Genomic DNA, 230,686 nt, shown 5'->3' with positions numbered 1-230,686 from the left:
CATTCAGTTAACGCTTTCACAGCAGATCCCAGTAACAGGTACAGTGCTTGTCACGACACCGCAAGATCTTGCCTTAGCGGATGCGCGTAAAGGCGCGGCCATGTTCCATAAAGTCAATGTGCCAGTTGTCGGCGTTGTTGAGAACATGAGTTACCACATTTGTGGTCAGTGTGGAGCGGTTGAGCATATTTTCGGTACCGGTGGTGCAGAGAAAATGTCGCAAGAATTTGGTTTGGCGCTGTTAGGGCAAATACCACTCCATATTTCAATGCGAGAAGACATTGATGCTGGCATTCCAACTGTGGCACGACGTCCAGAAAGCGAGCACGCTGGCTACTACAAACTGCTGGCAGATCGCGTGTGTTGTACAATGTATTGGCAAGGCAAAGCAAAACCAGATGCAATCAGTTTTACCATGGTGAACTGAGTTTAATATCAGTGCTGGCTGAATATTGCACATATAAACGTTTGCTTGGAGGTTGATCCTCTGAGCAGACAGAAACTTATAACGAAACCCTAATTCCAACTAGTAACGAAGGGGGGAACTCCCTATAATCAGGCAGTTTATCTCTTTATGTGACTAGAAAATCATCATCGGGTGCAAATTAATGTCTGATAATAATCAATGCGTCATCGTAGGTATTGCTGGCGCTTCTGCTTCTGGAAAAAGTCTGATCGCGAGCACTATTTACAATGAGCTTCGCGAGAAAGTGGGCGATCATCAAATCGGTGTCATCACGGAAGATTGCTACTACAACGACCAAAGCCAACTAAGCATGGAAGAGCGTGTAAAGACTAACTACGACCACCCGAGCGCGTTGGACCACGACCTACTCTGCGAACACCTAGAGAAATTGGTACGTGGCGAAGCTGTAGAAGTTCCTGAGTACAGCTACACAGAGCACACTCGCACAAGCAACACGACTCCAATGACACCTAAAAAGGTCATCATTCTTGAAGGTATCTTGCTTCTTACTGACCCACGTCTACGTGACCTAATGCACGCAACTGTATTTATGGATACGCCTCTGGATATCTGTCTACTTCGTCGCGTTAAACGTGACGTTGAAGAGCGTGGTCGTACAATGGAATCTGTTCTTAAGCAATACCAACAGACAGTTCGTCCGATGTTCATGCAATTTATCGAACCTTCTAAGCAATACGCGGACATCATCGTACCTCGCGGTGGTAAAAACCGTATCGCAATTGACGTTCTTAAAGCGCACATTGCAAAACTTCTGAAAGCTTAAGCCTTTAGACGGCTATATCGCTTTATTTTTGTATGAAGAAGTGGCACCTTAGGTGCCACTTCTTTTTTTGTTTTTAAATTAGTCAGTTGCAACGGAAAACCGGACATTTTTCACGCTTTTGTGGAACTGTCGGCGATTAATCAAGTCTGTGCTTATAATTGTAAAAACACTCGAGCAAGGAAAAAGCGAATGAAAAAACTGCTCTTAATCATTGCCATCCCAATTGTGGCGATTTTGGCTGTTATTTTTGGGTTAGTGATTTTTGTTAATCCAAACCAATTTAAACCACTGATAGTGGAACAAGCTCAAAAGCAAACCGGCTTAGAACTCGTTATTGACGGGGACATTAGCTGGCAGTTTTTCCCATCAATTGGCTTCGAGCTGGGCCGCACTGAATTAAGAAATCCACAAGGCTTCAGCCAACCTAACCTGTTTAAAGTTGAAACGGTCGGCGTGGATGTGTCTGTTACTCCTTTGTTCAGCAAACAACTGGAAATTGGGAATGTCACTCTTGATGGTGCTGAGTTCTACCTTGAAACGCTGAAAGATGGTACCAAGAACATTGATGCGCTAACCAAAGCACAAACCCAGCAAGCAGAAAAAACCACGGAAGCAACGCCAGAGCAAGTGGCAGACTCTCAGAGTGCGGCTTCTGATTGGACGATCAATCTAGCTGGCGTCACCATCTCTAATGGCTATGTTGAAATCCAAGACAAGCAAGCGGGTAGCTACACTAAACTGTCTGATATTTCTTTAAACCTCTCTCAGTTTGCCTTTGATAACTGGACAACGGCAGACTTCGGCGTGAAAGGTGAAATGAATGACCAGACTTTTACCGCGCAAGGTAAAGCGGATTTCAAACTGGCGAAAGGCTTAACTAGCTACGCTCTAAAAAACATCAACTTTGATGCAACTTACCGCGATCCTGCAAACAAAATTGAATCTGCGACCATCGGTTTAGAGACGTTCGAATTCGATAAAGTAAACAACCTAAGCTACGCGTTAAAAGGCGAAGCAGGTGGCATAAAGCTTGATATGCAAGGTGGCGGTGAGTTAAACGTCGATAAAGCTATCAGCAAAGTGCAGTTGAACAAGTTGACGTTGAACTCAACGTTTGAAGGAGATGCGCTTCCACAATCACCAATGAAAGTCGATATGGCTTCAGATCTCTCTTTCGATCTTACTAAGAGTCACTTGAGCTTTGTGTTGGAAAAGCTAACAGCAAACGCAATTACATTGGATGGTAAAGCGGACGTGACTTTGGGTGAGATTCCGAAAGTACGCTTTGCTGTGCACAGTCCTAATATCGACTTGGATGAATTCCTTGGCTTGAACCAGCAGGCTTCAGCGGGTGGTAAATCAGCATCAGGCGGCAACAGTGCTCCTGCTGGTCCTGAAGTTGAACCAGACCTTTCTGCACTAAAAACGCTTGATGTGAAGGGCGATATTACGATTGATAAGTTCAAAGCCGCTAACGCGAAGATGGAAGCGGTAAAAGCAAGCTTCTCTGTCAATCGCGGTGTGTTCGATCTGACTTCATTCAGTTCTAAGTTGTACCAAGGTACGATTACTGCAACCGCTAAGCTAGATGCACGTAAATCACCAGCAACTTACTCAGCGAAGAAATCAATTAAAGGTGTCCATATTCAACCATTGTTGATCGATGTGGCAAACAACGACATGTTGGAAGGTACTGGTAACATTGATGTGAACGTTAGTGGTAAGAGTCTAACGCCAACCGGCATCAAGAAGAACCTGACCGGCACTGTCGTGATCAATTTTGCCGATGGTGCTGTGAATGGCATCAACGTTGCTCAACTGATTCGAGAAAACTACGCACGATTCAAAGGTCAAAGCTTAGAAGGTACGGATGAAGTTAAGAAAACAGACTTTAGTGCCATGACGGCGACGTTGAAGCTGAACAAAGGTGTGGTTTCTACCGATAACATGAAAGCGCAGTCTCCACTTCTTCGCGTTCGTGGTAAGGGTAAAGCGAACTACTTAAACGAAACGGTCGACTTCACTATTAGCACTTCGATTGTGGGCTCGTTAGAAGGCCAGGGTGGTAAGAACATTGATGAACTGAAGGACATCACTATTCCTATCAACGTTTCTGGTAAGTGGGCTGATCCTAAATTCAAGCTGGTTTTCGATGACGTATTGAAGCAAAAAGCACAGAAAGAAATTGACCGTGGTGTAGACAAGCTAACGGACAAGATTAAGGACGAGAAAACCAAAGAAGCCGTAGATGGTTTGTTGAAGAACTTATTTAAATAACGAACCAAGCTTCCTAGCTATATATCGTTAAAGCAAAAGGGTTGGCCTGAGCCAACCCTTTTTTAGTTTGTGCATTATTCGAATTCTTTGGAGCTTTATTCGCTAGGAGAAATCTTTAAACACTTACCAATCGACACCTTTTAGGGCTTTTACACCAGCTTCGAAGGCGTGCTTAACATTCTTCACTTCGGAAACGGTATCAGCCATCTCAATCAAGGTGCGGTGTGCACCGCGACCAGTAATCACAACAGATTGCATCTTCGGGCGGTTGTTCAGCGCTTCGACCACTTCGTCTAAGTCGATATAGCCATAACTCACCATGTACGTCAGCTCATCAAACAGAATCACATCAATCGATTCATCTTTAAGCATACGCTTACACTCTTGCCACACCAATTGAGCGGCCTGTGTATCGGCGGTTTTATTTTGCGTTTCCCAAGTGAAGCCCGTTGCCATCACTTGAAACTCAACGCCGAGCTTCTCTAGTAGGTTACGCTCGCCATTATCCCATGTACCTTTGATAAACTGGGCAACGGAACATTTCAATCCATGGCCAACGGCACGCGCTATGGTGCCAAAACCAGATGTCGATTTACCTTTACCATTACCAGTGATGATAAGTAGTAGGCCTTTTTCTTCTTGGGCAGCGGCGATTTTAGCGTCTACCTGCTCTTTTACTTTCTGTTGGCGAGCCTTATGGCGTGCTTCTTTGTTTTCTTCGATAGACATAATACTTCCTCAATTCCTTTGTGTGCTTTGCCCGTGGTTACTTGGGTTCATCGAATTATCTCGTTATGATAGACCAACAGTTGGTGAAGAAAAACCATCGATAATTCAGGGAATAAAATGAAGAAACTACTCGTCGTTTGTATGGGAAACATTTGTCGTTCGCCAACAGGTGAAGCAGTATTAAGAGCGAAAGCTAAAGAACTGGGCATTTCAGTGGAAGTGGACTCCGCAGGGACTATAGGTTACCACGCCGGAAATCCTCCCGATGCACGCTCCATGCAAGCAGGAAAGCAACGAGGCTATTCGTTTGAAGGAATGCGTTCTCGTAAGGTAACGGTAGGGGACTTTGATGAATTTGATATGGTGTTAGCGGCCGACAAAGCGAATCTTGCCGATCTATTGGATATTTGTCCGACAGAGCATCGCCACAAAGTGTCGTTATTCTTAAGTCATGGTGATTCAGACTATGACGAGATTCCGGACCCATACTATGGCGGAGATGCGGGTTTTGAATTGGTACTGGATTTGATTGAAGATGCGTCGGAAGTGATTTTGAAAAAGCTCTAAGTAGTGACAAGCGACAGATAGCAAAAGGGATGAGTCATGCTCATCCCTTTTTCGTTTTCATTAACCTGCAAGTACGTCGGTTGCAACCTTGTAGCTTGGGTCTTCTTTCACGTTGATTTCAACCAAGCTGCCCGCTTTATCTAGAAGCTTGCGGCAGTCAGGGCTCAGGTGACGTAGGTGAAGTGTTTTACCTAGAACAGCGTAGCGCTCAGCCAGAGTCTCAATTGCCTCAATAGCTGAATGGTCTGTTACGCGAGAGTCTGCAAAATCGACAATGATGTCTTTGGGATCGTCTTGAGCATTAAACAACTCAAGGAAGTTTGCAGCAGAACCAAAGAAGATAGGACCGTGGATCTTGTATTCTTTTGAACCTTCTTCGTTTAGACGCGTGTCTGCGTAGATATGTTTAGCATGCTGCCATGCAAACATTAGCGCAGATGCAATCACACCAACGGCAACTGCAACCGCTAGGTCAGTCAGTACAGTAACTACTGTTACTAGAACGATAACGAAGAAATCTTGCTTAGGTACACGACGCGCAAGTTTGAACGTTGCCCATTCGAATGTACCGATTACCACCATGAACATAACACCAACTAGCGCAGCCAGTGGAATCATTTCAATTAATGAAGAAGCAAACAGGATAAACATCAGAAGGGCAATAGCCGCAACGATGCCTGATAAGCGACCACGACCGCCGGAGTTTACGTTGATCATTGACTGACCAATCATCGCACAACCACCCATTGCACCGAACACTGAACATGTCATGTTCGCCATGCCTTGGCCGATACATTCACGGTTTGATTGACCACGAGTATTGGTCATTTCATCTAGTACCGTCAGCGTCAGTAGAGACTCAATCAGGCCGATAGCAGCAAGAATGATTGCGTAAGGCAAGATGATCTGCAGTGTTTCAAGAGTGAAAGGTACAGCTGGAATAGAGAAGGTCGGAAGAGAGCCCGCCAAAGTCGCTGCTTCGTCACCAGACATAGTACGTAGGAAGTCAACAACTGTGCGCGTTTCTAGATCCAAACCCACAACAAGAGCCGTCACCGTCACGATTGCTACTAGAGAAGACGGTACCGCGGTTGTGATCTTTGGTAGGAAGTGAATGATCGCCATTGTTAGCGCGACGAGACTTAGCATTAGCAGCATTTGGTCTTGTGGTAGCCAAGTCAGCATGCCGTTGATGTCAGGCGCTTTAAACTGACCTAGCTGCGCAAGGAAGATAACGATAGCCAGACCGTTTACAAAACCAATCATTACCGGGTGTGGAACGATTCGTATGAATTTACCCAGTTTGAATAGGCCTGCTGCGATCTGAAGAATACCCGCGAGCATAATTGCGGCAAACAGATATTGAACGCCGTGAGTCGCCACTAGCGATACCATAACTACCGCCATAGCGCCGGTTGCACCAGAAATCATACCTGGGCGACCACCGAAAATAGAGGTGATAAGGCCTACGATAAAGGCTGCGTACAAACCAACCATAGGGTCTACACCAGCAACGAATGCAAATGCTACAGCTTCAGGAACCAGTGCTAGCGCAACCGTAAGACCTGATAGCACATCGTTTTTTACGGAGTGCTTAGAAAATTGAGGAAATTCGAACATGTTTTAAATTGGGTTCTCTTGGCGATGAATTTCTCCCGACACATATTCGTATTGCACAAGTACTGATGGGGAAGCTAAGTCGCTTCTAACAGTACAAACCGTAGTAAAAAAAGAGCAGCATCAGAATGGTGTCGAAAACTTGAGTCGGCGAATGCTACCGAAAAGTGTGATTAAGTTCAATAAAGAAGGGGATATTGACGCACAAATGTGATCGGTAGTTGATATTAATGTGAACAATGAAAGCCAACTGGCTAAATAACAAAAAAGGCTGCCAATCGGCAGCCTTTTCATTAGCTTTTCGCTTTGTGTAAAGACAAATTACAACTTAGCTAAAGTTTGGCTTTGTCATACCTGCATACGCACGGTTTGTTGCTACTTGGCTACCTGCGCCTTTCGGTGCGTAGCGTTCAGCTTTAAACGGTGCTGCTGTAACGGTGATTTCGCGAAGCTCTTGAGGACCCGGCGCTTTTGTCATCGGTGCGCTAGCACGTGGCTTGGCCGCTACCTTGATAACTTCTGCTTTAGGCTCTGGTGTTTCTACTTTCACTTCCGCTGTAACTTGTTCTACAGTTTCTGCTACTACTTCGACTACTGGCTCTTGAGTTGGCGCCGCTTCTGCTACTGCAGTTTCAGCTGTTTCAACAACAGGTGCTTCTACGATTGGCTCAACTGGTGTCGCTTCTGCTGCTACAGTTTCAGCTTGTTCGATAACCGTTGCTTCAACTACTGGTGCTGCTGCAACCGGTGTTTCTACAACTGGAGCTTCTACTTTCGTTTCCACAGGTTGTTGAACTTTTGGTTCCACCACTGGCGCTTCAACGACTGCTGGTTGCTCACGGCGAATGATCATTTTACCCATCGCCATTTCAGGACAAGCAAAACCACCTTGGATTGCAGGTACTGCTGTTGCAACAACCGCTGCTTCTTCCTTCACTCGCTCTTCCTTCTTAGGCGCTGGTTTTGGAATGTAGCGTGGCATTACTTTACCCATTGCCATCTCAGGAGAGGCTACACCACCTTTGCGTAGGCGGAATGGGTTAGGGCGACGATCGCGACCGCGACGACGACGTTGGCCACTTGCACGTAGGTGACGTGGTGAACGACGGTTACGACGCTGTTTAGATTCTGCTTTGTTGTCTTGTTGTGCTTCTGCTGCTGCCTCAACTGGCTTTTCAACAGGTGCTTCAACGACTGTTTGTACAGGTACTTCCTGTTCAGCTTTCTCTGCCGCTTGCTGATCTTTGACACGTACAGATTTGTTCAGTTTGCGACGCTGACGGCGCTCTTTCACTTTCTCTGCTTTCGCGTTTGACTTCGCTTTGCTTTCTTCCGGCTTCGCTTCTGTTCCAGTGCGTGCTTCAGCGGCAAGTTGCAGACCTTTTTCCGCTACCTTCGCATTTGCTTTTGGCTCTTGTGCTTTTTCAGCTTGTTGAGCCCTAGGCTTACGTTTCTGGTTGCGGTTTTGCTGCTTATTAGGCTGCTGTTGCGTTTCGTTTTGCTCAGTCGCTTGCTCTTCACGTGGCTTACGGCGACGTTTGTTATCGCGGTTGTCACGACCTTCGCGGTTATCGCGTTGGTTGTTGTTGCGACGACGATCGTTGCGGTCACGTTTGTTACGCTTGTTATCGCGGTTTGGCTTCTTCTCTTCTTTCTTAGGTTCTTCTTTTACTTCTTCAGAACCACCAAATAGGAAACTGCCAAGCGCTTTAAACAGACGGCTGATTAGGCCTGGTTTTTCTTCCTGTGGCGCTGCTTCTTTCTTCTTCGCAGCTGGTGCAGGTTTAGACGTTGCAGCAGGAGCTGGTGCAGTTTGCGTTGGCGCTGCGAAACCTTTCAGTACAGGCTCTTCGATGCGCTTAGGCTTAATATCAACTTCTGCAGGCTCTTTGCCTTCTGCTTCTTTCATCGCTTCCAGTTTCTTAGGAAGTAGGTAAGAAAGCAGGTCGAACTCTTCACCCTCACGAACACGGATAACCTCAAAGTGAGGCGTTTCCATGTCTGAGTTAGGAACAACAGTGATCTTCACTTCTTGAGTGCGTTCAATGTGGTTCACAGAGCGACGTTTTTCGTTTAGAAGGTAAGACGCGATTGGCACAGGTACCACAGCAAGTACTTGTGCTGTGTTGTCCTTAAGCGCTTCTTCTTCAATAAGACGAAGAACAGAAAGTGCTAGAGACTCGTTGTCACGAACCACACCTGTACCCGTACAACGAGGACAAATATGGTGGCTTGCTTCCGCTAGAGAAGGGCTCAAACGTTGACGAGACATTTCCAAAAGACCGAAGCGAGAAATGCGACCGATTTGAACGCGGGCGCGATCTAGACGAACGGCTTCACGTAGACGGTTTTCAACTTCACGCTGGTGGCGTACTGGCGTCATATCGATGAAGTCGATAACAACCAGACCACCAAGGTCACGTAGACGCAATTGACGAGCGATTTCGTCTGCTGCTTCTAGGTTGGTATTAAGTGCTGTTTCTTCGATATCGCCGCCTTTCGTTGCGCGAGCAGAGTTGATATCGATAGAAGTCAGTGCTTCTGTTGGGTCGATTACGATAGAACCACCAGATGGTAAGCGCACTTCACGTTGGAAAGCCGATTCAATTTGGCTTTCGATTTGGTAGTGGCTGAACAGTGGTACTTCGCCATCGTATTTTTTAACGCGGCTGATGAAATCAGGACGAACCAATTTGATGTGCTCTTTAGCACGCTCATAAATGGTGTTGCTGTCGATTAGGATTTCACCGATATCACGACGTAGGTAGTCACGGATTGCACGAACGATTACGTTACTTTCCTGGTGGATTAGGAATGGGGCAGGGTTAGAATCTGCCGCGCCCTTAATCGCGCTCCAGTGGTTAAGAAGTACGTTCAAATCCCACTCTAGTTCTTCTGCGCTCTTGCCAACGCCAGCAGTACGAACAATCAGGCCCATGCCTTGAGGCAGTTCCAGAGTGCTTAGTGCAGCTTTAAGTTGTGTACGCTCATCACCTTCGATACGACGAGAAATACCGCCGGCACGAGGGTTATTAGGCATAAGAACAAGGTAGCTACCCGCAAGAGAGATGAAAGTAGTTAGAGCTGCGCCCTTGCTACCACGTTCTTCTTTTTCCACTTGCACGATCACTTCTTGGCCTTCTGTTAGCACTTCTTTAATGCTAGGACGGCCTTGGTAAGTGTAACCTTCAGGGAAGTATTCGCGGGCAATTTCTTTAAGAGGAAGGAAACCGTGACGCTCAGCACCGTAGTCAACAAATGCGGCTTCTAAGCTTGGTTCGATACGTGTGATACGTCCTTTGTAGATATTCGCTTTTTTAGATTCATGACCTGGACTCTCGATATCAAGATCGAAAAGTCGCTGGCCATCAACCAGAGCGACACGCAACTCTTCTTTTTGAGTTGCGTTGATTAACATTCTTTTCATTGAAAATTTCTCGTTGTCTTTTCTTTATCTTTCTTTGCAACTTGCCACTGTTTTTTCACTCTTTCACGGTGCCTGATCCCATGGCTATATTTTGCAGCCTCCCGGCTGGAAGGGGATGCTCTAGGGCACTTCAGTCATCACAAACTTCTTTGGGTTTCGTTGGAAACGTAAACTTGTGACCCGCTATACGGAGCGGTAGATACTCAACGTGAATATGCGAGGAGTAGAGTGACAAGTGTGTTGAACTCAATGTGTCTTACGCCAATGCTGCACCTGACATTCAACAGTCTACTCACATTGCTTGGGGATAAATGATTGGTAATGAACAAAATGTAACCAAACCTTCCTTAGCAGCTGTGAACTATAGCAGCGCAGGTGGATATCAGCAATCTGCTTTAACGTAAACGATGGAAAATTTGGCGCTAAATTCAATTTTTGTAATTTATAACTGGCTGTTTCATAAGCAGTTGAGTCTCGCAAACTGAGAAAGACGCAAATTAAATCGAGAAGTTGATAGAGAGTTTTAATAATTTAAACAAAAGCTTGGCGTGTTTCAGCTCGATGAACGGCAACAAGTGTTTCTTTTGCGGCAAGAATAATGTGAAGTCGTACAGATTTGGGTTTACAATACCGCCCATGAGCGAAATAAGAACAAAAGTCCAGTTCGTTGATATCGACGAAGACATGGCGGGTCAACGCATTGATAACTTTCTGCGTAACCAATTAAAAGACATTCCCAAAAGCATGATTTACCGAATCGTGCGTAAGGGTGAAGTGCGCGTTAATAAAAAACGTATTAAAGCCGAGTACAAACTTAAGGCAGGCGACCTCGTACGTATCCCTCCGGTAACGGTCGAGAAGAAAGAAGACGATGTCGCACCGAGTACTAAGTTAAATAAAGTGGCAGAACTAGAACATATGATCATTTTTGAAGATGACCATATGTTGGTGCTAAATAAACCATCTGGTACAGCAGTACATGGTGGCAGTGGTTTGAAGTTTGGCGCGATTGAAGCACTTCGAGCATTACGCCCACAGGCACGCTTCTTAGAACTGGTTCATCGTATTGACCGTGACACTTCCGGCATTTTGTTAGTTGCTAAGAAGCGTTCGGCATTGCGTCATCTGCAAGCCCAATTCCGTGAAAAGACAGTGAAGAAGTTCTACTTCGCGCTTGTCATGGGTGAGTGGAAAAACAGCTGCAAAGTCGTTAATGCGCCGCTACTCAAAAATGAAGTAAACAGTATCGTACGTGTGAACCCAAATGGTAAACCGTCAGAAACGCGTTTCAAGGTTTTGGAAAGGTTTGAGCAGGCGACGTTGATTCAAGCAAGCCCGATTACTGGCCGTACTCACCAGATTCGTGTGCATACTCAATACACGGGTCATCCAATCGCGTGGGATGATCGTTACGGTGACCGCCGCTTTGATGCTTATACTGGCCAAGTTGGTTTGGACCGTTTGTTCCTTCATGCGGCGAACATCAAGTTCCAGCACCCATCGAATTATGAGTGGATGGAGATCAACGCGCCGATGGAAGCTAAGCTTGAAAAAGTGTTGGTAGGTCTACGTAAGAAGTAGAGGCGAGAGTATCTACATCCTTCGGGGCTGCAAAAAGCTATGTAAAAGCCGGTGTTAATACATCGGCTTTTTTGATCGTCGAGTTTGACCACAAGGGCGTGCGGAGTGCAGCGCTCCTATACTCGGAAGTGCTCCGTTGGAAGGCAATTAAAAGAAACTAAGTTCTAACGGGAGTTGACAGAATCTGTTCCCAGAAAAGCAAAATATCGCCGATTCCCGATTCCCGATTCCCGATTCCCGATTCCCGATTCCCGATTCCCGATTCCCTACAAAACCTCTAATCCTTGTTTTTGCAGCATGTCGATCAAATCAATCAGTGGCAGCCCGACTAGCGTATTCGGATCTTTACCGACTAACTTGTTAAACAGGCAAATGCCCATTCCCTCGCTCTTAAAACTGCCGGCGCAATAAAACGGTTCCTCTCTGTCTACGTAACGCTCGATTTGTTCGCGAGTCAAATCCCTAAAATGCACTTCAAAGGTATCGAAGCCGACTTCAGTATGATTTGTCGCGGTGTTATGTACCGCAAGCCCGGTATAAAAAGTGATGGTTTTACCGCTTTGAGCTAATAACTGTGTGATCGAGTTTTCTCGATTTAGTGGCTTACCGACAATTTGGCCATCGATGACACAAACTTGGTCACTGCCAATGACCAAACTGTCCTGAGTTGCGTGGCAAGAAGTCGCTTTTCCCATCGCGAGCCTTTGAACCAGTTCTAAAGGGGTTTCATTGGGTAAAGGAGTCTCGTCACAGTCTGGTGATAAGCAAGTAAAAGGTACTGCTAGTTTTTCCAGCAGTTGTTTACGAAAAGGGGAGGTTGAGGCTAAAACCAGTTGGTAATTTTTCATTTTGAATTACAATTCGCAAAAGCATTTCCGATAGGATAATCGATCAAAATCGATTCTGGCTAATGCTCTGTACGTTAAGCGTAAAAAAGTACAACTTTTTTGCCTTTTTCTTTGACTAATTTTGATTTGGAAGATAATATTCGCGCCCTATGCAAAAGGTAAAAATACCGCGAACGGTTGATCCGGCGAAGTCCGCACAGAAACGATTAGATTACGATGGCATCATCCAAGCTAGTCTTTTCAAGCGCTTAGCGGAAACAACTGAAGGCGTAAAACGCGACGCAGAAGTCTCATTGTCATTTGATATTGATGAACAGCGACTTGTTGTTATCTCTGGTAAAGCTAACATCGAAGTCGATTTAGAGTGTCAGCGTTGTAACGAGGTATTCACACATATGTGTGAAGTTGAATTCCTTTACACTCCTTACTACGGTGAGAAGACGGAAGAGGAAGCACCAGAAATTTATGATTTGGTAGATCTAAATGAGTACGGTGAATTAGACCTTATACAACTGGTTGAAGACGAGTTCATCTTAACATTACCTCAAATCGCAATGCACGATGATGCGGATTGTAGCGTTGACTCAAATAACATGGTTTTTGGTGAGATTCCTGAAGAAATTGAGGAAGAAAAACCGAATCCATTCGACGTTTTGAAAAATCTGAAAAAGTAACTGGTGTGGTAGCCGCTTCTTCTTTAGGTTTTTAACCCAATAGTATAGGAGTAGGGTCAATGGCCGTACAGAAAAACCGTAAAACTCGTTCTAAGCGCGGTATGCGTCGTTCACACGATGCGCTAACTACAGCTGCACTATCTGTAGACGCGACTTCTGGTGAAACTCACCTACGCCACAACGTAACTGCTGAAGGTTACTACCGTGGTCAAAAGGTTATCAACAAGTAAGGTTGAACCTTTGCAAAGTATTACCGTTGCACTTGATGCAATGGGCGGGGATTTCGGTCCACGCGTAACAGTGCCTGCCGCCGTGCAGGCACTGTCTCATTTCCCAGAGCTAAAAGTGATTCTTATAGGTGATCAATCCCTGATCACGTCTCAATTATCTCAACTAGGTACCTCTACCAGTTCTCGTTTGAGCATTCTTTACAGCGAGAAAGTGATATCCAATTCAGAAAAGCCCTCTTTAGCATTACGCAATAGCCAAAATAGCTCCATGCGTATGGCCATTGATCTAGTTTCTGACAACGAAGCAGATGCTTGTGTGAGCGGTGGTAACACCGGAGCCTTGATGGCGCTCTCACGATTTGTTCTTAAGTTGCTTCCTGGTATTGAGCGTCCTGCTTTAGTTTCCGCCTTACCGACCATCAGTGGTAAACGTACTTGGATGTTAGATCTTGGTGCAAACGTGTCGTGCGATGCTGACTCGTTGTTCCAGTTTGCTGTGATGGGCAGTGCATTAGCAGAAGAACACCTAGGTCGACCTCCTCGTGTTGCTGTGCTAAATATCGGCGCAGAAGAAATTAAAGGTAATGATTTAGTCAAACGCTGTGCAGAAATGCTTTCTCAAACCGACGCAATCAATTTTGTCGGTTATATTGAAGGTAATCAAATTTTGCATGACGTGGCCGATGTCATCGTTTGTGATGGCTTTGTCGGTAACGTATGCTTAAAAGCCAGCGAGGGAACAGCGCAACTCTTTATCGAAAAATTAAAAACCAGCATGATGACATCGACGATAAAGGGTTGGATTGCTAGAAAGTTGTTTTCTCGGCTATTTAATGAACTAAAAACACTGAACCCCGACCAGTATAACGGCGCAAGTTTGCTAGGATTGCGCGGCATTGTCATAAAAAGCCATGGAAGTGCGGATGTATCTGCGATTGTCAATGCACTTGGCGAGGCAGTACACGAGGTCAAACGACAAGTACCAAGCCGTATTAGCGATCGTTTGGAAGCGGTTTTACTCGAGAGGCATTATTAGTCTTCATGTATAGCAAAATTTTAGGTACTGGCAGCTACCTGCCATCTCAGGTGCGTACTAACGCAGACCTAGAGAAAATGGTAGATACAAGTGATGAGTGGATCGTTGCTCGCACGGGTATTAAAGAGCGTCGAATTGCAGCAGAAGATGAAACTGTTGCGGACATGGCATTCTACGCAGCTGAAAACGCTATCGATATGGCCGGCATTGATAAAAATGATATCGACCTAATTATCGTTGCTACCACGAGCAGCAGCCATACTTTCCCTTCATCTGCGTGTCAGGTGCAAGGAAAGCTTGGCATTAAAGGTTGTCCTGCATTCGACTTAGCCGCTGCTTGTTCAGGCTTTGTATACGCATTGTCTGTTGCTGATCAGCACATCAAATCAGGTATGTGTAAAAACGTACTCGTGATTGGCGCAGACGCATTGTCTAAAACGTGTGATCCAACGGACCGTTCAACCATCATCCTATTTGGTGATGCGGCTGGAGCAGTAGTGATTGGTGCGAGCGAAGAGCCAGGCATCATCTCTACACACGTATACTCAGACGGCCAATTTGGCGATCTGTTGAGCTTACCTGTGCCAGAGCGCGGCAAAGATGCCGACAAGTGGCTGCATATGGCAGGTAACGAAGTATTCAAAGTGGCAGTAACTCAGCTATCTAAGCTAGTGAAAGACACGCTTGAAGCGAACGACATGCACAAGTCTGAACTAGACTGGCTAGTGCCGCATCAAGCGAACTACCGAATTATCTCAGCGACAGCGAAGAAACTTTCGATGTCACTAGACCAAGTCGTGATTACACTTGATAAACACGGCAACACATCAGCAGCAACTGTGCCAACAGCACTAGATGAAGCGGTACGTGATGGTCGTATTAAGCGTGGTCAAACTCTGCTTCTTGAAGCGTTTGGCGGCGGATTCACTTGGGGCTCAGCTCTGGTGAAATTCTAAGTTTCACAAGAATTCAAAATTTAAGATGCGCTACGGTGCATCTTATTTCTTTTTACTTTGCTTAAAGGAAAACAACATGAGCAAGTTTGCTATCGTATTTCCAGGCCAAGGTTCACAAGCTGTAGGTATGCTTGCTGATCTAGGCGAACAATATGACGTAGTAAAACAAACATTTGCAGAAGCATCTGACGCACTAGGTTACGACCTATGGGCGCTTGTTCAAAATGGACCTGCAGAAGATCTAAACCAAACTTTCCGTACACAGCCTGCATTGCTAGCTTCATCTGTTGCTATCTGGCGCGTATGGCAAGAGCTTGGTCTTGAGCAACCAGCAAACCTAGCGGGTCACAGCCTAGGTGAGTACTCAGCACTAGTATGTGCTGGCGTGATTGACTTTAAAGAAGCAATCAAGCTGGTTGAGCTACGTGGTCAACTTATGCAAGAAGCCGTACCAGCAGGTACTGGCGCAATGTACGCGATCATCGGTCTAAATGATGAAGCGATTGCAAAAGCTTGTGAAGAAGCAGCACAAGGTGAAGTCGTTTCTCCAGTAAACTTCAACTCACCTGGCCAAGTTGTTATCGCAGGTAGCAAAGACGCAGTAGAGCGCGCGGGCGCACTATGTAAAGAAGCGGGTGCAAAACGTGCACTTCCTCTTCCTGTTTCAGTGCCTTCACACTGTGCACTAATGAAACCAGCAGCAGAGAAACTAGCGGTTGCGCTAGAATCTATCGAGTTCAACGCACCACAACTTCCTGTTATCAACAACGTTGATGTGGCAGCAGAAACGGATCCTGCAAAAATCAAAGACGCACTTGTTCGTCAACTTCACAGCCCAGTTCGTTGGACTGAGAGCGTGCAACTAATGAGCGAGCAAGGCGTAGAAAATCTTCTTGAGCTTGGCCCTGGCAAAGTACTGACAGGTCTGACTAAACGTATCGTGAAAACACTAAGCGCAGCAGCTGTTAACGACGTAGCGTCGCTAGAAGCCGCTAAGTAATTCGTTCACGATAAGAAAAGGAAAACACAACATGATGAATCTAGAAGGTAAGATCGCTCTAGTGACAGGCGCGAGCCGTGGCATTGGTCGTGCGATTGCTGAGCTTCTTGTTGAGCGCGGTGCAACGGTAATTGGTACTGCGACTTCTGAAGGTGGCGCAGCGGCTATCAGCGAATACCTAGGTGAAAACGGTAAAGGTCTAGCACTTAACGTAACTGACGTTGAGTCTATCGAAGCAACCCTAAAAACCATCAACGATGAGTTCGGTGCAATCGATATTCTTGTTAACAACGCAGGTATCACTCGCGATAACCTACTAATGCGTATGAAAGATGACGAGTGGAACGACATCATCAACACAAACCTAACGCCAATCTACCGCATGTCTAAAGCGGTTCTGCGCGGTATGATGAAAAAACGCGCAGGTCGCATCATCAACGTCGGTTCTGTTGTTGGTACTATGGGTAACGCTGGTCAAACGAACTATGCAGCAGCGAAAGCAGGCGTAATTGGTTTCACTAAATCAATGGCTCGTGAAGTCGCTTCTCGTGGCGTAACGGTTAACACAGTGGCTCCTGGTTTCATCGAAACTGACATGACTAAGGCGCTAAATGATGACCAACGTGCAGCAACGTTGTCGAACGTGCCGGCAGGTCGTCTAGGTGACCCACGTGAAATTGCATCAGCAGTTGTATTCCTAGCTTCACCTGAGGCTGCTTACATTACTGGTGAAACTTTGCATGTAAATGGTGGCATGTACATGGTTTAATGCACAGTTCGTGCAAAATAAGCTACTTTACTTTGTGAAAAATAGCCTATAGTTGCTGTTAACTGTCATTAAGTTGTCATGCTCATGCGCAACATTTGTGCATGATTTAAGTCAAAAATGTATTGAAATTCGGTTAAATTCGCTAATTTTGTGGTTTGACCAGCAAGGACCCCCTTGCAACTTTCAATAGTTCGAATAAACTACGGAATCATCGCATTAGGCGAAATCTGTAAAGGAAAAGAAAAATGAGCAACATCGAAGAACGCGTAAAGAAAATCATTGTTGAACAGCTAGGTGTAGACGAAGCAGAAGTTAAAAACGAAGCTTCATTCGTTGACGATCTAGGTGCTGATTCTCTAGACACTGTAGAGCTAGTAATGGCTCTAGAAGAGGAATTCGACACTGAGATTCCTGACGAAGAAGCTGAGAAAATCACTACTGTTCAAGCTGCAATCGACTACGTAAACAGCGCTCAGTAATTATCTCTCCCAGGCGGTCTCCTAGACCGCCTGTGTTCTTTCTAACTTCTTCTATCCTCTCATAGAAACATTCAATTCCCGGAGAATTATATCGTGTCCAAGCGTCGTGTAGTTGTCACAGGCATGGGTATGTTGTCACCGGTAGGCAACACAGTAGAATCATCTTGGAAAGCCCTGCTAGCAGGTCAAAGCGGTATCGTGAACATCGAACACTTCGATTCAACGAACTTCTCGACTCGTTTTGCTGGTCTTGTGAAAGATTTTGATTGCACAGAGTACATGTCTAAGAAAGATGCTCGTAAAATGGATTTATTCATCCAGTACGGCATTGCAGCGGGTATCCAAGCACTGGATGACTCTGGCTTAGAAATTACCGAAGAAAACGCAGCTCGAGTTGGTGTAGCAATCGGCTCAGGCATCGGCGGTCTAGACCTAATCGAAACAGGCCATACAGCGCTTGTTGAAAAAGGTCCTCGCAAAGTTAGCCCATTTTTTGTTCCTTCGACCATCGTAAACATGGTTGCAGGTAACCTATCTATCATGCGTGGTCTTCGTGGTCCAAACATCGCGATTTCTACGGCATGTACTACAGGTCTACACAATATCGGCCACGCAGCGCGTATGATTGCATACGGTGATGCTGAGGCGATGGTTGCTGGTGGTTCAGAGAAAGCATCTACACCACTAGGTATGGCTGGTTTCGGTGCAGCGAAAGCACTTTCAACTCGTAACGATGAGCCTCAAAAAGCGTCTCGTCCATGGGATAAGGGCCGTGATGGCTTTGTTCTTGGTGACGGTGCGGGCATGATGGTTCTTGAAGAATACGAGCACGCAAAAGCACGTGGCGCTAAGATCTACGCAGAGCTAGTTGGCTTTGGTATGTCTGGCGACGCTTACCACATGACTTCTCCAAGTGAAGATGGTTCAGGTGGCGCTCTAGCAATGGAAGCGGCGATGCGTGATGCAGACATCACAGGCACTCAAGTTGGTTACGTGAACGCTCACGGTACATCGACGCCTGCTGGTGATGTTGCTGAGATCAAGGGCGTGAAACGTGCTCTTGGTGAAGAAGGCTCTAAACAAGTATTAGTATCTTCAACTAAATCTATGACTGGTCACCTTCTAGGTGCTGCAGGTTCTGTTGAAGCTATCATTACAGTGATGTCTCTAGTTGACCAAATCGTTCCCCCAACGATCAACCTAGATGATCCTGAAGAAGGCCTAGATATCGATCTTGTTCCGCATACTGCGCGCGAAGTTAATATGGAATACGCAATCTGTAACTCGTTTGGCTTCGGCGGTACGAACGGTTCGCTAGTATTCAAAAAATTCGCTGAGTAAAAATCTCTAACACTGTTTTAGAGTAGCGATACTTGTATTCTAACGGCTCGATGCTTAGCATTGAGCCGTTTTGTTTTATTTGTCGATCAGAAAACAAAGGATATCTGAATGTTCTGGGTAAATGGACTTCCACAAACGCATGTTCCGCTTGGTGACCGCTCGTTTCAATATGGGGATGGCTGCTTCACCACCATCAAAACTAAGCACGGTCGGTTGGAGCTCTGGCAAGCGCATATTGAGCGAATGGAAGCGTGCCTAAAAACATTACACATCCCTTTTCCTGATTGGAGCCAAGTGTTCGATTGGGTAATGAAAGCGGTCTTGAGTGACGAGCTTGCTGGAATCAAAATTCATATCAGTCGTGGCACTGGAGGGCGAGGGTATAGTCCCAGTGGTATTGAAGGGCCAGTAGTGACTATTTCGAATTTTGCGTTCCCTTCTCATTACTCTTTATGGCAAGAAAATGGCGTGCAGCTAGGGGTTTGCGAAACTCGCTTAGGTATTCAACCACTCCTTGCTGGCCATAAGCACAACAACCGGCTAGAGCAGGTTCTCGCAAAGGCAGAAATTGATGATTCTGAATTTGCCGATGCTGTGACGTTAAATGTGCAAAATCATGTCATTGAAACTACAATGGCAAACCTTTTTTGGGTTAATGATAAGAAGGTTTACACACCGGAGTTGAATTTGTCTGGTGTGGCTGGCGTAATGCGCCGTCAGGTATTGGAATTATTCCAAGCTGAAGGTTACCCAGTGCAGGTAGCCGAGTTCACACTGGCTGATTTGCTTGATGCAGAAGAGGTGTGGATGTGTAACTCATTATTGGGTGTCGCGCCAGTTTGCGGTATTTCAACACCAGATAACAAGATTGAATTTCCAATTGGAAAATTGACACGACGACTTCAAGGGAATCTAAATTCGTGATTAAAAAACTGTTTGCTTTTGTTGTACTGATTGCCGTTATTGGTGCAGCTGGTGTTTTTTACGTTGTTTCACAGACTAAGCAATACGTTAACTCGCCAATTCTAATAGAGCAGCCACAACTGTTTACCGTTGAAAATGGTACTAGCTTTCACCGTGTCATGCGTGATTTGGTGAAAGACAATATTATTGAAGCCTCTGATTACACTCGCTTAATGCCTCACCTTTACCCAGAGCTTCTTCAAGTGCGAGCAGGCACTTACCAACTTGAGCCGAATGTTTCTTTATACGAGACGCTAGAGCAACTAAACACAGGTAAAGAACATCAGTTTGCGATTACTTTTGTTGAAGGTAGCCGTTTCTCTCAGTGGGTTGAACAGCTAAGCGTTGCGCCTTATGTAAAACATGACTTAACTGGACTGTCTGAAAAAGAGATGGCAGAGAAGCTAGGTATTGAACGTGATAAGCTTGAAGGTTTATTCCTTGCGGAGACTTACCATTACACTGCTGGCGCAAGTGAAAGTCAGATCTTAGAGCGTGCACACAGCAAGCTAAATAAGATCCTTGATGAACAATGGGAAGGACGTCAGGACAAGTTACCACTGAAAGATAAATACGAAGCGCTGATCCTTGCTTCTATTATTGAGAAAGAAACGGCAATTGATGCTGAGCGTGAACGTGTCGCATCAGTCTTTGTTAACCGTCTCAATAAACGTATGCGTCTGCAAACGGATCCGACCGTTATCTACGGTATGGGTGATGCGTATGATGGTAATATCCGTAAAAAAGATTTGCGTACACCAACGCCATACAACACATACACAATCAATGGTTTGCCGCCAACGCCTATCGCTATGGCAGGTGAAGCGTCGATTGAAGCTGCTTTAAACCCAGAAAACAGCAATTATCTATATTTCGTAGCAAGTGGAAATGGCGGACACGTGTTTTCGAAATCCCTTGCTGAGCACAACCGTGCTGTACGTGCCTATTTAAGAGAACTAAGAAAGAACAAATGATGAAAGCAAACTTTATTGTCGTTGAGGGCCTAGAAGGCGCGGGTAAAAGTACTGCGATTAAAACTGTTTTAGACACACTTAAGGCTGCGGGTATCGAAAATATCGTCAATACGCGTGAGCCGGGTGGTACGCCACTCGCAGAGAAAATGCGTGCGCTAGTCAAAGAAGAGCACGAAGGCGAAGACCTGAAAGACATGACAGAGCTGCTTTTGCTTTACGCCGCGCGTGTTCAGTTAGTTGAGAACGTGATTAAACCAGCACTAGCAAACGACCAATGGGTGGTGGGTGACCGTCATGATTTGTCCTCTCAAGCTTACCAAGGTGGTGGCCGCCAGATCGATGCATCACTGATGAAGAACCTACGCGATACAACGCTAGGTGAGTTTAAGCCTGCTTTCACATTGTACATGGATATCGATCCGCGTATTGGTCTTGAGCGTGCACGTGGCCGTGGTGAACTAGACCGCATCGAAAAAATGGACATCAGCTTCTTTGAGCGTACCCGTGAGCGTTACTTGGAGCTTGCGAACGCAGATGACTCTATCGTAATTATCAACGCAGAACAGTCGATTGAAGACGTGGCACAAGATATCAAAGCTGCGCTCAATGAATGGCTAGCAGCACAGTAAGCAGAGTGTGGATTGAGGTAATTCATGTTAAATGACTTTCCATGGTTACAACCCGTTTGGGATAACCTCAAAGTAAGTTTGGATTCCGAAAGAGTTCCAGGTGCCTTGCTGCTGCAAAGTGCGCAAGGATTAGCCGTTGAGAAGTTGGTCGAACTCTTTAGTCATTCGCTTTTATGCCAAAACTACACCAGTGAAGCGTGTGGTTTTTGCCACGGCTGTCAGCTAACGCAATCGAACAGCCACCCTGACTTACACTGGATCAAACCAGAGAAGGAAGGGAAATCCATTACCGTTGACCAGATTCGAGCATGCAATCGTCTTGCGCATGAATCATCTCAGCTAAATGGCTATCGTTTGTTTATCATTGAACCTGCGGATGCGATGAACGAATCAGCGTCGAACGCGTTGCTCAAAACACTCGAAGAACCAGGGCAAAAGTGCTTGTTCTTGCTTGTCACGCATAACCAAGAACGATTACTCCCAACCATCCAAAGCCGTTGTCAGCAGTGGGTTGTGACGCCACCTTCGACAGAACAAGCGATGAGTTGGATGAGCGAGCAGGGTTCTTTGAAAGTGCCAGCTTACGCGCTTAAGCTGAACATGGGCTCCCCAATTAACACACTAGAAGCAGTAAAAAGTGGCGAGCTTGATGAGTACCAGGCATTTGAGCGCAGTTTGATTGAGGCTTTGTCTTCTCCTGTTTCTGATGTGTTCCAATGTGCGTCTTTGATGGCCAAGAACCCAGATAAAGCGTTGGATTGGGCTTGGTACTTATTAACTGATGCACAGAAAGCGCAATTTGGTGTGGCTGAGGCAGACCAGTTGCCAGGGGCTGACAAGTTTCAACCGAACAACTACAACGGTTTATACTCAGCAGCACAAAAATTACTCGAGTTAAAGGCTCAAATGCAAACCTTCCCGGGCTTGAACCTTGAGCTACTATCAATGAATTGGTTAATTGAATCACGAGAGGCATTATGTTCGTAGATTCTCACTGTCATTTAGACAAATTGAATTACGATGATCTTCACATCAATGTTGAAGACGTTATTAACAAAGCAAAACAAGCGAACGTAACAGAGCTTTTATCTGTGGGCGTTACGCTGGATTCCTTCCCTAAAATGCTGGAACTGATCACGCCGTATGAAAATGTCTACGCGTCTTGTGGTGTCCATCCTCTCGATGTAGAAAGTGACTTCTCGATGGAGGTGTTACGCCAGCATGCTTCTCACAATAAAGTCGTTGCGATTGGGGAGACAGGCCTTGACTACCATTACAAGCCAGAGATGGCAGCGTTACAACAAAAGCGTTTTGAACAGCAAGTTGATTTAGCGGTAGAGTTGAACAAACCACTTATCATCCATACCCGCAATGCGCGCGAAGATACATTAGAAATTCTACGCAATGGAGGTGCAGAAAAATGTGGTGGTGTGATCCACTGCTTTACTGAAGATCTAGCTTTTGCAGAAGCGGCGCTTGATTTAGGTTTCTACATCTCAATTTCGGGTATTGTGACCTTCCGTCAAGCAACAGAATTGAAGGAAGTTGTAAAAGCTTTGCCCCTTGAAAAGTTGCTTATAGAGACTGACTCACCATATCTTGCGCCCGTTCCGCACCGCGGAAAAGAGAACCAGCCAGCCTTTGTAGTGGAAGTTGCGGCTTACATTGCACAGCTAAAAGGGTGTTCATTATCTGAAGTCGGGCAAAAAACCACCGAAAACTTCCAAAATCTTTTTTTGCGATGAAAAATCAAGAAACGGTTTAAAAAGGGGCGAAAGCCCCTTTTTTGTTTAGAAATACGCCAAAAAGATCATTTGGTTTAATGTTTACTAAATTTGTTGATTTAAGCGCATTCAAATTCATCAAATGTAATTTTGTTACTAAAAATAACATCAGCCTTTATTTTATTTACGCCTTAAAATTAATTATATAGATAATAAAATCTTTATAAAACAGTAATATAAGTTTAATGCAAACCTTTTCATTGGCTGTTTTTCGGTGTGATCCAAGACTTGTTTTGAAACTAAATTTCGTAACTGTGTGGAAAGTTTGAGGGTCATCAATATATATTTAGAGCCGGAAAATATAATGCCTCGTGTGGTTACATTTTCATTGGGTGCTAACATTTAGGCTACGGGGGTGTGCCGTTAGTGCCCAAATAATACTTATAATTTATCAGGAGCATAAACATGTTTAAGAACCTTTTTGCAAGCCTGCAAAAAGTTGGTAAAGCTCTGATGCTACCAGTATCAGTGTTGCCAGTCGCAGGTATCCTACTAGGTGTTGGTGCTGCCCACCTAAGCTTCATTCCAGAGGTTGTATCTAACCTAATGGAACAAGCCGGTGGTTCAGTATTCGGCCAAATGGCACTTCTATTTGCTGTTGGTGTAGCTCTAGGCTTCACGAACAACGACGGTGTAGCTGGTCTAGCTGCTATCGTTGGTTACGGCATCATGACAGCAACGCTAGGCGTTATGGCTGGCATCATGGGCGTTGAGAAAATCGACACAGGTGTACTAGGTGGTATCCTTGTCGGTGGTGTTGCTGCTTGGGCATTCAACCGTTTCTTCAAAATCCAACTTCCAGAGTACCTTGGCTTCTTCGCTGGTAAGCGTGCAGTGCCAATCATCACTGGTTTCGCTGCGATCTTCCTTGCAGTTGTTCTTTCTTTCGTATGGCCACCAATCGGCGGTGCAATCTCTGCATTCTCTGACTGGGCTGCACACCAAAACCCACAACTTGCTTTCGGTATCTACGGCGTAGTTGAGCGTTCTCTAATCCCATTCGGTCTACACCACGTATGGAACGTACCATTCTTCTTCGAAGCAGGTACTTGTGTGAACGCTGCTGGTGAAACGCAAAACGGCGTACTAACTTGTTACCTAGTTGCTGATGAAGCTTCTCGTGCTGCTGGTAATGGCTTTGGTCAGCTAGCGGGTGGTTACATGTTCAAGATGTTCGGTCTACCAGCTGCAGCAATCGCAATTGCTCACTGTGCTAAACCTGAAAACCGCGCGAAAGTAATGGGTATCATGGCGTCGGCTGCTCTGACTTCATTCCTAACTGGTATTACCGAGCCAATCGAATTCTCATTCCTATTCGTTGCTCCACTACTATACGGTATCCACGCTCTACTTGCTGGTTCTGCGTATGTTGTTGCTAACACGCTAGGCTTTGTACACGGTACATCATTCTCACACGGTCTGATCGACTTCCTAGTTCTATCTGGTCACGCTCAGAAGATGGGGCTGATGGTAGCTGTTGGTCTAGTTTACGCAGTAATCTACTACGTAGTATTCCGCACAGTAATCACTGCTCTTGATCTTAAAACTCCAGGTCGTGAAGACGAATCTGAAGAAGCTGCTGCAACTTCTGGTTCTGACATGGCAGGTGAGCTTGTTGCAGCATTCGGCGGCAAAGCAAACATCACTGGTCTAGACGCATGTATCACTCGTCTACGTGTAGCAGTAGCTGACACAGCTGCAGTTGACCAAGACAAGCTAAAACAACTAGGCGCTGCTGGTGTTGTAGTTGTAGCAGGTGGTGTTCAGGCTATCTTCGGTACTAAGTCTGACAACCTGAAAACTGAAATGGATGAGTGGATTCGTAACCACGGCTAATCTCAGTCATTCATGATAGAAAGGAGGCTTCGGCCTCCTTTTTGCTTATTATCCTTTTCGTTCTTCATCCAACGTTGCGTATTCTTCTCTCTTCTCTCTTCTCTCTTCTCTCTTCTCTCTTCTTAGGGCTTACTTTCTGACATTGTTGTTGTGATCCCTGACTCAGCCTTACCTTTGTGGGTTTTTTCGTACGTCATTCTTACTTATTACTGACATAATAAAATGCCACCATGTTTGAATTATGTACGCCGTTTTTTAAGAGTGATGACGTGTATGAAAAAGCAAATAATGTTGGCAGCTGCACTGTTCCCGAGTGTTAGCATGGCAGCAAATCAACCGACAAACTTCTCTGTCGGTATGGCAGTGGATCAGCAGCTAAGTGTTGTGATTGAAATTGAAGATAAGTATCGCGGTATTATTGGTAACGATGGTATGGCGTTTGACTACATCGCCAAGCGCGGGTCATTTGATCAAAGTATGCCGCTAACATGGTACGTAGGTATCGGTGGTTGGTATGAATGGGATGACGAATTTGGCGTTCGTGTGCCATTAGGTCTGAACTGGGACCTATCGAAAGGCTGGGACCTTTACGCTCAAATTCATCCAGAGCTAGAACTTTACAAAGGGCCGGACTTACAAATCGGTGGGGCACTTGGTATCAAGTACAGTTTCTAAATGGACACAAAAAATGCCGGCGTAGAGCCGGCATTTTGTTTGTGAAACTTATCTGTTCTATGAATTAACGGCTTTATTGCTGTTTATTCATTGCTCTTTTGATGCATACCGCAGCGCCACCCCAAGTGATGCCAAGACCGATAACCATCATGATGATTGCACTTGTAGTCATTATGCTTTCTCCTTGCTCGCAACATTAATCAGTACACCAAACACAAACAGCGCAGCAATCATTGCCCAACCTAGTGTAAGGTCGTAGCCGCCGTAGCCCTCTGTTAGAAGTGCGTACAGTTTTGTCGCCAAGATAATCGCTAGCATGATCGGAGTGATGAAGCGTAGACAGACTTCAAACCATTGACCGACAGAGAAGTCAGAGCGTTCGTTTACGTAGCGACGAACTTCCGGTACTTGTTTCAGCAACCATGCCATCAGAAGGATTTCCACTAGACCACCTACCATAATACCGACGTTGTTTGCGAAATGGTCAACAAGGTCAAGCAGAAGTAGACCGCCATTGGTTGCAAATGCCATTGAGACCACAAAACCTGTACCAATCACAACATTCGCAGCTTTCTTACGGCTCCACTTCAGCTTGTCGATAACCGCTGACGTTACTGCTTCCATAATTGAGATGTGCGAGCTTAAACCAGCCACAACCAAAGCAAAGAAGAATAGGGGGCCAAGAATGTATGGTGCTGGTAGCAAGTTAATTGCCGCAGGTAACGTAACAAATGCTAAACCTACACCCGCTGACACAACTTCAGTCAGAGGTTTGCATTGTTCTTGAGCCATGTAGCCCAACACAGAGAAAATCATGATGCCTGATAGAATCGAGAAACCACAGTTGATCAATACCGTCATGAAGGCGTTATTGGTGATGTCTGATTTCTCTGGCAGATAGCTTGAGTAAGCCAGCATGATGGCAAAGCCGATACTCAACGTGAAGAAGATCTGACCGTAAGCGGCTGCCCATACCTTCACATCCCAGATTTTGCTGAAGTCAGGTTCGAACATATAGTTCACACCGTCTAGTGCGCCAGGAAGGAAGATCATACGGCCAATCAAGAAGATCACCATAAAAAATAAGATAGGCATCATGATCTTAGACGCACGCTCGATCCCTGATTTTACGCCACTCACAATCGCTGTGTAGGTAATGGCCCAAGCAATTAGCATAGACAATGCGATCTTCCATTGAATGCTGCCTAAATCCGTTGGAGAGTTATCACCAAGCTTTAGGTATTCACTGAAGAAGAAAGCGTTGGTATCTGAACCCCAACTTTGGGTAAACGACATACCAAAGTAAGAAATTGCCCAACCAATCACGGCTACGTAGTAAACGGCGATAACAGCGGCGACACCCACTTGGAACCAGCCAAGCCACTCAAACTTGGAATGAATTTTGGCCAGTGTTTTTGGTGCAGAACCACGGTATTTTTGACCCATGCTGAACTCAAGGATCATAAAAGGAATACCAGCAGTGATCATGGCAAAAAGGTAAGGAATGAAAAAGGCACCACCACCATTTTCGTAGGCCATGTATGGGAAACGCCAGATGTTACCCAAACCGATGGCTGAACCGACTGCGGCTAAGATGAATCCCGCACGTGATCCCCATTGTTCTCGCTTCATATTTGACTCCTGTACGACTCCCTAAGGAATGAAGCTCTTCTCGGCAACCTGCAATCCAGAAGAATAAAGAACAACTGTTATCCGTCAGTCTTTTGTCCAATATTCGGTATTGTTATTAAATTCTGGAGTTTTGCTTTGTATTGCCTAACAAGAAATAGAATTAAATGCTTTAAATTTTGATGTGTGTTTGTGAAAGCTGAAACATTCTTCTGCTTTATGTTGTCAGACTAACTTTTTACATTATTTAGCGCAATAGATTCTAAATGTTAATGGCGATATTTTATCTGGTATAAATATTGTTAATTAGTGGTTTGCTAGGCTATCTGACCAGTTATTGAAGGTAGTTTTTGAAATAAAATACTGATTCTTGAGTGTGATCTTGGTCAAATTAACTGTTTTTATGTATTAGGGCGTATCTCTGTATTCGATACGCCCCATAGAGGATTTTTCGCCAAAATCATTCTTTGAAAGTGGAAGTTATTAGAAGCGGAAACTAAAGCCAATATTGGACTGGAATTGGTTCATCCAGTCGGTCTCAAACTTGATGATGCAAGATGAGCCATCAGTCGGAAGGACACATGCACCAGAGGTATCATTATCCACAACGGTGCCTAACCAACGGATCTGAGCCGTCATTGCAAAGTTTTTTGAAAATTCATATTCGAGACCAGCGAAAGCACTAGCCGAAAAACCATATTTGTCACTAACCCAATCCGCATCGGTATAAGAGCCACCTAAACCAAGTCCGACATAGGTTTGCCACCCTTGAGTGAGTGGGTAGTAAATACTGCTTTGAAACTGCAGGTAGTGAATATCTATCGAGTTATTGATGTCTTGTAATTCAGAAGATTGATTAGAGTAAAATAAACCAATACGACCCAGTTCAAAAGGGGTTTCTACCGATAACGCGTAGTTAATAGAAGGGTCTAAATCGTAGGTACGTTCCTTTTGATCCTCGACTTCCCCACCTCCTGTAAAGCCGACATAGGGGGTAACGATAACGTTTGCTTGAGCAGTCATAGAACAACCCAATAATACACTCCCCATTAGCCAGCCAACTTTATAATTCATTTGCTATCTCCTTATTATGACTAAGCTAATTGTGATGCCTTAGTCAAAATCGTGCGACTAAATTAAGCAAATCTTGAACATATTTCACACTGGTGTTATTAATTTGTTACAACAAAAGGAGGTGTCTATGGAACACGATCTAAAATCAGCCCTACTCATCGTCGTCACGGTATTCGCAGTTTTACTCTCTTTTGGCATTATTGCGATTACTACGGCTTAAGTCACTGGCACTGCGCCTATGATACGTAACAGCGGTATTATCACTGACAGCCATACAGAGCTAAACGTCGACGTTTATGAGCACTTTAGAAATGGCAAAACAGCCCTTGTCACGCAAGGAGGAGGGCAGAGAGGGATTTTTACCGCTGGAGTACTGGACGCATTTCTTCTCTCTAACTTTGACCCGTTTGACGAGTTTTATGGCACCTCTGCTGGTGCACTCAACCTATGTGCTTTCCTTTGTCGTCAACATGGAATAGGTAAGTCCTTCATTACAGACCTCACCACATCTGATCAATTCTTTAATCTATTCCGCTATATCCGTAAGAAGCAGTACCTTGGCTTAGAGTGGGCTTTAGAAAGAATTCAAGATTACCCTTACAAGCTGGACTTAGACCTTGGCCGTTTGGCACTAGGCGACCGTGGAGCATTTGCTGCAGTAACCAATGTCGATACGCTCTCTGATCAGTATCTTCCAATACTCGGTGCGGATTGGGTAAGCACCATGGTGGCGACTTGTGCAATCCCAAAATTGTATCAAGGCCCTGTAGGTGTGAATGGTCATCGTTTTGTCGATGGTGGCGTTTCTGCCTCTATTCCTGTGCAAGAAGCGTGGCGGCAAAATGCGCGTAATATTATTGTGATTCGTACCGAACCTTTCTCTGAATCCGAAGCAAAAGTACAAAGTGAAGTTGGTGATGACAAAGTCGAATGGTATCGCGAATCCATCAATTCAGTACAAGAGTCTTGGCAAGTTAAAGTGAATCAATGGAAAGAAGATTGGAGTGGCTTTCTTCAGCAGAAAATTAATGCTGCGCATGACTCTAAACTAACTGGTGGTAAGCTGTTAAATGGCGGACGCTGGTTGTTTGGAGCTGATAACTTATACCGTTTAAGTCACCTAATTGGGGAGAACTTTGACTCCGGCTTAGCGGATATGTTGATGATTCACTACCAAACCTTCGAGCTGACTCAAGCATTCCTATCTACACCTCCGGATGACACGTTTATCCTACAACTCGCCCCAAGAGAAGAATTGCAATCCTCCTCTTTAATGAGCGACCCAGAAGCATTAAAGCATGATTATCAACTCGGATTACAAACAGGCTTTAATCTTGTTCGGTTGTATGACGAGTTATCTAATCAGTAAGGCTTTAGCATGAGTACTTCATTGCGTTGCTCGGATTGTGGGCTGTTTTTTCTTCTTTAACTTATAAAACCTATCTGAAAGTTCTCAAAAGAGTTTACGAAACTCCCTTCAAATAAATTCAAGTTATTGATTTATTATGTTTTAACTTTCTTTATCGTTGAATTACCTAGTGATTCACCATCCTTGCATTAGATTGCGTATAAATTTTTTATCGTTCTATACGCCATGCTATTGAAAAGAATTATTCACTCTTTATTTGTTCTTTCCTGTTTGCCTATCTCCAGTCATTCGGTTTTAGCTCATGAGAAAAATATTGTTGATGAAGCAAGCCGCGAGCAAGTGTCGCACTCTGCTTCAAAAGTTGAGAAAAACACCGTTGTTACCTTTTCATTTTATGGAGACGAAGAGAGACAGCTACAAGCGCTGTTAAATTTGGGTACCTATTGTCGAGAGGATATTCAACCAAGTGGTGCAACCTTAATTCAATGCGGTCCATACACACCGGAATTATGGAAGATAGCGGAGCCTTTGGTGTATGAAATCACGGATAACAACTATCAAGTTACTGAGACGTTGATTGATGCTTTACCTAACTTACGCTTACAAGATAACTCTAGTGATGAAGTGAGTCCTTACTTAAACACTTTTACTTCTGAGTTGGTTGCGATCAGTCAGCAGCAATATGAAATGGGCAATACAAAGGCATACCAAGAGCAGCTGCCGTCAAGGCTCGTGGCCAATGGTGTTAGCACGACTGAGCAGTGGTTATCTGAACAATGGGAAGATGCCAATTTTGATATTGGTCTTTCGCTAAACAAAGGTAATCAATGGGCGTTTGATCATTTCGAAACACTACTTCCATTCTGGGATCAAAACGGTCGAGCATTATGGTTTATGCAAACAGGAGTGGTGTTCAATCGTGAGAACTTCCACGGGCGAGATTTTGCGCATCTAGGGTTAGGTTATCGTCAGTTGGATGATAGCCAGTTCTTCGGGGTGAATGGTTTTCTTGATTACGATCTATCGCGTCAGCATACGCGTGTCAGTGTTGGTGCGGAATATGGCATGGATTACGGCACATTTAGCACAAATGCTTATTTCCCGCTCTCCAATTGGAAAGACTCGCCGGATCACTATGAAGGAATGAACAGCCTAGTTGAGAAGGCAGCGAAGGGCTGGGATTTGAACTTGGAGACGTATCTGCCTTTGGATACGCGCTGGAAGTTTGGTTTAACGGCGGGTCAATACCTTGGCCGTTACGTGGAACACAGTGATGGCAGTTTGCCATCGAAAAATCCATACCATTTCAGCTTGAGTACAGAGTTTCGCCCCGATCCTGCGTGGGCGTTCTCGCTGGGCTATCAAACTGAGCAAGGCGCAAAGGAGCAGTGGATTGCAGGGATCAATTATACCTTATCGTTGAGTGGTCTCTACGAGGGTGAGCGACGTTTGTCTCAACAGAGTTTACTACCGAAACCGGAGCGATTGACTGATTTTGTTCAGCGTGACCATAACATGGTGCTGGAGTACAAACAGAAGTTTGCTGAGATAAGTATTCGCCTCCCGGAAAGTGCACTCGTTACAGAGTTGAGCCAGAAAATGCTCTCGTCTTGGATGGAAGTCAAAGGGGGCGCCGATATTGTGTCATACCAGTGGCAAGGTGATGCGGCGAACTATCTTAATGACATACAAGCCTCAAGCCCAACATTTATCGCGCCAGCCTATCGTTATGACGCTAACAATACCTTGTCACTTTCCGTTTCTTACAAGTTGCGTAGTGGGCAAATAAAGCAGTCCAACACAATGAAAATCACAGTAACGGACAGCAAACTTCTTGAATCCTTGGACTTTTCACCTGCTAGAGCCGTTGCCGGTGAGCGAATTACTGCAACCGCGAAATTAAGCGTAGCGGCAGCAAATGCGCCGATTGCGTTTGAGCTCTCTGCTGAGAGCTTACTCGGTCTCTATATTAATGGTGAAGTCCCAATTCTCAAAGATGGTCAAACCACGATTATCGTGAATACGACGACTGATGAGGAGGGCGTGGCTGAATTGGTTCTTCTTAGTGAAGAAGCCAATAAAGTGAAAATTACGGCCATTTACCACGATGACCGAGACCATGCTAAGCAGGGGATAGTCGAATGGGCTAAGGCGAAGCAATACCAGATCAAAATATTCAGAGGGCAGCAAGAGATCATTGGCTCAGGTAATGAGAGCAGTGACCCTTTGTTTACTCATCACACATTGACAGCAGAGCTGTTTGAAGATGGTGAGTCGATTAATGATACGTCGAACTTTGTATTTCAATGGTGGCGACGAGCCCATGATAAGTCAGGTGATTTTGAAAAGATTGCAGGGGCTTCAGGGAAAAACTACCAATTGACTGGTGCTGATCAGGGCTTCCAGATCAAGGTTACGGCCAATCAGAAAACAACAACCAATCAACAAAAAATAATCAAATAAAAAGAGAGTATTATGAAGAAAACAGCCATTACACTTGGGCTTCTTATCAGCGGTTTCACAGCAACAGCAGCTTGGGCGATTGAAAGTAATGTCACTGAACCAGTACAGGGTCACCAGCCAACGGTAACGGCTCCTGTGGTGAAGACAACAGATATTGTATGGCAAGCTTCGGATATCGAAGTCGAATTCGATAAACCGACTGCTGATGACCAAGATGGTGATGCCATCACCAAGGTTACGTACTGGTTAGTAGATGCGAGTGGTAACGAATACGCAAAAGTAGCTGAAGCGGATATCAATGATTTGAACAAGGGTGCCATTACATTTTCAAACTTCAATGAGTTAAAAAACAAACAATTAAGTCTTGTTTGGCAAGTTCATACTGCACACGGCTACCCATTAACAACGCTTGTGTCTAATCCAGTGACTTCGAACAAATTCACGGTTCACGCGAATACGACTCTGACCATCAGCGGTACAGCTGAAGTGGGTCAAACCCTGATGGTAAAAGCGCATGATGGTGAGGTTGTTGATCTGAAGAAAGAAAATGTAACGTTCACACTGACACCAGATACAACAGACGCATCTGGCCTTTACGACCTAAACGTTGCTCAAGCTGCGCTTGATGCGGTGGTGACTGAAGTCGATAATGACCTACAATTCGTATTACCGAAAGAGCTTCAAGGTTACACCATCACTGCGTCTATGAACGAGGCGCCAATCACTCGTGCTTTACTACGTTAATCCTTTGATTCTGCTTTAACCACTAACCAAGCGGGCTGTTTTCAGCCCGCTTTCTCTCGATAGGGGTACCACCATGATACGTCAATCCATCATCACTATTTTGGCTTTAAGCTGTTCTTGGTCAGCGATGGCAGAATGCCCTGAAAATCAAGTTTGCTCGAACTCTACGCCCGCCATTTCAGGCCACGGTTACCCAACCGATTTGCCTAAATGGAACGTCGCACCGAGTGAAAATAACACCATAGGCATGGATGAAATTTCAGTTAGTGAAATTGGAGATTATGATCCTGATGGCGATAAGGTCATTGCCGATTCAAAAACCTACCAGTGGTGTAATGATAAGGGAGACTGCTTCGCGAATTCGCCAAGCCTGACCATCAAGCCATCCGACATTGATAAAGTGTTTGAGAAAGGCGTGGGCTTTAAACCTCTGACCGTGACATACAGCGGCGAAGTTGACAAGGGCTACCCAGAAGCAACGCGCACTTTTGAAAGTGAACCGTTACCTGTGGCGCTTGAGTACCCGCCGGATGGCACCAAAGGCATCTGTTACGAGGCGCAATCTGTCAATACTATGCAAATCAACTTTGACAATATTGATTCAAATCCACCTGGAAGTCGACAGTATCGGTTGAGCTTTGAGGCGATGGCGTTTGATTCTCTGCCGGGCGTGGTTGAAACTCCAGAATCGGCAACTGTAACTGATGTTAATTTCTACCCCACAACCCCCAAATTTAAAAGCAAAAAGTTGCCCGAAACGCTGGTTGTCGACTTCTCATACGATGGCAAAAACCCGATACCGATTACGCTGACCAAGGATCCGATCCCTCCTTTTGTTGGTTATGTGATGTATCAAACACCATATGGTTCAGTATTTGATTACCCGAAGACAAACCCTGAAATAACCATCAACAGTGTTAGCTTTGATTTCAATATGGCGGGCAGTGACCAAGACAGACGAACAAGCATGGTCCATTGCCAGCAGTTTGACCGCTAACCATCGCGATAGGGCTCATTGAGTTTGCCATGAATTTTAGTTTGCGATCGCTGAGGGCACATAGATGATTGCCTTCAGTGATCGCCAACCAATCGTCTTTATATCAATCAGCAGTGGGTATCAATCGGCTGTAGGATGGCCGTTTTTCTCGCCGTTGTATGCCACTCACTCAGCACGCATAAAATCACGATTCAATGCGCCCGTTTGTACCGCTTTTAGAACGGGCTGATTCGTGGCTCTGATAATCACAATTCTACCTGTTCAAGCTTAGGGGATAGCCAGTGGTCGTGCTTAATGCCTGAATCTGGTTACCACAGCACGGGTGTTCAGGTAGAAATGTGGATAGCCGGTGGCGCGCGCAGAATGTGGGGCGGCGAGCTGACTATCGATGATTTAGTGGAGTCGGTACCGATGGAGGCGTGTATTGATCGCGCCATTGCCTCGATTGAATTGTGGAAACACCAGGGGTTTGATAGCTACCGTTATACCGCAGAAAAACTTCACTTGGTGCTGGAAGGGCTACCGACCATCCCTTACCAAGGCACCATCGATGAAAATGCTCTGATTCTGGACATTTTACACACCTGCGCGCTGCAAAGTGACGAGGTGCCTGCGCTTCTTAAGCCATAACACTGGCGACTCGTTCACTGAGTGAGCCCGCTTTTTACGAAGCGGGCTGAATAAGCTAACCCATTGAATTAACAGGCTCTAAAAAAAAACTCATAAAACCTAAAACTAACGGTAATTCACTGTATTTCACGCCAAATTAAGCACAAGCTTGGCCTGTCTTTAAAGGTCGCTACCTGTTGGCTGTGATGTCCAATAGCCGCCATTTGGCCGAGCCTATTCAATGACATTCGTTGCCAACGAACTTAACTTGATTGAATTTTAAGGCCTTTATTTACTATCAACTTTTTACTCATTACTAAGGGTGGTTTCCCCCCTTTTCATAAGCAGAGAGACTGAAATCTTAATGAAATTTTCTCCTATTTACGCGGCATTGCTGACCAGCTTAGCCAGCATTTCAGCAGCCCATGCCGCTCAACACACGCAGAACATTGCGGAAGGTTATGGCGCAGACAATATTCCGCCCAACAAGCAGTGTTTAGATGTCAACCCTAATGGTGCCAGTCCATTTTGTGTTGCGAATTTTAAACCGAAGGGGCTTACCCTAGAGCCTAATCAAAAGGTCACGATCACCACGCCAGTTTCGTTCCCAGATGGCGTATGGTTCGGAGAGCAAGCGCCAAGCAGGGTGGTGATTCGTGGCTCTGATGGGCACAATTCTACTTGTTCAAGCTTGGGGGATAGCCAGTGGTCTTGTCTGCTTCCTGAGTCTGGTTACCATAGCACGGGTGTTCGGGTAGAAATGTGGGTAGCCGGTGGCGCGCGCAACAAGTGGGGCGGCAACCTCACCATCGATGATTTGATCCCTGATGCGCCTGCAATTGAAAACGCATCCGCGACATTTGCGCCAGCAAAAGGTGACAACCTGACTCGAGACGGCAAAATGTGGCTAGCGACCCAAACGCCAATCGAAGTTACGTTAGACTTCGATTTAAAGAATGACAGCGCAAACAGTTTTGCTAACCAACCTATTCGAGTGCTACTGCAAAAAACGGGCGGTACTGGCGGTGACAACACCCCACCAGAGTGGGTAACGCTATCAGGCCAAGCGAGCAATATCAAAAATGGTCATAACCGCATCACGGGTCAGGTTATGCCTTCACAAGGTTGGGATTCGGAAGCGTTTTACACGGTATCGTTGGGCTATAAGCTGAACGACAAAGGCGAGATTCTTTTTGATGATACGCAAGGCGCTACTTCAATGACAGGCCAAGGCGCTTTCTTGAGTGCATCGCCAATGCGTATTGTCGATTCTAACAACTTAGACAGTACCTGTGTGTTGACACAAAATACTCCTAAGCCCTGTGACCTTATTGCCAACGGCAGCCAAGTAAGACTGACGGACCTTGATGTATGGCAAGATGCTGATAACCCACAAAGCATCCATGCGGGCACGCAAACTCAAACGTTACAAGGTGGCCATGTAACAAGCGATGTTCCGTTTGAACTGCAAACCACAGGCAAACAGACGTTTAGTTGGCACAACGTTTCTACGGAGGTTACGTACGTCACTGATGCTAGCCAAATTGTGCTTGCCGATGCAGATCGAATGAACGATGTCGTTTACAAAAACGCATACATCAACGGTGCCGTTGCTAAGGTAACAAACAAAGGTAGCCGAAACGGCAACCGTGAAGCGCGTAATACTGGTATTCAAGTTACACTCGATACTCTGGATCACAGTGCAATTTCAGGTTTGGAAAGTGTGGCGTGGTCGGCAGAGTATCCGCTGGTCGACCTTGTGAAAGCTAACGCCCCTGAACTACCACCCGTAGTTGAAAGCGGTTTAAGAATGTTAGAGTGGGCAATCAACAACACTATTTTAAAGAACTCTGTTCAGTTCTCTGAAGATGGTCAATTCTACTTAGATGTTGCTCGTCTGAACGATGGTATTACAGACGCAATTGAAAACTTAGGCAGCCAGTACGAACAGTACTTCCCGCGTTTCGCAAACGTTGTATTACCGCTGGATCTTGTCGCGCATTACCGTGTACACGGCGTAGATAAGGTGAAGTCAAAACGCTTTAATATTGCGATTGGTGACCGAGGTAAGCGTATTATTAACTTCGATAGCGATGGTAACTCACAGTGTTTGACCAATGTTGGCGGCAAGTTTGCATTCCAAGAATGTGACACCTCACAAGCTGTGAATGAAAATACTGATCCTAACGTGCTGTTTAAATTTGTACCAGCGGCGCCTGGCACTATCAAGCATCCGACGAATATATTCCAAGTTCGTCCTGCGAGCGATGATACACAGTGTTTAACGGTGAACGGTTTCAGCAGTTACAATGTAGTTAGCCAAGAATGTAATGTTGATGCTGGCGCGTCTCAATTATTCTCCTATAAAGCGCAATCTGATCTTCACTTTGCAGAATCTATTGTAACTTCAGGTAATACTCCAAAGATGACGATTGCTTCATTGTTCAATGGCCGTGTCTTTGACCTCAGTGGCGGTGGTGCTGGTGGTAGTCAAAGGGGTGATTTGATTGTTTACCCGAAAAATGGTGACAAGGGTTCGGTGAACCAACACATGTTTGTTTCTCGCTTCGGTATTCAAAATGAAGCAGATAAACCCGTGACGGTACCCGTCTCGATGACAATGACTTGCAGAACTTGGGGTGAAGACTCTTATCATCAACATAATCTAATAACTCTAACTGTTGACAACGAGGAGAACGAACATGATGCTTATGTTTATATTAACTTCCTAGGTCAATATGAACTCATTCGCGCAGGTGAAAAGAGAGAGATTAACAGACGCGAGATGGTAGGTCAGAACGGGTTAGAGCAGGTTTATCGTTTTAGACCAAAATACAACCCATATAATGCTTACTTTTCAATGCCTTCAAACGAAAATGCATGCCAAGCTTGGTATGGGAAAGATAAAAACTTATCTGAACAGCTTTTTGTGTATAACGCATTGACTGAAATTCCCCAATAAATAGTCATTAAATATAAGGAATAAGGTTTCAAACCTTGTTCCTTTTTTTGATTCGAACAAATAACACCAATTTTCTTATTTATGAGGAAACCGATGAAAAATACGTTATCAATTACGATTTCAAGCGCCATTCTAGCGTTAAGCAACCAAGCCATTGCTGCACCAAGCGTGGATCTTGAAGGGGCAATACTACAAGGTCTGACACATTCACCAGTGGGGTACTCATCACAAGTTGATGCGTTTATGGGCGTGAAATATGCTTCAGCTGAACGCTTTCAGGCACCAAAGATTAATCACTTTAAAGCGGGCGTTCATTATGACATGACTGCTGCAGGGGATATCTGTCCGCAAATAGCTCACACAATGGAAGCGAACGGTGTGGTACAAGAAACACAAAGTGAAGACTGTTTAAATGCGAACGTATGGCGGCCATCAGGTGTTGATGAAGGTGAAAAGCTGCCCGTTTATGTGTTCATTCATGGTGGTGCATTTGAGCTTGGCTCTAGTACGGTTAAGCAGTTTGATGGCGCGAACCTTGTTGCTAAAAATGCAGATGAGGGCAACCCGTTTATTTTGGTTAGCATGAATTACCGTTTGGGTATTCTTGGCAGCTATTACAGTGAAGAACACTCTGGTAACTACGGTATCCAAGACCAGAAGGCAGCGTTGCAGTGGATTCATGAACATATCGATAGCTTTGGCGGTGATGCTGACAATATTACTCTGTTTGGCGAAAGTGCCGGTGCGATGTCAATCGGCATCCAATTAATGGATGAGCAACAAAACTCTCATTTGTACCAACGTGCTATTATGGAAAGTAACCCATATGGTGTGAAATACAAAGATGCCAAATCGGCCAAATGGATAGCTGAACAAGTAAAAGACAAACTCAGTACTGATCAAGATATTCGAACGGTACCCTTTGAAGAGCTCATCAATATACAGTCTCAAATGAAGGCACCGATGACGCAAATTAATAGCTTGATGACGATTACGCCAAGTACATCAGGTTTGTTGGCTTGGGCACCTTATGTCGATGGGGGGACTGTCCCGTATCAGCCGAGTGAATTAAAATCGGTAAATGGTGTTGATGTGACTCTGGGCTTCAATAAAGATGAATCCAATATTTTTGTTGCGCCGTTCGATATGGTACTTAATGCGTCCGGTAGCTACAATTTATTGGTTGATGCATTCTTTGGTTCAGACAAAGGAGAGCAATTGCGCAATATGCCTGAATTCCACTTAACCTGGTGGAACAGCTCGCCAGAAAAGCGAAAAAACACCGCCCGAAAATTGATGAATCAAGTTTTATTTATGTGTTCATCTCAACATGTTGCGCAAAACTTGTCGTCAAACCAAACAACAACCTCGCTGTACCAATTTAACTATCAACCAGACTTTGCCTTATGGCCGGATTACTACGTGGAGAGCTTTACAAAAACATGCTCACCGTCAGAAACATCTTGTCATGGTGCTGAACTGTCTTTCATCTTCGGAAATGAGGTGAACGCAGTATCTGGCCCTACCGTTTTTTCTGAAAAGGATCACCAAGCGAAAGACGTTCTTATGTCCAACTGGCTGAAGTCGAAGACATTCGAACCATATTCGCAAGAGACAGACAATATTACGGTATTTAACGAAGAAGCTTACTTTAATGTAAGTGGTGATTGGGATAATACGAAAAATGGTAATGTGTGTTCTCAAGTTAATGAAATAATGAACAGTAATACTAAGCTTTACTAACGCTAATTATCAATATCATAAACTTTAAATGGCAGCTTGGGTTGCTGCCATTTTTTATATTTTAAATTTTTAAAGTTGTTGTAAGTATGTCTTTTGAATTCTTTTTTGAAAAAATAAATTTAAATATTAAATTGGTAAAAAGCCTTGAAGATTTAGTGGTAAGGAAAAGGAGAAAGAATATAGGTAACGCAGGTTCAAGCTTTAAAGAAGTTGATGGTCACCTCTCCGAGATAAAATACAATGTATATCTTAATGAAAAACATCAACGGAATATTGGCACTTAGAAGGCGTACTGCTTGTTGGGAATGATTATAAATTACGAAAAACTTTTTCTTTCACTGTTTTTGTTGATATTTATTTGAGTTATTGATTGGTGGTGTTTTAGGGCGGTTTTTTATGAATCAGTGCAGGTAAAAAACTAAATTATGGTAATTTACGGTAATTTATCGTAATTTTTTCGGTTTAATAGAGCCTTATTGAGTTTTCTGTTGCTTATTTATTCATTGAACAATCCTTTTTCCACGATGTTTTATGTGATTTTTATCGGTTATGCATTTTTACTCTTATCAAAGTTTAGATTTTATGTGTGGTTGATTAGGTATTTTAATGTGGGTATCATGCCGCTCGTCTCAAAAATAACAATTTTTTCAGTAAGGTATTAATTCGTGGATGTTAAGTTTGACAGCTCTGGGAGTCGTATCTTTTATCGTCAAAAAAGTGTTTTCTTACAACCCAATGAGCTAAATCTGGCGTTATTACTTTTAAAGAATAAAGGGGATATTGTTTCTAAAGAAGAAATCTTACAAACCGTTTGGAAAGATAAAGTCGTTACAGAGGGATCAATTAAAAGAAGTATCTCTTTATTAAGGAAGTCTATATCCGAAATTGGTGCGAACGTTGAAATTATTGCGCACAGAGGGTTGGGATATAGCTTAAATACACCTTTGAATATTTTTGTCGATGGCTCATTTATAAAATTGGACAATAATACACCTTTGAATATTTTTGTCGATGGCTCATTTATCAAATTGAACAATATTGAGAGCGTCGCATCAGGGACATTTTCATTTTTCAAGCTTAAAGCACAAACGATAATTCTTCTGTTGATTGCATTTAACCTTTCTGCAAGTGCCTATTTTCTATTCGATCATTTATTCAAGCCCGGACTTTCACAAACCACACCTTATTTAGAGGAAATGCTAATTTCTCCTAGCTATGAGGTGGTCACTACTCATGAGGGAGAAGTAGCGAGCGTGAAGTTGATTTACGCTAAACGTGACCATGTTCCTCAGTACTTATGGTCAGCATTAGAAAGTATTAATGAGAATATGGTTGTTTTCTATAGCCAAGAAGAAGGAGAGGTCTATTTTTCATTGTTCATTAATAACTCTTCAAGTAAAAAATATGCACATAACTACACACTTTCGATAGACACTGCTGATGAAAAAATTAAAGAAATTCTTAGCCAATTCAAATAAGGCGCATACCGCTCTCGTATTGAGCTCACTGCTACCTTTAGGTTGTTTTTTCCTCAGCAAATCGGAGGGCGAGCAACACAATCTCAAGTTTATTTACAATTACAAAGTGTATAAAGAAGAACATGGGAAGATAAAACTGGATATCTTGAGCTCGATGGAGTTTAGCAATAATCAGTTTTCTGTAATGCAGTTCTCCTCGCCGGGCACCGAAGACTCACTCTTGCTCTCTTTTGACGCCAAGATACTCGGTCGCAACAAGAATAAGTTTGAGTTCTGCTCTTACAATATTGCCGTTAAGAATACGAAAGAGGCATTCAGTGAAAGCCTAATTGAGAAACACTTTTTTGATATGTCCCAAGTGGTCACTGATTTAAAAAGAGACAGTTCGAGACCTATTTCTGTTGAGTTCTTCAGCGAAGACGTTGTCTTAATCACTGGTGGTTTTTTCAATCGTCCAACGTTGATATCGCGTTCCTTTCCCTCGGGGACATAAGAAAGACTAAGTTTTTCGAACGAGATAAAAAGAGCCCTTTAATTGAGTATATAAAATAAAGGGCTCTTTTTGTTTGAGAGGGGAGTAACTCTGCTTATGCCGACAAGATACGCATGCAGTTTGTGGAGCCCACAACGTCCATCACATCGCCCTGTGTGAAGATGACTAGATCGCCTTCATCCAATAGACCTTGTTCTTTCAATGTCACGATCGCAGCATGAGCTGTCGTCAAACCAGCACCGCCTTTTGAGTCAAAGAATACGGGTGTAACGCCACGGTATAATGCTGCCCGGTTTAGCGTTGATTCATTGCGAGACAGGGCAAAAATCGGTAGGCCAGAACTTAGGCGAGACATCATGAGTGCTGTGCGGCCCGACTCTGTTAGTGACACCATCGCTTTCACGCCTTCCATATGGTTAGCGGCATACATGGTCGACATCGCAATGGTCTCTTCTGCGGTCGCAAACGTGCGGTCCAATCGGTAAGTCGACAGACTTGCTTCCGACATCTTTTCTGCACCCATGCAGACTTCTGCCATGGATTTAACAGTTTCTACTGGGTATAAACCCGCAGCCGTTTCACCTGAGAGCATAACGGCGTCTGTACCATCAAGCACGGCGTTGGCAACGTCCATCACTTCTGCACGAGTTGGCATCGGTGCGGCCATCATAGATTCCATCATTTGGGTTGCAGTGATAACAATGCGGTTTAAGCTACGCGCACGGCGAATCAGCTTTTTCTGTACGCCGATAAGTTCTGGATCGCCAATTTCTACCCCAAGGTCGCCACGCGCCACCATGACTACGTCAGAAGCAAGGATGATGTCATCAATTGACTCATTGTTTGCGACGGTTTCTGCGCGCTCTACTTTAGCGACAAGTTTTGCCTCTAAACCAGCATCGCGAGCCAAGCGTCGTGCGTAGTTCATGTCTTCGCCGTTGCGAGGGAATGAGATTGCTAAGTAATCAACTTTGATTTCAGCCGCCGTTAGGATATCGGCCTTGTCTTTGTCTGTTAGTGCATCTGCAGACAGACCGCCGCCTTTTTTGTTGATGCCTTTGTTGTTGGAAAGAGGGCCTCCAACAGTGACGCGGGTATGAACTTTATTGCCTTCAACGCTGGTTACTTGTAGTTGTACTCGACCATCGTCAAGCAACAGAATGTCGTTAGGTGAGACGTCTTGTGGCAGTTCTTTGTAATCTAAGCCAACGGACTCTTGGTTGCCTTCGCCTTTTGGTAAGTCGCTGTCTAGCGTGAATTTATCACCCACACTGAGGTGAATTTTTCCATCTTTGAATGTGGAAACCCGAATTTTAGGGCCTTGAAGATCACCGAGAATAGCGACTTGGCGACCAAGTTTCGCGGCGATGGCACGGACTTTTTGCGCACGTAGGATGTGATCCTCACTGGTACCGTGAGAGAAGTTCATGCGGACGACGTTGGCTCCCGCTTTGATGATCTCCTCAAGGACATTGTCTTTATCGGTTGAAGGGCCAAGCGTTGTGACAATTTTTGTTCTTCTTAATATAGAAGTCATAGATTCTCCGAAGAATGCAGGTGTAGGGTGAGATAAGTCGAATTCTATTCTCGCTAATTATATGCATAGTGTGTACAGATTGTTCGTATTCAGGTCAAAGTACTGAAAAAACATCCTGTCGCAGGTATTGCTACCTAATTTGACGAATAAAATAAGTCATTTTTCAAACAATTTAACAGGAGTAGATTTCTCGTTATTTGATTGAATACACAAACAAACATGTTTATACGTGATGCTTGTCACGGGGATTTATCAATTCACTTCACAATTACTTCGCAAAGTAAAAAAATTATCCCGTAATAAAATTTCGGAGTGCAAGATGTACATGGCTCAACCGGGCCATATTGATCATATCAAACAGGTCAATGCTGGTCGTGTATACAAACTAATTGACCTCAAGGGTCCAATATCTCGAATCGATTTGTCCAAGCAAAGTGAGCTTGCGCCTGCGAGTATCACTAAGATCACTCGAGAGTTGATTGAAGCCCATTTGATTCATGAAACAACCGTTCAGGAAGCCACCAGTCGTGGTCGCCCAGCGGTGGGTTTGCAGGTCAATAATGAAGGTTGGCAATTCTTGTCGATGCGTTTAGGTCGCGGTTACTTGACCATCGCTCTTCATGAGCTTGGCGGTGACGTTCTGATTGATACCAAAATCGATATCCATGAGCGCGATCAAGATGATGTTTTGGAACGCTTACTCTACGAAATTGATGAATTCTTCCAAACCTACGCCGATCAACTTGACCGTGTAACCAGTATCGCCATTACGTTACCTGGTCTGGTGAACTCAGAGCAGGGCATTGTATTGCAGATGCCACATTACAATGTTGAGAATTTAGCGCTAGGCCCTGAGATCTATAAAGCAACAGGCTTACCTGTTTTTATTGCTAACGACACACGAGCTTGGGCGTTGGCTGAGAAACTGTTTGGTCATTCTCAAGATAACGATAACTCGGTTCTTATCTCCATCCACCACGGCTTAGGCGCTGGTATTATCTTGGACGGTCGAGTGCTGCAAGGCCGACACGGTAACATTGGTGAATTGGGGCATATCCAAATTGACCCGAACGGCAAGCGCTGCCACTGTGGCAATATTGGTTGTTTGGAAACTGTGGCCAGTTCACAGGCTATCCGTGAAGAAGTGGTCACTCGCATTGCAAATGGCGAAGCTTCTATCCTTGCAGAGCAAGAAGAGATGAGTATCGAGAGCATTTGTGAAGCTGCTGCGAACGGCGATCCTCTTGCGGTTGACGTGATTGAGAAACTGGGGCGCTATTTAGGCTCGGCTGTTGCAATAGTTATTAACTTGTTCAACCCAGAAAAAATTCTCATCGGTGGGGTTATCAACCAAGCGAAGGATGTGCTTTATCCAGCCGTTCGACGTTGTATAGAAGAGCAAAGTCTTCCTGTTTACCATCAAGATCTTGAGCTGGTGGAATCTCGTTTCTACAAACAAGCGACTATGCCCGGAGCCGCATTGATTAAGCAAGCGCTGTACGATGGTCAGCTGCTGATGAAGGTGATTGAAGGCTAATCTTTCCTACATTCATAGCGTTATTTTAAGGGGTGATCGGTGTCGTTCACCCTTTTTTGATCTTCCCAGTGCTGAAAACATCAATCTGAGCGCTGCTTCATTGCTATATCCATGGCATTAATGTAATTTCCGTAAGTATGGTAGAACACTCATAAAAAAGTTTACTTTGTTGTTTCAACACGGTTTTCTGTAAAGAGTGGAAGGTAGTGATTTAAGGTTAGGTAGTGGTATGTCCGGAGTGTTAAATACGGTTGATCAGCGCACAAATCTGGTGGGTGAAAACCGACTAGAACTTTTGCTGTTCACGTTAAATAGTCGCCAGTTGTTTGCGATTAACGTTTTTAAAGTGAAAGAGGTGATCAAGCTGCCTCCACTGACCAAACTGCCGGGCTCTCACTATAACATCCGTGGAGTGGCTTCTTTACGTGGTGAAGCGGTACCAGTGATTGATTTGCGTTGTTCGATTGGCTTCCCACCATTGCGTGGAGAGGCAGAAGAAGAGAACTTGATCATTACTGAATACAACCGCTCGATTCAGGGCTTCCTTGTTGGACCTGTGCGTAACATTATCAATACCGCATGGACTGAGATTCAGCCACCGCCGTCTACATCTGGCCGTTCTAATTACCTAACTGCCATCACCCAAGTGAAAGATGGTGATTCATCTCAAATCGTTGAAATCATTGATGTCGAGAAAGTGCTGGCGGAAATTGTTCACTATGATGTGACTATCTCCGATGGCATTTTAGACCAAGATCTCGCTCACGCTATGGTTGGTCGTAACGTGCTTATTGTTGATGATTCCTCAACAGCACGTAATCAAGTTCGTGACACGCTATCTCAGCTTGGTTTGAACATCATTGAGTGTCGTGATGGCCTAGAAGCTTTAACAGTACTCAAGCGTTGGTGTGATGAGGGCAAAGACGTTGAGAAAGAACTGTTGATGATGATTACAGACGCGGAAATGCCAGAAATGGATGGTTACAGACTCACGCATGAAGTGCGTTCTGATCCTCGCATGTCGAAACTGTTTATTACGCTGAACACGTCGTTAAGTGGAAGCTTTAATGAAGCTATGGTGCAAAAGGTTGGATGCGATCGTTTTATCTCTAAATTCCAGCCCGATCTCTTGGTTCAAGTAGCACAAGAGCGGATGCGCCAAATCGTATAAAGATGGCTGAAAATTAATTCAGCAGAATCAAAAAGGGAGGCTTGACCTCCCTTTACTTTTTCCGGCGCACGCTTTTTCCCGCCATCAAAACGCGATGGCTTAATGGAAGTCACGAGATTTACTTTTTAGCTCAGCAAGGTTGTGTGTGCAATCGATGAGCTTTCCTGCAATTACATGCGTCACTTCTCCTTCTCTTTCTAAAATCCCTTTGACCATCAAGACTTTCGAAGTGAGATAAGCTTGCTTTTGGGCGCGCGCGGTTGCTCGCCAGACCACCACATTAATGTTGCCCGTATCATCTTCTAAAGTGAAAAAGGTCACACCTGCTGCCGTGCCTGGAGATTGTCTACCTGTCACAACACCTACGATCGTCACTAAAGACTTGTGCTCCTTTTCTACCAACTGCTTCATCCGAGTAAAGCGTGGTAACTTGCCTGCTTCTTCCAGCAGAGTAATCGGGTGTCGGCTCAGTGATAATCCGGTGCTGGCGTAATCTTCAATCAAATTCTCGTATTCAGAAGGTTGAGCTTGGTAATTCGCCATTGGTTCTTCTATGTGATTAAACAAAGGCAAATCTGACAACGAGTCCATCGCAGCCCATCGCGCGTTATAGCGATTGCCAGAAAGGATCTGAAACGTATTGGCAGAAGCGAGTAATTCAATGTCGCGGCGGTTTCTTAAGATCTGTTTCACCTCTTGGATAGCACGATAGCCAGTGCTTGGTCGGCGCTCAACCAGTCGAGAAGCGCTTTCTTGATTAAAGCCCTTTACTAAACGAAAGCCCAGTTGCACACCAAGACGGCCATTAGGACGCTGAACCAAATGGTGCTGATACGAAGAGTGATTGATGCAAACAGGCAGCACTTCGACACCATGTCGGCGCGCATCTTGAATCAATTGCGAAGGGCTATAAAAACCCATTGGTTGGCTATTTAGTAGGGCAGTATAGAACTCAGCAGGATAGTAAAACTTTAACCATGCAGAGCAGTAAGCCAGCACAGCAAAAGAGGCGGAGTGACTTTCTGGGAAGCCATACTCACCGAAGCCGCAGATTTGATCGAAGATGCGTTCCGCAAACTCTAAGTCATAGCCACGTTCACGCATCCCGTCGATTAACTTCGGTTTGAACTTGGCAAGATCGCCGTTCTTCTTCCATGCAGCCATTGCTCGGCGAAGTTGATCGGCTTCACCACCACTGAACCCTGCGGCGACCATCGCGAGTTTGATCACTTGTTCTTGGAAAATCGGCACGCCCATAGTGCGCTCTAGTACGCTTTTCACTTCTTCCGATGGATAACTGATCGGCTCTTCACCATTTCGTCGTTTTAGAAACGGATGGACCATATCACCTTGGATTGGGCCCGGACGGACAACAGCAATCTGTACGACTAAGTCGTAGTAACGTGCAGGCTTTAAGCGTGGCAGCATGCTCATTTGTGCGCGAGACTCAATTTGAAACACGCCAACGGTGTCCGCTTTTTGGATCATGCGGTATACGTGCGGATCATCTTGCAGGCACGTGATCTCGGCAATCGACAGGGATCGCTGGTGGTGTTTCTCGACCAATTGAAAGCATTTACGGATCGCATTCAACATGCCGAGAGCAAGAACATCGACTTTTAACAGCTTTAAGCTTTCTAAATCATCTTTATCCCATTGAATAATAGTACGATCTTCCATCGAAGCATTTTCGACAGGCACCAGTTCATACAAAGGGCCTGATGAAATCACAAAGCCGCCCACGTGCTGAGATAAATGGCGCGGAAAGCCGATGATCTCGTTCACCAACTGGATAAATTGCTGGCCCTTTAACGACTCGGGTTGTAACCCCAATTCGATGATTTGCGCTTGCCAACCTTGGCTACGATCACGGCGATTCACGTTTTTGATGAAGAAGTCTAGCTGAGTTTCTTCAATCCCCAACGCTTTACCTACCTCACGCACGGCGCTTTTAAAGCGATAGCTGATCACGGTAGCTGCTAAAGCGGCACGCTCGCGCCCGTACTTCTTGTAGATATATTGAATGACTTCTTCACGACGCTCGTGTTCAAAGTCGACGTCAATGTCTGGCGGCTCTTCTCGCTCTCGGCTAATAAAGCGTTCGAACAGAACCGAGATTTGTCTAGGATCGACGGCGGTGATTTCTAAGCAGTAACACACCACCGAGTTTGCCGCAGAGCCTCGCCCTTGATAGAGAATGCCTTGCTGTTTAGCAAACATCACGATGTCGTGGATGGTGAGAAAGTAATAGTGATATTCCAGCTCTTCAATGAGCGCTAACTCATTCTCGATGGTTTGATGAATATCTGCGGGTATGCCCTCAGGAAAGCGCAACTTTTTACCACGCTCGACCAACATACGTAGATAAGAAGTAGGGGTGTAACCATCAGGAATCAGTTCTGTTGGGTATTCGTATTTCAAATCTGAGAGTTTGAATTCGCACAAGTCCGCAATATGGGTGCTTTCTTCTAGCCATTCAGACTTGTAAATTCGAGACAGTTTATTCAGTGGGCGCAATGCTCGCTCAGCATTGGATAAACGACCAAAGCCGAGCTTATCAACGCTACAACCGTGCTTTACTGCTGTCAGGACATGTTGCAAAGGTAAGCGCTCAACGGCATGCATTAAGACGCCGCCACAAGCGGCAATTGGCAATTGGAACTCGTTTGCCAGTAACTCACAGTGCGTGGTGTAGGCATCGTCGTCGCCACCTAAATGACGCTGAATCGCGACCCATAAACGATGAGCGTGATGCTGCTGGAGCCAGCGTCCCCAATAATGGTCGCTCTCTTGATTAGTTGGGAGCCACAGTACAAAACAATGGCGAACCGACATCAAATCCCACTCAGACAATTGATAACTGCCTTTCTCGCTTCGACGTCTCGCATTGGTGATGATCCGACACAGCTCAGCATAAGCTTTACGGCAAGGGCAAAGCAGTACCACTTGGCATTCATCATTGAGCCAAAACATACTGCCGACGATTTGTTTGATGTCGAGTTTATGCTGCTCGATGGTAGCATGAGCTTTCACTACGCCTGCAACTGAGCACTCATCGGTGATCGCAATGGCTTGATAGCGATAAAACGCCGCCTGCAATACCAACTCTTCTGCATGAGAAGCGCCGGTGAGAAAGGAGAAGTTGGACTGACAAAACAGTTCTGCGTAACTCATAACGACCTAACAAAAATAGCCATGGAGAAACCAGTGCTTGTGCTGATCGCGAAACACCCATAACCAGCGACCTTGCTTGGTGTGTGCAATGTAGTAATCACGCATGATCTCATCGCCATCCCACCATCCAGAGACAATCCGCTCTGGCCCATGAACTAGAGAGACTTGCTCTTGTAGCACGATAGGTTCGGGTAATTGCATCGCGGGTCGCAGCAGAGCAGGGATGGTGTTAATCGGGACATCCGGCTCATCGGCTGGGCGATATTGGTTGGCTTTCTCTGGCCTTGGGTCGCAGGCTATATTGGGTTTGAGTACCGCACTTTTGCCCAATTTAGCTTGCAGTAAAGAGAGCAGCTCTAACGCGTTCATTTGGCCTTTTTGCCCAGCAAAGAAATCGCGTGCAGAGCTTAAAGGTTCACCTTGACGCTCTACTTTTAACGTCAGGCCAATAACAGGACCGTTTAACGTGACGGATTCCAAACTCAAACTCGCCAATTGTTGCCAGCGTTGGCACAAGTAATCGCCTTGCGCGGATGTGAGTTGAAGGTGCTGTGCTTGTTTGTCCCGCTGATGCAGGGTTAAACACAGCTCAAACGCGACTTTATCGCGCAGCTTGAGAAAGGTTTCGAGTTGACGAAGCAATTTAGCCAGTGGCTTCTCCACCCATTGGACGTTTTCAATCTCAAACAACAGTTCCAAATAGACTTGGAAGGGTTCGGTTGGGTGATAAAAGTCGACAGGATGTTTAAATTGCCCTGTCAGGCGACCAACATAGTTCACCAAATCAATGTCGAATCGACGCGCGATGTCTTGCAGTGGTAGTTCAAGTAACCCTTGCAGTTTGGTGACACCTACACGTTGTAGCTTCTCTACGGTAGTGCTTGATAAATCCGTTAATGTGAGCGGCAGTGGTGATAAGGCTTGCTGCACGGCAGATTTGTCTTCGCTGATGAAGTTCGCCCCTGCTAGTGCCATCAACTTGGCAGAAAAAGGCGAAAAGCCACACCCGAATTGAAAACTCAGTTTCAGCTCTGATAAATGAGCACTGACTTTAGTCCAATAGTTTTGTAGTCCTTCATACATATTAAGCATCGGGGTTGCGCGTAGCAGAATACCTTGGTTTGGCATCAATACGACATCAGAAGTAATCAGATAAAGCCATTGAGCAATTTCTTGTAACTTGCTCAATTCGGTTTGCGGATGATAAGGATGCACTTGTAAATCTCGGCACAAAGAAGCCGCGCTACCCAAGCCCATATTTGGCTTAATGCCTTGTTGCTCGGCAATCTCATTGTATTGAATGATCCGACAACGTTGGCTTTCTACAATTATCACGGGTTGCTCTTGGTTATCACCAAAGAGGGCATCTAACTGTAGGCGAGGGAAGTGCAAGTAAATCCACAAAACCATATTATTAACCCTGACTCGCCAATGGGAAATTTACCACAGTCGATGGAATGAGAGTTGTGCTTGGCATTACCAGTTGCGGGTAGTGGTGCTGGAAGCTGATATCGACACTACCTTTACTCCAGCCGCCTTTTCGTTTGAGAACTTCCACGCTGACGCCTTGTTCATGACCTTGCAGTTTTAAACTCAGTGACACAGGTAAAGACAAACGGTTGGTCATGTTAGGCTTGAGCATAAACAAAGGGCAAGAGCCTTGTTCACTCGCCACTTGTAGACGTTTTACTTGATGGATCTCTAGTTCATCCTGCCATAACAAAACGTTGGTGCACACGCCGCTCTTGAGGCATTGCTCGGCTGCCCACAGCGCATCGCGTTGATGTTCAGGCGTGATTACCCATACTTGGTTGATGTCCAATCCAATACTGTGGAGGAACAATGAATTTATTAACGCAGGTGGTTGAATGAATGCCGTCACTCCTCTCGAAAGAGACGCTTCTAAATAAGGCGCAAGCAAACGTAGTTCGCCAATACTGCCAACGGATTCCATTTCCACCACGCCGTGAGGAGGAAAGCCGCCGCCAAGCAGTGCGTCGAGTTCAGGAAAACCAGAGCTATGTAGGAACTGATGGTCGTCCGCTTTGGTTAAATTTGCTTGCCAAACAAGGTGTTGGCTTTTTAAGTGCTGGATAATGTCTTGCATAAATAAAATACCTGTATATATGTACAGTATATTTCTGTGGTGGAAAGTCGCAAGATTTTTATAGGCAGAAATACGAAAAAAGGCAGCGTTTGCTGCCTTTTCAATCGATTATGTGAGGTAACCTGAGTTGATTACTTACGCTTTGGCTGCGCGTCGATACACTGACCATTTACACCAGTCACTGTTGGGTCCATCAAGTGCAAGTAAAGCGGCATGATGTCCAGTGCTGTTTTTAGTGTGTTCGCATCTTCACCTGGGTAGGCTTTTTCACGCATGCGAGTACGAGTTGCTCCCGGGTTAATTGCGTTAACACGCATTGGTGTGTCACTTAGCTCATCTGCCAATACCTGCATCATACCTTCTACGGCAAACTTAGAAATGGCGTATGGACCCCAGAAAGCACGACCAGAATGACCAACTGTCGAAGAGGTAAAGACAATACGACCCGCATCTGATTTACGCATGATAGGTAGCAGAGCTTGAGTCATCAGCACTTCGGCTTTCACGTTGATTTGCATGATGTCGTCGAAGTCTTCTTCGTTGATTTGCTCAAACGGACATAGCGTGCTGAGAACGCCGGCGTTGTGCAATAGGCCATCCAAGCGACCAAATTGACCCTCGATGGTTTCTGCCATATCGATGTAGTGCTGCTTTGTTGCACCTTTCAGGTCAAGTGGGATGATCGCTGGCTTAGGGTAGCCCGCAGATTCGATTTCATCGTAAATGGATTCAAGGTTCTGAACGTTTCGACCAAGTAGAATCACAGTCGCACCATGCTGAGCGTAAGAAAGTGCAGCTTGGCGACCGATACCATTACCTGCACCAGTGACAAGAATGACTTTACCTTTTAGGGCATCTGCTGAAATGGAGTAGTTCACGGTAGTAAATCCTTATTATTGTATCTAGTTCCGACGTACAGGCTTCATGTTCGTTTGTGTAGAAATGCGCCTGTTTCTCAATGGAAAATCTTGGTAATCGTGACAAGTTGGTTACAATACACCAATTCATGTGTTATACCAATTCCAGAACGGTTGTCCGGTATGTTATTTGAACACTATCAATCAGAACAAAAGGTTACCGATTTTCTCGCCTTCTCTCTGATTTTTCTACGTAACATATTGATGACCATTACTGGTATGAGATAGAGGAACTCTCATTGGAATTTTTATTAGATTACGGTCTGTTTTTAGCCAAGATTGTCACCGTTGTAGCGGCAGTCGTTGTGCTGCTGATTATTGCAAAATCAGCGGGTGGTAAGTCGGGTGCGGCAAAAGGTGAATTAGAAGTCACTAACCTTTCTGAGCGCCATAAAGACGCGGTAGAGCAGCTAGAACACCACTTACACGATGACGCTTTCATCAAAGCGCGTGATAAAGCGGTTAAGAAAGAAGAAAAAGAAAAGAACAAATCTCGCGAGAAGGAAATCAAACAAGCGAGCAAAGAAGGTTCTCTCGATAGCAAACGCGAACCACACCTGTTCGTTCTGGACTTTAACGGCAGTATCGATGCTAAAGAAGTAGCATCACTACGTGAAGAGGTGACAGCAGTATTAGCCGTTGCTCGCGAAGGCGATGAAGTTCTGCTTCGCCTAGAGTCTGGTGGTGGCATGGTTCATGGCTATGGCTTGGCATCTTCTCAACTTGACCGAATCAAAGCTGCGGGTCTGGCTCTGACGATTTCTGTCGACAAAGTTGCAGCAAGTGGCGGTTATATGATGGCGTGTGTGGCAGACAAGATTGTGTCTGCGCCGTTTGCGATTGTGGGTTCTATCGGCGTTATTGCACAGATCCCTAACTTCAACAAACTGTTGAAAAAGCATGATATCGAATACGAGCAGTTAACGGCAGGTGAGTACAAACGCACACTGACCATGTTTGGTGAGAACACCGACAAAGCGCGTGATAAATTCAAGCAGGAGCTTGAAGAAACACACGTACTGTTCAAAGACTTCATCCGTGAGCGTCGCCCTGCGCTAGAGCTTGAAAAAGTCGCAACCGGTGAACACTGGTTTGGTACGCAAGCGAAAGAGCTAGGACTGGTAGATGAAATCAGCACTTCCGACGATCTAGTTGTTGCAGCATGCAAAGAGAAAACCGTACTAGCAGTGCATTACGTGCAAAAGAAAAAACTGGCAGACAAGCTTGCCGGTGTTGCAAGTAAAGTGGCTGATAGCGTAGTACTTAAACTTGTAGAGCGTGGTCAAAAGCCAATTGTTTAATCGATAAGATACGATTCAAACTTAAAGCGGCGAGGATGGAAACTTTCGCCGTTTTTATTGGAACTTTCCTCAATAGTGTGAATCCAACTGCGCATTGGGTGTAATGCTTTACACAACATTTTTCCTCGCTCCAGAGGACGATTACCCGTATAATACGCGCCTCGAAAACCGAGCAAATTGCTGAAAAAGAAATTATAGGTGGAGAAGAACATGTCCTCTCAAACTCCGGTTGTTACCGTAGATGGACCTAGTGGTGCAGGTAAAGGCACTTTATGTATGTTGCTAGCGAAGAAGTTGGGCTTCCACCTTCTGGATTCTGGCGCAATTTATCGTGTACTAGCACTTGCAGCGATTCACCACGGTGTAGACACAGAGTCAGAAGACGCGCTTGTCCCACTTGCTACTCACCTAGACGTTCAGTTTATTGCTGAAGGTGACCTAGTAAAAGTGATTCTAGAAGGCGAAGATGTTTCTGGTGAACTTCGTAAAGAAGAAACCGGTATGGCTGCGTCTAAAGTGGCAGCACTGCCACGCGTTCGTGAAGCATTATTGCGTCGTCAGCGTGCATTTGAGACCGCTCCGGGTCTGGTTGCTGATGGTCGTGACATGGGTACGGTTGTATTCACAGGCGCACAAGCGAAAATTTTCCTTGATGCGAGCGCAGAAGAGCGTGCAAATCGACGCCTTAAACAGTTGCAAGATAAAGGGTTAGATGTTAGATTTGCTGACCTTTTGAGCGAGATCCAAGAGCGTGACGATCGCGATCGTAACCGCCCAGTGGCGCCACTACGCCCTGCAGAGGATGCGCTTGTGCTAGATTCTACGTCGATGACTATCGACGAAGTGGTAGAAAAGGCACTACAATATATCGAATCGAAGCTAGCTGAGTAATTACGCTCGGCTAGGCTAAGAGCGTTGGTCGCAAGGATGATGACTGGCGAATTTAATAACCCCATGCGGTAGGATACCCGTGGACGTTTAATTTATTGAAGATTAAATAAATGACTGAATCTTTTGCTCAACTCTTTGAAGAGTTTCTAAACGAAACAGAATTCCAACAAGGCAGCATCGTTAAAGGTACTGTAGTAGCTATCGAGAACGGTTTCGTTCTTGTTGACGCTGGTCTTAAGTCTGAATCTGCTATCCCTGCTGAACAGTTCAAGAACGCTGCTGGCGAACTTGAAGTTGAAGTTGGCGCTGAAGTAGACGTAGCTCTAGACGCTGTTGAAGATGGTTTCGGTGAAACTCAACTTTCTCGTGAGAAAGCTAAGCGTCACGAAGCTTGGATCGTTCTTGAGAAAGCTTACGAAGAAGCTGAAACTGTTGTTGGTATCATCAACGGTAAAGTTAAAGGCGGTTTCACTGTTGAACTAAACGGTATCCGTGCTTTCCTTCCTGGCTCTCTAGTAGACGTACGTCCAATCCGCGACACTGCTCACCTAGAAAACAAAGAGCTAGAGTTCAAAGTTATCAAACTTGACCAAAAACGTAACAACGTAGTTGTTTCACGTCGTGCAGTTATCGAATCTGAGAACAGCGTTGAGCGTGACGAGCTTCTAGAAACTCTACAAGAAGGTTCTGAAGTTAAAGGTATCGTTAAGAACCTTACTGACTACGGTGCGTTCGTTGACCTAGGTGGCGTTGACGGTCTTCTACATATCACAGATATGGCTTGGAAGCGCGTTAAGCACCCATCTGAAATCGTTAACGTTGGTGACGAGATCCAAGTTAAAGTTCTTAAGTTCGACCGTGAGCGCACTCGCGTATCACTTGGTCTTAAGCAACTAGGCGAAGATCCATGGGTAGCAATCGCTAAGCGTTACCCAGAAGGTCACAAACTAACTGGTCGCGTAACTAACCTAACTGACTACGGCTGCTTCGTTGAAATCGAAGAAGGCGTTGAAGGTCTAGTACACGTTTCAGAAATGGATTGGACTAACAAGAACATCCACCCATCTAAAGTTGTTAATGTTGGCGACGAAGTTGAGGTTATGGTTCTTGAGATCGACGAAGAACGTCGTCGTATCTCTCTAGGTCTGAAACAGTGTAAAGCTAACCCATGGCAGTCATTCGCTGAAGCACAAGCTAAAGGCGACAAAGTTACTGGTAAGATCAAGTCTATCACTGACTTCGGTATCTTCATCGGTCTAGAAGGCGGCATCGACGGTCTAGTTCACCTATCTGACATTTCTTGGAATGTTGCTGGCGAAGAAGCTGTACGTGAGTACAAGAAAGGCGACGAGATCTCTGCAGTTGTTCTAGCAGTAGACGCTGAGCGTGAGCGCATCTCTCTAGGCGTTAAGCAAATGGAAAACGACCCATTCAATGCTTACGTTGCTGATAACAAGAAAGGTGTTCTAGTTAACGCTACTGTAACTGCTGTTGACGCTAAAGGCGCTACAGTTGAAATCGCAGAAGGCGTTGAAGGCTACATCCGTGCTTCTGAAGTATCTCGCGATCGCGTAGAAGATGCTTCTCTAATCCTAAGCGCTGGTGATGTTGTTGAAGCGAAGTTCACAGGTGTTGACCGTAAGAACCGCGTAATCAACCTATCTATCAAAGCTAAAGATGAAGCTGATGAGCAAGAAGCAATGGCATCTATCAACAAGCAAGACGAAGCTGCTTTTGGTAATGCAATGGCTGACGCTTTCAAAGCTGCTAAAGGCGAATAATTTACTCGCTTAAGCTAAAAAGGAGCCGCAAGGCTCCTTTTTTATGCTTGCTACTTTGTGAGTAGTAATACTAATGTTGATAAACTATGCTAAAAAAAGACATTTTTTGATTGCGCATTTTGTGTAAAATTTGTCTAGAATTGATAGCAAGTGTTTGTTGGAATTAGTATTACTTACTATAATGAGTGATAAAGATACTCAAAGAGGGCAACTATGACTAAGTCTGAACTGATTGAAAGACTCTGCGCTGAGCAAACACATTTATCAGCGAAAGAGGTAGAAGATGCTGTAAAAGATATTTTGGAGCACATGGCCTCTACATTAGAGAGCGGTGACCGTATTGAGATCCGTGGCTTCGGTAGTTTTTCTCTTCATTACCGCGAACCTCGTGTAGGTCGCAACCCTAAAACGGGTGATAAGGTGGAGCTGGAAGGTAAATACGTTCCTCACTTCAAACCTGGTAAAGAGCTTCGTGAACGCGTGAATCTCGGTAGCTAAGGCTCTCTTATTAGTTTGAAAAAGCGGCATACTCTCGTGTATGCCGCTTTTTTATAACTAGATTATTGGTAATATACATGGTCTGAAGAAACATTTTACTGCATAATCTTACCTACTTACTCCTTGAAGGGTGATGTAACATGAAAATTATAAAAATCATTGCTGTTTTAGCTCTCTTTTTAATTGCACTGGCTCTAGGTTCTCAAAACCAAGAGATCGTGACTTTCAATTACCTTCTAGCGAAAGGTGAATTCCACCTATCAACGCTACTGGGTGTGGTCTTTGTCGTTGGCTTTGGTCTGGCATGGGTTATCTTTGCTAGCATCCAATTCAAGACTCAGCTTCAAGTTCGCCGTCTGAAAAAGAAACTTAAAAAGTATGAGCCCGCTGAAGCAGAGAAACCTGCAAAACCAGCAGTAGAAAAACAGGCATAAGGATAAGGCTTAACTTTAATGCTTGAACTACTCTTCTTGTTATTGCCGATAGCCGCCGCCTATGGCTGGTACATGGGCCATCGCAGCGCTCAGCAAGACAAGCAGAAGCAATCTCATCAAATATCCCGTCAGTATGTGACGGGTCTTAACCTGCTCCTATCTGATCAGTCAGATAAGGCGGTTGACCACTTTATTGAATTGCTCCAAGTCGATAACGAAACGATAGATACACACCTAGCGTTGGGTAATCTTTTCCGTTCTCGTGGCGAAGTCGACCGCGCAATTCGCATTCACCAAAATCTCATTTCTCGTTCTGGCCTGACTCTGGACCAGAAAAACCTTGCTCTTCAGCAACTGGCTAAAGACTACATGGCGTCTGGTTTTTTAGACCGCGCAGAGAAAATCTTTGAGCAGCTAGTTGAGGAGCCAGACCATCGTGAAAGCGCGCTTCAACAACTGGTTACTATCTATCAACAGACGCGTGAGTGGGAAAAAGCCATTCATTACGCCAACCAGTTGGCGAAGATGGGCAAGAAGCGTACTCGTATTCGTGCCAACATCGCACACTTCTGGTGTGAACTAGCGATGCTTGACCAAGCAGATGGCAACACCAGCAAAGCAATTCAACACTTCAAGAAAGCACTGTCAGAAGACCCGAAATGTGTGCGTGCAAGCATTGCGCTGGGCCGTGTTTATTTGGAGTCAGAAGATTACAAGCACACCATTAAATACCTCACGGGTGTACTTGAACAAGATAAAGACTTTATCAGTGATGTACTGCCGACCATTGCCGAGTGTTATCACCACCTTGGTCAAGAAGATGAGCTGGTAGAGTTCTTGCGTGCGTGTATCGATAAGAAAGCCGGTGTATCGTCTGAACTGATGCTAGCACAGCTTGTGGCACATCATGAGAGCGTTGGTGCAGCGCAAGAGCTGTTGACCAAGCAACTATTGAAAAACCCAACCATGAAGGGCTTCTACCGCCTTATCGACTACCATATCGCGGAAGCAGAAGATGGTCGTGCGAAAGACAGTCTTTCTACACTGCAAGCGATGGTTGGAGAACAGTTAAAAGTAAAACCGCATTACCGATGTAGGAAGTGTGGTTTCTCCACGCATTCCCTTTACTGGCATTGTCCATCATGTAAAGGATGGGGGACGATCAAGCCAATCCGAGGATTGGACGGTGAATAATTTTTAATGCAGCTGGCAGAGTTTCTGTCCGCTGCATTTTTTTAACCTTTTTAATAAGAACCAAAACTAGTTAGGAGATGAAATGATCGACCAAAAAGTTATTGTCGCACTGGATTATGATAACCAAGCGGATGCACTTGCATTTGTAGATAGAATTGATCCTGCGTCATGTCGCCTAAAAGTAGGCAAGGAAATGTTTACGCTATTTGGTCCTGATTTCGTACGTGAGCTTCATAAACGTGGTTTCTCTGTATTCCTAGACCTGAAGTTTCACGATATCCCGAATACGTGTTCAAAAGCAGTTCGCGCTGCGGCTGAGCTAGGTGTATGGATGGTGAACGTTCACGCGAGTGGTGGTGAACGTATGATGACGGCATCTCGTGAGATTCTTGAACCTTACGGTAAAGACCGTCCACTGCTGATCGGCGTGACTGTGCTTACAAGCATGGAGCAAAGTGATTTGGCAGGTATTGGCTTGGACGTTGCGCCTCAAGAGCAAGTGATTCGTCTAGCTACGCTGACAAAGAATTCAGGTCTTGATGGCGTAGTCTGTTCTGCTCAAGAGTCATCACTTCTGAAGAATGAACTTGGCAAAGAGTTTAAGCTAGTAACTCCGGGTATTCGCCCTGCGGGTTCAGAGCAAGGCGATCAACGCCGCATCATGACACCAGTCGATGCAATCCAAGCGGGATCAGACTATCTGGTTATTGGCCGTCCTATTACTCAGGCGGCGGATCCTGCATCGGTTCTTAAGTCAATCAACGATAGCTTAGCAAACATGTAATGTTGCTTTGAATTGAGCGCAAAGGTGAAGTTGGAACGCTTCACCTTTTTTGTTTTTGCAGCACGTAAAAATCTCTAGGAGTGATGTTATTCATATCGTGCCAGATGAACGCTGTGGCTGATGGTACTGCTAGGATCACATTTTACTAACATAAATTGCTGTGATACCCGGAAAGTGCAACCATGTGTTATGGGTAGCTTGCGTTACAAATGTGGAACGAATAATATGGGGTTGATGCATTCACTGCGTTGTAAGGTCAGGATGACCTAGTGAAACTCTCTGATATTAATACGGAAGTGGATAGGACTTCACTTTGTATTTGCTCTCATTATTTCCTTTACCGCGCTTTGCGCGTGGTCACTTCGAGATTCACTGCCGTCACTTTTCCTGCCGTACTGCGCAAACACAACAAGGAAGAAAACAATGATAAAGACCCTGCCATTTTCGGCACTGGCAATGTTGGTTGCGAGCAGTTTTCAACTAAATGCGGCTGAACTACCTGCAGATATCGAATGGACTTCGAATAATAACGAACCGCTATTTTCTTCAGAAGAAGCAGTACGAGGTGGTACTTACCGCACCTATATCCGCAGTTTCCCACAGACACTTCGTAGTGTAGGCCCAGATGCGAACTCTGGCCTTCGTCAGTACTTAATGGATGGCACGCCGAAACTGGCGCAGCGCCACCCTGACACAGGTAAATGGATTCCACAGCTTGCCAAAGCATGGGCATTTGGCGATGACAACAAAACGGTTTACTTTCAATTAGATGAAACGGCGAAATGGTCAGATGGTGAGAAGATCACCGCAGATGATTACGTGTTTATGATGAAGTACTACACGTCGGAAGACATCATCGATCCGTGGTACAACGACTTCTTTAAAACGAGCATTGTAAGTGTTGAGAAAATCGATGATTACACCATCAAAGTCAACCTAGCTGTCGCACAAAGTGAAGACTCGTTAATGGTGTTAATCAACATGCCAAGTAACGGTTTCCAGCCTCGTCCTGAGCACTTCTTTAAGAAAGAAAAAGACGAAAATAACGATGGCATGCCAGATAATTTTGTTCGCAAGTTTAACTTCAAATCTGAGCCTACAGCAGCACCTTACTACATCGATAAAGTGAAGAAAGGTAAGAGCGTGACATTCAAACACGTTGGCGAAGATTGGTGGGGTTATAACAACCGTTACTACAAAAATCGTTACAACGTAGACAAAGTGCGCATCACAGTTATCCGTGATGAAGATATCGCAATGAAGCACTTTGAAAAGGGTAACTTAGATTACTTTGAAATGGTGTTACCAAACTTCTGGCACGATAAAACGGACAGTGAAGTGTACAAGAAAGGCTATGTACAAAAGTACTGGGGCTTTAACCAGTCGCCTCAAGGTGCGGGTGGTCTTTGGATGAACACGGCTATGCCAATGTTGGATAACCTAGAAGTACGTAAAGGTGTCATGGCAGCAACCGACTATGACGGCATGATCGAAAACATCATGCGTGGTGACTATTCTCGTAAGCCACATGGTCTTGGTTTTGGCCATGGTGATTACGACGATCCAAACAACACACCGCCAAAATTTGATCCAGCAGAAGCGGTCAAACACTTCGAGAAAGCGGGCTTCGACAAAGTTGGCTCTGATGGTATCCGTGTGAACGATAAAGGTGAGCGTCTAAGCTTTGCCATCACTTACGGTTACAACTCACATACGCCGCGTATCGCGTACCTGAAAGAGCAAGCTAAGCTAGCAGGCTTAGAGTTTACTCTGAACTTGGTTGATGGTTCTTCTGCGTTCAAATACATTCTTGAGAAGAAACACCAGTTAGCGTTCTTGAACATGGGTTCTGGTGAGATCCCTGCGTACTGGGAGTACTTCCACTCAGACAACGCTAACAAGCCACAAACGAATGCGCACACAAATTACAGCAGCCCAGAGCTAGACAAGTTGATCGAAGCGTATGACAACGAGTTTGAGCAGCAAAAACGTTACGACTTGTCTCGTCAGATTCAAAAATACATCGGTGATGCGAACGTGATCGTTCCTGGTTACATGGTGCCTTACACCCGTGATGCTCACTGGCGTTGGGTTAAGATCCCTAAAAATGGTATGACAAAGAATACTGAGTGGATCCTGCACCCAATGGACATTGCGAACTTCTGGATTGATAAATCTGTGAAGAAAGAGACGGAGAAAGCAATGAAGGCGGGCAAATCGTTCCCTGAAGTGACGGTTATCGACGACCGTTACAAGTTGTCATCGAACTAGTTGCTAAATAGCAAACAACAAAAAGCCCCGAAAATTGATTGAGTCGGGGCTTTTTTTCATTTTCAAAATACTAGCTTACTAGCTTACTAGCTTACTAGCTTACTAGCTTACTAGCTTACTAGGTAGGAGACTTCCAATAGGTAAGTCTTTACGTCACCAAGTGAAGCAAATGCTGCATCGATGGTCTTAAAACGTTCATCGATAGAGCTATTCGAAACGATCTGGCTAAATGTATTCAGCGAGAAAGCCTCGTTTGCTTTAAAAAACTGGTGTACGTTTTCCAGTTGAACTTTATGGATATGCTCGACCTTGCTTAACGCAGCGGTAAGATCTGAAATGTTAATCGACATTGCTAATTTAACGCCTTTCTCTTGGCCCATAGGCCATAGGATTGGAATTTCTAATTTTCGCTAAGGGTATCTTAAGCGGTGTGTCTCAAATATGATTGAGATCAGGCCGAGTGCATTTATTGAGCATTGGGTTTGAAAGGCCATCGCGCTATTTTTCGCAATGACCATGAGATTGACGGCATAGTTCTTCCAACCATCTGAGGTGATAATTTCTTAACCGCCTTGGCGCGAAGTACTTCGTTAACCACGTGATTCCACCGCGCTGGGTGCTCTCTGTAATAATACAGCAACCGTGCTTCGTCGGTTCTAGCACCCAAGCATGATAAATATCGATACTTCCTCTTTTCCCCTTCCATGCTAAGCGCTGGTTCTGTAAATACTCTACGACGGTGCACTTCACTTCAAATCCAGAGGCCTTCCAACGAAACATAGTGTTTTTACATAAGGTGTTGTCACCATTAAGGATTTGAACCATGGTTTTTGCACGTCGCCATGCCGGCCATTCTGGTGCTCGTACTAAATGTTGCCAAACGACTTCAGGAGGCTCTGGGATTTCAATTTGGCTACGAACATGAATGCGGGCATGTTTGGGGTGGTAATAATCTGGCCAGATAACTTCCGATTTATTCATCTCGGTGGTTCCTAATAGCTCTTGTTCTTATTAGCTTAGGAGAGTGTGGCGTAAAGTGCAGAAACGCTTCGCCCACTCAGAGAACTGAATGGGCGAGGAGGGGGGATTATAATTGGGCTGCGATTTGGTCTGTTAGGTTGTTCAAACCCACTGACAGCGCATCGACAAGTGCGTCATAGCCATCATCTTGCAAAGGCATGTTGATTTTGACTGGTGCGCTATTTTTCACTTTGCCGTTTTCATCAACAATCAACCATTCACCTTCAATTTCAGCGTTGCCTTGATAGCTGCCATTAAACTTGCTAAATGAAAGTAAAAGTTTGCTCTCACCACTTTGGTCAAGCTGATTATTTACTTCAACCGGCCAGTATTGGCTTTGCTTGCTGCGCAGCTCGTCAATAATGCGTTGTGTGATTTGCTCAGAGATATTGTGCGCCCACTGATTGTGTTTCGCTTGAACTATTTTTGTTTCAGAGGTTCGATATACGATACCGCTGTCAGCAAGGTAGCTAGCAAGCTCTACAGGGCGAACCACCAGCTGTGGACGCTGAGCAATCGCTGTGCCACTTACCTTAGCAGAACTTACTTCCGGTAAGACATACAAAGCGCCAGAGTCTTCAGGTGCACTGCTACAACCTGCCAAAAGGGCAGAGATCAATAAAAGTCTGCGTTTCATTATTTTTGCCCTCTAACTGGGGTTGGATCGTTGACGTCATCTTCACCGAATACTAACGAGTTTGGTTTTTCATTCAACTGCTTGAGAACCGGTTTAAACTCAGTCATCACTTGCTCTAGTTCTTTCAACGTTGACTCCATTTCACTGTACATGGTGGAGTTCGGGCCATAGCCATCCAACGTTTTTTGTAACTGTTCCAAGCTCTTACGAATATCCGCTGGAATTGCTTTAGTGTCTTCTTGGTTAAGGAGACGATCCACGCTATTCGCTACGCGTTCTGCCGAAGCCAGTGTTTTTTCTGAGTTCTTCAGTGTCTTATTCAGTGAGTTCAACGTGTCTTCCATCGGTAAACTGTTCAGCTTAGTGAGGAAGTCATTGACTTGGCGTTGAACTTGGGCGAAACCACCTTGCTTCGTTGGGAATACATCATAGTCTTCAAACTTGCTTGGCACATATGGCTCTTCATCTGGGTAGAAGTCAGTGTCGATGTACAGCGCACCGGTTAACAAGTTACCAGTTTTCAGTGTGCCACGAAGCCCTTTAGTAAACTCTTCTTCTAGTTTCTCTTTGAATTTTTGCAGTTGGCTAGATGGTAAGTTTTCATAAACGCGGCCAAGTTCGATGCGCACAAGCACTGGGATTTTCTTCGCTGAGAAATCCTCTTCAGGTCTTGGCATACGCATCGGCACTTTCATTACCGTACCGATACGAAGACCGCGGTATTCAACCGGTGCTTTCGCTTTTAGGCCTCGGACAGATTCTTCAAACATCATCACAAATTGGATGTATTCGTCGTACATGCCTTCGCGTACTTGCTTCACATCATCGAAAAGACGGAAGTGCAACATGTCCTCAGTGACTTCATCTCCAGCATCTAAACCAGGTACAGTATCAAAAGTAACTCCGCCTGTGATTAGGCTTTCTAAGGAACCAAATTTCACCTCAAAGCCTCCCGCATTCAACTGCAAGTCAACGCCAGATGTTAGCCAAAAGTGAGTTTTGGTGCGCACTAAGCTGTCATATGGTTTGAAAATAAACAGCTGGTATAGCGCACGGCGAGTTTCGACATCAAAGCTAGTCGCTTCAACTCGGCCTACGGTAAAGCCTTTGTATATGACAGGATCGCCAACCCCCAGCTTACCTGCCTCTCTATGTGTTAAAACAAGGCGCAGGCCCTCTGCATCGGGAGAGGCAACGGGTGGAACGTCAAGCACATCAAAGTGCTCTTTTTTTACCTTTGATTTCCCCGGTTGCAATTGAACATATGCGCCTGATAGTAGTGTCTCTAAGCCAGAGACACCTTCGCGACCAATACGTGGTTTCACCACCCAGAACATAGAGTCCTCACGCAGCATGCGATCGGCGTCTTTGTCCATTTGTGCGGTAGCAATGATATGGTCATAGTCTTCGCTAAGTTTGACATCAGTGATAACGCCCACTTTTACGTTCAGAGCTTTGATTTCTGTTTTGCCGACTTCAATGCCTTCCGCTGTAGGAAGTTTTAACGTGATTTCTGGTCCAGTGCTGTTGATGTATTGGAACAGCATCCACGCTCCCATCGCTAGCGCAAGGAGCGGGATGATCCAAATCGCAGAGACTTGCTTTTGAGGTTTTATTTGAGCGGTTGCGTTGTTCTCATCACTCATATTTGGCTTTCTCAGTTAAGTAATTGTTCATTGGCTCCTGCGCTTCGTTTTGTGGTAATTGCCACAACAAACGCGAGTCAAAAATCATTGCAGAGAGCATGGTTAGTATGACCACTGCAGCAAATGAGAGTGCAGCTGGACCAGGGTAAATCGCCATTAGGTTTTGCAACTGTACGAGCGCAACCAAAATTGCGACAACAAAAATATCAATCATTGACCAACGACCGATAAATTCTGTAATTCGATAGACCTTTAAACGGGAAATGCTTTCTTCCGGTGGCAAGTACTGTGCTTTTTGAGCGTTGTAGTAAAGCCACGCCAATGCCAGCATTTTTGCCATAGGGATAAACACGCTAGCGAAGAAAATAACTGCTGCAATAGGGTAAGAACCCAGCTGCCACAGGAGAACCACGCCTTCCATGATGGTGGAACCTTCGGAATGACCAAGGCTCACGGTGTACATCATTGGATATAAATTAGCAGGAATGTAGAAAATGACCGCCGCAAACAGCAAAGCCCAAGCTTTCTGCATGTTATCTTTTGGGTTGTATCTGTGTACCGGGCTATCACAACGAAGGCATTTTTGGTGTTTTTTATCTTCAATTGGATTGATTTGATGACAAGTGTGGCAACCGATGTGGTTTTCGTTATGGTGTGTGTCACCTTCTTTCACGTTTGGTAATTCAATCGCAGGAATGAAGTGTCCCCATAGCCAACTCTTGTCGACCATCGAAATGCACTTCACGACCAGCACGGTGTACACACAGAATGCCCAGAATGAGCTGCCCATGCCGATTTCGGCCAGCGAGGCAATCTTAATCAAGCTCACCAAAACGCCAATCAAAAATACATCAACCATCAGCCAAGGTTCGACTCGGAATAAGAGTCTACAAAGCGTTTTCGCCATGCGGATTCGTTTTTTCCCTAATGGGTGCTTGAGTGATTTTAAGGCTTCGAGGTGAAGAAAGAGGATCAAACCAACATAAATAGCGGGTAACACGACTACTGTTGCGAGCAGCAAGGCGCCGAGTAGTGCGTTATGAAATTCCGCTAACATCTTCGCCGCGTGCATTAAGGTGATTTCTTGAGATAAACCTTGAACGCTAAACGACATAAATGGGAAAGAAATACTCAAAACCAACATGATCAGACACGCAACCGACACAGCGATAACGCTTTGATACGGCTTGGCGTTGACTTTGGTTAGCGAATGCTCACAGCGGGGGCACTGGGCTTTTTGACCTTGTTCAATATCGGGGATACGAACGACCAAGCCGCATTCCTCACAGGAGATCAGTTGATGTGAATTAGGTTGAGCTCTCATTCAGTTATTATTTCGTACTTTTAATAACTAAGAATAACGCTTTTTCTTCTTAGACGCTTGTTTTTGAGGGTGTGTTTTACAAGCCTCTAACCTGTTTAAATGAAAAAAACAGCCTCGGAGACTGGTTCAGGTGTTGTTCCATGCTTCGTTTTAGACGCTGCGCGTGTGCGTTTCGTCTTTTTATTCTGCAAACTCCTGCCCAAATTTGGCTTTAACGAAGTCGATGAAGGTACGAAGACGTTTAGGTTGATAACGGTCGCGATGGAAAATGGCAGACAAGGGAACAGAGGGGATTTCCCACTCTGGCATCACTTTAACCAGTTGGCCTCGTTTGACCTCTTCGTCGCAGTAACTTAATGGCACACGGACAATTCCGTTACCGTGTAGTGCGCCCATCACGAGTGCTCTGCCGTTTTTACAACGCAGATTACCTTTCACGATGACGTCACTGTGTTCTTGCGGGTTAGCCACATTACGGTAACTCCAGCGAGTGACAGAGCCAGTTAGTGTGCGATGTTTCGCCAGCTCTTTTGGCGTCACTGGTTCCCCATGCGTTTTGAGGTAGTTCGGGCTTGCCAGCGTCACCATATCAATCATCATCAGTTTACGTGCGACGAATCCTGCGTCTTCCAACTCGCCCATGCGAATCGCCACGTCGAATTGGTCCTCAATCAGGTTAATTCGTGGTGAAGAGAAATCCAAATCTACGGTGATATTCGGGTATTCCAAAATGAACTCATTGACGTATTTGGCAATGATGTCCTCGCCGATATAGCCACCCACGCAGTTTACGCGAATCAAGCCTCGAACTTCTTGAGTGTCGTCGACTGCGGCGATCAACGCTTGGTCGATATCGCGCAGAGCTTTCTCACACTCTTGGTAAAATCGTTCACCAGCATGGGTCAAACGCAGAGTACGTGTGGTGCGAGTTAGTAAGGTCACGCCCATCTGTGCTTCAAGTCCACTGATTTGGCGAGACACATGAGAACGAGAGACGGAAAGCGCTTCTGCCGCTTTGGTGAAGTTTCCCAGTTGAGCGATCAAAACGAAGGAGCGAATATCAGCAAGATTAACTTTATTGAGCATGTTGAATTATTTACAGAAACGGTAGTCATGAGACTATAACAGTTAGTTACAAAAACGCGCTGTTCAAAAAAATCATACCACTTGAGGTTTATATTAACTTACGTATGATTTCCTGCGTTTTCAGATTTATCGAAGTTAGAATGCATTCATCCACTTTACAATCTACTGCGTCACGACAACAGGGCAAATGGCTCCTAGCGTTAATTGGCTGGGTGATTGTGGTGTGCCTGATGAAAAATTCTGGTTTGATGTTCAGTTGTGCCATGCAATATGACGCAAGCTCGACTTCTGCGGTTGTCGGCGATGAAGTCAAAATCGTAAAAGCAGAAAGTGGGCATGACACGAGTAAATGTGAATTGTCTGAAAAGCTGATTCAATTTGCTCAGCAACAACTGGAAACCTTGGTCGTTGTTTTGTTTGTTGGCATCCTCGCGCTTGTCGTGTGGCGCTGTTGTGCGTTCGCCAGCAAAAGACAATGGACCGAACCGATAGTCCAAAAGTATCGAGTCCATCTCACCCTGTGTGTATTCCGCGAATGACAAGTGATTTCTGACGAGTTTCGTATCGTCAGTTTTTCTCTACACTTGTTTTTAACTAGGAATAACTATGAACCACATGAAAAAAACGACTCAAGTCGCGTTGATGCTTATCATGACTCTGGCACTGAGCTTATTCTCGCTAATTGCCCAAGCACAAACGACAGACACTGGATGGCTGACCAACCCGCAGCATCCACCTGTGCAAACGCGCTTTGTCTTAACGGGCCAGCAAGATCCAAATACCAACACACTCACTGGTTACCTTGATGTCAAACTGACCGGTGATTGGAAAACTTACTGGCGTTCACCGGGTGAGGGTGGCGTTGCGCCATCTATTAGTTGGGAAAAATCACAAAACCTAACCAAAGTGGATTGGCAATGGCCGTATCCGAAGAAATACGAGCTGCTTGGTATCGAGACGCTAGGCTACAAAGGTGACACCGTCTTCCCAATGACGCTGCACGTCGAAGACATGAACAAACCAGTGACGATTGATGCGACGCTGACGCTGTCTTCATGTACCACCATTTGTGTACTAACCGATTACCACATTCAACTGTCTTTCCTACCTTCCGATCTACAAGTTGATGAAGGAGTGATGTTCACTTACGCGCAAGCGGTGAGCAGTGTGCCTCAAGCTTCACCATTTGTTGAAGTGACAGAAGCAAACTGGGATGCAAACCAATCTAAGCTACAAATCAAACTGACTAACTCACAAGGTTGGCAAAAACCAGAAGTGTTGGTTGATGGTGTCGACGAAGCAACCAGCGATTACAGTTTCAAATTGGAAGGGCTGCATCAAGAGGGCAATACGCTTACTGCCAACTACCTAGTGAATACTTGGTTGGGTGACGTAGAGCTGGATAACCAATCGGTTTATGTCTCAATCAAAGACAACAACTTACTGGCGCAAGAAACCGCGCAAGCCAAAGCGGGTGTGATTACTGAAGCCTTACCAAGTACGTCACTGGTGAACATTTTCTTGTTCGCGTTACTCGGTGGTTTGATTCTCAACATCATGCCTTGTGTATTGCCAGTTCTCGGCATGAAGTTAAGCAGCATCGTAGCGGCACAAGGCGTTGAGCGTCGTCAAATTCGCACTCAGTTCGTGGCTTCTTCGCTGGGTATTCTGACTTCGTTCTGGCTATTGGCTGGCTTTGTCTTAGTGCTAAAGCTAACGGGTAATGCCATCGGCTGGGGTGTGCAATTCCAAAGCCCTTGGTTCTTGGGCTTAATGCTGTTAGTAACTGGACTGTTTGGTGCCAACATGCTTGGTTTGTTTGAAATTCGCCTGTCATCAGGTACCAACACTTGGTTAGCTTCCAAGGGCGATAACTCGCTATTTGGGCATTACGTGCAAGGTATGTTCGCGACTCTGTTAGCAACGCCTTGTTTTGCTCCTTTCTTTGGCACTGCGGTGGCGTTTGCATTGGGTGCAGACGTAGTCACTCTGTTTGCTATCTTCACTGCGTTGGCTCTGGGCATGGCACTGCCTTGGATCTTAGTGGCTATCTTCCCGGGCATTGCGTTGAAACTGCCAAAACCAGGTCAATGGATGAATGTCGTGAAAATCGTATTCGGCATAATGATGTTGGCAACCAGTGCGTGGTTGTTGTCACTGATGGCGAATCACTTGCCGGTATTTTGGGTCATTCTGATCGGCTTGGTTGCGTTCATCGTTATAATGACGCGTGTTAAGCGTATTTATGGCAATAAAGCGTTGGCGATTTCTGGCACGGTTTCGTTGATTCTGATTGCTGGTGGTTTGGTACTAGGCAGTGTGACTGCAAATCATTGGGCGACGCCATTGCCAGACGATTTGGCTTGGGAAAAACTGTCCAACGAAGCGATTACAGATCACGTGAAGAATGGACGTGTGGTGTTCGTCGATGTTACCGCAGATTGGTGTGTGACTTGTAAAGCCAACAAGATCGGCGTGATCTGGCAAGATCCGGTTTACTCCCTGTTGCAAAGCCCTAACGTCGCAACACTAAAAGGCGATTGGACACATCCGAACGGCTCAGTGAGCGACTTCTTGCGAGCACACGGCCGCTTTGGTGTGCCATTCAATATCGTTTATGGCCCAGCTGCGCCAGAGGGGATTCCTCTGCCAGTGATTCTGACTGACTATGTTGTGGTGAAAGCCATCGAACAAGCGAGCGGAGGCACGATTAAGTGAACACAGTAAAAAAGCGCAAGTCGCTCAAATACTGGCTTAGTCAAGCGTTGCAAATGGTGCTCATGGTGACCGTGATTTCGGTCGCCATGGATTGGTACCGCACCAAAGACATTCCTAAAGAGCAAGCGCCGCCTCTGAGTGCGATCATGGCCGATGGCGAGTTTGTCGATGTGATTGCCAAAAGCCATGAAGAACCGGTGGTTGTGTACTTTTGGGCAACTTGGTGTCCGGCGTGTAAGTTTGTTAGCCCAAGCGTGAGTTGGTTACGCGATTACTATGAAGTGGTTGCAGTATCCGGCGCATCCGGACCGGAAGAGCGCGTACAAAAGTTCATGCAGGCGAAAGACTACCAGTTCGACAACATCAACGATCCGAAAAGCAGCATTATGCAAGAATGGAGCATCAGCGTGACGCCAACCATCTATGTATTAAAAGATGGAAAGGTAAGCTCAATCACCACAGGTGTTACGACACCAATAGGCATTTTAGCAAGGATCTGGATGGCCTAAATCAATGTGTAGCATGTCGACTTTTTTCACGCTTTTACAATGATATACGTGTTTAAGTGAATATGGCGTGCTACATTGGCAGTGTTCAATGATAAAGGAGGTATTATGGACGTTGCCAAAATGTATGATGAGGTATCTGATCGCTATCAGAAGTTAATTAAAGACAGCCAATACGTTGGCCCACATTGGGTAGATGAAAAGTTAAAAACATTCGATCTCAAACAAATCTCTGCTCTCGATTTAGCTTGTGCAACAGGTAGTATCGGGGAGGTCATCAAAGCTCATTTCCCAGAAGCTACTCTACACGGCTTGGATATTTCATCCAAAATGGTCGATAAAGCACGCGAGACAAACTTCTATCAAAGTGTCAGCGTTCATAATCTAGACCAACCTTTCTCTCCGATTTTCAATCAAACCTTCGACATCATTACTGCACTCGGTTTCACTGAGTTCCTTACCAATCCACAGTCGCTACTGCAATGCATCGCTAATAAGCTCAATGCCGACGGACGCTGTTTCATCAGTTTTCAATGTCACGACCCAGATGGAAAAGACCTACCGAGAAATACCTACAGTGGCACCGTTGTACATACCGCTTACACCGAGAGCGAAGTCCGTGAATTCAGCCAAAATGCAGGGCTAGAAGTCGTGTCACTAGAAAACCTTATTGGTTACACATCACATGCTGGCTATGTGTGCCGTTACTTGCTCCTGGAGTTAAGGAAGCCAAGTTAGTCAATTAAATAAACAGGGGCTGTTTTTGAAGACACAAGACTTGAGCGAGTTCGCATCGGGAATGGAATACGATGCGCAGTATGATAAACATTACGAAGATGATATCGCTCTAATACAAAAGCACATCACCACGATGAGTGCTCGAAGTTTGTTGGATGTGTGTTGTGGCACGGGTATTATCACGATACCTGTCGCCAAGAAACTCGATAATGCTGTTGGTATTGATATTGCCGAAGGAATGCTAAAACATGCTAAACACAAAGCACAGGGATTAGATAACCTTTCTTTTTTGCAGCAGGATGCCACTCAATTCTCTCTCGGTAAATGCTTTGATATTGCGATCATGACGGGCAACGCTTTCCAAGCTTTCCTCTCCGATGAGATGCTAGTTGGTGTCCTTAATTCGATTTCTAATCACCTTAACAAAGGTGGTCGCTTCATCTTTGATACTCGTCTACCAACGCCCGATAACTTAGAAATTGATGCTGAAATGTCCCTGTGGCAAACCTATGAATCGCCCGACAAAGGCGAAGTAAAGTACATGGGTATGAGCGAACGTTATGACGCTAAATGTACAGTTCTTTATTTGAAGAAAGAACGTCACTACCAAGATGGGACAATGGTCTACTCAAGCATTGACTTGAAGTATCGAAAGTTATCTGAAATTGAAGCGTTTCTTGCTCAGGCGGGTTTATGTATTACCGAAAAATACAGCTCGTGGGCAGAAGAGAAGTTTTCTGAAAATTCAAACAACCTAATCTGCGTTGCAGAGAAGCTTTGATTACTCCAGAAAATTAGAGGAAAGCTGCTAATTATCTTCTATATTGAATTCAGATAGTTACAGATCAAAAGGATGGCGATGTTTCACTGTAAAAAGTTAGGATTATTTACGGCGTTTTTATCAACCGTTGCAGCAGACGTCTGCGCAGAAGAAAAGCGCTTTTCTGCTCATGAAGACAACTATTTATTACCGTTTTATACCGAGTCTAAGGTAAACCAAGCACGCTTTGCTCCAACCAATCCAAATGGCCACGACGCAAAGGACGTGTTGGTCCAGTTCCAACTAAGCATGAAGTATAAACTCTTAGTGTTTGGGGATGATGGCTTATTTGTCGCCTATACCCAGCGCTCAAATTGGGAAGCGTACGATGACTCAGCATACTTTAGAGACGATCAATACAACCCTGCTATTTTTTATCGTTGGAACTTAAACCCTTGGCGTATTTCGCTTGGTTTTGAGCATCAATCCAATGGTGCGGGTGGCAGCGACGAAGTCAGTTGGAATCGAGTCTACCTCGATAACAAATGGCGCTTTGAGTCTGGCTTTGTTCGCTTTAAAACTTGGTTTGATGTTGGTAGCAATCACTACAATCCAGATATTGTGGATTTCCTTGGCTATGGCGAGCTAGAGGCGGCTTGGATTTCTGAGAATGATCACAAACTGAAACTCACCGTATCGAATTTCTTTACTGAAGGTTGGGAAAAGGGTTTCTATCGCGCATCTTGGAACTTCCCCGTTTATCAGGGGTTAAGAGGTTATATGAAGGCAGAAACGGGTTACGGTCTCACAATCTCAAATTACAACTTCGATGAAAGCGCGTTTGGGGTTGGCTTTGCATTCGACTTTTAGCGCCCACCCTTTAACGTCCAAAAACGTTTTTGAGAAGGAAGTGAATGAAACTTGAAGCGCAATACGTGGCAATTCGTCACGTTGAAGAATCGGATGCTGTGCCTCTCTTTGATCATTACCTCGGTGATGAGAAAGCCTGTTTGTACCTAAACCGACAAGCGCATCTAAGCTCAACCCAAACGTTGCAAGCTATCACTAGATGGCGAAGCCAGTACGAGTTGGCTCACCCTAATATCTTGGTACTCGCAATCGAAGAAATCGCCTCTCAAGTCCCCATTGGTTGCTTGGTGTTAATCCCTGAAAAAAGCAGTAGCGAAATTCATTTTGGTATCTCTAGAAACTATCAAGGTAAAGGGTATGCGACTCAGGCTTGTATGCTAGGTATAGAGTATCTAAAAAGTATCGGAGTAAAGGAGGTCCATACAGCTCCTCATATCGATCATCAAGCCAGCATTCGCGTGCTCGAAAAATGTGGATTTAAGAAACAAGGCGTGCTGAAAGAGTATGCGGTTTTCCCTGCCCTTAGCGACGAACCTCAGGATTGTTGGAATATGTTTTTGAACAACTAGCAGCTCACACTTCATGCTTAGGCTTCTTCTACCTAGGAGCAATGTAGCGTTATCTCCCTAAACCCTTTCCCTTGAGTAATCCTCCAGTTAAGTGCTGTTAAATTGGAATCATTGTCACTGTGTCACTTTCTAATTGTGTAATCACATTTTAATTTTTGACGTTGATATGATTATAACTAGTGTGTAAGTAAACGATTGCCTAGTGATTCTGAGCGTTTTATAAAATCGATATTATTGATGATTAGTCACTGCTTTAAGATGAAGTTTCCGCTTCTTTTGTAGAGTGTTACTTCATGCCTAATCTTGATGAACTAAAAAGTAAAACCAGTACAGGTGGAGGCTATAAGCCCGTTGATGACACCGTAAAACCACCACCAAAGCCTCCAGAATTAGAACAAACGGTTCAAGAGCGCCTTGAGCGGCAACGAAGAGAGCGTAAAGAAGAGTTAACCTACAAAGCAGAAGATGAAGAGCGTTGGGCTGCGAATCGTGAGCGAGCGGCTCAGAACTCTGCTGGTCAATCTAAACCCAAAGCTGTCATTGTCCCTGAATTTGGAAGTCACTTTGAAACGAGTTCGATTGGTATTGAGAATGAGTTGTCAGGACTGATTGTGGCTTTACCTAGTAATTCGACTCAGAAGTTTGGTTATGTTCATGATGCAAAGGATAACCCTCTGTTCATGCTGACGAAAGATATGAACCAGGGTGGTTACACAAATCCAACTGGCATTAAAGATGTCAAAGGTATTGGTAAGTGGCAAACGCATACGATTGAGTTAGTCACTTATCCAAGTGAAATCCGAGATAAAGAAGCAATCGATAATCGTAAAGATGCGATGCTTTGGTTGGCCAAGGTATTTACCAACCATATTAATCAATCAAACCACAAAGCGTTATCCAACCTAGTCAGTGAGGATGGTCGTTTTACATTGGCGATCGCTAATCCTAACCATTTGATTGCGGCTGGCAACGGCATGTCAATTGAAGCCCAAGGCCAGAATATAGGTATGACGCCGAGCGGGCAACAGGCCTCTATGGGGGTAAGCGCTAAAGATTTTGGCACAGGAACGTCAGATGAATTGAAGCTTTTAGAATCTGCTCCGTGGTATAAGGCGGCATTACGAAAGGAATTTTCAGCAAACGCTGGAAATGTAAAATTAGATGATCAAGAGGCCGCTCAAAATGTATTTGCTTATCTGACATCCATTTACTCTAAGACTGCAGATTTGGCGAAAGAATATGGTATTTACATTAATGACTGGGACCCGAATGATGAAGGTATTCGACCAAACGCTCAAGGGTTGACTGATCCTAAAGTGAAAAATGCATGGGAAATTTTGCCAAGAACCAAACCGAAGCTGATGTTAAATCTTTTGAGCGATAATGATTCTAGGTATGTCAGACAACAAATTTCGGCTAAGTTGAAATCATCTCATTCAGAGAGCCTTGCTAAGAATGTATTCGCATATTTTCAAGATGGTGGTGAAGTTGCAGGGCATGGTATTAATAACGCGACGACGGGAAGCACGGGTAACCCTGAACCTGCGATTTTATTTGAGTTCCGCACTGTGCCAAGTGCTCTGACTGAGTTTGTACCTCGAACAGAATCTACAGCGAAGTTAGACGTCAAAACACTAGACCAATTTGGAGCGGCTGACCGAAAAATGATTATTACCGAGATCAATACCCTAGTAGAAAGCAGTAGTGATTTTGACTCTTGGTTTAAGGCATATAGAGAGAGTAAAGGTTTACCGCCAGTAAAAAATGCAAAGCGCACTGCATCTGCTAACCATAAAGCAGAATGGGTAATGACCGAAAAGCCAACAGAATGGGACAGAATAACGTCATCTAATAGCTCTCAAAAACGAGGTTGAGTCACGCCTGTTGGTGTTTGAAGCGTAGCGTATGAATAAAAGGCTTCTTTGAATTAATCCTGATGTTAAGCCCGCTGCAACCAATGGAGGAGCAGTGGGCAGAAAGCTTAACGGTACTCAACACCATCGACGATGGTTATGTGGCAGACTGTTTCTTTCCGTTGGATTTTGTTTTTTGTACAGTAAACCTCTGTCTAATCACACAATTACCATTACTTTTTTCTACAAACATCAAACCTCGTTATTGTCTCTTCGATTCATATAGTTCAACGCAGTAAGGAGACATTATGATCGTGACCACCTTGGTTGATAATTCACGCATAGAGGGGAGAGATGATCTCTGTGTTGAGCGCGGTTTATCGCTACACATTGAGACGTCGGGAATGAACATTCTCTTTGATATGGGCAGTGGACAAACGTTTTGTGACAACGCGCCTCGACTGAATGTGGATATCCAAGCCGTAGATTTTGGCGTTGTTTCTCATCGACACCATGACCATTGCAATGGTGCCTCTTATTTTCTTGAGCGGAATGAAACCGCGAAGATTTATTTAAAGGAATGTGGCGAGCAAGATTACTACTTTCGCGCCTTTGGTTTTAAAAACGATGTTGGCATCGACAAAGCGCTGTTAGAGAGTGCAAATAACCGTTTCGTACTGATTGAACGAACGACAGAAGTTGCCCCCAATGTTCACGTGATCACCGAGATATGCGATCGCTTTCCACAACCAAAAGGCAACCAGTACCTGTATACCCAATCGCACGATGGAGGCTACGAGCAGGACACCTTCGAGCACGAATTGCTGCTTGTCATCAAAGAAGAAGACGGCTTGGTTGTCTTTACGGGCTGTGCGCACAGCGGTGTGTTGAACATGATTGAAACCGCCACAGAGTTATTTCCAAACTGCAAAATCAAAGCGGTTGTGGGTGGCTTTCACCTTGTTGGTTTACCAGTATTGAATGGTATAGGTGGCACTAAAGACGATATTAGAACATTGGGCAGAGCGCTGTCGAAATATCCAATTGATAAGTTTTACACCGGCCATTGCACAGGAATGAAAGCGTATGGCCTTTTAAAAGAAATACTAGGGGATCGTCTGGAGCATTTACCCACTGGTAGAAAGGTAACTTTATAAATCTTGGTCAAGGTTATCCAAATTAGCATTGAGCCTTACGATGTCCATTACCTCTGACAGGAGGCTGACCTTATGATGCTTCCTATGACAAACACATGACAGTGACTCAGGTATAATTCTAGAACTTTATGTTCACAAGATGGTCACAAGACTACACAAAAATAATCGGTATCAATAATGGCAAAAATTTGGCTTGTCTCTGCTGTGAGCGTTGCATTGCTTAGCGGCGGTGCGTATTTCTATCTGCAATCCTCTACTCAATTAGAGGCGTTTCCAACGCTGGCAGTAGAAAAGGGAACCATTGAAAAACAAGCGGTAGCGGTCGGCAATATTGTCCCTGCGCACTCGGTGTCTATTAAGTCACAACTTGATGGAATAGTGGGTGAAATTTTTGTTCAGGTCGGTGAGAAAGTTAAGCTGGGCCAACCACTGATAAAAGTTCGCCCAAATCCGACGCCACAGGCATTAACCGATGCATCAACGGATTTGATGCGAAGTGAAGCCGAGCTAGAATCCGAAAAGCAAAAGCTTTCTAACCTCGAAAGTTTGGTAAGGCAGAACATAATCCCAAAAAACTACGATGAGTACGTCAGCGCGCGCTCAGCCGTAAAATCTGCTGAAGCGAACGTGCTTCAAAGACGTCAGAATCTAGAACTGATCCGCAGTGGTGAAGCTTCCATTGGTGACGCCCGTTTAACCTCAACCATTTACGCACCAATTGACGGCACAGTATTGAACCGTAAAGTGGAAGTGGGTGAGCCGATCATTTCCACTGAATCCAGCCAAGCTGCGACAGAAATGATGTCTCTGGCCGACATGAACAGCTTAATCTTTAAGGGTAGTGTCAGTGAACATGACGCGGCACAGCTTTCTCCGGGCATGCCTGTGTTACTGACCGTTGCACCTTATCCTGACACAGAGATTTCTGGCGTGTTAACAAAAGTTGCTATTCAATCAGAGAATCTTAACTCGCCAGAGGACAGTGCAACAGCAAAAAGCTTTGATAATGGCTTCGAAGTGGAAGTCGGAGAACTGAAAATCCCGCAAGAGATCCTATTACGTTCGGGTTTCTCATCTACTGCGCAAATCACATTGAAGAAATCCGAAAACGTCTTAACCTTGCCAGAACGAGCACTGCAATTTGATGGCGATACACCAAACGTATTGATTCCCGATAGCTCAGAGCAAGGTTTCCACAAACAAAAAGTGAAGCTTGGTTTGTCGGATGGCATCAATGTAGAAGTATTGGACGGCGTTAAGTTAGACGAAGAAATCATCGACAATAGTATGATGGCGGGAGCCGCGCATGATTAAACTAAATAAGTCTAAAATCGGTTGTGCGATTTTGGCTGCTACGTTTAGCTTACCAAGCTATGCCATTTCCATTGAACAAGCGTGGCAACAGGCGAAGCAAAATGACCCGAACTACGAGAAAGCCAAAATTGGCGTTCAACTCGGCGAAGTAGGTGTTGATGCAAGCCGCAGTTCACTCTTACCTGGCTTAAGTGCGACGGCCTCGGCGAATTGGAATGAATCCGCCGACAACACCAACAGTTATGGCGCATCGCTTTCTCAAACCATCTGGGACAGCAGCTTGTGGTCAGATTTGGATCAAGCCAATGCCAACTACATTAAATCTCAGCTAGAGCTGGCTCAATCACACAATGAGCTTGCACAAAGACTGCTCTCGTCTTATTTGGATATGGCAAGCTCGCAGGGGGATCTGCTACTGGCGCAGTCCAAACTGGAAGAAGGCACCAAACTGCTGAAGATCATCGAGAAGCGTTACCGAGCAGGTAAAGTGAAATCCGTTGATGTCGAAGAGATCCGTGCGACACTAGTTGCCGATAAAGCCGGTATTTTGAATGCGCGCTCAGATTTAGAAGTGAAACGAGCAGAACTGGCGGCTTTGATCAACCAAGAGCCACAAGACGTTGACCAAATTCGCACTGACTCCCTTGTTCAACCGCCGATGATGGTGGAATCACAAGAACAATGGTTAAAGCTTGCTAAAGACAGCAGCCCAGAGTTGCTGGTGGCTGCCCAGAACGTCAAAGCCAGCGAGTTTGCTGAAGACTCAGCCCAAGGCGGTTACTACCCAACGGTGAAAGGTAGCGTTGGGTATAACGATGATGACCGACGTAAAGACGGCGAGTTCAACGCTGGTATCACCTTAAGTGTACCGATTGACTTGAACGGTGCAACGCGTGCCAGAGTGGACGAAGCGTCACTCAACACCCTCAGCGCAAAACAAGACTTACGCAAAGTCGAAATCGACATCCAAAAGCGCGTGATCCAGCAATTTAATCAAGTTGACATCAACTGGAATCAAGTCTTAATGGCGAACGAGCTGGTGACTTCTCGTGAGAAAGTGTTGCGCAGCAAAGAGAAACTTTACGATGCCGGCTTGTTAGAAGTCTCGGAAGTGATCAGTGCGCACAATAGTTTGTTTGAAGCAAAAAACAGCCTGCAAAACAACCTGTACAACTACTGGCGTCAGCGTATCGGCTTGTTGCAAACCGCAGGTAAGTTAGATGACGACACTATGGTACTGATCTCCCGAGCATTTAATTCATGATCCGTCTATTGCAACAAACGTTATTACAGCAAACCTTATTGCAGCAAACATGGCAAACACTTATGGCGCATCGCATGAAGAGCATTCTGGCCATCGTGGCCATTGCTTGGGGGGTGATTTCCGTTGTGGTACTGATTGCGTTGGGAGAGGGTTTCTATCGCCATCAAACTAATCAGCTGTCATTTATGGCTAATAATGTGCAGTTGGCCATTCCATCGAGTACAAGTAAGCCTTGGCAAGGTTTGCCTTTACGGCGTCAGATTACCATTTCGCAGGATCAGGTCCGAACACTCGAACAATCTGGCTTAGTGAAACAAGCATCCAGCCTCTACGCCAAGTGGGATGCGAATGTTACCAATGAAAAAGGACAAAATCTGACGCGTTTCGTTAGTGGCATTGATTCCCACTACTTCTCTTTAGTTAAGAGAAAGTTAGAGCAAGGGTCGCGAGACCTATCGCCCAGTGATATTGCCAACCATACGCGAGTTGTGATCTTAGGAGACCAAATCGCGAAGATGGGGGATATACAGATAGGTCAAATAACCAAAATTAATGGAATACCATTTTTAGTGGTAGGGATTATGACAGACGAAGATGCTGGCTTGTCGTTTGGTGACAGCCGTAGAGTCTTTATTCCTCATACCACTTATCTTGATCTGTGGGATGCTAAGCCGTGGTTGCTAATACTTAATCCTGTCGACGGTATGGATAGCACTGCCTTCCGACAAGCCATTGCTAATTTTTATGCCAAGAAATTGCACTTTGATCCGACGGACAAAGAAGCAATCCGCTTGCCGGATTACAGCGAAGGTGCGGCGGTGATTACAGGGATCTTCCGTGGTATCCAAATTTTCCTTGGTGCAAGCGGGGCCATGACCATGGCCGTGGGTGCTCTCGGTGTTGCAAATATCATGTTCCTATCAGTGACAGAGCGAACTCGAGAAATTGGTGTGCGCTTGGCGGTTGGTGCAACGCAAAAGTCCATACTCAGCCAATTTATCCTCGAAGGGCTCTTTTTGGTGGCTGTCGGTACCGCACTTGGCTTAATGGTGGCTTACTTGGTGGTTACACTACTTGGTTCAATTAGTTTGCCGGATTGGTTAGGTTTACCTGTGATTACTTCGGATTCCATTGCTTGGTCGTTATTCGTGACGCTGGTTTTGGCGCTTCTGGCGTCTTATTTCCCAGCTAGGCGAGCGTCGCGTCTCACCCCCGTAATTGCATTAAGTGCGAGGGCGTAATGATGTTGCTACCAATGAGACAAATCTTCCAAGAAATGGCAGCAGAAAAGCTGCGTTTGGGTTTGACCATTCTTGCTGTGGCATGGGCGACCTTGTGTATCGCTGCAATGTTGGCCGTGGGCGAGGGAATTCGTCAGGGCGTATTGAGAACCGCGCAGAATGGGAATGGGAACCTGATTTACTTAACTGGAGGCATGGCGAGTGTCGATCACGGTGCGTTTCATCAAGGTAAGTTCTTAACTTTAAATGTAGATGATACCGAGGTGATTGAAGTCTTACCTGAGGTGAAAAGTATCGCGCCAACCGCTGTATGGGATGAACGGGTTACGGTTGGTGACCGAGGTTCTTGGCAAGAGCCACTTGCTGTCACGACAGACTTTGCCGACATGACTAAATTAACCCCGATGGACGGAGGTCGTTGGTTAAATCCCCTTGACCAAAAAGAAATGCGTAAGGTGGTTGTTCTTGGCTACTTACTTGCTGCGGACTTGTTTAATCCTAATAAAGACTTCAGTTGGCTTACGCCAGTGACACTAAAAACCAATCCTGTAGGGAAAAAAGTGAAGATTGGCAGCGAAGTGTTCACCGTAGTCGGTGTGTTGGAAAAAAATAGTGCTGAAGTTGAGCAAGGTGATCAAATTAATTACGCCAGTTTTGTACCGCTAGCCACATGGCAACGCTTTCATACTAACGGCGATATCGGAGGCATCAATGTCGAACCTCAAGCCCATGCGGACCGTGAAACACTGGCAAAGACTATTCGCCAAGTTATCGCGCGTAAACACGGTGCCAGTGTGAGTGATAAGCAAGTTGTTCAAGTCAAAGACATGTTTCTTAAACAGAAAAGCATGCAACAGTTCTTGGTTGGTTTACAAAGTTTTCTCGGCATCATTGGTTTTGTCACGCTTGCCGTGGCGGGCTTAGGCATTGCGAACGTAATGTATGCCACGGTAAAACGGTCCACTAGAGATATTGGCGTTCGTATGGCAGTCGGTGCAACGCCTACAGCCATTCGTCTTCACTACCTAGTGCAATCACTGATGACCATGATGCTCGGCGGTGTACTGGGGTTAGGTGTGACGTATGCGATTGTATCGGCAATCAGCGCTATAAATCTTGAGGGCAACACTCTGTATGAACGCCTTGGAAAACCGATCCCCGAGCTATCTTGGATTGTGGTTGTGATTGTGATTTCCACCTTAGTGTTTATTGGCGTCGCATCTGCTTGGCTGCCTGCCAACCGAGCCGCAAAAGTGAGCCCGTTGGAGGCGCTGCAAAGTGAATAATAAGAATTCTGGAGAGAAAATGTCGAACGCCCCATTGGTTGAGCTGACTAACATTTGTAAATACTACGCAAGCGGAGAGGCGGAAGTACGTGCGCTAGACGGCGTCGACTTGACCATCAACCAAGGTGAATTTCTTTCCATTCTTGGTCCGTCGGGCTCAGGCAAGTCGACTCTTATGAACATGCTGGGCTGCCTAGATAAACCTACCGATGGCCAATACCAATTGGGTGGTCAAAACGTCGCAAGTTTACGCCCAAACGAGCTAGCCGGTATTCGTAACCAAAAGATAGGCTTTGTCTTCCAAAGCTTTAACTTGTTGGAATACGCGACAGCATTGGATAACGTCGCACTGCCGTTGGTTTACTCTGGCATAAAATCCAAAGAACGTCGCCAGCGCGCCACTAAATTGCTAGAGCAAGTCGGGCTAGGGGATCGCCTCGACCACAAACCCAACCAGCTTTCTGGTGGTCAAAAGCAGAGAGTGGCGATTGCAAGAGCCTTGGTCAACGATCCACAAATCATCTTAGCGGATGAGCCAACGGGGGCATTGGATTCAAAATCTGGCGCAGAGATTGAAGCCTTGTTCAATCAACTCCACGCTGAAGGTAGAACCTTGATCATCGTGACGCACGATAACGCCCTTGCAGAGCGCACCAAGCGCATCATCACCATTAAAGATGGTAAGGTGATTTCGGATAGAGTGCCGCAGTAACCGTCTCTATGTTTGTTAAAACTCAACGCATAGGGAAATAAAGCTCGGAGGGCAATGGTAGTTGCGAAAATCATCATTGCCCTCTACTCACACAGAACCACTACAACGATTTCTTTGCCTCAAAAATACACCCGTCCCAAATCTCTTCAAACAAGCTCTCTGATCAAATCAACAAAACAACGACCATGACTAACAGCCCAACTTCATCGCTTTGGTTAACCTTGCAGCATACAAAAATAAACAACGAAAGCAGGTAGTTATGCAAGGTATTACTAATATTTCCTCTATCAGTGGACCAATCATCTCTGCACCAGTCAGCCAACCACAAAACCAAGGTCACCTTGGTGGCTTGAGTGCAAGCACGCAAATGACGCCAGATGCCATTCGCAACTTGATGCTGCAACAGATGAGTAGTGGTGCTACCGCAAACCCAGCACCAATCAGTTCGTTCTCTCTGCAAAGTGCGACACCAGAACAAAGCGCAGAGCCTCGCTCAAAGCTACAAAACTTCAAAACAGCGGTACAAACACTGGGCGATCGTATTTTGCACGCTCTGGTTAGCGCTAAAACCGCTTCATTGCGTAACTCGGCAGCAAAACACAACGGCGAAGTGACCATGAAGGTCTCTCAGGTAACGGGCAGCATCAAAAACGCCATCCTAAAAGACACCAACACCTCTGGCGGATGTTGTGAAGCACTGAGCGCTCACTGGATGAAGGCACGAGCAGAAGGCTCTAACCTTGGTGAACAGCTATTTCAATCAGGAACGGCAAGCGACAAAGGTAAGCTGAACAAAGAGACAATGGAGTCTGTCGCGCAACTGCAAACCGATGGCATGGTGGGTTATGACCAAGAAGCGATCACAGAAGGTTGGCTAAGAAGCAACAACATCGAATCGCCTTACCGAGAACTTGGTGCATTATCACGTGTGCATGGACAAACAAGCCGTGGCCGAAATGGTGCCGCAGAGCTTGCAGCGAAGATCGTTGATAACGGCCCAAAAACATCGCTATTGAAGAAGATTGGCCTAGAAGGTCCAAGTAATGCACACGCCGTTGCCGCCGCGGTAGATGGGGAAAAAGTGACCTTCTTTGACCCGAACTTCGGTGAGTTTTCTTTCCCAAGCAAGGAAGATTTCACCAGCTGGTTTGTTCAGGATTTCTGGCACAAATCAGGCTACGACCTACCGAAATTCGGCTTATCGGGAGAATTCAGCATCGTTAACTTGGAGGCTAACTACTAATGACAACCACATTCGATCACCTAGTTAAACACTTTTTCGAAAAGAACGGCCTAGAGAATCCAACCGCGCAAGATGGTATCTACAGCCTGTTGATTGACCAAAAGTATCAACTTCATTTCACGCATCAGAATGAAGAGTGGATGGTACTATATGCAGAACTTGGTGAGGCAAACCCGATATCAGAGCAGCTGGCAAAGAGCAATATCTTTGGTGAATACTGGCCTGCGCACATTGTGTCGCATCAGGAAAACAGCGCCGTTTTATGGTCGCAACAACCGATGGCGATGCTAAATGTGGCAGCGTTAGAGGCGTGGACAGAGTGCTTTATTCAAGATCTTATTGAAAAGCAGGCGGCGATTTCTGGTGTAGAGCCAACGCCAGCAAGCGCAGAGCCAACCAATATCCGACCTCATATGATCTCGGTGTAAACCCTAGAATCTAAATTTATAGGGCTAAGTAACGCCCGCATGGTTGGGCGTTACTTGTTTGTGGTTTAAGCGCGGCTTTTAGCCAGTAGCTGGTCCACTTTTCCTTTTGCGGTTTTACTTACCGTCTGCATAAACTTAAAGCTTGGCGCTGCAATGCCCGATTGCTCAAGCTCTTCTACCATCAGCAACCACAGTTTTGCCGTTACCTGTGCATCGGCTAACGCGCGGTGGAATACACCATTGTTTTCAATGTTCTTATAACGAACCAACTCACCCAACTTGTGTGACGGCGCATCTTGAATCAGGCGTCTTGCCACCAATAAAGAACACGCGAACTCGCCAGAATAACCGCAGTCGATTCGCTCTAGCTCTGCATCCAGAAAGCGTTTATCGAACGACGCGTTGTGCGCAATAAGATTCTCACCTGCAATAAACTCACTGAACGATGCCATCACTTCATCGCAGCTCGGCGCGGTGCGTAGCATGTTATTGGTAATGCCAGTGTAGCCCTCAATAAATGAGCTCACACGAAAGCCAGGATTCATAAGTTGCTGAAAACTATCGACCACCTCACCATCAACGATCTTTACCGCACCGATTTCAATCGCGCGATCACCCATATTCGGAGACAGACCTGTGGTTTCAAAGTCGAGTACGACAACGGAGTTAGCTTTCGGCATGAAGTTTTCCAACTGAACAAAAAGGCGTAAGAGTATCGTGGAAGTGAAGCAAAAAACACTAGAGTGTAGCTTTAATGAGTATTTGAGTAATGCAATAGGGAGTTGATTAAGGGCTGAGACGTTCGGCTTTCAAATTAAAGTCTTACAAGAGATAGTGGAAATGTCGAATCATCAATACAGAGGCTGGTCAGAATCTAGCAGCCCTCATTTTAAGCTCTATCTTTGTTTCATTAGGAATAAAGTACCCAGTTAGTTAGATAAACAACCCCCCATACCAAGGAAGTCAAAAGGATGGTTAGTGCCACGATAGTAGATACTTTCCTAGTTAAGCTGGGCTTTTCAAAAATTGCACCTTCTTTTTCTCGTACTCTCTTCTCTTCATCAAAGTGCCATTTAACAGCGAAGTAACCACCTATACCCAGCACAATTAGCTTTAGAGCTCCAGCAAAGTAAGGAAAGAAATTTGCCCAATTACTACCCATGATTCATCCTTATCAAGTACAAAATTTCAAAACAATATAATACTATATTATATTTGATGTTTCCTAACTTAATGATATTCACTTTTGTGAAAAATTAGGTTTTGCGGTAAATAGTACTAAAAATGAATTTAAATAAACTTTAAAGGTACAGGTTTTTTACCCATTTTCGTTACGATACTAATGAATTTATATGTCTATGTAGACCTAGGGTTACGGTGTTTTTTATTAAATTTAATCGGCGGAAGTACGCTTAAATTACTAAACGTACATTGTTTAAGTTAAAAAAGCCCAGAATTTTTCTGGGCTTAGAACTATATTATAGAGGTTGTTGTTCTATATAATTTCTAGCCTTGTAATGTTTCAACTAGAAACTTTATATCGCTTTCCTAAGACGAATTGATTTTGGCGTTACTTCTATTAATTCGTCACTATTAATCCAAGTTAAAGCTTGCTCTAAGCTTAAACTCATGATCGCTTTCATAGCATAATTTTTATCAGCTACTGTTCTCCACATTCTTACAAGGTTTTTACCTTGACGGCAATTCACCCAAAGGTCGGCATCGTTAGAGGCAGCTCCAATGATTTGCCCTTGATATACTTGTTCACCGTGGTTGATCATTAATCTGCCGCGCTCCTGTATTGAAGATAGGGAATAGATTAAAGCTTTTCCAAGACCGTTTGAAACCAGAACACCTTCGCGTCTGCAACCGATATCACCAGCGATTTTTTTACCATAGCCAACATCTTCTTTATGAATACTTGCAGATCCTTCCGTCAAGCTTAATAAAGAATGCCTGATCCCCAATAACCCTCTCTTAGGTCCAAGAAATAGCAACCGTTGGTGACTATCATCAAGCGGTTGACTATGTTCAAACTGCGCTTTGCGGTAAGCCATTTCTTCGATAACTTTTCCCATAAACTCATTTGCGCAATCAACATAACATTTCTCGTAGGGCTCCTTTTTATCCCCTGCATCTGACTTCATTAGGATTGTTGGGCGTGATACGGAAAACTCATATCCCTCTCGGCGCATACTCTCAATCAATACTCCAAGGTGTAACTCACCACGACCTGAAACCTCATATACGCCAGCTTCTTTTGCCTCAGCAACGTGCAGAGAAACATTATGTGAAGCTTCAAGGTATAATCGTTCGGCTAGTTCACGAGATTGTAGAACCTTACCTTCCAAACCTGAAAAAGGAGAATCGTTAACGCTAAATTTTACCGAAACAGTAGGCGTATCTATCTCCAGAGCATCAAGATCAACATGGTGACCTCTTGAGGTAACAATGTCTGAAATCGAAATATCAGATATACCTGTTATCGCGATGATATCGCCTGCAACCCCGAAATCAACAGCGACACGACTCAACCCTTGTTGATGATAGACTTCTTTAATTTGACAAAAACGTGCATTTTGACCGGGTGCATTAACAGCAACTTTCTGGCCTCGATAAAAAGAGCCTGAAAGTACACGACCAATACCAATCAAACCAAGATACTCTGAATAATCAAGCTGATGAATTTGAACAATAGGTTCAGCATCCTCCAAAATTGCGGGCGGCATAACATTATCGACTAGCATATCGAGCAGTGGTTCCATACCATCATCAGTATTGGCTAGGCCGAAAGCGTCGTAAGCAACCCCATTTTTAGCTGAACAAAAAACCGCTGGGAAGTCTAGCTGCTCACAGTTCGCACCAAGTGTCACAAACAAATCATAGAGCTGGTCAATTGCTCTTTCAGGTTGAGCCTCAAATCGATCGACTTTGTTTACCGCCACCAAAAGCTTTAAACCTTTATTAATCGCTTTTTGAGCAACAAAGCGTGTTTGCGGCATTGGACCTTCTACTGCGTCAACGATGACCAGTACGGCATTTGCCATATCAATCACTCGCTCAACTTCACCGCCGAAATCAGCGTGTCCAGGTGTGTCTATAATGTTAATCCTCACGCCTTTCCAATCGATAGCTGTGACTTTAGATAAAATAGTGATGCCTCTTTCTTTTTCTTGAGCATTACAGTCCATCACTAGTTTTTGAGTACACTCGCTTCGTGTTAATGCATCAGCTTGTCTTAATAGTTGATCTACAAGTGACGTTTTGCCGTGATCAACATGAGCAACAATCGCAATATTACGAATGTCATTAGTATTTAACATTTTGTTATCCCCACATCGATTTGATGGAGCTATCTTATATAAGTATTTAAATAGTTAATATCGACATTTAGACTTTAAATGTACAAATAGAGACAAGTGAGAAATGTGACGTGAAGCGTAGTAAAAGATTAAAAAGGGGATTATTTCAATCGCCTTGCGGATTATTTGCTATCGGATTATCACTTAGAGTGATTGCGATGGAGGAAAGATCTAAGCTATGAAAGCTGAAGTAGTGATACAGAGTCAGAATAGCAACTTCGGTCAGGTAAATTTTTATTCTGATTTTTATAATTTCAGGTTAATGCTTAGACAGAGAGAATTAGCTTATGCAGAACACACCACTTTTAGACTCAGAAACCTCCATTGCTCGCTATGATGGTATTATTTCAACGATCTCGAGGTTTAGTGGAAAAGCTCCTATCAATGAATTGACGCGACGTTTTGAAAAAATACTAAATGTCAACCCGTGGATTACCTCAACACTAATTAGTAAGATTGATGATAAGATCCAATGCCAATATAAAGAAGATATCACTGATTTTTCACCTTGGTTTACAATTTATAATATCAGCGACTTACTCAATCATAATGATACCATTGATAAACTACTAGAAGTTATCGCAAAAGGAGAAAAAAGAGAGTTATTGGACGAGCTTTATCTTTTACCAACAGATCAATGCATAAATACCGATGCCAAGTTAGTTAAGTTCAGTGTCGTGGTAGATGAAGAAAATAATGAATTTATAATAATATTTTCGATGAATCATATCATCGCTGATGGTGCGAGTTATTATAAACTTTTAAACTCCATAAGTTTCGATGAAGATATTCCTTGTTTAAATTTCGAGAGAAAGCAGGACTTTACAAGGTTAGGCTTTGAAAAAAATCATATTATGGGAAGCAAAAAAAGAAAGCTGCATTTTTTTAATAAGAATATTAATCTTGACTTAATTGGTGAAATTAAGACTAGGGAGAATTCTATATCACCTGATGATTGGATATCACATCATGATATTATAGCTTCCATGTTTTTTGATGCCGTGAAATCTGATGTATCAATATATCCTGTAAATGCTAGGCCACATGTTGGTTACTTAAATCAACTGGATATTGGGAACTATATAAAGCCAATTGTTTTTAAGGCTGGCAACTCAATAGGACCGAAAGGTATACGTAGGGCTTTAAATAAATTTAAACAAAATCCTGAAGATAATGAATCTTGTAAAAATATAGCTGTTCATAACTCATTAGGTCCTAAGGAATCTTTCATTGAAAATAGTGATAGTAAAGCAGTTCTGACAAGTTGGGTTCAGAGTTACAAACAACTTTACTTAGGAGATGACTGTTCTTATCGTTTTCATATACCTCTTAAACCAAGTTACTTACATGGTGAATCCGTAGGTGAAATTGATCATCTCGCCATTTTATTTTGTTTTAATTCGACGACATGGAAGTTAGTAGGAATGACTTCTAAACCTGAATGGTTAGACGATCATCCACTTTTTTCTAAAATTTAGCTTTCACTATTATGGATATTGTTTTTATTATTATCTGAATGCTTTTTTAGTACAGGTATACAGATTTTTGTAATTAACTCTGACTCTGGAACAAATAGAGGAGAGTTAATATGTTCAAAGAGAATGGGAGCAGGCATTGCTTCCCATTCAGTTTTTGGTAGCCATTCAGTAACAATTTTTGTGATTGCATGGATAAAGCCATGAATTTCTCTTTGCCCAACATAGTTCAGAACAGCATAATAGCCTTCAGGAATGACGTTGGAGAATATGCCAAGGTCATTTTCTGGTACTTTACAATCAATTGTAAATGCAAAGTCACATCGATACTCAGAACTAGCACCCTCCAGAGGATTCGAATAAGGCATAGTAATAAACGATCCTGCCTCAGTTTCGTTAAGGTAATTACTTTTAACCAACCATGATAACAAAGTATCAAAAGTTCTCATGCCCTCTAGGTACTCTCCCTTGTGAGTTATCATTACGCATTTTCTACTATGGTACTTTTCGATATTAACATCAAATTCTTTTTCTCTTACGGGAATTCTTATATTAAATTTATGTCCCCAGCTTGACCATTGTGGATTTTTTCTAAAATCTGTAGGTGTTTGGTTGAATAAACGTAAAAATGCACGACTAAAAGCTTCTGGGCTTTCAAAACCTGCAGAAAGTGCGATGTCAATTATTTTAAGTTCTTTAAAATATGCTAACTTAAAAGATGCGCAACGTAGTCGAGAAAGTAATATGTATCGGTGTGGGCTGACACCAACGATAGATTTGAATACTCTTTGAAAGTGATACTTTGATACTCTTGCTACATCACTTAATTCTTGGAGTGAGTAGCTTTTATCTGGCTCACTGTCAATTAAATAACAGACTGAACTAATTCTGTTTTCAATAGTTCTTGCTTTCACGTAATTCCTTCTGATACTAATTTTTATCATCACTAATTATAACATAAATTCACCAGTTAAAATGAAATTTTTACATTTTGGTTTCATTTTTAATTATTAATCTTTGTTAAAATTAATGATGATTAATTTTTATAAAACTATTTTATTTTTAATCTGTGATTTTTAGTATGCTCATTTGATCTTTTTTGTGAAGGCTTTTCTTAGTAAAACATACGAAATCACAGACTGTAATAACGAACATAAAACTAACAGTAACCAAATTATATTTTCATTAAAGTACGGCTGATTACTAAAGTAATAAATAAGACCTATCAACACTACCATACGGATTGCTGCGCTTATTAAAGTTGGAATAGTATTTCCTAAAGCTTGAAACATACCGTTCATAGTGAATATTAACCCTAGTATTGGGAAGCTCAATCCAACATATTGCAAGTAAGAAGAAGATGCTGATATTACAGATAAGTCATTGCTAAAATACTTTGGGAGCCAAGAGGGGAAGATAAAGCATATTATCGAAGAAATCGAAAGTAAAATTGTCGACATCATCAATGTAATTACAAATGTTTTTTTTACTCGATCATGTTTCCCAGCAGCATAATTCTGGCCAGCTATAGATGGACATGCAAAAGCAATAGCCATGGCTGGAAGTAAGATGGACTCACCAATTTTACTACCAAGACCGAACCCTGCCTGTTGAAGCGCACCAATGAGATTTAATGCCCAATATATAGCTCCTGTCGTAATAAAGTAAATCAGAAAGGTAATACCTGACGGAAAGCCCACCTTAAAAATACGTCTAAATACATCCCAATTTGACCTTATTAATTTCAAATCTATCTTAAGGCTCTTCAGTCTAAAGGTTGAGTAATACAAGGCTAGAAGCAAAGCGCTTACACCTGATAAAAAACTGGCTAGAGAAGCTCCCGAAACTCCCATTCCTGGTATGTAGTTTTTGATTCCATTAATAAATATTGGTGTAAGGCAGACATTAAATAGCTGAGAAATTATATTAATATATAGGAATGGTTTTGCTAAACCTATAGCGTACATTGGAGCTACTAGGGATGTGTAGATTACCTGTAACGATAAAAAAGGAATAAACCAAGTCAAATAATCCTTGGCTCTTAAGTATGTTTCTCTATCATCAACCACACTGCTAAGGTAACTGTCAATAAAAAGCTCGCCAGCGATTAGAACAATTATAGAAAATATCAACCCGTAAAATATACCATGGCTATAGATTTTGTTGGCATCTTCGAAATCTTTACGACCAACAGCATGAGATACAATAGTCACTAAACCCGTAAATAGCGTCTGAGTTATCAGCATATTTATAAAGGATATATTTCCTGATGTTGCGACGCCTGCCAGCGCAGAGCCGCCAAGTTTCCCTACAAAATAAACATCAACTAAGTTTGTTAATGTCTGAAAAATCATGTTGATTGCAATAGGAATTGCCATTATTAAAATGTGTTTATGCAAACTACCCTGTGTAAAGTCTTTCAATTGTCTGCCTTTATAGTTTAAATGTTGCTTTTGGTCTCTTTAATTTACATCCCCTTACTGTTGTCACAATAAGAACTAATATTAAAGAATTAACCATTCCTTTTGTGATTGAATTATAAACCTTGGTAAAATTAAAATCCTGACCCATGTTGCTATTTGTATTGTTTAAAATGCGCTTTGTTCTTCGCCGTTTTTGAAATGAGCCTATTAAATACGTCTTTCCCTTGTAAATATAAAGAACCAGTTTTGGATGACTTCAGGGTATATTGTCATACTAATTATGTGGAATTACATGCATGGTTTGGGTGTTTTTTAGTCAATTATTAAGGGTGATTTAAGACAGTTACTTATAAGGCTTATATGAAACTTTGTCAGATATCTTATTCTTATAGGTTCAAAGCCTTGTTGTTCGGGGACGCGAGTAAGGCTCAATTGATAAAAGTAATTGACTTGTTCTCGTGCTTATATTTTCTGTGTGAATGACTTTTCGTCTAACACTATTCTCGATTAATACAGCAAGGATATATGCACTATGCGTGGCTTCACGAAAAAAACCTTATTTTTCATGGCTTTTATTATGATGTTTTTCTGTAAAATCACTATTTTGTTTCACAGGATGTTGCTCTTTTTATCGCTATTAAGCACAAAGAATTTATGGTTTAAGTTTAAATATTTTACTTGTAATTTTCATGTGCAGGCGTATTTTTAGTCATTATCAATTGAATTTTTACAGCGAGGGTTATTTATGTCCGTTATTCCTGAAAGTTATGTTAACTATAAATCGACTCCAACATTCAATACTGACAACATTCCTAAAATGTTCCTCCACTTGCATAATACAAGGGAGGGGGTTTTTGGTAAGATTAATGTTATCAATGGTTCTTTAAAGTTCTACGGTTTCAGTGGAAGAAGAGGTGATGTGGAACAGGAAATAGTGATCGTTAAAGGAGAGTCGGTAATCGCGCCTCCAGAGTATTGGCATAAAGTCGAGTTCATGACAGAGGATACAAGCTTTCGCGTAGATTTCTACGCACACAAAGATTCAGACATTGCTATCGAAAGTCTCTCAGAGCGCAGTGGCAACTGATTTTTAATAGGCCAACGGCGTTTAGGATTATCGTTTTTTCAAATTCAGGTAAGATTTACCGCATAAGCATCTCTAACGGATTGCTAACTAAAGACACTTATACTGCTGTAAAAATTTAAACTATATTTGCTAGTTTTCATCGTTGGTCTTAAGTCTAATGTTCATTGTTACCATCTTAATAAAAAAGATAAAGCGTACGGCCATCCCTGATGGTATCAAATTTACCTTCACAACTGGTTTCGTTAATTAATATACTTTCTAACTTCCTCCGCCTTCAGGCTCAACCTGCTTCTCTGCTCCCTGATTCCCCCATAGCATTCGCAGAATATGAATTTCTCTCATACTCAATGTGAAGCATTTCCAATGTCGTTACAACTTTCTAGAAGGTATAAAAAAAGTCGCTAGACATTCGTTAGCTTTTATCAAGGGAAAGGATACCAATTCATTATGAATAACGATTTCAACTTTGCTATTAAGAGCATCCGTTTTGATGAGAATTACCAACCATCAGACAGCACGCGCATCACGACCAACTTTGCCAACTTAGCTCGTGGTGACAGCCGCCAAAATAACCTTCGTAATGCACTGCGTATGATCGACAATCGTTTTAATGCCTTGGCACATTGGGATAACCCAAATGGCGATCGTTACAGTGTCGAGTTGGAAATCATCTCTGTGGATATGGATATTCAAGGCAGTGGTGAAGCGTTCCCTTCTATCGAAGTGCTTAAAACCAACATTGTTGACCGCAAAACCAATGAACGTATCGAAGGTATTGTCGGTAACAACTTCTCTTCTTATGTGCGTGATTACGACTTTAGCGTTCTGCTTCTAGACCACAATAAAGACCAGCCTCAATTTAGTATTCCTGCTGATTTTGGTGAGTTGCACGGCAAGCTGTTTAAAGCGTTCGTGAAGTCGGAATCGTACCAACAACATTTCCAAAAGCCGCCAGTGATTTGCTTGAGTGTATCGGACAACAAGATTTACCGCCGTACTGACAACCAGCATCCTGTGTTGGGTTTTGAATACCAGCCAAACGAATCGTCACTGACTGAGCAGTACTTCAAAAAGATGGGCTTGCAAGTGCGCTACTTTATGCCGCCAAACAGTGTTGCTCCGTTGGCGTTTTACTTCTTCGGTGACTTGTTGAATGACTACTCGAACCTAGAGCTGATCAGCACAATCAGTACCATGGAGACGTTCCAAAAAATTTACCGCCCAGAGATTTACAACGCGAACGCGGTAGCCGGCCAGTGTTACCAACCGAACTTGAAGAATCTCGATCACTCGTTAACCCAAATCGTTTATGACCGCGAAGAGCGCAGCCAGCTTTCGAAAGAGCAAGGGAAGTTTGCTGAGGAGCACTTCATCAAACCTTATCAAGCGATCCTTGAGCAATGGTCAGCAAATTACGCGTAATCGAAAACGATAATCTAGAAGGGAATGACGATGAAAACACTATTACCAACTTCAACGGCGGGCAGCTTACCTAAGCCTTCTTGGCTTGCTCAACCAGAGACGCTTTGGTCACCGTGGAAACTGCAAGGCGAAGAGCTAATTGATGGCAAACGCGATGCGCTGCGTGTTTCTTTACAAGTGCAAGAACTGGCAGGGGTCGATATTGTCAGCGATGGAGAACAAACTCGCCAACACTTTGTGACGACCTTTATTGAACACCTTAGTGGCGTAGACTTCGAGAACCGCAAAACCGTGACCATTCGTAATCGCTATGACGCGAGTGTACCGACGGTGTTTGGCCCTGTGAGCCGAACTAAACCTGTGTTTGTGGAAGATGCGAAGTTCTTGCGTCAGCAAACCAAACAGCCGATCAAATGGGCGCTTCCGGGGCCAATGACGATGATCGATACGCTGTATGATGATCACTACGGTAGCCGAAAAAAACTGGCTTGGGAATTCGCAAAGATCCTTAACCAAGAAGCTAAAGAGCTTGAAGCGGCAGGCGTCGACATTATCCAATTTGATGAGCCCGCATTTAATGTGTTCTTTGATGATGTGAACGAGTGGGGCATCGCGTGTTTAGAGCGCGCCATTGAAGGGCTAAAGTGCGAAACCGCAGTGCATATCTGCTATGGCTACGGCATCAAAGCCAACACGGATTGGAAGAAGACGCTGGGCTCTGAGTGGCGACAGTACGAAGAGGTATTCCCGAAGTTGCAGAAATCCAATATCGATATCATCTCACTTGAGTGTCACAACTCGCGCGTGCCTATCGAACTACTAGAACTGATTCGCGGCAAGAAGGTGATGGTTGGCGCAATTGATGTGGCAACCAACGAGATTGAAACACCAGAAGAAGTTGCAGAAACACTGCGCGAAGCACTTAAGTACGTCGATGCCGACAAACTTTACCCATGCACCAACTGCGGCATGGCGCCTCTCTCTCGTGAAGTTTCAACTGCTAAGCTTAATGCACTCAGCGCTGGCGCAGAGATTATCCGTAAAGAGTTGGCGGGCTAGTATCGAAATTGATCTTCGATACGGAGGCTTAAAACAGGGTCTTTCCAGCGAGTCTAGACGAGACTAGGAATCTACTAACAACTCGCTGGGGCATGGTTCTAACTTCCGAACTTCACAGCTCTCGGTGAGTAGATCCTGAATCACCTCCTCCCTCGTTGTTCAGGATGACGTACGTTGGTAGATACGTTGCTCACGATGTTCTTATATGTGGTATGTATCCAAAGTTGGGTCATTCCAGCGAGTCTAGACGAGACTAGGGATCTGCTCACCTCTCGCTGGGAAATGGCGATAACCTCAGACCTTAACAGCACTTTGTGGGTAGATCCTGAATCACCTCGTTCCTCGTTGTTCAGGATGACGGACGGTGGTACATTCTCTTTATTCAAACGCTTGAGTATATTCACCTTCAAGCGGCTCATAGGAGATGAGAATGTTATCGAAAAATTCCACCGGTCTGATTGTTGTCGATGTGCAAGGTAATTTGGCAACGCTCATGCACGAAAGCGAAGCACTGATTGAAAGCACCACCAAATTAGTCAAAGGAGCGAAAGCACTTAACTTGCCCATCCTATGGCTGGAACAAAACCCAGAACGCTTGGGGCCAACGGTTGAGCCGATCCGCGAAGTGTTAGCGAAGGACCATTTGCCGATCGCTAAACACACTTTCGATGGTTGCAAAGAACCGACATTCAAGCTCGCGGTAGAAAACGCCAAAGTCGATACTTGGCTAGTTTGTGGTATCGAGGCGCACATTTGCGTGTATCAAACCGCGGTGTCGCTGCGTCAAATGGGCTACCGAGTGGAACTGGTGACGGATTGTGTCTCTTCCCGAACGCCAGCAAACAAAGCGTTAGCGCTGGCAAAACTGACTGCGAATTGTGTTGGCCTTACAGGCGTTGAGATGTGTTTGTATGAAATGGTAGAAGATTGCCGAGCACCAGAGTTTAAAGAGATCTTAGGGCTGATTAAGTAGAGAATAACGGATTAGAACGCCAATCACGGTAGAGGTAAAGATGGAACTGAGAGCGTTTGAGCATGAAGACTATGAGACTCTGATTCAATGGATTGATTCAGACAAATTGAATTACCAATGGGGTGGGCCGAATTTTCATTATCCTCTGGATCATCAACAAATCAGCCTCCATTGTGCGAGACCCGAAGTGTTTCCATTTCTCCTTGTTTGCGATGGGAAGAAGGCGGGTTATGTTGAGTTGTTCAAAGTATCGGACGCCCATTTCCGTATTTGTCGTGTTTTTGTTGCTGATGCGTTTCGAGGGCAAGGCCTTGCGAAAGTGATGCTAACGCAACTTATCGTACTATCTCAAACTCAGCATCAGGCTGGTGTATTGTCATTGGCAGTCTTCGTGCGTAACACCGTCGCCAAGAATTGTTATGAATCTCTTGGGTTCGAAGTGACTTCTCACGAATCAGGAACCCGTTCTTTTGATGGGGAGGCATGGGATTTGTTATTGATGGAAAAGCGTTTGTAGCTATCTATATTAAATATATTTTCACCTACCTTTCTCCCCGCCTATTTTGTAATTCGCTCCCTTGGCAATCGAGTGCCAAGGGACGCATAGTTTTTGAGTGCTGAGCTTTCGTCTTTTGACGTGTTTGGCCCTAGCGGTTGTTATCAGCGCTGTCATTCTCCGGGAAAAGTGCCGCTTGCGTTTCTTCCAGCCCTTCAGGGGTGTATTTATAACCTTTGCCGATACTCATGTTTTTGTATTTCACCAATATCTTTTCAATGATCAGAGATTGAATGCGAAGGGCATCTTTACCTAGTTTTTGTGCAATAAACTCACTCAGTGTTTGTATGGTCACGTTATGGAATTTTGGCTCTGTACCTTTCCCCATGTCCGTTTGGACTTGGACTACGAGATCTTTTTCCTTATTGGCGATCTGAGTCAGGTGTTCCTTAAACTTTTCGTTGTAGATGTCGGAAGTAGCGTTTAGGCGTAGCTTGTTAATTCTCGGGTATTGGATTTTTTGTGCATCTTGCAGTTTTAACTTTAACTCTTTAAACTCAATGGACTTATCTTTGTTGATGCTTTCAAAGAACTTCATATCGTTGGAGACATCGATATCTTCTGAAGAGGAGATAAACGCAGGGTCAAACAGTACATTGGTGTTTAGCATCGTAAATTGTTCGATAGGGCGTCCTCTCACTTTATCTGACTCGACCATGGTTTTCTTCGGTGCCTCTGACCCTTTTTCGTAAGTGTCTCCGCTGGTTGAACCGAGTGAAAAATACAGAGTGGTATCATCTTTGACTTTCGATGTGGCTTGCTCGGCTGCAGAGATTAGGTCCATGTCAGACATCAACACATTGCAGTCCATCATGGTGACTTTTTTGAACTGATTTTGTTTGCAAAAATCGACAACGGCTTTTCTTGTCGCACCAAATCCAACCGTTCCTGATTCGAATTCCCAGCCTACGAGACCAACTCCCGCATCACGTAAGTATGCTCCCATCTGTTCATCGTATAGAGCTAGCTCACTTTGATGCACAAACAAGTACACGGGGCGACTCGTACCTTCTGTATACCAATACAGCTCTTGGAGCTTCTCTTTTATCAGAAACTGTTGTGGCATGCCGACTGAAGGAACGATCAAAGCGGTGCCAGTGGAGGATTGCGGGGCAATTCTTTCCTCAAAGTGGGAGGCCGTAGGTAAGCTGGCATTCTGGCTTTGTTGTCGAGTTTGTCTCGGGCTCTGGTCATTGATCTGACGACGATAGTAAACACGCTCCAACTCTCTACTGCGGTTGAGAATTTGATCGACAACGGCAGGCTCATACTTAAGTGCTCCCGTGTTATCGCTAACGACATAGCGATAGTTAAAGCGAATTAGGGCTTCTGGCCGCTTGTTTTTTACCTCGAGTTCACCGCTATTAACGTATGCCCACCAGTCCTGTTTAAAGGTGGTCCATGTCGCATTGTTTTCAGCATCTCGCTTGCGTTTAGCTGGTTCAGGATTTTGCGTGGTATTGAGCTGGTCGCTTTTTCTCTTTTGGGCTTTGTTTGAGGAAGAAGCCGCTTGATTATTGTCACCGTACATACGTATTTTCACTTCTTTTGAATATCGTCGAAGATAGTTTTTTTCGCTCTTGGTCGCGGAATGACAGACGATAGTGAATCGTCTTATTGGCCCGCAGGGATGCTGGTTATATGCGTCAGTTGCAATTCATCTTCGACAAAAGATACCGTGATGCGCAGCAGTCTGTTTTCGATTTTTTGCACATTCAATACCGGTGTGTTTGGGGATAATCCAGCTTGGCTAAAGATGTTGATCACCGTAGAGGGCTGCGTTAAATCAGCATACTCTCCCCAAACATCACGTTGCGAATAGTTGCCCCATACATCACCAAGAGGGTAGGCATCACCAACGGAAAAGGTATCTTGAGGACAAGTTTGCTCAGAGTTGGCCTCTTCTTGGGGTTGCTCGGCCGCACTAACAGTCAATACATCGCCGACTTTGAGAGCGAGTGGATCACTTTCATAGTTCGGATTGAGCTTGAGTAGTGCTTTTGCCGACAAACCGTATTGAGGCGCAATGTCTGTCCACTGCTCTGGAGAGCCGTCGTCGTTGGTGCGGACTTTATGGTTTTGGGCTTGGCTTGTTTCGCTGGTGGATTGTGTGGCGGCTTGTTTTCGTGGCAACAAAGGCTGCTTCACAATGGTTTTGAGCGCATCGATATCAATGAATGTTGCGTTCTGTTTTAACCAAGCAGCATTGATTTCTGCAAGCTCATCATTGGTAAGTTTTTCTTGGCGATAGAAAATATGCTGGGGCGCGGCTTTTTTTCCTTCGATGGCAACCGGGACAAGCATGGCGTTGAATGTTTTTTTGCTGACGAGCTTGTCTTTGATGCCATGCGGGCTAGACTCAGTCATTTGCCAAGAGAACTTATCGTTGCCAAGGATAGCCATTTCATACATCAGCTTCCCATCATAGAAGTAATAATAAAACCCTTGTGCTGCCCACCCAAGTAAGCTCTTTGTTTCTACTGCTGGAATAAAAGGAATGAACTCCGCGTTAGTATATTCACTGCCAAGTGGTTTTGGTGTGATTGTGTATTTTTGCTGTAAGCCGATGTCTTGAAAAAGTTCGTGTAAAAGGGTTTTGTCTTCGGCTTCGAAGCATTCTGCTGTTAATACGGTACACGGTGATGGCTGTGTTTGTTCTAATTTTCCCCAGCGCTTAATAAGCGGTTCATTTGGCGTTTTCGCCAGAGAAAATACACCAGGCTGAAGCGTATTTAAGTCATCCTTTGGAGCATGAATCTTTATTCGGCATTCAAACTCAGCGGTGGCTTGTGATTGAGCGTCAGTTACGAGTGAGCTGTAGCTCGCCTGAGCACAGCTTTTTGAATGTGATTGGCTGCTAGCCGATGAGTACTGGTTTGCGCTGGAGCGATTACTTGACGGAGTTAGTGCGGAATCGATAAGTGGAGCGTAGCCAGCTCCCCTCACACGCTTTGATGCTGGACGCTTCATTGATATCGCCTCTTGGATTTAATTGGTGATAGCTTAGCGGCAATTAAACGAACGCACTATAGACAGAATAACCAATTCCATTTGCTTAGTTACTAAAACTGTAGGCATATCGAAAGTGATAGAGGTAAGGGTTTTAATGACAAAAAACGTTATTAATACAGGGCGAAAAGGGGAATAATTGATATTGATGATACTGAAGTATAACCATATTTCTGACTTATTTTAGCGAAGCATTATTAATAATTATTCACTAGCGCTATTGGAATATGAAAAGCACAGAACGCGCTTATTCAAACTCTCGCTGGTATCTTGGCAGCATGGATTCATTACCAAGTAATCCACCTTGATGGATGTAGATCAGTGTCTTGTCTTTATTTTCTGCCAACCACGGTTGCAAGCATTGCCACATGTATGGGTCGTACAGCAGATCGAATTCGAGGTTGGTCTGATCGTAGAGCGCGTTCCACGTTTCGTAATCGCTTTGATACAAACGTCCGAAATGATGCTTATCACGCACCGAGAGAATCGTTGGGTGGTTTTCACTTTCGAGTGTGTTGAATTGCTCAGTCAAGTATTCAGCATTGCCGACACAAGCGCAGGTGATGACCTCGATTCCGTGTGGCTTTAAGTGCTTGCTCAAATACAGAGCGGTTGTGCCCGTTCCTGATGGCAAGGCCACTACAAACTGCTTTTTGCCTTCAAGGCGTGTCCAATCAAGCAGTTCACGCGCCAGTTGTTTTACACCGGCTTCGGCAATCTTCGCTTTTCCGCCTTCAGGGACAACCAAGGTTGTATCGTCTAACCCACGCACTTGTTCAATGTATTCAGTGGGATGAAGGGGGGATTCGATCTCTTGCATTGCCGTGATGTTCATTCCTAAATCCAGCGCACCTCGATAGTTGCCGATTGGGGAATCTTTGAGCCAAGACGGGATATGTTGAACATAAAACTCAAAGTTCCAGCCTTTGATTTGCGCCAGAGCGGCAAGGGAGTACATCGCATTGGATTGAGCAGAACCGCAGCTGATGAGGGTTTTGATGTCGCTGTTCTGCGTTTCCATCAACGCCATAAACTTACGTGCTTTGTTCCCAGAGAAGTGAGAATGCAGCATGTCATCACGCTTAAGGAAAAAGGTGTGACCGTTAAAGTTGTGCTGAGTTATCGGGCTTTCAGAGAGTTTCATGCGACTACTGACGTGTCCAACCACGCGACCTTGCCGTTAAAAAGGGCGCGTAGTGTAACGCCAATAAACCCAGATAAAAAGTCCGTGTTTCAATACAACCTTTTCGATTATTCCTGATGGTCATTGGAGTCTTAAAAGGTTTCATACCCAATAAGGTTTGCAGCAGAAATGAACCAAACAGCATCACAACTCGCGTTTCTTCCTCAAGCCACGTAAACTACGCCGCTTATTTTCATTCAATCAGAAGGCTTGGTTTTGCAAACTCTAGAACAATTAAAAACAGGACAATTGGTAGGAATCAAACAACTGAAGTTGGCGCAAGGGCTAACTGAGTTTCCTATGGAAATTTTAGAGCTTGCAGAAACGCTTGAAGTGTTGGATTTATCCGGCAACGCACTGTCAGATTTACCTCCAGAATTGGAACAACTGACCAAGCTGAAAATCATCTTTGCTTCAAACAATCAGTTCACCCATTTGCCAGAGGTTCTGGGCAAGTTGCCAAATCTTGAGATGGTTGGGTTCAAAACCAACAAGATTAAAATGGTGAGTGAAGCCTCGCTGCCAAGCCAGTTGCGTTGGTTGATTCTGACGGATAATGAGATTGAAGTTCTCCCAAACAGCCTTGGTGAAAGACCGCGCCTAAGAAAACTGGCGCTGGCAGGCAACCTCATCAAGCAACTGCCAAACAGCATGGAAAACTTGGTCAATCTGGAATTGATTCGTCTGTCTGCTAACCAGCTTGAGCACTTCCCTGATGTGTTGATGAAGCTGCCCAAGCTGGCGTGGTTTGCTTTCGCGGGTAACCCATTTTGCAAGCATCCTTCTTCGCTAGACAGCGTGCCTAAGGTTACAACTGACAGTTACTCGCTTAACCACTTTCTCGGTCAAGGCGCGAGTGGGGTGATTTCTCATGCGAATTGGACTGACGCGCAGTATGAGTTCCCGAATGAAGTGGCGGTAAAAGTGTTTAAGGGTGAAGTGACCAGCGACGGCTTCCCGCATGACGAGCTTGAAGCGTGTTTGCAAGCAGGGCATCACAACAATTTGGTGAAATCCATCGCGCAGGTGGATGATGGTAATGAGCTTGCGTTGGTGATGGAGCTGATTCCAGACAGCTATTACAACTTAGGTTTGCCGCCAACACTGGAAACCTGTACACGAGACACCTTCCCACAAGGGTTTACCTTAACTGTCGAGCAAGTAAATGCGATTGTTGAACAGATGGTGGATGTGTTTAATCATTTGCATAACAACAAGGTGTGTCACGGTGATTTGTATGCGCACAATACTTTGGTGAATGAACAAGGTGGGATGATCTTCGGTGATTTTGGTGCGGCGAGTATTTACGGTTACCTATCCGAACAGCAGCAAGCGGCGATCAAAACCATTGAAGCCAGAGCGTTGACGTACTTTATCGAAGATGTGTGTTCTGTTTGTGAAGACTCGAAAGCAGCATTGGAAGTGATGAATCGCTTTGCGTCGCTCGCGGCGTAATAGTTCATTCAATCGAATAAGAAAGAGGTATCGTTTTGCCCGGTTTGATGTTGAGCAAATGATTAAAACAGGGCAAATGAGATACCTCTTGATTGAATCTTGTGCAGAGAAAGTTACGCTGAGCAATCTTCTTAATGCTCTGACGCAAGGTCAATCACTGCCTCACATCCACCCTCTGGATGTGTACCAATCGTAAAATGCCAGCCATAACGTTGGCACAAATCATCGACAATCATTAGACCCAATCCGTGTCCCCCCGAGTGTGGAATGGTGGAGAAGCCTTCACCTTCGTCACGCACCGAGATGGTGTGTTCATCCATACTGATATGAATGGCTCCCGATGTTGTCGCAGCGATGCCGTTGCGAATGAGGTTACCAAGAATAATGGTGAGTACCGCGTTGGTTGCTTTGGTCTTAGGTGTCCCGCTGACGTTCATTTGCAAGGCCAGTGATTTTTCGTCTGCTTGCGCTTGGCTTTGCGCAATGATCCTAGTGAGCTCTTCTTCAGAGATGGCTCTTACTGGTGAATCATCCGTATTGCGCTCGTAACGAACTAGTCCTAGTAAAACGTCTACCATGGTTGACATCTGCTGTGTCGCATCTTGAATTCGATTGACTTGGCGTGTCTGGAAATCCGTACTCGCACTTCTGGCTAATAAGCTGCTCGAGCCTTTCATTACGGTCAGCGGCGTACGAAGCTCGTGGCTTGCATATCGCGCAAAGGCTTGTTCTCGTTTGATGACTTGATTGATCTTGTGACGATCTTCGTTGAGCTTTTCGGCCAAGGCTTGAAACTCTTTGGCGGAGCCATTAGGTACACTGAAGGTTTGAGCTAGGTCACCTTGGTTGTGGTCTAACTGGATTTTCAGCGTATTTACGGGCTCTATCAATCGTTGGGATAGACGCAGCAATAGGTTACCAAATAAGAAAATCAAAACAGCAACAATAGAAAGCACCGCAGCCACCACGAGGATAAACTCTTCAGAGGTTATCTCGATTTCATCAATGAGGGAAATCAGGATAATTGGGTGAACAATGCCTTTATTGGTGTAGGAACCCATGTAGATCATGCGTGAGTCTGGCTCGTCGCCAATTTCATCTAGAAAACGTTTTTTGCCGGTAAGATATTTGCGAAATTCTTCTGGCACTAAGTTGATGTCGTTGTATGCGGTTGTCAGCAAATCGAGCTTGATTTTGCCTTGATCGGGATGAGATTGAAAATAAACGATGGCTTCTTTTTTGTCGATCATAATGCGACGTTCACCCACGCGATCTTCTGACCAAAGCAGTGCGCCGGTGATGAGTAAAAAGCAGAACAGGCCAATAACAACAGAGACAAATGAGAAGAACAGTGCTAAACGGCCTGTCATCGTTTGAGTGCTTTGAGTGCTGTTTAACCATCGGAGGATCATGCTCCGGTCTCCAGGCGGAAACCAACTTTAGGCACCGTGATAAGAACATGCTTTTGAAAGGGTTTATCGAGTTGGTTACGCAGTTGGTAAATATGGCTGCGCAGTACATCGTTGTTGGGCTCGTTTTCTTGCCATAGCTGAAAGGCGATCTCTTCACGCGTGACCACGTCTGGTGCATTTTTGACCAGCATTTCTAGAATGGTATAGGTCGTCGGGTTGAGCACTAAGAGCTTATCTTGACGGTAGGCTTGACGTGTTTTTTGGTCGATAGAGACTTCACCGTATTCCAATTTACTCGAAGCCACGGTGCCACGGTAACGGCGGATCAGCGCCATCATGCGCGCTTCGAGAATATCCAAGTCGAAGGGTTTTGTTAGGTAGTCATCGGCACCGTGCTGAAAGCCTTTGAGCATATCGTCGCGGCTATCAAGCGCGGTCAGCATCAGCACTGGCGTATTATTTCCCGCATCGCGAAGTTTATTACACATGGTTAAGCCATCCATGCGTGGCAGCATTAGGTCGAGCAAAATGATGTCAAAGGTGTTTTCCATCGCCAGCTTCAAGCCCAGCTCGCCATTGTCCGCGTAATCGAGCTCCATACCTGCACACTCAAAATAATCGAACAGCATGCCTGCAATTTCTCGATTATCTTCGACCAAAAGTACGCGTTTCATGTATTTCTCTCCAATCAGGCGGGTTTTCGCAATTAAGGGTATTTCCTTAACCGAACATTATGCACTAAGGGTGTGAAAAAGATGTCAACAACAACTATTTCACGCCGCTATTAATAGACTGCATCCATTCATCGGATACAGTGGAAGAGTAGCATGTCAACCTTCAACATTCACGCTGCAACCTTTTCGAAGGTGAGCCAACACTCTGAGCCTAAAACAGTTTTGTCTGTGGTTGTGCCATTCTTTAACGAGCAAGAAGTCTTGCCGGAATTTCATCGTCGTTTGGTTGCGGTTCTGGACGCTATGCCAGAGCGCTGCGAAATCGTGTACGTCGATGATGGCAGCAAAGACGACAGCCTAATGATCGCGCAAAACTTTTCTCAATCTTCTAGCGACGTTCGTTGTATTGCATTAAGCCGTAACTTTGGTAAAGAGTCCGCCATGAGTGCAGGTTTGGAACATTGCCAAGGCGAAGCGGTGATCGTGATTGATGCTGACTTGCAAGACCCTCCTGAGTTGATTCCGAAGATGGTCTCCAAATGGCGTGAAGGGTATGACGTAGTCAACATGCAGCGCAGCGAACGCCATGGTGAGACGTGGTTCAAGCGTTTCTCGGCCGCCTGCTTTTACAAAGTGCTCAACAGCATGGCTAAGCTTGATGTGCCAGAGAATGTGGGCGATTTTCGTCTACTAAGCGCAAAGGTGGTTAAGCACATCAATGCGCTTCCAGAACGCAATCGGTACATGAAGGGCATTTTCTCGTGGCCGGGCTTTAAACAGGTGACGGTGCCGTTTGAGCGTGATGCTCGTTTCTGTGGCGAGACCAAGTGGAACTACCTCAAGTTGATTGGCCTAGCAATGGACGGCATTACCTCGTTCTCGATTCGTCCTTTGCGTTTAGCGACGTTAGCGGGTGCGTTAGTTGCGTTCAGTGCCTTTCTTTATGGCGCATTCATCGTGATGAAAACCGTGGTGTTTGGGGAACCTGTGACGGGTTACCCATCCATGATGGTGGTTCAACTCGCATTGGGAGGAGTTCAACTGCTGTCGATTGGCCTTTTGGGCGAATACATCGGGCGTATTTTTGTCGAGACCAAGCAGCGTCCTCTTTATCTTATCCAGTCTGTTTACGAGCAGCCTGCGAAACATCAATCCATCCAAACCATGAAGTTTAAACTAGGAGAAACCGCGTAATCATGAGTATTAATAAAACCCATCTGTGGTTGTTGTTGGCGTTTGCGCTTTTACTCCGTCTTATTTCACTTGCGACTTACCCTTTGATGGACACCACAGAAGCCCGCTACGGCGAAATGGCACGCTTGATGGTGGAAACGGGTAATTGGCTCACCCCTCAGTTTGATTACGGTGTCCCTTTTTGGGGTAAGCCGCCGCTGTTCACTTGGATGAGTGCTTATGGCATTGAATTGTGTGGATTGAATGAATTCGCGGTGCGTGCACCACACTGGTTGGCTGGTGTGGCGACGATCTTCTTTATTGCCTTTATGGCTTATCGTGCGGGTACTAGCTCGTTGATCGCAGCGCTAGTATTGTCGACGTGTGGCATTTTCTCTATTGCTGCGGGCGCGGTGATGACAGACATGGCGCTCACTCTAGCAATGACGATGGCAATGGTCGGATTCTACTACTGCTGGCTTGGTAAAGATAAACACAGCCGCCTATGGGGATATGTTGGTTTCTTTGGTCTGGCTTGTGGCTTGCTCGCAAAAGGACCGGTAGCCATCGTGATCATGGGGATTGCAGTGTTCCCTTGGTTGGTGATTCAGCACGGCTTTTTTGGGGCGTTTAAAGCGTTGTGGCAGCGTTTTCCTATTGTGTCAGGTTTGGCGTTGATGTTCGCGATTGCTCTGCCTTGGTACATCATGGCAGAGATGGCGACACCGGGATTTATTGATTACTTCATTGTTGGCGAACACTTTAAGCGTTTTGTCGTGAGTGGCTGGCAAGGGGATTTGTACGGTTCCGCACACGATCAACCTCGTGGGATGATCTGGGTATTTTGGCTGCAATCGGCAGCGCCTTGGTCAATCGTATTGCCTATCTTGGCGTGGAAGCGTCGTAAGGTGCTCAAAGCTATTGAAACTGATCATCAAGGTCTATTTAGCTTCCTGATCTGTTGGCTGATTTCACCAATGATTCTGTTCACGATGGCTGGGAATATTTTGCCTGCTTACGTTCTACCGGGCATTCCAGCTCTGGGCATTTTGGTGGCGATGCTGGTGGATAAAAACGACTTTAAGTGGGTAACCGGTACTGCTGCGGTACTACCGGTACTGCTTATGATTGCAATGTTGGTATTGAACATGGGCAAAGCAGACAGCCGCAGTGACCGTATTATCTTCTCGCAAATCGATGACAGCGCTCCTGTATTCTACATTGGCAAACGACCGTTCTCTGGCCAGTTTTACAGCCATGGTCAAGCGAAAAAGCTGGAAGATGCCAATGACTTAACTTACCTGAAGAAATTCCACCTGATTGGTAAATCGCAACAAGTGGATGTGGTTATTCACGATAACGCTTTGAGCTGTACTAACGACTTCACAGCCAAATCGAAACGTTCACTCTATACCTGTGTGATGGGGTAACGGAGTGGGTAAATTAACAAAATTTGCTCCGTTAGAAAGGTTTGCTCTGGTTGGTGGTATCGGCTTTGTGGTCGATACCCTTATCTTTTCCTTGTTATTCCATGTGGCTGGCTTGGATCTGATGGCGGCTCGCAGCATCGCTTTTTTGTTTGCAGCAACCACGACTTGGCTAGGAAATCGCTGGCTTACTTTCTCTCAAGCAGACAAACATAACCCGTTGTATCAGTGGCTGAAATTTATGGCGAGTGCTTGCATTAGTGCAGTGCCTAACTTTGCCGCTTTTAAAGGTTGGACGCTTATGTTCGGAACACAAGACTATATGGTGTTCCTGGCTCTGGCTCTGGGAATATTGGTTGGCATGATGAGTAATTACTTACTCAGCTCAAAGTGGGTCTTTAGCCAACAATGAGCCTTACTTTCGTTTCAGGGAGTAAATAACTGCAATAAAAACAGGGATATGAATAAAATTAACTGTGACTCGAGTCACGGTTTGAGTAATCTAATACTCAGTAAAAAAGAGCAAAAATGCATGAATACTTTCGTATAAAATGCATTTTATTATTTGAGTTAATATTTTATAAATACAATAACTTAGACAGATTATTGGAAGGCTTTATTTATTGTAGGGCTCATACGTTAAAATATAAAACTGACCACATACGTTACGCTGTTAACAAGTTTTATCTTTTTATTCTCTTTCTGTTCATGTCTTGACGTCTCCTGTTCACCTCTGTTGTTTAAAATCCATGAAATTTCTAAAAATAATGCCAATCTATCATCAGTTACAGAGGTGACTATGTTTAACAGTATACGTACTCGAATCGCAGTCAGTGCGGGCGGTGCAATGGCGTTCACTTTATTGATTGCAATGGGTATGACTACCGATGCATTTACTGACGTGAACAAGCAAGTGAACGAGAAAGTAAAAGCGCAATTAACGGATGCGACCAGTACCGATCTGCAAAACACTGCGATTCAGCAAGGTCTGAATATTGCGAACCAGCTTGATCCTGTACTTGCAAACTTGAAGCAAGTACGTTCGATCATCGAGTTGAGCTCAGAAACTAACGCAAGTGCAGACCTTATTGTTAAACAGTTTACTGCCGCGCTAGAAGCACAAAACAAAGCGGTATTTGCAGGCTACATGGTTTGGCAAGACAAAACTTGGCCACAGCAAGTGACGCTTAATCCTGAAGACGGTTTTAACAGCCAAGGTTACCTTGCGCCTTTTTTCTCGCCAAATGATCAAAACAGTTTTGATGCAGTGGCGATGGAAAGCTTTAGCAACACAGAGCTAAACAGCAGTGGCGAACGCAAAGACGATTGGCACTTAATGCCTTACGAAACGGGCAAAACCTTCGTCATGGAGCCGTACTTTTATCCTGTACGAGGCAAGCAAGAGCTGATTACAACCATCAGCCAACCGATCAAACAAGATGGCAAGATCATCGGTTCGCTTGGTTTTGATTTGTCTCTGTATGAACTACAAAGCCAGAGTGAACAATCAGCGCGTAACTTGTTTGATGGCAAGGGTAAAATTCTTATCACCTCTTGGAAAGGTATTACCTTGGCAAACAGCCGAGATGGTGCAATGGTGGGTAAGAAAGTTTCTTCAGAGCTGGCTGCCGAGTGGTCGAACATTCAGTCGGTTGCGAAGCGCGATGGTGCTGGCCTTGTCGCTTTTGATGGTGATGAGTATGCGATCACCGCTATTGATACCAGTGATGCGCCATGGGTAGTCATGGTGTCGGTTCCCAGTAGTCACCTCACAAAAAGCGTCGATGAGTACCAGCAATGGAGTGATGAGCAGAGTTCGGAAGCGCTTGAAAAAGGTGTGTGGGCGGGGATCTTCGCTGCTATTTTAGGCATTGCCGCGATGGCATTCATTGCGAACTCGCTTGGCAAAGTGTTGAGCAACTTGGTTGAACGTTTTAAAGACGCGGCACAAGGCGAGGGGGATCTGACTTACCGTATTGAAGTGAAGGGTAAAGATGAAACCGCGCAACTTGCACATTGGTTCAATACCTTCTTGTCGCGTATGCAAGAGATGCTATTGACCGTAATGGCAACCGCAGATCAAGTGGATAAGAATGCAACAGAAGGCCAAACACGTGCTGCGGCTTCTCGCGACCAATTGAATGCTCAGGTTAACGAAGTAAACTCGTTAGCAACGGCGATCAATGAAATGAGTGCAACCGCGCAGGAAGTTGCGAACTCTGCGGTTCAAGCAGCCGCTGCGGCAAGCCAAGTACAAAGCAATAGCCTGAACGGCATGACGCGAATGGATAACGCTGCGAGTGCGGTGGATAGCTTGGCAATGCAAGTCAACGATGCGCAGCAACAAACGCAGAATCTGGTGGATTCCAGCACGGCAATTCAGGGTATTTTGAGTGAAATTGGCGGTATTGCTGAGCAAACCAACTTACTAGCGCTTAATGCAGCGATTGAAGCTGCACGCGCAGGTGAGGCTGGCCGAGGTTTCGCGGTGGTGGCCGATGAGGTTCGTAACCTTGCAAACCGCACACAAGGGTCGACGGAAGAGATCCGCGCAATGCTGGCTCGACTAGAGCAAGAAACGCAATCGATCGTTGTGCTGATGGAGCAAAGCCAAAAACAAGCGACCGATACTAAGGGCGAGACGCAAGCGGCACATCTAGCGCTGTCTGAAATCAACCAAGCGATTGAAGTCATCAACGACATGAATAACCAAATCGCTTCGGCAGCAGAAGAGCAGAGTTCTGTATCGGAAGAGATCAACCGTAATGTGGTGATCATCAACGATACCGCAGTAGAGGTGATGGACACTATGACCTCTTCTGTAGAGATCAGTAACGAACTCACCGTAAAAGCGAGCGATCTTCACGGTGAACTGAGTAAGTTTAAGCTGTCTTAATTCCGTCTCATCGTTATTAATTTAAACCGAGTGCTTTACGTGCTCGGTTTTTTATTATCTAAAGTTCTGGATTAAGTTGGTCTCAAAGCATGCTTGGGCTTAGGTTTGAACGATAGACATCGTTGCGTGAGCTTGAATCTTGCCTCATTGAGAGTGGCGCATATCAAAGACATCTAAAACTCAAATCAATTGAAAGTAATTCGTGCATGCTATGGTCTTTGTAGTCTGATAAGAATCAACATCAAGAGAGTTGTAATGATAGAGATTGAGCCAATCACTCCGCATATCGGTGCGCGTATTCATGGCATAGATTTGGCCAACTGCAATGCAGAAGATCTGGAAGGAATTTATCAAGCCCTAATAGAGCATCAAGTTATCTTTTTTGATGGTCAAACTATGTCACCTGAGCAGCAGTTAGAACTGGCTCAGTACTTTGGGGAGTTGGAGCCTGCTCATCCCTTCTTTCCCAACGTCGAGTCCTCGCCTCAAGTCAGTATTATTGAAACCACCAAAGGCAATGCGCCACTCGAGAGTTACTGGCATACCGATTTAACGTGGAGAGAGCAGCCTTCTAAAGGGGCGATTCTGCATGCTCAACACGTCCCGAATACTGGCGGAGATACGATTTGGGTTTCTATGACTGCCGTTTTTGATGCGCTCGACAATACGATGAAAACGAAGTTAAGACAGTTGTCTGCAACCCATTCTCTTACTGCCTTTGAAGAGGTTGCTGAGGAAGATATTGAGCTTGATTGGCATCATCGACTGCTTGAAGTTTCTCATCTAAATCCACCCGTTGTGCACCCAGTGATAAAAATACACCCGGAAACGGGCAAGGAAACCCTATTTATTAATGAGCAGTTTACTCGTCATATCAATGAAGTGGGGCATACGGAAGGTAAGCAGCTGTTAAACGAATTGTTTGCGATTGCTCGCCAGCCAGAATACCAAGTTCGGTTTAAGTGGCAACCAGGTTCTGTAGCGATTTGGGATAATCGTTGCACTCAACATTACGCGGTCATCGATTATGGGGACCAACCAAGGAAGATGCATCGCGTCACTTTTGTGTAGTTCACAAGCTTCCTGCCGAGTTTAACTTAAGCTAGAAAATTCTGTGACATTGCTGTGCACTCGGCATTTGAAATTGATTGGGTCCAGATATAGGCAAAGGTATGTAAGGAATCATAAGCTGGTCTAGCATAGAGACCAGCTTAGTTTTGGGGTAACTACTCAATACGAGCCGTTAATTGGTAGTTTTCAAAGTTAAAGTATCCTCTAACTAAGATCAGGTATACACCTGCTTCCGGGTTGTTGAAGCTACATTGCTCTTTGCTTTCATAGGTTTTGGACTGACATTGCGCTTCAATTGAAGTGGGTTTTTCCTCAAAGCTAACGAATAAGTCCGCATCGTTATCACTTTGGTAATCTGAGCGCTCTAAATCTATAACCAGCTTATCTTTACCTGGAGGAACTAACACGGAATAGTAATAATCTTGACCTTTGTCTCCTTGCAGTTCCTCAAGCGGCGTTCCGAGTCTCAGTTCAGTAATGTCTGAAGGTAGCGCACATATTGCATTTACCCCAACGCTGTAAAATGCATCAATAATATCTCTTTGCTCAAGTTGTAAGTCTTTGGCAGCACGTTTCACACCGCAAGCCGCATGGTTAAACGTCGATTGCTCGTGCCAATAAAGCTGATTAGCTAAAGCAAAAACCCTAAATGCGTCTTTGATGTCCCAGTTGTTGCGTGTGACCAATAGATAGAATGCCTTGTTAAAAATGCCACTACTCAAATGAACATTCATCCCATCACGGTAATCACGAAAGTGTCCAATGGAGCGACCATCCTTCTCTGGCTGATCAAAGTAGCGTAACCCGCCTTCCCCTTTGGTAATGTCTGATCCAACAACCCAGTCAACAGAGCCTTTCATATAGAATTCTGCTGCCTCGCCAGCGATGTCAGAAAACGCCTCGTTGATGCCTCCAGATTGATTATTGTACTCAAGATTTGAGTTTTGTTCCGTAAAGCCATGACTCACCTCGTGAGTACTAACGTTGATGTCGACAAGCGGGTAAAATGTGGTGTCACCATCTCCAAAGGTCATGGCTTCACCATCCCAAAACGCGTTTTCAAATTTATAACCAAAATGGACACGCATTTTGAGTTTAAAGGTTAGGGGAGCGGTATTAAGCCAATCCTGATACAAACGGTATATCACATTGCCAAAGTAATGAGCATCATTAAGCGCAGAATAAGCACCGTTAACGAAGCGTCGATCATTGGTATTTTTTTCGTCGTAACAAAGATAAGAGTATGGCTTTTGTTCCTGCTCCAAATCCCAGCTATAGCGCATATCAACTGTCATCACCTTATCATTATCAAGGTAACAGCGGTTTCCTTCTTTTGTAATACTCAGGTGCTCGTAATCCGTACCATAACGATAAGATTGTGTTTTCTCATTGCCGCCAATACCACTACCTAGAGCTGGGGCCATTGCATGGTGCATTCCGTCCCATTCTCTGATTAGAGCGCCAGTTTTAGCGTCTATAATCACGAATGGTCGGCTGATCGTGTTGCCTTCGACTTTAATAAAATTTAATTCGTAAACGTACTTAGCTTGTTGGTTGGTATCGAGTTCGATGAGTCGCTTAATCTTGATTGAGTTTTGTTGCTCTTGACTTAAATTACGACGATTTATCACGAGCTCTTTGATAGCGTCTGAGCCAATAACAGAGGTTTCTTCAGAAAGGTCTTGAGCTAAGCCTTTGACGACCACACCATGTGCTTCTAGGAAGCGGCTTGGCATTTGAGGGGCGACACGGATCGTCACAATAGCTGATTTGATATCGGTGTTATTGTACCGTTGGCTAAACTTTTGTCTCGTTGTGCCATCAGGGAGCTCTTGCGTCAATTCTAAATTGAGTTCACTAGACGGTTCTAGAGATAATAACGCTTTGAGTTGCGAAATTTCACCCGCTCCAATGTTTATTTCCTCTAGGTCAATAGTTTCTGCTGAAAAAGACGTCGATGAAGAGAGGCAGGCCATGCCAAATAATGCATTTTTAAGAATAGTATTTTTTTTCATAATTTAACCTTTTGGGTAGAGAATTTAACCCTACAGGAAATTACAAATTATCTACAATCAGATGTTTTAAAAATGTAAATTATCAGTTTTTTGATATTTTGTTTTTTTATGCAGGTAAGAAAATAAAATGAGAGAGAAGGTCAAATATATAGTGGTTTTTTACTGATTTTGAGACTTGTAAAATATATCTATTTATTTGAATTGAATATTTAACTCTTCAAAAAAGTTACAAGTTTGTGACGTTTGTCTTTCTAGGTGTCTGTATTTATTATGAAAGAAATTTCCACTTCGCTTCATTTTTAACATAGCCATTAAATGATGATTTTATTGGTTTTGATACGAGGAGATAAATTAAAACTCCGTTTTAGATTCATGATTTATCTGATTTTATAAATCTATAGGTAATATTGGTTCCTAGACTGTGTCAATGTCGAGAAAGGGAGGGGGAATGGTTTTATATTTATTCCTATTTACTAGGAATAAAGATATCTATTTTAAAACCAAGTCTATTCCGATGTTAATAGGATTAAGAGGGCAGATAAAGACTGTTGTAATATTTTATGAGTTCTATCTGACGGGTGGTTATCGGTTTCTTTTTAAGTTTAATACTACTAAAAATGGCTCCTGATTAAGATCTGGAGCCATTTTCGTCATTCTGAACTAGGGAGAGTTCGCTCTTTATATCAACTTTGTCAAAACAGATATACAGTAGGTATAATTATCAACTTATAGTCAGTAAGGGCCGTTTCCTGAGCCCCATCCTTGTCCACTCAGTGCGTTTTCTACTAGCTCCTCTATTGCCAGTCTCTCCGCTTCTTTTTTAGCACGATCTTCACTTTTAATGATGTCTTCGAGCGAAGTATGTAATCCAGAAAAAGCAGGGCCAATAGACTCCATATTTTTATAGAAGTAACTTGGCAGCCGATGTGTGTTAAGTGTGTCTCTGAGACAATCTATCTGTTGCTCTTTGGTCCTTTGAACAAATGGACAACCATAATCTTCCGCTCTGAATTGATTGAACTCAGGCGTTTTAAGTTTTCTAACAAAATAAAACACATTGTTTTTTATAACCCCACCAAAACCAGTTTCAAACATGAGGTCGGAAAGTTGAATTGATGCTATGTCTTCTCTTACCTCAGGGTTATTATTATGAATGTAAAGGATTAAATCTTTGGTACTAAAGGCACCAAGTGCTGCTCTGTAAAGCCTTATTTCTTGCTTGTTAGAGATTGTCTTGCTGAATAATGTTGTGTTCGTCGGCTTATGATAGACAGAGAGCACGTATTCTGACTCATCTTGTTCATGGAAAGTCGTAGAAGCTGTGATAGAAAATACACCTTTTTTGAAAGTGGGAGTAAATACACACCTATCCTCTAGTAACATATATAAAACAGTAGGTAGTCGCCACTCACTCCTGCTACATCCATACCTTAACACCTCACCTTCAAGTATTCTTGGTATTTTCTTCAACACAACATTTGTAAAAATATTTACCGCAAAAATTTTATTATGGGAACCAGGATCAAACTGACCTGAGCGAAGAGACGCCAGTTTAACTCCTGAAGAAAGTAAAGATTCCATTTGACCAGTAGCAGTAAGCCACCTGAATGTCATATTTGCAATACTCGATAAGCTCAGTTCTACGCCTTCACTTTTAATTGCATCTTTGATTTCTTTAAAAATCATGAGACGTTCGTTATCACTTAAGTCATTCAAATTTCGACTGCGATCGATAAAATAAGGCGCATTCTCATGCACATATGTTTTTAAACCCAGTAAAAAAGGGATAATTTCACGGACGTAATAGTGTGGGAAGGCAATGCGATAATTATCGAATCCCTCTATTGCGAGTGATCTTTTGGATACAAATTCAGCCACGCTTGTTTCACCGTAGCTTTTAATGGGTGAATAATCGTTATAATACTCTACAATAAAGGATGTTGTACAACTTTCACAGCGCACCGCTCTACCTGGCTTGTTTAATGTTTCTCCGATTGTAGAACTCATTAGTTCATTCATTTGCAGGCTTAAAATATTACCTTGAGAGTAGCTACTCAAAATGGATTGTAATAATAGTAGGTAAGCCCTAGAGAGATTGTTTTCAAAATTAAAATTTTCCGATAAGAAAGGAATATCAAGACGTTCAAATTGATTATTCTCTAATTCTTTGAGTAATGTGGCATAAGCTCCTTTAAACTCTATGGGCGTTGCTTGTGCGTTCGCTATTAATATGTCTTTAAGAAGCTCTTGCTTCATTAGGCTTATTCGTATGTTCACAAAGCTCAATGGAACATCGAATGCTGTGAGGTTTTCGCCACCTTGTTCTAACTGAGTATATGCATCTTGAAGATAAAGCAGTTCTTGCTGAGCGAGTGTGGAACCCGTCTCCCTTACTTTTATCTGTGCTGTAATTAAAAGCGAGTATATCGCATGCTCACAGTATCCGGGACTGACAGTACATTCATTCGCAACCTCTAATTGCTTGAGGAGCAACTCTTCTGACTCTTCATTATTAAGGCTAGAATGATAAACACCTAATTCACTAGAATATATATGGTCTTTTAAATTGTCAGAAAGGGAGGTAGCGTGTGCAGTTTTTATTGATAGTAAAAACGTTAATATGAAAAAGAAGAAATTTTTGGGCATAACTGACTCTCTTTAGAACGATATTTACTAATACCGTTGTTACGTTTTGTAGTTTTAGTTTGACGCATCATACAGAAGTCTAGTTGCATATCAAATTTAAATGTAGAGAATTCGATTTATTGATTTTTATTTTAGTTAGCTTGCGAAATGTGTAATTTTATGGGTTTTCGATTTTTTATGGGGAATTATTAAAAATAATAGTTTTTATTTTTATGATATGTATTTATGAGAAATATTATTCAGAGATAGTCAGTTCTTAAATCATAAAGAATCATTAGTTAGAGGAGCGCTATTCTGAACTTAGAGACGAAAAGATTCGTCTCAGGCTCTGATAGTTTAACTGGTTGGACTTCGGGTGAGGGACTAATAGACTAATAGAAACGATATTTATTTGCTTGAAATGACTTCCACTAAGGTTGGTTTCTGTAGAGTGAAGGGTAGGTTTAAGACCAATGCTCTAAGACAAAAAAGCCCCAGAGTTACCTCTGAAGCCTAAGTAATGTATGATTTCTTGGAAACTGATGGCTCAATGGGACTATAAAATTTTGCGCATCAGTCTTTTTACCGCCGGTTATAGGAAAAAGCTTTGGCCCTAAAACCGCTTAGTAATTTCTGGTCATTAGACCAAGGATAGAAGCGCTATTCTCATCAAAATATAAAGTGACGGATTTTGTTTCTCCTTGAGCGAACTTATCGTTCTGCTCAATTGAAGAAGGGGATAAGTATACTTGGCCACCAAAGTACGCTTTGATTTGGGATGTCTTGAGCTGAATACCACCGCCTGAGTTGTTGGTGATAACGGCTTGAATCATGCGTTTGCCTGAAGGGCTGCTGAATATGTCGTAGCTCTCTATCGTGAAGTAACTGTAAGAGGGCATATCTTTACTGTGTTTAGGTTCTGGTACAAAAGTTGAGCCGGAAACTGATCTCACAAATTGCATGGTGTCTTGCGATTGAGAGATGCTATCTTGGATATCACCGATTTTATTTTTTATGTTATCAATGTCGTCTTTGCTTTCTGCACTCGCGCTCGTGGAAAAGGCGCAAAGTAGCATTAAGATGGTTACATAGTTCTTGTTTGACATACTTATACTTCCTATTTTTGCTTATGCGAAACACAGTAAAATTGATTTAGATTAATTATGTCAATGTTGCGTCAATTCACTTATTAGTATTCCTACTGTCAGTAGATGGCTAGACATCAACTGCTTCCTTCCCTCACTGCGATTATAGAAAGAGATAACATGATGCTCCAAAGAGGCAGCTTCGGGACGATTGGGTTCCTAGTGTGCAGTTCTTTATGGCGTCGCAGTGATAGTAATATGAACCAAAGACAGAATAAAAGGGCTCCGAAATTACCTCTGGAGCCCTTTTCACTGTTTATGAATTGGAAGTAGCTTGCTGTTCACCAGCCGCTTTTAAGCGTTCAATTTCAGATTCCGTTTGCCACTTGCCGTTGTAAAGGTATTCTTGCTCTGGGAGCGGGGCATTTGACGCCCTTAAATCAAATACCTCATCGGTTTGATATTCTTTATAACAAACTGGCGTACCAAACAGTCTAGCCTCTGGCTTAGCTTCAAATAGCTTTTTGTGGTCTGTGACTTCTGTACAGTCAAGCTTATATTCCGTGGTTAGCTGATTGACCATAGACTCTAAGTCAGATACGGTTTTGAAAAATACGTAATAGTGGAATCGGTTGTGTAAGCGTGAAATCTTAGTATGTTCCATATTAATGTATTCGCATGTGTCATGCTTAAAGAAGAACTTAATCACTTTTCTTTTCTTATTGTAATCAGCAAAGAGCCAGTCTTCTCGCTCTCCAACTCTCACTTCTGTTGGCTCATCAGGCTTGCGTTTCAGCATACCAAATGAAACCAATATAAAGCCACCAGCTCCGACAAGAACTATCGGTCCAGCAACTCCAACCATCACGACACAAACTATTGCTCCAATCCAGCCCATGACTTGAGCCGCGGAGTTTACCCAATTCGGTAAATTACGTCGTTTTTTTATAACTAACCCGCGATCGGAGAAGGTGTAATCATACCGATTGTCCAAACCAAATGTCAGATAAGACACTCCAGACATGATTATCGTCAGCCCCGATAAAATGTAAGTTAAGATCATTTCACTACTATCATGTAGGAAATAGGTAAGGAAAAATAATGGGCTGACAGCAGCTATAGCAATTGATAGGTATAAGTATCGAAAAGGCTCTTCAATATCGTGCTTATGCCAGACTGTCAGATTCATCCCATTAAGAATTTTTTGCTCCTGCTCTTCTTGGTACGCTGAAAATTCTTCTGGGGTAATATAGAAAGGTAAATAAGCCAAAGGTTACTCCTGTAAGCTAAGTTCACTATTAATTGGAGATAATGAACTTCTGATCGTTGCTTGTTTGGTATTGTCTGAAATTGCCGTATAAGTTGCACGCTGTTTTGCATTATTTTGGAACCAGTACTTACGGTTAAATTCGCTCTTCTCATCAAGAATGTATTCTATCTCAAATGCTAAATATTTAGCCGAGTCTTTCATTGGTAAAGTCAATTTATAGACGCTTTGAGAATCTGAGGAATCTGTTGAACTATCCAACGTTTCTAGATCTACTCCAGTGTGCCAAGCTCCCGACTCCAGTCCTCCCTCTGTTACAGAAGTATTTGTCCGAAGTTTTATTCCATCTCTTGCTGTATTGGTGGGAACTTGGATATGTAGCTCAATACCAAACAATTCTTGTTTTGCTGCTGGATACTGTGTTGTTGAATTCGGAACGGTACGCATCAATGGTATTTGGCAGATCAAAGGTTTATCCATTATGGTTTTTAACTCAAAAAGAGCCTCTTGCACTAAAGAAGAATTATGCTTTTCTCTCTCTACCAAGCTTGAGGATTGACTCCACAGGGCTTTATCTGGGTGATAGCCCCAAGGAAGTTTATCTAACCATTTTTGATAATCGTCTTGTTTAAGTTTACTCATTATATGATTACTAAGAAGGTAAACTGCAGTAAGGCCCATAATGACAAACATGATCGGACCTCCAAACAGGATATTTGCTGACCATACGCCAGTTATTCCTCCTACAGCTTGAAAGGTCCCTACTGCTGTAAGTCCAACTAAAGATGCAAAGTTGAAGTACTCCACAACTCTAGCTGTTCCATGAAGGTTGTCTATTTTCTGCCATGAGCGATAGGCCTCTATACCTGAAGCAAGAGCACCAATAACTCCGGTTACAGCTAGCCATTTATTGAATACCTTTAAGTCATCAAGGATCAAGTTATCAAAACCACGAGCATTATTATTTACTAACTCTTTTAATGCTTTATATGAATGTGACCTTAACCGAGGATCACCCTTCACACTATCCCATAATTTACCCGTACGAATCCCCGTCCAAGCGTTGGCTGTATATAAAAGCTTTTGCTGGATATCTAAAAATTCATCTGAGGACATTAACCCAGTGTCTTGGATACTACTCATGGCATCACCAAGCGCGATGCAGTTAAATACTAATGCCATAAAGCCTAGGCCACCTGCATTCTCGAACAGTTTATTCAAATCATTGAGCTTATTAGTCACGAGTCGCATTCGCAGTTCGACGGTTTTTTGAGGCAGATCATCGGGTAATTCAATATACTGTGGGTACTCCAATGTAGCCACAGCGAGTGCCTTCTTAATTCTCTTTTTATTTTTTAAAGCTGTTTTGTATCTAGAGTCGGCTTTGCGGTTGTTTTTCTGGAAGTCAGCAATGACCGCATCGTTTTTCTTGAGCTCACTTGGGTAATCATTTACGCGTGTTTTCCATTTTTTAAAATCGCGAGCGTAGCTTTCATTTACAGTAACAGGCATATTGTGTGCCATATGCTCTGCTATGACGGCAAACAAATAATAGCTATGGCGGTTCAGAGGTTTAGCAAAAACAGGCATCAGCATAATCGATGCTTGTGAAGTCATGCTAACGCCAAACTCTAAAACTCCTTTTGCAAGTGCACCTATTGCAGATTTAAAGATAATGTCCAGCTCTTGGAAACCTTTGGCGATATCCTTGAGAAAGTCCGTTTCCGCAGTGTTTGGGTTGGAAACAAAATCCATGATCTTAGAGTACATGCTCACACGGTTGCTTGTAGCAGAGATCTGGTCCATCAACTGATTATCAGGGGCAGAATTTTCTGAGGCGATCGACCGTTCATTCTGCGCCTCAGTAATATTCTTCTCTATTACTTTAAATAAACTTCGACTAAACCCTGAGGCATAGAGTGAAAGTAAACTGGTTGGTTTTTCCCATTGGCTTTCAGCCCATTGGCGGTCTTCTTCTTGCATCACTAAAGTAAATGACTCAACGGCTTGTTTATGAAGTTGATACAAGCTGTATTGTGTGTCTTCACTGTATAGGTCGAAGGTTCTCTCGAGGTGATGCGGTGTCAAAGACTCCATTACAGCAATAAAGTCGCTTTTTACTGAGACAACTTCGGCAAGCATGGTTTCTTTTTGTTCTGACAGCTCCTGCATCTCACTCAGCATCTGCTTCCAGTTGAGCTGCTTGCGCCATCGCTCAGTCGCTATCCATTGTTCGTATTTACCAAATCGGCTTGCAGAAATTCGATATTTGTCCTGTATTGCTTTGGCAATGTCACTTTGGGTATGTTGGTGTGATTCAATCGCTCCGGCGGAAAATTTAGCAGGATAGCCTGATTGAACTGAGCTTTTATTCTGCTCTGCCAAATCAAGTTGACTCGAGGAGTCATAATATTCTGCCATGTCGGTATAAAACGACAGCTCTTCGCTGTTACGCTTAACGCTAGCTGGCATGTCTATCTCGTCAATTGCCCCGAACATGCACAGTTGCATGGCGGTCTGCATCAAGTTCCACTGGTTTGAAAACTGGTCAGTGAAAAGGCGGTATGGGCTTGCGGCACCAACAAAATGCAGCGACATATCTTGAATGTCTGCGGCGTAATCTTTTATCGCGACAAAGTAGCCCGATTCTTCTTCTGGAATTGCAGAGGTTAACTCGCTCTCGGCTGCGACAGGTTTAAAGGTAGAACCATCTTCATCAGCTTTGGTGGCGATGCCAGAATCCGCAAAACGGCCATCATCAACGGCAGAAGATTCAATATCAGCCACTTGAGTTAACTTATCTATGGGTGCAATGTTGTGCTGATTCTCGTTTGCAGACAGAACAACAGTCTGCATGCGATCGATATGATTACTCGGATTGTTAAGGACGCGCATGAACATGTTCCATGTCCAGCGGTGTTCAGAGTAACAGATCGACAGCACGCTCCCATCTTCGTAAGTAAGAAAAGGTTTTGCGCCTTCTGGGGTACCACGCTGTTCGGATTCTGGGCTTTCCGACTCTCCCAGCTTGTAGAGCGTGAATTGCGTTCCTTTGACTTCGTATTCGTCTAGGCTTTTGTTGATTGCATCATAGACATACAACCAACCATCGCGAAGCTGACGCAAGGTGTAGCCAACGGTATTGAGTTTGGCTGGGCCTTGGCCTTTCCACTCGTCAGGCAAACCAAAAGGTTGTGTTTCTTCTGTTTCTAGCTGATCGATGGCGTAGCGAACAGGGATGAAGTGTGCCGGTAAAGCCTCTGTTGGTTCTTTCTCGGTTTTTAAATTGAGAGGTTCTGGTTCAGACGGCGGTGGCGGATCGATTTTTTTTGTTTCTCCCTCCCAAAACATACTGCGCTCTGGAGGTGAGCCAGCCATATCGTCGGATGCGGTGGTTGGAACGGTATTCAGAGATTTCAACGTGCCATCGCTTTCAAATGCCTGAACAGCTTCTTCGTGGGTATAGCTGTTGTCGTGCCAAAACATCGAAGTTTTCGGGGGAAGTGGATTGCTCATCGTTAGCCTATGTTTAAGAGTTTTCCTTCATTAGGCAAATATCGCACCAAAATAAAATATATGAAAACCAATGGTTTAATTCTTTTTAAATTCTGCTATCACCAAAAAGTTGTTTTTTTTCCAATAAGTTGGTTGGCGAATACCATTTTTTGTATCGAAAGAGAATAAGTGTGGTTGAAAGAGCTCGTTCTAAAGAACAATGATTATCCAGACAAAACAAAAGGGCTTCAGAGTAACCTCTGAAGCCCTTTTTAATATTCAAGTTTACTATTCAAGCTCTATTGAATTAACGGCGCTTAGGTTTGCGTTGACCCGTTGGTTTACCTTGACCTTGAGGACGACCTTGGCCTTGTGAGCCCGCACCGTTGGAGCGGTTTTGGTTGTTACTACCAGGACGTGATCCCGTATTAGGACGCTGACCGTTTTGGTTGCCACGACCTTGGCCGTTTTGTCCGCCTTGAGCTTTACCTGAACCGTTGCGGTTGCCAGATGGCTTGCCGTCGCGTGAGCCACCTTCAGAGCGTTTGTTCAAGTGGCCACCGAACCCCGGTTGGTTCTTGGTGTGTTTGGTTGCAAAACGATTTGCGCCGTGTCGACCAGACTTACGACGTTGTGCTGGCGTTTGCGCATCAATGTCTTCTGCAGGAACTAGACACGTTGTCTTGTCACCAATAAGGTGCTTTTTACCCATGTTGATCAGCGCTTCACGGATCATTGGCCAGTTATCAGGATCGTGGTAGCGAAGCAGGGCTTTATGTAGGCGACGTTGACGTTCACCTTTGGCCACTGGCACATCTTCACGTTTCTTGTATTTCACGCGTTTTAGAGGGTTTGTCTCTGAGTAGTACATCGACGTTGCGTTACACATTGGCGATGGGTAGAAGTTCTGTACTTGGTCACACTCGAAGTTGTTCTTCTTCAGCCATAGAGCCAAGTTCAGCATGTCTTCGTCTTCTGTACCCGGGTGCGCAGAAATGAAGTAAGGGATCAGGTATTGTTTTTTACCCGCTTCTGCGCTGTACTTCTCAAACATCTCTTTAAAGCGATCGTAAGTACCCATGCCCGGCTTCATCATTAGATCCAGTGGACCTTTTTCTGTGTGCTCAGGAGCAATTTTCAGGTAACCGCCTACGTGGTGAGTTACCAGCTCTTTCACGTATTCTGGTGATTCAATCGCGAGGTCGTAACGTACGCCGGATGCGATCATAACTTTCTTCACGCCCTCTACTTTACGCGCTGCACGGTAAAGGTCGATGGTGTGCTTGTGGTCCGTGTTTAGCTTGTTACAGATACCCGGGAACACACAAGAAGGGCGACGACAGTTTGCTTCTGCTTTTGGATCGCTACAGCCAAGACGGTACATGTTTGCCGTTGGACCACCCAAGTCAGAAATTGTACCGGTAAAGCCAGGCACTTTGTCGCGGATTTCTTCCAACTCATTGATGATGGATTCTTGTGAACGGTTTTGAATGATACGGCCTTCGTGCTCAGTAATCGAACAGAAAGAACAGCCACCAAAACAACCACGCATGATGTTAACCGAAGTTTTGATCATGTCGTAAGCAGGGATCTTTGCTTTGCCATACATAGGGTGAGGAACACGCGCGTACGATAGGCCGAATACGTAGTCCATCTCTTCTGTAGTCAGAGGGATTGGCGCTTGGTTTACCCAAAGTTCACGGTCACCATGACGTTGCAGTAGAGCACGACCCGAATATGGGTTAGTTTCTAAGTGCAGAACACGGCTGGCATGAGCATAAAGAATGCGGTCGTTGTGCAGTTTTTCGAAGGCTGGTAGGCGCACAGCTGTGTTCGCTGCATCATGACGTGATGGGCGAATCGTGATTGGCTGTGCAACAGGCTCTTCTTTTTTGGTATCGCACTGAGTTTCCACTTCGTAAGGGTTCTTTGGTACGAACGCTTCTTTACGAGGTTTCTCAATACGAGAAGAATCGATAACGGTGTAACCTTCTGGCTCTGCTGGCAGGTTAACCGCAGTACCGCGAATGTTGGTCATGGTCGAAATGTCTTCGCCATCAGCAAGACGATGTGCGACTTCTACTAGGGCACGCTCAGCGTTACCGAAAAGAAGAATGTCCGCTTTCGCATCGAACAGCACAGAGCGACGAACTTTGTCTGACCAGTAATCGTAGTGAGCCACACGACGCAGACTTGCTTCGATACCGCCAAGAACAATAGGCGTGCCTTTGTAGGATTCACGACAACGCTGTGAATATACCAAGGTTGCACGATCTGGACGCTTGCCGCCTTCGTTGTTTGGCGTGTACGCATCATCGTGACGAAGCTTTTTGTCCGCTGTATAACGGTTGATCATCGAGTCCATGTTACCCGCGGTGATCCCGAAGAACAGATTTGGCTTACCAAGCTGCATGAAAGCATCTTTGTTGTTCCATTCTGGTTGAGCAATGATACCGACACGGAAGCCTTGTGCTTCCAGAAGACGGCCAATGATCGCCATACCAAAGCTCGGGTGGTCCACGTACGCGTCACCCGTGACAATGATAATGTCACAACTATCCCATCCTAGGGCGTCCATTTCTTTGCGGCTGGTCGGCAAGAAAGGTGCCGTACCAAAACACTCAGCCCAGTATTTTTTGTACTCATGAATAGGAGTAATGTCGTTGGTCATATTTTGCTCTCTGTTCCAGGGAGCGCGAATTATAGCGATTTGATAATCAGGTATCTATACCCAAGTCCCCATATCAAGCTTAGTTCAGTAAATTTTATTGCTAGATGAAAATAACTCGCAATTAGGCTGGTGGTTTTTACTACGTTATGTCCTTCAAAGCCTTATGGTTATTGGCTTTGCAGACGATGAAAATTTATTGTTGAGCAATAGTGTGCTTATCAAAAACTCTTTCTATAATTTAATTAAGCGCATGCTAATAAACACGTCATTTTGACTTTAAATATTGACCGAGCGTATCGACGTTCCAAGTGGTGTTTGACCACTTTGTAATCATAAAACTACAGCAAAATCAGGCGACACCGTGGGTAGCCAATATTCATATTCATGGCTGATACAAACAGGGGGCTAGGTTATGAGTGAATTAGTGTCTATTCCACAAGGAGAAGTGCAGCCCGCATCCGGTCATTCTCAAGTTATCGATTGGTCTTACGATATCCAGACCCGAGAATTTGAATGTGACCAAAAGGGCATGATGTCCGCATTTGGTTTAAAGAAACAGATTAGCGGGTTGGATGAATTGCTGGAGCATATGTAGTTAGGGCAACAAGACGCTGCAAGAGAAAAAATTGCTCAGATAGAGCGTCATGGAGGACATGGCAACTTGTCTTGTTGCTTAATGCCAAACGAAGACATGCTCGTTCACGTCGATATGAGCTTTGAGCGCCTGAATGATCACATTGTTCAAGGTATCGTAATTCCTCAATTGACGATCACTGGAAGTGAGGAATTGGCGAAAATCCTCGAAACCATTTTTGACTTGCCCAATGTGGGGATATTGATTGCTGACCAAGATACTCGAATTATGGGTTGTAATCGGGCTTTTGAACAACAGATGGGGTACGAAAATCGCGATATCATCGGTTTGAAAACCAACATTTTTAGCTCGGACCATCATAGCCAAGCTTTCTACGACGACATGTGGGAGCAGATTGACCAAGCAGGCTACTGGAGCGGTAACTTATTAAATCGCACTTCAAAAGGAAACCATCAAGCGCACCATTTGTGTATTTATCGTCTTAACTTTACGTCTGGTCGAACCCTGTATCTTGGCGTTTCGACGGATATCTCTGCTTCTCTGCTTTGGATGAAGAAAGTGGGTGAGCAAACCCAACAATATTCTGCCTTTTTGCCTCCACGTGATGAGTTTGAAACGCAGCTTGGAAATTTAGCACGAGAAAACAGTAACAAAGATTTGAGCATTGTTATGGCTCTGCGCCCCTGTTTCTCGGAAAAAACGGCGCTTGAACAGCAACTTGGGTTCGCGATTTTTTAATGTGAAGTCGCCACACGAGTATTGTGGGTCAGTTATCTAAAGATGTTTTCGCCGTCTGTTTGCAAACGCCTCGTTGCCAATGGCTCAGCCCTCTGAGATTGATTCAATTTACATTTAACACCCGCGATGGGGACGGATCTGGAATCGGAGCGAGAGAATCGTATCTGGAAGCGTCCGGTTAACCAAATAATGAATACGGAGTTTGAACGAGTGGATGCGAGCTTGCCCGTATCTGAAGTGAAAGCCTTAGCTAAAGCGAGGGTCAAGTTCCCATGGATTTTATGTGACTCGCAAAACGAGTATCGTGGCTTACTGACTCAAGAGGATGTGCTGGGTTATTTGGCTTCACTCTAATGGATGCTTACCCATGAGTAATAACTAAAAGCCATGTTGGGTTTAGGTGGTTTGGCGGTAGGCGATTTGCTATTATCGCCACCCCAAAATGACTTTTGAGTTTGCATTCAACATGATTCAACAACTGCTGTTAACTTTTCCTCCAATGCTGTTTGGCGCGCAAGCGCTGTTGACCTTGCTGTTGATTAAGGGCGATATCTGTCCGGGTCAACGTGGTCGTTTGCACAAGATGTTGCCATCAATTGGTATTCTTTGGTTAGCAGTGGCTTCATTGCGTATTGAAGCTTTTATGGTCGTGTTCGCGATCTTCTATTTCTACTCTCAAGTTCAAACTAAAAAGACTCGTGAAAAAGGTCCGTTATGGGCACTGCATTTGGCGAACGGCTTGGCGTTTGCTTATGTGAGTATTCAAGTGTTCGAACAACCGCATTGGGCCGCTTCAGCGTCAATGGCACTGATGATCTTCTTCTTAGGTGCGGCATTTGCTCAACTGCTTCTGGTTATTGCACGTAGCCGTCTGCAAGCTTTCCACCGTATTTTGCCTGTGACTGGCGTGGTATCGGGGATGTTGTTGGTCGTGATGGCCTTATTCTCGGCGTATCAATTGGATGAAGCGACGCTAAACTCGGTGACGCAACACATCTTAGCGTCATTGGCGATGCTGATTATGGCAATTGTGGTTTGGTGCTGGCACATCTTTACTCATAAAGCACCGAACAAAGTTCAGTTAGCAGCGGCATTACTGCTTGCTCTTGCTTCAATGACTAGCCTTCAAGGTCTATTTCAGCTAGGTGCGTAAGCCCTCTAGCATAACATTCCTGTCAGAATTCCTATTGGTGAGCTCGGGATTTAGATCGAGCTCACTTTCAAATCATCCGATTAAGTCTACGCTTTAGAAACAGCCTCTATTTGTTTAGAGCGCGCCAAGACGCATGTGCTCAACAGAATTGAGGTCGAATACCTTGTTTTAGAGGAGTGTCGCTATGGACTTAAGCAATGTGAGTAACTGGGACAGCATTATCTTGCTGGGTATCGTTAATGAAAAGCTGCGCTTAGAGTGCGACAGCTTTGAAGAACTGGTTTCCATGTATGAGATGGATGTGGAATCGGTGGTGGGCAAGCTTGATATGCTTGGTTACCAATATGACCCACTCACCAATCAATTCAAATCTTACGAACGCTAATCTCGTCTCTCTTTCCGAATTTTCTAAGCCATCTTGATGCCGTCAAGGTGGCTTTTGCATTGTTGGCGTGCGGTTGCAAAGAAGGCTTGTAAGTAACGCTTATCTTTTTCCGAGTTTCGTGTTGCAGCAAACAAGCGACGCCATAATCCATCACCAAAAGGTTTACTTGTGATCAGCCCTTGGCGAGAAAATTCCGATATCGCCCAATTCGGCAATGCCGCTACGCCCAAACCCGCCGACACCATTTGCACCAGCATTAGGGTATTGTCTGCCTGTTTCCATTTGGCAGGTTCAATTCCCGCAGGTTGCAAGAAGTGTTTTACTACATCTAACCTTTGCTTCTGAACCGGGTAGGAAAGCATGGTTTGGTCAGCCAGATCGTTTGGCTCAATGATGTCTTTGTCGGCTAGCGGATGACTAGTGGAAGTAATCAGACGCATTTCGAAATCAAAGAGTGGCTCATAGTGCACTTCAGAGCGCGGTTGTATGTCGGATGTGATCACCAAATCCAATTCCCCTGCAAGTAAGGCGGGAAGCGGCTCAAAACCAAAGCCAGAGGAGAAATCAAGCGTGACACTTGGCCAATTGAGTTGATATTCCTTAAGGGCAGGCATCAGCCATTGGAAGCAAGAGTGACATTCTATCGCCATATGCAAACGGCCATTTACGTCTTCTTTGAGGCTGGCAAGTTCGTTTTCGGCTCTGGCGAGTTTTGGCAACACTTCATCGGCGAGACGAAGTAAGATTTCGCCTTCAGACGTGAACTTTACCGGGCGGGTTTTTCGCAAAAATAGCTGTCCGCCAATACGAGATTCAAGGTCTTTGATTTGGTGTGAAAGGGCGGATTGCGTTAGGTGCAATGCCGTCGCGGTCGCAGTGAGTGACCCTGTATCTCTTAACGAGGTGAGGGTACGTAAGTGTTTCAACTCTATCATGAATCCCTTTCATCCTTATGTATCTGCCATGAGCTTTATTAACTTAACGAGAAAAAGTGGATATGTAAACGTCTAGACGTCTATTTGTTTTAATCTAGTGCGAGTGAGATCGCTCAATATGAAATTTTTTAATAAACAAGTTGAATAATTGGATGTTGTCCAATCCATGCGTGATAGAGATGGTTTTAGCCATCCAGACATCTTGGTGAATTTTATTCCCGATGTACTGACCTCAATATCATTCAAATAGACGAACCTGCAATTCGTGAGGGCTTACCACTTAAAAAGCGTGACCATGACGCCTATCTACAATGGGCAGTGGATGCATTTAAGATCTCGGCAGCCAGTGCAAAACCTGAAACGCAAATTCACACGCACATGTGCTATAGTGAGTTCAACGAAATCATTGACTCCGTTGCTGCTTTGGATGCGGATGTGATAACTATCGAGACTTCTCGTTCTAATATGGAATTACTCAAAGCGTTTGAAGCGTTTAATTATCCAAACGAAATCGGCCCTGGTGTTTACGACATTCACTCGCCGAACATTCCGACACAAGAGTGGATTGAAGCACTGTTGAAGAAGGCTGCAGAGAAGGTGCCAGTAGAGCGCTTATGGGTGAACCCAGACTGTGGTTTGAAGACGAGAAACTGGGCTGAGACAGAAGCGGCGTTAGCCAATCTGGTTTCGGCTGCGAAAAAGTTACGAACTGAGCTCGCGTAATGATTACTAGCGAATGGAAATAAAAAAGCGAGGACATTGAGCCTCGCTTTCTTCTTATCTGATTTCTTACTCATTCTAGTGAACGAATAAGCGCATTACTGTGGCTGCTGAGTTGCAGTACAAGTTTGTTCAGATACCAACTCATCCGCCATTAGTTGGCCACGAGAGTTGCGGATCTTAATACGGTACATCAAGCCCATATCAATCTGTTCGCGCACTGCTGGTGTATTGCAGTAAGTGTAAATACTGGTATTTACAACTTGGTTTAATGGCTTAGCACCCAGCGCATCATCGTTGTAGATCATCATCATCTCAACCACATTTTTATTGGGCGAGATACGTAAAATCTTAAGTGGACCGTATTCAAGCGGTAAGCCCGCTGAAAGAACACCCGCACGGTTTGAAGCCATTAGCTCAAGTTGGCGCTGTTTATCATCATTTGATGAACAGCCAGCTAATGCACCAAATGCGAGGAAGAGACACAGTAATTTTTTCATAACTTAAAACACTTTCTTGAACGGTTTTACGATGACTTTTTCGTAAACACCCGCCGCTATGTATGGATCGGCATCTGCCCAGGCTTGGGCTTCTTCCAAAGAAGAAAAATCTGCTATTACAGTAGAGCCAGTAAAGCCTGCTTCACCCGGGTTATCAGAGTCGATGGCTGGCATTGGACCTGCTGTTAGTAAGCGGCCTTCGTCTTGAAGTTGTTGCAAGCGCTCAAGGTGTTGAGGGCGAACACTCAGACGTTTTTCCAGCGAATTCTCGGCGTCCTGAGAAAAGATGATGTACCACATAGCATAGTTCCTTAATTGGTAGGGTAAAGCCTTAATTTAACGCCTTTTTTGTGCCACTCACAAGTAAACATGAAAAATTGTGAGACTCTTCCTAGCATTTCTGTTTTATTGAGTTATTCGTTACTTCTGAATTGGGCGTGGTTTGCCCTCGCTATCAATCGCAACGTAGTTGAACGTGGCATCACAAACCATGAAACGATCTTCGATACCGTGCTCTTTGATTGGCTTCACCCAGACTTGAAGATCAATACTCATAGAAGTGCGGCCGATTTTGGTACATTCGCCGTAACAACATACAACGTCGCCGACTCGAACGGGTTTTTTAAAGGTGATGCTTGATACTGATACCGTTACGATTCGACCAGAAGAGATTTCTTTAGCAAGAATACCGCCCGCTAAATCGAGCTGAGACATGATCCAGCCACCGAAAATATCGCCATTGGCGTTAGTGTCGGCAGGCATAGCAAGGGTGCGAAGCAGCAGTTGGCCGCGAGGGGATTGAATTTCCTGACTCATTTTGACATCCATTAAATCTAGCAACGCAGTCTGAGAGGGTTGCAATAAGGCAACGCCAAAAGCCCAGACAGCAAGAACAAAACAGCGACCTAAAAGGTCGCTGTGAATTATCAATATGAACGAATTATAGCAAAACTGAGTTTTTAATCATCAAGCGATACATCGGATGAGTTCTCTTTTTGCTCTTTCTGTTCTTTTGGCATGTGTTTGTAGATGTAGAAGCCCGTTGCAATCATGTAAGCGAACGTCGCAATCAACAAACCAAAGACTTTGAAGTTCACCCAAACATCCAATGGAAGCTCGAAGGCAACGTAGATATTCAAGCCAGCGCAGAACGAGAAAAAGGCGACCCACGCCCAGTTAATCTTGGTCCAAATCGCATCGGGTAAGGTAATTTCTTTACCTAGCATGCCTTTGATTGCCGATTTGCCCATTGCGTGGCTTACGGCTAAACCAATTGCGAAGATTGCATAAACGATGGTCACTTTCCATTTTATGAAGTTTTCATCGTGCAGGAAGATGGTCATGCCGCCGAAGATGGCCACCATGGCAAAGGTGATCAACTGCATTTTCTCAACTTTTTTGTATAGCGCGAACGTCAATACAATTTGAATAGCAGTCGCAAAGATCAGGGCACCAGTTGCAACGTATATATCGTGCATCTTGTATAGGGCGAAGAAGACGATGAGAGGGATAAAATCAAGGATTTGCTTCATGAGGCAAACACTACCTAGTTGTTGAGTTGAGGACAGTCTAGCGAAATCTGTGGCAAAGTGAACATTTATAGCGTAGTGGAAACAAAAAATTGCCGTAATCAAGACGGCAATTTTGGAGAGAGTGCAGAGGTTATGCGACGCTTTGGTAGCGTGTGATCAACGTCTTGACGTCTTCAAGGTAACCCTCTCGTAGTAGGTTATCAACGGTGGCTTCCAGCTCGTCATGTGACATGGTGAAGCAGGTAGACTTTCCTGTCATTAAGTTAAGATACTGGTGATATTCTTCTTCTGTGTAATGACCCACGCGATCAAGCAAAAGTGTTTTAACGCCGTGATGAATCAAGCCGTAATATGTGTGTCGATGAAGCATCATGTTTGCTCCTTATCAAGCTGCTCCTCCACCCTGCAGAGGGCTTGGATCTATGGATAATTCGATTTGTACTTCAACAATGCATATCAGGTGCCAACTATTCTCTCTCAGCTTCACAAGCGCTCGATGCGGTGTCTTTACTCAACCAGTTTCCTAGAACATGACGTAAAGCGCTTAACGTTGTTGGCTTTTCTAGCCTACCGTCCATTATTTTATTGATCATGTCCAATTCGCGTTCTCCAGACTCCCCCGATAAAGCGACAATTGGGGTTTGAGGAGACAGCTCTTTAATTTTTTGGCTTGCATCAAGTCCATTCATAACAGGCATTTGTACATCCATCAGAATGAAATCTACGTGATTTGTCTTGAACACTTCGACGGCATTTTCACCATTGTTTGCTTGTAAGCTGTTGACGCCAAGTTGGTTCAAATACATCTGAACCAGCGCACGTTGGACCTTTTTATCATCGACAATAAGCACTGTTGGTACTTGGTTAATCTTTTGTACGTTGGGCACGACTTTATGTTCATTACTTCGTTTATTTTGCTTCCAATCATTGAAGTAAGGCGTGCGTAATGTGTCCGCTTTTGGTGCATTCGGGACAACAGGGAAGTACAAATGAAATTCTGTGAATTCGCCAAGTTTAGACTCACACTCAATTCTGCCGCCAAAAGAACGCATTACACGCTGGCAGTAGCCCAAACCTAGGCCGCTTCCACCGCTCTTTTGGTAAGAGAAAAAGTCATCAAAGATCTTGTGAGAGATGGTTTCATTGATACCCGGGCCAGTGTCTCGGAAAATCAGCGTATTCTCGTAAGGGCCCGTTTTCGTGCTGATCTCAATTTGACTGTCCGGATACGAGTCAAAATAATAAATTGCGTTACGAATCAGATTGAAAATCACAAAGTTAAATAAGATCTCGTTGAGTTTTGCCACAAAGTCATTGTGCTGCGACAGACGAATCCTTTCGATGACTTCCTCATTCTCAAAACCATAACGGCTCAAGGCTTGGTCAACGGCCCTATGAATCGAGGTCATGGCGACTGGTTCCCGCTCTAGGGAGCTGTCACTCACTTCTCGCAAAATGATATCGATGAGTTGACGACCGCGCTGAATTGCGGCCTGTCCGTTCTCAATATCTAGTTTGATCTGTTCTACGGATGCTTGATTTTCAATATGCTGTTTCAATGTCTCAAATTGCAACTGAACTTTAGCGAGAGGGTTACGCATTTCGTGAGCGATAGAATTGGCAAGAGTTTGTGATTGCGAGATTTTTCTATCTGCGTTGATATAAGTTTGCGCTTTGGAGAAGACCTTTTTGAGCGCATTTATCTCTTCATATGTAAATAATCCTCCCCCATTTTTGTGCGAAGAAAGTAGCAGATGGGAGATAGTTGTATCATGATCGTAAAGTGGTAAAACAAGCGCTGTCTCGCTCAAGTGCATTTTCGTATGCAATTTACTCAGTTTTTCATCATTATTGGATTTTGAACAGCTTAATTCATTGGCGATTTCATCAACAATTAAAATATTTTTATTTGAGGATAAATACTCCGTGTAAGCCGAGTCTTGAAACGGATTGGTGACAAGTTGTAATTTTTTTTGTGGAATATTTAATAGTTCTGCTAGTTTCTTAATAGCGCCTTGAGATGAATGTTGAAAATCATGTTCCAGTGCTAGAATTTTTTCGACAGGTGTATATGGTGAACCGTAGATAATACGAGCGATAACACGTTCCACTACATATAAAACCTTAGCCCAACTCAGACCGACTAACATACAAAGTGCACACGCTACGATAATATCGTTGAATGGAGTCAGAATAGGAATAAAGGAATAAATGGACAGCGCGAACATTGCACTGGTCACAATAAAAGAAAGAATTGTAAAAAGGAGGTATTTCACACTATAAAAGCGTGAGTTGAGTAAAGCATATCCTATTGAAAATAGAATGCTAATTGATAGCGCAGGTGGTATCCATGTTAAAGAAAAGTCGTTTAGTATGTAGGTAAAGCCCATTTGTATTATACTGGTAGAAGTCATGAAAACTCCGACACCAGCAATCATGTAATTTAACTTGGTTTGTCCTATTCGCCCAGTTCTCTTTCTCAAAAAAAGAAGGTTAATAAAAGTCTGCGCGACTAAAAAGATAAGCACAAAGAAAAAAATCTTAGTAGCGGGGCCAAATTTTATAATGAAATTACTCGGAGATGAAATAATTATATCGTTGATAGCTAAACTTGGCTTAGAATTCATAGTAGCAGTGAATGCAGCGGAGCATATCAATGTTATGTATTGCCAATTTGGGAGTCTTTTCCCAGATATCGATGCTCTTAGTCTGCATGAAAATAAATATGCTGCGGCGAATGCTATATAGGCAGATATGTTTGCAATGATCGCCATTTTAATGGCTGCTTGCTTTGAGTAAAGTGGTAATAATCCGCTATGGAAATAAGCATTGCTCAAGATCCATAAATATAGGCCTATGATGTGAAGGAGGTAAAGTTTATAATCAACAATTTTATTAAGCCTTTTTTTTAAGTAGAGAGCTCGAAAGAAAAAAAATGTCCATATTAGAACCAGAAAAGACACTAGTATTAACACGATAGCCTTACTATAAAGCATGTGTGTAATAAAGTTTTCAGTCATCTAATGAGTCTCAAGTTATTTTTAAATTGATTGCTTATATAAAAATTATTTATTTTTTCTAGATAGTAAAGACCTATTTAAATTTTCGTATTATTGTCACTTTTCCGCTTTGTTTTGAATTTTCCTTTGACTTGTAAGTTGTTCAAGCGAAACACATTCGGATGTAAAATGCTTGATTTCGCGAAGTTGTACACTTTATTAAGCTTCTGTTTCAACGATACTTACAATATCGTCGTTCTTTGTATGCTGGGTTATTTCCGCATTTAATGGTCGATATTTCTTAAGAATTATATTGATGGTTGACTCTATATGCATATTGTTCACTTAGTCACAAATGGTTCGAAATGGGAAGTTGAATGAATTAATAAGCAAACAGTATCATATTTGATTGTTGATTTGTGTGAAGTGATATAGACTTTTTCTAATTTAAATAAAAAGGGGCTACTTTTAGTAGCCCCTTTTTTACTGTGAATGTCTTTATGCTTTCTGAGTTTTAAGCTCTTCTTCTGACTTACCCTCTTCCACTAGAGCGTCGACGATCACTGCACATGCTGCGTCACCGGTGATGTTTAGTGCGGTACGAATCATATCAAAGATACGGTCAAGAGCGAACAGTAGTGGTAGGCCTTCGATTGGAATACCAGCAGCAAGCAGTACTGCTACTACTAGGAACGAAGGACCAGGAACACCTGCTTGACCTACAGCCCCTAGTGTAGAAGTAACGATGATCGCGATGTACGCGCCCATGCCTAGGTCGATGTTGAACAGCTGAGCAAAGAAAATGGCTACTAGACCGTAGTAAATCGCGTTACCAGACATGTTGATGGTTGCACCAAGCGGTAGAACAAATGATGCTGTCGAGTTCTTAACGCCAAGCTCTTTTTCACACGTATCCATCGTTACTGGCAGTGTTGCCATTGAAGACGCAGTAGACAGGGCAACGGCTTGTGGTTTCTTCATTGCTGACACGAACTTCTTCGCCGATGTCTTAGTGAAAATGTGTACCATCGCTGGGTAAACCACGAAACCGAACACAAGGATTGCAGCTACGTACACAACGAACAGTTTGAATACCACCATTAGGGCACCAAAACCAAACGTACCTACCGCTTCAGCCATGAGACCGAATACGCCAATTGGAGCAATGATCATCACTTTGTTGATCATCCAAACCATCGCGTCAACGATGCAGTTAACACCATTGATGATTGGCTCGCGACGAGCTTTTTCTTGTTTTGAAATCGCAACACCGAAGAACATACAGAACACTAGGATCTGAAGAATATTTGCTTCATTAAGTGATTGGAAAACGTTGGTTGGGATCATACCAGTGATGGTCGCCCAGAAAGTAGGTAGCTCACCTTTTGAAGCGTATTCAGCCGAGAACATACCTTCAACGCCAGAAACGTCGATGCCCATGCCTGGTTTGAATACTTCACCCATGAACAGCGCCAGTGCTACTGCTAGGGCAGACGTTAGGCAGAAGTAACCTAGGGTTACCAAGCCTACTTTTCCTGCAGATTGGCTGTTGCCAAGGCCTGCTGCGCCCGAGATAAGGGCTACCGCAACCAATGGGATCACGAGCATTTTTATCAGGTTGATAAAGATCGCACCAAGTGGCGCGAATACTGTCGCACTTTGACCCATCAAGGCACCAACGGCAGTACCCACGATCATTGCAATGACGACTTGCACGCCAATGTTGTTTAGCAAACTCTTTTGTTTTAACACTTCCATAACCTCTGTGCTAATAATGTGTAAAATCCTAAAATTACCCACCAATATAAAGTTGTTATTTGGATAATTGTTTCGCCTTGCTTTTTACACTTATCATTCACAATTAGCAATACAATTTCTGTACATACTTACCGTCTAATTGGAAATTCATTGATTGCTGATAGTTTTTTAATCAATAGCAAACGATTGCTATCGATTGTGGTGATATTTTGGTTGTCTGGCGTTTGAAAAATAGATGGTAAGAGAGGGAGGTTTTTAGACGGGAATGTTAAAAAAGATCGATTCCTGATGGTTAATAAAGAATCGATCTCATATTTATCAAATTAGTGATACGTTATTTTTGTGTTGCAGCTTTCATTGCAGAAACGAATTCACCTAGCTTATCGAGCATGATTTGTGGTTGCTCGACGTTCGCTTCGATAATTTTTACCACGGCAGAACCAGAAATCGCACCAGCGGCACCAGATCCTAGAGCTTGTTTTACTTGTGCAGGCTCTGAAATACCAAAACCAAGCAGCGCTGGTGGTGCATTGAATTGATTCAGTTTATCTAACATGTGGTCAACAGGCATGTTTGCCTTGGTCTCAGCGCCAGTAACACCTGCACGAGAAAGTAGGTAAGTGTAGCCGCCACCGAGTTCGGATACGTGCTTCAGCGTTTCATCACTTGCCGTTGGTGGGGCAATGAAGATTGGGTGAATTCCAAACTTCTCTGCTGCTGCAACAAATTCTGAGCTCTCGTTGGTTGGTACATCTGCAATCAAAACAGAATCGATGCCCGCTTTTGCACAACGCTCGTAGAAGTTTTCGATACCACGTGAGTACACAAGGTTCGCGTACATCAGAAGACCAATAGGTAGCTCTGGGTACTTCGCTCGGATCTTACCAATCTGCTCGAAACAGATATCCGGTGTTGCGCCTGAATCTAGAGCACGAATGTTCGCACCTTGGATAGTCGGGCCATCCGCAAGAGGATCTGAGAATGGAATACCGAGTTCTAGAGCATCAGCGCCTGACTCAACTAATGTTTCCATGATCTTGTAAGACTGCTCTGCGTTTGGATCGCAAACCGTTACGAACGGTACAAAAGCGCCTTGGTTTTTCTCGTTTAGACGCTCAAACATCTTTGCATAACGGCTCATTAGATCGCTCCTTTTTCTTCTAGGATGGCATGTACAGTGAAGATATCTTTATCACCACGACCTGATAGGTTCACAACTAATAATTGTTCTTTTTCTGGATTCTCACGAGCCATACGCAGTGCATGTGCCACAGCGTGAGAGGACTCTAGAGCTGGGATGATGCCTTCGTGACGCGCAATTTCTTGGAACGCCTCTAGCGCTTCATCGTCCGTTACGTTGTCGTATTCAGCACGGCCGATTGCGTTCAGATGTGCGTGCTGTGGACCAACTGATGGGAAATCAAGACCTGCAGAAACAGAGTATGATTCTTCAACCTGACCGTTTGGATCTTGCATCAGTGGCGCTTTCATACCAAAGAAGATACCCGTTTTACCATGTTTAAGTGGCGCGCCGTGTTGGTCGGTATTGATACCTTTGCCTGCTGGCTCAACACCAATTAGGCGAACACTTTCTTCTTCGATGAAGTCAGCAAACATGCCGATAGCGTTTGAACCACCGCCCACACACGCGATAACTGCGTCAGGAAGACGACCTTCACGTGCCAAAATCTGATTCTTCGTTTCTTCACCAATCATGCGTTGGAAGTCACGCACGATCGTTGGGAATGGGTGAGGACCCGCCGCTGTACCAAGTAGGTAGTGCGCATCTTCATAAGTTGCAGACCAGTCTCGTAGCGCTTCGTTACATGCGTCTTTAAGTGTTGCTGAACCAGAGTGAACAGGAATGACTTCTGCGCCCATTAGCTTCATACGGAATACGTTCGGGCTCTGACGCTCAACGTCTTTTGCACCCATGTAAACGCGACACTTAAGACCAAGCAGCGCACATGCTAGTGCGGTTGCTACACCGTGTTGGCCTGCACCCGTTTCAGCGATGATTTCGTTTTTACCCATGCGTTTCGCAAGCAGTGCTTGCCCTAACACTTGGTTGGTCTTGTGCGCGCCGCCGTGAAGTAGGTCTTCACGTTTTAGGTACAGTTTGGTTTTCGTACCTTTAGTTAGGTTACGAGTTAGAGTCAAAGCCGTTGGACGGCCCGCATACTCTTGAAGAAGCGTCATGAATTCGCTGCGGAATTCTGGATCTTCTTGTGCGTCGATAAACGCTTGCTCTAGTTGCTCTAAGGCTGGAACTAGAATTTGCGGAACGTACTGACCGCCGTATTCGCCAAAGTAGGCATTCAGTTTTGCCATCGTTATATTCCTTCTCGTATTTTTCGCTACGAATAGCTTTAAATTTTTTAGCTGAAATACAGCTTTAGTAGTTGCGAATGGCGGTGAATGCCGCGAGCAACTTCTGTGAATCTTTTTTGCCTGGTGCGCTTTCTACACCAGAGTTTAAATCTAATCCCAAGCAACCTAGTCTCGCTGCTTGTTGAGCATTTTCTGGCGACAGTCCGCCCGCTAGCATAATTTGACTTGGGTCGCCGATCAGTGACCAGTCGAAAACTTGACCAGTTCCGCCGGTTTGAGTGCCAACTTGTGCATCTAATAAATGGCGGTCAATGTTTTCTGCAAGTAGTTCTGGCTTGGCATCAGTCACGCCGTAAGCTTTCCAAATTTCTACCGCTGCTGGCAGTTCGGCTTTAAGTTGGTTTACGTAAGCTTGGTCTTCTTGACCGTGCAGTTGCACCGCTTTTAAACCCAAAGAGGTCACGACAGAAGCAACAAAATCGATATCGTGGTTTTGGAACACGCCTACATAGTTCAGTGGGGCACCGCTCATGGTTAAGCGAGCGCCTTCAAGATCAACGGCGCGCTTCGACTTCTCGACAAAAATCAGGCCACCAAATACTGCGCCAGCTTGATATGTTTTTGCTGCGTCATCTGGATGCGTTAAGCCACACACTTTGTTTTCGCCTAACGTCACTTTACGTACAGCAAGTTCTAGGTTGTCTTCCGCCATCAGCGAACTACCAATCAAGAAGCCGTCTGCGTATTCCGCTAGATCACGAACTTGTTGATGCGTATAAATGCCAGATTCTGAGATTACTGTTGCGTTAGGAGCCAGTTCGCGAATTGTCGGGGCCAGCTCTTTAGTACGATTCAAATCAGTACTTAGGTCGCGCAAGTTACGGTTATTGATGCCGATAACGCGTGCGCCTAGCTTAACGGCACGATGAAGCTCTTCTTCGTTGCTGACTTCGGTCAAGATACCCATGTCCAGGCTGTGTGCTGCTTCTTCTAGTGCTTGGTACTCTTCGTCATTCAGGACAGAAAGCATCAGTAGCACGGCATCAGCACTGTAATGGCGCGCTAGATAAACTTGGTAGATATCTACCATGAAGTCTTTACAAATAACTGGTTGTTTGACTTGACCACGCACTTGAGGAAGAAAGTCGAAGTTACCTTGGAAGTACTTTTCGTCTGTTAGGACTGAAATTGCATCTGCGTGGTTGTTGTAAACCGATGCAATGTAATCCAAGTCGAAGTGATCACGAATCAAACCTTTAGAAGGAGATGCCTTCTTACATTCGGTGATGAATACCGTCTTTTCGCCACTCAGAGCATCGTAGAAGCTGCGGTCCGATGGCAGCAAATCAGACTGAAATGTGCTTAGCGGTTGACTCACCTTACGGTCTGCTACCCACTGATATTTGTCGCGGACAATTTTCGCCAGTACTTCTGCCATTTCTGCTTCTTTCTTAGAAACGTGTTCAGACAGGTTGTCAGCTTGATGAGTGTTGAAGTCAGTCATCTTCTTCAATTCCTTAAGCGTGTGCGGCAAGTTGTTGTACCAAATGGTACGCCTTGCCTGAATTCATTGCCTCAATCGCTTGTTGCGTGTTGGCTTTTAAATCTTCGTGGCCGAATAGACGCATTAGCAGAGCAACGTTTACTGCCACTGCACCCAATTGTGCATCTGTACCTTTACCCGTTAGAATATTGGTAATGATCGCTTTGTTTTCTTCAGGATCGCCACCTTTGATCGCTTCTAGCGGGTGCGCTTCTAGACCGAAGTCTGCAGGCGTTAGTTTGTATTCTGTGATCTTACCGTCTTTGATTTCGGCAACCGTTGTTTCACCGTGAATCGCCACTTCGTCCAAACCACTACCGTGTACTACAGCGGCGCGCTTCATACCCATTTGTAGCATGGTTTCTGCGATAGGACGAACCAGTTCTTCACTGTAAACGCCCATCAATTCGATGTTAGGACGAGCAGGGTTAATCAGTGGACCAAGAATGTTAAAGATGGTGCGTGTTTTCATGGTTTGACGCACTGGCATCGCATGTCGCACACCACCGTGGTATTGAGGTGCAAATAGGAAAGCAACACCGATATCGTCTACCGCTTTGCGCGTATCTTCTGCGCTCATAGCTAGGTTGATACCAAATGAATCTAGAAGGTCAGAAGAGCCCGATTTGCTTGAAACGCTGCGGTTACCGTGTTTCGCGACTTTTAGACCACAAGCTGCTGCAACAAACGCCGCAGTGGTTGAAATGTTGATGGTGTTGTGACCGTCACCGCCCGTTCCTACGATATCTGCGAAATCGTAATCTGGGCGAGGGAATGGGTTTGCGTTTGCCAGCAGTGCTTTCGCCGCGCCCGCAATTTCATCTGGCGTTTCACCTTTGATTTTTAGTGCAGTCAGTGCTGATGCCATCAAAATTGGGTCTAGTTCACCACGGATAATGATGTCGAATAGCTGTTGGCTCTCTTCCTGAGTAAGCGATTCTTGCTCGTACAGTTTGGTGATAATAGGGTTGATGATTGCTTCCATATTTCCTCTCCTAAATTTCTTATGCGCCAAGTGCTTATTAAGCAGTGAGTGGGGTCGCTGAAGTTTGTTCTTCAAGTGCCCATTCAATGGCATTGGCCAACAGTGTTGCTCCGTAGGTCGTCATAATAGATTCCGGGTGGAACTGGAACCCGCAAACTTTATCTTCTTCATGTACAACAGACATTACCAAGTCATCCACTTCTGCTGTGATGGTTAGGCTCTCAGGAACCTTGGTCGCAACTAGCGAGTGGTAACGTGCAATTGCAAGTGGTGATGGTAGGTTTTGGTAAATCGCATGGTCTTGGTGCTCCATCATAGAGACCTTTCCGTGAATGATTTCGCCCGCGCCAGCAACGGTGCCGCCGTACGCTTCAACAATCGCTTGGTGACCAAGACAAATCCCGATCATCGGTACTTTGCCTTTCATGCGTTGGATAAGCTCTGGCATTGAGCCTGCCTCTGACGGTGCACCAGGGCCTGGCGATAGCAGAACCACTGGGTTTTCAAGCTCGTTTACCGCTTGTTCGATGGTTTCTGCTGGGATGTTGTTTCGGTAAATCTTGACTGAGTGACCTAGCGAGCGGAACTGATCCACAAGGTTGTAGGTGAACGAGTCAAAGTTATCGATAAAAATGATATTAGCCATCTCTGAACCCTATTCCTTATTGTGACTTATGCGCTGCTTGGATAGCAGAGATTACCGCTTGTGCTTTGCCGCGCGTTTCGTCTGCTTCCGCTTGTGGATCAGAGTCGAACACCACGCCTGCACCGGCTTGAACTTGAGCAATGCCGTTCTCAACGTAGGCTGAGCGGATCACGATACATGTGTCGAGTGTGCCTTCACCAGTTAGGTAACCAACCGCACCGCCGTAGCTACCGCGACGTGCGCCTTCTACGTCGCGAATCAACTGCATCGCACGAATCTTTGGTGCACCAGTGAGCGTGCCCATGTTCATACAAGCTTGGTATGCGTGCAGCGCGTCTAGGTCTTCACGCAGTTGACCAACCACACGAGACACTAAGTGCATTACGTGGCTGTAGCGGTCGACTTTTAGTAGGTCTGCTACGTGACGTGTGCCAGCTTGAGCAATACGAGCAACGTCGTTACGTGCTAAGTCAACCAGCATCATGTGTTCTGCGTTTTCTTTCATGTCGGTGCGCAGTTCAAGTTCGATGCGGCTATCTAGGTCAAAATCGATCTCGCCGTTAGGGCGCTTACCGCGGCGACGAGTGCCTGCGATTGGGTAGATTTCAATTTGGTTAGTGTCGGTTTCGTACTTAAGCGCACTTTCCGGTGATGCGCCAAACAAAGTAAACAGCTCGTCTTGCATGTAGAACATGTAAGGACTTGGGTTACTTTGTTTGAGTTCTTTGTAGGCTGCTAATGGAGAAGGACAAGGGAGTGTAAATCGGCGAGACGGCACGACTTGGAACACATCGCCTTTCACTACGAAATCTTTTAAGTCACGAACGATTTGGCAGAAGTCTGCATCAGACACGCTAGGTTCAACCGTGACATCGGCGATTTGCTCTGCACTTGGCAGCAGTTTTGGCGCTGCGCATTGAGCGCTGATTTCTTCGATGCGAGTTTCTAGCGTTGCTTTCTCTGATTCGTCGACAAACAAAGTTGCTTGCAGTTGGCAAGATTCGGTTTGATGATCCACAACCAACAGCGTTTCCGCTACATAGAAAACGTAATCTGGGCATTGGTTGGTTGCTTCTGCATTGCCCAGAGGTTCGAAGTTAGCGACCAAGTCGTAGGCAAACAGACCACCAAGGAAAATCGCGTGCTTATCTTGCTCTGAAATATCGAAGCTGTGTTGCACCAAACGCAGCGCATCAAATGAAGAGGCTTCACGTAGGCGAGAATCTTCATCTAGCGTGTCGCAAGGCTGGGTGAATTCCAAAGTCAGCGTTTCGCCAACGAACTCACTCTTAACCTCACCACGAATGTTTTGGTTTAAATGAGAAAGCAGGTTTTTACCATTGTTAGTCAATGCCTGCATGCTAACTGTGTGACCGAAACAAACGATGCGCACCGCAGAATCGACAATTAACAGGGATTTTAAATCTTGCTTTGAGTCGATCTCAGCAGATTCCAGCAATAGGCTGTCAGTTCTGTTCTCACATAACGTATGGAACAAGCGAGTCGGGTCTTGAGTATAAGGGACGGAAGCCGTTAGCACTTCAAGCTGTCCAAGTTTCTTAATTTCAATGGCCTTGTTCACAAGACCTCCTTATAGCTGTTTACATCTTCCTGCCGTACATAGTCGCATAAAGCAAACGTTCACCCAATCAAGTTTTGGTCAGATCCGATGAATGTTTAAGCAGTTGAATGTGAGATGGACGACAAAACAAAAAGCCCGCTGAGGTAGCGGGCTTTGTGACATTTAATTCTCTAAACTAGAAGTACACGTTTGCCCACCAAGAACTTGTCCAAGTGCGCCACCAAGCAAGGTCTGCAGAATTCATCTTATTCAGACGAACCGCAACTTTCGCTTTCTGGTTTTGGTTAAATTCTTGTAACATGGTTAGCCTTAATTAGGTACTTCGTATTTGTGTACTAGTTAACTAGTGCAGAGGTAGAAAGTCAACCCCAAAACAGCATTAAAACGACAAAAAGATGAGAATTGATTTACACAGCCACACCACCGCTTCAGATGGTCGCTTTGCACCACATGATTTAGTGGATAGGGCACTGAGTTTTGATATCGAGGTTTTGGCGATCACAGATCATGATACGGTTGACGGCTTAGCTCCGGCCAAGCAATACGTTGAAGAGAACAATCTCCCGATCAAAATCATCAACGGTATCGAGATTTCGACCGTTTGGCAGAACAAAGACATCCATATTGTAGGTTTGAACATTGACCCTAACAGCCCTGCGCTGGCGGAGTTAATTCAACAGCAAAAATCGCATCGTGTTGAGCGCGCAGCATTGATCGCCGAGCGCTTGCAGAAAGCCACCCGTGAAGGTGTATTAGAAGAAGTTCAGCACATTGCAGGAGATGCCCCAATTACTCGCGCGCATTTCGCAAAGTGGTTGGTGGACAATGGTTACGCGAAAAACATGCAGATGGTGTTTAAGAAATTCCTGACGCGCTCCAACCCTGGTTATGTACCGCCGAATTGGTGCTCCATGAAAGAGGCGGTAGACGCTATCCATGCCGCTGGTGGCCAAGCAGTGCTAGCGCATCCGGGGCGTTATCAGCTCACTGCCAAGTGGGTAAAACGCCTGTTAGCGGCATTTGTTGAAGCGGGTGGGAATGCCATGGAAGTTGCGCAACCTCAACAAGCGCAACAAGAAAGACGCAACTTGGCGGATTATGCTATACAATACAAACTATTAGCTTCTCAAGGCAGCGACTTTCACTATCCATCACCGTGGATGGAATTGGGAAGAAACCTCTGGTTACCCGCGGGCGTGGAACCAGTTTGGAAAGATTGGGGTATTGATCCTTCGTTGAATAATGCTCAACAAGACCAAGTCGAGAACCCATAAAAATATAGAGCCGAGAGGTTCGATAATGAGGAATTACAATGAGCCAGTTTTTTTACGTTCATCCAGAAAACCCACAGGCTCGCTTGATCAATCAAGCAGTAGCAATCATTCGTAACGGCGGTGTGGTGGTGTACCCAACCGATTCAGGTTACGCACTAGGCTGTCAATTGGAGAACAAACAGGCGTTGGAACGAATCTGTCAGATCCGTCGTCTGGATGATAAACACAACTTTACTTTGTTGTGTCGTGATTTGTCGGAGCTTTCTCTGTATGCACGAGTGGATAACTCTGCATTCCGACTACTGAAAAACAATACTCCGGGTCCTTACACCTTCATCTTCAAGGGCACAAAAGAAGTGCCGCGTCGTTTGATGAACGCAAAACGTAAGACCATCGGTATCCGTGTACCTGATAACCGCATTGCGCTGGACCTACTAGAAGCGCTTGGCGAGCCAATGATGTCTACGTCGCTTATTCTACCGGGCAGTGATGTGACGGAATCAGACCCAGAGGATATCCGTGACAAACTAGAGCATGCTGTAGACGTGATTCTTAATGGTGGTTACCTAGGCGAGCAGCCAACCACGGTTATTGACTTCAGTGAAGGTGAATCCGTTGTTGCGCGTATTGGTTCTGGTGATCCAGCGCCATTTGAGTAACTCGATTTACTCTTGATGAAATAAGAAAGGGAGGCTAATACGCCTCCCTTTGTCTTTTGAATCAATGTGTAGGTTTTTATATTCGCGTGTTATGCGAAGTCAAAGATGTCGATATTGTAGTGCTCAATGTAGTTCATGTAGCCAGCATCGATCCCTTTCAGGGTCACTTCTACATTAAACTCATCGCTGGAGAATACCGCCCATCCAAAGTCGTTGTAAGACAGTGTTAGGTCATCTGCTGAGTCTAAGAAGGTATCGCGAATGCCGTCATCGTTCGTATCAAGGCCCATATCAAACACCAACTTATCGTGACAAATGTTGAAGTCGAGTATCTCTGCTTTCACTTCGATGTCGTTTGATGATACCGGTTGGTCCGGAACGCCAATAGCAAGACGGTTTGTCATAACGAACGTGTCAGAGCCGCAACCGCCTGCGATAACAGAGTTACCATCGCCAACCACAACAGTATCGTTACCCCAACCTGCGTTAATGAAGTTATTGCCAGAGTAATCGAAAATTATGTCGTCGCCACAACCACCAAATAGAGAGTCATTACCTAAACCACCCGACAAATAGTCATTGCCAGAACCACCGACAAGTAGGTCGTTACCTCTACCACCGAGTAGAGTGTCGTCACCCCAGCCACCGAAGACGTAATCGTCACCACCAAAGCCAACAAACTTATCGTCGCCGCCAAAGCCGATAAATACATCGCTTGTATCGGAGCCTTTTGTACCTGTCATGTTGTCATCTTCGGAGGTGCCAAATATCCAATTTAGGTCAAGATTTGTATGAGACATTTATTATTCCTTTTTCATCTGTTTAAGGGAGCTAGCAAGCTGTAGGGTTATCTTTCTTATAACCCTGACAATTTTATCAGGTAGGCCAGCGTTTTAGAGGCTCGCTCCGACCCATAATAGTGCGGTTCTATTTGGGGAGTGTCTGGTACTAAGTGGGAGAGGGTGATGAGTTAAGTGTGAGTTTTTGGGCGTTATTTTGCTGCGACAATATGGACGATTTCGCTTACATTAAAGTAGAGAATCCCGTATAATGACTGACCGAAAAATCCCAACAGGTTGGGTAACTTGCACAATGAAGACCAATCTTGGTCTCGACGTCTGTGAAGACGACACATAGGTAGATAAATGAGCGAAAAGTTACAAAAAGTATTAGCACGTGCTGGACACGGTTCTCGTCGTGAGATCGAATCGTTAATTAAATCTGGTCGCGTTAGCGTGAACGGAATCGTAGCTAAACTTGGTGAAAGACTGGAAGATGAGAACAGCGTAGTTCGTATCGATGGTCACGTTGTGTCTGCTAAGGCGCAAGAAGAAGTGATCTGTCGTGTTTTGGCTTACTACAAGCCAGAAGGTGAACTATGTACTCGTCACGACCCTGAAGGTCGTCGCACTGTTTTCGATCGCCTGCCAAAGATCCGTGGTTCTCGTTGGATTTCAGTTGGTCGTCTTGATGCAAACACATCAGGTCTACTGCTGTTTACAACAGATGGTGAACTGGCGAACCGCCTAATGCACCCAAGCCGTCAGGTTGAACGTGAATATCTTGTTCGTGTTTTCGGCGAAGTCACTGAACAAAAAGTGAAAAACTTGGTTCGTGGTGTTGAGCTTGAAGATGGCATGGCACGTTTCGAAGATGTGGTATATGCGGGTGGTGAAGGTATGAACCACACGTTTTATGTTGCTATTAACGAAGGTCGTAACCGTGAAGTTCGTCGTCTGTGGGAATCTCAAGACACGACGGTTAGCCGCCTAAAACGTGTTCGTTACGGTGACATCTATCTGGATAAGAAACTGCCTCGTGGTGGTTGGATGGAACTTGATCTGAAAGAAGTAAACTACCTACGTGAATTGGTAGAACTTCGTCCAGAAAAAGAAACCATGCTGGATCTGAATAAAGACAACACGTCACGTAAGCGTGAACGTGCTCGTAGCCAAAAAATCCGTCGCGCAGTTAAGCGTCACGAAGAGCGCGTAAATACACCGAAAGGTCGTAGCAACAACCCCTCTCGTCGTAAGCCGAAGAAGACTGCAGGTGACCAAGGTGCACGTAACAAGCATCGTTAATCGATAGCAAAAAATCAGAAAGGCTTGCCCACTCGGCAAGCCTTTTTCTTATCCAGCATTTTGTTCTCTGGCGTTATCGTGTTCTTCTCTTTTTATTACACGTAACTTATCGACATAAAAAAACACCAGCGCGAGGCTGGTGTTTTTGATCATGATAGGGAAAGTGTCAGTCGCGTTTCCAAAGCATATGACAGAACTTATGTTCTGGGTCTCGACTGATTAGCATACGAGCAAAAACGTCATCAAGTACGTCATTTTCCTCGTTTACTAAGCCGATTCGAACTTCTGCATACACTTCTTTGTCGATATCGAAGCCAACGTGTTCAACCCAGTCATCACCAGTTTCAACAAGTTCTGCGGCACCACGATCTTCAAATTGCGTAGTAAACAGAATGACATCAGCTGGCTCTAGGTTGTCTGGAGCCATCTCAAGGAAGATGTCGTACGCAGCGTCGATAACGTCGTCGTAAGAAATCAAATCAGACATACTTATGCTCGGCTCATGTATTTACGTTCAGTCGTGTTGATGATTACACGGTCACCAGTTGCGATGTACTCAGGAACTTGGATTACAAGACCTGAAGCAAAGCGTGCTGGTTTAGTACGTGCAGATGCAGAAGCACCTTTGATTGAAGGATCAGTTTCTTCAATCACTAGCTCAACAGAAGAAGGAAGCTCGATACCAACAGCAGAACCGTTGATTAGGATAATGTGAATACCTTGAGTGTCTTCGTTGATGAACAAAAGCTCATCTTCAACTTCGTTGTGCTTGAATGTGTATTGTGAGTAGTCTTCGTTATCCATGAAGATATGCTCATCGCCGTCAGCGTATGAGTACACAACTGCACGTTTGTTCATTTCTACTGTTTCAACAACGTCATCTGACTTGTAACGCTCGTCTACACGTGCGCCAGTGTTTAGATCTGTACAACGCATTTTGTAGATTTTAGCGCCGCCACGACCGCCAGGAGTCGTTACTTCGATGTCTTTAACTAGAAGAGTTTTACCATTAGACTCGATTGCGAAGCCTTTTTTGATTTCACTTGCCTTTGGCATTGTATTTTCCTATTTACACTTATTAAGCAAAACTTGGTGATTATAGCGCTAAGTTGCTTGTCTGGCACCAAAATTCCACACAGTAATTTGCACCTCAATAAGGGGGTTATTTGGCTTGATTCAAATGCAAGGCTAGTGGATCATATAGCCCATCGTCTTTTAAAAGCCTGAGATCGCGTTTTCTTCAATGTCTCTTCCTGTTATCGATCCAAAACATCCTTTCCAACCAGAATTCGAACCTCTTCTTAGAGAAGTATTGGCGTGCCTCAAAGGTGGGCTTGGCTCTAACTTACATAGTGTTTATGTTTATGGGAGTGTGGCACGTAAGTCGGCGGTTGCAGGAAAATCGAATCTCGATATGGTCGTGGTCACTAAGTCGAGTTTTGAAAACAATCGCGCTACTTTGTTGAACACCATCAAATGGCGTGCTCAACAGGGGCACCCTCACGTTAAAGGTATATCGATCCGCACCGCCTTGGTGAGTGAAGTCGCAAACCTGGACAGTATTTTTACTTGGGGCTTTATGCTCAAACACTGCTGCGTGTGTGTTTACGGAGATGACCTGGCGGATTGCTTTGGTGACTACGTGCCAAGCTGGGAAATTGCCAAACACTGGAACATGGATGTCGAAGACTGGTTATCGGTGTATCGCACTAAGATAGTACAAGCACAAAGCATTGAAGAGCTGGTCAGTGCCCAAGTGACTATCGCTAAGAAACTGCTCCGAGCGTCGTACTCACTTGTCATGTATCGAGACAAACGTTGGTTTGATGACCCGCTTGAATGTGGGGAGCAATTCTTACGATACCACCCAGAAAAGCAGCTTGAGATAGAACGCCTTGGTATTTTGCTTTCTGGACGCGCAATTCCAAAACGTTCTGTGGTTGGGTTACTCGACGGTTTTGGTGATTGGTTGGTGACTCAGTATCAAAAGACCGAATTTCGCATTGGCTAATGTCAGCTAGCGTTAACTCCCTTCAACCTGGAATTTGATTTAGAACAGCCCCATCTGCGGCGCAGATAACTGCTCGAAGTCTGTGCCAATAAACGGCAAAATCGCATCGGCCACTGGCTTCAACTGTTTATCAATATAGTGCTGGTAGTCGATAGGACTATTGCGGTATTCGTGTGGCTCTGGCCCGTTTACAGTAATCAAGTACTCGATTCGACCACGGTTTTGATACTGCAATGGTCTGCCTAATTTAGCGTTGATGTCATCGGCTAGGCGCGCAGCACGTACTTGTGGTGGAATATTCTTTTGGTATTCGTGTAGCTTGCGGCGTAAACGCTTTTGATATACCAGCTGATCATCAAACTCACCATTATTGGTTTTTTCGACCATCTCTCGCACGTAATCACTTGGATCTTCGCCGTGGAAGATCATTTGGTACAAAGTATTTTGGAATCGCTGTGCCAGTGGTGTCCAGTCGGTGCGTGCACTTTCTAATCCTTTGAAGATAATGCGTTCTTGTTCGCCTTCACCAATCAAACCTGCGTAGCGTTTTTTTGAGCCCGTTTCCGCACCACGGATGGTTGGCATCAGGAACTTGCGATAATGGGTTTCGTATTCGAGTTCAAGAATCGAGTTGAGGTTGTACTCACTGCGCAGATGGTCATTCCACCATTGGTTGATGTAGTCGACCAGTTCATTACCAATCTTATCGGCGTCTACTTGGCTGTACGCGCCATTTAAAGACACAAACGTTGAATCGGTGTCGCCATAGATCACTTGATAACCTTTGTCCTCAATCAGAACTTTGGTTTGTTTCATTATTTCGTGGCCACGCATAGTGATGCTCGAAGCAAGGCGGGTATCAAAGAAACGACAGCCAGAAGAACCAAGCACACCATAAAAAGAGTTCATGATGATTTTGATGGCTTGCGAGAACGCTTTTTCGTTGTTCTTCTTTGCGACATCGCGCGCTGCCCAGAGCTTTTCGATCATCTCTGGCAGGAAGTGTTTTTTGCGATGGAACTGACCACCACGAAACCCCGGTACGGCTTCATTGTCTGATTTGCCGATTTCAAGCTGTAAGCCTTCGACTAAACCCATAGGATCGATCAAGAATGAGCGAATGATAGAAGGGTAAAGGCTCTTAAAATCGAGTACCAATACCGAGTCATAAAGGTTTGGGATCGAGTCCATCACATAGCCGCCTGGGCTAGCTATCCAATTTTCGGGATGGAGATTTGGTGCAACATAGCCAGCTCGGTGGATTTGCGGCAAATACAAATTAGTAAAAGCTGCTACTGAGCCCCCGACGCGATCCAGTTCCACACCCGTTAGGCGAGAGCGTTCGATTGCGAAGTCGAGTAGGTGAGTGTGGTCAAAAATCTTGTTGACCAACACACAGTCTTGCAAGTTGTATTTAGCGAGAGAAGGCTTGTCTGAACGGTACATGCGATTGATTTCGTCCATTCGATCATGAACGTTATGAATCTCTTTACCTTCGCCAAGGAGCTCTTGTGAAACCGACTCAAGTGACCAAGAGCGGAAATGGTATGTCGCGGTTTTGAGCGTATCGATACCATCCAGCACCACACGACCAGGGATTGAGATAAAACCTTGTTGGCTTTGCGCGGAGCTGCGGAAGAAACTTGGCTGGTCAGCGCGGCCTAACATCAGCTTCATGTTGTGCCACTCTGCGCACTTGTGTAGCAGGCGGAAATCGAAGTCGATCACGTTCCAGCCAACAATGACGTCTGGGTCGAACTGCTTGAACCAAGCGATCAAAGCATCGAGTAGTGCCTTTTCATCTTTCACCCATTGAATTGCTGTCTCTGCTGGTTCCGGCTCTCCAATCATGAGCACTCGTGAATCGACAGGGCTGTCTAAACCAATCGAATAGAGAATACCTTTTTCTGAACATTCTAAATCTAAGGACACCACGTGTAGCTTCGGCTGGTATTCGCCTGTTCGACACTTTGCGTTTTGGACGCGTTGGAACCCGTTTCGAGATTGTAGATTCCCGGTAAACTCCATGCTGCCTTTAATAAAACGTTCCATCAAATAGCGGTCAGCAAGACGCACGTCGCCTTCGAAATGAACGATGTCATGTTGCTTGAGCTCATCTTGTAGAGCGAACGCGTCTTTTGTCGTTTGCGTGTAACACGCAGCTAAAGGTGTTAGTTGAAAGTTCTTTAGCTCAAGCGCGCGAATGTCGACGGCAATGCGTTTAGAGCTGGCAAGTTGCTTGGTTTGCTCGATGTGCGCCTGTTCAATAAAGAAGACGGGCCTTTCTCCTTGAATCAACAATTGGGTGGGACCATTCTCGGTCGAAAGCCAAAGCTCAATCTGAGTTTGACCTTTGATGTCTCGGGCTTGGCGAGTGAGAAGGAAGCCTTGTTGGATTTTCAATAGAGAAACCTTGTAAATCAATGAAGCACGTATTCTATCATTAAGAACTGTAAAAATAACCAGTAAAAGAGCGCTGCTGAATTTCACCGTTCAAGTGCGTGTCTTAAGGGTGTACAAAAGCGAAGATATCTCGCTTATGGAATAACCATTTATGGGTGATATTGCGTTTTGCTGAGCAAAGTGAAATCTAGTTGCTTGATTTATTGAAGTTTATGTTGTTAATTATCTTGTCTTAAAAATCGGCTTTGCACGCAACACACTCAAATAATAGAGTGGTTTATGAATAAGTTCTTGCCAAACTTTGCGTTTAAGCACATATTCATAGAAAGCAATTTTTTGCCTAATGCGGTAGTATATAGGCACTCATACTGATATCCACATTGACATAAAGTTATGTGGGTGCAGAGCCAATAAAAGCGTGGAGATACAAGTTTGATAAATGTTTTCCTTGTAGATGATCACGAGCTGGTTCGCACAGGGATACGACGTATTATTGAAGACGTCCGTGGAATGAACGTAGCAGGAGAAGCTGACAGCGGTGAAGAAGCAGTAAAATGGTGTCGCAGTAATCATGCAGACGTCGTTTTAATGGATATGAACATGCCAGGAATTGGCGGCTTGGAAGCCACTAAAAAGATTCTTCGCGTGAATCCTGACGTAAAAATCATCGTATTAACCGTTCATACGGAAAATCCGTTCCCAACTAAAGTGATGCAGGCGGGTGCTTCTGGTTACCTAACCAAAGGTGCAGGCCCTGATGAAATGGTTAACGCAATTCGTGTGGTTAACAGTGGGCAGCGTTACATCTCGCCAGAGATTGCGCAGCAGATGGCATTGAGTCAATTCTCACCTGCCTCAGAAAACCCATTTAAAGACCTTTCTGAACGCGAACTGCAGATCATGATGATGATCACTAAAGGGCAGAAAGTAACGGATATTTCTGAACAACTGAATTTAAGTCCAAAAACAGTCAACAGCTACCGCTACCGTCTGTTTAGCAAATTGGACATCAATGGTGACGTTGAGTTAACACACTTAGCGATCCGCCACGGAATGCTGGACACCGAGACCCTTTAGTGTGAATCAACCCTTCGATTCGGCTTCCTTTCTCAAGACAGTAACTCATCAGCCCGGCGTTTACAGAATGTACAACGCCGAGGCTGTTGTCATTTATGTAGGCAAAGCCAAAGATCTCAAAAAGCGCCTCTCAAGCTACTTTCGCAAGAAAGTCGACAGTGAGAAGACCCGCGCTCTCGTAAGTAATATCGCTAAAATTGATGTCACGGTAACCCATACCGAGACGGAAGCGCTCATCCTTGAGCACAACTACATCAAGCAATATTTACCCAAATACAATGTACTTCTGCGTGATGACAAATCGTACCCTTACATTTTCATTAGCGGTCATAAACATCCGCGATTGTCTATGCATCGTGGTGCGAAAAAGCGCAAAGGTGAGTACTTTGGACCATACCCGGATTCTGGTGCGGTACGAGAAACTTTGCACCTTTTGCAGAAAACACTCCCTGTTCGTCAGTGTGAAGATACGGTTTATTCCAACCGTACTCGCCCTTGTTTGATGTACCAAATTGGTCGTTGTGCGGGTCCGTGTGTCAGCACGATTATTTCTGATGAAGAGTACGCCGAGCTGGTGGGTTTTGTGCGTTTATTTTTGCAGGGCAAAGATAAGCAAGTACTTGAGCAGCTCATTGAGAAGATGGAAGTGGCAAGCCAGCAACTTCGTTTTGAAGATGCCGCTAAGTTCCGTGACCAGATCCAAGCGATTCGACGCGTACAAGAACAGCAATACGTTTCAGAAGACAGTATGGACGATATGGACGTACTTGGCTTTGCTCAAGAGAACGGTATCGCATGTATCCATATCTTGATGATTCGTCAGGGTAAGGTGTTAGGCAGTCGCAGTCATTTTCCTAAGATCCCACAGAACACCAGTCAACAAGAAGTATTTGATAGCTTCCTTACTCAGTATTACCTGAGTCATAACGAGGCGCGCACCATTCCGTCCCGTATTATCTTGAATCAAGAGCTGGGTGGTGACATCGAGCCGATCCAGCAAGCTCTGAGTGAAGTGGCAGGACGTAAGGTTCAGTTCCATACCTCTCCAACTGGCTCACGTGGACGTTATCTAAAACTTTCCAATACTAATGCGCTTACTGCCATTACGACCAAAATTAATCACAAGATGACCATCAATCAGCGCTTCAAAGCTCTGAGAGAAGTCTTGGGCATGGAAACTATCGCTCGCATGGAGTGTTTCGATATTTCGCACACGATGGGCGAGAGCACTATTGCCTCTTGTGTGGTGTTCAACAGTGAAGGCCCAGTTAAGCAAGAGTATCGTCGTTACAACATCACAGGCATTACTGGCGGCGATGATTACGCTGCAATGGGACAAGCCTTAGAGCGTCGTTATTCGAAGCAGCTAGATGTAGAGAAGGTTCCTGACATTATCTTTATCGATGGTGGTAAAGGACAACTCAATCGAGCGCATGAGATCATTTCCCAATATTGGGGGGATTGGCCGAAGCGTCCAATCATGATTGGTATTGCCAAAGGCGTTACTCGTAAACCGGGACTTGAAACCTTAATTACCGTAGATGGCGAGGAATTTAACTTGCCAAGTGATGCGCCGGCATTGCACTTGATCCAGCACATCCGAGATGAGAGTCATAACCATGCTATTGCAGGCCATAGAGCGAAACGTGGCAAAACCCGTCGTACCAGTGCTTTAGAGGGGATTGAAGGCGTAGGACCGAAACGTCGTCAAGCCTTACTCAAATACATGGGTGGATTGCAGGAATTGAAGCGTGCAAGTGTCGAAGAAATCGCCAAAGTACCGGGAATTAGTCACTCTTTGGCAGAAATTATTTTCCAAGCATTGAAACAATAAGGAAAATCCCGCAACATTAAGCCGCAATATGTAAGAGAATAATAAAATGCGTTTGAATATCCCGAACATTCTATCTCTACTAAGACTGTTCTTAATCCCAGTTTTTGTGGTTGTTTTCTATCTACCTTACTCTTGGGCGCCTTTTGCAGCAGCAATGGTTTTCTGGGTTGCAGGTTTTACAGATTGGCTTGACGGCATGCTGGCTCGTAAGCTAGGCCAAACGTCTCGCTTTGGTGCTTTCATTGACCCTGTGGCAGATAAAGTACTGGTTGCAACGGCCCTGATTTTGATTACAGAGCATTATCACAGTATTTGGGTGACCATCCCCGCCGTGACTATGATAGCGCGCGAAATCATCATCTCTGCATTGCGTGAATGGATGGCAGAAATCGGTAAGCGAGCCAGTGTGGCAGTTTCTTGGGTTGGCAAAGTAAAAACGGTCTCCCAAATGTTTGCACTCTGGGTTCTGATCTGGCGTTACGATGATTGGATGGTGTGGCTTGGTTTTGGTGCTTTGTATGTTGCGACTTTCCTGACCTACTGGTCAATGGTTCAGTATCTAGCGGCGGCGAAAGACGATTTGCTTAATGAAGAGCACCACTAAAACAATCAAACGCAAATAGCATTTTAAGAAGCAGGCACGTAGCCTGCTTTTTTTATCTAATTCTCAAAGGGCGATAGGAGTGTGATCTAAGTCTTACTTTTAACTGCTCCATACTTTATTCAAGTCTGTTCCGCTGATTATCAGCACTTGAAATCAAGAATAACGCCTTGGAATGGGTAAGGGGAGTAGCCCAATATTCATGATAAACAAGTGTATTTCGAATATTCTCAGTATTAAAACTAATCAATTTACCGTCTTTCGCACAAATTCTGGTCAAACGATTTAAAAAAATAAAAATAGTGTTGACTCGATCGCTCGAATCCGTAGAATGCATCCCGTACCCAAGAGCACAGCTCGAAAGGGTGGTGAAAGGAGTTAAACTTCCTTCACAAATAAGGCGCCTTGGCAGAGTGGCTATGCAGCGGATTGCAAATCCGTGGACCTCGGTTCGACTCCGGGAGGCGCCTCCATTATTCTTTCGAGAGTGAATGACTTTCAAGAATAAATGCGACACTAGCTCAGTTGGTAGAGCGCAACCTTGCCAAGGTTGAGGTCACGAGTTCGAACCTCGTGTGTCGCTCCAAATAAAAATGATACGGCGTTAAGCGGTATTAGATGATGGTGTTTTACTTTTCTGTAAAGGCATCACAAAGAAATTTGTGTGCCCTGGTGGTGGAATTGGTAGACACAAGGGATTTAAAATCCCTCGACGTTCGCGTTGTGCCGGTTCAAGTCCGGCCCGGGGCACCATATCAAAATCTGCGACACTAGCTCAGTTGGTAGAGCGCAACCTTGCCAAGGTTGAGGTCACGAGTTCGAACCTCGTGTGTCGCTCCAGATTCGAAAGCCCAGCATTTATGCTGGGCTTTTTCGTTTATGCTGTTTGAGTCTTCCTTCAGTTCTACTTAGCGACTTCATACATCCAATCGTATTAGAATCCCTCTCTAATCTTGCTTTGGCGCTCTGATGGCGCAGTAAGAAAATGCCTTCTCAGAGCCGCTCAAGCAGGCTGTCCTTATATTTTCTCTTTTCAACCGTTGATGGATTTAAGACGATTTTCTGCGATGCATATCAATATTAATGAAAATGAACCGAGTAAACGTTTGCTGCCGATTGTGATCTAAATCAATATGCAACCTGTGAAAAATATTGCCAGAAGATTTTATTTTGTGATAAATTCGCGCGCAATCTCGGAGCGTATTATTACGACTTTGATTCTCTGGGGGATACGCGTAATGACCATTCAAGCTGATTGTGACATTACGTAGGGTAGGTATCGGCAAAGCCATTTGTCGATAGACGGGATACTAGTGCTGTAAGAAGCAGCATGTTAATGGGAAACCCAACATTGAAACCTTTAAACAAACACACACTAATCAGCTTCATACTGCCGAAATGTCCCGTTTTACAAAACGGATGCATTACGGAACCTTGATTACTCTCCAAGCACAATAAAAGTCGCGTTCGTCGTGACGGGTTATCTGTATTTGTCGTTTAAGTAACGATGAATGCGGAGGTATATCTGTATTTCCTGTTATTTAATACTAACAAGAATAAATACAGGAAAGAGAATCATTATAATTCAAGGGATTATGTAGTATGAGCACTGCCTTTGAAGTCGATAACACTATCGCAAATTACTTTTCCTCTCAGGTTCCTGTTGTTGAAGGAACGTATGACCTAACTCCTGATCAAGTGCTTCTTGAACAGGCTGAACATGAATCTGAGGTTCGTTCTTACCCACGTCGTTTACCTATCGCGATTAAACAAGCTTATGGCTGTTTGGTCGAAGATACGCGAGGCCAGATCTTCTTAGACTGTCTTGCTGGCGCGGGTACTTTGGCTCTAGGTTACAACCATCCAGAAATTAACCAAGCGCTAAAAGAACAATTGGACTCTGGTCTGCCGTACCAAACTCTGGATATCGCGACATCTGCGAAAACGCATTTTATTAAGTCTGTTAAAGGCTTTCTTCCTCAAGAACTGAGTGACAACTGCGTGATTCAGTTCTGTGGCCCTTCTGGTGCAGACGCGGTTGAGGCAGCAATCAAGCTGGCCAAACAAACCACGGGTCGTAACACCATGTTTGCTTTCCGCGGTGCCTACCACGGCATGACGAACGGCACTATGGGTATGATGGGGAACTTGGGCACCAAAGCTCGTCGTACTGGTTTGATGTCAGACGTGCACTTCATGCCTTTCCCTTACAGCTTGCGCTGTCCGTTTGGTCTAGGTGGTGACGAAGGGGCGAAAGCGAGCATTCGTTACATCGAACGTCTACTGAACGACGACGAAGCCGGTATCATGAAGCCTGCTGCAATCATTGTAGAGCCAGTGCAAGGTGAAGGCGGTGTTATTCCTGCTCCTGCATTTTGGCTACGTGAATTGCGCCGCATCTGTGGCGATCACGGTATCCTACTGATTTTTGATGAAATTCAATGTGGTGTCGGTAAGTCGGGCTACAACTTCGCATTCGAAGAAGCGGGCATTGTTCCTGATATTTTGTGTTTGTCTAAAGCGATCGGTGGTGGCTTGCCAATGTCACTATTGGTGATCAACAAGCAACACGATACATGGAAGCCAGGTGAGCACACTGGTACGTTCCGTGGCAACCAACTTGCTATGGTGTCAGGTGCGAAGGCACTAGAAATCATCCAACGCGACAATCTTGTTGAGCATGCAAATGTTGCAGGCCAGTACCTACGCTTTGGTCTTGAGAGCATTCAAAAACGCGTTAACTGTATCGCGGATGTTCGCGGTAAAGGTTTAATGTTGGGTGTAGAAATTAAGAATCCAAACTGCAAACTCAATAAGTTCGGTGAGCCTTTGTCGGATGGCCAGCTTACTCTTGATATTCAACGCGCGGCTCTTGAACGTGGCTTGATGGTAGAAAAAGGTGGCCGTGATGGCTCTGTGATTCGTTTCCTTCCGCCACTTATCATTTCTTTCGAGCAAATTGACTTTGCACTTCGAGTTCTGGAAGACGCAATCCTCGCTGCAGGCGGTAGTCATGTTGAAGCAGACCCGCAAGAAGAGTGGAAAAAGCACTTTATTCATACAGGTGAACTTGGCAGCGCTGAATTTGCATCGGTAATGAACCATACGACTGCGGCGATGAAGTCGGTATTCGAAAAGGTCAATGCGCCATACTCTGGTATGAACCCTAAATTGCTGGAAACGGCAATCAACGCGATCGACTTGGACAACAAAAACGCACCGCTCAAATCTGTAATTGATGAGGCGGCTGAGCTTGTCGCGAAGAATGCAATCTTCACTCAGCACCCAGATTGTATTGCTCACCTGCACACGCCTCCTTTGATGCCTGCGGTAGCGGCAGAAGCCATGATTGCAGCGCTGAACCAATCAATGGATTCATGGGATCAAGCGTCTTCTGCGACTTACGTAGAGCAAAAGGTGATTAACTGGCTGTGCGACAAGTATGAGCTTGGTGAGAAGGCGGATGGCATCTTCACCAGCGGTGGCACGCAGAGCAACCAGATGGGCTTAATGCTAGCGCGTGACTGGGTTGCAGACAAGCTAAGTAACCACTCAATTCAGAAGCTGGGTCTTCCAGAATACGCGGACAAACTTCGTATCGTATGTTCGAAGAAATCGCACTTCACGGTTCAAAAGTCAGCATCTTGGATGGGACTGGGTGAGAAAGCCGTGATGACTGTCGATGCGAACGCTGACGGAACGATGGATGTTACTCAGTTAGATCACGTTTTAACGAAGGCAAAAGCAGAAGGTTTGATTCCATTCGCTATTGTTGGCACAGCAGGTACGACCGATCACGGTGCAATTGACGATCTAAACTTCATTGCGGATATGGCAGCGAAACATGAAATGTGGATGCACGTTGATGGCGCTTATGGCGGTGCACTGATTCTGAGCAGCCACAAATCGCGCCTGAAAGGTGTAGAGCGTGCGCACTCGATCAGTGTCGACTTCCACAAACTGTTCTACCAAACAATCAGCTGTGGCGCATTGTTGGTGAACGATAAGTCGAACTTTAAGTTCCTACTTCATCATGCTGACTACTTGAACCGCGAACACGATGAGCTACCTAACTTGGTAGACAAATCTATCGCAACGACGAAGCGTTTTGATGCATTGAAAGTCTTTATGACGATGCAAAACGTTGGTCCTAAGGCGCTTGGTGACATGTACGATCACCTTTTAGTACAAACGCAGCAAGTTGCTGACATGGTTCGCGCCCATGAAGAGTTCGAGCTTCTGGCTGAGCCTGCACTTTCAACGGTTCTATTCCGCGCAACCAATGTACGTACAAACAACGCGTCTGCAGATTTAGATGAACTAAACAAAGCGTTGCGTCTTGAAGCGTTGACTCGCGGTATCGCAGTTCTCGGTGAAACCATCGTTGATGGTAAGACCGCTCTTAAATTTACGATTTTGAATCCTTGTCTGACGACAGCGGACTTTGAATCTTTGCTCTTGAAAATCAACACGCTAGCCGTTGAGCTAGTTTAATAAAGGTAACGGAAAACTATGGCAATTCTACAGATTGGTGCAGGCGGCGTTGGCTGGGTTGTTGCACATAAAGCAGCACAAAACAACGACGTTCTGGGTGATATCACAATCGCATCACGTACTATTGGTAAGTGTGAGAAGATCATCGAATCGATTCAGAAGAAAAATAACCTGAAAGATTCAGCTAAGAAACTAGAAGCGCGTGCAGTGAACGCTGATGACGTAGATTCTCTAGTTGCTCTTATTGAAGAAGTTAAACCGGATCTAGTAATCAACGCGGGTCCTCCGTGGGTTAACATGCCAATCATGGAAGCGTGTTACCGAGCAAAAGTTTCATACCTAGATACATCAGTGGCGGTTGACCTATGTTCTGAAGGTCAACAAGTTCCAGAAGCTTACGACTGGCAATGGGGCTACCGTGAGAAGTTCGAAGAAGCGGGCATCACTGGTATTCTAGGTGCGGGTTTCGATCCAGGCGTAGTATCGGTATTTGCAGCGTATGCAGTGAAACATCTGTTTGATGAGATTGATACAATCGACGTTATGGACGTGAACGCAGGCGACCACGGCAAGAAGTTCGCAACTAACTTTGACCCAGAAACGAACATGCTAGAGATCCAAGGTGATTCCTTCTACTGGGAAAACGGCGAGTGGAAGCAAGTACCTTGTCACTCTCGTATGCTAGAGTTCGATTTCCCGAACTGTGGTTCACACAAAGTTTACTCAATGGCGCACGATGAAGTTCGTTCGATGAAAGAATTCATCCCAGCAAAACGCATTGAGTTCTGGATGGGTTTCGGTGACCGTTACCTAAACTACTTCAACGTAATGCGTGATATTGGCCTACTAAGTCCAGAACCACTAACGCTACACGACGGTACAGTCGTTCAACCTCTACACGTACTAAAAGCGATGTTACCTGATCCAACGTCTCTAGCACCTGGTTATACTGGCCTAACGTGTATCGGTACTTGGGTTCAAGGTAAGAAAGACGGTAAAGAGCGCAGCGTATTTATCTACAACAACGCAGACCACAAAGTCGCGTACGAAGATGTTGAACACCAAGCGATCTCTTACACGACAGGTGTTCCTGCAATTACTGCAGCACTGCAATTCTTCCGTGGCAAGTGGGCTGATAAAGGCGTGTTCAACATGGAACAGCTAGACCCAGATCCGTTCCTAGAAACGATGCCAATGATCGGTCTAGATTGGCATGTTCAGGAGTTGGAAGCAGGTCAAGGCTTACCGTTGATTCACGAACTAAACAAATAAGTTTTATCATTAAACTTATTTAGATAATTTGAGCAGTCATGGCGTAAAGCCGTGGCTGCTTTTGTCGTATTTGAGGTTAACCCCTCCCAGCCTCCTCTTAAAAAGGGGAGGAGCAAAGACCGGCCGAGCTTAGTTTCAAATCTTCCACTGTTAAAAGGGGGGAAGCTGAGGCAAACCGAGAACAGTTTCCACTTTCCTTTTTAAAGGGAGGAGCAAAAACAGACTGTTCGTGGCTTCAATCTTTTCACTTTTTGGCAAGAGTAGAGGTGGCTTGGTTTAATCCTCCTTTTTAAGGGGGAGTTAGAGGGGGTTAATCGTTGATAAATGGTGAGTTATGAGCAAAGAACAACTTAAAACCCCGTACTTCATGATCAATGAAGACAAGTTGGTTGAGAACCTAGAAAAAGCAAAGCAGCTAAAAGACATTTCTGGTGTGAAGCTGGTATTGGCACTGAAGTGCTTCTCAACATGGGGCGTATTCGACATCATCAAGCCTTACTTAGATGGCACGACTAGCTCTGGCCCGTTTGAAGTGAAGCTTGGCTACGAAACTTTCGGTGGTGAGACTCACGCATACAGCGTTGGCTACAGCGAAGACGATGTTCGTGAAGTAGCGGATATCTGTGACAAGATGATTTTCAACTCGCAGTCACAGCTAGCAGCTTACCGTCATATCGTTGAGGGCAAAGCGTCTATTGGTCTTCGCCTTAACCCTGGCGTAAGCTACGCAGGTCAAGACTTAGCGAATCCTGCTCGTCAGTTCTCTCGTCTTGGCGTACAAGCTGACCACATCAAGCCAGAAATTTTCGATGGCATTGATGGCGTGATGTTCCACATGAACTGTGAGAACAAAGACGTAGACGCATTTATTGGTTTGCTTGATTCGATTTCAGAACAGTTTGGCGAGTACCTAAACAAGCTAGACTGGGTGAGCATGGGCGGTGGTGTATTCTTCACATGGCCAGGCTATGGCATCGAGAAATTAGGCCTAGCGCTGAAAGCCTTCTCTGAAAAACACGGCGTACAAATGTACTTAGAGCCAGGAGAGGCAATCATCACAAAAACGACCGACCTTGTCGTGACCGTGGTAGATATTGTTGAGAACGTGAAGAAGACGGCGATTGTTGACTCAGCAACAGAAGCGCACCGCTTGGATACCCTTATCTACAATGAGCCTGCGTCTATCCTAGAAGCATCAGAAAACGGCGAGCACGAATACGTGATTGGTTCTTGCTCTTGCTTAGCGGGTGATCAGTTCTGTGTGGCGAACTTCGAACAGCCATTAGAAATTGGTCAGCGTCTACACATTCTGGACAGTGCGGGTTACACCATGGTGAAGCTAAACTGGTTCAATGGTCTGCGCATGCCATCGGTATATTGTGAGCGTTCAAGTGGCGAGATTCAAAAACTGAACGAGTTTGATTACTCAGATTTCAAACGCTCTTTATCTCAATGGTCAGTGAAGTAGCTATCTTTGCTTGACGTAAAAAGTGGTTGAACGTGAAAAGAGCAGCACAACGCTGCTCTTTTTTATTTGGGCATTGATATTGGAATGTGCATCGGGGGCGGAGGTTAGCCTTCCACAATCACACGGGTATCTTCACTGAGTGATTCCAGCTCGTTGGCCACATCATCGATTTCCAATTCGCTAGGTAGCTTGATGGCCATCTTCGCACTGAATAGGCTAGAGCTGACCCCACCACCGCCGGCAATGAACACACGTTGGCAGTCCATATCTAAGATTGAAATCCCTTGTCCATCGAGTACGTGAGTAATCTCATTGACAATACCCGCGCGGTCATTGGCGTCGAGACGTAATTGGAAAACCGTATCCTCTCGATGAGAGTGTGGCTCAGAATCGACGAACTTGACGATAAGAGTCTGGCAAGCGGAAAACGCATCTTTTACTGTGTCGGTGTTTTCTTCAGGAAGCTCCACTTTGATTACGCCAGCGACTTGGTCTTCAATAAAGTTCACTTTACTGATGAGCCATTTTCCATCGTTTTCATGTGTAACAGCAGCAAGTTGTTTGATGGTCGCTGGTGATGCCTGACCGACGAAATTAACGATAAACACAGTGTTCATAATGTCCCCTCCCGGAATAAGGTTTGGACGCGGCACGGTTAGACGTATCGCTATAGTTATTTGGGCTTAAGGTTCAAGAACTTAAGTTATTGGAATTTTTCCTTAATTTCAGTGTAGGTGCTGGGGGAGGGTTATGTTTGACAGAGGTCAATTTTTGACGCTAATTCGTGACTCAAATAATGAAAACTTCGCTTGGGGCACAAAAAAGCAGCCCGTGAGCTGCTCTTTAAATGTTTGGTTTTAGAAGGTTACCTTCATTTCAAAACCGTAGAAGACATTGTCGTAGCTTGCGCCAGAGTCCATCGCGAATTTCGCGGCGTCTTGGTTACCGAACCAAGGCGAAGAGCTGAATTGGAACTCTGCGCTGCCACCCCAAGCATCGGATATCCAGTAATGGATATGGCCAATTGGGTTGAGGAAGAACAAAGATACGTCACCCATCGTCTCTGAACCCATTACTTCACCGCCGCCAGTAATAATGTCTTGCTCAGCAGTTAACATCATTTCACCGACCACAGCACCAAAAAATGGAGTAATAAATAAGTCTTGCCATGATGGGACTTCCGCAAACGCTTCTACACCGTATTCCCAGAAGAATGCCGACATGGTTGCAGAGTATAGGAAGGATTCAAATTCGTTATAGCCCGCGTGGCGCGACGCTGTGTAGTAAACACCACCGAAGTAAGGATGCATAACGTAGTTTAGGAAGTGTTCGTCACGATCCCAAACCGGACCGCTAGAGACGTTATCTTTCCACTTGCTGCCGAGTTTGCTCATGTCGCGATCTTCGTCATCCCACTTAGTGATGCTTTCAGGCAGCAACGTCATCAAACCCACAGTCGCCACACTCAAACCAAGGATGGTGTAAGTTTGACCCATAAGGTAGTCCCAATCCTTGTCTTTTGGAACGATAAGATGCTTTGGTTGAAGACCTGCGTCGAGATTTAAAGAATCATCGCTATCTAACCCCATCGCATAGCGAGGATTTTGTGGCTCAAAGCTATACAGAGTGGTTGTTTCGCAGTAACCTGACAGGCAATCAGGCGTGTAAGAAAACTCGATATGGTTACTCATATCGTACTGGCTCGCATTTGCCGCAGCAGACGCAGTCAGAACAAGACCACTTAGCGTTTTCTTGAACATGGATGATTTTGACACAGAGGTCTCCGAGTTATTGGTTTGATGATCGGGCTCACAATTATCCCTCAAAAGAACAGCCATTTAAATACTTGACCTAAATTTAATCTCAACAAATTCACTAAGAGATTAGTCTAATAAAATAAAAACGATATAGGCATAATGTCGAAAAAATGTGGATTTTGCCTATTTTTAGGAGTCAGATGTGAAAATTGCTATGCTTAGTACCGGAGAAGAAGTCCTTCACGGTGACATTGTTGATACAAATTCAGCTTGGGTGTCGAGTTTGTTTTATCAGCATGGATTTGGCTTAACCAAGCGTTCGACCGTTGGTGACAAACAGTCGAGCCTTATCGAAGAATTCCTTATGCTCAGCTTCAATAACGATGTCGTGATCGTTAATGGTGGTTTGGGCCCAACTACAGACGACATGAGCGCCGCTGCAGCGGCAAAAGCTGCCGAATGTAAGCTGGTGCTATTCAAAGACTGGCTGGATCATCTGGAGGCGATGTACGCTCGTCGTGGTATCCCAATGCCGGATAGTAACCTCAAGCAAGCGATGTTGCCAGAGACAGCAGAAATCGTGGATAACCCAATAGGCACGGCATGTGGCTTTAAAATGCGGATTAATGACGCGGTGTTCTACTTTACGCCGGGTGTGCCAAGCGAATTCAAACTGATGGCAGAAACGCAAATTCTGCCAGACTTGAAGAGGCTATTCCCTGAAGTTGAGAGTGCATCTTGCAGCCGTATTTATACCTTTGGCCTGTCAGAGTCTGGTATCTCAGACAAACTAGACCAAATGAAATTGCCACAGGGTTATGAGCTTGGTTACCGCTCTTACTTGCCGTTTATCGAGGTGAAGCTATTCGGTCCTTCTAATCAGGTAGAACAGCGAATGAAGCTGATGCAACTGATTCACAAGCACCTTGAAACGAATACGGTGAGCGTAGATGTGCCGATGGTTGAGCATGTAGGCCAAATGCTGATAGATAAAGGACTGACATTGTCCGTTTCAGAGAAAAGCAGTGCAGGCCACTTAACCTATTGGCTTAACAGTGATGAGAACGTCGAAAAGCAGTTTGGTCATGGTTGGGTATTAGCAGGTCAAAGCCAAACCATTACCGACGAGGGAGACCCATTAGCAGCGACCTTTGCGCTGGCGGGTGCGACGCGCGAGAAGTGCGGCACGGATTTAGCGCTAGTGACCGGAAAGCTTGAAGAGGGAGTATTTTCCGTGGCGCTTTCTACCTCAACAGGTGAGTGGGGGGCGTTATATAAGTTATCGAGAAAATATCAGCGCGACGACCAAGTGAAAGTTATCAGTGCGGCCGCGTTAGACCTGTTACGCCGTTACCTAGAACGTAAACCAATGTCGGCTCAATATGCTTTCTTAGAAAAAGTGAAGGAGATGCATATCCCGAGCAGTGCGATTTGAAGCATGCTTTAACTGTTTTCGCCCTTAAACCGCAACATTATTGCGTAAATACATTTAAGGGCGAGATACCTATCTCAGGACGAGACGACAGGTAGCAAAAAGCCAAGGCGTGTTGCCTTGGCTTTATTGTATTTGCTTAGCTGGTTTTGGACTAGGCGCGTTTTTCTTTCATCGCATAGTTCACACCGCTAAGTGAAAGGTCTGATTTCGCCTTACAAATACAAGGCAGTATCTCATCAGGCTGAGTATAAGCCATGGCAAAACCAACGTACTCCACTTCACCCGACTCCAACTTACAACGACAAGCACCACAGTGGCCGTCGCGACAGTTGTATTCAGGTAATAAGCCTGCTTGTTCCATCGTCTCCAAAATCGTATTGGATGGGTTGGACTCAATACTTACGAGTTTGTTGATTTTGATATTTGCCATTACAACTCAAATCCTTCGAAGTCGTCTGCACTTACTTCATTGTCAATCTGACCAACAAGATATGAAGAGATTTCTGCTTCTTGCGGTGCAACCTGAACGTTATCCGATGATAACCAAGCGTTGATCCATGGGATAGGGTTTGATGTCGCTTCAGGGTACGCTGCTGGCAGACCTACCGCTTGCATACGGATATTAGTGATGTACTCAACGTATTGGCTCAGGATGTCTTTGTTCAGACCGATCATTGAACCGTCTTTAAATAGGTACTCAGCCCATTCTTTTTCTTGCTCAGCTGCTTCTTTGAACAGGTCAAAACACTCTTGTTTTGCTTCTTCAGCGATCTGCATGAATAAGAAGTCATCTTGACCGTTACGTAGCAGGTTGATCATGTGTTGCGTGCCGCTCAAATGAAGTGCTTCATCACGAGCGATCAGCTTGATGATTTTCGCGTTACCTTCCATTAGCTCACGTTCTGCGAATGCAAATGAACATGCGAAGCTTACGTAGAAACGGATTGCTTCAAGCGCGTTTACCGACATGAGACAGATGTACAGTTTCTTCTTCAGATCGTACAGGCTAACTTTAACCGTTTCGCCATTCAGAGCATGTTCACCTTCACCGTAACGGTGGTAGTCGTTTGTCGCTTGAATTAGGTCATCGTAGTAGTGTGCAATGTCTTTCGCACGCTTAAGGATGTGTTCGTTTTCAACGATATCGTCAAATACAACACTTGGGTCATTCACGATGTTACGGATGATGTGTGTGTACGAACGAGAGTGAATCGTTTCAGAGAAAGACCATGTCTCAATCCATGTTTCAAGCTCAGGCAGAGAAACAAGTGGAAGCAGTGCAACGTTAGGGCTACGGCCTTGAATTGAGTCAAGCAGCGTTTGGTACTTCAGGTTTGAGATGAAAATGTGTTTCTCGTGCTCAGGTAGCTTGTTGTAGTCGATACGATCACTTGAAACGTCAACTTCTTCTGGACGCCAGAAGAAAGACAGTTGCTTTTCGATTAGTTTTTCGAAGATCTCGAATTTTTGTTGGTCGTAACGAGCAACGTTCACTGATTGACCTAGGAACATTGGTTCCTTTAGCTGGTCGTTTTTTTTCTGGTTAAAAGTACTGTAAGCCATAATGCCTCAATTCCTTTTAGACCTCCCCAAAAGGGGAGGTATTCGATTATTTGTTTCTACGGATTGTTAGGGTGCGGGAGATTAAATCTTACAACCGCCGCCTTCACAATCGTCATCTTGCGTTTGAACTGCGTCTTTCTGGTCGTCTTTCGCGCCGTCACGAGTGTTATGGTAGTAAAGTGTCTTCACACCAAACTTGTACGCAGTTAGAAGGTCTTGAAGAAGTTTCTTCATTGGAACCTTACCGCTCTCATAACCAGAAGGGTCATAGTTTGTGTTTGCAGAGATCGCTTGGTCAACGAATTTCTGCATGATGCCCACAAGGTGTAGGTAACCGTCGTTAGAACCGATGTTCCAAAGCAGTTCGTAGTTGTCTTTCAGCTCAGCAAAATCTGGCACAACTTGCTTCAAGATGCCGTCTTTCGACGCTTTAACAGACACGAAACCACGTGGTGGCTCAATACCGTTTGTTGCGTTAGAGATCTGAGAAGAAGTCTCAGATGGCATTAGCGCAGTCAGTGTTGAGTTACGTAGACCGTGTTCCATGATTTCTTGACGTAGGCTGTCCCAATCGTAGTGCAGCTCTTCTTCACAAATTAGATCAACGTCTTTCTTGTAAGTGTCGATTGGCAGTAGACCTTTCGCGTAGTTCGTTTCGTGGAACGAAGGACACTTACCTTGCTCTTTCGCAAGCGCTACAGAGGCTTTCAATAGGTAGTACTGAATCGCTTCAAATGTACGGTGAGTTAGGCCGTTTGCGCTGCCGTCAGAGTACTTAACGCCATTCTTCGCTAGGTAGTATGCGAAGTTGATAACGCCAACACCCAGCGTACGACGGTTCATTGTCGACTTGTAAGCTGCTGGTAGTGGGTAATCTTGGTAATCAAGCAGAGCGTCTAGTGCACGTACTACAAGCTCAGATAGCTCTTCGAAATCATCTAGAGATTTGATAGCACCAAGGTTAAACGCAGAAAGCGTACATAGTGCGATCTCACCTGAATCATCTTCAACGTTTTTCAGAGGTTTAGTTGGCAGTGCGATTTCCAAACATAGGTTTGATTGACGAACTGGCGCAACTTCTGAATCGAACGGGCTGTGAGTATTACAGTGGTCCACGTTCTGAATGTAGATACGGCCTGTTGATGCACGCTCTTGCATTAGCAGAGTGAACATCTCAATTGCTTTAACGGTCTCTTTCTTGATTGAAGGATCGTTTTCGTATTTCACGTATAGACGTTCGAACTCTTCTTGGTTTTCGAAGAATGCGTCGTATAGACCAGGTACGTCAGACGGTGAGAATAGCGTGATGTTGCCACCTTCCACTAGGCGTTGGTACATCAGTTTGTTCAACTGAACACCGTAGTCCATGTGACGAACACGGTTCTCTTCTACACCACGGTTGTTCTTAAGCACCAATAGTGAGCGGGCTTCACCGTGCCATAGTGGGTAGAACACCGTTGCTGCACCGCCACGAACACCACCTTGCGAACAACATTTCACTGCTGTTTGGAAGTATTTGTAGAATGGGATACAACCTGTGTGGAATGCTTCACCACCGCGGATTTCAGAACCTAGCGCACGGATACGACCTGCGTTGATACCGATACCTGCACGTTGAGAAACGTAACGCACGATAGAGCTTGCTGTTGCGTTGATAGAATCAAGGCTATCGCCACATTCGATCAGTACGCATGAGCTGAACTGACGAGTAGGCGTACGTACACCAGACATGATCGGTGTAGGCAGAGAAATCTTAAATGTCGATGTCGCATCGTAGAAACGCTTGATGTAGTCAAGACGCGTTTCTCTCGGGTAGTTAGCGAACAGGCAAGCAGACACTAGAATGTAAAGGAACTGAGCACTTTCGTAGATCTCGCCTGATACACGGTTTTGTACAAAGTACTTACCTTCTAGCTGTTTTACGGCTGCGTAAGAGAAATCAAGATCGCGCTTGTGGTCGATGTACGCATCAAGCTCGTCTAATTCCGCTTTTGTGTAGTCTTCTAGGATGTGCTTATCGTACTTACCCATATCAACAAGACGAGCTACGTGGTCATGCAACGTTGGCGGCTCGTATTGGCCGTATGCTTTTTTACGTAGGTGAAATACCGCTAGGCGAGCAGCTAGGTATTGGTAGTCCGGTGTCTCTTCTGAAATCAGGTCTGCAGCAGACTTGATCATCGTCTCGTGGATATCTGACGTGGTGATGCCGTCATAAAACTGGATGTGAGCACGTAATTCTACTTGTGATACTGAAACGTTGTTAAGACCTTCGGCAGCCCAAGTAATAACGCGATGGATTTTCTCCAGATCGATAGTTTCTTTGCGGCCATCACGCTTAGTGACGGTAAGTTGTTGGTTCATTCTGCTTTATTTCCCTAAGAAAACTGATAAAAGCCGTGTTTTTGTTTGTTTATGTGCAAAATTTGTAAAACTTGCGGCGGCTTTGTGATCAAAGTCTATCTATATATTGTAGCTTAAACACAACATATAGGGGTTCATTTGTTTGCGAGTTACAAGATAGTGCTGTTACCCCAATTTTTCAAGGTACAGATTTGGGATGACTTGTGGATAACTAACAAAATTAAAAAAATCAGTAAGTGGACACTAACCGATGAGAAAAGGGCTGACTTGAATGGGGAAAATTACGTTTTTCAGATCGGTTCATAAATAACCGTATGTAAAAATATTTTCCTTGATCTTTGACAGTTTTTGTTTGTTAAAAATAGATTGGTCAAAATGGAATCTAGAGCACTTTTTTTCTACAGAAATTGACAAAAAAAGCGGCGCTTATGTGCTACCGCTTTCCCATAAATTTCATATCGAGTTTTGCCTAATCACGAACAATGCCGCGATCCAAAAAATCAATATTTAGTAGTGTGAACGATGTAGTTTACATCCACATTACGACCGAGCTTGTAGCTGTCGTTAAGAGGGTTGTAGTGCAAACCTGTGATGCCCATTTCGGTTAGGTCAGTTTGATCAATCATCTTCATCATTTCTGCTGGTTTGATGAACTTCTCATGGTCGTGTGTGCCTTCCGGAACGATTCTCAGCAGTTTCTCTGCGCCGACAATAGCAAACAGGTAAGATTTCATGTTGCGGTTTAAAGTTGAGAAGAAGACATGGCCGCCTGGTTTCACGAGCGCTGCACAAGAACGAATCACAGAAAGAGGATCTGGCACGTGCTCAAGCATCTCCATACAAGTCACCACATCATAGGTGCCAGCATTTTCAGCGGCGTGGTCTTCGATTGTGCTTTGGATGTAAGTCAGTTTAGTACCCGTCTCTAGTGCGTGCAGGCGCGCGACTTCTAGAGGTTCTTTACCCATATCTAGACCGGTAACGACGGCGCCTTCTTTTGCCATGCTTTCCGCAAGGATACCGCCGCCACAGCCAACATCGAGCACCTTTTTGCCAAATATACCGTCAGCTTTCTCTAGGACATAGTTCAAGCGAAGCGGGTTAATTTGGTGAAGTGGTTTGAATTCGCCTTCTAAATCCCACCAACGGGAAGCCATCTCTTCGAATTTCTTAATTTCACTTGGGTCGACGTTTTGTGCTTTTGTCATGATAGTTATATCGCTTCGCTAATAGTCCTTTGGAAGGCGTGATTATACTCCAATGGTACGATACGTTAAAACTGCTTCTTTTCTCACAATCGCTACAGGAGAGATTTTTGAGCGGTATTGGTGGAAATGTAGTCAGTTTTCAGAAAGATATGGGATGAATGTGCAAATTCTCTTCATTTAACTCATAACGAAGCTCACAACCTGATAAAACGAGTGGGAAAGTGATGCCCCGTTGATGAATTGTGTGTTATATTTTTGCACCTTACACGTATCGTAATTACGATCAGATAATAGAGGGATAATGGCTCTATGAGCGATTTAGCTAAAGAGATCACGCCCGTAAACATTGAAGATGAGCTTAGAGGTTCATACCTAGACTACGCGATGTCAGTAATCGTGGGTCGTGCTCTTCCAGATGTGCGTGATGGCCTAAAACCAGTACACCGCCGCGTTTTATTCGCGATGAACGTACTAGGCAACGATTGGAACAAACCATATAAAAAATCAGCCCGTGTTGTCGGCGACGTAATCGGTAAATATCACCCACACGGTGATAGTGCTGTGTACGACACAATCGTACGTATGGCTCAGCCGTTCTCACTTCGTTACATGCTGGTCGATGGTCAAGGTAACTTTGGCTCGATCGATGGCGACTCTGCTGCGGCAATGCGTTATACCGAAGTACGTATGGCGAAAATTGCCCACGAACTTCTGGCTGACCTAGATAAAGAAACCGTGGACTACGTACCTAACTACGATGGTACGGAGCAAATCCCAGCGGTTCTTCCAACTAAAATTCCTAACCTATTGGTAAACGGTGCTTCTGGTATCGCGGTAGGTATGGCAACCAACATCCCACCGCACAACCTTGGCGAAGTGATCGATGGCTGTCTTGCATTCATCAATAATGAAGAAATCACGATTGATGAACTAATGGATTACATTCCTGGTCCTGATTTCCCAACGGCAGCGCTAATCAGCGGTCGTAAAGGCATCGTAGACGCGTACAAAACTGGTCGCGGCAAGATCTACATGCGTTCAAAAGCGGAAATCGAAGTGGAGAAGAATGGTAAAGAAACCATCATCGTCACTGAAATCCCTTACCAGGTAAACAAAGCTCGCTTGATCGAAAAGATCGCTGAGCTAGTTAAAGACAAGAAAGTAGAAGGCATCAGTGCACTACGCGACGAGTCTGATAAAGACGGTATGCGTATCGTAATTGAATGTAAGCGCGACGCTGTGGGTGAAGTGGTTCTAAACAACCTTTACGCACAAACTCAGCTTCAAACGACTTTCGGTATCAACATGGTTGCGCTAAACAACGGCCAGCCACAGCTATTCAACCTAAAAGACATGTTGAAGTGCTTCGTTGACCACCGTCGTGAAGTTGTAACTCGTCGTACTATCTTCGAACTACGCAAAGCGCGTGAACGTGCTCATATCCTTGAAGCTCTTTCTCTTGCTCTTGCAAACATCGATGAAGTTATCGAGCTAATCAAAAACGCACCAACACCTGCTGAAGCAAAAGTTGGCTTGGTATCGCGTGGTTGGGATCTTGGTAACGTAGCATCAATGCTTGAGCGTGCTGGTACTGATGCAGCCCGTCCTGAATGGCTAGAAGATCAATACGGTATCCGTGATGGTCTGTACTACCTAACTGAGACTCAAGCACAAGCTATTCTAGAACTTCGTCTACACCGTCTAACCGGTCTAGAGCACGAGAAGATTCTTGATGAATACAAAGCACTTCTAGATGAAATCGCAGAGCTAATGCACATCCTTGCAAGCACTGAGCGTCTAATGGAAGTGATTCGCGAAGAGCTTGAAGCAGTTCGCGATGGTTACGGTGATGCTCGTCGTACCGAAATCACAGCAGCTACCCATGACATCGACATGGAAGAGCTGATTGCTCGTGAAGACGTAGTAGTAACTCTGTCTCACGAAGGTTACGTTAAGTACCAAATTCTAAGCGACTACGAAGCTCAGCGCCGTGGTGGTAAAGGTAAGAGTGCAACGAAGATGAAAGATGAAGACTTCATCGAACGTCTGCTTGTTGCAAATACTCACGATAACATTCTGTGTTTCTCTACTCGTGGTAAGACTTACCGTCTGAAAGTTTACCAATTGCCTCATGCAACTCGTACTGCACGTGGTAAGCCAATCGTAAACATCCTTCCTTTAGAGGAAGGTGAACGTATCACTGCAATTCTTCCTGTTGATGAGTTCTCACCAGAGAAATTTATCTTCATGGCGACAGGCGATGGTACGGTTAAGAAGACCCCACTGAACCAGTTTGCAAACGTACGTTCAAACGGTCTAATCGCTGTGAACCTACGTGATGATGACTCACTAATTGGTGTTGATATCACAAACGGCGATAGCGACATCATGCTGTTCTCTAAAGCAGGTAAAGTGGTTCGCTTCAGCGAAGACAAAGTACGTGCAATGGGTCGCACAGCGGCAGGTGTTCGCGGTATGAAACTAGCAGACGAAGACCAAGTTGTTTCTCTAATCGTTCCGTCTAACGAAGGCGATATCCTAACGGTTACACAAAACGGCTACGGTAAGCGTACTGAACTAGCGGAATACCCAACGAAAGGTCGTGCAACTCAGGGCGTTGTGTCTATCAAGGTTTCTGAGCGTAACGGTCCAGTTGTTGGTGCGGTACAAGTAGAAGAAGGCGACGAGATGATGATGATCACCGACGCTGGTACTCTAGTACGTACACGTGTTGCGGAAGTGAGCCAAGTTGGTCGTAACACTCAAGGTGTGACACTTATCCGTACAGCTGAAGACGAATCAGTAGTTGGCCTACAACGTATCGACGAAGTTGAAGAAGTTGAATTGCCAGAAGGTGAAGAAGCAGAAGCAACAGAGGCGAACGCAGAAGGTCAAGCTCCTGAAGCGCCAGCAGCAGACGATGCAGCAGAAGGTTCAGAAGAAGAGTAAGCTTAAGCTTCTTCTTAATCGCTAAATTTGAAAGCCGAGCATAACGCTCGGCTTTTTTGTATCTGTATCAACGCAATCGAGACAAGAAATGCGTACACTGGCGTTATCTTTATTGAAAGGATGCGTTATGTCTGTTTGGTTCTTTGTTGCCATCTCCTTGATGGGGTTGTTCATTGTTCTCTTGTCTTTGAGTGCATCAAAAGTGAAACCTGCTCAGTGGTTTGGCTTTTGTTTGTTGGTACTCGTCGTGACCAGCGCAAGTTTCTTATTGCTGCGTCTGACACCGCCTCAACCAATCCAAGTAGAAATGTCTCGAATGATGACTGCTCGCGATATAATGCAGGAAATCCAAGGTCAACTGAGTGAAGACCCAAATAACGCTGAGTTATGGTTCCAGTTAGGGCAGGACTATCTGCTAGAAGGTGAGTTGGATGGTGCGTTGATTTGTTTTGATTACGCGATCCAACTGACGGAACCTGTCAGTGCCACGCAACTTGCTGCCAAGGCAACCACTTTATACTACATCCACCAACAATCTATGACGCAAGAAGTCAGCCTGCTTCTGGAGCAAGCTCTACAGATAGAACCGCGCAATGAAGCGGCTTTGTCTTTGATCGCAAATGACCATTTTCTGTCATTCCGCTTTCAGGAAGCCATTGATACTTGGGTACTATTATTAGATTCTAATGATCCAAATTTAGATAGAGTGCAGATCATTCATTCTATCAACAAAGCAAAAGAGCTGTTGTAAGCGTACAATTTAACAAGCGGTAGAGGGAAAGGTGGGCAACGAATGAAAAATAAGGCACTAAGCATATTGGTTTTGCTGTGCGGCTCTGTATTAGCGGGTTGTAGCTCTTCCGATCATTCTGGTTCTTCCTCTTCGGTTTATTATTCTTCAGGTTATTACGATCCGTGGTGGTACGATCATGACGACTACTGGATTTATTACTATCCGGGTTGTTGCGACAACGACGACGAATACAAAGAGAAACTAGAAGAGTGGTGGAATGGCTTAGATGAAGACCAACAGCAATCCATCAAAGACAAAGTCGAGGATTGGAAGGACGATGATATGTCCGCCAATATCGATAACATGAAACGCCAACTCGACGATCATTGGCAATCATTGCCTGACGAGCAAAAGCAAGAGATTCAAACTAAGTGGGAGAATCGTCCAGAACGTATTGAGCCAGCGGCTTTACAAGACAAAGCGGTGAAAGAAAAGCTGCAACAAAGAAAAGCACTGCCTGAGACTCAAATTCAACGTCCTGCTGCAAGACCTAATGTGCAAATGCCTAAAACGCGGCCAAATATTCAGCCTAGACCGAGGCTGCCTCGTCGCTAGTTTATTTTTCTCTATCTCTTTATTAAAAACAAAGGGCGCTTTCTGCGTCCTTTGTTTTATCTGCGTAACCTCAATGCAATCGATACTGATCAGTATGTAGCTTGACGTTCGGACGCGGCTTTATCCCTGTCCGGAACGACAGTCTCTAGGAAGTGTTTCTCCTCTTTGTTCATTTTTTCCATATCCATATCCATATCAAGTGCTTCTCGTGCTTTCGCTTTGGTTGAGATATCTGGAATTTGTACTGGTTCAGTAATACCCTTGGTTGCCAGTAAACGAACTAGCTTGGTTCGAGTATCTGCTGCGCGGTCAACTGCAGTACCCAGTACTTCAAGTGCCACCTCAGGTGCATGCATGTGCACGCCTGAGAGGCAATCGCGTAATCCCAACGCCATTGGGCATGACGAATATCTTGTAGGATTGGCTGCATTTCATCTTCTGTTGCACCTGCTTTCAGGGTGGTTCTGTTCAAAGGCGTCATTTCAAACTTCAATCTTTAGCCAGTCGAGCTTATACCGCATACATCGCTATTGGCTTGCTAGTTATTGCAACAGCCATTGTTTTCCTAGGTACTTTCTACCCAATGGTTTATCAGTTACTCGGGTTAGAAAACTTATGGCATGGTGATTACTACGTTACATTGGGTGATAAAGTGGAAACCCATGCTGATGCAATCAAGGTTCAGTACCGTGCTGGTATTTGGTGGATATGGTCAGGCGGGTTATTAGCAGTGTTTGGTGCGCTTATGATAGGTGTAAAGAGAAGGAGAGAAGCTATCCATGAGATCGAGAAATTCGCTTAAACTCGCAGGTCTCGTTACGGCTGTCGCTGTGTTTTCGGCTGTGACCGCGATTGGGTTATCTGAGCGACCAAATGTAGAATTGTCCCAACAGCGAAATTTAGAGGTTCCTAATTTTAGTTCAGAATCTTTGATATCTGGTGAGATGATTTCGAAACAGTTACTCAAAAGTGACCGATATAAATTATTGAATGTTTGGGCATCTTGGTGCGGAATATGCAGACGAGAGCATTAGGAGCTATTGCAGCTATCAGAACTCGGTGTACCTATCGTTGGACTTAATTACAGAGACCAAAAACAAGCTGCATGCGAATATTTGAGCTCCAAACGAAACCCATATATTGAAGTGATCAGTGATCCAAATGGAAAGCTCGCTGTTGAACTTGGTGTGATTGGAACACCTAAAACCTACTTGATTGATCAAAATGGTCGTGTGTTGATCAAATATCGTGGGGAGTTAACACCAGATAAATGGAACGATATATTTTCAGGATATTTGAATGTTTCGATTTAATTATCTTCTCTTGAGTTTAATGGTGTTTTTGTTATTTTTTCCGCTTACAAAGTCGTGAGATTTACAACAGAATGATGTTCTGTTTGAGTTTCATTCTATTGAAGTGTAACAGCGCGCAACCTCGCTAGCCAAGACTTTACGATGTCCTCAATGCCAGAACCAAAACTTGGTTGAATCCAACGCACAGGCGCCAAAAGACCTGCGCTTAAAGGTTAATACGATGGCGAATGAGGGCAGTTCAAACCAAGAAATAAGGGACTATCTCGTTGCTCGTTATGGGAATATTGTTCTTTATGAGCCGCCATTTAATTATTCCACTGCGCTACTGTGGATCTTTTCGCTGCTATTTTTGATCTTTTTTGTCTTATATTCGATCAGAGTGGTAAAGCGTAATTAATGTGACCACTATTCCACTATTAGAAATAAATTGTGCACATAACAAGCAGAATGTTATCATTTTCCCGAATTTATGAAGGCTTCAGTGAATATCAGACCATAAAAATTGAGCTGGAGAAGTAATAAAGAACGAATAGGTGTACGCAGTGGATTCAGTTATATCGCAATTAAAAAAGGACTTTTATTCGCAGATTCGTGCGTTCCAGTCACCGAAGCTGCCACAAGTCACCCCGACTCTCGCCGTTTTAACCGACGAGGAAATTCAAGAACTCGAAGCCGTTTGGATTGAGCTTGCCGTTTGGAAGCGCAGTCAAACGCATTAAAATCAAACGCTTTATCGACGCATTCGAAACCCCAGACAAATTTGTCTGGGGTTTTTTATTGTAGTTAGTTTTAAATGTTATATTATAACAATTGTAGAGCCGGCCAGCGGGTTTCATCCTCTAGGATTTCCAGCTTGTCACAATAAGAATAGGGCTCGTTGTGATCTCAACATTGAAAAATGTGGTATCAATCCCCATAGTTGAAGAGCAAATGAGAGCAATCCCATGAATGCGATAACGAAAATGCATCAAGCAATAAATCGAGTGAGTGTAGATATGGCGGAAGTACGAGCCAGAGTAGATTTTAAAGTCGGGGCAAAAAGTAACATTGATGCCGAAATCCTGTCTTTCCGTGGTCTAAAGACGGATAAAGAGCATGTTGCGATTATCTTCAAACAAGCGGACCAGACACAGGAAATGCCTTTAGTTCGTATGCACTCTGAGTGTTTGACTGGCGATGTTTTCCACTCTTCACGCTGTGACTGCGGCGAACAATTAGAAGAGACCATCAACCGCATGGGTGAGTCTGGCGGCATTATCCTTTATCTTCGTCAGGAAGGCCGTGGTATCGGGCTTTACAACAAGATTGACGCGTACCGTTTACAAAGCCAAGGCATGAACACGTACGAAGCAAACAATCATTTGGGCTTCGACGACGACCTACGTGATTTCACGGAAGCGGCGCAAATGCTAGAAGCATTGGGTGTGAATAAGATCCGCCTTGTGACAAATAACCCGAAGAAAATTCGCGAGCTGTCGGAATACGGGATTGAAATCTCAGAAGTTGTCAATACGTCTGCCCACATCAAAGACGGTAACGAAAGCTATCTTAAGGCGAAAGTTTCTCACGGGAAACATCACCTAAAGGTTTAATCCTAAAGATAAAACTGACAATAAAACATTCTAAAAGCCTCATTTTTATGAGGCTTTTTTTGTATCTGGAGTTGCAAATAAATTGTAAATTTGTATTATCTTGGGACTAAAAGTGCAAATAAGAATAATTAGCACTACTAATACGATAATTAAAATGCTCAACAAGGATGCTTCAGATGAATGCAAAAACAGTTTTAGTCCAATCTATTGCTGCATCACTTCTCATTGCCAGTGGTTCTACGGTTGCTGCTACAGTAACTAAACAACAAGTTGTCGAACATTATGCAGACGTGGCGCACGCTGTGTTTGCCGATTCTCTAACGACTGCTCAAACGCTCGACGTAAAAATTGACGAATTCCTAAAATCGCCCTCAGCGAAGAAGCTTGAAGAAGTAAAACAAGCTTGGCTAGATTCTCGCGTGCCTTACCAACAGTCTGAAGTTTTCCGTTTTGGTAACGCGATTGTTGACGATTGGGAAGGCCAGTTAAACGCGTGGCCACTTGATGAAGGTCTGATCGACTACGTAGCGGCTGATTACCAATACGAACTAGGTAACGAAGGCGCGGCTGCAAACATCGTAGCAAACACTAGCTTACAGATTGGTGCTTCTAAGCTCGATGTTTCAAAAATTACGCCAGAGCTCATTGCAGACTTGAATGAAGTGGGCGGCTCTGAGGCAAACGTAGCCTCTGGTTACCACGCAATTGAATTCTTGCTTTGGGGTCAAGACCTTAACGGCACAGATGCAGGTGCAGGTCAGCGCGCTTATACAGACTTCGTTGTGGGTTCTGAGTGTACGAATGGTCACTGTGACCGTCGTGGTGAGTACCTGAAAGCGGCAGCCGATCTACTGGTTCAAGACCTAGAGTGGATGGAAAAGCAGTGGTCTGCAGACGTGAAAGGTAACTACCGTGAAGAGCTACTAAATGACTCAGCGGATAACGGTTTGCGTAAGATGCTATTTGGTATGGGTTCTCTTTCTCTAGGTGAGCTAGCGGGTGAACGTATGAAAGTAGCACTAGAAGCGAACTCTACAGAAGATGAGCACGATTGTTTCTCAGACAACACGCACAACTCTCACTACTACAATGAGCAAGGCATCTACAACGTTTACACCGGTACTTACAAAGGCGTAAGCGGTAAAGAACTGTCTGGCCCAAGTATTGCTGACCTTGTCGCTCAAAAAGACAAGAAAGCAGCGGAAGAGATTCAAAAGCAGTTTGATACAACACGTAGCCAAGTCGGTGAGCTAGTGACTTCAGCAGAGAAGAACAACCAGCATTTCGACCAACTAATTGCGGCGGGTAACGCACAAGGTAACGCACTAGTTAACGACACTATCATGTCGCTGGTAGCGCAAACCGGTGCTATTGAGCGTGCGGCGAACATTGTCGGTATCGACAGCCTAAGCCCAGATACTGCTGACCACGACTTTTAATAAGAAAACCATAATAAATAAGGGCTCTTTGTGAGCCCTTTTAACGTTTGAGCTCGTTGTTATCACCCTTGTTGTATATATAGAGCAATGATATGAAGCCATACCTAATTTCAGCGCTAGCCGCGATCCTTTCTTCTTCTGCCATGGCTTACGATGTTAAGTCTGGTGGCAAAACCAGTGTTAAAAAAGACGGCGCAAACGCTTATTCTCTTCCCGCTGCTAACTTACCAATGAGTAAGCGTCTTGATTTCAGCGTGGGCAACAGTTTTTTCCGTAATCCTTGGGTCCAAGCACCAGCATCGACAGATGCTCGTGATGGCCTAGGCCCATTGTTCAACACCAATGGTTGTCAGAACTGTCACATCAAAGATGGCCGTGGTCATCCACCAGAAAAAGACGATTTACATGCGGTGTCTATGCTGGTGCGTTTGAGTATCCCCGCAATGACGCCAGAACAAAAGACAGCGTTCATCAAAGACGGTAGCATACCTGAGCCAACTTATGGTGGCCAGCTTCAAGATTTCGCACTGCAAGACCAAACGCCAGAGGGCAAAATCGAAATCACTTATACCGATGTACCAGTGACATTTAAAGATGGCACGACAGTGACGCTGAGAAAGCCGCACCTAAACATTACCGATTTAGGGTATGGCGACATGCATCCGGATACTGAATTTTCAGCGCGTGTGGCGCCACCAATGATCGGCCTTGGCTTGTTAGAGAGTATTCCAGACGAAACACTGTTGGCTTGGGCTGATGAACACGATGCCAACAAAGACGGTATCTCAGGCAAAGCAAACAAGGTTTGGGATATTGAGAAGGACGACTTCTCGATTGGCCGTTTTGGGTGGAAAGCCGGACAGCCGACGCTAATGCAACAAAATGCCGCGGCATTCAATGGCGATGTCGGTTTGACGAGCCACTTATTCCCGAATGAAAACTGTACCTCGAATCAAACCATTTGTGACGAGATGCCAAATGGCGGTGAGCCGGAAGTGAGTGAGAACATTCTCGACTTTGTGGAGTTTTACAGCCAGCACCTAGCAGTACCAATTCGTCGTAATGTGAACGATCCTAGTGTGAAACTTGGTCAGAAAATTTTTGCTACTTCTGGTTGTGAAAGCTGCCACAAGACCAATGTAAAAACGGCCAAGCGACCAGAGTTGCCAGCGCTTTCTGAGCAGTTAATCCACCCATACACCGACATGCTTCTGCATGACATGGGAGAAGGCCTAGCCGATAACCGTCCTGAATACTTAGCAAACGGCCGTGAATGGCGAACGGCACCGCTATGGGGTATTGGATATACCGAAGAGGTTAACGGACACACTTACTTCTTGCATGATGGTCGCGCTCGTAACTTGATGGAAGCGGTATTGTGGCACGGCGGTGAAGCGGAAACCGCTAAACAAAATGTTTTAGCTCTGAACAAAAAAGAACGTGATGCTCTCATAGCGTTTCTGAACTCTCTATAAGGACCCAACTATGAAAAAGACACTGTTAGTGAGTGCGATTGCCTCAGCGTTAAGTTTGGTTGGTTGCCAATCGACAACGGGAACAACCCCGACCAAGCCTGAGAGTACCAGCCATATTTCGCAAAATGTTTACGAAGTGGAGTTTAACGCTGCACAGGCATTTTTAGCGCAAACGGGTGAACTAGAGCGGAGCTTCGCAGATTACTGCGCTTTAGAAACGAAAGAAGATACACAAGTAAAACAGCAGTGGCATCAAACCATGCTTGCATGGATGGCATTGCAAGGGCAGGAGCGTGGCCCTGCGACGGCATTAGAGCAGAGTTGGAATGTTCAATTCTGGCCAGATAAAAAGAACACCACTGGTCGTAAAATGTCTATATTGACGAAATCTGCCCAAACTTGGAGTGCAGAAGATATCTCTACGCAAAGTGTTACCGTGCAAGGTTTAGGCGCATTGGAATGGCTGCTTTACGATCAGGCATCGACTTTATCTAGTAACAGTAATACTTGTGCGACGGGTGTTGCGATTGCAGAAAACCTCGATAACAAAGCGCAGATCATCGCGGATTCTTGGGCAGAGAACCCTTGGAAATCGCTAGAGATGACAGAATGGGAATCTGAGTACATTTCACTGCTCTCTAATCAGCTTGAATACAGCATGAATAAGTTGAGTCGCCCATTGGCGAAGATTGGTAAGCCTCGTCCTTATTTTTCAGAATCGTGGCGTTCAGAGACGTCGCTTTCGAACTTGAAAGCGAACCTTACCGCAATGGAAGCAATCTATTTTGCCGACGGTAACGGCCTAGATGCGCTATTGAGAGAACAAGGTCATGCGGATTTAGCTGATCGTGTTGTTCATCAGTTCGAGATGGCTTTAGATACATGGCCGGAAGATAAGAGCTTGTTTGCCGCGTTGCAAACAAAAGAAGGCTATCGGATGGTGCTAGCGCAATACAACAAACTAGAGCAATTGAAGTACTTGATCCACGAAGAAGTGGCTATCGAGCTTGGTGTGGTTATAGGATTTAATGCAACTGATGGTGACTGATCAAACCCGCCGAACCTTACTGAAAGCCGCTCTTTTCGGAGCGGCGGTTCCTGTTATGCCATTTGGTTGTGCTTCCACAAGCTCTCGTGAGCCTGCGTTGATTGGCTGTTCTATTATCGGCCGAGACAAATACGCGGCGGTGGTGGCCGATGAGCATGGCATGCCGCTCTCTTCGCTGCCTATTCCTGCGCGGGGTCATGGCGTGGCGACAAACCAGCAAGGCCATGCCGTGGTTTTTGGTCGACGACCTGGCACCTTCTTTATGGTGTTTGATTATCGCTCAGAGCAAATGATCAAGCTGCAACTGGCAAAACCGAATCGCCATTTCTATGGCCATGGTGTTTACTCTCATGACGGCACGTTGCTATTTGCGACAGAAGGAGAGAGGGGAACAAGCCGGGGGATCATTGGTGTTTATGATGTGCAAAAGCAATATCAAAAAATCGATGAGTTAACCGGTTTTGGTCTAGGGCCTCATGAAGTGATCATGATGCCTGATGGTGCACTTGCCATTGGCGTTGGCGGCGTACATACCAATGGTCGTCAACCGCTCAACCTTGATACGATGAAGCCAAGTTTGAGTTACTTGTCTCAACAAGGTGAGTTATTGGATCAAGTCTCTCTACCGGATCATAAGCTGAGCATTCGTCACTTAGCTCACGACGGTACGGAGACGGTACTTTGCGGTCAGCAATATCGTGGAGAACCGGATGAGTATCCAGCATTGATCGCCATGCACACCCGCGGTGGTGAGATGCAAGATCTACAAGCAGAGCCTGAAGAGTGGGCGCGATTCAATCATTATGTAGCGAGTATTGCCGCAACCGATGAATGGATCCTAGCCACTTCGCCACCGGGCAGTTGTTACGGGATTTGGTCCAAATCAACGGGCAAATTGGTCGAACTAAGTGCCTTACCAGACGCTTCAGGTGTGGTGATCTACGGTGACGAGTTTCGAGTCAGTTCTGGGGCGGGTAAAGTGGTTGAACAAAGGCCTACGGAGTCCAAAAATACCTTTGCTAGTGGTGTGCAGTGGGACAACCATTGGTCCAGAATTATTTAGAAAGATCATTGAGTAATCGTTTATTGAGAGTATTGTTGCCGTTTTCGTCTGCAGATTCTTAATTTAAAAGCTGCAACACGTGAGATATTTGCCATACTTTTTTAATGGCATGTGACGGAAGGATCGTTTCAGTGATTGCTAGATTTCTTATGATAACGGCACTTTTGGTGCCGTTTTGCAGCTTTTCAACCGTAGTTTCTCTTGATGCGTCTGCACAAACAGAGCAAGAGGGCGCGGTCGAAAAGCTCTCTGTTGAGAAGATGATCCATTACCCGGAGGTCATCGATCAACTATATCAAAGCACAAATTATCGTCTAAATTGGGAAAGTGAAGATGATGTTGCGCAGCTCATTTTCCAAATAGAGCTGGTGTCATTAGCAGATGTAACCCAAGAGTTTGACAATCAACTGCGTCGTATAGAACAAGTCCGTGAACAAGGTGATGAGCTCGATTTTGATCTTGTCATGACCGACTCCTTGCTTATGTACCTTTCCTATCTTGAGCAAGTGCCGGTAGAAGGCATCAACTGGTTATTTGCCAACAAGGTTCACGTTAAGTTTCCTGCACCAAGTATTGAAACCTTGTCGTTGTTAAGCAATGAAATTACGGTCGGTAAACTGGATCAGTTTCTTACCGACCTGCGTTCTCCATTGCAGATGGATGAATCATTCAATACCGCTTTTTCTTCACTATCTACTTACGCAAAATTTGAGTTTCCTCTTTACCAACAAGATCAAAGGCTAGCGCGTGTCGGTGATGAGCTGTTTGATAAGTCTAGCTTGATCGCTCGAATGCAAATTGTTGGTGTTGAAGTGGGGCATTTGGATACTGAAACCACGCTGTATGATGAAAACCTCGAGTTGGCTGTGATGGAGTTTCAGCGTATTCACGGTTTGAAACAAGACGGCATTATCGGCCCAAATACTTTGCGCTGGATTAACTTCTCACCGCAGCAGCGCTTACATTCATTAGCATTAAACGCAGAGCGATCTCGTATCTGGTCCAAAGAGCGTGACAATGTGGTATTTGTCAATGTACCTGGATATGAGGTGACGTATTGGCACGATGGCCAGCCACTGTTTGAATCTAAAGTTGTGGTAGGGAAGGCGTCACGCAAAACCCCGATCATGACCGGCACTATGGATTCTGTCATTCTAAACCCGACTTGGAATGTGCCTTGGAAGATCATGGTGAAAGACATTATCCCTAAGGTAAAACGCAATCCGATGTATCTGATGCAACACAATATCCAGATTATTCGCTCTTGGACATCGCGCGAGATCATTGATCCAACAACCATCAACTGGGCAACAGTGAACCCAAGAACTTTCCCATATCGTATGAGACAGTCATCTGGTTCACACAATGCTTTGGGGTTGTATAAATTCAATATGCCGAACCCACAAGCTATCTACTTGCACGACACACCAAGTAAAAATCTGTTCAATCAGGATCGTCGAGCGTTCAGTTCTGGTTGCGTTCGTGTCGAGAATGCTGACCAATTGGCAGAGCTACTCTTCAAGACACAGGGGCTGGAAGAGAGGCTAGCGAAAAAGCGTCAAAATGGTCGTCGCTCTAACACCTTTGTACCGCTTAGTGAACGAATTCAAGTGCATATCATCTATCAAACCGCATGGTTAGAAGAGGGCACCTTGTACTACCGTGATGATATTTATCAATACGATGATCAAGGTTGAGATTCGTTCTCAATTTAAAAAAATTTACAATTCATAAAATCTGTTTCCTGTTCAATAAGTAAACAGAAAATCCAGCCCAAAAGTGACAAGCCGGACCGATTTATGCATTTGACGCATCAAATTGGTTTCGGTAATGTCCGCTGCTCGTACAGTAATTGAGCAGTATTTTCTAATGGTAAGTCGTAATTTTTCTCGTCGTGATTTTCTTAAAATGACCGCTGGTGGTGTTGTGGTTGCTTCAACCATGCCGTCTGTGTCTTGGGCGTCATTACCCGACGAGCCTCGTGTGCTTGCGATGAATAACCTCAATACTGGTGAATTACTTGAATCGTGTTATTTCAACGGTTCGAGCTACGTAGATGAGGAACTAAAGCGTCTTGATAAGTTCTGCCGTGATCATCGCCGTAATGAAGTTCATCCAATGGATCGACGTTTGTTCGACCAAATCAGCCAAATTCAAAAACTGATCGGTACGGAAGCTGAAGTGATTGTGATTTCAGGCTACCGCTCACCGGTAACCAACGAGTCCTTGCGAAATAGCTCTTCCGGTGTTGCAAAGAAAAGCATGCACATGGAAGGAAAGGCGATCGATTTCCGTTTAGATGGCGTTAAGCTGTCGACTGTCCGTGAGGCAGCACTGAGCTTAAAAGCGGGTGGGGTAGGTTATTACCCGCGCAGTAACTTCGTCCATATCGATACCGGTACCGTTCGCTCTTGGTAACCGCGCTCTAAGCGGTTGTTTTCCCCGTTAGACAGCCGCTATTCCCCGATGTGCAAAGCTTGAAGTCGCTAGGGCTTAGTGTCATAGTTGCGGCAGTTTTCATGCAAGTTTATTCGGTATAGGTTATCTATGGCTCTGAAATACCAAGTTGTTCCAGTAACATCTTTCTCTCAAAACTGTTCTATCGTCTGGTGTGATGAAACCATGAAAGGCATTGTGGTTGATCCAGGCGGTGATGAAAAACAGCTTGCGATGCTTATCAAAGAGCTCGGTGTTGAAGTCGTGAACTTAGTACTAACACATGGTCATTTGGATCACGTGGGTGGCACTGAGCCACTGTCTGCACTGCTTGGTGGTACTGAGATTGTTGGCCCTCACAAAGCGGACAACTTTTGGTTACAGGGCCTAGAAGGTCAGAGCCAAATGTTCGGCTTTCCACTAACAGAAGCGTTTGAACCGCATCAATGGCTAAATGAAGGTGACAAGGTCACTTTTGGCAATCAAACTCTGAATGTTATTCACACTCCGGGCCATACTCCGGGTCACGTTGTGCTTTACAGTGAAGAAGCGCGTTTGGCGTTTGTTGGTGATGTTTTATTTAACGGCAGCGTTGGTCGTACAGACTTCCCACAAGGTGATTTCAACACGCTTATTAGCTCTATCAAAGACAAGCTATGGCCACTAGGTAATGATGTTACTTTTGTCCCAGGTCATGGCCCACAGTCAACGTTTGGCCACGAGCGCAAAACCAACCCATTCGTTGCTGACGAAATGCCGCTTTACTAAGGCGTTTCTGAATTAAGCATCTGGCTCGGCGGCCGCTAAGTAACGTCGAGCCAATCCCACAAACTCCTCCGCTTCTCTATCTAAGTCACTGGCTGAGATAAACACATCATAGCCGTAAAACTGTCTCTGATATTTCATCCTGTTTGCTAACATCGCTAACAAGCCGTCGTAATGAATGCCTTTTTGATTAATGTACGGCGCGGGATCGAGCACCATATCCTCAAACTTTGTTTCGCAGTTATTTTGTCTTGCGCCCAAGTAGAGTAAAGCCCTTTGCCCAAGCAAGATTTCTGTGGCGATGCGTGGACAAATCGCATTTAAGTAAGGAGAGTAGTGCTTTAATCGAATGCCTATCCAAGGTAAAGGCTGGTGCCAACCTTCTTGTTCGTAGGTACAAATACCAATGGAGTCAATATCTTGCCATCGAACTACCCAACCGCCTTTAAAGAGATGTTGTTGAAAGTGGGAGGAGGTCAGGGTAAAGGACACCTGGCTCTTTTTGATCATTACGATGGCAAAGCCGACAATGATGGCCATCAAGACCACTGATAACATGGCTTGTTTCCACCCTGGAGCAATCAGTACAAGAAACAAAGTGATCAGCACGACCAAGAGCATAATCAATTTGTTAATGGGCGAGTCAGATTTGAAGTGTGAGTTAGTCAGATGCAGCGTTTCCATGCTTTCAGCCTCAATGAATATTGGGTAGGAGGTATCGCTTTCTTAATATTCACCAATGTGCTTATTAAGTATTTAAAACCTCTGTTTTTATACCCAGTATTCAATAAATCCGTTCACAATTTATCTGATTAAATAGTAGACGTTCTATGCAGTCAGCGCATTTTTCATCGCGTTTCGCCGCTAAAACCTACAAATCGCTAATGAATTTTGGTATAAAACGCGCTTCAAATTTTCATCCCTGCTGAGATGCAGTGAACTGGAGAAATATTCAATGAGACTTGCTCATAAGCGTAAAGTGCAGATGAAACTGCAAAAACGCATTAAAGCGACAGTAGCAAATGTAGCTGCGGCACCTAAAGCAGAAAAACCTGTTGCTGAGAAAGCAGTAGCTGAGAAGAAAGTAGCTGCAGCGAAAACTGTTGAGGTTGCACTTACTCCTAAGCAACAACAAGTATTAGATATCGTTGTTGCTAATGCTGAAGGTATCAACCCTAAAGGTATTGGTCTAGCTGCTGGTCAAGAAGAAGCTAAAGCGGCATCATGGGCTACTGGCGCACTGAAGAAGCTTCTTGAAGAAAACCTAGTTCAAAAAGAGCAGTTAGCAGGCAACAAAGTTATCTATAAAGCAGTTTAATTACCGCTGTAATTCTGTTTCTTAATTGAATACCTCGACTTCGGTCGGGGTATTTTTTTACCTGAAATCTGTCTTTTCTCGATTTCTAATTGAAAATTCTAATGATACAAAGCCGTCATTTGTCACATTTTATTAAATACTGTGTAAATTCTTCCGCAGTCAACTACTTAAGTAGTTCCTCAACCTTACTGTTCTTGTTGCTTGTCTAACTCCCTGATTTATCGTTTATACAAAATATGTCCATCATAAAGACTACGTATTAGTACGTAATACTAATTGCTAACACTCGCTTGAAAGCGCAAATTTGTGCGTGTTCATGCCCATTTCTTACTTCCATCCAATGTCCCATCTTCTATAGCGAATCCTTATGTAATGGATGACAACAATAACCTTGGTGACAAAGGACGTGAACGATGAGTCTTATCCAAAAATCTTTGCAACGAGTGCTCAAAGCGACAGCGATGGTTGCGACCATGGCATTCGTAGCGACTTCTGCTAACGCTGCTGACGATAAAGTATATCGCTTGAAACTGGCGGAAACGTGGGGACCTAACTTCCCGATCTTTGGTGATGCGACAAAGAACATGGCCAAAATGGCAGAGGAAATGTCAAATGGCCGTCTACAAATCCGCATTGATTCAGCAAACAAACACAAAGCCCCACTTGGCGTGTTTGATATGGTGAAGTCCGGTCAATACGACATGGGCCACTCTGCTTCTTATTACTGGAAAGGCAAAGTGCCAAACACCCTTTACTTTACCTCTATGCCTTTCGGTATGCTGCCTACCGAGCAATACGCTTGGTTCTATTACGGTGGCGGTATGGAGTTGATGGAAAAGGTTTACTCGCCACACAACTTATTGTCATTCCCTGGTGGTAATACTGATACGCAGATGGGCGGTTGGTTCCAGAAAGAAATCAAATCAGTCGACGATCTACAAGGTCTGAAAATGCGCATCCCGGGCTTTGCAGGTGAAATCCTTGCTGAGCTAGGTGCGAAACCGACCAACATCGCACCGGGCGAGCTATACACTTCGCTTGAACGTCGTACAATCGATGCGTTGGAGTGGGTAGGTCCGTCTCTTGATTTACGTATGGGCTTCCACAAAATTGCACCTTACTACTACACAGGTTGGCATGAGCCAGGCACTGAGCTGCAATTCCTAGTCAACAAGCGTACTTGGGAGCGTCTACCGGATGATCTGAAAGCGATTCTTCAAGTGGCGATGAAAGCAGCAGCGTACGACATGTACACGCAATCTAAGCATGAGAGTGGTAAAAACTGGGCGTCTATCCAATCAGAGTACCCAGACGTTCAAGTGAAAGACTTCCCACCAGAGGTGACTGCTGCACTGCGTGAAGCGAACGTTCGTCTACTAAAACAGCATGCAGAAAAAGATGCTTTAGCAAAAGAAATTCAAGAATCGCAAGCTAGCTACATCGAGCAAGTACGCCCTTGGTCTGATATTTCACACCGAGCTTACCTAAATAGCCAAGCTCAACAATAACTTCATCAAGTGGGTGATATCGAGAGATTGAGCCTACAAATGAAGCCCAAGAAAAACTTCTCTTAGAGAAGACCATAAAAGTGCTCCGCGAACCAGCGGAGCCAATCCACACGTTCCATGGAGTTCGGAATGAGAAGCCTTATTTATATTGAGCGAACCTTTAACCGCTTCGGTGATTTTTTGGGGTGGTTATCCAGCATCCTCTTCATTTTATTGTTAGCGAACGTGGTGTACGACGTTGTCATGCGTTACGTGTTTAATGACGTGTCTATTGCCTTTCAAGAGATGGAATGGCATTTATTCTCCGCTGTATTTCTACTCGGTGTCCCTTACGCAATCAAATCGGGCGGCCATGTTCGAGTGGATATTTTCTACGAGCGCTTGTCCTACAAAGCGCAATCCATCATCGACATCCTAGGCACTTTATTTTTCTTATTCCCGTTCTGCCTATTGGTTGCTTGGTTTGGTATCGACTTTGCCAAAGAGAGCTATGCCCTTGGCGAAACGTCCGGTGATCCGGGTGGCTTGCCTTATCGATGGATCATTAAAGGCATGATCCCGCTGTCATTCTTATTTATGGCGGTCAGTGGTGTAGGTTTACTGCTTCATTCCATCAATAAAATTGTTAACCCTCATCTTATCTATGCCGGTAACAACGGTAAGTCGTAAAAGGAAGTCAGTATGATCGGTATAGTGATGTTTTTTGTAGCTCTGTTTGCGCTACTGCTTGGTTTTCCTGTTGCCTTTACCTTTGGTGGCATTGCATTAGTTTTCGGCGTATGGGCAGAAGGCATTGAGATGTTTGCATTCATGCCATATCGCATTCAATCTATCATGGAGAACACGGTGCTGATGGCAGTACCGCTGTTTGTTTTCATGGGGTTGGTATTACAAAAGACCCGATTGGCTGAGCAACTGCTTGAGTCGATGGGGCGTTTGTTTGGTGGTATTCGTGGCGGTATCGCTATCTCTACCGTTTTAGTGGGCGCGTTGCTTGCGGCATCGACGGGTGTGGTCGGCGCATCGGTTGTCGCTATGGGCCTAATATCGTTGCCAGTTATGCTTAAGTACAACTACGACAAAGGACTGGCCTGTGGCACCATTTGTGCGTCCGGTACGCTAGGCCAAATCATCCCGCCTTCAATAGTCTTAATTTTGCTCGGTGATGTATTAGGAGTACCCGTAGGTGACTTATTCCAAGCGGCTGTATGGCCGGGCTTAATGCTGGTGGGGGCTTACGTTGTCTACATTCTGATCTATGCCAAGCTTAACCCAGAGGCCGCTCAACCGATCAAGCGTGATGAATCCATCAGCCGCCAACAAGAAGTGATAACCGCGCTTAAAGCCGTATTGCCACCACTTGCACTGATTATTGTGGTTCTAGGTTCTATCTTTGCGGGTATTGCTACTCCGACCGAATCTGCGGCGTTGGGTGGCGCAGGTGCGATAGTGCTTTCTCTGCTTTACAGACAGTTCAGCTGGTCAATGGTGTATGAGGCGTCTAAAGAGACCGTAAAAGTGACCGCGATGGTGTTTGCAATCTTGCTTGGTGCGACGGCATTCTCAATGGCATTTACCTACACGGGCGGTGACTACCTTGTTGAAGAGTGGATGCTTCAACTTCCGGGTGAGAAGTGGGGCTTCTTGATTATTACCATGTTGGTGATTCTGATCCTTGGTTTTTTCATCGACTTTGTAGAAATCTGTTTCATCATCGTTCCTATTATTGCACCAGTGGCAGAGCTTATGGGGATCAACATGACGTGGTTTGCGATCCTGATTGCCATGAACCTTCAGACGTCATTCCTTACACCGCCATTTGGTTTTAGCTTGTTCTATTTGAAGGGCGTGGCTCCTGCGGGTGTAACAACGCGAGATATCTACCGTGGTGTGATGCCATTCATTGCGATTCAAATTGTTGTGCTTGCTTCATTGTTACTCTTTCCGGGCTTCTACGGCATGTCGTAATTCGGCTAGTCTAATGCGATCTGCGTAATGTAAGTGGGAGTGGCGAATTTGTGAGCTGAGAGTTTTTACCTTTTGAGACAAGTTGTTAAGCTGGTTATCAATTGTGCTAGGCAGCGTTTCATGGAGGGAAGGGATGCCTCTCAAAGCTAAACTCATCTTGCTGGCGTTGATCCCTGTGTTGTTGGTGTCAGCAAGCATCAGTTGGATTTCCATTTACCAAGCAAAGACGCTAGGTCAGCGTGAAGTGGAAATCTTTCATAAAAGCCTGATCAAGTCTAAAGAAGTCGCATTGAAAGATACCGTTGATCTGGCTTTCGATGCGATTTCCCATATCTACAACGATCCCTCGATAGAAGAGCATGTGGCTAAAGCGCGCGTGAAAGCGATTCTCAATCGGCTGCGCTATGGCTCCGATGGTTATTTCTTTGTTTACGATAAACATGGTACCAACTTAGTTCATCCCATTCTTCCTGATTTAGTTGGACAAAACCTGCTGCATATTCAAGATGAAAACGGTGACCATCTTATTGAAGCACTGCTCTATCAAGCCCAATTGGGTGGTGGCTTCCATCAATACCTTTGGCAAAAGCCTTCTACCGGAGAAGTTGTCCCCAAATTGAGCTACGCCGCTTGGCTCGACAAATGGGAATGGATGATTGGTACTGGTTTGTATATTGAAGACGTAAGTCACGAGGTCGCCAATATGCGCGCCGCCGTTAACCAGAATATCGAGACGACCTTTTTTACTGTTGTCGTGATTCTTGTTGTGACGGTTGCGGTGATCATCGTTTTAACGTTGGCAATCAATTTACACGAACATCGCTTAGCGGATAAAAACCTGAAGGAGCTTGCCCACAAAACCGTGATGTTCCAAGAAGACGAGAAGAAGCACCTTGCTCGCGAATTGCATGATGGTATTAACCAACTGCTTGTATCGAGCAAATGTCATTTAGATTTGATGGGACATCGAATCGAGGATGAAAAGCTCAAATCCCACCTTGATAAATCTCAACGCTCGTTGATCACCGCAATTAATGAAGTACGACATATCTCGCACCAGCTTCGTCCTAGTGCCTTGGATGACATCGGCCTAGAAGCGGCGCTTTCGACCTTGCTGCAAGACTTTCATTCTCACTCAGGTATGGATATCGAGAGCCATTTTGATACGGCACAGCTCAAGCTGAAATCGGAAGTCGCGACCACGTTGTACCGTGTGGCACAGGAGTCTTTGAATAATATCGAGAAACACGCCAAGGCAAAAAAGGTCACGGTAATTTTGCAAAAGATGGGCAATATGCTGCAATTGATCATACGTGACGATGGCATTGGCTTTATGGTCAATCAATCTGTACACCGCCAAGGCATTGGTTTGCGTAATATGCGTGAGCGTGTTGAGTTTATTGGTGGTGAGTTTGAATTGATGAGTGAACCGGGGCTTGGGACAGAAATCACCGTATTGTTAGATTTGGATGGATTAGTTTATGGATAAACCAATTAGTGTGGTGATAGTGGATGATCATCAGGTCGTGCTTGATGGGTTTATGGCGCGTCTAGAGCTAGAGCCTGATATTGATGTTATTGGTACCGCGAGCAACGGCCTTGAGGCGATTGAAGTATCCAAATTGCTCAACCCCGATGTGATTCTTATGGATATCAGTATGCCCATCATGAATGGCATCGAAGCCACGGGTGTGATTAAGGAAGAGCGTCCAGAGAGCAAAATTTTGATGTTAACCATGCATGATAACCGTGAGTACATCATGAAGGTGATGCAAGCTGGTGCTGTGGGCTACATGCTGAAAGAAATCTCAGCCGAGAAGATGGTGCAAGCAATCAAAACCGTTAATCAAGGTTCGACTTATTTTTGTGAATCGGTCACTCAAACCTTGTTTACCCAAGATGTGGTACCTGCGACACAAAAGCCCAACCCACTGAGCCGTCGTGAAGAAGCTGTATTAAAATTGGTCGCGCAAGGGCATAGCAGTAAAAAGATTGCTACGCTTTTGGATATCAGTTATCGAACGGTAGAGACGCATCGTCATAACATCAAACACAAATTGGATTTGCACTCGACAGCTGAGTTGGCGAAATACGCGTTTGAAACGGGATTAACGGAGTAGGGAAGGGATAACAAAGCGCTCATCGGGGAAAGAGTGATAAGCGCTAAAGAAGAAGCTTATTCTGGCTTGGTGATACTTCCAAGCTCGAGCATTGGCGCAACATCAATGTCTTCGGCATTCATCATGGTAGAGATACGCTGAACAGAAGAGAGCAGTAAGCTCTGTTCCCACTCTTCCAGCTTCTGGAAGCGATTGATGAAGTGTTCTTGCAGCGGTGTCGGGGCTTGTTTTAGTGCCTCTTGGCCTTTCTCAGTCAGTAAAGCATGCACTTTACGTTTGTCTTCTACGCTACGGCGGCGTTCGACAAACTGGTTGCGCTCTAGGCGGTCCAGAATGGTCGTTGCAGTTGCCTGACTCATATTGGTGTGGCTAGACAATTGCTTAATCGTGACATTGTCTAATTCACTTATGGCACGCATCAGAATTAGCTGAGGAGCCGTCAAACCAGACTCTTTGCTTAACTTCTTTGAGTGTAAATCAATAGCGCGGATGATCTGACGAATCGAGACCAAGACTTCTTCGTACTTTTCCAATTTCGTAATCCAGTCATTAAGGGATCATATAACGAGGCGACACTAACTCAAAAACGCTGTTATTTAAAGGGCTACGTTAGGGATCGTGACACCAATTTAAAATAATTTGCCTTGGCTCTCCTTATTACTTTTAAGGTCTTTCTGAGAGGAAAAAAGGCACGACTAGGATTATTATAGTAATAAATGTTTGTGGTCTAATTATTGCTGTGGTTGTTTTCGCTTTTTTTGGTGGATTTTTCTGATTGAAAAGTAAGTTATTGGATTTTTTATCAGCAAAAGATAGACAAAAACGCCTTAAATGGTAGGATCTTCCACTTTCATGGAAAATAAAATGTATCGTGTTCAAATGATTTTTAATGCCTTGTTAAAAATATTGAATGCAAAAGAGAGGAACAATGACAAAAGGTATAGATAAGTACAGTATCGACAGTACCGACTATACGGTTGGTCAAGACAACGTCCAGAAATGGGGGTTTGACGTACATAATCCTGTTTTTGGTATCAGTGCTGGTTTCATTGCACTATTTCTTGTCGCGGCGTTGGTGCTTGATGCACATACTGCAAAACAGCGTTGGATGGCATTAAGCTAAAAATCATTAGCTCATTTGACTGGCTATTCATCCTTTCAGGCAACATCTTCGTAATCTTCTGCCTAGCTTTGATTGTGTCACCAATGGGTAAGATTCGCCTTGGCGGTAAAGACGCGGTAGCTGATTACTCCTTTATGTCTTGGCTTGCGATGTTGTTCGCAGCAGGTATGGGGATCGGTCTGATGTTCTGGAGTGTGGCAGAGCCAGTGGCTTACTTCACTGGTTGGTATGAAACCCCGCTAGGTGTAGAGGCAAACACGCCGGAAGCCGCTAAGCTTGCACTGGGCGCGACGATGTTCCACTGGGGTCTACACCCATGGGCAATCTACGGTGTCGTAGCACTTTCACTTGCTTTCTTCACATACAACAAAGGCTTGCCTCTATCGATGCGCTCGATCTTCTACCCATTGCTGGGCGATCGCGCATGGGGTTGGGCTGGTCACATTGTTGATATTCTAGCGGTACTAGCAACGCTATTCGGTCTAGCTACGTCTCTAGGTCTAGGTGCACAACAAGCGGCGAGTGGTATTCACCACGTGTTCGGTGTTGAGCCAGGTCTTGGCTTGCAAATCGTGGTAATCGCAGTAGTAACCCTGCTTGCAGTGGTATCGGTAATCCGTGGTATTGATGGCGGTGTAAAAGTCATCAGTAACATCAACATGGTTATCGCATTCTTGCTACTGATTCTTGTTGGTTTGATTGGTTGGGCGGTAACGCTGGGCTCTATCCCAACAACGCTAATGGCTTACCTAGAAAATTTAGTGCCGCTAAGTAACCCGTTTGGGCGTACTGACGAAGCCTGGTTCCAAGGTTGGACTGTATTCTACTGGGCTTGGTGGATTTCATGGTCACCATTCGTAGGTATGTTCATCGCGCGTGTATCACGTGGCCGTACGGTTCGTGAGTTCATCACTGCTGTTCTGATTGTACCAACCGTCGTGACGCTGATCTGGATGTCAACATTTGGTGGTCTAGCAATCGACCAAGTGATGAATAATGTGGGTGAGCTAGGTGCGAACGGACTTACAGACGTTTCATTAGCCATGTTCCAAATGTTTGATGTTCTGCCATTTGGTAACATGCTGTCTATCATTGCCGTTGTGTTGGTATTGGTATTCTTCATCACTTCATCGGACTCTGGCTCACTGGTTATCGACAGCATTACAGCTGGTGGTAAAGTGGATGCGCCTGTTCTACAACGTGTATTCTGGGCATTCATGGAAGGTGCAATCGCGGTTGCGCTACTTTGGATTGGTGGCTCAGAAGCGGTTCAAGCGCTACAAGCTGGTGCTATTTCGACAGCATTGCCATTCACGCTTGTATTGCTTGCAATGTGTGTCAGCCTATTGATGGGTATGAGAACAGAGCGTCAATAATTGATGTGATTTATAAATGTCGTTAGATATTAACGAGTTAAAAAGCCAGCGAAATGCTGGCTTTTTTTGTGCAGTTTTTCTGACGCTTGCCAAAAAAATGGCGAAGTAAATTCTTTATTTTACAACACTTTATAGTCTCAATTTTGTGAATGATCTTCGTGATTACTTTGTAAAATGCGTGTAAAATTCAGCACCTAAACTGTTCTCCCAACCCTTTATAATAATTATGAAATTATCATTAAAACAAAAGCTAATTGGCGCAAGCCTGTCTGCTGTTGTTGTGATGGCAACAGCACTCACTTGGCTGTCGGCTGATCAACTTTTTGATCAGACGCGTTCAGGTGTCTATTCACGAGCGCAAAGTCTTAGCAACGCCGCTTCAGAAGGTATTTCTGATTGGGTATCGATTCGCAAAGACATTGCTAAGGCTTTCAACGACTACTCAACAGAGCAAGACGTTGTGCCTTTCCTACAACAAGCACGCAAAGCGGGGGGCTTTGACGATATCTTTCTGGGCACACCAGAAGGTGACATGTACCGTTCTCACCCAGAACGTAACCGTGCAGATTACGACCCACGCACTCGCCCTTGGTATAAAGATGCCAATGCTGCGGGCAAGCAAATCATCACTGAAGCGTACCAAGACGCGATCACAAATGCATTGCTAGTGACTATCGCAGAACCTGTGATGAAAAACGGTAAGTTCATTGGTGTGGTTGGTGCGGACGTACTGATCGATCAGCTAATTGACGACGTTATCAACCTAGATGCGGGTGAAAACGCGCATGCAATGCTGATCGACATGAACGATGGCACTTTCCTTGCGCATCCAAACAAAAGCTTAACGCTTAAGCCAATCACTGACCTTACTCAAGAGCTTTCGAAAGGCTCTGTTGAGCGTGCTGCAAATTCTGGAACCATTGAAACAGCAACGATCAAAGGTCAAGAGAAGCTTTTTTACTTTAGCAAAGTACCGGGAACAAACTGGATGTTCGCCATCGAGATGGATCGCGCAACGGAAGAAGCAAGCCACGCGCAACTTCTAAGTGAGATGGTTATTACCGCGGTATTGATCACTATTGTGGTGATTGTTGCGGTATCTTGGTTGGTTGGCTTCTTGTTCCGCGATCTTGGCCGAGTATCACAAGCACTGGAAGAAATTGCTTCAGGTGAGGGTGACTTGACGCAGCGTCTGGAACCTCGCAGTGATGATGAAGTGGGCAAACTAGCCGATAACTTCAACCGCTTTGTAGGCAACATGCACACCATGGTGACCAAACTGAGTCATGTCTCTTCAGCCTTGTCAGAACAAGCGCGTACAACGGCACAACAAGCTGAAGAGCGTAGTCAGCGTATCTCTTACCAGCAAGATGAAATCAACATGGTAGCGACTGCCGTTAATGAGATGGCTGCAGCGACGCAAGAGATTGCAGGAAACGCAGATAACACGGCATCAAGCTCTGAAGAAGCAGTACAAGCCTGTGTGCATGGCTCTGGCCAAGTAACGCAAACTCAAGGCTCTATCCAAAACCTAGCGCAAGAAGTGCAAGTTGCGACCAATGTTATCCAAGAGCTGGAAGCACACGGTAACGCGATCAACACCATTCTTTCGACCATCCAAGGCATTGCAGAGCAAACTAACCTGTTGGCACTGAACGCGGCGATTGAGGCGGCACGTGCAGGTGAACAAGGTCGCGGTTTTGCCGTTGTAGCTGACGAAGTGCGTGTACTTAGCCAACGTACTCACGCATCAACGAAAGAGATCCAAGAGACAATCGAAATGCTGCAAGGCACAACGGCGAAAGCGGTGGGTATCATGGATGACAGTCGTCGTCTTGCTGACACCAGTGTCGATGATGCAAACTCGGCAGCGGTAAGCTTGACTCAAATCCACTCTGCGGTTGAGCGTATTAGCGACATGGCAACGCAAATTGCGTCTGCGGCAGAAGAGCAAGCGTCTGTAACGACAGAAATCACTCGCAACACCGAAGGCATTCGTGACGTGTCTAACGAGCTTTCTGTTGAAGCACACCAAGCAGCAGAGCAAGCGGCGCATCTGTCTGAGCTTTCTCATGAGCTAGAGCAAGAGATCAAACGCTTTAAACTGTAATTGGTTTTTAAGTGTGAAAAAGGAGCCGCTTGGCTCCTTTTTTTGTTTATTGGTAGAAAATGCTCTCGCTTCTCGCTTCTCGCTTCTCGCTTCTCGCTTCTCGCTTCTCGCTTCTCGCTTCGCTATACCCACAAACTGCTGATCGGCTGATCTGCTTGGTAGTGGTGTGCGATTTGCGCTTGTAGCAACTCGGCGGTAGCAATCGCATCGGTTAACGCGTGATGCGGCGTGTAATCTGGCAGTCCATAACGTCGACGAGATTGAGCCAAACGCAATGATTTCGGCTTATTGCCTTTGAGTTTATTCCACAAACCGCCAGAGGTTCTCTGTTGGATGTCTTCTTCAATCTGCAGTGTATCTAACACCGGAAACTCAATACCCTCACCAATACGAGTACGAAGAGCCTGATCAAGAAACTCTCGTTCAATGCGGCGGTAATGCACCACGACAATCTTACCCGCTAAGCTCTCCAATAATGGGCCAAGGATCTCGCCCAAATCGGGCGCATCAATCAGTTCATTGTGGGTAATGCCGTGAATGATGACGGAGTCTTCATCGAGCTTTTCTTGAGGGCGGACTTTCCAGTGTTTCGCTTGACGCAAGAAAATACGATTGAGATTAAACGGCACCAAACCAATGGTAATAATGCCGTTTTTTTGCGGGTTTAAACCTGTCGTTTCGAAATCTAATGCGACAAATTCCACCTGAGAGAGCGGTGTCTCCGGAGCAGGTAATTCCTTAGCATAAAAGGCGACCAAGCGCTCGTCTGTAGCACGTTCCAACTTTTGCTGGAACTTCATCGGCCACTGGATGCTAGGCTTTTGAAACAACTTTTTGATCATTCCACGCCTCACTTAAATTTGTTGCTGGCCTGATAACGGAACTTCAAGAAGTTCTGACCATTGCTGAGGATTTGGAACGCATCTTTTAGGTTTCGGCGTTCGAAATCTGACAGGTTTTCAGGCTCAATGTTGTTATCCGGCTCAGTACCTAACTCAACATCCGTAGCTTGGTGGCGGATACGTACCATAGAGATGAACTCCATCGCATCCTTCAAGTCTTGCGCACGGCCTTTTGGCAAAATACCGGCGTCGATGATGTCATCAAGGCGTTCAAATGAGTTTTGAGCGCGGGAGCCGACCGCAAGCGAGTGAACGCGAATCAAGTCCACCAGAGGTGCTGTGCCTCGGCGTTTTAGGTTGATCGAGTTCTTATGCTGGCCATCTTTCTCCATCACGAAGTCTTTAAAGAAGCCGAGCGGTGGAGTTCGGTTCAACGCGTTGCGTGCTAAACATGCCAAGAATCGGTTGTTCTTACGAGCGCGACGCACGATGAAGCTGGTTAACTGTTCAGCCCATTTCAAACGTCCATAGACACCGTCTAAATCGAAGAAGATAGAGGCGTTGAGTAGCGCTTTCGGGTTTGGATCATCAATCCAATCGGCGAAGCACTCCTCCCACTGTGAGCGAGTCATACGCCACATTGGATTGGTTGCCATAATGTCGCCAGTACAGTACTTATAGCCACACACGTTCAAGCCATCGCTGACGTATTGTGCGAGCGCCTCAAAGTACTTACCATGCTTTTCTTCTTTATAGGTGTCATCAAGAATGATGGCGTTATCTTGGTCGGTAACCAGAAGCTGTTCGTCACGGCCCATGGAGCCTAGAGCAAGAAAGCAGTAGGGAATAGGTGGTGGGCCTAATTCTTCTTCTGCCATTTCGAGTAGACGTTGTTTGAAGCTTCGGCCAATCACCGACATGGCACTGCCGACCATGTGCGAGTTGGCGTCTTCGTTGACCAAACGTACGAAGCTGCTTTTCACTTCTTCTGCAACAATGGCTAAGTCTTCGATGGTTTGTTGTTGGAAGATACTACTAACCAGTAACAAGGAGTTCTGCGACTCATAACGAACGATATCTGTCGCTTCTATGATGCCAATCGGCATTTGCTCTTTCACTACCGGCAAGTGGTGCACATTGTAACGAAGCATGGTTAGCATGGCTTCATACACGTATGCGTTGTGGTCCAGTGAGATAACTTCGGTCGTCATCACTGTCGATACTTCATCGAGCGGTGATAGACCTTCAGCCAAGACGCGAGTACACAAATCACGGTCCGTGATAATACCAACGACTGGCGATTGTGGATCTTCTTCATCCAGCACAAAATCTGGGTCTACAATCAACAGCGAAGAAACGTTGTCTTGCGCCATCAGTTGTGCTGCTTCTTGGATTGTCTGGTCTCGCTCAATGGTAGGCGCTTCGCGGGTAAGGAGCGTTTTGACTTTAGAAGTGGTCAAGTCATTTGCATCGTTGTTTTCAGATACCGTTTGGCGAAGACGTGCGCTGTTTTCTACTTCGACAAAATCAGCGAATGAGTCGAAGTTATCGTAAAGCTCTTGGAAGATATCTTGCGGAATACAGTAAAGTAAGGAGTCTTCAATCGCTTTTACAGGGAAGCGAACTTTGTTGTTGGTAAGAAGACCCATTTGACCAAAAAGGTCGCCCTCGTCGAGTCGGTTATACAGCTCACCTTTACGTCGGTAGACTTCAACCACGCCGCTGCGAACCATGTATAGGTCATTGATCTGGTCGCCGAAGTGAATGATAGGAGTGTCTTGACGGTAGTAAGAGATTTCGATGTTCTCTGTCACTTTAGTGAGCGTTTCTTCCGGAAGCTCGTTGAATGGGGGATACTTGGCGAGAAAGTTATATATCTCGAGAAGTTCTGCTTCCATTAAGGTGCCTTTTGGTTTGCAAGTGATAGGGTAATCTTAACTTAGTTTTAAAACAGAATCTTATCGGATCACTGTTTTTCGTGCGCAATGATAATATTCAGACAAGTCGCACGGCAATTCGTTATTATTTCGGCTACGCTGTCACCAAGATGACGAATTAAATCAATACAATGGGCGTATAAAGAAGAGTTTTGGATGACACTCATGGAAGGAAGTAGAATGGTAAGACTATTATTAGCTGCACCTCTTGTAGCATTACCAATAATGAGCGTTGCCTCAGAGTCAGAACAAATCGATAAATTTGGCTACGAGCACATCAATCTAGACATCGGGGCTGGTACCACAAATGAAGAATGGCTAGATAATTCCAACGCGACGACGTTGGGCTTGGGTGGTAACTATATGTTCACCGACAACTGGCTGTTTAATGTCGATTACTCCGCGCAGTTTTTCCACCCAGACGATTTCACTTTGCGTATAGACCGTTTGATGTTTGGTGGTGGTTATCGCTACGGTATTAATGAACAGTTTGATGTGTATGGTATCTATGGGCTTGGTGCGATTAAAGCCAAAGCGACCGACGACAATACCGATCGAACGCTTTCATCGGATAGTGAATTTATTCAAGGTGTGACGATTGGTGCTAATTACTTATTCAGTGAAAAGCTGATGGCAACGGCAGAAGTTCACTTAAATCGCAGTGATATTGTGGATGAGAACAACTACAAGATCGCGTTTAACTACCAATGGCACCATGTGATTGGTACTGGGCTTTACTATCAGTTCCGCGACACTGATTATCAAAGCCGAGAATCTGATCACATCAACGAAGTGGGCATCAGCTTTAAGTTCGTTTATTGAGCCGTGTGAATTCTCGTTATTTGAATTAGAACCGTTCGAATTCAAATAGATGTACGAAAAAGGTCAGCAATTGCTGACCTTTTTTATTACGGCTTGTTTGAGCAAGAAGGGCGATTATAGAACCGCAGCAATGCCTTTACATAGAGGACCCATGTTTGACTTCGTCATGCCCGCTACACTGATGCGGCCAGAGCCAACAATGTAGATTGCGAACTCTTCTTTCAGACGGTTTACTTGTTCTTTAGACAGACCAGAGAACGAGAACATGCCGTTTTGACGCTCGATGAAGCTAAAGTCTGCGTCGACACCTTCTGCTTTCAGAGTTGCTACAAACAGTTCACGCATCTCTTGGATACGGTCACGCATTTCTGCTACTTCTGCTTCCCATTCTGCACGCAGTGCTGCGTCGCCAAGAATATGAGTTACAACCGCACTGCCGTGAGCTGGTGGGTTAGAGTAAATAGAACGGATGATTGCTTTGACTTGTGAAAATGCTGTTGTTGCCACTTCTTCTGATTCTGCAACTAAAGTGAATGCACCAACACGCTCGTTGTAAAGGCCAAAGTTCTTAGAGAAAGAGCTCGCTACTAGGATCTCTTCGTTGTACTTAGCGAAAGTACGTAGACCTGCTGCATCTTCCTCTACACCTTTCGCGAAACCTTGGTATGCAAAGTCGAATAGAGGAAGTAGTTTTTTATCAGCAACCAGCTTAGCCAGTGTTTCCCACTCTTCCGCAGTTGGGTCGATACCTGTTGGGTTGTGGCAGCAGCCGTGCAGCAGAACCACGTCGCCTTCGGAAGCAGACTGAAGATCAGTCAGCATTGCGTCGAAGTCTTTGTCTTTGGTTTCTGCGTTGTAGTAGCTGTATTGTGCTGTCTCAATACCTGCGGCAGTGAATACGCCATTGTGGTTAGCCCAAGTTGGGTTACTAATCCACACTTTAACGCTACCAAGTTGGCGCTTAATAAATTCACCTGCAACGCGTAATGCACCAGTACCACCTGGAGCTTGTGCTGTTTTAGCGCGTTTGTCTGCGACGATTTCAGCATCAGCACCGAAAAGCAGTTTTTGCACGGCAAGGCCGTATTCTGCAGTACCTTCGATGGTCAGGTAAGATTTGGTTTTTTCAGTTTCAATCAGTGAGGCTTCGGCTTTTTTAACATTCGCAAGAACAGGGGTTTCACCTTGTTCGTTCTTGTAAATACCAACGCCTAGGTTGATTTTTTCAGCGCGAGTATCTTTTTTAAACTCTTCAGTTAGTCCAAGAATAGGGTCAGCCGGAGCGGCAACTACTTTTTCAAACATAATCTTCATCCATGTTAATCGAAGGGGTCTGCAGACATTTATACCTTCCAGCAATATTCGTTACAACAGTTAGTGAACAGAAAACTTAAAATAATTTTGATTTGAAACAGAAATCTAACATAACAAAGGCTTTTGATATAAAAACCCTTCTTAACAAGCGTTTTAAGAGGGGGATAACTGGCTAAGCGGCGATGTTTTGTTCATCTTGATATTGATGAGCGATATTTTGGAATTCGGCTTAGACCGCAAGAAATGCAGCAACAATTTGTGGATCGAAATGCTTGCCTTTGCCTTCCAGAATGATGGCTTTTGCCTTGTCATGACTGAACACTGGCTTGTAAACGCGTTTATAAACCAGCGTGTCATACACATCCGCTAACGCCATTAGTTGGCCGGAGGGCGAAATTGTTTCACCAGAAAGTTGGTTTGGATAGCTACTTCCATCCCACTTTTCATAGTGTGTTAGCGCAATCTCTTTTGCAACTCGTAAAAAGGAACTACTTCCTAGCGGTTTTTCTGCAATTGACAGTGGTTCGGCACCAATTTCAGCATGACCCTTCATGATCTCAAACTCTTCGTCGGTTAGCTTTCCTGGTTTGAGTAACACGTTGTCAGGTACACCGACCTTGCCTACACCATGCAATGGGGCAGATTTGTAGAGTAATTCGATGTGATCTTGGTATGTATTAGGCGGAATTTACAAAACAGCCCCGACAGTGCGGGGCTTTGGGTCAATCATAGTAGATGAAACTCGTACTGAGTTTACTTCTTCAGGTTCATCTCTGACTCAACGGCGTTGGTTTCGATATCTGGGTTAGAAGACAGTTTACCCGTCGCCCAATCATTCACATGCTTTAAGATTGCTTTTAGTGCGTGTTTCTCAGTCGGTGCTTCAGAAGATTCTACTTCTAGTTTTTGCTTAGGGTGTGAACCCGTTGCATCTTCAGCAACGTGCAGCCAATCTGGGTGCCAGTAATAAGGTTGGCCTGATGGTGTGCTCCATGCGTGAACACCATTAGTTTCGCCTTTGTATTGGATATCGTTTTCGTTGTACTTAGTCATTATTATCGTCTCTCATAGTCATGAGTTGCGGTGTGCGTCACCATTACTCTATAAATGTAACAGATGTTATCGGAATTAATGTGATTGCTATCTATTTATCTTGTTGATAAATAATCCATTCCGTTGCACAGCTCTCATTCAGATAGATTTATTGGCACTTCGCTAGAATAGCTATCTGATAAATAGGTATTAAACGCACCTTATTGCTCATTTAGGTGCTTGATGATCGCCGCTTTCGCGTGCTCCTCAGTTGCCGTTTCTCCATCAGGTACTTCAAGCTCCGCTTTTGGGTGAACGCCTAATGCGTCTTCAGCAATATGAAGCCAATCAGGATGCCAGTAATAAGGGTTATTGCCCTCTGGGTGATCCCAGCTGTGAACTCCTTGGTGTACACCTCGGTAGGAGAGGTCATCCATCGTAAACATTTTCATCATTTGCTCCCGCAAGAAATTTCATGCCTTTGAAAGTATGGAACATAAATTCTCATTTCGTAACGGCAATTGATATCACTAAGATTGATTAATTACGTTTCGAGTTTGATAACTATGACATCGGTATATCGGTGTGAAGTATGCTAAGGTGCGCTCGGTAGGAACGTAACGAGGGATGCATGAACCGATACCGCCAATTGGCTGAGCTGTTTAAAACTCAGATCCAGCAAAATACATGGAGAGCAGGAGAAAAACTGCCATCTGTTCGTGTAACGAGTCGCAGCCATTCAGTCAGTACTGGGACAGTATTGCAAGCTTATCAATTGCTAGAAGCTCAAGGTTGGGTGACGGCAAAACCGCAATCAGGGTACTTTGTTACCGCTGATCTCGAACGATTGGAAGTTTCAACGTCAGAAAGCCATCCGCTGCGAGTGTCGGTTAATGATGAGTTGTATGATTTTCTAAAACATCAAGCGTCGCCAGAGGCAATAAAACTTGGATCTGCTTTTCCCGAACCGACTTTGTTTCCGTTAGACGCATTAAACCGCAACCTTGCCAGCTCTGGGCGGAAAATGGGACCAGACACCTTGCTGGATAATCTTCCCCCAGGTAGCGAGTCACTCCGCCGCTTGATTGCTCAGCGCTATATTCAGCAGGGCATGAGCTTAACTCATGATGACATCGTGATTACATCGGGAGGGTTAGAAGCGCTCAACCTTAGCCTGCAAGCCGTTACTCAACCCGGCGATATTGTAGTCGTTGAGTCACCGACTTTTTATGGTGCGCTACAAGCGATTGAACGGCTCGGTTTGAAGGCGATAGAAGTTCGCGTGGATGCTAAGAAAGGCCATTCATTAACTCAATTAGAAAGTCTGTTTGAGCAGCACGATGTGAAAGCATGTTGGCTCATGACTAACTTCCACAATCCGACAGGTACATCGCTTAGTGACGAGGAAAAAGATCGTGTTGTCGATCTTGCTAATCAGCACGATGTGTATCTAATCGAAGATGACGTTTATGCTGAGCTGTACTTTGGTGAGAAGAAGCCAACGTCACTTAAAAGCTTTGATACTCATGAGCGAGTGCTCCACTGTGGTTCATTATCAAAAAGCCTTTGTCCAGGTTATCGTTTAGGTTGGGTAATCAACAAACGCTTCAATGAGCCGATTCAAAAGTTGCAATTGATGTCGACTTTGTCAGGCAGCGCTCCTATTCAACAAGGCGTGGCGCATTACCTTCAAAATGATAGTTACGACAACCATCTAAGAAAGCTGCGTAAAACGCTCCAGCAGCGCCAACAACGATTTATTGCTCTTCTTGAACAGCATCTTCCCGCGCAAGTTGATTTCTATGTACCGCAAGGTGGGTATTTTCTGTGGTTGACACTGCCAAAAGGCACCAGTAGCAAAGCGCTCTATCACGCATTGCTTGCTGAACAGGTGACCATTGCTCATGGCAAGCTGTTCTCCTTGGATGCACATTTTGAAAACCGTCTGCGGCTTAATACCTCTTTAGCGATGGATGAGCACGTTGAACAAGCCATTCGCAAATTGAGCGATTTACTTCGCTAATGGAACTGTTTGATCTTTTTTCGGCCTAACTGTATCAGAAACATCCAGAAAGTCTGTGTTTCACTCTTCCACAGAGTCATCGATAAGGAGGAGTGACAATGAAAAAGCAGTTGATAAAACACGAATTGAGGCTCATCGCCGTTTCCATTTTTAGCGCATTCTTACTCGTGTTTGCGCATCTCATTTTGGCGAAGTCTTTCTCTCATATGGCGTGGACAGAATATACCGCCGCCGTTATCCCTTTTATTATGTTTGGTTTGTGCGTATTGGGTGTTAAGTACGCCGCTCATGCAGATAAAGATGAGGGTAACGACTCATAAAAGACATAATTACAACTAGGAATAAAGTGAATGAAGAATTCAATCTTGCTTGCACTATCTGTGTTCACGTTTGGTTGCGCTGCTAATCAGGACGTTGAACCTAAATCGGTCACTCTGATTTATGATCAATCTAAATTGACGGCAGAGATCCAAGCCGATAATCATTTTGAGGCTCATGTAGACAATGAGAAAGAGCGCATTGATTTATCAGGGACGGTGAAAAAGCTTCATCCCGACTATCAGTTAGATGTCTCGGTGATTAAAGCCAGCAAGATTAAACACGCAACAAATCAGATCAACACGTCGTTGGTCATTAAGCAGAGAGACCTTGAAAAACCGGTTCTGATTGGCGGAGTCTATGATCATACGGCAGTGACTGATGAGAATGACAATGTGGAAGTAACAGAGTCTGCAAGTATTATGAGCGTAAAGTTGAGCCAATAGCGCAAAATACATGAAAAAGCATTACGCGCAGTATTTGCCTCAATCAGCACAAAATAAAAGACCTCCACAAGGGAGGTCTTTTTTGATTCGATATCACGAAGACTTGGTTAAAAGTACTAAAGCGTGATTAGAAGTTCGCAGAGCGAGGTGTACGTGGGAATGGGATCACGTCACGAACGTTGCCCATACCTGTTACGTAAGAAACTAGACGCTCGAAGCCTAGACCGAAGCCTGCGTGTGGCACAGTGCCGTAACGACGTAGGTCGCGGTACCAGTTCATGTGCTCTGGATCGATGCCAATTTCACGCATGCGCTCATCTAGAATGTCTAGACGCTCTTCACGTTGAGAACCACCGATGATTTCGCCGATGCCAGGTGCAAGAACGTCCATCGCAGCTACCGTTTTACCATCGTCATTTAGACGCATGTAGAATGCTTTGATGTCTTTCGGGTAGTTCTTAACGATTACAGGCGCTTTGAAGTGTTCTTCAGCAAGGAAACGCTCGTGCTCAGAAGACATGTCGATACCCCACTCAACAGGGAATTCGAACTCACGACCAGAATCAAGAAGGATTTGGATTGCGTCAGTGTAGTCTACTTGAGCGAAGTCAGAAGAAACGAATTTCTCAAGACGAGTGATTGCTTCTTTGTCGATACGTTGAGCGAAGAACTCTAGGTCATCACGACACTCTTCTAGTGCTGCTTTAAACACGTACTTAAGCATGTCTTCAGATAGTTTCGCAATGTCGTTTAGGTCTGCGAATGCTACTTCAGGCTCAACCATCCAGAATTCTGCTAGGTGGCGGCTAGTGTTTGAGTTTTCAGCACGGAAAGTAGGGCCGAATGTGTAAACTTTGCTTAGTGCACAAGCGTAAGCTTCACCGTTAAGCTGACCAGATACCGTAAGGAACGTTTCTTTACCGAAGAAATCTTCGTTGTAGTCTACTTTGCCTTCTTCTGTGCGAGGTAGGTTTTCCATGTCTAGCGTAGAAACGCGGAACATTTCACCAGCACCTTCAGCATCTGAAGCAGTGATCAGTGGCGCAGATACCCAGAAGTATCCTTGCTCGTGGTAGAAGCGGTGGATCGCTTGAGATAGACAGTTACGTACACGTGCTACTGCACCGATTACGTTTGTGCGCGGACGTAGGTGCGCTACTTCACGTAGGTACTCGATAGAGTGACGAGTTTTTGCCATTGGGTAAGTGTCAGCATCTTCAACCCAGCCAACTACTTTTACGTTAGTTGCTGCTAGCTCGAAGTCTTGACCTTTCGCAGGAGACTCAACAATCTTACCAGTTACTTCAACAGAACAGCCTGTAGTTAGCTTAAGAACTTCGTCGTCGTAATTATTAAGATTATTAGGGACCACGGCCTGAATCGGGTCGAAACAAGAGCCGTCATAAATGGCAAGGAAAGAGATTCCAGCTTTGGAATCACGACGTGAACGGATCCAGCCACGAACAGTTACTTCACTGTCTACTGCTAGCTGACCTTTCAAAACGTCTGATACAGGCGCGTAAGTCATGTTTTCAATATTCTCCATTGAGGTAAAAATTCAACTCAACACTTAAAAGTGCCTGTCTCTAAACAAAATTGTGCAAAAAACAAGCGAAGTGTTGAGCTGGATAGAATTTTTTAGATTCAACGAAACATATTACCTGTCAAATCGTCAGCTTCAACCTTTATATTCATTTTGGAGCAGAGATTTTTCTTATTTCCGAGTCCTTTGTTCCTCTGACAGGGTAAATTGGTTAAGTAATGACTCCAAACGCTCAGAAAGATGTTCTAAATCAACACTGATTTCGCGAGTATGGGACGCCGATTGCGAGGTGTCATTCGCGTGTAAGGTAATCGTATCGACTTTGCTTTGGATATGTTTGCTCACATTTGACGTGGTTTGAGTTTGTTGTTGGATGTTTTCGGCGTGTTTTAATACCTGATGCATTTCATCCACCACATTGCGCATGGTCTCTGACAAGTTTTCTACATCGACAGAGCGCTGGTGAGCAAACTGACACACGTTGTCGACGGAGGTAAGTGACTCTTCACTGCCTTGCTGGAACTGAGAAATAATGTTCTCAATATTGCTGGTGGCTTCTGCTGTGCGAGAGGCAAGATTTCGCACTTCATCGGCAACAACAGCAAAACCACGACCTTGATCACCGGCGCGAGCTGCCTCTATTGCTGCGTTTAGCGCAAGTAGGTTCGTCTGTTCGGCTATGCCTTTGATAACGCCAAGTATCGAGGAAACTTCTTCCGTTTGCTGATTCAAGGTTGCTATCTTCTCTCGGACCTTGTCGATATCTGTTACTAAGCTCTTGATGTCTCCGCTTACATGATGCGCTTGGCTTGCGCTGGTGGTGGCGACATCAACGGTATGATTAACCAAGATAGTGGCATCGATAGTCGCTTGCTCTACGACATCTTGTTGCTCCAGCATGCCGATAATATTAGTTTGCACCTCATTGGTTTCGACTTGCTGATTGTCTGCCGCTTCATCGGTAGATTTGGCAACATCAGTGAGCCTCCCTGCTGAACCAGCCAGAGAGTGGGAGGTATCACGTACACGCTCTAAGCTCTCTGATACGGTATCCATAAAGGAATTAATGGAATCAGAAAGTTGGCCCACTTCATCACGCTGTTTGCATTCAAGTCGCTTGGATAAGTCTTTACTTGCACTGACGTTAGACATAAAACGCGATGTATTTTGAATCGGGCGAACGATGATTTTGCGAATTAACCCCATCGTAATGAGGAAGCCAACAAACGCAATCACGGACATGATCCCCATAGCGAACATCGCTTGCTTGTTAATTAGGGAGTTCACATGGTTCATGTTGTACTCAAGTCGAATCGCACCTAGCACTTCACCTTCAGGAGCAATATGGCAGGCAACGCAATTGGTGCCGCGATAGTTTTCACTCGACTTCATCGGCAGTGCTACGACTAAACCTTTCCCCCAGTCAGCACTGATAGGCTCAATCACTAACTCACCATTGAGCGCTCGTTGGTCAATATCATCCACTGGTTTTTGATTGGCATCGCCAGGCCCATAAAATTTGGAAACCGCGTCAGCGCGCAAGACGCGTACTTGCTCAATGCCTTCTTGGGCTAAGGCTTTTTGTCGCAATGTTTCTTTCTGCACCATGGTGCCTGTTAGCATCATCATGTTGAGGCTGTCGAAGTAGTTGCTGGCTTTATCATGCAGTTGTTCACTCAGTACGTTATTGATCAACGTTTTTTGTTGATAGTACTGATAGCCCGTCGACACCGCGAGTACGCACGATAACACCGCGATAAGAGCAAGTAGGAGTTTGAAGGTAATGATTGAGCGCATATTTTTATAAGTGTTATTGGAACGAACGCCACAATATTAAGGGGTTAGCGATGCATGAGCGATAAGTTGCCTGAATGAATGTGACCCCAAACAGAGTAGGGTTATGTAAATGTGATGTAAGTGGCGTGGAATCAATAGTTTGGCGTTGTGCCAAAAAGGCGACGATCAGAGAAATTTGGTGAGAGTGAGTATTTATTTTTATCGTTAACCGTCCGTTAACCATGCATTGGATATTCTTAGCGCCGTACTCTCTGAGTCTTTCATCTCAGGGTGCGGGAGAGTGCTTTACTAGCCAACCCCCCTGTTTCATTTTCCTAAACCATTTTCCGGAACCTCCGGATTTGGCAATCTTCGTTACCCTCGAGGATTGCCCTTTTTTCATTCATTTTTTAATCTTGTTATGGTTAAACGTTTTCCCTCTCTTTACCCTATTGATTAAGGTTGTCATTAAAGGGTGAATTCCTTAGTATTGCGTGTCTTTTTAAAGCCTGAGAATCAAGATGAAAACAGAATTGTACAAAGAGTTTATGTTCGAAGCGGCACACCACTTGCCACACGTACCAGAAGGTCACAAGTGTGGACGCTTACACGGGCACTCTTTCCTTGTTCGTCTTTATGTAGAAGGTGAAGTAGACCCACATACGGGTTGGGTTGTTGATTTCGCAGAGATCAAAGCGGCATTCAAACCAATCTACAACCGTTTAGACCACTACTACTTAAATGATATTGAAGGTCTAGAAAACCCGACTAGTGAAGTACTGGCAAAATGGATTTGGCAACAACTTAAGCCAAGTCTTCCTCTGTTGAGCAAAGTAGAGATCAAAGAAACTTGTACAGCGGGTTGTATCTACAAGGGCGAGTAAGCTCCCTTAGCATTCCTATTAGAAAGGCAAGCCAGACGGCTTGCCTTTTCTTTATCTGTTGATCTAGAACCAGTCTCTGTTTGGTAAGGCCATATGGTTTAATAAAAGTAAATAGTTTAACCAAACCAAATGGTTTTAATGAGACTAAACGCCGAGAGTGTAAAGAGCGCTAGTAACCTATGCCATTGCGAAGCGCAAACTGCACCAAATCTGCATGGCTGTCGAGTTCTAACATATCTAACAGTCGATATTTATGCGACTCGATGGTTCGGGGGCTGAGGTTTAACTCGTTTGCTATCTCTTTTGCCGATAAGCCTTTTGCCAACAAACCCAACACATCGCATTGACGATGACTTAAACGCAGCAATCGATGGTTTTCTTTATCGGTTTTCATGTCCGGGCGATGCAGGCTGCGATGCAACTTTGAGTGTTGCCAAAAGGAGAGCCACATATGGGAGATGAACGTAACCTGTTCAATCTGGCTTTGTGTTAAGCCGCATCCCTTGCTCCCAAATAAAGTGAAGGATAAGCCTCCCCAGCGTTGTCCAAACTGGACCAGTGGGATGGTGTAATGGCAGCAAGCCCCTTGTGCGGAAAGCATGCGTAAGACGACAACGTCACTGTTGGCGAGTTTGTCTTTATCGAAGATTTGAATCTCTTCAGAATTACCAATCAGGCATAGGTACCGCTCGCAATCTTCCACACCCACTTGATCAACGGTCAGTACTTTGTGCGGGGCTCGCGCAACGGAAAGGGTTTTACCTTGATTGAAGAAAAGCATGGAGTTCGGGAACATTGTCATGCGGTCGATTTCAAACCAATTCATGGCTTCTAGCATGAATTGTTCAAGTTGGCTTTGGCATTCATCTGCATGAGAGGATGTCAGGCTCTTCGCTTGACGAATCATGAGTGCCTCAAAACTGGTTTCGGTCGTTTTACCTATATCGCTGCCCATAAAACCTGGCTCATCTAATCGTTTTTTATAAATGCAGTATTTTTACTCTACATCCTGTTCATATCATTCTGCAAAATGGCACCTGCATTATTTCGAGGTTTGTGGAATAACATACACTATATCCATTTAATATCAAGGAGAGAGTTCAAGCAGCTATGCGCAAAGGGCTCCACAGCGTGGATATCAGTTTTTTATTATAGTTTAGGTGAATGGTAAGTAAGCCTCAGTCTATTGGGCATTATTCGGAGAGGTTTGAATGAAAATGATGAAACTGCGTTACCGCGCAGGCTCATACAGTATGTGGGTTGAAGTTGTCGTTTCGACTTTTGTGGCTAACGAACTAGCGAAAGAGTATCTAAGCTACGGTTGGCAAGCAGAAGTGATGGCAGTATGACCGGGTTAATGAGTTAATTAGTGAATAGGCAGGCTTACAAAGAACCTGCCTATTTTCGTTTTAGGGGTAAATCAGCCTAATGCATGGCGCAAGATCAGCGCTTTTCCACTCTCTTCATAAAGGCTTTTCAGAGTGTTCTCAAAGCCCGCCGATTCAAATAGCTTGATGCCGACTCTATTTTGGCTTGCGACAGTCGCGCAAATCGAGCTGCTTTCTGCATCAATTGCGTAGCCATACATCATCAACTTTTTCAGCGTTGCAGTACCCACGCCTTGTTGCTGAAAACGCTTGTCGATCATGATGTAGCTTAATCCAAGCTCATGTCGTTTAGCGAACGGTGCATGTTGAGAAAAGCCTTTATCAATAACAAGGTAGCCTACCGTTAAGTAATCGTGGAATATGGTGTAAAACACTTCTGACTTGGTGCGTTTTTGGTATGCCTGTTCAAATGGTTTAAAAAATCCTTTTTGGTCTTCTTGCACGTCTAGTTGCATCAAGCTGGCAAAATCTTTCAACTTGGTAGGTTTAATGGCGATCATGACCTAAATCGATTCACGGCGGTAAAACAATACCGCCATTATAGTTGTGGAAATAAAGAGTACGCAATCTGGTTATGTACAGATTATTGTCAATAAATAGAGGAGGCTAGCGGCAGAGAGGGTAGTAGAAGCCCTGATGAATGTGTGCCCCCAATGTCGTCAATAAATGTGCGCATTCTGCGGTTTCAACGCCTTCAACAATCACGGTACAATGATAAGTATGGCCCATGGCGATAAGCTGGCGCAGCGTCTCAACCTTTTTGTCATCTTGCTTTAGGTCCATCACAAACAAACGGTCAATCTTAAGGTAGTTGGGTGTGATATGGCTAATAAGCTCAACGTTGTTATTGCCGGTACCAAAGTCATCGATGCTGGTCTTACATCCAATCTCTTTGAGCTTATTGATGTTGTCAAAGATCTCTCGGGTGTAATACATCGAGGCGTTTTCGGTGATCTCAATGGTCAATAGCGAACAGTCGAGTTGGCTAAGCTGTCGATATAGACGAGCGAAGTTACGGCCCTCAAGTAGGGAAGGGCAGACATTGATGCTCAATGGCGCAAGTAAGGATTTTGAATCTGCGTAGATGGTTTTGATGACCAGTAGAGTGTGGTTCAGCAATAAGCCACTGGCTATCAGGCTCTCAATAAAGCGCTGGGTATTTTTAACCTTAAAGCGAGACAGTACCTCGTAGTGGATGTTTTGTCGGTTTGAAGTATTGTGAATCGGTTCAAGTTTGAGGTTGAACTGGCGGATGGCCCACATATAAGCCATGAGCGCTCGCAGCTCTTTATGCCTCACCATAAGCATTAATATAAAGCTCAAAATCAAGATACTCGAAATGGGGCCAGAGACATAATAGATCTCTTTGTAACCATTGTCGTTGACGTTGTAGAGAAACGAATCGCCTTTCGTATCGCCTATCTCTAGCGCGGTACCAGTGTTAGTACATACTTTCATCCCAGACAAAAACATCTGCGACATATGGCTTTCAATATTGTTTGATAGGTTGATGTTTTTGACACGAACCGACACCTCAGTACCATTAAATGAAAATGAGTGAGTGGTGTAACTCTCATTGTTTAACCAGTTTTTACTATCCTTCTGATTAACCGGAACCACGGCCTCAGGAGTGACCAAGCAGCGGATATTGTGCTTATCGGTCATTAATGCCGATTCAACCAACTGTATATTGTCGAACAGGCCTCGCAATTGTGCTTCGTGCTGAAAACAGCTGCGTTGAGCCAAATCTTGCGCAAAGTTCATCGCATCATCGAAATAATTCTGCCTTACGATGGTGCTTATCGTGTAAAAGCAAATCGCGATGTACAGCGCGATGGCAATCAGGAGAAAGAACAACACATTGAGATATAAGACTCGGCTTCGCAAACAGATACCTGTCGCCATTCTTAGGCTATGTATCGCTTGCTGGTGAATTCTTGCTTGCTGAAGAAGTCCGTCTTTTTGGGCATGTTGGCTATCGTAAGGCACAAAATATCCCTTTCGGTGTATGTTTTCGATAAGAGACTTTTGGGTCTCGATATGGTTCTTTGTCAGTTGCCTGAACTTTTTTCTGATCGATGCAACAGCGTTTTTAAACCCATTTTCCGGCAACATCAGGTGATGTTGCGCTGACAACTTCTTTTCGATTTTCCTCTGGCTTATAGGTGCATTTAAGCTTCCAAAAGCGGCAATGGTACTAAGGATTAAATATTCGATTCTGTTGACGGGAATAGAAGAGTGAATGGAGTTATTGAGCTGCAGTGAAAGTTCTTTTTCGGTCAGGCAAACGCAGATTTGGTTTCCAAGTTCAAACCTAATCATGTGTTAGAGCGCTCCAGGATTAATTTTTGAATACGTTATCAATATTGCGATGGCAGGTATGTGACCTTCTACGGGCATATCCTAAACTTCTGGATATAGTGACTATTTTAGATTTTTTTATAAAGCTCAATCCAGAGGGAAATTTTCCTAGAACATTTCCTAGAGCAATGTAGAGATGAAAAAAAGCCCGAGCATCAGCTCGGGCTTTAGAATCAGAGAGAGGAGAGGGGATTAGCAGATAACTTTAACTGCTAGACCACCCTGAGATGTCTCACGGTATTTCGCGTTCATGTCCTTACCAGTCTCTAGCATGGTCTCGATAACCTTATCTAGAGAAACTGTCGGAGCTGAAGAACGACGTAGAGCCATACGAGTTGAGTTGATCGCTTTTACTGCTGCGATACCGTTACGCTCGATACATGGAACCTGTACCTGACCTGCAACTGGGTCACACGTTAGGCCTAGGTTGTGCTCCATTGCGATTTCTGCCGCCATACATACTTGCTCTGGGCTACCACCCATAAGCTCAGCAAGGCCCGCTGCCGCCATAGAACACGCTACGCCAACTTCACCCTGACAGCCAACCTCTGCACCAGAGATAGACGCGTTGCGCTTGTAAAGACCACCGATTGCGCCAGAAGCCGCGAAGTAACGGATGTAATCTTTTTCAGTCACAGTTTGGATGAACTTATCGTAGTAAGCCAGTACCGCAGGGATGATGCCACATGCACCGTTTGTTGGTGCTGTCACAACACGACCACCTGCTGCGTTCTCTTCGTTTACTGCGAAAGCAAACATGTTTACCCAGTCAACAACCGACATTGGATCGTTTGTTGTTTTTTCAGAAGTAAGCAGTTGCTGACGAAGTGCTGCTGCACGACGAGGAACACGTAGCGGACCAGGCAGAATACCTTCTTCGTTCATACCGCGATCCATACACTCACGCATTGTGCGCCAGATGTTTGCGAAGTATGTACGAGTCTCTTCATCAGAGTGCAGAGAGTGTTCGTTTTTCATCACTAGTGCGCTGATAGAAAGACCGCTTTCTTTACACTGGTTAACAAGCTCTTCTGCTGTTGTGAACTCGTAAGGAACCTTGATTGGGTTCTCTACTTCTTTACCGAAGTTCTCTTCATCAACGATGAAGCCGCCGCCGATAGAGTAATAAGTCTTTGAGTACACTTTTTCGTCTTCGATCCACGCGTGGATCTGCATGCCGTTTTCGTGAAGCTCAAGGTTAGTAGTATGGAAGTTCATACCACCATCTTTCGGGAACGATACTGTGTGACAGTGCATGCCAACAGGTAGGCGCTCAGTTTCTTCTACGCGAGCGATAAAGCCCGGAATAGAGTCGATATCTACTTTCTCAGGGGAGTTGCCTGCAAGACCCATGATGATGGCGATATCCGTGTGGTGACCTTTCCCTGTCAGTGATAGTGAACCATAAACGTCAACGGTGACCTTAGTGATGTCGCGCAATTTTCCCATTGAACGTAAATCATCAATAAATTCTTTACCCGCTTTCATTGGACCTACAGTGTGTGAGCTTGAAGGACCAACGCCGATCTTATAGATGTCAAAAACACTAATCATATCGATTACCTCAGAACAAAGCCTCCCAAGGGGAGTTGGGAGGCTTTTTATTATCGTTATATTCTTGAATTAACCACGTCTTTTAAAAGAGCGATGATTAAAGAGCGCCGTAGATTACAGAACTAATTGCTGCAAGACCACAGATTGCTGTGAAAATCTGTACAGGTGCTGAAGTTTTGTACTTCGCCATCGCAGGAACTTTGTTCATCGCGAATACAGGCATCAAGAATAGGATCGCTGCAATCATCGGTGCGCCCATCGTTTCAATCATGCCTAGGATGCTTGGGTTAACGATAGCGACGATCCAAGTCGTGACAACGATGAAGATAAGAGACGATTTTTCAATCTTGCTTACAGGCGCTTGTGAGCGAGACTTAATCAGACCAACTAGACCTTCGTGTGCACCCAGGAAGTGGCCGAAGTAACTCGACGTGATTGCTGCAAACGCAACTAGAGGACCCATGTAAGAGATGAGCGGAGAGTCGTAAACGTTAGCTAGGTAAGACAATACTGAGATGTTTTGTTCTTGCGCAGTTGCCAGTTGTTCTGGAGATAGAGAAAGTACTACAGAGAATACGAAGAACATTACAAAACCCATTAGCATCATCGCTGCACCGCCAGTGATAGAGTCAGTTTTCTTAACTGCGTTATCACCGTATACACGACGTTGTTCTTTAGAGAACTGAGAGATGATTGGGCTGTGGTTGAATGAGAATACGATGATTGGAATTGCTAGCCAAACGATTGAAGGCATTTCGCCCCAGTTTGGAGACACTTCCATCATTGATGTATTCCAGTCAGGAATTAGGTAGAAAGAAAGTGCTAGTAGGATGAATACTAGAGGGTAAACCATTGCTGATGTTGCTTTCAGCATTAGCTCTTTACCGAATACTACACCCGCAGTCATAGCAGCGATTAACGCGCCAGAAAGTAGCCAGCGAGGGATAGATTCCATACCCATTTGGTTAACCAGGAAAGAGTCAACCGTGTTTGTGATACCAACACCGTAGATTAGTACGATTGGGTAGATAGCGAAGAAGTAGGCAAAAGTAATAAGGTTTGCGCCGGTTTTACCGAAGTGCTCTTCTACTGTGTCAGTGATATCCGCTTCAGGGTTTTTCGCAGAAAGTACGAAACGAGCTAGAGATTTGTGTGCGAACCAAGTCATTGGTGCCGCGATTAGAGCTAGGATAACTAATGGCCAGAAACCGCCAGCACCTGCTTTAATTGGAAGGAATAGTACACCTGCACCTACTGCTGTACCGAATAGAGACAGACACCAGGTGAAGTCTTTGTAAGTAAACTTACTAGACGATTGTGCGGTTGAAGCCGCAGAAGTAGTTGTATTCATTTTTGAGTTACTCATTTTGGGAACAGGAAATAAGTCGGGAGCAATTTTGCAGGATTTTACATTCTAGAAATTAGATCTAAATCATGTATTGCTCGAGCTTATCGAATGATATGTCAAAAACCTGCTTTTTATCACGAAAATGGCGTGCTAAACGTGATTATTGTTAATGCTTGAGATTAGAAAAAGTCATCCGATACATTAGTTGTATGAATTTATCTCTCCGCAAGCGTTTGCCTTATGAAAATCAAATTAAACTAATGTGAATGAATGTTTGAAAAATAACCTTTTATTAATATTGATGCACATGATGATTGGTTTGTGGCACCAAAACTAATTAATAAAGTCATCACTTTAAAGTGATGTGTTTTTGCATTGATTCGATGATTTGTGCGGTCATTCCCCAGATGAAATGTTGCTGATATGGAATAGCAAACACACGATGGCTGGCTTTTCTTAGCTTAAATTTTTCACTAAAGAGTTTATCTGGATTCAAAATGTGGCTGGCAGGTACTTCAAAAACTTCCGCGACTTCGTTTGGGTCGATACGAGTCATGTAGTCTGGTGAAACAAAAGCCAAAAACGGCGTGACATTAAATTGGCTAATGGTTGGTAGCTTGGGTAGCTGTCCGAACACGCTAATGTGTGATGTGGGGATACCGATCTCTTCTTCTGTTTCTCGAATCGCAGTGTTCACTAGGTGGGTATCTTGAGGCTCATACTTGCCACCAGGAAAGCTGATTTGCCCCGGATGGTGTTTTAAATGCGCTGCTCGTTTAGTCAAAATGACGCTGAGGCCTCCTTTGCGTTCGACAAAACCGATCAATACGGCGGCGTCTCGCAACGTCTCTTGTTTTAAGTGTGCGAGGCGCCCCAGAGATTCTTTATGGTATCCGGTTGGAAGCTGCAGCTGAAAGTTTTGTAGCAGAGTAGATTTATCAATAACCAAAGTTGCTTCCTCTCTTTAATGACGCAGGCGTTTAGTATGATGCGAAGAACATATTAATTTGAAACTTATAGCGTTATACACCATTCTTTATTTTAAGACGTCACTATAAGGTTAGCTGAAGACGATGAAAGGGATAATATTCACTGAGTTCATGGAGTTAGTCGAGGACAAGTTTGGCTTGGAAGTTCTAGACCAAGTTTTGAACCTTTCGAACGATGAAGGCGTCTACACTTCTGTTGGCAGTTATGATCACCGAGACCTCGTCAAGTTGATCGTTAACCTCAGTAAAGTCTCTGACATACCAGTAGAGAAGCTCCAAGAGGTGTTTGGTGAATGTGTGTTCGAAAACCTGCTCAAGTCCACCCCCAATCATGCTGGCATACAACAATGCACGAATACGTTTCAGTTTGTTCGCCATGTGGAAGACTTTATCCATGCCGAAGTAAAGAAGCTCTATCCCGACGCTAACCCTCCTCAATTTGACTTTATCAGCGAGACGCAATCGGAAATTGTTTTCGACTACCGTAGTGCCCGCTGTATGGCTCATGTGTGTTTAGGACTGATTCACGGTTGTGCGAGTCACTTTGGCGAAACGATTGAGGTTAAGCACCAAAATCAATCTGAAGATGGCAGCCAAGTGCGCTTTTGGCTGGAGGCGCAATAAGGTTGTATGACGAGCAGTTCTTCTCTAGAAAAGAAACTCAAACGAGAGATTGCGTCGCGCAAGGCGGCAGAATTGCTGTTAGAGCAAAAGAGCTTTGAGCTGTATGAATCTAACCAGCAATTGAGCGTGGCGTTAAAGAAACTCGAAATGAAGTCACAGAAAGACCTGTGCAAATTCGAGTTTGAAGAGCAGATTGATGCCACATTAATTAAGTTTGGGCGCACGTTTCTTTCCAGTACCTTCGGAGAGAGCATGATTACGAGTTTCCTAGAGCAGCTGACGCTCAACTCAATAGTTTTAGGCGCATATCTTTACTTAGTTCCTGAGAATGTATCGCCGTTACGTAACCATCAATTTGGCTATCTGCAATTGGCAAATAATCGCCCAATACAATCTAAGCCACATTGGAGAAAAAACTGTCTTCATCTACCGATTATCATCGGTTCAACAACTTTCGGTGAGTTGATATTTTCACTTGAACTCGATCAAGTCGAGCAAGAGTTTATTTTCAAACAAATGGTGTTAGTTTCTGACTTAGTGCACGGTGTTATTAGCCGACACTTGAGCGTACAACGTGAAGTGAAGCTGCGTAAACGGGCGGAAGCATCGGAGAAGGCGACGAAAGAATTTGTCGCCATGATTAACCATGAATTACGCACTCCGTTAAACGGCGTACTCGGAAGCGCAGACTTACTTGATAAAACCCTACTCGATGATGAACAACAACAATATTTGTCTAATTTAATTCATTCAGGCGATTTACTACGCGTCATCATCAATGACTTACTTGATTTCAGTAAGATGAATGCAGGCATGATGGAGATCATTGATAAAGTTTTTGCTTGGAAAGATTTAGAAAATGCATTGACAGGTGTGTTTGCAGCCAAAGCGGCGGAGAAGCGAATACATTTTTCCATCGACAAGAAGCTCGGCATACCAGAGTTTCTCATCGGCGACTTTGAACGAGTCACGCAGATATTGGTGAATTTGATTGGTAATGCGATTAAGTTTACCAACTTGGGTGGGGTTGTACTGCGTGTGGAATGGCAAAATGGCTATGCAAACTTTGAAGTAGAAGATACGGGTATCGGTATCCCACTGGAGGCACAAAAAGCCTTGTTTGACCCTTTTGTTCAAGCCGACCGTTCGACCAAGCGCAGTTTTGAAGGTTCTGGTTTGGGCTTGGCTATTTGTAAGAACTTGGTGGATTTGATGGGCGGTGACATCAGTTTCGCCAGTGTGCCCCGTCAAGGCACCATTTTTAAACTTAAGATTCCTCTCAAACAAGGGGAGACTCAGGGGAGGGGGTCTGGTGATGTGTCTGACGGTAAGCATATTGAGCTTGCAGGACGTTCTGTGCTGGTGGTGGATGACATTCGTATTAACCAAGTGATCGTCACCCAAATGCTCAAGAAGCTCGATATCAAGCCAGATCTGAAAAACAATGGCCTAGAAGCGGTCGACGCAGTTAAAGCAAATGAGTACGAACTGATATTTATGGACTGCCGGATGCCAGAGATGGACGGTTATGAAGCGACGGTGCATTTGCGAGAAAATGGGTTTACCAAGCCGATCATTGCGCTTACCGCCGGGACAACTTTGGAAGAGAGACAAAAGTGCATTGAATCCGGAATGAATGACATACTCACCAAGCCTTACACCGCTGCGGATATTGAACAGATCATGTGTAAATGGCTCGATGAATGAGGCGCAAGTCCCCTTGAACAGCTACAAACAGTGATCAGCAAAAAGTAATGATTTGCAAAAAACGATCATCAAAAAATAATGATTAACAAAAACTAGCGATAACCAAAAACGGCTCTGTCATTACTGCAGAGCCGTTTTTCTATATGCTAAAAAGCGATTTAAGTTACTTCAGAGCTGGTAAGATCTTAGATAGCTTATCTAGCGTCTCTTGATACTCTGCTGCGCAATCACTGTCTGCAACAACGCCGCCACCGGCCCAAGCGTAGAGCTTGCTATCTTCTGCGACCAGAGTACGAATCGTGATACTGGTATCCATTCGGCCATGGCGCGAGATATAACCGATGCTGCCACAATAAGCGCTACGACGATGCGGTTCGAGCTCTTCAATAATTTGCATCGCACGTACCTTTGGCGCACCAGTAATTGAGCCGCCCGGGAAGCAAGCTCGCAGCAAGTCTGCGGCGCTGTACTGGGTATCCAGATCTGCGCGAATGGTGCTAACTAAGTGATGGACCGCTGGGAAGCTCTCGATATCAAACAGCTTTGGTACATGAACGCTGCCGGGTGAAGCGACGCGGCCAATATCGTTACGCAATAAGTCGACAATCATCAGGTTTTCGGCCTGATCTTTGTCTGCCGTTTGCAAGTTATGTGCGTTGGCTTGGTCGAGCTCCGTATTTTGACTACGTGGACGTGTACCTTTGATTGGCTTGGTTTCAATGACGTTGTCTTTCAGTTCCAAAAAGCGCTCTGGTGACACGCTTATGATTGCTGAATTAGGCATGCGTATAAACGCAGAAAAAGGGGCTTGGTTAGCCGCTTCTAACTTGGTGTAAGCTTGCCACTCATTCCCTCGGTATGAAGCGTTAAAACGTTGAGCCAAGTTGATTTGATAGCAGTCGCCACTCAATAGGTATTCTTGGACGCGATCAAAACGTGAAGCGTAAGACGCTTGCGTCATGTTCGATTGCCAATCACCAATTAGCTTGAAGTCTTCAACATCAGCTGGAGATTGTGAATTAAGCCATTGCCAAGCTTGCTCAATGTTGTGGCCTACCATGCAAGCTTTCTTCAACTTGTGATCGATCACTAATGCCCATTCATACAGCCCAACAGCCATGTCTGGCGTTTGAAGGTCTTTGGTCGCCAGTTCTGGCATAGATTCTACACAGCGACCTAGATCGTAACTGAAATAGCCCAGCGCACCGCCGACAAACGGCAGATCCCGCTCTGAGCCCAACTCAAGATTGGGCAAAAGCTGCTGTTGAAGCTCGTCCAATAATAAGAACGGATCTTGTTGGGAAAGGTATTGTTGCGATTCTGTTTTAATGCGCGTATCGCCAGCGACGGTCTCCAGCGTTGCGATTGGATTGGCAACCAATACATCAAATCGGCTGTCGATATGTGTATTGGAAGCCGAGCGTAAAAGCATCGCCCAAGGTTGGCTTTCGATACGAGAAAATAGAGTAATAGCGAGGTTGTTGGCGTATTCCAATACCTTAAAATCAAGCAATTGCGTATCCATGTTGTTCATTTGTTTAAATTGTGACAAAGAGTTCGTTCACTGCATGGCATGTCATAGGCAGCAAGAGTATCATATTCGACTGTATAGCCAAACTACCTCTATACAAAGGCTTGGAGGTGGTTTTACTATAAAAGAAGGCGACTTCAGTTACTCGTGTGTCGATATCAGCCGTTCGACAATTTGTTCACATAAAACGAAGCTCATTTATGAGCAATAAGCTCAACAAGCACGATAGAAGCCAAGCCGATAATGGAAGCAAAGCATAACAATAATGAGGCATGCAATGACGGTAATACGCACGCAGGATGTCATCAGCAGTGTTGCTGATGCGCTACAGTATATTTCTTACTACCACCCGCTAGACTTTGTTCAAGCCCTTGAAAAAGCCTACCATCGAGAAGAGAGCCAAGCCGCGAAAGACGCGATTGCTCAAATCCTAATTAACTCCCGTATGTCGGCAGAAGGTCATCGACCGATTTGTCAGGACACAGGCATCGTGACTTGTTTCGTCAATATCGGTATGGGGGTCCAATGGGACTCAACCGACATGACGGTTCAGCAAATGGTGGATGAAGGCGTTCGACAAGCTTACACGAATCCAGACAACCCATTGCGTGCCTCGGTTCTGATGGACCCTGCGGGCAAGCGAATCAATACCAAAGACAACACGCCAGCGGTTGTACATATCAATATGGTGCCAGGCAATAAAGTTGAAATCCAAATCGCGGCGAAAGGCGGCGGCTCTGAAAACAAAACCAAGATGGTGATGCTAAACCCATCTGACGACATTGCAGAATGGGTAGAGAAAACCCTACCAGCAATGGGCGCAGGCTGGTGTCCACCGGGCATGCTTGGCATTGGTATCGGCGGTACCGCTGAAAAAGCTGCGGTTTTGGCAAAAGAATCTCTGATGGGGCACGTTGACATTCAAGAACTGATCGATCGTGGTCCTCAAAATGCGGAAGAAGAGCTTCGTCTTGATATCTTCAACCGTGTAAACAAGCTTGGTATTGGTGCGCAAGGCCTGGGCGGTTTAACAACGGTTGTTGACGTAAAAATCAAAACCGCGCCAACGCATGCCGCGTCTAAGCCTGTGTGCTTGATTCCGAACTGTGCAGCGACTCGTCACGTGCATTTCACGTTAGATGGCAACGGTCCTGCTGAGCTAACGCCACCGAAGCTAGAAGATTGGCCAGATATCACTTGGGAAGCGGGCGAGAACACTCGTCGCGTGAACCTAGATACCGTGACCAAAGAAGAAGTTCAAGAGTGGAAAACCGGTGAAACGGTTCTGCTGTCGGGCAAAATTCTAACTGGTCGTGATGCGGCACATAAACGCATCCAAGGCATGCTAGAAGCCGGTGAAGGTTTACCTGCTGGCGTTGATTTCAAGGATAAGTTCATTTATTACGTTGGCCCGGTTGATGCCGTCGGTGATGAGGCAGTAGGTCCCGCAGGTCCTACAACCTCAACACGTATGGATAAGTTCACAGACATGATGTTAGAAGAGACTGGCATTATGGGCATGATCGGTAAAGCAGAGCGCGGTCCTGCAACAGTTGAATCTATCAAGAACCATAAAGCGGTTTACTTAATGGCAGTTGGCGGCGCGGCGTACCTAGTTGCTAAAGCGATTAAGAAAGCTCGCGTGGTGGCATTCGAAGACTTGGGTATGGAAGCAATCTACGAGTTTGAAGTTGAAGATATGCCAGTAACGGTAGCGGTGGACTCAAACGGCGCGAACGCTCACCAAATTGGTCCAGATACTTGGAAAGTAAAGATCCAAGAAATGGAAGCGTAAGCTGCTGCCCTGTCAGGTTACAGTGTTTCGTCACTAGGCTTACTATGAGCTTTGCATTATTGAACATAAGGCGAACGTCTCAATTGAGAGAATGTGACAAAGTGCTGATTTACCTAGCAAACATTTGACAAAAGTGCAGCGAAAGCTGCACTTTTTGTCTATATAATCAAATATAAACTTATAGGCATAGCAAATCTCACTGTTATGCTGACATGATTAGGAGACGGCATGCCTCGTTTTATTCAAATTCTACAAATAGTTCTTGCTGTTGTGATTGGTAGCTTTGTTGGCTACGACTTGATTCTTCACGGCATCAGTATCTTCGACGAAAAATACGTCGCCATCACTTGTGTATTATGGCTGATCCTAGAAATCGCTTTGTTCGTGATCTACAAGTTGATTGAAGACGATTAGACTGGACAGAAAGTCGTTAAGATCTCTAAGCCTCTGAAACTCTCAGGGGCTTTTTCGTTTTTGGAAAAAGGTTTTGCAGTGAATACTTTGTTCATCTTTGATTAAGGTTGGTAAAATTACACTGCGTAGGAAGAATTGATGAGATAAATAAAAAGTATGAAAAGAATAACGCAAGAAGTTAATGACTTTATCAGCCGTGGCATGGACTCCAACGTTCGTATTGCCGTAACGGGGTTATCGCGCGCAGGTAAGACTGCTTTCATTACTTCTCTGGTTAATCAATTACTGCATACCGCCACTCATGACAACTTGCCGCTACTTAATGCCGCTCGTGACAAACGCTTAATTGGCGCCAAACGTGAGCCGCAAACCAACATGATGGTACCGCGTTTTGCCTATGATGATGCGATGAGCCAAATTCATGCTATGCCACCACAATGGCCAGTGCCGACGCGCGACGTAAGTGAAATTCGACTTGCGCTGAAATACAAGCCGAACAAAACCACCAAAAAGCTATTGAGCAAAACCGCGGTGCTGAATGTCGACATCATCGACTATCCGGGTGAGTGGCTATTGGATCTGCCTTTGCTCGATATGGATTTCGCGACGTGGTCACAGACGCAATTTGAGGCGTTGAAAGGACAACGTAGTGAGCTTGCTGCCGATTGGCTGGCAGAGCTAGAAGCATTGGATTTAACTGCGGAATTGAATGAAAAGCAGCTAGAGAGAGTCGCTAAAACTTACACTGACTATTTGCATGCATGCAAAGATAACGGTTTGCATTGGGTTCAGCCAGGTCGTTTCGTCTTGCCGGGTGAACTTGAAGGGGCGCCAGTATTGCAGTTCTTCCCATGTCGATTTGACGCAGATACGAAGCCAAATAAAGGCAGTAACTTAGCAATGCTTGAAGCGCGTTATCATGAATATCAACAGAAGGTGGTTAAGGCGTTTTATAAGCATCACTTTGCAACCTTTGATCGTCAAATCGTGTTGGTGGATTGCTTACAGCCCCTGAATGCAGGGGATGAAGCTTTTTATGATATGCGCCAAGCGCTTGAACAAATAATGCACAGCTTCCGATATGGTAGAAGCAGCTTTTTGCGTCGCTTGTTCTCACCAAAAATCGACAGAGTGTTGTTCGCTGCGACAAAAGCCGACCACGTGACACCGGATCAACATCCGCATTTGGTCTCCTTACTCCAACAAATGGTGCATCCAGCATGGCAGACCGCGGCGTATGAGAATATTGAAATGAGCTGCATGAGCATTGCTTCGATTCAAGCGACGACTTCGGGTTTTATTGCGTCGGGAGATAAGAGCGTACCTGCACTCAAAGGGATGACGCTCGATGGGGAGTCGATGACAATGTTCCCTGGTGAAGTGCCGAAGAAGTTACCTAATGCGGTCTATTGGCAAAATAGTGGCTTTGATTTTACTTCTTTCCGACCGATGCCTTCAGAAACGGATGAGCCAATGAAACACATTCGCCTCGACAAAGCATTGGAATACCTATTGGGAGACAAATTGAAATGAGCGAACTAAAACAAAAACAAGTCTTCAAAGAAAAAGTGATGCACAGCGAGGAAGAGGGCGTATCCCCGGAGTTGAATGCGCAGAAGACGTTCTCTGAAAAAGAGACCTTCATACCCGTTGAGATTGAAGAGCCACAGGAAGAGACAGAGCAAGAGTTGCAGCTCGAACAAGTCATTCGCCCCAAATCTGGTCGCAAATGGCTCACAACAGGGCTCTTTGCCACCTTCGCTGGTTTAGTTGGCTGGCAAGCGGTTGATTCTGTGATTACCGCTGTACAAACTGCTGATTGGCTAGCGCTTGGTTGGGCTGGTTTTATGACTACCATCGCTTCTTTTGGTTTAGGCTCGTTAGGCAAAGAGTTATGGAAGCTGCGCAAACTGCGTAATCACTTTAGTGTGCAAGAAGAGAGTGAGGCGCTTATCGATAGCCAAAGTGTGGGCAAGGGTAAAGCATTTTGTGAAAAGGTCGCGGAGCAAAGTGGTGTACTGGCAGAGAACCCAGGTTTTGATCGTTGGAAAAACAGCGTAAACCCAGCTCACAGTGACGCTGAAATTCTAGAGATGTACGATTCCATGGTTGTGAGTCAGCAAGATAAGCTCGCAACCAAAATTGTTTCGCAGCACGCAACCGAATCCGCAGCTTTGGTAGCCGTTAGTCCGTTGGCAGCTGCTGACATGTTGCTGGTGGCATGGCGTAACTTCAAAATGATCGACAATCTTTCTAAAGTATATTGCGTGGAGCTTGGCTACGCCTCTCGAATCAAATTGCTCCGCTCTGTGTTCGTGAATATGGCAGCAGCGGGTGCGAGTGAGCTCGCTATTGATGCCAGCATGGATTTGATGTCGATGGATCTCGCCGGAAAAATCTCCGCACGAGCAGGGCAGGGACTTGGTGTGGGGATCTTAACCGCTCGTCTTGGTCTAAAATCCATGGCGCTGCTTCGTCCTTTACCTTGGTATCCAGAGCGCCAAGTGAAACTCGGTGCGATTCGCAAAGAGGTTGTGGCGAAAGTTGCATCAATCACGATGAAACCGTAACCAATATCACCTTTGATGGTGAGGATTGCTTGACGCCATTCCAAGCTTGGGAGAAACTACTGTCAACTTTTCCTGACAGTTGTGAATTGGGATATTTTCAGTGCGTCTTGAAGTCTTTTGTGAAGATAGACTCGGTCTTACCCGAGAACTGCTCGATATTTTAGCGTCTAAAAGCATCGACTTACGTGGTATCGAAATTGATATCAGTGGCATCATTTACCTAAACTGCCCAGATATCGACTTTGATACCTTCAGTGAGTTGATGGCTGAGATCCGCCGTATTCCGGGGGTCAAGGACGTACGTAAAATCCAATTTATGCCAATGGAGCGCCATAATACAGAGCTGCTTTCTTTGGTGGATAACCTTCCTGATCCTGTGTTTGCTATCGACTTAAAAGGTTCGGTCGATATGGCGAACATGGCAGCACTGTCTCTGCTTGGTCAGCACAAACAAGATGTGATCGGTACGCAAATTGGTATGTTGTTGCCGAGCGTCCGATTCTCTCGTTGGTCTGAAGGCGTTAATGCACGCACTCGCGAAAGCCTAGTGATTGATGGCTTGGACTACATCCTAGAGTTGATGCCGGTATACATCAAAGACGAAGCACAAAACTCCACTTTAGCCAGCACGCTGATGACGATTCGTTCTAGCCAACATGGTGCGCAAATCGAAGAGATCTTGCCGCTCAACAACCAGTTAGGCTTTGAGCACTTTGTTGGATTATCCAACCGCCACAAAGCGTTAATGAATCAAGCGAAGAAATTGTCCGTTCTCGATCAACCGTTATTGATTGAAGGTGAAACAGGTACTGGTAAAGAGATGTTGGCCAAAGCTTGTCATAGTCGTTCTGGCCGTGCGAGCAAGCCGTTCCTTGTATTGAGCTGTGCTTCCATGCCGGATGATGTGGCTGAAACCGAATTGTTTGGTCATGCGCCAGGTTCGTTTAATCATGAACAAGGTCACAAAGGCATTTTTGAACAAGCCAACGGCGGTACGGTTTTCCTTGATGAAATCGGTGAGATGAGTTCGCATCTGCAAATCAAGCTGCTGCGCTTCTTACAGGACGGTAATTTCCGTCGCGTGGGCGCGGAAGATGAAATGCACGTTGATGTTCGTATTATCGCTTCGACTAAACATAACTTGGCAGAGCTTGCTGAAGCCGGCAAGTTCCGTGAAGACTTATATTATCGCCTAAATGTTCTAACCTTAAATATTCCGCCTCTGCGTAAGCGCTCGAACGATATCGCACCGTTACTAGACTTATTCGTCATGAAGCACGCACAGCAGCTTGGTATCGATAAGCCAGAGTTAGATGAAGAGCTAGTGGATGCCTTAGCGAACTACCAATGGCCGGGTAACATGCGTCAGTTAGACAACATGGCTCTGCGTGCGTTGACCGAGATGGATGGACATGTCCTCAAGGCCGATAACTTCAACTTACCTCAGCCACAAGCTATGGGCGGTGGTAGCGCGACATTGAACCTTGATGGCTCGCTTGATGAGATCATGCGTGATTACGAATCGCAGATTTTAGAGCGTTTGTATCAATCATTCCCATCGAGCCGTAAGCTCGCTAAGCGTTTGAATGTGTCTCATACGTCTATTGCAAACAAATTGCGCGATTATGGTATTCGTAAAAGTTAGGACATTCGCCGTAAAGTTAAGGTATCCGCACAAACGGACTATCCGAAAATGAATCCGAAATTAAATGGACGTTGTTATTTATAATGGAAGATAAGAGCTCCTCAATCGCCGTTCACAAGTTGGACGGCGACTTGCTTCTACGTACTGCAGAAATTGGCGATGCCGATATGATTGCAGAGTATTTTCAGACGAATCGAGCGTACTTGGCACCATTCGAGCCAAAACGAGAAGAGGCGTTCTATACCGTCAATGGTTGGTTGCAAAAACTGATTAAGTTAAATGAACTTCACCGCCTAGGGCTTGGTTACTATTGCCTACTTGTTCATGCTGAATCTGGTAAAATGCTTGGCACGCTCTCTTTCAGTAATCTGAGTCGTTTTCCGTTCTATGCCTGCAATGTTGGTTACTCCCTTGCAGAAGACGTGCAGGGCAATGGCTATATGCGCCGCGCGTTAAAAATGGCCTGTGATTACATGTTTGATGTGCAAAAGATACACCGTATTCAGGCGGGCTATATGCCACATAACAAGCGTAGTGAGGCGGTGCTACAACATGCCGGGTTTGAAAGAGAAGGGTATGCAAAGGATTATTTGTTGATCGACGGTGAATGGCGAGACCACGTGCTGACATCGTTGACTAACCCAAACTGGACCGCAGAGGCTCGATAAATGGAAAGATTGGAAAAGCAGTTAGCGCTTATTATTGAACTGGACCAACTGAAAAGCGTACTTCGTCGTACTCGTGTAAAGAGTGCAGACCGACGCTTAGAGAATAGCGGCGAGCACAGTTGGCACGTTGCATTGATGGCGGTATTGATGCAAGAACATGCAAATGCCCCCATCGATATTGCTCGAGTAATGAAAATGCTGCTTATCCATGATGTCGTAGAGATCGACGCAGGCGATACCTTTGTTTATGATGTTGCAGCTTCAAAAGAGCAAGAAGAAAAAGAAATAAAAGCCGCAGAGCGTTTGTTTGGTATGTTGCCGAGCGATCAAGGTGATGAACTGTTTGCTCTGTGGAAAGAGTTTGAGGCGGCACAAAGTGATGATGCGAAATACGCTAAAGCGTTAGATCGCCTTATCCCGATGTTACTCAACTACCACAATGATGGTCAAAGTTGGAAAGAACATGGTGTCACGCGAGAGCAAGCGTTAACCATCAATAAAAGAATTGAATCTGGTTCTGTCACGCTATGGGGCAAAGCCAAAGAACTGATTGAAGAAGCCACCGAGAAAGGTTGGCTGAAGTCGTAAGAAAGGAGACTGAATGTCTTATTTGCCTTTGGACGAATACCAAAGAAAATGGATTTTTACTCACCAGTCAATGCCAATGCCAGAGGAAGAGCTCGAGTTTATCAAGCCGATGAGCCAAGCCCGCGCTGCGCAGTTCTGGAAAGAGAATATTAGTGCCCAAAGTCCGGATATGGACCGTTTGAGCTCGTCAGACTGGCCGATGAAAGAGTCGAACTGGTCAGAAGAAGTCGATTGGATGGCGGCTTGGGAAGCCGATGAACCTGAGCTACCGGAAGAGGTCGCAGCGTTTATTGATTGGCAAGACGATGTGACGGTGTACTTTTGTTATGAGAAGTACAACGTGATCGAGACAAAGTGGTCTACCTTCAAGAAACACTGGAAGAACTTCCTGTTCTATGACGATGGGCCAATTCTAATCGGTCGACGTCGCGCTCAAGCACTTTGGTTTGATTCTAAAGGTAACGTCAAACTGGGCGAGCGTCACTAAGACGTTATATTGTTAAAGCCACCGAGTTACGTCTAATAACTCGGTGGCTTTTGTGTCTCTATAGGTTTGATAAGGGACTCAATACACCTCCAGCACCGCGTTCGATCACGTGGGTGTAGATCTGAGTCGTTTTCACATCAGTATGCCCAAGTTGCTCTTGGACGGTTCGTATGTCGGCTCCTGACTCTAGAAGGTGGGTAGCAAAGCTGTGCCTAAGCGTATGGCAAGTGACAGACTTTTCTATTCCCGCGTCTTTTGCCGCTCGTTTCACCGCCCTTTGTATCGCATTCTCATTAACATGATGCCGCCTAAACTCACCAGTATCTGCATCTATGCTTAATTTGGTTGATGGGAAGAGAAAGTGCCAATTGAAATCCAGTTCCGCACCAGGGTACTTCCTTCTTAGCCCATCAGAGATATAAACACCAGCATAGCCGCCCATATGACGGTCTTTCTGATAATAATCTCTCGTTATATTGACCTGTGATTTTAGTGGTTCATGTAGCTCTTTCGCTAATGTGACTGTTCTATTCTTACCACCTTTTCCTTGCCAGGCTCTAAGCGCACCGTAGTCGTAATCAATATCTTGAATTCTTAGTCGTAAGCATTCCATGATTCGCAGGCCAGAACCATACAATAGTTGAATATGGAGTTTGTATTTGGGGTCAATATGCTGAACAAAGCGTCTCACTTCGTCTCTTGTTAACACAACGGGCAGTTTTTTCTCAGTGAGTGATTTTTGAAATCTCATATTCAATGAGAGTGGCATCTGGAAGTACTCTCGATATAAAAATGAGATGGCGTTTAATGCAAGTGCCTGCGTTTTCACTGCTACCTTTTCATCAATGGCAAGATGACTTAGAAAGCGTTCAACATCGTCTTCACAAAGTTTGGAAGGGTGAGCTAGCTGGTGGAAGACAATGTAACGCTTTATCCAAAACAGGTAGGTTTCAATGGTTTTCTTCGCATAGTGACGCGAGATCATATGCTCTTTGACGCTAAGTAAAAACTGACTTTTCATTTTCTAATTTGACTGGTTGTTTATACAGTTTTATAAACTTAGCCTTTCATTAAGAATTAGGCGTCACTTCGCCATCTAATTGCGTGTGTGAGCACACAGATTAATACTGATTTTCTATTTGTTTCATAAAGATAAGTGCTAGCATGCATACTTTCTTTTAGAATGAAAGAAGGCGGTAGCCTGCCTGAAAGGTGGCAAAAGGCCGTATAGAAAGCGTTAGCAGTACAGGAGTAACATGGCTAAGCAAATATGGGAAATAACTCCCCAAGATATACAAGATCATGCTGTATGGCAGTTTCCCTCATGGAAAGATGATAGTCATGATGAGACTGTCATTTGTCAAGCTAGCCAAGATGATGCACTAGATCCCAACTCTAACATCATTGTCAGGGCGAAATTCTTCGATGCGAATGGTAATGAGTTTATTGGTTTTATTCATTACGGATTAGCTGAAGTCGAATATTCTCAACCCAATATGTTCGTAAATGGCAAAACCGTAGGCTTTTGGTTTGGCATTACGAAGCCCAATCATAACGACATGATAAGACTAAACTTCCCTATAGTGATAACGTCAGAGTCAGTTTTTGGTTTAGAGCAGATTACAGTCACTGTCGAAGGTTATAGTTATGTCAATGAAGCATCGGCTACTTGCGTAATGTCCTGCTAACAAATTGTTTAAGAGTGATTCGGCACGCGTGGCATTTTTACCATGCTTCAGGTTTAGTGGTTAAGGTGGTATGCGGAAGCTTCGGTATTGCGTGCCTCACACCTTAACAAGGCGTTAGGTTTCTCCGCGGGAAACATCGAATTCGAGGATTTTAGATCATGGATTATGAAGCGAAGCTACGACTTGCTCACAAAGAGTTAAATGATAAAGGTGTTTGGAAGTCGAACTACAATCCACCAATTGTTAAGTGGCTACGTAAACTTGGAATGTGTTTTCCGCCACCTTATTACCAAAGTTATTTTGCAAACGTTATGCTTTGTGTGACTTTCTTTGCTCCTGTATGGGGAATCTTCCAATGGTTTCTTGTGTGGAACGAGCTAGGTAAACCAGTTTTAGAGGCCGTTTTTATCTCGTTACTTGCTGGCATTTTGTTTGGCTTTATTATGGCAACCTTCTACTACATTAGACGTAAGCAATTAAACCTAACAGATTGGGGTTCATTGGGAGAATAAGCCCAAAACCTAACAACTGTTCAAGAGGGATTCGCA

General features: G+C 44.8%; 195 protein-coding genes, 4 tRNA genes, 8 pseudogenes and 1 other annotated feature (1 of these 208 running past the window's edge). Of the genes and pseudogenes, 129 read left to right on the top strand and 78 right to left on the bottom strand.

Annotated elements, in window-relative coordinates; all coding sequences use genetic code 11:
* The 3 genes from apbC to A8140_RS10780 all read left to right on the top strand — a co-directional run.
* Positions 1–427, top strand: partial view of an iron-sulfur cluster carrier protein ApbC gene (gene apbC / locus A8140_RS10790; protein WP_005531450.1) — the 3' end only. The gene continues 650 nt to the left of window position 1, outside the view; only the last 427 of its 1,077 coding nucleotides appear in the window; its start codon lies off the left edge, out of view; its stop codon occupies positions 425–427.
* A 181-nt stretch (positions 428–608) separates the two neighbouring features.
* The gene (udk, locus tag A8140_RS10785; protein WP_005433235.1) at positions 609–1,250 is read left to right on the top strand and encodes a uridine kinase; all 642 of its coding nucleotides are present in this window, start codon (positions 609–611) and stop codon (positions 1,248–1,250) included.
* Between the two features lie 189 nt (positions 1,251–1,439).
* Positions 1,440–3,527, top strand: coding sequence for an AsmA family protein (locus tag A8140_RS10780; protein WP_005531452.1), 2,088 nt, complete (start codon positions 1,440–1,442; stop codon positions 3,525–3,527).
* Positions 3,528–3,650: 123 nt separating this feature from the next.
* Here A8140_RS10780 and cobO read toward each other — a convergent pair whose 3' ends face one another.
* The gene (cobO, locus tag A8140_RS10775; protein ID WP_005531454.1) at positions 3,651–4,256 is read right to left on the bottom strand and encodes a cob(I)yrinic acid a,c-diamide adenosyltransferase; all 606 of its coding nucleotides are present in this window, start codon (positions 4,254–4,256) and stop codon (positions 3,651–3,653) included.
* A 117-nt stretch (positions 4,257–4,373) separates the two neighbouring features.
* Here cobO and A8140_RS10770 point away from each other — a divergent pair, with 117 nt between their 5' ends.
* Positions 4,374–4,823 carry a low molecular weight protein-tyrosine-phosphatase gene (locus tag A8140_RS10770; protein WP_005531456.1) on the top strand — a complete coding sequence of 150 codons (450 nt, stop codon included), beginning with the start codon at positions 4,374–4,376 and terminating at the stop codon, positions 4,821–4,823.
* A gap of 60 nt (positions 4,824–4,883) precedes the next feature.
* Here A8140_RS10770 and A8140_RS10765 read toward each other — a convergent pair whose 3' ends face one another.
* Together A8140_RS10765 and rne are read right to left on the bottom strand one after the other, a co-directional pair.
* Positions 4,884–6,443, bottom strand: coding sequence for a SulP family inorganic anion transporter (locus A8140_RS10765; protein WP_005531458.1), 1,560 nt, complete (start codon positions 6,441–6,443; stop codon positions 4,884–4,886).
* 325 nt (positions 6,444–6,768) lie between these two features.
* Positions 6,769–9,867: a ribonuclease E gene (gene rne, locus A8140_RS10755; protein WP_005531460.1), complete on the bottom strand. Its 3,099-nt coding sequence runs from the start codon at positions 9,865–9,867 to the stop codon at positions 6,769–6,771.
* A 636-nt stretch (positions 9,868–10,503) separates the two neighbouring features.
* Between rne and rluC the strand changes: the two genes are divergently transcribed.
* Positions 10,504–11,448, top strand: a complete 945-nt coding sequence (gene rluC / locus A8140_RS10750) for a 23S rRNA pseudouridine(955/2504/2580) synthase RluC (protein WP_005531462.1) — start codon at positions 10,504–10,506, stop codon at positions 11,446–11,448.
* Positions 11,449–11,714: 266 nt separating this feature from the next.
* On the opposite strand, the gene A8140_RS10745 is transcribed toward rluC, so the two are convergent.
* On the bottom strand, positions 11,715–12,296 hold the full coding sequence (locus tag A8140_RS10745) for a Maf family protein (RefSeq protein WP_005531464.1): 582 nt from the start codon (positions 12,294–12,296) through the stop codon (positions 11,715–11,717).
* A 149-nt stretch (positions 12,297–12,445) separates the two neighbouring features.
* On the opposite strand from A8140_RS10745, the gene yceD reads away from it, so the two are divergent.
* The 15 genes from yceD to A8140_RS10670 all read left to right on the top strand — a co-directional run bounded on the left by yceD (position 12,446) and on the right by A8140_RS10670 (position 25,642).
* Positions 12,446–12,970 (top strand): 23S rRNA accumulation protein YceD, encoded by a 525-nt coding sequence (gene yceD / locus A8140_RS10740; RefSeq protein WP_005444794.1) that lies wholly within the window; start codon positions 12,446–12,448, stop codon positions 12,968–12,970.
* A gap of 59 nt (positions 12,971–13,029) precedes the next feature.
* The gene (gene rpmF / locus A8140_RS10735) at positions 13,030–13,200 is read left to right on the top strand and encodes a 50S ribosomal protein L32 (protein WP_005396978.1); all 171 of its coding nucleotides are present in this window, start codon (positions 13,030–13,032) and stop codon (positions 13,198–13,200) included.
* Between the two features lie 10 nt (positions 13,201–13,210).
* On the top strand, positions 13,211–14,236 hold the full coding sequence (plsX, locus tag A8140_RS10730) for a phosphate acyltransferase PlsX (RefSeq protein WP_005531467.1): 1,026 nt from the start codon (positions 13,211–13,213) through the stop codon (positions 14,234–14,236).
* Between the two features lie 5 nt (positions 14,237–14,241).
* Positions 14,242–15,192, top strand: a complete 951-nt coding sequence (locus tag A8140_RS10725) for a beta-ketoacyl-ACP synthase III (RefSeq protein WP_005531469.1) — start codon at positions 14,242–14,244, stop codon at positions 15,190–15,192.
* A 76-nt stretch (positions 15,193–15,268) separates the two neighbouring features.
* Positions 15,269–16,192: an ACP S-malonyltransferase gene (fabD, locus tag A8140_RS10720; RefSeq protein WP_005531470.1), complete on the top strand. Its 924-nt coding sequence runs from the start codon at positions 15,269–15,271 to the stop codon at positions 16,190–16,192.
* Between the two features lie 34 nt (positions 16,193–16,226).
* Complete coding sequence (gene fabG, locus A8140_RS10715; RefSeq protein WP_005444803.1) at positions 16,227–16,961, top strand: 3-oxoacyl-ACP reductase FabG; 735 nt, start codon at positions 16,227–16,229, stop codon at positions 16,959–16,961.
* A 245-nt stretch (positions 16,962–17,206) separates the two neighbouring features.
* Positions 17,207–17,440 (top strand): acyl carrier protein, encoded by a 234-nt coding sequence (gene acpP / locus A8140_RS10710; protein WP_004406112.1) that lies wholly within the window; start codon positions 17,207–17,209, stop codon positions 17,438–17,440.
* A gap of 93 nt (positions 17,441–17,533) precedes the next feature.
* Positions 17,534–18,781 (top strand): beta-ketoacyl-ACP synthase II, encoded by a 1,248-nt coding sequence (gene fabF, locus A8140_RS10705; RefSeq protein WP_005531472.1) that lies wholly within the window; start codon positions 17,534–17,536, stop codon positions 18,779–18,781.
* A 108-nt stretch (positions 18,782–18,889) separates the two neighbouring features.
* Positions 18,890–19,705 carry an aminodeoxychorismate lyase gene (pabC, locus tag A8140_RS10700; protein WP_005531474.1) on the top strand — a complete coding sequence of 272 codons (816 nt, stop codon included), beginning with the start codon at positions 18,890–18,892 and terminating at the stop codon, positions 19,703–19,705.
* The gene (gene mltG, locus A8140_RS10695) at positions 19,702–20,718 is read left to right on the top strand and encodes an endolytic transglycosylase MltG (protein WP_038863413.1); all 1,017 of its coding nucleotides are present in this window, start codon (positions 19,702–19,704) and stop codon (positions 20,716–20,718) included. Before pabC ends, mltG begins: the two co-directional genes overlap by 4 nt.
* Entirely contained in the window at positions 20,715–21,347 is a 633-nt protein-coding gene (gene tmk, locus A8140_RS10690; protein ID WP_033000671.1) for a dTMP kinase, read from the top strand. Before mltG ends, tmk begins: the two co-directional genes overlap by 4 nt.
* A gap of 24 nt (positions 21,348–21,371) precedes the next feature.
* Positions 21,372–22,334 (top strand): DNA polymerase III subunit delta', encoded by a 963-nt coding sequence (locus tag A8140_RS10685; protein WP_005536515.1) that lies wholly within the window; start codon positions 21,372–21,374, stop codon positions 22,332–22,334.
* The gene (locus A8140_RS10680) at positions 22,325–23,092 is read left to right on the top strand and encodes a TatD family hydrolase (RefSeq protein ID WP_005536516.1); all 768 of its coding nucleotides are present in this window, start codon (positions 22,325–22,327) and stop codon (positions 23,090–23,092) included. Before A8140_RS10685 ends, A8140_RS10680 begins: the two co-directional genes overlap by 10 nt.
* A 444-nt stretch (positions 23,093–23,536) precedes the next feature.
* Positions 23,537–24,967, top strand: coding sequence for a PTS glucose transporter subunit IIBC (gene ptsG / locus A8140_RS10675; RefSeq protein ID WP_005536517.1), 1,431 nt, complete (start codon positions 23,537–23,539; stop codon positions 24,965–24,967).
* Positions 24,968–25,240: 273 nt separating this feature from the next.
* Positions 25,241–25,642, top strand: a complete 402-nt coding sequence (locus A8140_RS10670) for a hypothetical protein (protein ID WP_005425675.1) — start codon at positions 25,241–25,243, stop codon at positions 25,640–25,642.
* 73 nt (positions 25,643–25,715) lie between these two features.
* On the opposite strand, the gene A8140_RS10665 is transcribed toward A8140_RS10670, so the two are convergent.
* The 3 genes from A8140_RS10665 to A8140_RS10655 all read right to left on the bottom strand — a co-directional run bounded on the left by A8140_RS10665 (position 25,716) and on the right by A8140_RS10655 (position 28,345).
* Positions 25,716–25,814, bottom strand: coding sequence for a MetS family NSS transporter small subunit (locus tag A8140_RS10665; RefSeq protein WP_005536518.1), 99 nt, complete (start codon positions 25,812–25,814; stop codon positions 25,716–25,718).
* Positions 25,814–27,274 carry a sodium-dependent transporter gene (locus A8140_RS10660; RefSeq protein WP_005536519.1) on the bottom strand — a complete coding sequence of 487 codons (1,461 nt, stop codon included), beginning with the start codon at positions 27,272–27,274 and terminating at the stop codon, positions 25,814–25,816. The genes A8140_RS10665 and A8140_RS10660 overlap by 1 nt, the downstream gene beginning before the upstream one ends.
* Positions 27,275–27,754: 480 nt before the next feature.
* The gene (locus tag A8140_RS10655; protein WP_005536523.1) at positions 27,755–28,345 is read right to left on the bottom strand and encodes an outer membrane protein; all 591 of its coding nucleotides are present in this window, start codon (positions 28,343–28,345) and stop codon (positions 27,755–27,757) included.
* Between the two features lie 127 nt (positions 28,346–28,472).
* Between A8140_RS10655 and cydH the strand changes: the two genes are divergently transcribed.
* The 10 genes from cydH to A8140_RS10600 all read left to right on the top strand — a co-directional run bounded on the left by cydH (position 28,473) and on the right by A8140_RS10600 (position 41,203).
* Complete coding sequence (gene cydH / locus A8140_RS10650; RefSeq protein ID WP_005444835.1) at positions 28,473–28,565, top strand: cytochrome bd-I oxidase subunit CydH; 93 nt, start codon at positions 28,473–28,475, stop codon at positions 28,563–28,565.
* A gap of 18 nt (positions 28,566–28,583) precedes the next feature.
* A complete protein-coding gene (locus tag A8140_RS10645) occupies positions 28,584–29,714 on the top strand; it encodes a patatin-like phospholipase family protein (RefSeq protein WP_005536358.1) in 1,131 nt (376 codons plus the stop codon).
* A 225-nt stretch (positions 29,715–29,939) separates the two neighbouring features.
* Entirely contained in the window at positions 29,940–32,177 is a 2,238-nt protein-coding gene (locus A8140_RS10640; protein ID WP_005536356.1) for an inverse autotransporter beta domain-containing protein, read from the top strand.
* A 12-nt stretch (positions 32,178–32,189) separates the two neighbouring features.
* The gene (locus tag A8140_RS10635) at positions 32,190–32,921 is read left to right on the top strand and encodes a hypothetical protein (protein ID WP_005536354.1); all 732 of its coding nucleotides are present in this window, start codon (positions 32,190–32,192) and stop codon (positions 32,919–32,921) included.
* Positions 32,922–32,994: 73 nt separating this feature from the next.
* Entirely contained in the window at positions 32,995–33,918 is a 924-nt protein-coding gene (locus A8140_RS10630; RefSeq protein WP_005536350.1) for a hypothetical protein, read from the top strand.
* 294 nt (positions 33,919–34,212) lie between these two features.
* The gene (locus A8140_RS10625; protein WP_005536348.1) at positions 34,213–34,548 is read left to right on the top strand and encodes a hypothetical protein; all 336 of its coding nucleotides are present in this window, start codon (positions 34,213–34,215) and stop codon (positions 34,546–34,548) included.
* Positions 34,549–34,891: 343 nt separating this feature from the next.
* Positions 34,892–37,489 carry a hypothetical protein gene (locus A8140_RS10620; RefSeq protein ID WP_005536345.1) on the top strand — a complete coding sequence of 866 codons (2,598 nt, stop codon included), beginning with the start codon at positions 34,892–34,894 and terminating at the stop codon, positions 37,487–37,489.
* A gap of 93 nt (positions 37,490–37,582) precedes the next feature.
* The gene (locus A8140_RS10615; protein ID WP_005536343.1) at positions 37,583–39,232 is read left to right on the top strand and encodes a carboxylesterase family protein; all 1,650 of its coding nucleotides are present in this window, start codon (positions 37,583–37,585) and stop codon (positions 39,230–39,232) included.
* 665 nt (positions 39,233–39,897) lie between these two features.
* Positions 39,898–40,710, top strand: a complete 813-nt coding sequence (locus A8140_RS10605; RefSeq protein WP_038863408.1) for a winged helix-turn-helix domain-containing protein — start codon at positions 39,898–39,900, stop codon at positions 40,708–40,710.
* Positions 40,673–41,203, top strand: coding sequence for a hypothetical protein (locus A8140_RS10600; RefSeq protein WP_050566983.1), 531 nt, complete (start codon positions 40,673–40,675; stop codon positions 41,201–41,203). The genes A8140_RS10605 and A8140_RS10600 overlap by 38 nt, the downstream gene beginning before the upstream one ends.
* A 94-nt stretch (positions 41,204–41,297) precedes the next feature.
* On the opposite strand, the gene pyk is transcribed toward A8140_RS10600, so the two are convergent.
* On the bottom strand, positions 41,298–42,740 hold the full coding sequence (pyk, locus tag A8140_RS10595; protein WP_038863406.1) for a pyruvate kinase: 1,443 nt from the start codon (positions 42,738–42,740) through the stop codon (positions 41,298–41,300).
* Positions 42,741–43,059: 319 nt separating this feature from the next.
* On the opposite strand from pyk, the gene mlc reads away from it, so the two are divergent.
* Positions 43,060–44,277: a sugar metabolism global transcriptional regulator Mlc gene (gene mlc / locus A8140_RS10590; protein ID WP_005533601.1), complete on the top strand. Its 1,218-nt coding sequence runs from the start codon at positions 43,060–43,062 to the stop codon at positions 44,275–44,277.
* Positions 44,278–44,506: 229 nt separating this feature from the next.
* On the top strand, positions 44,507–45,448 hold the full coding sequence (locus tag A8140_RS10585) for a chemotaxis protein CheV (protein WP_005425659.1): 942 nt from the start codon (positions 44,507–44,509) through the stop codon (positions 45,446–45,448).
* A gap of 99 nt (positions 45,449–45,547) precedes the next feature.
* Here the strand turns inward: A8140_RS10585 and A8140_RS10580 are convergent, their stop codons facing one another.
* The 4 genes from A8140_RS10580 to A8140_RS10565 all read right to left on the bottom strand — a co-directional run bounded on the left by A8140_RS10580 (position 45,548) and on the right by A8140_RS10565 (position 51,607).
* Positions 45,548–48,622 (bottom strand): error-prone DNA polymerase, encoded by a 3,075-nt coding sequence (locus A8140_RS10580; RefSeq protein ID WP_005533599.1) that lies wholly within the window; start codon positions 48,620–48,622, stop codon positions 45,548–45,550.
* 6 nt (positions 48,623–48,628) lie between these two features.
* On the bottom strand, positions 48,629–50,032 hold the full coding sequence (locus A8140_RS10575) for a Y-family DNA polymerase (RefSeq protein ID WP_005533597.1): 1,404 nt from the start codon (positions 50,030–50,032) through the stop codon (positions 48,629–48,631).
* 4 nt (positions 50,033–50,036) lie between these two features.
* Positions 50,037–50,729: a translesion DNA synthesis-associated protein ImuA gene (gene imuA, locus A8140_RS10570; RefSeq protein WP_005533596.1), complete on the bottom strand. Its 693-nt coding sequence runs from the start codon at positions 50,727–50,729 to the stop codon at positions 50,037–50,039.
* A gap of 131 nt (positions 50,730–50,860) precedes the next feature.
* A complete protein-coding gene (locus A8140_RS10565; protein ID WP_005533594.1) occupies positions 50,861–51,607 on the bottom strand; it encodes a YciK family oxidoreductase in 747 nt (248 codons plus the stop codon).
* Positions 51,608–51,885: 278 nt separating this feature from the next.
* On the opposite strand from A8140_RS10565, the gene sohB reads away from it, so the two are divergent.
* The 8 genes from sohB (at position 51,886) to A8140_RS10520 (ending at position 60,800) form a co-directional block, all read left to right on the top strand.
* Positions 51,886–52,947 (top strand): protease SohB, encoded by a 1,062-nt coding sequence (gene sohB, locus A8140_RS10560; protein WP_005533592.1) that lies wholly within the window; start codon positions 51,886–51,888, stop codon positions 52,945–52,947.
* A gap of 210 nt (positions 52,948–53,157) precedes the next feature.
* The gene (cmk, locus tag A8140_RS10550) at positions 53,158–53,838 is read left to right on the top strand and encodes a (d)CMP kinase (RefSeq protein ID WP_005533590.1); all 681 of its coding nucleotides are present in this window, start codon (positions 53,158–53,160) and stop codon (positions 53,836–53,838) included.
* Positions 53,839–53,948: 110 nt separating this feature from the next.
* On the top strand, positions 53,949–55,619 hold the full coding sequence (gene rpsA, locus A8140_RS10545; protein ID WP_005533588.1) for a 30S ribosomal protein S1: 1,671 nt from the start codon (positions 53,949–53,951) through the stop codon (positions 55,617–55,619).
* Between the two features lie 213 nt (positions 55,620–55,832).
* The gene (gene ihfB, locus A8140_RS10540) at positions 55,833–56,117 is read left to right on the top strand and encodes an integration host factor subunit beta (RefSeq protein WP_005431133.1); all 285 of its coding nucleotides are present in this window, start codon (positions 55,833–55,835) and stop codon (positions 56,115–56,117) included.
* 140 nt (positions 56,118–56,257) lie between these two features.
* Entirely contained in the window at positions 56,258–56,551 is a 294-nt protein-coding gene (locus A8140_RS10535) for a lipopolysaccharide assembly protein LapA domain-containing protein (protein ID WP_005431104.1), read from the top strand.
* Between the two features lie 18 nt (positions 56,552–56,569).
* The gene (gene lapB / locus A8140_RS10530; RefSeq protein WP_005431114.1) at positions 56,570–57,745 is read left to right on the top strand and encodes a lipopolysaccharide assembly protein LapB; all 1,176 of its coding nucleotides are present in this window, start codon (positions 56,570–56,572) and stop codon (positions 57,743–57,745) included.
* 82 nt (positions 57,746–57,827) lie between these two features.
* On the top strand, positions 57,828–58,529 hold the full coding sequence (pyrF, locus tag A8140_RS10525) for an orotidine-5'-phosphate decarboxylase (protein WP_005431048.1): 702 nt from the start codon (positions 57,828–57,830) through the stop codon (positions 58,527–58,529).
* A gap of 423 nt (positions 58,530–58,952) precedes the next feature.
* Positions 58,953–60,800, top strand: coding sequence for an extracellular solute-binding protein (locus A8140_RS10520; protein WP_005533584.1), 1,848 nt, complete (start codon positions 58,953–58,955; stop codon positions 60,798–60,800).
* A gap of 110 nt (positions 60,801–60,910) precedes the next feature.
* On the opposite strand, the gene A8140_RS10515 is transcribed toward A8140_RS10520, so the two are convergent.
* From A8140_RS10515 to A8140_RS10490, 6 genes are all read right to left on the bottom strand, one after another.
* Entirely contained in the window at positions 60,911–61,150 is a 240-nt protein-coding gene (locus A8140_RS10515) for a hypothetical protein (RefSeq protein ID WP_033000342.1), read from the bottom strand.
* A 148-nt stretch (positions 61,151–61,298) separates the two neighbouring features.
* Positions 61,299–61,781, bottom strand: a complete 483-nt coding sequence (locus A8140_RS10510; RefSeq protein WP_005533580.1) for an SRPBCC domain-containing protein — start codon at positions 61,779–61,781, stop codon at positions 61,299–61,301.
* A 106-nt stretch (positions 61,782–61,887) separates the two neighbouring features.
* Positions 61,888–62,457 carry a PqiC family protein gene (locus tag A8140_RS10505; RefSeq protein ID WP_005533578.1) on the bottom strand — a complete coding sequence of 190 codons (570 nt, stop codon included), beginning with the start codon at positions 62,455–62,457 and terminating at the stop codon, positions 61,888–61,890.
* The gene (gene pqiB / locus A8140_RS10500; RefSeq protein WP_005533576.1) at positions 62,457–64,103 is read right to left on the bottom strand and encodes an intermembrane transport protein PqiB; all 1,647 of its coding nucleotides are present in this window, start codon (positions 64,101–64,103) and stop codon (positions 62,457–62,459) included. The genes A8140_RS10505 and pqiB overlap by 1 nt, the downstream gene beginning before the upstream one ends.
* Complete coding sequence (locus A8140_RS10495; protein WP_038863402.1) at positions 64,096–65,427, bottom strand: paraquat-inducible protein A; 1,332 nt, start codon at positions 65,425–65,427, stop codon at positions 64,096–64,098. The genes pqiB and A8140_RS10495 overlap by 8 nt, the downstream gene beginning before the upstream one ends.
* 180 nt (positions 65,428–65,607) lie before the next feature.
* Positions 65,608–66,513, bottom strand: a complete 906-nt coding sequence (locus A8140_RS10490) for a LysR family transcriptional regulator (RefSeq protein WP_005533574.1) — start codon at positions 66,511–66,513, stop codon at positions 65,608–65,610.
* Between the two features lie 140 nt (positions 66,514–66,653).
* Here A8140_RS10490 and A8140_RS10485 point away from each other — a divergent pair, with 140 nt between their 5' ends.
* From A8140_RS10485 to A8140_RS10410, 16 genes are all read left to right on the top strand, one after another.
* Positions 66,654–67,052 (top strand): hypothetical protein, encoded by a 399-nt coding sequence (locus tag A8140_RS10485; RefSeq protein ID WP_033000338.1) that lies wholly within the window; start codon positions 66,654–66,656, stop codon positions 67,050–67,052.
* Between the two features lie 67 nt (positions 67,053–67,119).
* Positions 67,120–69,231 (top strand): protein-disulfide reductase DsbD family protein, encoded by a 2,112-nt coding sequence (locus tag A8140_RS10480; RefSeq protein WP_005533570.1) that lies wholly within the window; start codon positions 67,120–67,122, stop codon positions 69,229–69,231.
* Positions 69,228–69,740 carry a protein disulfide oxidoreductase gene (locus A8140_RS10475; protein ID WP_005533569.1) on the top strand — a complete coding sequence of 171 codons (513 nt, stop codon included), beginning with the start codon at positions 69,228–69,230 and terminating at the stop codon, positions 69,738–69,740. Before A8140_RS10480 ends, A8140_RS10475 begins: the two co-directional genes overlap by 4 nt.
* 105 nt (positions 69,741–69,845) lie before the next feature.
* A complete protein-coding gene (locus A8140_RS10470) occupies positions 69,846–70,475 on the top strand; it encodes a class I SAM-dependent DNA methyltransferase (RefSeq protein WP_005533567.1) in 630 nt (209 codons plus the stop codon).
* A gap of 25 nt (positions 70,476–70,500) precedes the next feature.
* Positions 70,501–71,256, top strand: coding sequence for a class I SAM-dependent methyltransferase (locus A8140_RS10465; protein WP_005533564.1), 756 nt, complete (start codon positions 70,501–70,503; stop codon positions 71,254–71,256).
* A 78-nt stretch (positions 71,257–71,334) separates the two neighbouring features.
* Positions 71,335–72,105, top strand: a complete 771-nt coding sequence (locus tag A8140_RS10460) for a phospholipase A (RefSeq protein WP_005431036.1) — start codon at positions 71,335–71,337, stop codon at positions 72,103–72,105.
* Between the two features lie 44 nt (positions 72,106–72,149).
* A complete protein-coding gene (locus A8140_RS10455; RefSeq protein WP_005533561.1) occupies positions 72,150–72,674 on the top strand; it encodes a GNAT family N-acetyltransferase in 525 nt (174 codons plus the stop codon).
* 293 nt (positions 72,675–72,967) lie between these two features.
* A complete protein-coding gene (locus tag A8140_RS10450) occupies positions 72,968–74,548 on the top strand; it encodes an actin cross-linking domain-containing toxin (protein ID WP_038863399.1) in 1,581 nt (526 codons plus the stop codon).
* A gap of 287 nt (positions 74,549–74,835) precedes the next feature.
* Positions 74,836–75,684 (top strand): MBL fold metallo-hydrolase, encoded by an 849-nt coding sequence (locus tag A8140_RS10445; protein WP_005535806.1) that lies wholly within the window; start codon positions 74,836–74,838, stop codon positions 75,682–75,684.
* Between the two features lie 177 nt (positions 75,685–75,861).
* A complete protein-coding gene (locus tag A8140_RS10440; protein ID WP_005535803.1) occupies positions 75,862–76,998 on the top strand; it encodes an efflux RND transporter periplasmic adaptor subunit in 1,137 nt (378 codons plus the stop codon).
* Positions 76,991–78,262 (top strand): TolC family protein, encoded by a 1,272-nt coding sequence (locus A8140_RS10435; RefSeq protein WP_005535800.1) that lies wholly within the window; start codon positions 76,991–76,993, stop codon positions 78,260–78,262. Before A8140_RS10440 ends, A8140_RS10435 begins: the two co-directional genes overlap by 8 nt.
* A complete protein-coding gene (locus A8140_RS10430; protein WP_005535797.1) occupies positions 78,259–79,503 on the top strand; it encodes an ABC transporter permease in 1,245 nt (414 codons plus the stop codon). The genes A8140_RS10435 and A8140_RS10430 overlap by 4 nt, the downstream gene beginning before the upstream one ends.
* Positions 79,504–79,505: 2 nt before the next feature.
* Positions 79,506–80,789 (top strand): ABC transporter permease, encoded by a 1,284-nt coding sequence (locus A8140_RS10425; RefSeq protein WP_005535795.1) that lies wholly within the window; start codon positions 79,506–79,508, stop codon positions 80,787–80,789.
* 19 nt (positions 80,790–80,808) lie between these two features.
* Complete coding sequence (locus tag A8140_RS10420) at positions 80,809–81,501, top strand: ABC transporter ATP-binding protein (protein ID WP_033000607.1); 693 nt, start codon at positions 80,809–80,811, stop codon at positions 81,499–81,501.
* A 259-nt stretch (positions 81,502–81,760) separates the two neighbouring features.
* A complete protein-coding gene (locus A8140_RS10415) occupies positions 81,761–82,744 on the top strand; it encodes a YopT-type cysteine protease domain-containing protein (RefSeq protein ID WP_005535792.1) in 984 nt (327 codons plus the stop codon).
* Positions 82,744–83,172 carry a CesT family type III secretion system chaperone gene (locus tag A8140_RS10410; protein ID WP_005535790.1) on the top strand — a complete coding sequence of 143 codons (429 nt, stop codon included), beginning with the start codon at positions 82,744–82,746 and terminating at the stop codon, positions 83,170–83,172. The genes A8140_RS10415 and A8140_RS10410 overlap by 1 nt, the downstream gene beginning before the upstream one ends.
* Positions 83,173–83,237: 65 nt before the next feature.
* Here A8140_RS10410 and A8140_RS10405 read toward each other — a convergent pair whose 3' ends face one another.
* From A8140_RS10405 to A8140_RS10395, 3 genes are all read right to left on the bottom strand, one after another.
* Positions 83,238–83,852, bottom strand: a complete 615-nt coding sequence (locus A8140_RS10405) for a 3'-5' exonuclease (protein WP_005535788.1) — start codon at positions 83,850–83,852, stop codon at positions 83,238–83,240.
* Positions 83,853–84,082: 230 nt separating this feature from the next.
* Positions 84,083–84,334, bottom strand: coding sequence for a hypothetical protein (locus A8140_RS10400; protein ID WP_005535785.1), 252 nt, complete (start codon positions 84,332–84,334; stop codon positions 84,083–84,085).
* Positions 84,335–84,707: 373 nt separating this feature from the next.
* Positions 84,708–86,495 carry a GTP-binding protein gene (locus tag A8140_RS10395; RefSeq protein WP_005535782.1) on the bottom strand — a complete coding sequence of 596 codons (1,788 nt, stop codon included), beginning with the start codon at positions 86,493–86,495 and terminating at the stop codon, positions 84,708–84,710.
* A gap of 326 nt (positions 86,496–86,821) precedes the next feature.
* Here A8140_RS10395 and A8140_RS10390 point away from each other — a divergent pair, with 326 nt between their 5' ends.
* The gene (locus tag A8140_RS10390; protein ID WP_038863396.1) at positions 86,822–88,012 is read left to right on the top strand and encodes a hypothetical protein; all 1,191 of its coding nucleotides are present in this window, start codon (positions 86,822–86,824) and stop codon (positions 88,010–88,012) included.
* On the opposite strand, the gene A8140_RS10385 is transcribed toward A8140_RS10390, so the two are convergent.
* Both A8140_RS10385 and A8140_RS10380 read right to left on the bottom strand, forming a co-directional pair.
* The gene (locus tag A8140_RS10385) at positions 88,009–88,923 is read right to left on the bottom strand and encodes an AraC family transcriptional regulator (RefSeq protein WP_005537073.1); all 915 of its coding nucleotides are present in this window, start codon (positions 88,921–88,923) and stop codon (positions 88,009–88,011) included. The two genes, A8140_RS10390 and A8140_RS10385, sit on opposite strands and share 4 nt — an antisense overlap.
* Positions 88,924–89,094: 171 nt before the next feature.
* Positions 89,095–90,432 (bottom strand): MATE family efflux transporter, encoded by a 1,338-nt coding sequence (locus tag A8140_RS10380; RefSeq protein WP_038863393.1) that lies wholly within the window; start codon positions 90,430–90,432, stop codon positions 89,095–89,097.
* 745 nt (positions 90,433–91,177) lie between these two features.
* Here A8140_RS10380 and A8140_RS10375 point away from each other — a divergent pair.
* From A8140_RS10375 to A8140_RS10355, 5 genes are all read left to right on the top strand, one after another.
* Complete coding sequence (locus A8140_RS10375; RefSeq protein ID WP_038863391.1) at positions 91,178–91,519, top strand: TehB family protein; 342 nt, start codon at positions 91,178–91,180, stop codon at positions 91,517–91,519.
* A gap of 447 nt (positions 91,520–91,966) precedes the next feature.
* The gene (locus A8140_RS10370; RefSeq protein WP_005535053.1) at positions 91,967–92,941 is read left to right on the top strand and encodes a DUF1852 domain-containing protein; all 975 of its coding nucleotides are present in this window, start codon (positions 91,967–91,969) and stop codon (positions 92,939–92,941) included.
* Between the two features lie 30 nt (positions 92,942–92,971).
* Positions 92,972–94,000, top strand: a complete 1,029-nt coding sequence (locus A8140_RS10365) for a methionine synthase (RefSeq protein ID WP_005535055.1) — start codon at positions 92,972–92,974, stop codon at positions 93,998–94,000.
* A 430-nt stretch (positions 94,001–94,430) separates the two neighbouring features.
* On the top strand, positions 94,431–94,973 hold the full coding sequence (locus A8140_RS10360; RefSeq protein WP_005535057.1) for a hydrolase: 543 nt from the start codon (positions 94,431–94,433) through the stop codon (positions 94,971–94,973).
* A gap of 40 nt (positions 94,974–95,013) precedes the next feature.
* On the top strand, positions 95,014–95,490 hold the full coding sequence (locus A8140_RS10355; RefSeq protein WP_005535058.1) for a GNAT family N-acetyltransferase: 477 nt from the start codon (positions 95,014–95,016) through the stop codon (positions 95,488–95,490).
* Positions 95,491–95,620: 130 nt separating this feature from the next.
* On the opposite strand, the gene A8140_RS10350 is transcribed toward A8140_RS10355, so the two are convergent.
* From A8140_RS10350 to A8140_RS10340, 3 genes are all read right to left on the bottom strand, one after another.
* Positions 95,621–97,060: a hypothetical protein gene (locus tag A8140_RS10350; RefSeq protein WP_005535060.1), complete on the bottom strand. Its 1,440-nt coding sequence runs from the start codon at positions 97,058–97,060 to the stop codon at positions 95,621–95,623.
* 83 nt (positions 97,061–97,143) lie between these two features.
* Positions 97,144–98,499: a LysM peptidoglycan-binding domain-containing protein gene (locus A8140_RS10345; RefSeq protein ID WP_038863389.1), complete on the bottom strand. Its 1,356-nt coding sequence runs from the start codon at positions 98,497–98,499 to the stop codon at positions 97,144–97,146.
* Positions 98,500–98,785: 286 nt separating this feature from the next.
* A complete protein-coding gene (locus A8140_RS10340; RefSeq protein ID WP_005535066.1) occupies positions 98,786–99,682 on the bottom strand; it encodes a 1-aminocyclopropane-1-carboxylate deaminase/D-cysteine desulfhydrase in 897 nt (298 codons plus the stop codon).
* Positions 99,683–99,937: 255 nt separating this feature from the next.
* On the opposite strand from A8140_RS10340, the gene A8140_RS10335 reads away from it, so the two are divergent.
* Positions 99,938–101,176 (top strand): leucine-rich repeat-containing protein kinase family protein, encoded by a 1,239-nt coding sequence (locus A8140_RS10335; protein ID WP_005535069.1) that lies wholly within the window; start codon positions 99,938–99,940, stop codon positions 101,174–101,176.
* A 131-nt stretch (positions 101,177–101,307) separates the two neighbouring features.
* On the opposite strand, the gene A8140_RS10330 is transcribed toward A8140_RS10335, so the two are convergent.
* Entirely contained in the window at positions 101,308–102,588 is a 1,281-nt protein-coding gene (locus tag A8140_RS10330; RefSeq protein ID WP_005535071.1) for a sensor histidine kinase, read from the bottom strand.
* Positions 102,585–103,262 (bottom strand): response regulator transcription factor, encoded by a 678-nt coding sequence (locus A8140_RS10325; protein ID WP_005535073.1) that lies wholly within the window; start codon positions 103,260–103,262, stop codon positions 102,585–102,587. Before A8140_RS10325 ends, A8140_RS10330 begins: the two co-directional genes overlap by 4 nt.
* Positions 103,263–103,415: 153 nt before the next feature.
* Between A8140_RS10325 and A8140_RS10320 the strand changes: the two genes are divergently transcribed.
* The 5 genes from A8140_RS10320 (at position 103,416) to A8140_RS10300 (ending at position 109,829) form a co-directional block, all read left to right on the top strand.
* Positions 103,416–104,456: a glycosyltransferase family 2 protein gene (locus tag A8140_RS10320; protein WP_005535075.1), complete on the top strand. Its 1,041-nt coding sequence runs from the start codon at positions 103,416–103,418 to the stop codon at positions 104,454–104,456.
* A gap of 2 nt (positions 104,457–104,458) precedes the next feature.
* On the top strand, positions 104,459–105,865 hold the full coding sequence (locus tag A8140_RS10315) for an ArnT family glycosyltransferase (protein ID WP_005535077.1): 1,407 nt from the start codon (positions 104,459–104,461) through the stop codon (positions 105,863–105,865).
* A gap of 4 nt (positions 105,866–105,869) precedes the next feature.
* Complete coding sequence (locus A8140_RS10310; protein WP_005535079.1) at positions 105,870–106,274, top strand: GtrA family protein; 405 nt, start codon at positions 105,870–105,872, stop codon at positions 106,272–106,274.
* Between the two features lie 387 nt (positions 106,275–106,661).
* Positions 106,662–108,758: a methyl-accepting chemotaxis protein gene (locus tag A8140_RS10305; RefSeq protein ID WP_005535081.1), complete on the top strand. Its 2,097-nt coding sequence runs from the start codon at positions 106,662–106,664 to the stop codon at positions 108,756–108,758.
* Positions 108,759–109,013: 255 nt separating this feature from the next.
* Positions 109,014–109,829, top strand: a complete 816-nt coding sequence (locus A8140_RS10300) for a TauD/TfdA dioxygenase family protein (protein ID WP_005535083.1) — start codon at positions 109,014–109,016, stop codon at positions 109,827–109,829.
* 155 nt (positions 109,830–109,984) lie between these two features.
* On the opposite strand, the gene A8140_RS10295 is transcribed toward A8140_RS10300, so the two are convergent.
* The 6 genes from A8140_RS10295 to A8140_RS10265 form a co-directional block, all read right to left on the bottom strand.
* The gene (locus A8140_RS10295) at positions 109,985–111,844 is read right to left on the bottom strand and encodes a M4 family metallopeptidase (protein ID WP_005535085.1); all 1,860 of its coding nucleotides are present in this window, start codon (positions 111,842–111,844) and stop codon (positions 109,985–109,987) included.
* A gap of 732 nt (positions 111,845–112,576) precedes the next feature.
* Positions 112,577–114,490, bottom strand: a complete 1,914-nt coding sequence (locus tag A8140_RS10285) for a hypothetical protein (protein ID WP_005535093.1) — start codon at positions 114,488–114,490, stop codon at positions 112,577–112,579.
* A gap of 602 nt (positions 114,491–115,092) precedes the next feature.
* Positions 115,093–115,575 (bottom strand): hypothetical protein, encoded by a 483-nt coding sequence (locus A8140_RS10280; RefSeq protein ID WP_005535095.1) that lies wholly within the window; start codon positions 115,573–115,575, stop codon positions 115,093–115,095.
* A 295-nt stretch (positions 115,576–115,870) separates the two neighbouring features.
* Entirely contained in the window at positions 115,871–116,824 is a 954-nt protein-coding gene (locus A8140_RS10275; protein ID WP_005535097.1) for an APC family permease, read from the bottom strand.
* A gap of 3 nt (positions 116,825–116,827) precedes the next feature.
* Positions 116,828–120,337, bottom strand: a complete 3,510-nt coding sequence (locus tag A8140_RS10270; protein ID WP_033000530.1) for a T6SS effector BTH_I2691 family protein — start codon at positions 120,335–120,337, stop codon at positions 116,828–116,830.
* A 286-nt stretch (positions 120,338–120,623) separates the two neighbouring features.
* A complete protein-coding gene (locus A8140_RS10265; RefSeq protein ID WP_005535102.1) occupies positions 120,624–122,987 on the bottom strand; it encodes a YgiQ family radical SAM protein in 2,364 nt (787 codons plus the stop codon).
* 412 nt (positions 122,988–123,399) lie between these two features.
* Here A8140_RS10265 and A8140_RS25595 point away from each other — a divergent pair.
* From A8140_RS25595 to A8140_RS10250, 4 genes and pseudogenes are all read left to right on the top strand, one after another.
* Positions 123,400–124,427 (top strand): annotated as a pseudogene (locus A8140_RS25595) (PAS domain S-box protein); the annotation flags it as partial.
* 82 nt (positions 124,428–124,509) lie between these two features.
* Complete coding sequence (locus A8140_RS25590; protein WP_231708891.1) at positions 124,510–124,674, top strand: hypothetical protein; 165 nt, start codon at positions 124,510–124,512, stop codon at positions 124,672–124,674.
* Between the two features lie 88 nt (positions 124,675–124,762).
* The gene (locus tag A8140_RS10255) at positions 124,763–125,473 is read left to right on the top strand and encodes a hypothetical protein (protein ID WP_005535104.1); all 711 of its coding nucleotides are present in this window, start codon (positions 124,763–124,765) and stop codon (positions 125,471–125,473) included.
* Positions 125,474–125,657: 184 nt separating this feature from the next.
* Positions 125,658–125,858 (top strand): DUF4250 domain-containing protein, encoded by a 201-nt coding sequence (locus tag A8140_RS10250; protein WP_005445023.1) that lies wholly within the window; start codon positions 125,658–125,660, stop codon positions 125,856–125,858.
* A 23-nt stretch (positions 125,859–125,881) separates the two neighbouring features.
* Here A8140_RS10250 and metR read toward each other — a convergent pair whose 3' ends face one another.
* On the bottom strand, positions 125,882–126,793 hold the full coding sequence (metR, locus tag A8140_RS10245; RefSeq protein WP_005535106.1) for an HTH-type transcriptional regulator MetR: 912 nt from the start codon (positions 126,791–126,793) through the stop codon (positions 125,882–125,884).
* Between the two features lie 231 nt (positions 126,794–127,024).
* Between metR and A8140_RS10240 the strand changes: the two are divergent.
* Positions 127,025–127,516, top strand: a pseudogene (locus tag A8140_RS10240) (5-methyltetrahydropteroyltriglutamate--homocysteine S-methyltransferase); the annotation flags it as partial.
* Between the two features lie 95 nt (positions 127,517–127,611).
* On the opposite strand, the gene A8140_RS10235 reads toward A8140_RS10240, so the two are convergent.
* The 14 genes from A8140_RS10235 to trpL2 all read right to left on the bottom strand — a co-directional run bounded on the left by A8140_RS10235 (position 127,612) and on the right by trpL2 (position 141,690).
* Positions 127,612–128,013, bottom strand: coding sequence for a GspS/AspS pilotin family protein (locus A8140_RS10235; RefSeq protein ID WP_005535111.1), 402 nt, complete (start codon positions 128,011–128,013; stop codon positions 127,612–127,614).
* A 3-nt stretch (positions 128,014–128,016) separates the two neighbouring features.
* Positions 128,017–128,313, bottom strand: coding sequence for a YciI family protein (locus tag A8140_RS10230; RefSeq protein WP_005535113.1), 297 nt, complete (start codon positions 128,311–128,313; stop codon positions 128,017–128,019).
* Positions 128,314–128,433: 120 nt separating this feature from the next.
* Positions 128,434–128,829 carry an acyl-CoA thioester hydrolase YciA gene (yciA, locus tag A8140_RS10225; RefSeq protein WP_005535115.1) on the bottom strand — a complete coding sequence of 132 codons (396 nt, stop codon included), beginning with the start codon at positions 128,827–128,829 and terminating at the stop codon, positions 128,434–128,436.
* 143 nt (positions 128,830–128,972) lie between these two features.
* Complete coding sequence (locus A8140_RS10220) at positions 128,973–129,545, bottom strand: septation protein A (protein ID WP_005535117.1); 573 nt, start codon at positions 129,543–129,545, stop codon at positions 128,973–128,975.
* A 130-nt stretch (positions 129,546–129,675) separates the two neighbouring features.
* Positions 129,676–129,918 (bottom strand): hypothetical protein, encoded by a 243-nt coding sequence (locus A8140_RS10215; RefSeq protein ID WP_029388840.1) that lies wholly within the window; start codon positions 129,916–129,918, stop codon positions 129,676–129,678.
* Positions 129,919–130,012: 94 nt separating this feature from the next.
* On the bottom strand, positions 130,013–132,565 hold the full coding sequence (locus A8140_RS10210; RefSeq protein ID WP_038862766.1) for a response regulator: 2,553 nt from the start codon (positions 132,563–132,565) through the stop codon (positions 130,013–130,015).
* Between the two features lie 477 nt (positions 132,566–133,042).
* Positions 133,043–134,302: a dicarboxylate/amino acid:cation symporter gene (locus tag A8140_RS10205; RefSeq protein ID WP_005530490.1), complete on the bottom strand. Its 1,260-nt coding sequence runs from the start codon at positions 134,300–134,302 to the stop codon at positions 133,043–133,045.
* A gap of 334 nt (positions 134,303–134,636) precedes the next feature.
* A complete protein-coding gene (gene trpA / locus A8140_RS10200; RefSeq protein ID WP_005530488.1) occupies positions 134,637–135,443 on the bottom strand; it encodes a tryptophan synthase subunit alpha in 807 nt (268 codons plus the stop codon).
* Positions 135,443–136,633, bottom strand: coding sequence for a tryptophan synthase subunit beta (gene trpB, locus A8140_RS10195; RefSeq protein WP_005530487.1), 1,191 nt, complete (start codon positions 136,631–136,633; stop codon positions 135,443–135,445). Before trpB ends, trpA begins: the two co-directional genes overlap by 1 nt.
* 64 nt (positions 136,634–136,697) lie before the next feature.
* Complete coding sequence (gene trpCF, locus A8140_RS10190) at positions 136,698–138,137, bottom strand: bifunctional indole-3-glycerol-phosphate synthase TrpC/phosphoribosylanthranilate isomerase TrpF (RefSeq protein ID WP_038862768.1); 1,440 nt, start codon at positions 138,135–138,137, stop codon at positions 136,698–136,700.
* Between the two features lie 13 nt (positions 138,138–138,150).
* A complete protein-coding gene (trpD, locus tag A8140_RS10185) occupies positions 138,151–139,161 on the bottom strand; it encodes an anthranilate phosphoribosyltransferase (protein WP_005530485.1) in 1,011 nt (336 codons plus the stop codon).
* A gap of 37 nt (positions 139,162–139,198) precedes the next feature.
* The gene (locus tag A8140_RS10180) at positions 139,199–139,807 is read right to left on the bottom strand and encodes an aminodeoxychorismate/anthranilate synthase component II (RefSeq protein ID WP_005530483.1); all 609 of its coding nucleotides are present in this window, start codon (positions 139,805–139,807) and stop codon (positions 139,199–139,201) included.
* 16 nt (positions 139,808–139,823) lie between these two features.
* A complete protein-coding gene (locus A8140_RS10175; RefSeq protein ID WP_005530481.1) occupies positions 139,824–141,389 on the bottom strand; it encodes an anthranilate synthase component 1 in 1,566 nt (521 codons plus the stop codon).
* 125 nt (positions 141,390–141,514) lie between these two features.
* Positions 141,515–141,618: a sequence feature (Trp leader region), on the bottom strand.
* A complete protein-coding gene (gene trpL2 / locus A8140_RS10170; RefSeq protein ID WP_005431202.1) occupies positions 141,565–141,690 on the bottom strand; it encodes a tryptophan operon leader peptide in 126 nt (41 codons plus the stop codon). Its footprint overlaps the feature before it by 54 nt.
* Before the next feature lie 94 nt (positions 141,691–141,784).
* Here trpL2 and rnm point away from each other — a divergent pair, with 94 nt between their 5' ends.
* Both rnm and A8140_RS10160 read left to right on the top strand, forming a co-directional pair.
* Positions 141,785–142,663 (top strand): RNase RNM, encoded by an 879-nt coding sequence (rnm, locus tag A8140_RS10165; protein ID WP_005530478.1) that lies wholly within the window; start codon positions 141,785–141,787, stop codon positions 142,661–142,663.
* Between the two features lie 38 nt (positions 142,664–142,701).
* Positions 142,702–143,322, top strand: coding sequence for an L-threonylcarbamoyladenylate synthase (locus A8140_RS10160; RefSeq protein ID WP_005431206.1), 621 nt, complete (start codon positions 142,702–142,704; stop codon positions 143,320–143,322).
* An 89-nt stretch (positions 143,323–143,411) separates the two neighbouring features.
* Here the strand turns inward: A8140_RS10160 and A8140_RS10155 are convergent, their stop codons facing one another.
* On the bottom strand, positions 143,412–144,122 hold the full coding sequence (locus tag A8140_RS10155; protein WP_005530477.1) for a calcium-binding protein: 711 nt from the start codon (positions 144,120–144,122) through the stop codon (positions 143,412–143,414).
* A 345-nt stretch (positions 144,123–144,467) separates the two neighbouring features.
* On the opposite strand from A8140_RS10155, the gene rluB reads away from it, so the two are divergent.
* Complete coding sequence (rluB, locus tag A8140_RS10150; protein WP_005431207.1) at positions 144,468–145,406, top strand: 23S rRNA pseudouridine(2605) synthase RluB; 939 nt, start codon at positions 144,468–144,470, stop codon at positions 145,404–145,406.
* A gap of 166 nt (positions 145,407–145,572) precedes the next feature.
* Here rluB and A8140_RS10145 read toward each other — a convergent pair whose 3' ends face one another.
* Positions 145,573–145,893: an HI1450 family dsDNA-mimic protein gene (locus tag A8140_RS10145; protein ID WP_005530475.1), complete on the bottom strand. Its 321-nt coding sequence runs from the start codon at positions 145,891–145,893 to the stop codon at positions 145,573–145,575.
* A gap of 2 nt (positions 145,894–145,895) precedes the next feature.
* The gene (efpL, locus tag A8140_RS10140) at positions 145,896–146,462 is read right to left on the bottom strand and encodes an elongation factor P-like protein EfpL (protein WP_005530473.1); all 567 of its coding nucleotides are present in this window, start codon (positions 146,460–146,462) and stop codon (positions 145,896–145,898) included.
* A 187-nt stretch (positions 146,463–146,649) separates the two neighbouring features.
* Here efpL and A8140_RS10135 point away from each other — a divergent pair, with 187 nt between their 5' ends.
* Complete coding sequence (locus tag A8140_RS10135; RefSeq protein ID WP_005530471.1) at positions 146,650–147,417, top strand: nucleotidyltransferase family protein; 768 nt, start codon at positions 146,650–146,652, stop codon at positions 147,415–147,417.
* A gap of 39 nt (positions 147,418–147,456) precedes the next feature.
* Here A8140_RS10135 and A8140_RS10130 read toward each other — a convergent pair whose 3' ends face one another.
* Positions 147,457–149,820 (bottom strand): DNA polymerase II, encoded by a 2,364-nt coding sequence (locus A8140_RS10130; protein WP_005530469.1) that lies wholly within the window; start codon positions 149,818–149,820, stop codon positions 147,457–147,459.
* 432 nt (positions 149,821–150,252) lie between these two features.
* Between A8140_RS10130 and uvrY the strand changes: the two genes are divergently transcribed.
* The 10 genes from uvrY (at position 150,253) to nspC (ending at position 160,566) form a co-directional block, all read left to right on the top strand.
* The gene (gene uvrY / locus A8140_RS10125) at positions 150,253–150,897 is read left to right on the top strand and encodes a UvrY/SirA/GacA family response regulator transcription factor (RefSeq protein WP_005434947.1); all 645 of its coding nucleotides are present in this window, start codon (positions 150,253–150,255) and stop codon (positions 150,895–150,897) included.
* A 1-nt stretch (position 150,898) separates the two neighbouring features.
* Positions 150,899–152,731: an excinuclease ABC subunit UvrC gene (gene uvrC, locus A8140_RS10120; protein WP_005530467.1), complete on the top strand. Its 1,833-nt coding sequence runs from the start codon at positions 150,899–150,901 to the stop codon at positions 152,729–152,731.
* 46 nt (positions 152,732–152,777) lie between these two features.
* On the top strand, positions 152,778–153,335 hold the full coding sequence (pgsA, locus tag A8140_RS10115) for a CDP-diacylglycerol--glycerol-3-phosphate 3-phosphatidyltransferase (protein WP_005530466.1): 558 nt from the start codon (positions 152,778–152,780) through the stop codon (positions 153,333–153,335).
* Positions 153,336–153,731: 396 nt separating this feature from the next.
* Positions 153,732–153,805: transfer RNA gene (locus A8140_RS10110), tRNA-Cys, on the top strand.
* A 37-nt stretch (positions 153,806–153,842) separates the two neighbouring features.
* Positions 153,843–153,918 (top strand) — tRNA-Gly (locus A8140_RS10105).
* Positions 153,919–153,998: 80 nt separating this feature from the next.
* Positions 153,999–154,085, top strand: a tRNA-Leu gene (locus A8140_RS10100).
* 11 nt (positions 154,086–154,096) lie between these two features.
* Positions 154,097–154,172 (top strand) — tRNA-Gly (locus A8140_RS10095).
* A 762-nt stretch (positions 154,173–154,934) separates the two neighbouring features.
* The gene (locus A8140_RS10090) at positions 154,935–157,826 is read left to right on the top strand and encodes a pyridoxal phosphate-dependent class III aminotransferase (RefSeq protein ID WP_005530464.1); all 2,892 of its coding nucleotides are present in this window, start codon (positions 154,935–154,937) and stop codon (positions 157,824–157,826) included.
* An 18-nt stretch (positions 157,827–157,844) separates the two neighbouring features.
* Positions 157,845–159,098, top strand: coding sequence for a carboxynorspermidine synthase (locus A8140_RS10085; RefSeq protein ID WP_005530461.1), 1,254 nt, complete (start codon positions 157,845–157,847; stop codon positions 159,096–159,098).
* A gap of 334 nt (positions 159,099–159,432) precedes the next feature.
* A complete protein-coding gene (gene nspC / locus A8140_RS10080) occupies positions 159,433–160,566 on the top strand; it encodes a carboxynorspermidine decarboxylase (protein ID WP_005530459.1) in 1,134 nt (377 codons plus the stop codon).
* Positions 160,567–160,670: 104 nt separating this feature from the next.
* Here nspC and A8140_RS10075 read toward each other — a convergent pair whose 3' ends face one another.
* Together A8140_RS10075 and A8140_RS10070 are read right to left on the bottom strand one after the other, a co-directional pair.
* Entirely contained in the window at positions 160,671–161,183 is a 513-nt protein-coding gene (locus A8140_RS10075; protein WP_005530456.1) for a glycine cleavage system transcriptional repressor, read from the bottom strand.
* A 240-nt stretch (positions 161,184–161,423) separates the two neighbouring features.
* Positions 161,424–162,326 carry a DUF3943 domain-containing protein gene (locus A8140_RS10070; protein WP_005530454.1) on the bottom strand — a complete coding sequence of 301 codons (903 nt, stop codon included), beginning with the start codon at positions 162,324–162,326 and terminating at the stop codon, positions 161,424–161,426.
* A gap of 199 nt (positions 162,327–162,525) precedes the next feature.
* Between A8140_RS10070 and A8140_RS10065 the strand changes: the two genes are divergently transcribed.
* On the top strand, positions 162,526–163,758 hold the full coding sequence (locus A8140_RS10065) for a CinA family nicotinamide mononucleotide deamidase-related protein (RefSeq protein ID WP_005530452.1): 1,233 nt from the start codon (positions 162,526–162,528) through the stop codon (positions 163,756–163,758).
* A gap of 151 nt (positions 163,759–163,909) precedes the next feature.
* Here A8140_RS10065 and yfaE read toward each other — a convergent pair whose 3' ends face one another.
* From yfaE to ubiG, 4 genes are all read right to left on the bottom strand, one after another.
* Positions 163,910–164,188, bottom strand: coding sequence for a class I ribonucleotide reductase maintenance protein YfaE (yfaE, locus tag A8140_RS10060; RefSeq protein ID WP_005530451.1), 279 nt, complete (start codon positions 164,186–164,188; stop codon positions 163,910–163,912).
* The gene (gene nrdB, locus A8140_RS10055; RefSeq protein WP_005530449.1) at positions 164,188–165,321 is read right to left on the bottom strand and encodes a class Ia ribonucleoside-diphosphate reductase subunit beta; all 1,134 of its coding nucleotides are present in this window, start codon (positions 165,319–165,321) and stop codon (positions 164,188–164,190) included. The genes yfaE and nrdB overlap by 1 nt, the downstream gene beginning before the upstream one ends.
* 81 nt (positions 165,322–165,402) lie before the next feature.
* The gene (gene nrdA / locus A8140_RS10050) at positions 165,403–167,685 is read right to left on the bottom strand and encodes a class 1a ribonucleoside-diphosphate reductase subunit alpha (protein WP_005530447.1); all 2,283 of its coding nucleotides are present in this window, start codon (positions 167,683–167,685) and stop codon (positions 165,403–165,405) included.
* A 500-nt stretch (positions 167,686–168,185) separates the two neighbouring features.
* Positions 168,186–168,893: a bifunctional 2-polyprenyl-6-hydroxyphenol methylase/3-demethylubiquinol 3-O-methyltransferase UbiG gene (gene ubiG, locus A8140_RS10045; protein WP_005530443.1), complete on the bottom strand. Its 708-nt coding sequence runs from the start codon at positions 168,891–168,893 to the stop codon at positions 168,186–168,188.
* 309 nt (positions 168,894–169,202) lie between these two features.
* On the opposite strand from ubiG, the gene gyrA reads away from it, so the two are divergent.
* The 3 genes from gyrA to A8140_RS10030 all read left to right on the top strand — a co-directional run bounded on the left by gyrA (position 169,203) and on the right by A8140_RS10030 (position 173,190).
* Positions 169,203–171,842, top strand: coding sequence for a DNA gyrase subunit A (gene gyrA / locus A8140_RS10040; RefSeq protein WP_005430650.1), 2,640 nt, complete (start codon positions 169,203–169,205; stop codon positions 171,840–171,842).
* A gap of 127 nt (positions 171,843–171,969) precedes the next feature.
* On the top strand, positions 171,970–172,593 hold the full coding sequence (locus A8140_RS10035; RefSeq protein WP_005530442.1) for a tetratricopeptide repeat protein: 624 nt from the start codon (positions 171,970–171,972) through the stop codon (positions 172,591–172,593).
* A 42-nt stretch (positions 172,594–172,635) separates the two neighbouring features.
* Positions 172,636–173,190, top strand: coding sequence for a hypothetical protein (locus A8140_RS10030; RefSeq protein ID WP_005530440.1), 555 nt, complete (start codon positions 172,636–172,638; stop codon positions 173,188–173,190).
* A gap of 89 nt (positions 173,191–173,279) precedes the next feature.
* On the opposite strand, the pseudogene A8140_RS10025 reads toward A8140_RS10030, so the two are convergent.
* Positions 173,280–173,644, bottom strand: a pseudogene (locus A8140_RS10025) (ammonia-forming cytochrome c nitrite reductase subunit c552); the annotation flags it as partial.
* A 150-nt stretch (positions 173,645–173,794) separates the two neighbouring features.
* Here A8140_RS10025 and A8140_RS25985 point away from each other — a divergent pair.
* The 12 genes and pseudogenes from A8140_RS25985 to A8140_RS09965 all read left to right on the top strand — a co-directional run.
* Positions 173,795–173,992: pseudogene (locus tag A8140_RS25985) on the top strand (cytochrome c-type biogenesis CcmF C-terminal domain-containing protein); the annotation flags it as partial.
* A pseudogene (locus A8140_RS10015) lies at positions 173,970–174,503 on the top strand (DsbE family thiol:disulfide interchange protein). The pseudogenes A8140_RS25985 and A8140_RS10015, both read left to right, overlap by 23 nt.
* 79 nt (positions 174,504–174,582) lie before the next feature.
* A pseudogene (locus A8140_RS10010) lies at positions 174,583–174,900 on the top strand (cytochrome c-type biogenesis protein CcmH).
* Between the two features lie 145 nt (positions 174,901–175,045).
* Positions 175,046–175,222, top strand: a complete 177-nt coding sequence (locus A8140_RS10005) for a hypothetical protein (protein WP_005530431.1) — start codon at positions 175,046–175,048, stop codon at positions 175,220–175,222.
* Between the two features lie 225 nt (positions 175,223–175,447).
* Entirely contained in the window at positions 175,448–176,095 is a 648-nt protein-coding gene (locus A8140_RS10000) for a GTP cyclohydrolase II (RefSeq protein ID WP_173399548.1), read from the top strand.
* Positions 176,096–176,271: 176 nt separating this feature from the next.
* A complete protein-coding gene (locus A8140_RS09995; protein ID WP_005530428.1) occupies positions 176,272–177,534 on the top strand; it encodes an imelysin family protein in 1,263 nt (420 codons plus the stop codon).
* 92 nt (positions 177,535–177,626) lie between these two features.
* On the top strand, positions 177,627–179,009 hold the full coding sequence (locus tag A8140_RS09990; protein WP_005530426.1) for a di-heme oxidoreductase family protein: 1,383 nt from the start codon (positions 177,627–177,629) through the stop codon (positions 179,007–179,009).
* Positions 179,010–179,019: 10 nt separating this feature from the next.
* Positions 179,020–180,057 carry an imelysin family protein gene (locus A8140_RS09985; protein ID WP_005530424.1) on the top strand — a complete coding sequence of 346 codons (1,038 nt, stop codon included), beginning with the start codon at positions 179,020–179,022 and terminating at the stop codon, positions 180,055–180,057.
* Positions 180,038–181,120: a DUF1513 domain-containing protein gene (locus tag A8140_RS09980; protein WP_005530422.1), complete on the top strand. Its 1,083-nt coding sequence runs from the start codon at positions 180,038–180,040 to the stop codon at positions 181,118–181,120. The genes A8140_RS09985 and A8140_RS09980 overlap by 20 nt, the downstream gene beginning before the upstream one ends.
* A 131-nt stretch (positions 181,121–181,251) precedes the next feature.
* The gene (locus tag A8140_RS09975) at positions 181,252–182,817 is read left to right on the top strand and encodes a L,D-transpeptidase family protein (RefSeq protein ID WP_005530420.1); all 1,566 of its coding nucleotides are present in this window, start codon (positions 181,252–181,254) and stop codon (positions 182,815–182,817) included.
* A 172-nt stretch (positions 182,818–182,989) separates the two neighbouring features.
* Complete coding sequence (gene mepK, locus A8140_RS09970; RefSeq protein WP_005530418.1) at positions 182,990–183,538, top strand: peptidoglycan L,D-endopeptidase MepK; 549 nt, start codon at positions 182,990–182,992, stop codon at positions 183,536–183,538.
* 129 nt (positions 183,539–183,667) lie between these two features.
* Positions 183,668–184,324: an MBL fold metallo-hydrolase gene (locus A8140_RS09965; protein ID WP_005530416.1), complete on the top strand. Its 657-nt coding sequence runs from the start codon at positions 183,668–183,670 to the stop codon at positions 184,322–184,324.
* Positions 184,325–184,336: 12 nt separating this feature from the next.
* Here A8140_RS09965 and A8140_RS09960 read toward each other — a convergent pair whose 3' ends face one another.
* Positions 184,337–185,005 (bottom strand): DUF2982 domain-containing protein, encoded by a 669-nt coding sequence (locus tag A8140_RS09960; RefSeq protein ID WP_005530414.1) that lies wholly within the window; start codon positions 185,003–185,005, stop codon positions 184,337–184,339.
* Between the two features lie 271 nt (positions 185,006–185,276).
* Here A8140_RS09960 and A8140_RS09955 point away from each other — a divergent pair, with 271 nt between their 5' ends.
* The 6 genes from A8140_RS09955 (at position 185,277) to A8140_RS09930 (ending at position 191,235) form a co-directional block, all read left to right on the top strand.
* Entirely contained in the window at positions 185,277–185,639 is a 363-nt protein-coding gene (locus tag A8140_RS09955; protein WP_005530411.1) for a hypothetical protein, read from the top strand.
* 413 nt (positions 185,640–186,052) lie between these two features.
* The gene (locus A8140_RS09950; protein WP_005530409.1) at positions 186,053–187,147 is read left to right on the top strand and encodes a TRAP transporter substrate-binding protein; all 1,095 of its coding nucleotides are present in this window, start codon (positions 186,053–186,055) and stop codon (positions 187,145–187,147) included.
* A 129-nt stretch (positions 187,148–187,276) separates the two neighbouring features.
* On the top strand, positions 187,277–187,816 hold the full coding sequence (locus tag A8140_RS09945) for a TRAP transporter small permease subunit (protein ID WP_005530408.1): 540 nt from the start codon (positions 187,277–187,279) through the stop codon (positions 187,814–187,816).
* A gap of 12 nt (positions 187,817–187,828) precedes the next feature.
* Positions 187,829–189,115 (top strand): TRAP transporter large permease, encoded by a 1,287-nt coding sequence (locus tag A8140_RS09940; protein WP_038862539.1) that lies wholly within the window; start codon positions 187,829–187,831, stop codon positions 189,113–189,115.
* Between the two features lie 133 nt (positions 189,116–189,248).
* The gene (locus tag A8140_RS09935; protein ID WP_005530405.1) at positions 189,249–190,604 is read left to right on the top strand and encodes a cache domain-containing protein; all 1,356 of its coding nucleotides are present in this window, start codon (positions 189,249–189,251) and stop codon (positions 190,602–190,604) included.
* Positions 190,597–191,235, top strand: a complete 639-nt coding sequence (locus tag A8140_RS09930) for a response regulator (RefSeq protein ID WP_005530403.1) — start codon at positions 190,597–190,599, stop codon at positions 191,233–191,235. Before A8140_RS09935 ends, A8140_RS09930 begins: the two co-directional genes overlap by 8 nt.
* Before the next feature lie 56 nt (positions 191,236–191,291).
* On the opposite strand, the gene cosR is transcribed toward A8140_RS09930, so the two are convergent.
* Positions 191,292–191,768, bottom strand: a complete 477-nt coding sequence (cosR, locus tag A8140_RS09925; protein WP_005429716.1) for a MarR family transcriptional regulator CosR — start codon at positions 191,766–191,768, stop codon at positions 191,292–191,294.
* A gap of 395 nt (positions 191,769–192,163) precedes the next feature.
* Here cosR and A8140_RS09915 point away from each other — a divergent pair.
* Together A8140_RS09915 and A8140_RS09910 are read left to right on the top strand one after the other, a co-directional pair.
* A pseudogene (locus A8140_RS09915) lies at positions 192,164–193,734 on the top strand (BCCT family transporter).
* 226 nt (positions 193,735–193,960) lie between these two features.
* Positions 193,961–195,844 carry a methyl-accepting chemotaxis protein gene (locus A8140_RS09910; protein ID WP_005530394.1) on the top strand — a complete coding sequence of 628 codons (1,884 nt, stop codon included), beginning with the start codon at positions 193,961–193,963 and terminating at the stop codon, positions 195,842–195,844.
* Between the two features lie 122 nt (positions 195,845–195,966).
* Here A8140_RS09910 and A8140_RS09905 read toward each other — a convergent pair whose 3' ends face one another.
* Positions 195,967–196,686: a 3'-5' exonuclease gene (locus A8140_RS09905; protein WP_005530392.1), complete on the bottom strand. Its 720-nt coding sequence runs from the start codon at positions 196,684–196,686 to the stop codon at positions 195,967–195,969.
* Between the two features lie 8 nt (positions 196,687–196,694).
* The gene (locus A8140_RS09900; protein ID WP_005530389.1) at positions 196,695–198,584 is read right to left on the bottom strand and encodes a DUF294 nucleotidyltransferase-like domain-containing protein; all 1,890 of its coding nucleotides are present in this window, start codon (positions 198,582–198,584) and stop codon (positions 196,695–196,697) included.
* 219 nt (positions 198,585–198,803) lie between these two features.
* On the opposite strand from A8140_RS09900, the gene A8140_RS09895 reads away from it, so the two are divergent.
* Positions 198,804–199,445, top strand: coding sequence for an outer membrane beta-barrel protein (locus A8140_RS09895; protein WP_005530386.1), 642 nt, complete (start codon positions 198,804–198,806; stop codon positions 199,443–199,445).
* A 114-nt stretch (positions 199,446–199,559) separates the two neighbouring features.
* Here A8140_RS09895 and A8140_RS09890 read toward each other — a convergent pair whose 3' ends face one another.
* From A8140_RS09890 to A8140_RS09875, 4 genes and pseudogenes are all read right to left on the bottom strand, one after another.
* Positions 199,560–200,750, bottom strand: coding sequence for an amino acid aminotransferase (locus tag A8140_RS09890; RefSeq protein ID WP_005530385.1), 1,191 nt, complete (start codon positions 200,748–200,750; stop codon positions 199,560–199,562).
* Between the two features lie 238 nt (positions 200,751–200,988).
* Positions 200,989–201,426: pseudogene (locus A8140_RS09885) on the bottom strand (HD-GYP domain-containing protein); the annotation flags it as partial.
* 86 nt (positions 201,427–201,512) lie between these two features.
* Positions 201,513–201,812 (bottom strand): hypothetical protein, encoded by a 300-nt coding sequence (locus A8140_RS09880; RefSeq protein ID WP_005429731.1) that lies wholly within the window; start codon positions 201,810–201,812, stop codon positions 201,513–201,515.
* 200 nt (positions 201,813–202,012) lie between these two features.
* Positions 202,013–202,243: a hypothetical protein gene (locus A8140_RS09875; protein ID WP_005429733.1), complete on the bottom strand. Its 231-nt coding sequence runs from the start codon at positions 202,241–202,243 to the stop codon at positions 202,013–202,015.
* A gap of 179 nt (positions 202,244–202,422) precedes the next feature.
* Between A8140_RS09875 and A8140_RS09870 the strand changes: the two genes are divergently transcribed.
* The 3 genes from A8140_RS09870 to A8140_RS09860 all read left to right on the top strand — a co-directional run bounded on the left by A8140_RS09870 (position 202,423) and on the right by A8140_RS09860 (position 204,578).
* Positions 202,423–203,814, top strand: coding sequence for an aminotransferase-like domain-containing protein (locus A8140_RS09870; RefSeq protein WP_005530381.1), 1,392 nt, complete (start codon positions 202,423–202,425; stop codon positions 203,812–203,814).
* Between the two features lie 98 nt (positions 203,815–203,912).
* On the top strand, positions 203,913–204,134 hold the full coding sequence (locus tag A8140_RS09865) for a hypothetical protein (protein WP_005530379.1): 222 nt from the start codon (positions 203,913–203,915) through the stop codon (positions 204,132–204,134).
* 30 nt (positions 204,135–204,164) lie between these two features.
* Positions 204,165–204,578 carry a hypothetical protein gene (locus A8140_RS09860; protein WP_005530377.1) on the top strand — a complete coding sequence of 138 codons (414 nt, stop codon included), beginning with the start codon at positions 204,165–204,167 and terminating at the stop codon, positions 204,576–204,578.
* A 127-nt stretch (positions 204,579–204,705) separates the two neighbouring features.
* Here the strand turns inward: A8140_RS09860 and asnS are convergent, their stop codons facing one another.
* A complete protein-coding gene (gene asnS, locus A8140_RS09855; protein ID WP_005530375.1) occupies positions 204,706–206,106 on the bottom strand; it encodes an asparagine--tRNA ligase in 1,401 nt (466 codons plus the stop codon).
* Positions 206,107–206,292: 186 nt separating this feature from the next.
* Entirely contained in the window at positions 206,293–207,918 is a 1,626-nt protein-coding gene (locus A8140_RS09850; RefSeq protein ID WP_038862535.1) for a methyl-accepting chemotaxis protein, read from the bottom strand.
* A 500-nt stretch (positions 207,919–208,418) separates the two neighbouring features.
* Between A8140_RS09850 and queD the strand changes: the two genes are divergently transcribed.
* Complete coding sequence (gene queD, locus A8140_RS09845; protein ID WP_005376896.1) at positions 208,419–208,781, top strand: 6-carboxytetrahydropterin synthase QueD; 363 nt, start codon at positions 208,419–208,421, stop codon at positions 208,779–208,781.
* Positions 208,782–208,950: 169 nt separating this feature from the next.
* Here the strand turns inward: queD and A8140_RS09840 are convergent, their stop codons facing one another.
* Complete coding sequence (locus A8140_RS09840; RefSeq protein ID WP_005534754.1) at positions 208,951–209,736, bottom strand: response regulator transcription factor; 786 nt, start codon at positions 209,734–209,736, stop codon at positions 208,951–208,953.
* A gap of 256 nt (positions 209,737–209,992) precedes the next feature.
* Between A8140_RS09840 and A8140_RS25395 the strand changes: the two genes are divergently transcribed.
* A complete protein-coding gene (locus A8140_RS25395; protein ID WP_005534756.1) occupies positions 209,993–210,130 on the top strand; it encodes a hypothetical protein in 138 nt (45 codons plus the stop codon).
* Positions 210,131–210,201: 71 nt separating this feature from the next.
* On the opposite strand, the gene A8140_RS09835 is transcribed toward A8140_RS25395, so the two are convergent.
* The 5 genes from A8140_RS09835 to A8140_RS09815 all read right to left on the bottom strand — a co-directional run bounded on the left by A8140_RS09835 (position 210,202) and on the right by A8140_RS09815 (position 216,381).
* Positions 210,202–210,669 carry a GNAT family N-acetyltransferase gene (locus tag A8140_RS09835; RefSeq protein WP_005534758.1) on the bottom strand — a complete coding sequence of 156 codons (468 nt, stop codon included), beginning with the start codon at positions 210,667–210,669 and terminating at the stop codon, positions 210,202–210,204.
* 106 nt (positions 210,670–210,775) lie between these two features.
* Positions 210,776–212,491 carry a cyclic di-GMP phosphodiesterase TpdA gene (gene tpdA, locus A8140_RS09830; protein WP_005534760.1) on the bottom strand — a complete coding sequence of 572 codons (1,716 nt, stop codon included), beginning with the start codon at positions 212,489–212,491 and terminating at the stop codon, positions 210,776–210,778.
* Positions 212,492–212,722: 231 nt separating this feature from the next.
* Positions 212,723–214,084 carry an L-serine ammonia-lyase gene (locus tag A8140_RS09825; protein WP_005534762.1) on the bottom strand — a complete coding sequence of 454 codons (1,362 nt, stop codon included), beginning with the start codon at positions 214,082–214,084 and terminating at the stop codon, positions 212,723–212,725.
* A gap of 97 nt (positions 214,085–214,181) precedes the next feature.
* Positions 214,182–215,435, bottom strand: a complete 1,254-nt coding sequence (locus tag A8140_RS09820; RefSeq protein ID WP_005534764.1) for an aromatic amino acid transport family protein — start codon at positions 215,433–215,435, stop codon at positions 214,182–214,184.
* A 346-nt stretch (positions 215,436–215,781) separates the two neighbouring features.
* Positions 215,782–216,381 carry a CoA pyrophosphatase gene (locus A8140_RS09815; protein WP_005534766.1) on the bottom strand — a complete coding sequence of 200 codons (600 nt, stop codon included), beginning with the start codon at positions 216,379–216,381 and terminating at the stop codon, positions 215,782–215,784.
* Between the two features lie 124 nt (positions 216,382–216,505).
* Here A8140_RS09815 and A8140_RS09810 point away from each other — a divergent pair, with 124 nt between their 5' ends.
* A complete protein-coding gene (locus A8140_RS09810) occupies positions 216,506–217,045 on the top strand; it encodes a heme NO-binding domain-containing protein (RefSeq protein WP_005534768.1) in 540 nt (179 codons plus the stop codon).
* Between the two features lie 6 nt (positions 217,046–217,051).
* Entirely contained in the window at positions 217,052–218,752 is a 1,701-nt protein-coding gene (locus A8140_RS09805) for an ATP-binding protein (RefSeq protein WP_005534771.1), read from the top strand.
* A 163-nt stretch (positions 218,753–218,915) separates the two neighbouring features.
* Here A8140_RS09805 and pabB read toward each other — a convergent pair whose 3' ends face one another.
* Positions 218,916–220,277: an aminodeoxychorismate synthase component I gene (gene pabB, locus A8140_RS09800; RefSeq protein WP_005534773.1), complete on the bottom strand. Its 1,362-nt coding sequence runs from the start codon at positions 220,275–220,277 to the stop codon at positions 218,916–218,918.
* Positions 220,278–220,560: 283 nt separating this feature from the next.
* Here pabB and A8140_RS09795 point away from each other — a divergent pair, with 283 nt between their 5' ends.
* The 8 genes from A8140_RS09795 to A8140_RS09760 all read left to right on the top strand — a co-directional run bounded on the left by A8140_RS09795 (position 220,561) and on the right by A8140_RS09760 (position 228,450).
* Complete coding sequence (locus tag A8140_RS09795) at positions 220,561–222,078, top strand: fumarate hydratase (protein WP_005534776.1); 1,518 nt, start codon at positions 220,561–220,563, stop codon at positions 222,076–222,078.
* A 228-nt stretch (positions 222,079–222,306) separates the two neighbouring features.
* A complete protein-coding gene (locus tag A8140_RS09790) occupies positions 222,307–222,492 on the top strand; it encodes a hypothetical protein (RefSeq protein WP_005534778.1) in 186 nt (61 codons plus the stop codon).
* Positions 222,493–222,648: 156 nt separating this feature from the next.
* Positions 222,649–224,025, top strand: a complete 1,377-nt coding sequence (locus A8140_RS09785; protein ID WP_005534780.1) for a YcjX family GTP-binding protein — start codon at positions 222,649–222,651, stop codon at positions 224,023–224,025.
* On the top strand, positions 224,022–225,062 hold the full coding sequence (locus A8140_RS09780) for a YcjF family protein (RefSeq protein WP_005534781.1): 1,041 nt from the start codon (positions 224,022–224,024) through the stop codon (positions 225,060–225,062). The genes A8140_RS09785 and A8140_RS09780 overlap by 4 nt, the downstream gene beginning before the upstream one ends.
* Positions 225,063–225,162: 100 nt before the next feature.
* The gene (gene tyrR / locus A8140_RS09775) at positions 225,163–226,707 is read left to right on the top strand and encodes a transcriptional regulator TyrR (RefSeq protein ID WP_005534783.1); all 1,545 of its coding nucleotides are present in this window, start codon (positions 225,163–225,165) and stop codon (positions 226,705–226,707) included.
* Between the two features lie 83 nt (positions 226,708–226,790).
* Positions 226,791–227,375 carry a ribosomal protein S5-alanine N-acetyltransferase gene (gene rimJ / locus A8140_RS09770; protein ID WP_005534786.1) on the top strand — a complete coding sequence of 195 codons (585 nt, stop codon included), beginning with the start codon at positions 226,791–226,793 and terminating at the stop codon, positions 227,373–227,375.
* Positions 227,376–227,963 carry an HD domain-containing protein gene (locus A8140_RS09765; protein ID WP_005534788.1) on the top strand — a complete coding sequence of 196 codons (588 nt, stop codon included), beginning with the start codon at positions 227,376–227,378 and terminating at the stop codon, positions 227,961–227,963. It begins immediately after the preceding gene.
* A 13-nt stretch (positions 227,964–227,976) separates the two neighbouring features.
* Positions 227,977–228,450: a DUF2947 domain-containing protein gene (locus A8140_RS09760; protein ID WP_005434054.1), complete on the top strand. Its 474-nt coding sequence runs from the start codon at positions 227,977–227,979 to the stop codon at positions 228,448–228,450.
* 58 nt (positions 228,451–228,508) lie between these two features.
* Here the strand turns inward: A8140_RS09760 and A8140_RS09755 are convergent, their stop codons facing one another.
* Complete coding sequence (locus tag A8140_RS09755; protein ID WP_005534790.1) at positions 228,509–229,471, bottom strand: integron integrase; 963 nt, start codon at positions 229,469–229,471, stop codon at positions 228,509–228,511.
* 235 nt (positions 229,472–229,706) lie between these two features.
* On the opposite strand from A8140_RS09755, the gene A8140_RS09750 reads away from it, so the two are divergent.
* Both A8140_RS09750 and A8140_RS09740 read left to right on the top strand, forming a co-directional pair.
* On the top strand, positions 229,707–230,138 hold the full coding sequence (locus A8140_RS09750) for a hypothetical protein (protein WP_005537477.1): 432 nt from the start codon (positions 229,707–229,709) through the stop codon (positions 230,136–230,138).
* Between the two features lie 158 nt (positions 230,139–230,296).
* Positions 230,297–230,650: a DUF6404 family protein gene (locus tag A8140_RS09740; protein ID WP_005537168.1), complete on the top strand. Its 354-nt coding sequence runs from the start codon at positions 230,297–230,299 to the stop codon at positions 230,648–230,650.
* The last annotated feature ends 36 nt before the right edge of the window (positions 230,651–230,686 follow it).

The sequence above is a fragment of the Vibrio campbellii CAIM 519 = NBRC 15631 = ATCC 25920 genome (assembly GCF_002163755.1).
Taxonomy (GTDB): Bacteria; Pseudomonadota; Gammaproteobacteria; order Enterobacterales; family Vibrionaceae; genus Vibrio; species Vibrio campbellii.
This window is presented reverse-complemented; position numbering and strand designations above follow the sequence as displayed.

Coding starts and splice junctions, on each gene's coding strand:
- udk (WP_005433235.1), top strand. CDS start 609: ATGTCTGATAATAATCAATGCGTCATCGTAGGTATTGCTGGCGCTTCT.
- A8140_RS10780 (WP_005531452.1), top strand. CDS start 1,440: ATGAAAAAACTGCTCTTAATCATTGCCATCCCAATTGTGGCGATTTTG.
- cobO (WP_005531454.1), bottom strand. CDS start 4,256: ATGTCTATCGAAGAAAACAAAGAAGCACGCCATAAGGCTCGCCAACAG.
- A8140_RS10770 (WP_005531456.1), top strand. CDS start 4,374: ATGAAGAAACTACTCGTCGTTTGTATGGGAAACATTTGTCGTTCGCCA.
- A8140_RS10765 (WP_005531458.1), bottom strand. CDS start 6,443: ATGTTCGAATTTCCTCAATTTTCTAAGCACTCCGTAAAAAACGATGTG.
- rne (WP_005531460.1), bottom strand. CDS start 9,867: ATGAAAAGAATGTTAATCAACGCAACTCAAAAAGAAGAGTTGCGTGTC.
- rluC (WP_005531462.1), top strand. CDS start 10,504: ATGAGCGAAATAAGAACAAAAGTCCAGTTCGTTGATATCGACGAAGAC.
- A8140_RS10745 (WP_005531464.1), bottom strand. CDS start 12,296: ATGAAAAATTACCAACTGGTTTTAGCCTCAACCTCCCCTTTTCGTAAA.
- yceD (WP_005444794.1), top strand. CDS start 12,446: ATGCAAAAGGTAAAAATACCGCGAACGGTTGATCCGGCGAAGTCCGCA.
- rpmF (WP_005396978.1), top strand. CDS start 13,030: ATGGCCGTACAGAAAAACCGTAAAACTCGTTCTAAGCGCGGTATGCGT.
- A8140_RS10725 (WP_005531469.1), top strand. CDS start 14,242: ATGTATAGCAAAATTTTAGGTACTGGCAGCTACCTGCCATCTCAGGTG.
- fabD (WP_005531470.1), top strand. CDS start 15,269: ATGAGCAAGTTTGCTATCGTATTTCCAGGCCAAGGTTCACAAGCTGTA.
- fabG (WP_005444803.1), top strand. CDS start 16,227: ATGAATCTAGAAGGTAAGATCGCTCTAGTGACAGGCGCGAGCCGTGGC.
- acpP (WP_004406112.1), top strand. CDS start 17,207: ATGAGCAACATCGAAGAACGCGTAAAGAAAATCATTGTTGAACAGCTA.
- pabC (WP_005531474.1), top strand. CDS start 18,890: ATGTTCTGGGTAAATGGACTTCCACAAACGCATGTTCCGCTTGGTGAC.
- tmk (WP_033000671.1), top strand. CDS start 20,715: ATGATGAAAGCAAACTTTATTGTCGTTGAGGGCCTAGAAGGCGCGGGT.
- A8140_RS10685 (WP_005536515.1), top strand. CDS start 21,372: ATGTTAAATGACTTTCCATGGTTACAACCCGTTTGGGATAACCTCAAA.
- A8140_RS10680 (WP_005536516.1), top strand. CDS start 22,325: ATGTTCGTAGATTCTCACTGTCATTTAGACAAATTGAATTACGATGAT.
- ptsG (WP_005536517.1), top strand. CDS start 23,537: ATGTTTAAGAACCTTTTTGCAAGCCTGCAAAAAGTTGGTAAAGCTCTG.
- A8140_RS10670 (WP_005425675.1), top strand. CDS start 25,241: ATGAAAAAGCAAATAATGTTGGCAGCTGCACTGTTCCCGAGTGTTAGC.
- A8140_RS10665 (WP_005536518.1), bottom strand. CDS start 25,814: ATGACTACAAGTGCAATCATCATGATGGTTATCGGTCTTGGCATCACT.
- A8140_RS10660 (WP_005536519.1), bottom strand. CDS start 27,274: ATGAAGCGAGAACAATGGGGATCACGTGCGGGATTCATCTTAGCCGCA.
- A8140_RS10655 (WP_005536523.1), bottom strand. CDS start 28,345: ATGAATTATAAAGTTGGCTGGCTAATGGGGAGTGTATTATTGGGTTGT.
- cydH (WP_005444835.1), top strand. CDS start 28,473: ATGGAACACGATCTAAAATCAGCCCTACTCATCGTCGTCACGGTATTC.
- A8140_RS10645 (WP_005536358.1), top strand. CDS start 28,584: ATGATACGTAACAGCGGTATTATCACTGACAGCCATACAGAGCTAAAC.
- A8140_RS10640 (WP_005536356.1), top strand. CDS start 29,940: ATGCTATTGAAAAGAATTATTCACTCTTTATTTGTTCTTTCCTGTTTG.
- A8140_RS10635 (WP_005536354.1), top strand. CDS start 32,190: ATGAAGAAAACAGCCATTACACTTGGGCTTCTTATCAGCGGTTTCACA.
- A8140_RS10630 (WP_005536350.1), top strand. CDS start 32,995: ATGATACGTCAATCCATCATCACTATTTTGGCTTTAAGCTGTTCTTGG.
- A8140_RS10625 (WP_005536348.1), top strand. CDS start 34,213: ATGCCTGAATCTGGTTACCACAGCACGGGTGTTCAGGTAGAAATGTGG.
- A8140_RS10620 (WP_005536345.1), top strand. CDS start 34,892: ATGAAATTTTCTCCTATTTACGCGGCATTGCTGACCAGCTTAGCCAGC.
- A8140_RS10615 (WP_005536343.1), top strand. CDS start 37,583: ATGAAAAATACGTTATCAATTACGATTTCAAGCGCCATTCTAGCGTTA.
- A8140_RS10600 (WP_050566983.1), top strand. CDS start 40,673: ATGAAAAAATTAAAGAAATTCTTAGCCAATTCAAATAAGGCGCATACC.
- pyk (WP_038863406.1), bottom strand. CDS start 42,740: ATGACTTCTATATTAAGAAGAACAAAAATTGTCACAACGCTTGGCCCT.
- mlc (WP_005533601.1), top strand. CDS start 43,060: ATGTACATGGCTCAACCGGGCCATATTGATCATATCAAACAGGTCAAT.
- A8140_RS10585 (WP_005425659.1), top strand. CDS start 44,507: ATGTCCGGAGTGTTAAATACGGTTGATCAGCGCACAAATCTGGTGGGT.
- A8140_RS10580 (WP_005533599.1), bottom strand. CDS start 48,622: ATGAGTTACGCAGAACTGTTTTGTCAGTCCAACTTCTCCTTTCTCACC.
- A8140_RS10575 (WP_005533597.1), bottom strand. CDS start 50,032: ATGGTTTTGTGGATTTACTTGCACTTCCCTCGCCTACAGTTAGATGCC.
- imuA (WP_005533596.1), bottom strand. CDS start 50,729: ATGCAAGACATTATCCAGCACTTAAAAAGCCAACACCTTGTTTGGCAA.
- cmk (WP_005533590.1), top strand. CDS start 53,158: ATGTCCTCTCAAACTCCGGTTGTTACCGTAGATGGACCTAGTGGTGCA.
- rpsA (WP_005533588.1), top strand. CDS start 53,949: ATGACTGAATCTTTTGCTCAACTCTTTGAAGAGTTTCTAAACGAAACA.
- ihfB (WP_005431133.1), top strand. CDS start 55,833: ATGACTAAGTCTGAACTGATTGAAAGACTCTGCGCTGAGCAAACACAT.
- A8140_RS10535 (WP_005431104.1), top strand. CDS start 56,258: ATGAAAATTATAAAAATCATTGCTGTTTTAGCTCTCTTTTTAATTGCA.
- lapB (WP_005431114.1), top strand. CDS start 56,570: ATGCTTGAACTACTCTTCTTGTTATTGCCGATAGCCGCCGCCTATGGC.
- pyrF (WP_005431048.1), top strand. CDS start 57,828: ATGATCGACCAAAAAGTTATTGTCGCACTGGATTATGATAACCAAGCG.
- A8140_RS10520 (WP_005533584.1), top strand. CDS start 58,953: ATGATAAAGACCCTGCCATTTTCGGCACTGGCAATGTTGGTTGCGAGC.
- A8140_RS10515 (WP_033000342.1), bottom strand. CDS start 61,150: ATGTCGATTAACATTTCAGATCTTACCGCTGCGTTAAGCAAGGTCGAG.
- A8140_RS10510 (WP_005533580.1), bottom strand. CDS start 61,781: ATGAATAAATCGGAAGTTATCTGGCCAGATTATTACCACCCCAAACAT.
- A8140_RS10505 (WP_005533578.1), bottom strand. CDS start 62,457: ATGAAACGCAGACTTTTATTGATCTCTGCCCTTTTGGCAGGTTGTAGC.
- pqiB (WP_005533576.1), bottom strand. CDS start 64,103: ATGAGTGATGAGAACAACGCAACCGCTCAAATAAAACCTCAAAAGCAA.
- A8140_RS10495 (WP_038863402.1), bottom strand. CDS start 65,427: ATGAGAGCTCAACCTAATTCACATCAACTGATCTCCTGTGAGGAATGC.
- A8140_RS10490 (WP_005533574.1), bottom strand. CDS start 66,513: ATGCTCAATAAAGTTAATCTTGCTGATATTCGCTCCTTCGTTTTGATC.
- A8140_RS10485 (WP_033000338.1), top strand. CDS start 66,654: ATGCATTCATCCACTTTACAATCTACTGCGTCACGACAACAGGGCAAA.
- A8140_RS10480 (WP_005533570.1), top strand. CDS start 67,120: ATGAACCACATGAAAAAAACGACTCAAGTCGCGTTGATGCTTATCATG.
- A8140_RS10470 (WP_005533567.1), top strand. CDS start 69,846: ATGGACGTTGCCAAAATGTATGATGAGGTATCTGATCGCTATCAGAAG.
- A8140_RS10460 (WP_005431036.1), top strand. CDS start 71,335: ATGTTTCACTGTAAAAAGTTAGGATTATTTACGGCGTTTTTATCAACC.
- A8140_RS10455 (WP_005533561.1), top strand. CDS start 72,150: ATGAAACTTGAAGCGCAATACGTGGCAATTCGTCACGTTGAAGAATCG.
- A8140_RS10450 (WP_038863399.1), top strand. CDS start 72,968: ATGCCTAATCTTGATGAACTAAAAAGTAAAACCAGTACAGGTGGAGGC.
- A8140_RS10445 (WP_005535806.1), top strand. CDS start 74,836: ATGATCGTGACCACCTTGGTTGATAATTCACGCATAGAGGGGAGAGAT.
- A8140_RS10440 (WP_005535803.1), top strand. CDS start 75,862: ATGGCAAAAATTTGGCTTGTCTCTGCTGTGAGCGTTGCATTGCTTAGC.
- A8140_RS10435 (WP_005535800.1), top strand. CDS start 76,991: ATGATTAAACTAAATAAGTCTAAAATCGGTTGTGCGATTTTGGCTGCT.
- A8140_RS10430 (WP_005535797.1), top strand. CDS start 78,259: ATGATCCGTCTATTGCAACAAACGTTATTACAGCAAACCTTATTGCAG.
- A8140_RS10425 (WP_005535795.1), top strand. CDS start 79,506: ATGTTGCTACCAATGAGACAAATCTTCCAAGAAATGGCAGCAGAAAAG.
- A8140_RS10420 (WP_033000607.1), top strand. CDS start 80,809: ATGTCGAACGCCCCATTGGTTGAGCTGACTAACATTTGTAAATACTAC.
- A8140_RS10415 (WP_005535792.1), top strand. CDS start 81,761: ATGCAAGGTATTACTAATATTTCCTCTATCAGTGGACCAATCATCTCT.
- A8140_RS10410 (WP_005535790.1), top strand. CDS start 82,744: ATGACAACCACATTCGATCACCTAGTTAAACACTTTTTCGAAAAGAAC.
- A8140_RS10405 (WP_005535788.1), bottom strand. CDS start 83,852: ATGCCGAAAGCTAACTCCGTTGTCGTACTCGACTTTGAAACCACAGGT.
- A8140_RS10400 (WP_005535785.1), bottom strand. CDS start 84,334: ATGGGTAGTAATTGGGCAAATTTCTTTCCTTACTTTGCTGGAGCTCTA.
- A8140_RS10395 (WP_005535782.1), bottom strand. CDS start 86,495: ATGTTAAATACTAATGACATTCGTAATATTGCGATTGTTGCTCATGTT.
- A8140_RS10390 (WP_038863396.1), top strand. CDS start 86,822: ATGCAGAACACACCACTTTTAGACTCAGAAACCTCCATTGCTCGCTAT.
- A8140_RS10375 (WP_038863391.1), top strand. CDS start 91,178: ATGTCCGTTATTCCTGAAAGTTATGTTAACTATAAATCGACTCCAACA.
- A8140_RS10370 (WP_005535053.1), top strand. CDS start 91,967: ATGAATAACGATTTCAACTTTGCTATTAAGAGCATCCGTTTTGATGAG.
- A8140_RS10365 (WP_005535055.1), top strand. CDS start 92,972: ATGAAAACACTATTACCAACTTCAACGGCGGGCAGCTTACCTAAGCCT.
- A8140_RS10360 (WP_005535057.1), top strand. CDS start 94,431: ATGTTATCGAAAAATTCCACCGGTCTGATTGTTGTCGATGTGCAAGGT.
- A8140_RS10355 (WP_005535058.1), top strand. CDS start 95,014: ATGGAACTGAGAGCGTTTGAGCATGAAGACTATGAGACTCTGATTCAA.
- A8140_RS10350 (WP_005535060.1), bottom strand. CDS start 97,060: ATGTACGGTGACAATAATCAAGCGGCTTCTTCCTCAAACAAAGCCCAA.
- A8140_RS10345 (WP_038863389.1), bottom strand. CDS start 98,499: ATGAAGCGTCCAGCATCAAAGCGTGTGAGGGGAGCTGGCTACGCTCCA.
- A8140_RS10340 (WP_005535066.1), bottom strand. CDS start 99,682: ATGAAACTCTCTGAAAGCCCGATAACTCAGCACAACTTTAACGGTCAC.
- A8140_RS10330 (WP_005535071.1), bottom strand. CDS start 102,588: ATGATCCTCCGATGGTTAAACAGCACTCAAAGCACTCAAACGATGACA.
- A8140_RS10325 (WP_005535073.1), bottom strand. CDS start 103,262: ATGAAACGCGTACTTTTGGTCGAAGATAATCGAGAAATTGCAGGCATG.
- A8140_RS10320 (WP_005535075.1), top strand. CDS start 103,416: ATGTCAACCTTCAACATTCACGCTGCAACCTTTTCGAAGGTGAGCCAA.
- A8140_RS10315 (WP_005535077.1), top strand. CDS start 104,459: ATGAGTATTAATAAAACCCATCTGTGGTTGTTGTTGGCGTTTGCGCTT.
- A8140_RS10305 (WP_005535081.1), top strand. CDS start 106,662: ATGTTTAACAGTATACGTACTCGAATCGCAGTCAGTGCGGGCGGTGCA.
- A8140_RS10300 (WP_005535083.1), top strand. CDS start 109,014: ATGATAGAGATTGAGCCAATCACTCCGCATATCGGTGCGCGTATTCAT.
- A8140_RS10295 (WP_005535085.1), bottom strand. CDS start 111,844: ATGAAAAAAAATACTATTCTTAAAAATGCATTATTTGGCATGGCCTGC.
- A8140_RS10285 (WP_005535093.1), bottom strand. CDS start 114,490: ATGCCCAAAAATTTCTTCTTTTTCATATTAACGTTTTTACTATCAATA.
- A8140_RS10280 (WP_005535095.1), bottom strand. CDS start 115,575: ATGTCAAACAAGAACTATGTAACCATCTTAATGCTACTTTGCGCCTTT.
- A8140_RS10270 (WP_033000530.1), bottom strand. CDS start 120,337: ATGAGCAATCCACTTCCCCCGAAAACTTCGATGTTTTGGCACGACAAC.
- A8140_RS10265 (WP_005535102.1), bottom strand. CDS start 122,987: ATGACCAACGACATTACTCCTATTCATGAGTACAAAAAATACTGGGCT.
- A8140_RS25590 (WP_231708891.1), top strand. CDS start 124,510: ATGAATACGGAGTTTGAACGAGTGGATGCGAGCTTGCCCGTATCTGAA.
- A8140_RS10255 (WP_005535104.1), top strand. CDS start 124,763: ATGACTTTTGAGTTTGCATTCAACATGATTCAACAACTGCTGTTAACT.
- A8140_RS10250 (WP_005445023.1), top strand. CDS start 125,658: ATGGACTTAAGCAATGTGAGTAACTGGGACAGCATTATCTTGCTGGGT.
- metR (WP_005535106.1), bottom strand. CDS start 126,793: ATGATAGAGTTGAAACACTTACGTACCCTCACCTCGTTAAGAGATACA.
- A8140_RS10235 (WP_005535111.1), bottom strand. CDS start 128,013: ATGAAAAAATTACTGTGTCTCTTCCTCGCATTTGGTGCATTAGCTGGC.
- A8140_RS10230 (WP_005535113.1), bottom strand. CDS start 128,313: ATGTGGTACATCATCTTTTCTCAGGACGCCGAGAATTCGCTGGAAAAA.
- yciA (WP_005535115.1), bottom strand. CDS start 128,829: ATGAGTCAGGAAATTCAATCCCCTCGCGGCCAACTGCTGCTTCGCACC.
- A8140_RS10220 (WP_005535117.1), bottom strand. CDS start 129,545: ATGAAGCAAATCCTTGATTTTATCCCTCTCATCGTCTTCTTCGCCCTA.
- A8140_RS10215 (WP_029388840.1), bottom strand. CDS start 129,918: ATGATGCTTCATCGACACACATATTACGGCTTGATTCATCACGGCGTT.
- A8140_RS10210 (WP_038862766.1), bottom strand. CDS start 132,565: ATGACTGAAAACTTTATTACACACATGCTTTATAGTAAGGCTATCGTG.
- A8140_RS10205 (WP_005530490.1), bottom strand. CDS start 134,302: ATGGAAGTGTTAAAACAAAAGAGTTTGCTAAACAACATTGGCGTGCAA.
- trpA (WP_005530488.1), bottom strand. CDS start 135,443: ATGAGCCGTTATGCAAAGATGTTTGAGCGTCTAAACGAGAAAAACCAA.
- trpB (WP_005530487.1), bottom strand. CDS start 136,633: ATGGCAAAACTGAATGCCTACTTTGGCGAATACGGCGGTCAGTACGTT.
- trpCF (WP_038862768.1), bottom strand. CDS start 138,137: ATGACTGACTTCAACACTCATCAAGCTGACAACCTGTCTGAACACGTT.
- trpD (WP_005530485.1), bottom strand. CDS start 139,161: ATGGAAGCAATCATCAACCCTATTATCACCAAACTGTACGAGCAAGAA.
- A8140_RS10180 (WP_005530483.1), bottom strand. CDS start 139,807: ATGGCTAATATCATTTTTATCGATAACTTTGACTCGTTCACCTACAAC.
- trpL2 (WP_005431202.1), bottom strand. CDS start 141,690: ATGTTACAAGAATTTAACCAAAACCAGAAAGCGAAAGTTGCGGTTCGT.
- rnm (WP_005530478.1), top strand. CDS start 141,785: ATGAGAATTGATTTACACAGCCACACCACCGCTTCAGATGGTCGCTTT.
- A8140_RS10160 (WP_005431206.1), top strand. CDS start 142,702: ATGAGCCAGTTTTTTTACGTTCATCCAGAAAACCCACAGGCTCGCTTG.
- A8140_RS10155 (WP_005530477.1), bottom strand. CDS start 144,122: ATGTCTCATACAAATCTTGACCTAAATTGGATATTTGGCACCTCCGAA.
- rluB (WP_005431207.1), top strand. CDS start 144,468: ATGAGCGAAAAGTTACAAAAAGTATTAGCACGTGCTGGACACGGTTCT.
- A8140_RS10145 (WP_005530475.1), bottom strand. CDS start 145,893: ATGTCTGATTTGATTTCTTACGACGACGTTATCGACGCTGCGTACGAC.
- efpL (WP_005530473.1), bottom strand. CDS start 146,462: ATGCCAAAGGCAAGTGAAATCAAAAAAGGCTTCGCAATCGAGTCTAAT.
- A8140_RS10135 (WP_005530471.1), top strand. CDS start 146,650: ATGTCTCTTCCTGTTATCGATCCAAAACATCCTTTCCAACCAGAATTC.
- pgsA (WP_005530466.1), top strand. CDS start 152,778: ATGCGTTTGAATATCCCGAACATTCTATCTCTACTAAGACTGTTCTTA.
- A8140_RS10090 (WP_005530464.1), top strand. CDS start 154,935: ATGAGCACTGCCTTTGAAGTCGATAACACTATCGCAAATTACTTTTCC.
- A8140_RS10085 (WP_005530461.1), top strand. CDS start 157,845: ATGGCAATTCTACAGATTGGTGCAGGCGGCGTTGGCTGGGTTGTTGCA.
- nspC (WP_005530459.1), top strand. CDS start 159,433: ATGAGCAAAGAACAACTTAAAACCCCGTACTTCATGATCAATGAAGAC.
- A8140_RS10075 (WP_005530456.1), bottom strand. CDS start 161,183: ATGAACACTGTGTTTATCGTTAATTTCGTCGGTCAGGCATCACCAGCG.
- A8140_RS10070 (WP_005530454.1), bottom strand. CDS start 162,326: ATGTTCAAGAAAACGCTAAGTGGTCTTGTTCTGACTGCGTCTGCTGCG.
- yfaE (WP_005530451.1), bottom strand. CDS start 164,188: ATGGCAAATATCAAAATCAACAAACTCGTAAGTATTGAGTCCAACCCA.
- nrdB (WP_005530449.1), bottom strand. CDS start 165,321: ATGGCTTACAGTACTTTTAACCAGAAAAAAAACGACCAGCTAAAGGAA.
- nrdA (WP_005530447.1), bottom strand. CDS start 167,685: ATGAACCAACAACTTACCGTCACTAAGCGTGATGGCCGCAAAGAAACT.
- ubiG (WP_005530443.1), bottom strand. CDS start 168,893: ATGACAAAAGCACAAAACGTCGACCCAAGTGAAATTAAGAAATTCGAA.
- gyrA (WP_005430650.1), top strand. CDS start 169,203: ATGAGCGATTTAGCTAAAGAGATCACGCCCGTAAACATTGAAGATGAG.
- A8140_RS10035 (WP_005530442.1), top strand. CDS start 171,970: ATGTCTGTTTGGTTCTTTGTTGCCATCTCCTTGATGGGGTTGTTCATT.
- A8140_RS10030 (WP_005530440.1), top strand. CDS start 172,636: ATGAAAAATAAGGCACTAAGCATATTGGTTTTGCTGTGCGGCTCTGTA.
- A8140_RS10000 (WP_173399548.1), top strand. CDS start 175,448: ATGAATGCGATAACGAAAATGCATCAAGCAATAAATCGAGTGAGTGTA.
- A8140_RS09995 (WP_005530428.1), top strand. CDS start 176,272: ATGAATGCAAAAACAGTTTTAGTCCAATCTATTGCTGCATCACTTCTC.
- A8140_RS09990 (WP_005530426.1), top strand. CDS start 177,627: ATGAAGCCATACCTAATTTCAGCGCTAGCCGCGATCCTTTCTTCTTCT.
- A8140_RS09985 (WP_005530424.1), top strand. CDS start 179,020: ATGAAAAAGACACTGTTAGTGAGTGCGATTGCCTCAGCGTTAAGTTTG.
- A8140_RS09980 (WP_005530422.1), top strand. CDS start 180,038: ATGCAACTGATGGTGACTGATCAAACCCGCCGAACCTTACTGAAAGCC.
- mepK (WP_005530418.1), top strand. CDS start 182,990: ATGGTAAGTCGTAATTTTTCTCGTCGTGATTTTCTTAAAATGACCGCT.
- A8140_RS09965 (WP_005530416.1), top strand. CDS start 183,668: ATGGCTCTGAAATACCAAGTTGTTCCAGTAACATCTTTCTCTCAAAAC.
- A8140_RS09960 (WP_005530414.1), bottom strand. CDS start 185,005: ATGGAAACGCTGCATCTGACTAACTCACACTTCAAATCTGACTCGCCC.
- A8140_RS09955 (WP_005530411.1), top strand. CDS start 185,277: ATGAGACTTGCTCATAAGCGTAAAGTGCAGATGAAACTGCAAAAACGC.
- A8140_RS09950 (WP_005530409.1), top strand. CDS start 186,053: ATGAGTCTTATCCAAAAATCTTTGCAACGAGTGCTCAAAGCGACAGCG.
- A8140_RS09945 (WP_005530408.1), top strand. CDS start 187,277: ATGAGAAGCCTTATTTATATTGAGCGAACCTTTAACCGCTTCGGTGAT.
- A8140_RS09940 (WP_038862539.1), top strand. CDS start 187,829: ATGATCGGTATAGTGATGTTTTTTGTAGCTCTGTTTGCGCTACTGCTT.
- A8140_RS09935 (WP_005530405.1), top strand. CDS start 189,249: ATGCCTCTCAAAGCTAAACTCATCTTGCTGGCGTTGATCCCTGTGTTG.
- A8140_RS09930 (WP_005530403.1), top strand. CDS start 190,597: ATGGATAAACCAATTAGTGTGGTGATAGTGGATGATCATCAGGTCGTG.
- A8140_RS09910 (WP_005530394.1), top strand. CDS start 193,961: ATGAAATTATCATTAAAACAAAAGCTAATTGGCGCAAGCCTGTCTGCT.
- A8140_RS09905 (WP_005530392.1), bottom strand. CDS start 196,686: ATGATCAAAAAGTTGTTTCAAAAGCCTAGCATCCAGTGGCCGATGAAG.
- A8140_RS09900 (WP_005530389.1), bottom strand. CDS start 198,584: ATGGAAGCAGAACTTCTCGAGATATATAACTTTCTCGCCAAGTATCCC.
- A8140_RS09895 (WP_005530386.1), top strand. CDS start 198,804: ATGGTAAGACTATTATTAGCTGCACCTCTTGTAGCATTACCAATAATG.
- A8140_RS09890 (WP_005530385.1), bottom strand. CDS start 200,750: ATGTTTGAAAAAGTAGTTGCCGCTCCGGCTGACCCTATTCTTGGACTA.
- A8140_RS09880 (WP_005429731.1), bottom strand. CDS start 201,812: ATGACTAAGTACAACGAAAACGATATCCAATACAAAGGCGAAACTAAT.
- A8140_RS09875 (WP_005429733.1), bottom strand. CDS start 202,243: ATGAAAATGTTTACGATGGATGACCTCTCCTACCGAGGTGTACACCAA.
- A8140_RS09870 (WP_005530381.1), top strand. CDS start 202,423: ATGAACCGATACCGCCAATTGGCTGAGCTGTTTAAAACTCAGATCCAG.
- A8140_RS09865 (WP_005530379.1), top strand. CDS start 203,913: ATGAAAAAGCAGTTGATAAAACACGAATTGAGGCTCATCGCCGTTTCC.
- A8140_RS09860 (WP_005530377.1), top strand. CDS start 204,165: ATGAAGAATTCAATCTTGCTTGCACTATCTGTGTTCACGTTTGGTTGC.
- asnS (WP_005530375.1), bottom strand. CDS start 206,106: ATGACTTACGCGCCTGTATCAGACGTTTTGAAAGGTCAGCTAGCAGTA.
- A8140_RS09850 (WP_038862535.1), bottom strand. CDS start 207,918: ATGCGCTCAATCATTACCTTCAAACTCCTACTTGCTCTTATCGCGGTG.
- queD (WP_005376896.1), top strand. CDS start 208,419: ATGAAAACAGAATTGTACAAAGAGTTTATGTTCGAAGCGGCACACCAC.
- A8140_RS09840 (WP_005534754.1), bottom strand. CDS start 209,736: ATGGGCAGCGATATAGGTAAAACGACCGAAACCAGTTTTGAGGCACTC.
- A8140_RS25395 (WP_005534756.1), top strand. CDS start 209,993: ATGAAAATGATGAAACTGCGTTACCGCGCAGGCTCATACAGTATGTGG.
- A8140_RS09835 (WP_005534758.1), bottom strand. CDS start 210,669: ATGATCGCCATTAAACCTACCAAGTTGAAAGATTTTGCCAGCTTGATG.
- tpdA (WP_005534760.1), bottom strand. CDS start 212,491: ATGATTAGGTTTGAACTTGGAAACCAAATCTGCGTTTGCCTGACCGAA.
- A8140_RS09825 (WP_005534762.1), bottom strand. CDS start 214,084: ATGATTAGTGTTTTTGACATCTATAAGATCGGCGTTGGTCCTTCAAGC.
- A8140_RS09820 (WP_005534764.1), bottom strand. CDS start 215,435: ATGAATACAACTACTTCTGCGGCTTCAACCGCACAATCGTCTAGTAAG.
- A8140_RS09810 (WP_005534768.1), top strand. CDS start 216,506: ATGAAAGGGATAATATTCACTGAGTTCATGGAGTTAGTCGAGGACAAG.
- A8140_RS09805 (WP_005534771.1), top strand. CDS start 217,052: ATGACGAGCAGTTCTTCTCTAGAAAAGAAACTCAAACGAGAGATTGCG.
- pabB (WP_005534773.1), bottom strand. CDS start 220,277: ATGGATACGCAATTGCTTGATTTTAAGGTATTGGAATACGCCAACAAC.
- A8140_RS09795 (WP_005534776.1), top strand. CDS start 220,561: ATGACGGTAATACGCACGCAGGATGTCATCAGCAGTGTTGCTGATGCG.
- A8140_RS09790 (WP_005534778.1), top strand. CDS start 222,307: ATGCCTCGTTTTATTCAAATTCTACAAATAGTTCTTGCTGTTGTGATT.
- A8140_RS09785 (WP_005534780.1), top strand. CDS start 222,649: ATGAAAAGAATAACGCAAGAAGTTAATGACTTTATCAGCCGTGGCATG.
- A8140_RS09780 (WP_005534781.1), top strand. CDS start 224,022: ATGAGCGAACTAAAACAAAAACAAGTCTTCAAAGAAAAAGTGATGCAC.
- rimJ (WP_005534786.1), top strand. CDS start 226,791: ATGGAAGATAAGAGCTCCTCAATCGCCGTTCACAAGTTGGACGGCGAC.
- A8140_RS09765 (WP_005534788.1), top strand. CDS start 227,376: ATGGAAAGATTGGAAAAGCAGTTAGCGCTTATTATTGAACTGGACCAA.
- A8140_RS09760 (WP_005434054.1), top strand. CDS start 227,977: ATGTCTTATTTGCCTTTGGACGAATACCAAAGAAAATGGATTTTTACT.
- A8140_RS09755 (WP_005534790.1), bottom strand. CDS start 229,471: ATGAAAAGTCAGTTTTTACTTAGCGTCAAAGAGCATATGATCTCGCGT.
- A8140_RS09750 (WP_005537477.1), top strand. CDS start 229,707: ATGGCTAAGCAAATATGGGAAATAACTCCCCAAGATATACAAGATCAT.
- A8140_RS09740 (WP_005537168.1), top strand. CDS start 230,297: ATGGATTATGAAGCGAAGCTACGACTTGCTCACAAAGAGTTAAATGAT.